Source organism: Chromobacterium sp. Rain0013 (assembly GCF_015291765.1).
Taxonomy (GTDB): Bacteria; Pseudomonadota; Gammaproteobacteria; order Burkholderiales; family Chromobacteriaceae; genus Chromobacterium; species Chromobacterium haemolyticum.
The window spans coordinates 1748278-1970241 of the sequence record NZ_CP031514.1; the positions used below are offsets into that span (position 1 = coordinate 1748278).

Consider the following 221964-nt stretch of genomic DNA (forward strand, 5'->3'; position numbering starts at 1 on the left):
TTAGGGCAAGAAAAACGGGGAAGCGAAAGCTTCCCCGTTTTGGGTGTTGAACGCGGCCAACTTGGTTGTGCCGACGTTAAGCGCGATGGCTGTCCTCGAAGTAGGCGATGGGCCCGGCGCTGGTTAAACCGATGTGGAAAGTTGAGCTTTCCGGGAAGGTTTCGCCTATGCTTTCCGCGGCGCGCACGATCTCGTACAGCACTTCCACTTCCTTGAATTTTCGGGTGATGTTGTCATTGCCCTGCAACCAGGCCCGGATTTCCTCGGCATGCGGGTGGTTGTTTTCCAAGTCCAACTGGCAGGCCGGCGTGCTGATCAGACTGATCGCAGGTGGCATGCTGATGTCCAGTTGTTTCAATTGTTGGCTCGCCAGTTCGGCGAAGCTGGACAATTCGAGGTTGGCCCGCTCGCGGATGGAGGAAAGGGCAATGCTTCCATCGTCCGTGACCTGACTGAACAGTGTGACCAGGCCCGGGGCGGTGGCAGTGTTTTCAAGCGACATTGTTGTTGCTCCTGTCTCGGATGTTACCTTCTAGTAATATAGGAAACGTCCCCGGGTCTGGCCTGGTCATTTGGCCAGTTTCTTTAATTCGTAGAGCAGGGCCTGGGCTTCCCGTGGCGAGAGATCGTCTAGATCGACCTCCAGAAGGCGTTCGACTGCCGGATTCGCTTCAGGTTCCACAGTTGTCGTCGCGGGTAAACTGATAAATAGGTCTGGCTGCACGCGGCTGGCGGAGTGGTTCTCCAATTCAGTCAGATAGCGACGCGCCTCGCGGATCACTTTGCCGGGCACGCCGGCCAGCTGAGCCACCGCCAAGCCATAGCTCTGGCTGGCCGGGCCTTCCTCCACATGGTGCAGAAACACGATGCGGTCCTTGTGCTCCACGGCGGACAGGTGGACGTTGGCGACGCTGGGGTACTCGCTTTCCAGGCTGGTCAGCTCGAAATAATGGGTGGCGAACAGCGTATAGGCGCGGCTTTTCTCTATCAGCGCCTTGGCGATGGCCCAGGCCAGCGCCAGGCCGTCGAAAGTGGAGGTGCCGCGGCCCACTTCATCCATCAGCACCAACGAGTGTTCGGAGGCGTTGTTGAGGATGTTGGCGGTTTCGGTCATCTCCACCATGAAGGTGGAGCGGCCGCCGGCCAGGTCGTCGGAGGCGCCGATGCGGGTGAAGATACGGTCTATCGGTCCAATCACCGCGCGTTGGGCCGGTACGAAGCTGCCGACGTGCGCCATCAGCGTAATCAGCGCGTTCTGGCGCATATAGGTGGATTTACCGCCCATGTTCGGGCCCGTGATCAGCAGCAGTTTGCGGGTGTCGGACAGCCGGGTGTCGTTGGCGATGAAGCGTTCCACCTCCGCCTCCACCACAGGGTGGCGGCCTTCGATGATTTCCAGCCGCGGCTCGGCCACGAACTCCGGCTCCACGTAGTTGTTGACGCTGGCGCGCTCGGCGAAGGCGGACAGCACGTCTAGTCCGGCCACCGCTTGCGCTATCAGCTTCAGGTCGGGTATGTGCGGCGCCAGTTGATCCAGCAGGTCTTCGTACAGTTGCTTTTCCAGCGCCAGCGCGCGGTCTTGCGCGGACAGCGCCTTGTCTTCGAATTCCTTCAGTTCAGGCGTGATGTAGCGCTCGGCGTTCTTCAGCGTCTGGCGGCGGCGGTAGTCGTCCGGCACCTTGTCGCCTTGGGCCTTGGTGACTTCGATGTAGAAGCCGTGCACGCGGTTGAACTCCACTTTCAGGGTGGGGATGCCGGTGCGTTCTTTTTCGCGGGCTTCCAGCGCCAGCAGAAAGGCGCCGCAGTCGGTCTGGATCGCGCGCAATTCGTCCAGCGTGGCGTTGAGGCCGTGATTGATCACGCCGCCGTCGCGAAGGAAGGTGGAGGGCTCGGGCAGGATGGCCTGGCTGAGCATGGTTTCCACTGGGGAATCGTCCGGCAGCAGGCGTGCCAGTTCGCCCAGCAGTTCTGCGTCGAGATTGGCGGCCAGCCGTTTGACGCCGGTCAACGCCTTCAGCGAATCGCGCAGCGCGGCCAGGTCGCGCGGGCGGGCGCTGCGCAGGGCGATGCGGGCGGTGATGCGTTCGATGTCAGCCACTTCGCGCAGCTGGGCGTGGGCGTCGTCGTAGGCCGGCAGCAAGGCGCGCACCGCTTCCAGCCGGCGCGACAGCTTGCCGTGACTGCGGATGGGGTGATGCAGCCAATGGCGCAGCAGACGGCTGCCCATGCTGGTGGCGCAGCCGTCCAGCAGCGAGGCCAGCGTCGGAGACGGTTCGCCGCGTATGGTTTCGGTCAGTTCCAGGTTGCGGCGGGTGGCGCCGTCCATGCGGATCAACTCGCCGGCGTCCTCCACCGCCAGATTGGCGATATGAGCCGGGTTGACGCTCTGAGTGGTCTTGACGTATTCCAGCAGCGCGCCGGCGGCGCCCACCGCCACTGGCAGGGTGTCGGCGCCGAAGCCGGCCAAGTCGCGGGTGCCGAAGTGCCGGGTCAGCGTCATCTGCGCCGACTCGATGTCGAACTGCCACGGCGGCAGCTTTTTCTTGGGCGTGGCCACGGTTTCGAACACATTGAGGCCAGTGTCGTCCGGGATCACCAGTTCGGCGGGTTTCAAGCGCTCCAGCTCGCTGTGGAGCTCGTCCACCCGGGTCTGCAATACTTTGAACTCGCCGCTGGCGAGCGATAGCCAGGCCAGGCCCAGCACGCCCTTGACCATGTTCACCGCCATCACCAGGTTGTCGCGCTTGTCGTCCAGCAAAGCGGCGTCGGTCAGGGTGCCGGGGGTGACGATGCGCACCACCTTGCGTTCCACCGGCCCTTTGGACAGGGCCGGGTCGCCAATCTGCTCGGCGATGGCGACGGATTCGCCCATTTTGACCAGGCGCGCCAGATAGCCTTCGGCGGCGTGATAGGGCACGCCGGCCATCTTGATCGGGTTGCCGCCGCTGGCGCCGCGGGTGGTCAGGGTGATGTCAAGCAAGCGCGCCGCCTTCTCCGCGTCCTCATAGAACAGTTCGTAGAAGTCCCCCATGCGGTAGAAAACCAGCTTGTCGGCGTGTTCGCGTTTGATGGCTAGGTATTGCTGCATCATCGGGGTGTGCTGTGGCGTGCTCATTGGCTGTGGGCTCTTATGAATGGACAACAGGATGCCGTGGCCTTTGCCCGCGGATCAAGGGCGCGCGGGCGCCAGAGCATCCCTGATTAATGTTTCGACCCCGCGCGCGGCGGGGCTTTTGGAGAGTCGGCGCTATTTTAGCGCAGCCCGACTGCGGCGTCAGCCGTGCAGGCACAGACTGCAAAGATGCGAGATGCATGGTTTGGGGTTCTGTCAAGCGTGCGGCTCAATGATGGTTGTGATTGACTTGGTTTCGTTGCGAATTTATGATTTATATCAAAGTTTCAGAAATTCCTGAAAATTGAGAACGTCATGAATTTATCGCCACTCGTCCAGTCTTTCGTGCTGCATTTCGGTGAAATGGGCAGCCGCTGGGGCATCAATCGCACCGTCGGGCAGATCTACGCGCTGCTCTATGTATCGGAGAAGCCGCTGAACGCGGATGAAATCGCAGAGAGCCTGAGCTTTTCACGCTCCAACGTCAGCATGGGTCTCAAGGAGCTGGAGTCCTGGCGGCTGGTCAGGCTGCAGCATTTCCCCGGAGATCGCCGCGAATATTTCTCCACGCCCGACGATGTCTGGGCCATTTTCAAAACCCTGGCCGAGGAGCGCAAAAAGCGCGAGGTGGAGCCTACGCTGACCATGTTGCGCGGCGCGATCATGGAGACGCCGGCCAGCGACGCTGAACGCCATGCCCAAGCGCGGATGAAGGAGATGCACCAGTTGATCGAACTGGTGACCACCTGGTTCTCCGATATCCAGCACATGGACGTGGAGACCTTGCAGCGCCTGATGAAACTGGGTTCGCAGGTGCAGAAAATCCTGCAGTTCACCCACTCGCTTTCGAAACTGACCAGTCGCGACGGCGACAGGGAGTAGCTATGGACTTTGACCCGCTGGTATTGGCGCGCATTCAGTTCGGCGCCAATATTTCCTTTCACATCTTGTTCCCCACCATCAATATCGCGATGGGCTGGGTGCTGCTGTTCTTCAAGCTGCGTTACCTGAAAACCGGTCAGCAAGGCTGGATGGACGCCTATGGCTTCTGGGTGAAGATCTTCGCCTTGTCCTTCGCCCTGGGCGTGGTCAGCGGCGTGACCATGAGCTTCCAGTTCGGCACCAACTGGCCTGGCTATATGCAGACGGTGGGCAATATCGCCGGCCCGCTGCTGGCGTATGAAATCCTGACCGCTTTCTTCCTGGAGGCCACCTTCCTGGGCGTGATGCTGTTCGGCCGTTCGCGGGTGTCCGAGCGAGTGCATACCTGGGCCACCTTCCTGGTCGCCTTCGGCAATACGGTGTCGGCGTTCTGGATTCTGGCCTTGAATTCCTGGATGCAGACCCCGACCGGTTTCAAGATGGTGGACGGCAAGGCGGTGGTGACCAGTTGGCTGGAGGTGATTTTTAATCCCTCTTTGCCCTACCGGCTGACCCATATGCTGATCGCCTCCGGCTTGACCACAGCCTTTCTGGTGGCGGGTCTGTCCGCTTATCGCCGGCTGAAGGGCGACCGCAGCGACGGCGCGAAGATGGCGCTGAAAACCGGCGTGGTGACCGCGGCCTTGCTGATTCCGTTGCAGATTTTCGTGGGCGACATGCACGGCCTCAACACCTTCAAGCATCAACCCGCCAAGCTGGCGGCGATTGAAGGTATCTGGCATACCGAGAAGGGCGCGCCGCTGTTGCTGTTCGCTCTGCCCAATGCGGAAACCCGTCAGAACGATATGGCGGTGGGCATTCCCAAGCTGGCCAGCCTGATCATCACTCATGATCCCAACGGCGAGATCCGCGGTCTTAATGAGTTCGCTCAGCATCCGCCTGTGGGCAAGGTGTTCTGGAGCTTCCGCGTGATGGCCGGCGTGGGCGCGCTGATGCTGCTGGTGTCTTGGCTGGCCTGTTGGCAACTGCGTCGCCGCGGCCAGTTGGCGCCGCTGATGCTGCGGGCGCTGGTGGGCATGACCTTCGCCGGTTGGGTCGCGACCCTGGCAGGCTGGTACGTGACCGAGATCGGCCGTCAGCCGTGGCTGGTGGAGGGCGTGCTGACCACCGCGCAGGCGGCGGGTCCGGCGACCGGCGGTATGGTGGCGTCTACGCTGGCGATGTATCTGGGTTTGTACCTGGTGTTGCTGACCGCCTATGTGTCGGTCTTGTTCTACATGGCGGGCAAGGCGGCCGGCCAGTCCGGCGGCGAGGCCGCGCATCTTGAGGAGAAACTGGCATGAGTGGCGCTGTGTATTGGTTGCCGGTGGTGTTCGCCGGCCTGATGGCCCTGGCCATGCTGATTTACGTGGTGCTGGATGGCTACGATCTGGGCGTGGGCTTGTTGTTGCCCTTCGCCAAGGACGACGAGAAGGACATGATGATCGCGTCGATCGGCCCGTTCTGGGACGCCAACGAAACCTGGCTGGTGCTGGGCGTGGGCCTGTTGCTAGTGGGCTTTCCGCTGGCGCACGGCATCATTCTGGGCGAGCTCTATCTGCCGGTGGCACTGATGCTGGCTGGCTTGATCGTGCGCGGCGTGGCCTTCGACTTCCGCGTCAAGGCGCGTGAGCCGCATAAGCCGTGGTGGAATGTCGCTTTCGCCTGTGGCTCGCTGTTGGCGGCGCTGACTCAGGGCGTGATGCTGGGACGCTATCTGACCGGCTTCGCCGAGGGTTGGCTGGCCTGGGGCTTTGCCTTGTTGGCCGGCATCGGCTTGGCGGCGGCTTACACTTTGCTGGGCGCCGGTTGGCTGATCATGAAGACCAGCGGCGCTTTGCAAGCCAAGGCGGTGGCTTGGGCGCGGCGCAGCCTGGCCGGCGCCGGTCTGTCTGTGTTGCTGGTGTCGGCGGCCACGCCGCTGGCCAGCAGCCATATCGCCGCAAAGTGGTTCGCCCTGCCGGAGTTCTTGCTGCTGCTGCCCTTGCCCTTGGGCTGCATTGTGTTGTTCGCCACGCTGTGGGTGATCCTGCCGCGCTTGGCGGCGCGTCAGGCCGCCGGCAATGATAATTGGTGCTGGGCGCCGTTCGCCTGCACCGTCGGCATCGTGCTGCTGTCGTTCTGGGGCCTGACTTATAGCGTGTTCCCCGAGGTGGTGATTGGCCGGCTGAATATCTGGCAGGCGGCCAGCGACACCGCGGCCTTGTGGGTGATCTTCTGGGGCGCGGCGGTGGTGCTGCCGGTGATTCTGCTGTACACCGCCTTTGTCTACCGGGTGTTCCACGGCAAGGCCAATGCGTTGACTTACCAATAAGCCGGTATCTGGCACCGCGTTTGACCAAGCCGTCTTTGCTCTGCGAAGGCGGCTTTTGCCATACTGGGAGCGCGTCATCCGTCTGCAATCCTCGCCGGCGATAATGATGCGTTTTGTTCGAGGTCTGCAAGGAAGCGCCCATGTCTTACTCCACGCCCGGCCGGCAATGGCCTTATCCCCGCTTCATCGCTCATCGCGGCGGCGGCGTTCTGGCGCCGGAAAATACTTTGGCCGGCTTTCGCGAAGGCTTGCGCTACGGCTACCGAGGCGCCGAATGCGATGTGAAGCTGTCGGCCGACAATGTCTGTTTTCTGCTGCATGACGACACGGTGGAGCGCACCAGCAACGGCCGCGGCGCGGCGGCGGCGCTGAGCATGGCGCAATTGGCGCGGCTGGATGCCGGCGGCTGGAAGGGCGCGGCTTTTGCCGGCGAGCCCATGCCGACGCTGGACACGGTCGCCGCCTGCTGCCTTGCGCACGGCATTGCCTTGAACATCGAGATCAAGCCCTGCCCGGGACGGGAGGCGGAAACCGGCGCTGCGGTGGCGACGGAAGCCGCCCGGCTGTGGGCCGGCGCCGCGTTGCAGCCCTTGCTGTCGTCTTTTTCCGCCGAGGCGCTGCGCGCTGCGCGGGAAGCCGCGCCGGCTCTGCCGCGCGCCTGGCTGGTGGAGCGAGTGCCGGCGGACTGGCTGTCGCGCTTGCGCGATCTGGACTGCGTGGCCTTGCATTGCGACTATCAGAGCTTGGACGCGGCCTTGGCGACCAGCGTCAAGCAAGCGGGCTTTCAATTGCTGTGCTACACGGTGAATCAGCCGGCCGATGCCGAACGTTTGCTGGCCTGGGGCGTGGATAGCGTCTGCACCGACCGTTTGGATTTGCTGCGGCCTATTTCAGATTGAAAGCCTTGATGCTGCCGTCCGCCTTCATCGCCAGGATGGCTTGGTTCAGCCGCTGCATGGCGTCGTCGCTCAACTGCGGATGACAGGCGAAATAGATATCCGTTTCATTCACCACCAGGGCGACACGCGGCGTCGCCATTTTCATTTTGTCGGCCAGGCCCTGTATGCCCACGTCCAGCGTGGCCAGCAAGTCGATGCGGCCCAATTGCAGCTTGCGCAGGCTGCTTGCCGCGTCGGCGCTCTCGTCCAGTGTCCAGCCCTGCTGTTTTAGCCGGCTGGCCACGGCGGTGCCGCGTACGGCGCCGATATGGAGTTGCCTGGCCTGCTCCACGCCGCCGAAGTCGCGGGTTTCGTCATGGCGCGCCAGCAGCACCAGCCGCAGGCGGATGACAGGCTCGCTCCAGCGGAACAGCGTTTCCCGTTCCGGAAAGCGAGCGGCGGTCAAGCAGGCGTCCGGGGTTTGCTGGACCAGCAGCACGGCGCGGGCGGTGGGGTAGGGCGTAAACTTGAACGGCAGGCCGGCGCGCAGGGACAGCGCGCGCATCAAGTCGATGGCGGCGCCGGAGACGTGTTGCTGATCGGCGGAGACTTCGATGATGGGAGGCTGAGGGCTGACCAGAATGGTCAGCCCGGCCGCCGCGGCGGGCGCCGAAGCCAACGCCGCGATCAGCTTTATCAGCGGGCGCGGCATTGTAGTCTAGACACTGAAACGGCCGGCGAGCTGCCCCAGCCGTTGCGACACCGATTGCAGTTCGCCGGCGGTCTGCGCGCTGGCTTCGACGGCGCTGGCGTTGGTTTCCGACATCCGCGCCACGCTTTCCACGTTTTGCGCCAGCGACTGGCTGGCGCTGCTCTGTTCCTTCAGGCCTTGAGTGATTTGATGGATGCTGTCCAGCACCTGATCCACGCATTGGCGGATGGAGGCGATGCTGGCGCCGGCGTTGCGGGTGTTCTCCTGGCCTTTCATGATGGCGCTCATGCCGGTTTGCATATTGGTGATGGCCTGCTGCGAGGTGCGCTGAATGTCGGAAACGATGGTGCTGATCTCGGTGGTGGATTGCGCGGTGCGTTCCGCCAGCTTGCGCACCTCGTCGGCCACTACGGCGAAGCCGCGGCCTTGTTCGCCGGCGCGCGCGGCTTCGATGGCGGCGTTAAGCGCCAGCAGATTGGTTTGGTCTGCGACATCGCGGATCACATCGACGATGCTGGCGATGGACTCCGATTGCTGGCCCAGCGCGCCTATGGTTTCCGAGGCAGAAGACACGTCGCGCACGATGCTGTCCATGCTGGCGCTGGCGTTGTGGATGATGGCGTTGCCCTCGCTGGATTGGCTGACCGCGGCGCGCGAGAGCTGATTGGCTTGCTCCGATTGCTCGGCGCTGACCATCAGGCTGGTGCTCAGTTGCTCGATCGCCGCCGCCATGCTGGCCGCCGCCTGGGTTTGCCGGGGTGCTGCTATGGGAGACGTTCTGGGCGCTTTGAGCCATCTGGTCCGCAGCCGCGTTGACTTCGCGCGAGGTGTCCAGCAACTGCGTCACGGTGTCGCGCAATTGGTCGCGCATCTTGCCAATGGAGGCCAGCAAGCTATTGCTGTCCTGCTCGCGCAGTTGGATCCGGGTGCCCAGCTGGCCTGCGGCTAATTGTTCGACCACGCTTTGCACGTAGAAAGGCTCGCCGCCCAGTTGCAAGGTGATGGACAGGTAGAGCTGATGAAACAGGAAGCTGGCCAGCAGCATCGCGGCCAGGCCGATGCCGATGTAAAGATTGCGCTGAGCCTGCATGCGGTCGATGCGGGCTTGCAGCAACGCCTCCAGGTTTTTCAGCGTGACATCGCTGAAGCGGGAGCCGATCTCCGCGTTTTTCGCCGCCATCCCGCTCAGGGCCAAGGCTGCGCCGGTCTGGCCGGTGATGGCTTTGTCGATGGCCGCGGCCTGGCCTTGGTGGAAGGCGGCGAGCGCCTGAGATTCTGCGCTCAGCGCGTTTTTCAGCGACGGATTGTAGGCCAGCGCCTTGGCCAGATCGCTGTTCAAGCCGTCCAGCGTGCCATTGATCAGCGGGCGCAGCTCCACCAAGCGGTCGCGCTCGGCCGGTGTCAGCGTTTGGCCGGCCTCCGACTTGGCGGCCCAGGCCAGCGCTTCGCCGATGTAGTTGCTGAGCGCGGGTAGTTTGGTGGTTGCGGCGTCCATCAGGTAGTAACTGTCTATGTCCGGGTCCAGCGTCAGATTGGAGTTGTCGCTGGCGGCGCCTAGCAAGGCGTTGAGTTTGTCCGCCGTGCTGTCAAAGCTGGTGATGACTTGGGGCGGCGGGGCGCCTCCGATCCGCGACAGCGTGCCTCGCGCGGCGCTGGCGGTTTTCCAGGCTTCGTCGGTTTGCAAGATGCCGCCGTACCGTTCGTGAGCGCTTTGCAGTTGGTTCCAGCCTTGTTCCAGCTGCGCCTGCGCCGCGGGAAGCGCGGCCTTGGCGGCGGCTTCGCCCTGAGCCGCGCGCACGGCCAGGTCCTGAGCTTGCTCCAGCGCGCCCAGCAAATGCTGCAGCGGCTGAATATAGGACACCCCGACTCTTTCTTTTTGCGAAAAGTCGATATTGTCCTGATTGGTTCGATACAGACCGTACACCATATACAGTAAGGCGACGGCAAAGACCGTGCCGATCAGCGCAAAGCGGCTGGGGTAGCTCAAGCGCTGCATCAGCCTTACCACGGGTGTTGTCATGATTTCGCTCCTGACTGTGGCGGAGACGCACGCAATGTGGACGTCTGCTTCGCCAGTTCCAGAATAGGCAATTTTCACGGGCTGCGATTGCCGCATGAAATGCGATGGCTTGTCGGATGAGGCGATTATCAGTTCGTTTAGCTAAGGGGCCTGAGCTTTGGCTTGTCTGGCTAGGGCGAATAACCGGCAATAATGCCTGGGGCATCGAAAATGACTTTGGATTGTTTTGGCATTGGGTCAGCGTCCGGCTATTCGGAACGATTCAATGACAAAGGCGTGCGTTGAAACGGGGGAATGGACGTTTGCGAGGCTTTGGCCAAGATTGCCCGGCATTGCCAGCAATCACTCTATTTTGCTAAATTCGCCGGGTTTTGCATCGAACAGTCTGACGAAGCAGTGTCCTGAACCAGGCGACCCGACGGTCGCGGGGAACGGTTTCGTCAAGGCTGCAATTTTCAAGCCCGGCGCCAAGACCGCGGCGAGGACAACCTTCCTGTCTGCAATCCTTCCGGCGCGCGTCGCCTATTTTCCAGATTGCCACGCTCAGAGCTTTATAGAGGATCCATGGACTTGCTTCATTCGTTTATCAATGCCGCCAATGATGTGATTTGGGGCAAAGTGCTGATTGGCCTGTTATTGGCCGTCGGCTTGTATTTCTCGTTGCGCTCCGGCCTGTTGCAGTTGCGGCTTTTTGCGCGCGGCTGGCGCGAGATGATGGGCGGCCGCGGCGGCCACCGCAGCAAGGACGACATCTCGCCGTTTCAGGCCTTCGCCACCGGCCTCGCCAGCCGTGTGGGCACAGGCAACATCGCCGGCGTGGCCATCGCCATTGCCGCCGGCGGACCCGGCGCGGTGTTCTGGATGTGGCTGACCGCCATGCTGGGCATGGCCAGCGCTTTCGCCGAATCGACCTTGGCGCAGCTGTTCAAGACCAATCACCATGACGACACCTTCCGCGGCGGTCCGGCCTACTACATCCAGAAAGGCCTGGGGCAACGCTGGCTGGGCGTGATCTTCGCCTTGTGCCTGATTCTGGCTTTCGGCTTGGTGTTCAACGCGGTGCAGGCCAACTCCATCGTGGCGGCCACCGAGGGCGCCTGGGGCTGGAACCGCTATATGGTGGGCATCGCCCTGGTGGTAATGAGCGCGCCCATCATCTTTGGCGGCGTGCGCTCGGTGGCGCGGGTGGCCGAATGGCTGGTGCCGGTGATGGCGGCCGTCTATTTGCTGATGACCTTCTATGTGTTGGCGGTGCATGCCGCCGAGTTGCCCGGTCTGATTGTGTTGATCGTCAAGAGCGCTTTTGGTCTGGAGCAGGCCGCGGGCGGTTTTGCCGGATACGCCGTGAGCCAGGCGATGATGCTGGGTATCAAGCGCGGTCTGTTTTCCAATGAGGCGGGCATGGGTTCCGCTCCCAACGCCGCCGCGACGGCGACCTCGCGCCATCCGGCAAGCCAAGGCGCGATACAGATGTTCGGCGTCTTCATCGACACCATGGTGATCTGTACCGCCACGGCGGCCATCATTCTGTTGTCCGGCGTGCATGATCAGGGTTTGAGCGGGGTGGCGCTGACGCAGAAGGCCATCGAAGCCCAGTTCGGCCCGATCGGGGCGTCCTTCTTGGCGGTGGCGATGTTCCTGTTCGCCTTTTCCACCATCATCGGCAATTACGCTTACGCCGAGGGCAATGTCGAATTCATTCGCAGCAACAAGTGGATCTTGTTGGTGTTCCGGCTGATCGTGCTGGCGATGGTGATGTTCGGCGCGGTGGCCAGCTTGCCGCTGGTATGGGACATGGCCGACTTCGCCATGGGCTTGATGGCCTTGATTAATCTGGTGGCCATTGTGTTGTTGTCACGTTACTTCTTCATCGTGTTGAAGGACTATGAGCGTCAGCTGAAGCAAGGCGAGTCCACCCCTGTGTTCAAGGTGGCGGATTACCCGGAACTGGCGGCCAAGGTGGAAAAAGACATCTGGTAAGCCTTTGCCAGGCTCCAACGATAAACAGCCCGCGTTTAGACGCGGGCTGTTTTGTCATGGGACTGGCTTAAATGGTTTTGGAGTAGCGAGCCTGGGTGCGGCGCTCGCGCAGGTGCTTATCGAAGATCATCGCGATATTGCGGATCAGGAGACGGCCCTTGGGTTCCACCATGATGAAGTCGCCGTCGAAGGACAGCAGCCCCAGTTGCTGATATTCGCGGATCTGCGGCAACTCTTCCGCAAAGTACTCGGCGAAGTTGATGCCGTGAATTTCCTCCAGCGCTTCCACGGACAGCGAGAAACGGCACATCAGACCCTGGATGATGCTGCGACGCAGGATGTCGTCATTGTCCAGCGTCAGCCCGCGCAGCACCGGCAGATGGCCGCTGTCCAGCGCCGCGTAGTAGCTGTCCAGATCTTTGGCACTCTGACTGTAGCAGGGGCCGACCTTGCCGATGGAGGACACGCCAAGGCCAATCATGTCGCAGTCCGCATGCGTGGAATAACCCTGGAAATTGCGCTGCAGCCGGCCCTGGCGCAAGGCGGAGGCCAGTTCGTCGTCCGGCTTGGCGAAGTGATCCATGCCGATGAACACATAGCCGGCGTCGGCCAGGCGTTGCACCGAGTCCTGCAGGATGTCCAGCTTGGTTTCCGGCGACGGCAGATCGGCCTCGTTGATGCGGCGTTGCGGCATGAACACGGTGGGCAAATGGGCGTAGTTATACAGCGCCAGCCGGTCCGGTCCTATGGCGATCACTTTGTCCAGCGTGCGACGCACCGATTCACGGGTCTGCAAGGGCAGGCCGTAGATCAGGTCGACGCTGACGGACTTGAAGCCGGCGTCGCGCGCCGCCTGGATCACCTCTAGAGTTTCCGCTTCGGACTGCACGCGGTTCACCGCCTGCTGCACCGCGGGCTCGAAGTCCTGAATGCCGACGCTGATGCGGTTGAAGCCTAATTCGGCCAGCTTGAAAATTGTAGCTGCACTGACTTTGCGCGGGTCTATTTCTATGGAATACTCCCCCTCCTTCAAGAACTCGAAATGAGTCTTGAGCAAGGTCATCAATCGTTCCAGTTGCGCGTCGGACAGGAAAGTCGGGGTGCCGCCGCCGAAATGCAGCTGTATCACCTGCTCTCGGCGCCCCAGACAGGAGGCGACCATCTGGACTTCCTTTTCCAGGTAGTCCAGATACAAGTCGGCTTTGCCGCTATCCTTGGTGATGATCTTGTTGCAACCGCAGTAGTAGCAGATAGTGTTGCAAAAAGGTATATGAGCGTACAATGATAAAGGTTTCCGGTTGGCGCCGATGCTGCGCTGCCGTAGCCAGTGGATGTAGTCTCTTTCGGCAAAACCCGGCGTAAAGCGATCTGCTGTCGGGTATGACGTATATCTAGGACCTGTCCCGTCGAGGCGTTCAATCAGAGCGCGGTCGAATTCAAAATGGGCAGGAGAAAATGGGTGGGTGGTCTTCATGTCGTATTTGGATGGCAAAACCTCTGGTGGACTGGTAAATTTGCGGAAATCCTGCGAATTTCGCTTTGATAAGGGTCAAGCTTCGTCGCAAGCTTGTACTAAACATGCCATGTCCGATCAGAACCATATCTCTTTGCATAACCTGAAGGTCTCCTGCTCCAACTGCAGCCTGAAGGAACTCTGTCTGCCAGTGGGGCTCAACCGCGAGGAACTGACCCAGCTTGACGCAGTGATCCGTCAAAGCCGCCGTTTGAAGCGCGGCGAGTACCTGTTCCGCAGCGGCGAGGGCTTCCGCTCGCTGTTTGCGGTGCGCACCGGCTTCTTCAAGACCAGCGTGGCCAGTCAGGACGGCCGCGAGCAGGTGACCGGCTTTCACATGTCCGGCGAACTAATGGGCTTGGACGGTATTTCCGCCAATGTTCACGGTTGTGACGCCATCGCGCTGGAGGACAGCGAGGTGTGCGAGTTGCCGTTCAGCCGCATGGAGAGCCTGGGCCGCGAAATTCCCACCTTGCAGCACCACTTCTACCGACTGATGAGCCGCGAGATCGTTCGCGATCAAAATGTAATGTTGCTATTGGGCAACATGAAGGCGGAAGAACGCCTGGCCGCCTTCCTGCTCAATTTGTCCCAGCGTCTGTCCACCCGCGGCTTCGCCGCCAATGATTTCATCCTGCGCATGAGCCGTGAGGAAATCGGCAGCTTCCTGGGTTTAAAACTGGAAACCGTCAGCCGCACGCTGTCCAAGTTCCAGCAGCAAGGCTGGATCACGGTCGATCACAAGCACATCCAGTTGGTGATGGTGGATGAGTTGAAGGCGCTGATTTCCGGCTGCGCTCACGCCAACGGTCATTGATCCCGCCGCTTCTGCGGAGCCGCGAAAGACGCAAGAGCGTGTTTATGATCTCGCGAGACAAGAGGAGGTCAGGCGAAAACGGCTGAGAAAGCGGATCGTAAACAGGTTCTTAGAGCCAGTTCAAAATCTAGCGAGCAAGAGCGAGACAAGGCGAAAACCGCTGAGAAAGCGGAATGGTCAAGTGGTACATGAGCATTTCGAAGCGGTACTCACCGTGGGGCGTATCACGAAGCGCAGCAGATTATGAACAGCCTCTTAGGCAAGCCATGAGGCTTGCCTTTTTCATTGCGGCGGCGCGCAGTCCGCGATTTGCCGCAACAAGCGCGACAACGGCGCTTCTTGAGGCCATCCCGGCGGAACGGCGAAGCCTCGCGCCACTTCATGCCAGTCGCCGTCCGGGCCGGGTTGCAGTTCGGCAAGCAATTGCGGTGCCTCTGCCTGTTCCAGCCGCGCGCGCAGTTCCGCCGCATCGGCGGTGTGTTCCCGCGAGAGGCGCGCAGGCGCCAGCCAACTGAGCCTGGGTAGCCAGGCCCAGCGGGAGTTCGCGTTCAACGCAGGCCAGTCGCCGCGCAGCGGCCAGTATTGCCCATATAGCGGCAGGGCGCCGGGCGGTGGTTCCGGCGAGGTGTCTTGAGCGTGGAACAGCCAGCCGCTGAGCCGGGCGCCGACCGCGCAGCCGGCAAAGCCTTCCGGCAGCGTCGCTTGCGCCGCGGGGTGGCGGGATAGACGCAGCTGGGTCTGCAGCTTATGGGCTTTCAGCGCCCAGGCGTCGCGCAGGCTGGGACCGGTCAGCGTATCGGCGCTGCGGCCCAGCTGCAGGTAGAACTTGCTGGCGGCTTCCAGATGCAGCGGTTGGCCGTCCAGGCGCAAAAGGAAGTCAAATTCTCCGACGGTGCGGCCGTCTGGACCGCGCACAGGCAGATTGCTGGCGACTAGTTCGATGTGCGGCGCCAAGCGGAACCAGAACGACAGCAAGCGCTCGGCGTAATGACCCAGGCGGCGGGTGGGCTGGCGCGCCAGCCAGTGCCGCAGCTCGTCGGGATGAGCGTCCAGCGCTTGCAGCAGCGCCGGGCCGTCGGGGCCCAGCAGCCGGTGCGGCGGAATGTCCGCGCCGCTTTTCCAGGGGGAGGGCGCGGTGAGAAGAAAAGCCAGATCGCGCACCGCCGGATGCGCGTAGGGCAGGGTGAACGGCGGCTTATTCGCCATTCGGTCCGGGCGCGTCGCGACGGACTTCGCCGTCGGCAGCGCGCTGCACCTGTTTGAGGAAGCCGCGCAGGATGTCGATCTCCTCGCGCAGCATGCCGGCGCGGTTGAACAGGGTGCGCATCCGGCGCATCATCCGCTCGCTATTGCGGCGGCGGAAGTAGCCGATCTTGTCCATGGTCTGTTCCAGATGGCCGCAGAAGCCCTCCACCTCGCCCAGCGCCGCCGCGTCGCTGTCGGTGCGCAGATAATCGACGTCCACGCCGGTGTGACTGAACAGCTCGTAGGTCATGACCTGCACCGCCATCGCCAGATTCAGCGAGAAGTAGTCCGGATTGCCGGGGATGGTGACCAGACGGTTGCACTGCTCGACTTCTTCGATCGACAGGCCGAAGGTTTCGTTGCCGAACACCAGGGCCACTTGTTCGCCGTCGCGGGCGCGGGCCACTAGTTCAGGCGTGGTTTGGCGCGGGGTGGACAGCGGGGTGGTCAGCTCGCGGCGGCGGCTGGTCAGCGCGCAGGCGATGGTGACGTCTTGCAGCGCCTCGGCCAGGCTGGGCACCACGGTGGCGTGTTCGAGAAGATCCACCGCCCCGGAGGCCAGGGTATTGGCTTCGTCGCTGGGAAACACTTTGGGTTCAACCAGATAGAGTCGGCTCAGGCCCATGGTCTTCATTGCTCGGGCGGCGGAGCCGATATTGCCGGGGTGGTTGGGGCGAGCCAACACCACGCGAATGTTTTTCAGAAAATCAGGTACTTGGGGTTTATTCATCAGCAGTTTCACATTAAAATAGCCGGCTTATCGAAAAAGCCCGCGCGCCGTTTTGCGCGCAAGGCCAGCGCTTGCCGGATGGGCAGGCATGCCGCCTTGCCCGATTGCGCCGGGTTTTTCTTGTTCCTTAACCCAGATTGTTACTAGCAGACGTCGCGTCATGTGGCGGACGTTTGTCATGGTTGAAAGTGTAGAGGCCGTCAATGCATCCGATGCTCAATGTCGCGGTGAAAGCCGCTCGCCGCGCCGGCAGTGTCATCCAGCGCGCGTCGCTGAATCTCGACGCGGTGCGCGTAGAGCGCAAGAAACACAATGACTTCGTGACCGAAGTGGACCGCGCCGCGGAAGAGTCCATCATCGCTTCCATTCTGGAAGCTTATCCCAAGCACGCGATTCTAGCAGAAGAGTCCGGCGCGAAAGGCATCGGTTCGTCGGAATACGAGTGGATCATCGATCCCATCGACGGCACTACCAACTTCCTGCATGGCCACCCGCAGTACGCGATTTCCATCGCCCTGGCGCACAAGGGCCAGGTGCAGCAAGCCGTGGTCTTCGACCCCAACCGCAACGATCTGTTCACCGCCTCGCGCGGCGTCGGCGCCTTCCTCAATGATCGCCGCATCCGCGTATCCAAGCGCTTCATGATGAATGAGTGCGTGATCGCCACCGGCTTCCCGGTGTCCGACCAAAGCTATATCGACCAATACCTGGGCATGCTCAAGGACGTGCTGGCCAAGAGCGCCGGCGTGCGTCGCGAAGGCGCGGCCTCGCTGGACCTGTGCAATGTGGCCTGCGGCCGCGTGGAAGGCTTCTGGGAGCTGAATCTCAAGCCCTGGGACATCGCCGCGGGCAGCCTGATCGTGCAGGAAGCGGGCGGCATCGTTACCGATTTGTCCGGCGAGCAGGGCTGGCTGGAGTCCGGCGATATCGTCGCCGCCAATCCGAAAGTGCTGGCGCAACTGCTGCACATGCTGGCGCCGCATATCGGCAAGTAAGCGCTGTCGGCTTGGCCTCTTGGGGCATGAGCGGGCTCAGCGCGTCACGGCGTCCTTGGGGACGCCGTTTTTGTTTGGAGCGTGAGATGAAACAGTTTTTGGGTTCGGTCGCCTTGGTGGTGGCCGATTACGACGAGGCCATCGCCTGGTATGTGGACAAGCTGGGTTTTGTGCTGCTGGAGGATGAGCGTCAGGGCGAGGACAAGCGCTGGGTGCGCGTGGCGCCGCCCGGGGCGAGCGAGTGCGCGCTGTTGCTGGCCAAGGCGAGCAATGCACGGCAGCAAGCCGTCGTGGGCGCGCAAACCGGCGGTCGCGTCGGTTTCTTCCTGCATACCGACGACTTCTGGCGCGATTACCGCCGCATGGCGGCGGCGGGGGTGAGCTTCAGCGAGCAGCCGCGGGAGGAGGAATACGGCACCGTGGTGGTGTTCGAGGATTTGTATGGCAACCGCTGGGATTTGCTGCAGTTGAAGTCGGGGGCGTAGCCGCTGGCAGGGCACCGTTAAAAACAAAGAGCCGCGCAATGCGCGGCTCTTTGTTTTTAACGTCGCCAAAAACCGCCGGCTCATCGTCGGCAGCGGCTTGCGCCTGCGGCGGGTAGGCGTCCGCTTCGTTCCAGTCCAGATCAAGATCCAGTTCGGCCAATATGGCCTGGCGTCCGGCCTGGCGCTGTCCGGAGCGGCTCCGCCCGTGGGCGCCGCCTTTTTTCATGATGGGCGCGCAAGCGTGCGGATTGCGCGGTTTGATTGTGTGCATGGAGTACTCCTGTGCTTGGGCCCCGCTGGGAAGAGCGGGCGGAAGACGGCGGCGCGGACGCCGCCGCATTAAGTCTGAGCGGTTCGCAAAAGCTCGTAGAGCACCTGAGGCAAGGCGCGCCGACGCAGGCAGTACTTGAGTACGACAAGTCGGCGCAACGCAGCATCAGGGGTTTTGTTGCCGGCTCTTAGCGTACCATCAGGCTGGCCACCTTGGTGGTGATAATATCCACCGCCGGATCATTGGCACCGTGAGGCAGAATCACGTCGGCGAAGCGCTTGGTCGGTTCGATGAACTGGTTGTGCATCGGACGCACCGTGGTCAGGTATTGCTCGATTACGCTATCGGTGGTGCGGCCGCGCTCGGTGATGTCGCGCTTGAGACGGCGGATGAAGCGCACGTCGGAATCAGTGTCGACGAAGATTTTTAAGGACATCATGTCGCGCAGCGCGGCGTCGTACAGCGGAAACAGGCCCTCGATGACGATGACCGGCGCCGGCTGGATGGTAATGGTTTCCTCGGCGCGGGTGTGGTTGGCGAAGTCGTAGACCGGCATTTCGATGGCGCGGCCATTGCGTAGGTCGTCGATGTGCTCGATCAGTAGCGGCCAATCGAAGGCTTGCGGGTGGTCGTAGTTGGTGGCCAGCCGCTGTTCGAAGGTCAGATGGCTCTGATCGCGGTAGTAATAGTCTTGAATGATCACAGCCGCCATCTCGGAGCCAATGGTTTCCAGCACTTGATTGGTCACCGTGGTTTTACCGCTGCCGCTGCCGCCTGCAACGCCGATGATGAACGGGGTGGTCATGAAACTATCCTTCTACGCGTAAAAATGATAAAAAAACGCGCCATTCTAATGAGTTATGGCGCGTCCTTCCACTCTAATTGCGACATCCGACGCTATTGGCCGCGCTGACCTTCAGCCTGGGCGGCATCATACCACTCCCGCATGGCCGGCAAAGCCAGCAGGCGGTTGACGTAAGCCTGAGACTGCTCAGGCAATTTGACGTTGTAAGTGTGAAAGCGGGTGGCGATCGGCGCGAAGAAGGCGTCGGCGATGCTGAAGCCGCCGAAGAGGAATTCGCCGTTGGCCTGATGGCGCGGCAGATGCTCTTCCCATAGCGAGATGATGCGGGCGATATCGAACTCCACCGCCGGCGTGCTTTGGTAATTGATATGGCGCAGCGTCAGATTCATCGCCAGGTGTTCGCGCAGGGCGGAGAAGCCGGAGTGGATCTCGGCGACGATGGAGCGGGCGACCGCGCGCAGTCCGGCGTCGTCCGGCCACAGCTTGGCGGCGGGGAAGCACTCGGCCAGGTATTCGCAGATCGCCAGCGAATCCCAGACCCGCAGCTTGCGATCTATCAGCACCGGCACTTTGCCGGCCGGGTTGGCGGCGAGGATGCGGGCCTTGGTGTCGGACAGGTAAAGATCGATTTGCTGCTCTTCAAACGGCTCGTCCAGCATTTTCAGCACCAGCCAGGGGCGCAGGGACCAAGAGGAATAGTTTTTATTGCCGATGATGAGGGTAAACATCAGGGAGCTCCGTTTCGAAAGAGGAGGCTGCCGGCGGGCTGTCGCAGCCTTTGTCCGATGATACCGCCATCAGCACGGCTTTTCCTATGCGGCGGCTGCGAGTTTTTTGACGCTAGACGGCAAAAAGGCCGCGTCAGGAGACGCGGCCTTGCCGAAACAGGGGGGCGAGCGCTTATTCCACCTCGTCGATCCAAGCTTGTTGAATTGCTTCCAGCACGCGTTCGCCGCCGCGGCTATGGTCGTCGTCAAAACCCGGCAGCGCGACGACCCAGTTGTGCAAGTCGACGAAGCGCACGGTTTTGGGGTCGATTTCCGGGTGGGCTTCCGCCAGTTCGATGGCGATGTCCAGCACGTCGGTCCATTTCATCTTATTGTCTCCAGAGCGGGGAACCGTTCATAAAATCCAGCGCAGCGGCTGTAGCAAGGCGCGCCGCATGAGGTACGGCAAGGCGGCGCAACGCGGCTACAGGGATTTTAGGGCGTGTTCCTAGTGGTGTTCGCGGGCGTGGTTGATCGTGTACCGTGGGATGTCTATCACCAAGTCCTCATCGGCGACAATCGCCTGGCAGGACAGGCGGGACTGGGCTTCCAGTCCCCAGGCCTTGTCCAGCAGGTCTTCTTCCAGCTCGTCGGCTTCGTTCAGGGAGTCGCCGCCTTCGCGGACGATGCAATGGCAGGTTGTGCAGGCACAGGACATCTCGCAGGCGTGCTCGATCTCGATGTCGTGGTCCAGCAATATCTGGCAGATGTTCTGGCCGGGTTCGGCGTTGTCGATGACCACGCCTTCCGGGCAGAGGTCGGCGTGGGGCAGTACGATGATTCGCGGCATGGCGGATCCTTACAAATCGGAAATGTTGTGGCCTTTGAGCGCGCGCCGGATATTGCGGTCCATGCGGCGCGAGGCGAATTCTTCGGTAGCGCGGTTGAGACGGCCGGAGGCCTCGTTGACCTCGCGGGCGGCCTGTGCCGCGGCGATGGCCGCGTCCACGGCGGCCAGCGCCTGTTCCACCGCGTTGCGCTCGTCGGCGTCCAGCAGGTCGCCGTCGCTGGCTAGCGCGACGCGACAGGCTTCGCTGAGGCTGGTGGCGTCGACAACGGCTTCGCGCAGCTTGCGCGCCTCGATGTCTTCATGCACATGGGTCATGGACTCGGTCAGCATGCGGCTGATTTCCTCGTCGCTGAGGCCGTAGGAGGGTTTGACCTCGATGCGGGCTTCCACGCCGCTGGTCTGTTCGCGGGCGGATACTTCCAGCAGGCCGTCGGCGTCCACCTGAAAGGTGATGCGGATGCGCGCCGCGCCGGCCACCATCGGCGGGATGCCGCTCAAGGTGAACTTGGCCAGCGAGCGGCAATCGGCCACCAGTTCGCGCTCGCCCTGCAGCACGTGAATGGACATTGCGGTCTGGCCGTCCTTGAAGGTGGTGAAGTCCTGCGCGCGCGCCACCGGGATAGTGCTGTTGCGCGGGATGATCTTCTCGGTCAGGCCGCCCATGGTTTCGATGCCCAGCGACAGCGGGATCACGTCCAGCAGCAGCCACTCGTCCTCGCCCTTGTTGCCGGCCAGCACGTTGGCCTGGATCGCCGCGCCCAAGGCGACGACCTTGTCCGGGTCCAGATTAGTCAGCGGTTCTTGGCGGAAGAAGTCGCCAACGGCTTTTTGCACCTGCGGCATGCGGGTGGCGCCGCCCACCATCACCACACCCTTGACCTCGTCCGTCGCGACGCCCGCGTCGCGCAGCGCCTTGCGCACCGGCAGCAGGGTCTTGTCCACCAGGTTCTTGGTGATGCCGCGGAAGGTGTCCTGATCCAAGGTCAGGTTCAGGGTCTGTCCGTCGGACAGCAGAGCGGTGATTTGGGTCTCCGCGTGCTCGGTCAGCGCTTCCTTGGCTTCGCGGGCGCGGGTCAACAGCAGCCGGGTGTCCTGAGCGCCCAGCCCGGACAGGCCGGCCTGCTCAAGCATCCAGCAGTAGACGCGGTGGTCGAAGTCGTCGCCGCCCAATGCGGAGTCGCCGCTGGTGGCCAGCACTTCGAACACGCCGCGGCTCAGTTTCAGGATGGAAACATCGAAAGTGCCTCCCCCTAGGTCATATACGATGTATATGCCTTCGCTGCCGTTGTCCAGCCCGTAGGCGATGGCGGCGGCGGTGGGTTCGTTCAGCAGGCGCAGCACGTTCAAGCCGGCCAGGCGCGCGGCGTCCTTGGTGGCCTGGCGCTGGGCGTCGTCGAAATAGGCCGGCACCGTGATCACCGCGCCGGTGAGTTCGCCGCCCAAGCTGGCTTCGGCCCGTTGCTTCAGGGTGCGCAGGATGTCGGCGGAAATTTCAACCGGACTCTTGATGCCGCCGCGGGTCACCAGCTGCAGCATGCCGGGCGCGTCGACGAAGCGGTAGGGCAGGTTGCGGACGTCCGGCAGGTCGGCCAGGCCGCGGCCCATGAAGCGTTTCACCGAGACGATGGTGTTGTGCGGATCCTTGTTCTGTTCTTTCTGGGCTTCGTAGCCGACGCTGACGACGCCTTCGTCGGCGTAGCGCACCACCGAGGGCAGCAGGCTGCGGCCGTGCTCGTCCTTGAGTACGGCGGCGGATCCGCTGCGCACCGAGGCCACCAGCGAGTTGGTGGTGCCCAGATCGATGCCGATCGCCAATCGGTGTTGGTGAGGGGCGGCGGAGAGGCCGGGTTCGGCGATTTGCAGTAAGGCCATATTCAGTTCAAATCAGTTCGAGGTAAGCCGCCTGCTGTGGCGGAGGCGGATATGGAGGACAGGCCGGTGCGCGATCCCCACGACGGGGAAGGGCCGGCGGCCGGGAGCTCAGTCGAGCAAAGCCTCGATGGCATCGCCGATTTCCTGGTCCAGTTTTTCCAAAAACCGCAATTTTCGCACTAGAAGCGCGGCGGCGTCCAAGTCGGCGCGCTGATCCAGCGCTTGTTCCAATTCGGTCTGATGCGCGCGGCTCTCGTCCCGCAGCTGGCGCGACAGTGTTTCCAGGCGTTCGAGTTCGCGCCCGGCGCGGGCGTCTTCTATGTTCTCGCGCCACTCCATCTGCGCCATCAGGAAGGCGGCCGGCATCTGGGTGTTGGTGTCTTCCTGAGTGTCGACTCCGGAGAGTGTCAGCAGGTAGCGGGCGCGGTTCAACGGCGACTTCAGCGTTTGATAGGCTTCGTTGACTCGGGTGGCCTGCATCAGCGCGCTGCGCTTTTCAGCGTCGGAACTGCTGGCGTAGCGGTCGGGATGGACCTGGGCCGCGGCGGTGCGCCAGGCGTGCTCCAGTGCCGAGCCGTCTATGGCGAAGCGGCGCGGCAGATTGAACAGGGAGAAGAAGTCTTGGCTGAAATCGGTGCTCATAGGGACGGGGCCGGAAAACCTAGCTTACAGTTGGACGACGGGCGGGCCGCGCCGAAGCGCGTCCGCCTGCCGGGGTCAGACGTTGAAGCTTTCGCCGCAGCCGCACTCGTTTTTGACGTTGGGGTTGTTGAACTGAAACCCCTCGTTCAAGCCTTCCTTGGCGTAATCCAGTTCGGTGCCGTCGATGTAAGCCAGGCTCTTGGCATCGGTGAACACGGTGACGCCATGGCTTTCAAAGGTCACGTCGTCGTCGCTGGCCACGTCGACGAACTCCAGCTTGTAGGCCATGCCGGAGCAGCCGGAGGTCTTAACGCCCAGACGAATGCCCAAGCCCTTGCCGCGCTTGGCGATGAAGGCGCTGACGTGGGCGGCGGCGCGTTCGGAAAGGGTGATAGCCATGATGATGTCCCCGCTGATTATTTGCCGTGCTTTTGCTTGTAGTCGTTGACCGCGGCCTTGATCGCGTCTTCGGCCAGGATGGAGCAGTGAATCTTCACCGGCGGCAAAGCCAGTTCTTCGGCGATGGCGGTGTTCTTGATCTCCAGCGCTTCGTCCAGCGATTTGCCCTTGACCCACTCAGTCACCAGTGAGGAGGAGGCGATGGCGGAGCCGCAGCCGTAAGTCTTGAACTTGGCGTCCTGAATCACGCCGTCCTCGCTCACCTTGATTTGCAGCTTCATCACATCGCCACAGGCCGGCGCGCCCACCATGCCGGTGCCCACGCTGTCGTCGCCTTTTTCGAAAGAGCCCACGTTGCGCGGGTTTTCGTAGTGATCCATTACCTTGTCGCTGTATGCCATGATTGTCTCCTTCAGCGCCGTTCCGGTCTTGCCGGCTCGGCGCTGGATATTGCTGTCGCCCTTAGTGGGCGGCCCATTGAACCGAATTCAGATCCACGCCGTCCTTGAACATTTCCCACAAGGGGGACAGTTCGCGCAGCTTGCCGATCTTTTGGTTTAGCAGATTCACCGCGAAGTCGATTTCTTCCTCGGTGGTGAAGCGGCCCAGCGTGAAGCGGATCGAGCTGTGTGCCATTTCGTCGTTGCGGCCCAGCGCGCGCAGTACGTAGGACGGCTCCAGCGAAGCCGAGGTACAAGCCGACCCGCTGGACACGGCGAGCTCCTTGATCGCCATGATCAGGCTTTCGCCTTCGACGAAGTTGAAGCTGACGTTGAGGTTGTGCGGCACGCGTTGGTCGATGTCGCCGTTGATGTAGACCTCTTCCATGTTCTCGATGCCGTTCCACAGGCGGTCGCGCAGCATGCGGATGCGTTCGCGCTCGCTGTCCATCTCTTCGCGGGCGATGCGGAAGGCTTCGCCCATGCCGACGATCTGGTGGGTGGCCAGGGTGCCGGAGCGGAAGCCGCGCTCATGACCGCCGCCGTGCATCTGCGCTTCCAGGCGCACGCGCGGTTTGCGGCGCACGTACAGAGCGCCGATGCCCTTGGGGCCGTACACTTTGTGCGCGGACAGGCTGAGCAGGTCCACTTTCTGTTTTTCCATGTCGATGACCACTTTGCCCGGGGCCTGGGTGGCGTCGACGTGGAAGATCACGCCGTTTGCGCGGCAGATCTCGCCCAATTGTTCGATATCCTGAATCACGCCGATTTCGTTGTTGACGAACATCACGGAGGCGACGATGGTGTCCGGGCGGATGGCGGCCTTGAATTCTTCAATGTCCAGCAGGCCGTTGTCTTGCACGCCCAGATACGTGACTTCGAAGCCCTGGCGTTCCAGCTCGCGCATGGTGTCCAGCACCGCCTTGTGCTCGGTCTTGACGGTAATCAGGTGCTTGCCCTTGCTCTTGTAGAAGTGGGCGGCGCCCTTGATCGCCAGGTTGTCGGACTCGGTGGCGCCAGAGGTCCAGACGATTTCCTTCGGGTCGGCGTTGATCAGCTTGGCCACTTCAGCGCGCGCGTTCTCCACCGCTTCCTCCGCGTCCCAGCCGAAGCTGTGGCTGCGCGAAGCCGGGTTGCCGAACTTTTCGTAGAGATAGGGAATCATCTTGTCGGCAACGCGCGGGTCTACCGGCGTGGTGGCCGAGTAGTCGAGGTAGATCGGAAGCTTGAGCTGGCTCATTTATATTCTCCACAAGAAGATGGGTCCGCGCCTTACAGGGCGCTGGAGGCGGCAGAAGCGTGAACCACGCTGCATTCGCGCTTATCCTGCAATACAGTGTTTTCCTTGGCCTTTTGCTGCTCAACCAGACTGGCGAGGCTGACCTTGGACAGGTAGTCGAAAATGGTGACGTTCAGATTGGTCCACAAATCGTGGGTCATGCAGCGCTGATTGCCGCGACAGTTCTCGCGGCCGCCGCACTGGGTGGCGTCCACTGGTTCGTCCACGGCGGTGATGATGTCCGCCACGGAAATATCGATCGGGGCCTTGGCCAAGGTATAGCCGCCGCCGGGGCCGCGTACGCTGTCCACCAGTTCGGCGCGCCGTAGCTTGCCGAAGAGTTGTTCCAGGTAGGAGAGCGAGATGCCTTGGCGCTCGCTAATGCCGGCTAGCGTGACCGGGCCGCCGCTCTCGCGCAATGCCAAGTCCAGCATTGCGGTGACGGCAAAGCGGCCTTTGGTGGTTAAACGCATGTCTCTGGTCTCCAAGAGTGGGTATTTGGAGGAGGATGAATTCCTGATGCAGACGATTATACCTAATATCCGACTGTTTTAGTCAACTATTATCGGCGGGGCCAAGAGAAGGCGGCTTGCGCAAAGCCGATCATTTTACTCGGTTTTTAGTTGGAGGGGTAGTTTTGCCGACGGGGCCGGCGGGGCGCCGCCACTTGGGCGGGAGGGGCGATTAAAGCCGTTGGCGCATGCCGTGGAGAGGAGGGAAGGGCCGTAGGCCGCGCTGCGACGGCGTTTGCGGTTTTATTACTTTCAGATGAAGGGCTTGGTGTAGAATCCGGCGACGGAAAGGATCGTCCGAGGACGGGCCGAGACAGGGCGGGCTATTTCCGCTTGGGCGGGGCAGCAAGGACTGTCGTCGCCGCAACAAAAATCTACACTTACCCGGGTTACGGGGGGCTAAAAGGACAATTCATGCACAAGGTCGTCATTAGCGGAACCGGCTTGTTCACGCCGCCGCACGCGGTCAGCAATCAGGAGCTGGTCGCGGCTTTCAATGCCTTTGTACACGCTCACAATCAGCAACACGCGGACCGGATCGCCGCTGGGGAGATGGAGCCGCTGGCCGAGTCCAGCTCCGAGTTCATCGAAAAGGCCTCCGGCATCAAGCAGCGCTTCCTCATGGACAAGAGCGGGGTGTTGGACCCGGAGAGAATGGCGCCGCGCTTGCCGGAGCGCGGCAACGACGAGCTGTCGGTCCAGGCGGAAATGGCGGTGGCCGCCGCGCGGCAGGCGCTGGAGCGCGCAGGCCGAAGCGCGGCGGACATCGATATGGTCATCGTCGCTTGCTCCAATATGCAACGCCCGTATCCGGCGGTATCGATAGAGGTGCAGCAGGCGCTGGGTATTCAGGGCTACGCTTTCGACATGAACGTGGCTTGCTCATCCGCCACCTTCGGTATTCAAACCGCAGTCAACGCCATTGCCAGCGGCCAGGCGCGCGCGGTGTTGATGGTGAACCCGGAAATCTGTTCCGCACACCTGAATTTCCGCGACCGAGACAGCCACTTCATTTTTGGCGACGCCTGCACCGCGGTGGTGTTGGAGCGAGCCGATGCGGCAAGCTCGGCGCAGCGCTACGAGGTGTTGGGCAGCAAGCTAGCCACGGTGTTCTCCAATAATATCCGCAACAACTTCGGTTTCCTCAATCGTTGCGACGAGGCGGGAATTGGCCAGCCGGACAAGCTTTTCGTACAGCAGGGCCGCAAGGTGTTCAAGGAAGTCTGCCCTATGGTGGGCGATCATATCGCCGCGCATTTGGAGAGCCTGGGCATCGCGCCTGCCGAGGCGGCGCGCTTCTGGTTGCATCAGGCCAACCTAGCGATGAACCAGCTGATTTCCCGGCGCGTGTTGGGCCGCGACGCAGGCGACCATGAGGCGCCGGTGATTCTGGACCGTTACGCCAACACCAGTTCCGCCGGTTCCGTTATTGCATTCCATCTGCATTCCGACGATCTGGCGGGCGGAGATGTTGGCGTCATTTCATCTTTTGGCGCGGGCTATTCGGTGGGCAGCGTTGTGCTGAGGAAAATCTGATAAGCCGGAAAAAATAGTCCTAGCGCGGAGAGCCCTTGGCAGAAAAAAGCAGAGGACGCTTGTCAAAAGCGTCCTCTCTGCATAATGTATCCCCCCATGGCGGGCTTAGGTCCCGTTGACAAGAAAGACCGATGAGTCTGTACAAGGGAAAGGAAATAAAGATGCAAACTGTCAAGAAAGCGCTGCTGGCAGCCGGCCTGATCGCCGGGACCGCGATGGCCGCTCAGGCCGCAGGCACCCTGGTGTACTGCTCCGAAGGCAGCCCGGCCGGCTTCGATCCCGGTCAATACACTACCGGCACCGATTTCGACGCGTCCGCCGAAACCGTGTTCAACCGCTTGGTGCAATTCCAGCGCGGCGGGACCAAGGTTGTGCCGGCGTTGGCCGAAAAGTGGGACGTGGCGGCAGATGGCCTGAGCTACACCTTCCACCTGCGCAAGGGCGTGAAGTTCCAGACCACCGACTACTTCAAGCCGACCCGCGAATTCAACGCCGACGATGTGGTATTCACTTTCAGCCGCATGGTCGACAAGAACCATCCGTTCCGCAAAGCCTATCCGACCGAATTCCCGTATTTCACGGATATGGGTCTGGACACCAATATCGTCAAGGTAGAGAAAGTCGACGCCAACACCGTCAAGTTCACGCTGAAGAGCCTGGATGCCGCTTTCCTGCAGAACCTGGCGATGAGCTTCGCCTCGGTGCAATCCGCCGAGTACGCCGACAAACTGCTCAAGGCCGGCAAGCCGCAGTTGATCAATCAGCAGCCGGTAGGCACGGGCCCGTTCATCTTCAAGCGCTATCAAAAAGACGCGCAGATCCGCTTCGCCGCCAACAAAGAATACTGGAACAAGGCTGACGGTCCGAAAGTGGACAACCTGGTGTTCGCCATCACCACCGACGCTTCGGTTCGTTATCAGAAGCTGAAGGCCGGCGAGTGCCAGATCACCGTCAACCCGCGTCCGACCGACCTGGCCGCGATGAAGGCCGACCCCAAGCTGTCGGTGACCGCGCAGCCGGGCTTCAACCTGGGCTACCTGGCCTACAACGTCAAGCACAAGCCGCTGGAGATGTTGGAAGTGCGTCAGGCGCTGGACATGGCGATCAACAAGAAGGCCATCATCGACGCGGTGTACCAGGGCGCCGGCCAGCCGGCCACCAACCCGATGCCGCCGACCCAGTGGTCGTACAACAAGAGCCTGAAAGACGCGCCTTACGATGTGGCCAAGGCCAAGGCGCTGTTGGCCAAGGCCGGCTATCCCAACGGCTTCGAACTGAGCCTGTGGGCGATGCCGGTGCAACGTCCGTACAACCCCAACGCCAAGCTGATGGCGGAAATGGTGCAGTCCGACTGGGCCAAGATCGGCGTCAAGGCCAAGATCACTTCCTACGAGTGGGGCGAGTACATCAAGCGCGCGAAGGCCGGCGAGCATGATTCCATGCTGATTGGCTGGACCGGCGACAACGGCGATCCGGACAACTGGCTGGGTGTGCTGTTCGGTTGCGACGCGATGAACGGCAACAACTTCTCCAAGTGGTGCTACAAGCCGTTTGAAGACCTGATCCAGAAAGGCAAGCGCACCGCCAACGTGGCAGAGCGCACCAAGCTGTACATGAAGGCTCAGGAGATCGTCAAACAGCAAGTGCCGATGACCACGATTGCCCACTCCACCGTGAATCAGCCGATGCTGAAATCGGTACAGGGCTTCAAGGTCAGCCCCTTCGGCCTGAACTCCTTCTACGGCGTTAGCGTCAAGTAAGCCGGAATACAATAAAAAACAGCGACATCGGGGGCTGGTTCCCCCGATGTTTTGCCTGATAAAGAACGGCTGGCGAAATCCCTGATGCGAACTGGCATGTGTTGTCGGGCGGCAGCTGCCGCCGGCGCGCCAGGACGCGGCGCGGGGTTTTGTCGGCTACTCTAAGCCTTGGGTTTCCAGTCGCACAAAGAGGCGGCGGGCCCGATGGCGGCGGAACGTCTACTGGGTGGTGTTAGAGGGTAGTCAGTCACAGCGTGGAGAGGCTGTGCGTCAGGCTTGACCTGGGTCAAGCTCGTTTGCGGAGAGGAGTGCTATCTTGCACTTGCCGTAGCGGTGGCGCAGCTGATGTGGGTGGGTGGTTCAGTTGCATGCCATCGCTCCGGCGCTCTTCATTGTTGTTTTCCTTGCTTCTTCTCCGTTCTATTCCGGTAACGTCTCCCCAAACGCAATAGAGCCGTCGCGCGCTGTTTGCCATGCAAAGCGTCGTCGCTCTGGGTCTCAAGTTGAGTATTGCGCCCAGTCGCCCAGCGGGGCCGGCGCAAGGGAGAAGTCCTCATGTTTTCCTTTATTCTGCGAAGGTTGGGCTTATTGGTGCCAACCTTCTTCGGCATCACGCTGCTGACCTTCGGCTTGATCCGCATGATTCCGGGCGATCCGGTGGAGGTGATGGTGGGCGAGCGCGCGCTCGATCCGCAAATGCACGCCGAAGCCTTGCATCGCCTGGGTCTGGACAAGCCGCTGTACGCTCAGTACTTCGACTATGTGGTCAATTTGCTGCACGGCGATCTGGGCGAGTCCCTGGTCACCAAGACCGGAGTCTGGACCGAGTTCAAAACCCTGTTCCCCGCCACGCTGGAATTGGCGATTTCCGCCTTGATCTTCGCTACCGTGCTGGGTCTGCTGGCCGGCGTCATCGCCGCCATCAAGCGCGGCTCGCTGTTCGACCATGGCGTGATGGGCATCTCGTTGACCGGCTTCTCCATGCCCATCTTCTGGTGGGGCCTGATCCTGATCATGTTCTTCTCGGTCAAGCTGGGCTGGACCCCGGTGTCCGGCCGCGTCGACCTGACCTTCGACATCGCGCCGCATACCGGTTTCATGCTGATCGATTCCTGGATGGCGGAAGCCGCGGATCCGGACGTGAACGCCGGCGCCTTCAAGAACGCTTTGATGCACCTGATTCTGCCGGCCATCGTGCTGGGCACGATTCCGTTGGCGGTCATCGCGCGGATGACGCGCTCGTCGATGCTGGAAGTGCTGCGCGAGGACTATGTGCGCACCGCGCGCGCCAAGGGCTTGTCGCCGGCGCGTGTGATCTTCATCCACACCCTGCGCAATGCGCTGATTCCAGTGCTGACCGTGATCGGCCTGCAAGTGGGCACGCTGATGGGCGGGGCGGTGTTGACTGAAACCATCTTCTCCTGGCCGGGCATAGGCAAATGGCTGATCGACGCGATCAGTCGCCGAGACTATCCGGTGGTGCAGAACGGCATCCTGATGGTGGCGACGCTGGTGATCATCACCAACTTCATCGTCGACATCCTGTACGGCATCGCCAATCCGCGCATCCGTCACGCCAAGTAACAGCCAGTTAGGTGGATTTATGACTCAGACTACGCAAGTCAACGCCGGCCCGGACCTGGCGCTGGCCTATCCCTCGCCGTTCAAGGAGTTCTGGCAGGGTTTTTCCCACAACAAGGGCGCGGTGGCCGGCCTGATCTTCATGCTGATCGTCACCTCCTGTGCGCTGCTGGCGCCGCTGGTGGCGCCCTATAGCCCAATCGAGCAATATCGCGACCATTTGCTGACGCCGCCTGCATGGGTGGACGGCGGCTCGACGCAATTCCTGTTCGGCACCGATGAACTGGGCCGCGACATCCTGTCGAGGTTGATCCACGGCGCGCGCTTGTCCTTGTTCATCGGCCTGTGCTCGGTGCTGATGGCCTTGCTACCGGGCGTGGTGCTCGGCCTCTTGGCCGCCTTCTTTCCCAAGGTCCTCGGCGGCGCGATCATGCGGCTGATGGACATCATGATGGCCTTGCCCTCGCTGCTGCTGGCGGTGGCCATCATGGCCATTCTCGGACCCGGCCTGATGAACGCGATGATAGCCATCGCCACCGTGGCCTTGCCGGCCTATGTGCGGCTGACTCGCGCGTCGGCGATGACCGAACTGAACCGCGACTACGTTACGGCCTCGCGCGTGGCCGGCGCGGGCCTGCCGCGGCTGATGTTCGTCACCGTGTTGCCCAACTGCATGGCGCCTTTGATCGTGCACGCAACGATGAGCTTTTCCTCGGCCATCCTGGAAATCGCCGCGCTGGGTTTTCTCGGCCTGGGCGTGCAGCCGCCGACTCCAGAGTGGGGCACCATGCTGGCATCGGCCCGCGATTACATTGAAAGCGCCTGGTGGGTGGTCACCTTGCCCGGCCTGACCATTTTGCTGTCGGTGCTCGCCATCAATTTGATGGGAGACGGCCTGCGCGACGCGCTGGACCCGAAACTGAAGCGCGCGGCTTGAGGGGATGGAAATGAGTTTGCTGCAAATCAAGAACCTCTCGGTGGAGTTCGGTTCGGAAAAGAATCCCTTCCGCGCGGTGGAAGGGCTGGACCTGACGGTGAATCAGGGCGAAATCGTCGGCATCGTCGGCGAATCCGGTTCCGGCAAGTCGGTCACCATGATGGCGATGATGGGGCTGCTGGAAGGTCAGGGGCGCATCGTGGCCGATGAACTGAGCTTCGACGGCAAGAACCTGCTGACCATCTCCGCGCGCGAACGCCGCAAGATCGTCGGCAAGGATATCGCCATGATCTTCCAGGACCCGATGACCTCGCTGAACCCCAGCTACACCGTCGGCTACCAGATCATGGAAGTGCTGAAGCTGCATCAAGGCCTGCGCGGCGGGGCCCTGAAGCGGCGCGCGCTGGAACTGATGGAACTGGTGGAGATTCCGGCGCCGGCCTCGCGGCTCAACGCCTATCCGCATCAGTTGTCCGGCGGCATGAGCCAGCGGGTGGTGATTGCGATGGCCATCGCCTGTAGCCCCAAGCTCTTGATCGCCGACGAGCCGACCACGGCTTTGGACGTGACCATCCAGGCGCAGATCATGGAGCTGCTGGTCAGCTTGCAAAAGAGCCAGAACATGGCCTTGATCATGATCACCCACGATCTGGCGGTGGTGGCCGAAGTGGCGCACCGGCTGGCGGTGATGTATGCCGGCCAGGTGGCTGAAATGGGCGCGGTGCCGGGCGTGTTCAATCATCCCGCTCATCCGTACACCGAAGCGCTGCTGTCGTCGATTCCGGAACACAGCAAAGGCGCGCATCGCCTGAACACCTTGCCCGGCATTGTGCCGGGGCAGTATGACCGCCCCGGCGGCTGCCTGTTGTCGCCGCGTTGCCCCTATGTCAAGGACAACTGCCGGACCCAGCGTCCAGGCCTGACCCCGGTGGAGGGCGGCGCCGTGCGCTGCCACTACCCGTTGCTGGACAAGGAGGCGAAATGAGCACCGTATTGCAAGCGCGGGATCTGACCCGCTACTACGACGTGTCCCAAGGCTTTCTCAAGCCCTCGGCGCAAGTCAAGGCGCTCAACGGCGTCTCCTTCGAACTGCGGGCCGGCAAGACCTTGGCGGTGGTGGGCGAGTCCGGCTGCGGCAAGAGCACCCTGGCGCGGCAGCTGACGCTGATCGAAGCGCCGACCTCGGGCTCTCTGCTGCTGGACGGCCAGGATGCGGCCCAGGCCGGCAAGGCCGAATTGAAAGCCATGCGCACCAAGGTGCAGATGGTGTTCCAAAACCCGTACGCGTCCTTGAATCCGCGCCAGAAAATCGGTAGTCAGCTGGCCGAGCCCTTGCTGATCAACACCTCGCTGAGCGCCAAGGAGCGCGAAGAAAAGGTGCGCGGCATGATGCAGCGGGTTGGTTTGCGGCCGGAGCACTTTTTCCGCTATCCGCATATGTTCTCCGGCGGTCAGCGTCAGCGCATCGCCATTGCCCGCGCAATGATGCTGAACCCCAAGATCGTTGTGGCGGACGAGCCTACCTCGGCGCTGGATGTGTCTATCCAGGCCCAGGTGCTCAATCTGTTCATGGATCTGCAGGACGAGTTCAAAACCGCCTATGTGTTCATCTCTCACAACCTGTCGGTGGTTGAGCATGTGGCCGACGACTTGATGGTGATGTATTTGGGGCGCGCGGTGGAGGTGGGGGAAAAGAACCGTGTCTATGAGCGGCCGCTGCATCCTTATACCCAGGCTTTGTTGTCGGCGACGCCGTCCATCCACCCGGAGCAGCGTCGTATCAAGATCAAGATCGAGGGCGAGCTGCCCAGCCCCTTGAAGCCGCCGTCGGGCTGCGCCTTCCACAAGCGCTGCCCCCACGCGAATCAGCGTTGCGCGGAGGAGGTGCCGGAATTACGCGAACTGGATCAGCGCATGATCGCTTGTCATCGCGCCGAGGAGATCAACGCCTGATTGGGTAGGATTTGACCGTAAGCGGGCCGCCATGCGCGGCCTGCTTTTTTTTGGCGGTGCTTTGCCGATAATGAGTGAAATGGACAGATTCTGCCGCGGATAGTCCAGGTGGAAGCGAAACATTTTGCGCAATGCACAAAAATTGCTTTACCCGCCCCCAACGACCACGATACATTCGCCATGGCACATCATACAGTCAAAGGAAAACGAGAATTGAAGCGAGCCGTGTACGCGGGCAGCTTCGACCCGGTGACCAATGGTCACCTCTGGATGATTCGTGAAGCGGTGGAGCTGTTTGACGAATTGATCGTAGCGGTCGGAGTGAACCCGGAAAAACACTGTACCTTCAGTGTCGAGGAACGAGTGGCTTTGTTGCGCGCCGTCACTGGCGGCTTCAGCAAGCTGCGGGTGGATGTGTTCGAGAATCAGTTTCTGGTTAATTACGCGCAAAGCATAGGCGCAAACTACATCATCCGCGGCATCCGCACCGCCAGCGATTATGAATACGAGCGCACCATGCGCTATATCAATTCCGATCTGCACCCGGACATCACCACTATTTTCCTGCTGCCGCCGCGTGAGTACGCCGAAGTGTCGTCCACGATGGTCAAGGGCCTGGTGGGGCCGAGGGGCTGGGAAAGCGTGATTCGCCAATACTTGCCGGAACCGGTTTACAGCAAGCTGATCGAGATGTATTCGTCCGAATAGCCGCGGCTGTAATAGAATTGGATATCCGTTCGCGCGCCGCCTGCAGTCAGCGGCGCGTTTGTTTTGTGTTTTGCCCATCGCCAATATCGAGGACTCATGCTGGACGTCAGCCCATTCGCCAATCGCCTGGCTAAGAATTTCAAGCACTACGCCAAATGGGCGCGTCGCCAGGGGCTGGACGCCTGGCGAGTCTACGACAAGGACGTGCCGCAGTTCCCGTTCGCGGTGGACGTGTACGGCGAGCGCATCCACCTGCAGGAGTACGACACGGGGTGGGAGATGGAGGACGACGCTTACCGCGAATGGATCAACGCGGTGGTGGACAGCCTGTGCGCGGTGACGGGCCTTGCGCATGAGGCGGTGACGCTAAAGAACCGTCGTCGCCAGAAAGGCGTGAGCCAGTATGAGAAAGCGGGGCAACAGGGCTGCGACTTTATCGTCAACGAGTTCGGTCAGCGCTTTATTGTTAATCTCGAAGCCTACTTGGATACCGGCCTGTTCCTGGACCATCGCAACACCCGCAAGCGGGTGAGGGAAGAAGCCGCCGGCAAGCGTTTCCTCAATCTGTTCGCCTACACCGGAAGCTTCACTGTCTACGCAGCCTGCGGCGGCGCGATCCGCTCCGAAACCGTGGACATGTCCAATACCTATCAGGATTGGTCGCGCCGTAACTTCGAACTCAATGGCCTGGACCTTGCCCGGCACGAACTGGTGCGGGCGGATGTGTTTCAGTACCTGGAAGACGCCGTGGATGCCGGCAAGCAGTTTGATCTGATCGTTATGGACCCGCCTACCTTCTCCAACTCCAAGAAGATGCGCGACATTCTGGACGTGCAGCGCGACCATGTCTGGCTGATTGACTACGCAATGGCGCTGCTGGCTCCGGGCGGCACCTTGTACTTCTCCAATAATCTCCGCAGCTTCAAGTTGGACGAGAGACTGTCCGACGATTACCTCATCAGCGACATCAGCGCGCAATCGGTGCCGGAAGACTTCCGCAACCGCGCCATTCATCAATGCTGGCGGATTCGTCGCGACTAGCGGTTGATATTCACTCTATAAGGCCTCTATTAATTAGGGGCCGAACTTTATCCCCGGGTTGCCTATCGTATTGCAGGGCGCGACAACATTCCGACAGCTGCTAGTCTGAATCAAGCGCGCCTTCGCTCATCAAACAATAGGGAGACTCGATGATTCAACTGGATTTCTACGGCACCTTGGTGGCCGCGTCGCTGGTTTTGCTGCTCGGGCGCAAACTAGTGGCGCATGTCGGCGCGCTGCGCACCTACAATATCCCCGAGCCGGTAGTTGGCGGCTTGCTGATTGCCGCCCTGCTGTTGCTGTTCCGTCAACTGACCGGTAACGAGGTTCGCTTCGACGCTTCGCTGCAAACCCCGCTCATGCTGGCCTTCTTCGCTTCCATCGGCCTCAATGCCAATTTGAAAAGCCTGAGGCAGGGCGGCAAGACAGTTGGCGTTTTCCTGGCGGTGGTGGTTGGCCTGCTGCTGGTGCAGAACACACTTGGCATCGCTCTGGCCAGCCTGCTGGGCCTGGATCCATTGATGGGCCTGCTGGCCGGCTCCATTACCTTGTCCGGCGGCCATGGCACCGGCGCGGCCTGGGGAGGCACCTTTGCATCCAAGTACGGTTTGGCCTCCGCGTCGGAACTGGCGCTGGCTTGCGCCACTTTCGGGTTGGTGCTGGGCGGCCTAATCGGCGGCCCGGTGGCGCGTTTTCTGGTCAAAAAAGTCAAAGCCCCGGGCGCCGAGCACAATGCCGACGATCCGCCGCTGGCTTTCGAACAGCCGGACGCACAACGTCTGATCACTCCGCATTCCTTTATCGAGACGCTGGCGCTGATCGCCGTCTGTCTGTTGGGCGGCACCTTTCTCGGCGGCCTGCTTAAAGGCACGCCGCTGGAATTGCCCACCTTCGTCTGCGTGCTGTTTGTCGGCGTGTTGATCAGCAACGGGCTAGCGGCTTTGGGCTGGTATCAAATCTTCGAGCGCGAAGTATCGGTGCTGGGCAACGTCAGCCTGTCGCTGTTCCTGGCGCTAGCCTTGATGTCCCTGCGTTTGTGGGATTTAGCGGCCTTGGCGCTGCCCATCTTCGTGCTACTGCTGGCGCAAACCGCGGCGATGGCGATGTATGCGATTTTCGTCACCTTCCGGGTGATGGGGCGCAATTATGACGCGGCGGTGCTGGCCGCCGGCCACTGCGGCTTCGGCCTGGGCGCCACGCCCACCGCCATCGCCAATATGCAGGCGGTGACCGAACGCTTCGGCCCCTCGCACCTGGCCTTCCTGGTCGTGCCCATGGTTGGCGCCTTCTTCATTGACATCGTCAACGCCATCGTGATCAAGCTCTACCTCGCGCTGCCCTTCATAGGCTAAGCATCGCGGCGACAGCGGCTATCGTCTGGATTGATAAATTCAACTGGGCGATAGCCTTGCAATGCCGCGGGCGCGTACCTATCTTTGCTGCAACAGCCCGCCGTTGGCGGGCGCTTCAGACAGCGAAAGACACCCCCATGGCTTACATCAACCTCAGCGCCGACAACTTCAACGCCCATATGAAAGAGGAAGGCTTGGTCATTCTCGACTTTTGGGCGCCGTGGTGCGGTCCGTGCAAAATGTTCGGTCCCACTTTTGAAGCCGCATCGGAAAAGCACGCCGACATCGTGTTCGGCAAGATCAATACTGAAGACGAGCGAGATCTGGCCGCCCACTTCAATATCCGCTCCATACCCACGCTGATCGCCATCAAGGATGGCATCATGGTATTCAACCAGGCTGGGGCGATGATGGCCGCTCAGTTTGAGCAGTTGATTCAAGGTCTGCGGGAACTGGATATGGACAAGGTGCGGGCCGACATCGCCAGCCAGCAGGAATGACAGCAGACGCCCGCATGCGGTGCTCGGGACAATAGATAAGGCAATGCTTCAAGCATTGCCTTATCATTTTGTCTGCCATCAATACATGGCGCAGCGAGGAGACGCGAATGAAACGATGGGGCGCAATGCTGATTTTTTGCAGTCAGGCGGTGCTGGCGGCTTGCCCGGCTTTGTTGAACTACACCGTGCCGGGCCTGATGGGCGGCCAGATTAATCTATGCCAATACGCGGATCGGCCGCTGCTGGTGGTCAATACCGCCAGCCACTGCGGCTTCACGCCGCAGTTCAAGCAACTGCAATCGTTGTATCAAACCTATGGGCAGCGCGGTCTGATGGTGGTCGGCTTTCCCAGCAACGACTTCTTTCAGGAACTGGACAGCGATAAGGAGATCGGCGCGTTCTGCGAAGCCAATTATGGCGTGACCTTTCCGATGGCTGTAAAAGGGCATGTGCGCGGCGCCGATGCGCAGCCGTTCTTCAAAGCCTTGATCAAGGCCACCGACGACGCTCCGGTATGGAACTTCCACAAGTATTTGATCCTGCCCGGCGCAAGCAAGGTTGTCAGCATAGGCACGCGGACCAAGCCGGATGATCCTGAAGTGGTCAATGCTTTCTTGCCTTACCTAAAGCCGGCGGAGAGCGTGAAAAACTAGAGGAAGCACGTATATCCAACAAGGGGCCGGCGTTTCGCCGGCCCGTTTTTCATGGATAGTCGGGACATGGGGCGGGGGTTGGCAAATACCCTTTATGGATATCCGTTGCCGCATCAAGGGTTTGCCCTGCGCGGCCCGCCGTTGTTGAGATTTTTGTCGCAAAAGGTGTTGACGGGTTTAGGGGCGTGACGTATAGTTCGCCTCCTCAGCAGACAACGCAGCGACGGAAACGAAACGCAGCGATCTGCACCGATCTTTAACAGAACGAATAACCGATAGGTGTAAGTGCTCGGTCGATGACCAAACACTTGCACTGCAAGACGAGAAATGTCTCGATGTTTCTTTGATCTTGCGTGCCAGAAAATTTGCTTGGAATTGAACTGAAGAGTTTGATCCTGGCTCAGATTGAACGCTGGCGGCATGCTTTACACATGCAAGTCGAACGGTAACAGGGTGCTTGCACCGCTGACGAGTGGCGAACGGGTGAGTAATGCATCGGAATGTACCGTGTAATGGGGGATAGCTCGGCGAAAGCCGGATTAATACCGCATACGCCCTGAGGGGGAAAGTGGGGGACCGTAAGGCCTCACGTTATACGAGCAGCCGATGTCTGATTAGCTAGTTGGTGGGGTAAAGGCTCACCAAGGCAACGATCAGTAGCGGGTCTGAGAGGATGATCCGCCACACTGGGACTGAGACACGGCCCAGACTCCTACGGGAGGCAGCAGTGGGGAATTTTGGACAATGGGCGCAAGCCTGATCCAGCCATGCCGCGTGTCTGAAGAAGGCCTTCGGGTTGTAAAGGACTTTTGTCCGGGAGCAAATCCCAGTGGTTAATACCTACTGGGGCTGAGAGTACCGGAAGAATAAGCACCGGCTAACTACGTGCCAGCAGCCGCGGTAATACGTAGGGTGCAAGCGTTAATCGGAATTACTGGGCGTAAAGCGTGCGCAGGCGGTTGTGCAAGTCTGATGTGAAAGCCCCGGGCTTAACCTGGGAACGGCATTGGAGACTGCACGACTAGAGTGCGTCAGAGGGGGGTAGAATTCCGCGTGTAGCAGTGAAATGCGTAGAGATGCGGAGGAATACCGATGGCGAAGGCAGCCCCCTGGGATGACACTGACGCTCATGCACGAAAGCGTGGGGAGCAAACAGGATTAGATACCCTGGTAGTCCACGCCCTAAACGATGTCAACTAGCTGTTGGGGGTTTGAATCCTTGGTAGCGAAGCTAACGCGAGAAGTTGACCGCCTGGGGAGTACGGCCGCAAGGTTAAAACTCAAAGGAATTGACGGGGACCCGCACAAGCGGTGGATGATGTGGATTAATTCGATGCAACGCGAAAAACCTTACCTGGTCTTGACATGTAACGAACGCTGCAGAGATGTGGCGGTGCCCGAAAGGGAGCGTTAACACAGGTGCTGCATGGCTGTCGTCAGCTCGTGTCGTGAGATGTTGGGTTAAGTCCCGCAACGAGCGCAACCCTTGCCATTAGTTGCCATCATTAAGTTGGGCACTCTAATGGGACTGCCGGTGACAAACCGGAGGAAGGTGGGGATGACGTCAAGTCCTCATGGCCCTTATGACCAGGGCTTCACACGTCATACAATGGTCGGTACAGAGGGTCGCGAAGCCGCGAGGTGGAGCCAATCTCATAAAACCGATCGTAGTCCGGATCGCACTCTGCAACTCGAGTGCGTGAAGTCGGAATCGCTAGTAATCGCAGATCAGCATGCTGCGGTGAATACGTTCCCGGGTCTTGTACACACCGCCCGTCACACCATGGGAGTGAGTTTCACCAGAAGTGGGTAGGCTAACCGTAAGGAGGCCGCTTACCACGGTGGGATTCATGACTGGGGTGAAGTCGTAACAAGGTAGCCGTAGGGGAACCTGCGGCTGGATCACCTCCTTTCTAGAGAAGGTTGTTGATCGAGTACTTACAGCCTATCGGTTATTTGTAGTTAAGGGCGTGTCAGCCAGCGATGGCTGACCGAGAAATGGGTTTGTAGCTCAGCTGGTTAGAGCACCGTCTTGATAAGGCGGGGGTCGTTGGTTCGAGTCCAACCAGACCCACCAAGAATTTGCGTAGCGATACGTAATTTTTGGCTTAGGCAAGGCGCGAAATAGCGAAATGTACAATTGTACATGAGTTGTTGAGCAACGCTGCATAAGGCAAAAAGAGGGGGATTAGCTCAGTTGGGAGAGCACCTGCTTTGCAAGCAGGGGGTCGTCGGTTCGATCCCGTCATCCTCCACCACAACTCAAACACAAGCGAGTTTGCAAAACAGCTTGGTTGTGTTTGCGTTGTATTTTTAACGCCCGATCTTTAACAAACTGAAGAAGCCGAATATATAAAGACGGCGAGAAAGACGATGGAGTTAAGTCTTCATTGGCTGGATCGTCATCTTGGGTATTTGATTGTATCTAGGCTACGTCGCCATATCAAAAGGGGCGGTGTAGTCGTCGCACAAACACAACTTGTTGTTTTAGTGATCCAGGTTACTGAAATGATAGGGTCAAGCGACTAAGTGCATCTGGTGGATGCCTTGGCGATCATAGGCGAAGAAGGACGTGTAAGCCTGCGAAAAGCGCGGGGGAGCTGGCAATAGAGCTTTGATCCCGCGATGTCCGAATGGGGAAACCCCTCCGCAAGGAGATCCCGTGCTGAATACATAGGCACGAGGAGGCGAACGCAGCGAACTGAAACATCTAAGTAGCTGCAGGAAAAGAAATCAACCGAGATTCCGTTAGTAGTGGCGAGCGAACGCGGAAGAGCCTGTACGTGTTATGGATTGTGTTAGTGGAAGGTTCATGGAAAGGACTGCCATAGTGGGTGATAGCCCCGTACACGAAAACGCATTCCAAGGACTAGGCGTACGATAAGTAGGGCGGGACACGAGAAATCCTGTCTGAAGATGGGGGGACCATCCTCCAAGGCTAAATACTCATGATCGACCGATAGTGAACCAGTACCGTGAGGGAAAGGCGAAAAGAACCCCGGGAGGGGAGTGAAATAGAACCTGAAACCGGATGCATACAAACAGTGGGAGCGGACTTGTTCCGTGACTGCGTACCTTTTGTATAATGGGTCAGCGACTTACGTTCAGTAGCGAGCTTAACCGAATAGGGGAGGCGTAGGGAAACCGAGTCCGAATAGGGCGATTTAGTTGCTGGGCGTAGACCCGAAACCGAGTGATCTATCCATGGCCAGGATGAAGGTGCGGTAACACGCACTGGAGGTCCGAACCCACTAGTGTTGCAAAACTAGGGGATGAGCTGTGGATAGGGGTGAAAGGCTAAACAAACTCGGAGATAGCTGGTTCTCCCCGAAAACTATTTAGGTAGTGCCTCATGTATCACTTCCGGGGGTAAAGCACTGTTATGGCTAGGGGGTCATTGCGATTTACCAAACCATGGCAAACTCTGAATACCGGAAAGTGCGAGCATGGGAGACAGACGGTGGGTGCTAACGTCCATCGTCAAGAGGGAAACAACCCAGACCGCCAGCTAAGGTCCCAAATGATCAGTTAAGTGGTAAACGAAGTGGGAAGGCCTAGACAGCCAGGATGTTGGCTTAGAAGCAGCCATCATTTAAAGAAAGCGTAATAGCTCACTGGTCGAGTCGTCCTGCGCGGAAGATGTAACGGGGCTCAAACTGATAACCGAAGCTGCGGATTTGCACGTAAGTGCAGATGGTAGGGGAGCGTTCTGTAGGTCTGAGAAGGTGTCTCGTAAGGGATGCTGGAGATATCAGAAGTGCGAATGCTGACATGAGTAGCGATAAAGCGGGTGAAAAGCCCGCTCGCCGAAAGCCCAAGGTTTCCTACGCAACGTTCATCGGCGTAGGGTGAGTCGGCCCCTAAGGCGAGGCTGAAAAGCGTAGTCGATGGGAAACGGGTTAAAATTCCCGTACTTTTATGCAGTGCGATGTGGGGACGGAGAAGGTTAGGTCATCAGACTGTTGGAATAGTCTGTTTAAGCCGGTAGGCTGGGGAGGTAGGCAAATCCGCCTTCCCTTAAGGCCGAGACGTGATGACGAGGGTCTACGGACCTGAAGTGACTGATACCACGCTTCCAGGAAAAGCCACTAAGCTTCAGCTGCATAAGAACCGTACCGCAAACCGACACAGGTGGGCAGGATGAGAATTCTAAGGCGCTTGAGAGAACTCAGGAGAAGGAACTCGGCAAATTGATACCGTAACTTCGGGAGAAGGTATGCCTCTTAGAGTGAATCCCCTGCGGGAGGAGCTTTGAGAGGTCGCAGAGAATCGGTGGCTGCGACTGTTTAACAAAAACACAGCACTGTGCCAACACGAAAGTGGACGTATACGGTGTGACGCCTGCCCGGTGCTGGAAGGTTAAGTGATGGGGTGCAAGCTCTTGATCGAAGCCCCAGTAAACGGCGGCCGTAACTATAACGGTCCTAAGGTAGCGAAATTCCTTGTCGGGTAAGTTCCGACCCGCACGAATGGCGTAACGATGGCCACACTGTCTCCTCCTGAGACTCAGCGAAGTTGAAGTGTTTGTGAAGATGCAATCTCCCCGCTGCTAGACGGAAAGACCCCGTGAACCTTTACTGTAGCTTTGCATTGGACTTTGAACAGACTTGTGTAGGATAGGTGGGAGGCTATGAAGTGGGAACGCTAGTTCTCATGGAGCCGTCCTTGAAATACCACCCTGGTGTGTTTGAGGTTCTAACCTTGGTCCGTGATCCGGATTGGGGACAGTGCATGGTAGGCAGTTTGACTGGGGCGGTCTCCTCCCAAAGTGTAACGGAGGAGTTCGAAGGTTACCTAGGTACGGTCGGAAATCGTGCTGATAGTGCAATGGCAAAAGGTAGCTTAACTGCGAGACCGACAAGTCGAGCAGGTGCGAAAGCAGGACATAGTGATCCGGTGGTTCTGAATGGAAGGGCCATCGCTCAACGGATAAAAGGTACTCCGGGGATAACAGGCTGATACCGCCCAAGAGTTCACATCGACGGCGGTGTTTGGCACCTCGATGTCGGCTCATCACATCCTGGGGCTGTAGCCGGTCCCAAGGGTATGGCTGTTCGCCATTTAAAGTGGTACGTGAGCTGGGTTCAAAACGTCGTGAGACAGTTTGGTCCCTATCTGCAGTGGGCGTTGGAAGTTTGACGGGGGCTGCTCCTAGTACGAGAGGACCGGAGTGGACGCACCTCTGGTGTACCGGTTGTGACGCCAGTCGCATTGCCGGGTAGCTAAGTGCGGAAGAGATAACCGCTGAAAGCATCTAAGCGGGAAACTCGCCTGAAGATGAGACTTCCCTGAGGGCTTGACCCTCCTGAAGAGTCGTTCGAGACCAGGACGTTGATAGGTCGGGTGTGGAAGCGCTGTGAGGCGTTAAGCTAACCGATACTAATTGCTCGTGAGGCTTGATCCTATCATTTGAGTGGCTTGGGAGACTGAGCGACGAGATGTGGGTGTGCGACACAATTGAATACCGAATATATGTGGGCTGATCAAAGATCAGCCTAGGCTTCTTCTAGTTTGTACCAGTTTATGTCTGGTGGCCATAGCGAGGTGGTCCCACGCCTTCCCATCCCGAACAGGACCGTGAAACGCCTTAGCGCCGATGATAGTGTGGCATTCGCCATGTGAAAGTAGGACACCGCCAGACGCCCGATTGCGAAGCCCAGCTCAGACGAGCTGGGCTTTTGCATTGGTGTTCAGACCTTGCCAAGCCTCCCCATGGGAGGCTTTCGCGCGTCTGGGACGGTCCGCCTTGCGGCTCAGTGTTGGTTGGGAGGGAAGCGGATGGTGAAGCTGGCGCCTTGTCCCGGTGCGCTGTCTAGCCGAATCTCGCCTTTCAGTATGGTGTGCACGATGTTGTGCACCATGGCGAGTCCCAGTCCCACGCCGCTCTGTCCCATTTGCGTGGTGAAGAAGGGGTCGAAAACCTTGTGTTGCAGCTCTGGCGCAATACCTTTGCCGTCGTCTGAATAGCGCAACAGCAGCGTTTCTTGCTGCGCTTGCAACTGGATGTCTATGCGGCCGTGGTCGTGCCCGTCGAAGCCGTGGGCAAGACTGTTGGCGATGAGGTGGGACAGCAGCTGTTCCAAAGCGCCCGGATAATTCTCGATCTGTAGATCATGAGGCGCGTCCAGTGTTAGCTGGATATCGGGATAGTGCTCCGGCGGAAGCAGGGCGCGGGTCAATTGGGCAATGGTTTGAGCGGGCTTGAACGCGCGCTTGGGTTGGTTGAGTTGATCGGAGGCAATCAGCTTGAAGCGGCCGATCAGATCCCCGGCCAGCTCGCTGTTTCTTTGCAACAATTCGCTGGTTTCGACCGCCTTGCGCAGAAAGGCTTGCAGATTGCCGCGCGAGAGTTGCTTGGCTTCGTCTGCGTGGATGATGGACGTGAGGTCCGCGTGCAATACGGAAGCGCTAAGCAGAATATTTCCTATCGGCGTGTTCAATTCATGCGCCATGCCGGCGACCATGCGGGCGAGCGCCGTCTGTTTTTCCGCAATGCTGATCTGCTGCATGGCCTGTTTGAGCTCGGCGCTTCGCTTGGCGACGCGGTCTTCCAAGTGACTATTGAGCTGTTGCAGCTCGGATTCCGCGTGCTTGCGCTGGCTGATGTCGGAGTAGGTGCCTATCATGCGCGACGGCCGCCCCTGCTCGTCGCGGCTCACCACCATGCCGCGGCTCAACAGCCAGATCCAGCCGTTCTGTGTGCGGAAACGGTGCTCCGAGGTGAATGAGCCTTCTGCTTGGCGCCGATAGGCTGTGATGTCGGCCTTTACCGTCGGCAGGTCGTCGGGGTGGATGCCGGTGTGCCAGAGCTTGAACGCGCCGGTGTCTTTATCGTCCAGTCCCAGCAGTTGCCGACAGCGGGGGGAGAGAAAGACGGCGTCGCCGGCGATGTCCCAATCCCATACGCCGTCGCCGGCGCCTTCCAGTGCGAAGTGCCAGCGTTCCTCGCTTTCGCGCAAAGCCTGTAACGCTTTCCGCTCTCCGGCTCGCAGCGATTCGAATTCCCGCCTAACGCGTTCGGCCTCGTCCGCGCGCAGAATGGCATCCTCTTGTTCCCTGGCCATGTCGTGGTAAACCTGATGCAGGTCGCGCTCCACCATGGAGCGGAACTGGCTGAGCAATTGCTTGTGGGTTGGGCTGTAGGGATTTTCCACGCGGTCCAGCACGCAGATGGTGCCGAAGATATCCTGATTGGGCCAGATAAGCGGCATGCCCAGATAAGAGATCATGCCCAGCTTGATGTCGGGGTTGTGATCCCAGCCGGGGTCTTTCAAGGCGTTGGGCACCAACAGTTCCTTGCGGCTGCTCATCACGGTTTCGCAATACAGGCCGGTGTCGAGGTCGGCCAGTTCGTTTTCTTCGTACGGGTTGCCTTGGCTATGGCTGGAGAGGAAGACTTTGATGCTAGGCGCCTGCTTCTGCATGATCAGCGCGGCGGGGATGTCTACGATCTTGGCCAGCAGATCCAGCACCTGCTGCCACTTTTCCGACAGCTCGTGGCTGATGCTCAGGTTTTGGGTGTTGATCTTGATGGCCGACATCTCGGGCTCCATGTTTTGCTAAGCGCTTTCATCTTTTTAGCATATGGGCCGATGCGGGCGGAAATGGCGGGGACGTTTAGAGCCTATTCGGGACGCGGCGGTTTCGAAACGCTGATGCGCTTTTGCGCCTCCCGTTTTCTCCGCCGTCGCGCGGGGGGCTTAAGAACGTGTTTACGATCTCGCGAGCCAAGGTGAGGCAAGGCGAAAACAGCTGAGAAAGCGGAGTGTACACACGGTACATGAGCATTTCGAAGCGGTTTTCAACGCGGTATCGCCGACGCGCAGCAGATCGTAAACAGGTTCTAAGAGCGTTTACAGCATCAGGTTGAGCATGCGGTCGATGCGCACGCGGCTCAGGCGGGTCAATAGTTTTTTGATTTGTTCGGGATAGGTTCGAACGTCTTCCAGTTCGCGGTAATGCAGCAACTGCCGGCTGTGACGCAAGATGTTTTCCTGCTCTTGCTGGTTCTGGTGCTTGAGTTCGGCGTTGGGGTCGCTGATCAGCAACGCATTCTCCATGTCCAGGCGGAAGGCGCGCGGATTGAGATTGTTGCCGGTCAGCAGCATGTAGCGCTGGTCGCTGAACATGCCTTTGAGGTGATAGGTGTTGTCGCCGTCTTTCCACTGATGCACCCGCAGCTGGCCGATGCCGATGTAGTGGCGTTGGCGCTTGGCGAAGCGGCGCAAGTTCATTTCGTAGAGATAGGGCAGCGCGCCGATGACGCGGAAGGGCTCGCTGGGCGGAATGTAGAAGTCATTGGCGGTTTTGTCGCCGACGACGATGTCGATTTGCACGCCGCGGCGCAGCGCCTTGCTGATGGCGAGCACCACCGGCCGCGGAAAATTGAAATAGGGTGTGCAGATGAACAGCGAATTGCGGGTGTTTGCAACCAGTTCCAGAATCACCCGGTTGAGCATATTCCCTTTGCCGATGCCGACAATCGGGCTGATGGCCAGTCCGTCTTCCGCGCCTGTCGGGTTTTCAATCCGGTATTGGCTATGGCTGATCTTATCGCGGAAGGCGCGGATTTCCTTGCGTATGCTGCGGGTGGCCGGCGCCGGTTTGTCCAGCCGGAATACCGCGGGGTCGTTGAAGAACTGCTCGTGCATATAGCTGGACATCACATCCGCCAGCGCCTGATTGCGAATCAGGTGGTAGCGGTCGAAGCGGTACTTATCCAATTTGTGCAAGTAGACATTGTTGATGCTGGCGCCGCTGTACAGCACCTGGTCGTCAATGATCAGCCCTTTAAGATGCAGCACGCCAAACAGCTCGCGGGTTTGCACCGGGATGCCGTAAATGGGCACGTCAACGTTGTGCCGTAGCGCCTGAGCCCGATACCAGGCGGCGTTGCAGCTGTCCTGGCTTTCTCCGATGCGCCCGCGCTGGGCGCGGTGCCAGTCCACCATGACGCGGATATCCAGCTGCGGTTGCCGCTGTTTGGCGGCGAACAGCGCGTCCAGCACTTCCTGGCCGGCTTCGTCATGCTCCAGATAGAGCGCGGCGATATAGATGCGGTGCCGGGCCTGCGCGATCGCTTCCAGCAGGCAAAGGCGGAAGTCGGCGGTCTGGTGCAGGGTGGTGATGGCGTCGGCTTGCATGCGCAGCTTGGGAAGCTGAGCCAGCAACGATCTTTTTAGCAGAAATGCCATGTAAGCGTTGGGTTTGACGTTTAATCGTGGAATCGTAGCATCGTTTTCGCCTCTTGGGGGAGTCCGCGCCTGAGCAATCCTTGCGCCAGCGCAGTTCCGGACGAAGTCGAACCTTTGCGAGGCTGGCGATAGAGTCCATGGCAAGGCGGGGCGAAATGTGCAAAAATTCGTTCAACTAGATGAATTGCAGGTTTTCCAATGCTGGACCGGGACGGATACCGCCCCAATGTCGGAATCATCCTCATCAACGGTAAAAATGAGGTGTTCTGGGGCAAGCGAGTGCGGGAGCATTCCTGGCAGTTTCCGCAAGGCGGGATCAAGCCAGGCGAGAGTCCGGAAGCCGCGATGTATCGCGAGCTGCTGGAAGAGGTGGGTTTGCTGCCGCAACATGTGAAAATACTGGGACGCACCCGCGACTGGATGCGTTACGAGGTGCCGACCAACTGGGTGCGCCGGGAGTGGCGCGGCAGTTACAAGGGGCAGAAGCAGATTTGGTTTCTGCTGAAGCTGGTGGGGCGCGAGTGCGACGTTTGCCTGCGCGCCAGCAGCCACCCCGAGTTTGACGGCTGGCGCTGGAACGAATACTGGGCGCCGGTGGACGCGGTGATCGAGTTCAAGCGCGAGGTGTACGAGCGCGCGTTGGCCGAGCTGTCGCGCTTCCTGCGCGGAGTGGAAAGCCGGGAGGCCTATCTGGCTCGCCTTGGCCGCGCTCAGGAGCCGCATTGACGCGGCGCCGTCCGCGCGCCTCGAAGCGACACGGCGGGCATGGCCCGCTGTCTTTTTTTGCGCCGTGGCCGTTGGCCGCGGCGTTTGGCGTAATTTGCTGAGCAACAAGATTCAAACATGACGCAACAATACGATGAGTCGTCGGTACGGGTGCTGAAAGGCTTGGAGCCGGTCAAGGAACGGCCGGGGATGTACACCCGCACCACCGATCCCACCCATATTTGCCAGGAAGTGATAGACAACGCCGCTGATGAGGCCTTGGGGGGCTTCGCGCGCAAGATCGCGGTGACGGTGCATCAGGACGGCTCCTTGTCGGTGGAGGACGACGGCCGCGGCATTCCGGTGGGCCTGCATCCGCAAGAAGGCGTGTCGGTGGTGGAACTGGTGTTCACCCGGTTGCACGCGGGCGGCAAGTTCAACAAGAAAGACGGCGGCGCCTACGCTTTTTCCGGGGGCCTGCACGGGGTTGGCGTGTCGGTAACCAATGCGCTGTCTACCCGGCTGGAGGTGGAGGTCAAGCGCGAAGGCGGCGTGCACCGTCTGGTGTTTTCCGGCGGCGACGTCATTGAGCCGTTGACTCGGGTGGGGGATTGCGGCCCGCGCACCAGCGGCACTCGGGTCAGGGTCTGGCCCGACGGCAAGTATTTTGAAAGCCCGCGTTACTCCTTGCCGGAGCTGGAGCGCCTGCTGCGCGCCAAGGCGGTGCTGCTGCCCGGCGTGGCGGTCACCCTGGTAGTGGAGCGTCCCAGCGGCGACGAGGTCAAGGTCTGGCAATATCCGGAGGGCTTGAAGAGCTATCTGGCCGAGCTGTGCAACGGCGACGAGCCGGTGGCGCCCTTGTTTGCCGGAGAGGCGTATATCGGCGACGATCACGAGCAGTTCGCCAAGGGCGAGGGCGTACAGTGGGCGATGGCCTGGTTCGAGGACGGCGCCAGCGGCGAGAGCTACGTCAACTTGATTCCGACGCCGGTGGGCGGCACTCATGAGGCTGGTTTGCGTGCCGGCGTGTTTGACGCGGTAAAGAGTTTCATAGATCACCACAACCTATTGCCGCGCGGCGTCAAGCTGATGGCGGAGGATGTGTGGAGCCGAGTGCGCTTCGTATTGTCCGCCCGGGTGCTGGACCCGCAGTTTCAGGGGCAGACCAAGGACAAGCTGACCAGCCGCGACGCGCTGAAGCTGATTTCCGGCCTGGCGCGCGATCCGGTGGAGCTGTGGCTGAACCAGAACGTGGAGTCCGGCAAGAAGATTGCCGAACTGGCCATCCGCCAGGCGCAGTCGCGTCTGAAGTCGGTGAAGAAGGTTGAAAAGAAAAAAGGCTCCGGCGTGGCGGTGCTGCCCGGCAAGCTGACCGATTGCGAGAGCGAGGATATCGATCGCAACGAGCTGTTCCTGGTGGAGGGCGATTCCGCCGGCGGTTCCGCCAAGCTGGCGCGCGACAAAGAATACCAGGCCATCTTGCCCCTGCGCGGAAAGGTGCTCAATAGCTGGGAAACCGATAAGGACCAGCTGTTCTCCAATGCCGAGATTCACGATATTTCGGTGGCCATCGGGGTGGATCCGCACGGGCCCAGCGACCACCCGGACTTGTCCGGCCAGCGCTACGGCAAGATCGCCATCCTGTCCGACGCGGACGTGGACGGGTCTCATATCCAGGTGCTCTTGCTGACGTTGTTCTTCCGCCATTTCCCGCGTTTGATCGAGAACGGCAATATCTATGTGGCTCAGCCGCCGCTGTTCCGCGTGGACGTGCCCGGCCAGGGCAAGCATCGTCCGCCGCGCAAGCTGTACGCCTTGGACGAAGGAGAGATGACCGCCATCCTTGACCGGCTGCGCAGCGAAGGCGTGCGAGAGAACGCCTGGAGCATTTCCCGCTTCAAGGGCCTGGGCGAGATGAACCCGGAGCAGTTGAAGGACACCACGATGAATCCAGATACCCGCCGTTTATCCCAAGTGCGGGTGCGCACCGGCGAGCTGGAGCAGACGCTGTCCACTTTCGTCATGCTGATGGGCAAAGGGGAAGCGTCCAGCCGCCGCAGCTGGATGGAAGCCAACGGCAATGCGGTAGAGGCCGATATCTGAGCGACCGCGCCGGTTGTTCTCAAAGGACGGAAAGCCCCCGCAAGCCTTGCTTGCGGGGGCTTTTCCATTGCGGGCTATAGTGAGGCTAGGCGTGGTGTCTCAATCAAGGGGAATGGCATGGCCAAACGATGGCGGGGACTGTTGGCGGGGTGGCTGGCGCTGCCTGTGCTGGCGGCCGGCTACCACTCCTCCAGTCAGGATATTGGGCCCTGGGGCGACGGCGCTAGTCAGGACGGCCTGGCGCCGCGTTTCATCCGGTTTGTGGCGAAGCAGGCGGGACTGACGCTGACTCAGGATGTCCGGCCGTTGCCGCGCGCGATAGAGGAGCTGAGAAATGGGCGAAACGCGCTGGCGCTGGTGACCGCTTCGCCGGAGCGAGCAGGCTTCGCCGTGGAGTTGTGCAGGCCGGTGTCGATCCGCATTTCCGTGCTCTACCATCGTCGCGGCCAAGTATCGCCCATAGGTCCACAGTGGTTCCGCCTGCGCAGCCTGGGCATTCTGCGCGGCACCCACACCCTGGACGGCTTTGTCGCCGAAAGCGGGGCGACGCCGGTGGAGGTATCGGACATGCCGCAGGGGTTTCGCATGCTGCAAGCCGGCAGGCTGGACGCAATGATGTGCGTGCGTCCAGGCTGCGGCCACGCGCTGAGGCAGATGGGCGAGAGCCTGCCCAATCTGGCCGAATACGTGCACGGCGACGAGCCAATGGCGCTCTACGTATCCAAACGCAGCGAGCTGGCGCGCGACGCCGTCATGCTGGGCAAATTGAAGACGGCTTGTCTGTCCGCCGCGGGCAAACGCGAGATGGCCGGCTTGATGACGATTTACGATTGAGGCGGGGGCTTACCAGACGCGCAGCGTTTGACCGGTCTGCACGCCTTCCACGCTGCGGACATAGGCTAGGGCCGCGCGTGCCGCTGGCACCGCTTCGAAGCCGGGGAAAAAGTCCCGGTACTGCTCCCAGGATTCCTGCAACACGTTGGGGCTGACCACATTGATGCGGCGTCCGCCGTCCAGCTCCGCCGCCGCGCCGCGCACAAAGCCCTCCAATGCGGAGTTCACGGCGCTGGCGTTGCTGCCGAAGCGGATGGGCTGTTCGCTGACGATGCCGCTGGTCAGGGTGATGGAGCCGCCGGCGTTCAGATAGTGTTGGCCGATCAGCGCCAACTCCACCTGGCCCATCAGCTTGTCGTTGAGGCCGATGCGAAATTGTTCGGCGTTCATCTCCGCCAAGGGGCCGAAGTGCAGCTTGCCGGCGGCGCTGATGATGGCGTCCACCCCGCCGATGCGTTCGAATAACGCGCGGATGCTGTCGCCATTGGTCAGGTCCACCAGCACATCACCGCGGCGGCTGCCCGCTTTGATGACTTGATGGTGGGACAGCGCCTGGCTGACGGCCTGGCCCAGAGTGCCGTGGGCGCCGACGATGAGAATCTTTTTCATGGGAAATCTCCCGGACAAGTGTTAAGACCCGCTCATTCTGCTCCCGCGCGGAGCATTGATTAATCCGCTAAGATGAACAAGATTGAAAACCATAGGTTATGAATGGCATGGATCGCCTTTTGAGCATGGAGCTGTTCGTGGCGGTGGTGGAGCGAGGCAGTTTCACCGCGGCGGCCGAGGCGCATGGCTTGTCCCAACCCATGGTGGGCAAGCATATCGCCAGCCTGGAACAGCGGCTGGGCGGCCGCTTGCTGGCGCGCACCACCCGCCGCCAGCAATTGACTGAGCTGGGCCTGCATTACTTTCAACGCTGCCAGTCCATTCTGGCGGAAATTCGCGCGGCGGAAAGCGGCGCCGAGTTGATGAGCGGCGCGCCGCGCGGCGTGCTGCGCGTCAATGCCTCTGTGACCTTTGGTTCGCTGCGGCTGGCGGGCTTGTTGGCAGAGTTCATGCAAGCGTATCCGGATATCACGGTGGACCTGACTTTGTCGAACGAACTGGTCGACTTGGTGGCCGACGGTTACGACGCCGCCTTCCGCATCGGCCGGCTGCCCGATTCGGGCTTGGTGGCCCGGCCTCTGCAGCCCTACCGGATGATGGTGGCGGCGGCGCCGGCCTATTTGGCGCGCAAAGGCGTGCCGCGCGCGCCGGAAGATCTGGCCGAGCATGATTGCCTGGGTTTTTCCCTGTGGCGCAAGGACGATGGCTGGGAGTTGCTGGGGGCCGGCGAGTGGGGGCGGGCCAGCCGCTTCCAGTCCAATCATGGTCAGGCCTTGCGCATGGTGGCGCTGGCCGGCGGCGGCGTCGTGCTGCAAGCCGAGGCGCTGTTGGGCGACGATGTGGCTTCCGGCCGGCTGGTGGAGGTGTTGCCGGGTTGTTTGCCGCCGCCCAAGCCCATGCATTTGATTTATCTGCCGGATCGCCAGCCTTTGCCCAAGCTTCGTGTGTTCATAGACTTCATTCTGGAGCGCTTGGGCGCGCTGTGAGTTTTATTGACAGGGCCTGTCAGCGATTTTCGTTTGAGCTGCGGCGCGCATCGGCGTAGCGTGAACGCATGGATGATTTGGAGAGAGGAAAGGGCATGGAACCGGATTTGCGGGCGCCCAGCCGGCGCGATTTGTTCGCCGGCTTTTTCTCTATCGGGCTGACCGGTTTCGGCGGCGTATTGCCGCAGGCGCACCGGATGATGGTGTTGCGCCGCCGCTGGCTGAGCGAGGCCGACTTCGCTGTGGTGCTGGGCCTGGGCCAAGTGTTGCCGGGGCCCAATATCGTCAATGTCGCGGTGGCGGTGGGCAGCCGCTTCCACGGCGTGAGCGGAGCCTTGGCCTCCATCGCCGGTTTGTTGCTGGCGCCCATGGTCATCGTACTGTTGTTGGCGTCCTTCTACGGCCATTACCGGCAGCTGCCGCTGGTGCAGAATGTGTTGCATGGTTTGGCTTCCGCCGCCGCCGGCCTGATCGCGGCGATGGGGCTGCGCTTGCTGGCGCGCATTGAGCGCAAGCTGTGGTGCGTGCTGGTGGCGGCGTTGACCTTCTGTGCGCTGGGCGTCCTGCAATTGCCCCTGCTGTGGTCGCTGGCGCTGTTGGCCCCCATTGCCATCGGGCTGGCCTGGCGAGACAGGCCGAAGGAGGACTCATGATTCTGCTGGTGCTGTTATGGCGGTTCTCCCTGCTGTCGCTGGTGGCGGTGGGCGGCGCCAATGTGCTGATTCCCGAGTTGCAGCGGCTGGTCATGGAACAGGGCTGGATGAGCGGGCGGGAGTTCGCCGCGTTGTTCGCCATCGCGCAGGCCGCGCCCGGCCCCAATGTGCTGGTAGTCTGTCTGATCGGCTGGCAAGTGGCCGGGGTGCCGGGCGCACTGGTCAGCATGGTGGGCATCTGCGGCCCGTCGTCGGTACTGAGTTTTTACGTGGCGCGTTGGTGGCAGCGCTATCAACAGGCGCCGTTGACCCGGGCGATCCAGCGCGGGCTGGCGCCGCTGACCATAGGCCTGGTGGCTGCCAGCGCCTGTTTGTTAAGTCAGGCGGCCAATGCCAGCGTAGGCGCCTGGTTGTTGTGCGGCGCGGTGGCGCTAGCGGCGTGGCGCACTACGCTCAATCCCCTGTGGCTATTGTCGGCCGGCGCTTTGCTTGGCGGTTTGGGTCTGCTGTAGGATGGCGCTCAAAGTCTCGCTTTAGTTCGCGAGATTGTGAACAGGCTCTACGCGGCGGCCATAATGAACAGGGTGTTCTCGGGAGGGCGCGCATGATGCGAATCTTGATGCTGCTGCTGTGCGTTCTGGCGCTGCCGGCGCTGGGGCAAACTTTGTCGATCCGCTACGCGCTGGTGTCCGGAGAGCAAGACCCGCATCTGCCTTATATGCAGGCCTTGCTGCAACTGGCGTGCAGCGAGGTCAAAATCAGTTGCGAGCTGAGCAGTGCACTGGACATGAATCAGGGGAGGGCGCTGGAGCAGATGGCGCACGGCAATGCCAGCGTGGATCTTTTCTGGGGCATGAGCAGCCGCGAGCGCGAACAGAAGGCCCTGCCGGTGCGCATCCCTTTGTACAAGGGCTTGATTGGCTGGCGCGTGCCGCTGGTATCGCAAAAGCGCGGCCGGTTGTTTGAGAAGGTCTTCACATTAGCGGATTTGAAGGCGTTGACCGCAGGTCAAGGGCAGGATTGGCCGGATACGCAGATTCTGCGCGACGCGGGCTTGCCGGTGGTGGCGAGCCCCCTGTATCTGCCGCTGTTCGCCATGTTGCGCCAGGGGCGCTTCGACTATTTTCCGCGCAGCGTGATCGAGGTGGGGCAGGAGCTGGAGTCAGACGTCGCCAAGGGCCTGACACTGGATCCTTTCATTGTGTTGCACTATCCGGCGGTCTTTTATTTCTTTGTGTCGCCGCGCCGGCCGGAGCTGGCCCGGGCTCTGACTCAGGGCCTGGAAGCCGCCGTTAAGGATGGTAGCTTCGACAAGTTGTTCATGCGCTTCAACGGGCCTCGCCTGCGGGCCTTGAACCTGGCGCAGCGGCGCATTATAGAACTGCCCAATCCCTTGTTGCCCAAGGAGACGCCGCTGAAGCGGAAGGAGCTGTGGTTCTATCCGCGTTGAGTGTCCAGCGGCAGCAGATCGGTAAAGACAAAGCCGTCCCGCTCCACCGTTTCGCCCACTGCATGCGGCACCGGTCGCAGGAACATCGGGCCGTCCCAGGCGAAGGAGTGGAACTCGCCGTATTCGCCGCAAGGGTCGGCATCCGGCGGCAGCGCGTCCAGCAAAGCCTGGCCAAACTCGCTGCCGGCCAGGCCGCGCGGCAGCTTGCGCGGGTCCAGGCAGGTCAGCCTGGCTTTGAGCCCGCCGCGCAGCATGGTTTGCGCCAGTTCCGCGGTGGGCAGGCCCCACAACGGGAATAGCGGCGCAATGCCGCTGCCGGCCAGGTTCTGCTCTCGGTAGGCGCGCACATCTTCCAGAAATAGATCGCCAAAGGCCATATGGCTGACGCCGTCGGCGCGGCAGGCGCTGACAAAGTCCGCCATCCGGCTGGCGTAATCCTCGTTGCTGCAAGGGTAGGGGATGCTTACCTGGCGCAGCGGCAAGCCCAGCGCCGCCGCCTGCGCCTGCAGCAGCTCCACCCGCACCGCGTGCATGGCCACGCGCTGGAAAGCCTGGTTGACGGTGGTGAACAGTCCGACGACTTCAACGTCGGGATCCCGGCGCAGCACATGCAGCGCCCAAGCGCTGTCCTTGCCGCTGCTCCAGGACAAGAGAACGGTTTTCTTCATGGCGCACAGCTTAGCCGCGCGGAGGCCAGCCGCCAAGCGGGGGGACTGGGCCGGGGGACTCGGGTATAATGACGGTCTATTTTTTCGCCTCTCAGGACTGATTGCCGCATGACCCAGCTCAAGAACGATACCTTCCTGCGCGCGCTGCTTGGCCAGCCCGTCGAATACACCCCGATCTGGATGATGCGCCAGGCCGGCCGCTATTTGCCGGAGTACCGCGCCACTCGCAGCCGAGCCGGCAGTTTCATGGGTTTATGCACCAGTCCCGACTATGCCACCGAGGTGACGTTGCAGCCGCTGGAGCGTTTCCCGCTGGATGCCGCCATCCTGTTTTCCGACATCCTGACCGTGCCGGACGCCATGGGCCTGGGCCTGTACTTCGCGGAAGGCGAGGGGCCTAAGTTCGAGCGTCCGCTGCGCGACGAGGCCGCCATCCGCGCGCTGACGGTGCCGGCGCTGGACAAGCTGGGCTACGTCTTCGACGCGGTGTCCAGCATCCGCAAGGCGCTGGATGGCCGCGTGCCGCTGATCGGCTTCTCCGGCAGCCCGTTCACCTTGGCCTGCTACATGATAGAGGGCGGAGGCTCCGACGATTTCCGTCACGTTAAAGCCATGCTTTACAGCCGCCCTGAGTTGCTGCATCACATCCTGGATGTGAACGCCCGCACCGTGATCGATTACCTGAACGCACAGATCGACGCCGGCGCGCAGGCGGTGCAGATCTTCGACACCTGGGGCGGCGCGCTGACCCAGGCGGCCTATCGCGAGTTCTCGCTGGCCTATATGCGTCAAATTGTCGCCGGCCTGAAGCGCGAGGCCGACGGCCGCCGCGTGCCGGTGATCGTGTTCACCAAGGGCGGCGGCCAGTGGCTGGAGGAAATCGCGGCCATCGGCGCCGACTGCGTGGGGTTGGACTGGACCACGGACCTGGGCGCCGCGCGCGCGCGGGTGGGCGGCAAGGTGGCCTTGCAGGGCAACTTCGACCCCAACGCCTTGTTCGCGGAGCCGGCCGCCATTGAGCGCGAAGTGGCCCGCATCCTGGCCAGCTACGGAGCCGGCAGCGGCCATGTCTTCAACCTGGGTCACGGCATTTCGCAACACGTCAAGCCGGAGCACGCCGGAGCCTTGGTGGAGGCGGTGCATCGTTTGTCCCGTCCCTACCACTCCGCGGGCTGATCAACCGGTTTTAAGTTCAATGGCATGTTTCTGTCGGTCCGACGGAATCCCCTTTGACGAATGCACCAAGTTGGCGCTGGCCGGCGGGCATTAAAGCCGGCTTTATCAGTGTCTAAATCCGGTATCAAGTTGTTGTTAGCGGGGCCTGCGTAAAAGGATTTGTTTTTTCAACAGAAAACTTAACTTTTCCCTTGGGGCCTTTCGCGCGTCGTCAGGGTATCCTAACTTGTCCGGCCAAGGACTCTCCTCTGGCCGGATTGTATTTTTACACTGAGATGAATAAGGATATTGACAAGGCGAACCATAGTTGTTCTCTGAGTTATGCACATTTGCTAGTCAGAGTTCGTGGCCTTGTCAAGCCGATTGCTCATGTTTTTTTGATCAATTTAAGTCTTTGAAAATAAAGAGAAAAATAATTGATTAATTTTTGCGCAATCTAACGGAAACGCTGATCTGAGGCCGTTTCAACCTCGGACCGGCAGCTTGTTCACAAAGTTATCCACAGCATCTGTGCACAGAGGCCGCAAAGCCTTGTCACAACAGCATTTGTCTTCGAGGGCGCGCCGGATGGGGCAGCAAAGCATCGTACAAGTGGCCGTGGATGTGCCGCTGCCAGGTACGTTCAGTTACCTGACCCAGTTGTCTGTCATGGCCGGGCAAAGAGTGGCGGTTTCCTTTGGGCCCCGCCGGCTGTGTGGCGTGGTTGTCACGGACATACCTCAACAGGGTATCGATCCCGCCAAGCTCAAGCCGGTGGAGTCGGTTCTGTCCGGGCTGCCCCCGCTGCCGGAAGACTTTATGTCCCTGGTGCGCTTCGCCGCGGATTATTACCATCATCCCTTGGGACAGGCGTTGTTCACCGCTCTGCCCACCGGGCTGCGGGAGCCCCGCGACATCGTTTTGCCGGATGAGCGTCCATACGCGCTGACGCCGCAAGGCGAGGCGGAGGCGCCGCCGGCTCGCCAGCGCGCGCGGCTGACGCTGTGGCAGGCCTTGCAGGACGGGGCATTGACGCTGGCCGCGGCCAAGGCGGTGACGCCGCAGGCTGGCAAGGTGTTGGCGGATTGGCTGGCGGACAACAAGGTCCGGCGCGTGGAGCCGGAGCCCGTTCCTTTGCGAGTGGCGGACAGCCCTGAGCTGAACGAAGAGCAGCAAGCCGCGCTGGACGCTTTGCGCGGCCAAGCCGGATACCAACCCTGGCTGCTGCACGGCATTACCGGCAGCGGCAAGACCGAAGTTTATCTGCGGCTGATCGCCGATCATCTGGCCGCCGGCCGCCAAGTGTTGGTGCTGGTGCCGGAAATCAACCTGACCCCGCAGTTGATCACGCGCTTCACCCAACGCTTTCCGGACAGCCGCATCGCGGTGCAGCACAGCCATCTGGCCGACGGCGAGCGCCTGAGGGGCTGGCTGGACGGCTGGCAGGGGCGAGCCGACGTGATGATAGGCACCCGCTTGTCGGTATTCACCCCGCTGCCGCGCCTGGGGCTGATCGTGGTGGACGAAGAGCACGACGGCTCATTCAAGCAACAGGACGGTTTGCGCTACCATGCGCGCGATCTGGCGATCTGGCGCGCGCGCCAGGCCGGCGTGCCCATTCTGCTGGGGTCGGCCACCCCCAGCCTGGAGACCGTGGCCAATGTCGAGGCTGGCCGCTATCGTCGTCTGTCGCTGAGCAGGCGGGCGCACGGCGCGGCGCGGTTGCCGGATGTGAGACTGGTCGACGTGAGGCGGCAAAAACTGGCGGAAGGCTTGTCCGAGCCAGTGATTCAGGCGTTACGCCAGCGCCTGGCGCGCGGCGAGATGAGCTTGGTGTTCATCAACCGCCGTGGCTTCGCGCCGGTGGTGGCCTGCACCGATTGCGGCTGGACCAGCGGCTGCCCGCGCTGTTCCGCCAAGTTGGTGGTGCACTTGTTGGAGCGCAAGCTGCGTTGCCACCATTGCGGTTGGGAAGAGGCGGTGCCGCGCGCCTGCCCGGATTGCGGCAATCCCGACATCAAACCGCTGGGGGAGGGCACACAGCGGCTGGAGTCCGCGCTGACGCGTTTGTTTCCCGAGGCGCGCATCCTGCGCATAGACCGCGACACCACCAGCCGCAAGGAGGCGTGGGACGAGATCTATCGCAAGGTCCATGCCGGCGAGGTGGACATGCTGGTGGGCACCCAGATGCTGGCCAAGGGCCACGACTTTGGCACTTTGTCGCTGGTGGTGGCGCTGGGCGCGGACGGCGGCCTGTATTCCGCGGACTTCCGTGCTTCCGAACGGCTGTTCGCGCAACTGATGCAAGTGGCGGGCCGGGCTGGCCGCGCCGAGGCCGCCGGCGAGGTGCTGATCCAGACCCAGTGGCCGGATCATGAGCTATACCAGGCGCTGACGCGTCACGATTTCGACGGCTACGCCAAGGCCCTGTTGGACGAGCGACGCATCGCCGGCTTTCCGCCCTGCGCCTACCAGGCGCTGCTGCGCGCCGACAGCCCCAGCCTGGAATTGGCCACCGCCTTTCTGGCCGAGGTGCGGCGGCTGGCCGAGCCGCTGGCCGAGCAGGTGTTGATCGCCGGCCCGGCGCCGGCGCTGATGGCGCGATTGGCCAATCGCGAACGCGCACAGCTGGTGCTGGAGTCGCCGCAACGGCAGGCGCTGCACGGATTTTTGAATCAATTGCTGCCGCAGGTGGAAGCGGCGGCCAAACGCCATGGACGCGGCCTGCGCTGGTCGCTGGACGTGGATCCACAAGACATGTGATCGCCCAATGAAAGCAATGAAGAAGCAAATCCTGATGGCGGCTTGTCTGCTGTTGCCGGCGTTGCCGGCCCGCGCGTTGGATCTGCACGGCCTCAAGCCGGAGGAAGTGGCCGTCTGGGCCGCGCCGGTAGAAAATGGCAAAGAGCTGGCCGGCCATCGCGCGGACAGCGCGGTCAATCCGGCCTCCACCATGAAGCTGATCACTAGTTGGAGCGCGCTGAACCTGCTCAAGCCCGGCTACCGCTGGCACACCGGGCTGTGGTCCGCCGCGCCGGTGCGCGACGGCGCGCTGCAAGGCGATCTTTACTGGCTGGGCGCCGGCGATCCGCGTTTCAACAACGATAGCCTGCTTAATCTGCTATACGGTCTGCGGCTGCGTGGCGTGCAACGGATAGACGGCAAGCTGGTGTTGGACAAGAGCGCGTTCAAGGGCGTGTCCAGCGCTCACGACTTCGACGAAGACGCCGGCCGCGCCTTCACCGTGGAGCCGGACAGCCACCTGACCAACCTGAAAGTGGCTTGGCTCAACTTTTACGTCGACGCCGGCGGCGCGCGCGTGGCGCTGGACCCGCCGTTGGCAGGCGTCAGCGTCAACGCCAAGCTTCAGGCCGGCGGGCAGGGCGGCCCGAATGACTGTTCCGATGTGCGCCGCTACGTCAGCATCGCCAACGACATGCGTTCCGTCACGGTCAGCGGCACTTTGCCGCCCAGTTGCGACGGGGCCAAAACCTTCGTCAACGTGCTGGACCACGACGCTTTCGCCAGCCAGGACTTTGCTGCCCTATGGCAGGCGCTGGGCGGAGCCGGACCCAAGGGCGCGGGGTTGGGGCGGGTGCCGGCCGGCGCACGCGAACTGGCCGGCCACGACTCGCAGCCGCTGACCGTGGCGATCAGCGACATCAATAAATACAGCAACAACACCATGGCGCGCACCCTGTTCCTGACCTTGGGCAAGGAGGGCGGCGGCGGTGAGGATACCCGCGCCAACGCCGAGCACGCAGTGCGGCGCCTGCTGGCGGCCAACGGCATTTCCGATGAAACGCTGGTGTTGGAAAACGGTTCCGGCCTGTCGCGCCGCGAGCGGGTGAGCGCGCGGCTGATGGGGCGGGTGCTGCTCAACGCCGCGCGCGGGCCCTACGCCAGCGAATTCCTGGCCAGCCTGCCCATCGCCGGCGAGGACGGCACCTTGCGCAAGCGCTTCGCCGAGCAAGGCCCGCGGCTGCGGATGAAGACCGGCACCCTGAAGGACGTGAAGGCTCTGGCCGGCTACTGGCTGGGATCGGACGGACGCCGGCTGGTGCTGGCGGTGATCGTCAACAGCCCGCGCGCGCCGGAGATGGGCAAGGCGATGGACCAGATCGTCGCCGATCTGATCGACCGCTTCGAGGCCTCCAAGTAAGAACATGGCGGATTGACGGTTTCGGCGCGCGCGGCGGCGGTATAATATCGGGCTTTGCGCGCTCCTTGCCGGAGCGCCCGATTTCGCGAAAGCCATCGATGAAACCCGTAACCATGTATACCACCGCGGTGTGCCCCTACTGCATCCGCGCCAAGCAAATCCTCGCCGCCAAAGGCGTGGCCGACATCAAGGAAATCCGCATTGATCTGGACCCGGTCGAGCGCGACAAGATGATGGATCTGACCGGCCGCCGCACCGTGCCGCAGATCTTCATCGGCGACACCCATGTCGGCGGCTGCGACGACCTGGTGGCGCTGAACCAGGCCGGCAAGCTGGAGCTGCTGCTGGGCGATTGAGCCGTTTTGCCCGCGATCAAACCCCTCGTTTGCGGGCGGTTGGCCCTGAACCGCTTTCGTGCGATGATGCAGGCCTGTTTTAACCATTCCCAAACCGGCCGCTTGCGAGCGGCCTCCGTGTGAGACAAAGAGATGAGCGAACAACAAGAGCTGCAGCCGGCGTTTTCCATCGAGAAAATCTATGTGAAGGACATGTCCCTGGAAGTGCCTAACGCGCCGCAGGTATTCCTGGAGCAAGAACAGCCGGAAATTGACATGCAGCTGGCCAGCGAAGGCAAGCAGCTGGACGACGGTTTCTACGAAGTGACCCTGACCGTGACCGTAACCGCCAAGCTGCCGGAAAAAACCATGTTCTTGTGCGAAGTGGGTCAGTCCGGCATCTTCCAGATCCGCAACGTGCCGGCCGAAGACATCGATCCCATCCTGGGCGTGGCTTGCCCCAACATCCTGTTCCCGTACGCGCGCGAAGCCGTGTCCAGCGTGGTGAACCGCGCGGGCTTCCCGCCGGTGCTGTTGTCCCCGATCAACTTCGAAGCCCTGTACATGCAGCAACGCGCGCAACAGGCCGAAGCCGGCAACGCCTGAGGCGACGCAATCAATGAAACGCCTCGTATATCCGCTGGCGCTGAGCCTGGGCCTGTTGGCTCACAGCGCCGCCGCACTTGAGTTTCGCTCAGTGAAGGAAACCGGCGTGGCGCTGTACGAGGCGCCGGCGCTCACCTCGAAGAAACTGTTCGTGGTGAGCCGCTACTACCCGGTGGAAGTGCTGAGCAGTCAGAAAGAATGGTCGCGCGTGCGCGACGCCACCGGCGGCATCGCCTGGATTCCGGCCGCCGCGTTGTCCAAACAGCGCTGGCTGTTGATCACCGCCGACAAGGCGGAAGTACGCGCCGCGCCGGCCAACGATGCCCCGCTGGCCTACACCGTGCCCAAGGACGGCGTGGTGGAGCTGCAAGAGCCGCCCAAGGGCGGTTGGGTCAAAGTCCGCCACCGCGACGGCAGCATCGGCTATGCTCGTATTACCGACCTCTGGGGCTTGTAAAGGCTACGCATGAAACTGGCCATCCTGGGCGCTGGCGCGTGGGGCACCGCCCTGGCCATCGCCTTCGCCCGTCACCATCAAGTCACGCTCTGGGCGCGCGACGCCAATCAGGTGGCCGAATTGGCCGCCAAGCGCGTCAACCAGCGCTATCTTCCCGATTGCCCGTTTCCGGATGCGCTCAAGCTGTCCGCGGAACTGCCGCGCGCTATCCAGGACGCCGAACTCATTCTCATCGTCACGCCGATGGCCGGTTTGCGGCCCACGCTGCGGGCGTTGACCGCGCTGTCTTCGCACCTGCCGCCGCTGCTGTGGGCCTGCAAGGGCTTTGAGGCCGGCTCCAGCTTGCTGCCGCACCAAGTGGTGGCGGAAGAACTGCCGGCCAACCACCGCTGCGGCGTGTTGTCAGGCCCCAGCTTCGCCCGTGAAGTGGCGCAGGGCTTGCCGGCGGCGGCTGCAGTCGCCTCCGACGACGAAGCCTTCGCCCGGCAAGTGGCGCGAGATCTGCACAGCCCGCTGCTGCGGCTCTACGCCAACGCTGACCTGGTGGGCGTGGAAGTGGGCGGCGCGGTCAAGAACGTGATGGCCATCGCCACCGGCGTGGCGGACGGCCTGGAATACGGCATGAACGCCCGCGCCGCGCTGATCACTCGCGGCCTGGCCGAGATCACCCGCCTGGCCACCGCGTTGGGCGCCAGCCAGCAGACCATGATGGGCCTGGCCGGCATGGGCGATCTGATTCTCACCTGCACCGGAGCGCTGTCGCGCAACCGTCAGGTAGGGCTGAAGCTGGCCGAGGGCAAGCCTTTGCAGCAAGCGCTGCAAGAGTTGGGCCACGTGGCCGAAGGCGTAGCCACTGCTCGCGAAGTGCTGACCATGGCTGAACGGCTGGAAGTGGACATGCCGATCACCGCCGCGGTTTGCGGTTTGCTCTACCAGGGGCACGACCCGCAGCGGGTAGTGCAGGAGTTGCTGAGCCGCTCCCCCAAGTCGGAGGCTGGCGATCTGCTGCATTGAAGCCTCTGCCATCTGCCGGCGTTGCCGGCTGAATGAAAAAAAGGACCGTTGCTCGGAAGAGAGCGGTCCGTTTTTTATGGCTAGCTGCGACAAGGCTATTGACAGCTAAACCCGGGCCCAATAGAATGCCCCACTCTGAGTCGGAGAGGTGGCAGAGTGGTCGAATGTACCTGACTCGAAATCAGGCGTACGTGCGAGCGTACCGAGGGTTCGAATCCCTCCCTCTCCGCCAGAACCAGACATTGAAGCCCTGAGCAATCAGGGCTTTTTTGTTTTGTTCTTCCGCCCCTCCACCTGTTTGCGCTGACCATTGTAGTCTTCTTCTCCCGGCCCTGACACAGCGGTAATAGCTATCGAACGGCCTTTGGCTCAACAAGATAAAACCGTGACGAAACGATTGGCCCTTACTATTTCGCAAGGCGGTGACCCGTGCCGCCAAACCTAGCGAGGCCACGCGCTCCAACACCCACCGCAGCACCAAGGCGCCGACTCTTTTACCCTGATGCTCGGGCAGCACATAGAGATGATCTAAACGTATCTCCCCCTCTTGCTCCTGAAAAACGATAAAACCCAGCCGCTGCTCGGTATCGACAATAAAGGAGGGCGGGGTCTGGACTGGCTACCCAGCCATGCGCCACTCTCACAGATCCCTCTCGGCAACCACAAACCAGACCCTAATCCAGATCCATCCAAGCCACCAACGGCATCTTGCTTGACCCGCTACCCCAATCAGTAACGATCGCCGCGTCTTGCCTCATTCTGCGGCATTTGCGTGTGGCAGCTCATAACGCCATAGCCTCTGAATACGCAACTCTCCGAATTGTGTCCGTTCAGCAGCGTGGCGGTGGCCTCCTCTTTGAAACGACTGGAAGGTCGGCTGTACGCCTGCGAGCAAATCCTGCGCAGTGCCATCCCCGATCTACGCAAGGGCCACGGCAGACGCCGCATGACAAGTCGGCTTTACCCGAACAACAGGGCTGAGTCATTTCTCGCCGCCATAAAAAACGCCGCCCGGAGGGCGGCGCGTTCAACGGAGCAGGCGGTGCTCAATGTTTTTTCAACTCGCCTTCCCACTTGGCCACCACCGCGGTAGCGATGGAGTTGCCCACCACGTTGGTGGCGGAGCGGCCCATGTCCAGGAAGTGGTCGATGCCCAGCAACAGCAGCAGGCCGGCTTCCGGAATATTGAATTGAGCCAGGGTGGCGGCGATCACCACCAGCGAGGCGCGCGGCACGCCGGCCATGCCCTTGGAGGTGAGCATCAGAATCAGCAGCATGGAGATTTCCTGCGCCAGCGTCAGATCGATGCCGTAAGCCTGGGCAATGAAGATGACGGCGAAGGTGCAGTACATCATCGAGCCGTCCAGGTTGAAGGAGTAGCCCATCGGCAGCACGAAGCTGGCGATCTTGTTGGAGCAGCCGAAGCGCTCCAGTTGTTCCAGGGTCTTGGGGTAGGCGGCTTCGGAACTGGCGGTGGTGAAGGAGAGCAGCAGCGGCTCGCGCATCATGCCCATCAGCTTCAGCACGCGCGGGCCGATGAACATCGCGCCGGCCAGGATCAGCAGGCCCCACAGGATGCCGATGGACAGGTAGAACTCCGCCATGAACTTGCCGTAGGTGGCGAGGATGCTCAGGCCTTCCTTGGCCACGGTGGCGGCGATGGCGCCGAACACGGCCAACGGCGCGAACAGCATCACGTAGCTGGTCACTTTCAGCATCACGTGAGCCACCACGTCAATGGTGTCGATCAGCAGTTTGGCGCGGTCGCCCAAAGCCGCCATCGCGCAGCCGAAGAACACCGAGAACACCACGATCTGCAGAATCTCGTTGGTGGCCATCGCTTCAAACACGCTCTTGGGGATGGCGTGGGTGACGAAGTCCTTCACCGACAGCGCGCCGGCCTGGATGCCGCTGGTGGCGTGGGTATCCGGCAGAGGCAGGTTGAGCGCCACGCCCGGCTTGAGCAAGTTGACCATGATCAGGCCCAGGGTCAGGGACATCAGCGAAGCGCTGATGAACCAGAGCATGGTCTTGCCGCCGATGCGGCCCACGGTCTTGGCGTCGCCCATTTTGGCGATGCCCACGATCAGGGTGGACACCACCAAGGGCGCGATGATCATCTTGATCAGGCGCAGGAAGATGTCGGTCAGGATGGAGATATTGCTTGCGAAGGCTTTGATGTCGGCTTCGCTAGCGGCATTCTCGCGATAGAGATAGCCGGTAATGATGCCCAGCACCAGGCCGATCAGGATCAGCCCTGTGAGTTTTTTCGACTGCATTGAGAAGTTCCTACCTGTATTTGAGAGCGTTTTGATAACAACACGGCAAGTTCGCAATGAAACAATGCCGGCGCCGGTCCGGTGGAGGGAGCAGCCGCTTCGTGTGTGTCAAGGTTGCCGATGTAGTGGCCTGCCTACGTTATTGTTGTTTGATTTTATTGGCATTGCTGCCAGTTGTAGGACAGTTGTTGACCTATTTAGGGGTGGGATTATAGTGAATTAGCGAACGCTTGTCTTTGTTGTATTTCGAGTCTTGAATTTCGCGGCTGAGTATGTGTTGCGGAAACGAATGATGATGAACTTGCCATTGGGATGGGGCCGCCCCCGGCGCCTTGCGGCGGCGGCCTGATGCGTCAGTGGTGGATGTCCAGCGTGACGTCGCCGCGCTCTTCGGCCACGGTTTCCAGAATTTCCAGGATGGTGGTGTAAAGGTCCACGCCCAGCGCCTTGCGCGCTTCCTCCGTTTCGCGCCATACGATCTCGAACGGACCCGCCACGTCTTTGGCCAGGCTGTCGTAAAGCGCGTCCAGATTGCGGCCGAAATGCGCCGGCAAAAGCAGTTGCCGGCTTAGTTCGTCAAACAACTGGTCCAGATTTTTGATGTGGTGCAGTTCGCAAACTTTTACTGGCATGGTGGCACCTCGATGAAGCGGTTGTAGTGGTCCACGGTGACGAAACGCTGGCCGGAACCGGAGAACACGATGCGGTAAGCACCGCGCTTGCCCCCTTTATAGTTCAAGTCGGCTTCCTGCCATTGCCCTTTGGGCAGGCGTTTTTCGTAATTGCCGAAGCGGTCGCCGCCTATCGATTTGCCATTGAGGCCGGGCACGCTCCACAGGCTGCGGCCGGGTTGCCAGCCGGCGTTTTTCGCTTGGCGTTTATTGATGAATTGCGGAGGCAGCTGGCCGTTCTTGCCCAGTTGACTTAGCACCGCGCTCAGTTCGTTCTGGTTGAGCCGGTTGCCGGCTTGCTGATTGACTTGGGCCGCTACTAGCGAGCATTGGGGCAAGGCCCAGGCAGCGGGGGCGGCGATCAGACAGGCCAGCGCCAGCAGGCGCGATAGACGTGGAATCATTGGGCTTGCTCCATGGGCAGGGATTCAACTGGATAGTCGGCGCCGATCAGCAGCGGCAGGATGCGACGCATGCCGGCGTTGTCGGCGTCGGTGGTGATGAAGCGGTAGGCCGGAGCGGCGGCGGGCGCGGTGTCCGGCAGCAGCGAGGCCACGCGCCGGGCAATGGCTTCGGCCGGATCGTACAAAGCGATGCCGTCGCCGGTGAGTTCGCGGATCAGCGGCTCCAAAAACGGGTAATGGGTGCAGCCCAGCGCGATGTGGTCGATGTTTTCGCCAAGTAGCGGCCGCACTACGTCCGCCACCAGTTCGCGCGTGCGCGGGCTGTCCAGTTCGCCGGCCTCCACCTGTTCCACCCAGCCCGCGCCCACGCGGCGCAGCACTTCAACGTGGCCTGCGTGGGTGTCCAGCAGTTTGCGCACCCGCTCGCTTTGCAGCGTGGCCTGAGTGGCCAGTACTGCGATGCGGCCGGTGCGGCTCATGGCCGCCGCCGGCTTGATCGCCGGTTCTATGCCCACCAGCGGGATGGAGAGTTCGCGGCGCATGGCGGCGATGCCGGCGGTGGTGGCGGTGTTGCAGGCCACCACCAGCAGGGTGGCGCCTTGTTCTTGCAGGTAGCGGCCCATCCTGACACTGCGCTCGGCGATGTCGCTGTGGCTGCGTTGGCCGTAGGGGCAGTAGGCCTGGTCGGCCAGATAGGTGATGCCCCAGCCGGGCAGCGCGGCGCGCACGGCCTTCCATACCGAAAGGCCGCCGAGGCCGGAGTCGAACATCGCGATCATGATGCGTGTGTCAGTTGTTCTGGATGACGATCTTGGGGAATTTGCTGGAGAAGTCCTGGGCTTTCTCGCCCACCTTCACCGCCACTTTGCGGGCGATGGCCTTGTACAGCTCCGCTACTTTGCCGTCCGGATCGGCGGCCACCGTGGGGGTGCCGCCGTCCGCCGCCAGGCGGATGCCCATGTCCAGCGGCAAGGAGCCCAGCACGTCCACGCCAAAGTCCGCCGCCATCCGCGCCGCGCCGCCTTCGCCGAAGATGTGTTCGGCGTGACCGCAGTGGGAGCAGACGTGGATGGCCATGTTCTCCACCATGCCCAGGATGGGAATGCCCACTTTCTGGAACATGGTGACGCCCTTGCGCGCGTCCAGCAGCGCGATGTCTTGCGGGGTGGTGACAATGACGGCGCCGGTGACCGGCACCTTCTGCGACAGCGTCAGCTGGATGTCGCCGGTGCCCGGGGGCATATCGATGACCAGATAGTCCAGATTGTCCCAGCGGGTGTCGTTGAGCAACTGTTGCAGCGCCTGGCTGACCATGGGGCCGCGCCACACCATGGCCTGATCCGCGTCCACCAAGTAGCCGATGGACATGGTTTGCACGCCGTGGCTTTCCAGCGGCTTCAGGCTCTTGCCGTCCGGGGTTTCCGGACGCTGGCCCTGCAAGCCCATCATCAGCGGCTGGGACGGGCCGTAGATGTCGGCGTCCAGGATGCCGACGCGCGCGCCTTCCGCGGACAGCGCCAGCGCCAGGTTGGCCGCGGTGGTGGATTTACCCACGCCGCCCTTGCCGGAGGCGACGGCGATCACGTTCTTGACGCCGGAGAGCAGCGGCACGCCGCGCTGGGCGGAGTGGCTGGTGATCTGGCTGCCCACGCGCACGCTTAGTTTGCGTTGCTCGGCCAGCGGCGCCAGCGCGGCTTCAAAGCGCTGGCGCACGGATTCGTGCTGGCTGTTGGCCGGGTAGGCCAGCACCACGTCCAGCGACAGCTCGGCGTCGCTGATCTTGATGTTTTTCACCGCCTTGGCGGCGACGAAGGGTTTGCCGGTATTGTCGTCGATCAGGCTGGACACGGCTTCCAGCACTTGAGCATCGCTGAGTGACATGCTGTTTTCGGTTCCCGGTGAGGACTGGAAAAGGCGGGTGAGCTTGGAAAGCATGGGGAGGACATCCGTTGAATCTGTGGCTGTCCGGCAGTGTACCCCAACTTGCCCGCGCTGGCATCGGCGCGGGCAAGTTGGGCTTGTTGCCAGCCTGGTTTATTTGACCACGTTGCCGGCGACGTTGAGCACGTCCCAGGTGCGGGCGAACGGCGGCGCGTAGCAGAAGTCCATCATGCCCAGTTCGCGCGCGCTGACGCCTTTGGCGATGGCCACGGCCAGCGCGTCCAGCCGGTGCACCACATCGCCGTTGCGGCCTATCATCTGCGCGCCCAGCAGCCGCTGGCTGCCGGTTTCATAGCAGAGTTTGACGTGGACTTCCGCCTGTCCGGGCACGTAGTTGGTGTGGTTTTTGTCCTTGACCAGCACGCTTTGGCAATCAAAGCCGGCGGCGCGCGCCTGTGTTTCGGACAGGCCGGTGCGCGCGGCGTCCAGGGACAGGACGCGCACCGCGGCGGAACCCAGGGTGCCGGGATAGGCTTGGCGGCCGCCGGCCAGGTTCTCGCCCACTAGTCGGCCCAGCTTGTTGGCCCCGGTGGCCAGCGCCACGTAGACCGGTTGGCCGGTCAACTGATGCGGAGCGGCCGCGCAGTCTCCGGCGGAGTAGATGTCCGGCAGGCTGGTTTCGCCGTAGGCGTTGACCACGATGGCGCCGTTGCCCAGTCGCGTGAGGCCGGCGTCGGCGGCGAAGGCGGTATTGGGGCGGATGCCTATGCTCAGCACCACCAGATCGGCCGGGTATTCGCCCCGTTCGGTGACCACGCTTTGCACCGCGCCGTCGCCACGCAGCGCGGTGACGGCCTCGGACAGGTGCAGCGCCACGCCGTGTTCGCGCAATTCCTGCTCCATCAGGCTGGTGATTTCGGCGTCGAAGGCGTCCGGCATTACCCGCTCGGCCAGTTGGATCAGCCGCACTCGCTTGCCCAGGCGAACCATGGCTTCTGCCAGCTCCAGGCCGATGAAGCCGGCGCCGATGATGACAACCTCGCGCACCTCGTCGCGGGCCGCGGCGGCGCGCAGCGCCAGGCCGTCCTCCATTACCCGCAGCGTGTGTACGCCGTGCAAGTCCAGGCCCGGCAGCGGCGGTCGGATCTCGCTGGCGCCGGTGGCGATCATCAGTTTGTCGTAAGCGGCGTTGAAGGCTTCTCCGTCCGCCAGCCTGCGCACGCGCACCCGCTTGGCGGCGGGGTCTATGCTCAGGGCCTGGTGGCCGGTGTGCACGCGGATATTGCGCTTGGCGAAGTCTTCCACGCTGAATTCGGCCATATAGCCGGGATCGTCGAACTCGCCGCCGACGAAATAGGGGAGGCCGCAAGCGCCGAAAGAGATGATGTCGGACATCTCGTAGACGTCGATTTCAGCTTGCGGCGCGCTGCGGCGCGCCTTGGCCGCCGCGCTCATGCCGGCGGCTTCGCCGCCGATGATGACGATTTTCATATAGTGTTTCCGTACGGGTTTTGCTGCGCCGCACTGCATCGTTTCGCCGTGCGGCGGCCTCTGTCCGCGCTATCAGGCGGCCTGCGGGGTTTTCTTGCCCGCTTTAATGGGAAAACCGCCGTGGATGCTTAGTTTACAGGCTGTAAATCGGCATTCCCAGGCGGTTTTCAAGGCTGCTTCGCGCGCAGAGCGTTAAGCCATCTCTTCGTCCAGATTGATCTCGCGATCGCTATTGAACACCTGCATATCGGTCTGGCCCAGCAAGCGGCTGGTTACCGTGCCGGCGGTGATGGAGCCGCTGACGTTGAGCGCGGTGCGGCCCATGTCGATCAACGGCTCGATCGAGATCAGCAGGCCGGCCAGCGCTACCGGGAAGTCGAGCGCGGACAGTACGATCAGGGCGGCGAAGGTGGCGCCGCCGCCAACGCCCGCCACGCCGAAGGAACTGATGGTGATGATGGCGATCAGCGGCACGATGAAGTGTAGGTCCATCGGGTTGACGCCCACGGTGGGGGCGATCATCACCGCCAGCATGGCCGGGTAGATGCCGGCGCAGCCGTTCTGGCCGATGGTGGCGCCAAAGGAGGCCGCGAAGTTGGCGATGCCGTCCGGAATGCCCAGCAGCTTGTTCTGCGTGGCCACGTTCATTGGAATAGAACCGGCGCTGGTGCGCGAGGTGAAGGCGAAGGTCAGCACCGGAATCACCTTTTTAGTCCAGCGCAGCGGGTTGACGCCGGCCAGGCCCACCAGCAGCAGGTGCACGGCGAACATCAGCAGCATCGCGCCGTAAGAGGCCAGCACGAAATTGATCAGGTTGACGATGTCGGTCCAGCTGGAGCCGGACACCACCTTGGTCATCAACGCGAACACGCCATAGGGCGTCAAGCGCAGCACCAGGGTCACCATGCGCATCACGATGGCCTGGGCCACGGCGATGAAGTGGCTGAAGCTGGCGAACAGCTCGGGCTTTTTGCGGGCGATGCCGGTGGCGGACAGGCCGATCAGCACGGAGAAGATCACCACTGCGATGGTGGAGGTCTTGCGCGCGCCGGTCATGTCCAGGAAGGGGTTGGCCGGGAGGAAGTCCAGCACCAGCTTGCTGAAGGACAGGTCTTCGACCGTACTCAGGTTCTTCACCAGCGATTCGCCGCGCGCCACTTCGGCGGCGCCTGCGGTCAGACCTTCGGCGCTGAGGCCGAACAGATTGGCCATCAGAATGCCGGCGCCGGCGGCGAGCATCGTGGTGAACAAGAGCACGCCCAGGGTGGCGGCGCTGATCTTGCCCAGAGAAGAGCCGCCTTCCAGCTTGAGCAGCGCGGCGATGATGGACACCATGATCAGCGGGATCACGATCATCTGCAGCAGCTTCACATAGCCGGAGCCGATGATTTCACATAGTTCCAGGCAGGCGGCCAGCGCCGGCGAGCCGGGTTGGGCGAGCCATTGCAGAGCGGCGCCGAAGGCGACGCCCAAGGCCAGGCCGGTGAAGACCCGCTTGGTGAAAGAAACGTGGGTGCGTTGCTGCTGCCACAGCAGCGCCAGCAAGGCCAGCGTGACTGCTAGCGTGGCGATGACGGTCAAGGTCATGGGAAACCCCTTAATCTATTGGTTTTGTCGTCAGGTTTCACTGGCCGCCCGGGCCGGCTGGGTGTAGGAGGTTTGGGGTGGGGCGGCGAGCTGGGCTCAGGGTAGCGACGGCTTGGCGTCGGCATTTTGAGCGAGGTCAGACGAGCGTGGAATCCTGATAAAAAAAGCTTCATCCAGGCGGGGCGAGGCGCGAGCGAACGCGCGCGGCCATGCCGGGAGATACGGTGATAAAGGCGCGATTTTACCGAGTTTCCATTCGTTTTACTTATATTAATAAGTATAAGCTTATTGATTGTTTTTCTATCAGCCGCGAGGGGGCTTGGGCAGGAGCGATTAAAGCGGAGGGCCGCAATGGCGCGGCAAGCGTCGGCGTCAGCCGGGGCGCCCGGCAGCACCTCTTGTTGAGGGAAATGGATTTTCTTGGTTGCAAATAGCTGTTTTTATTGTGTTTGTGGCAAAAATTGCTTTGCGCGGAAGGGGTTCTGCAGGTACAATTGCGCCCTTTTTTCGCTTTATTGGCCCTTGTCCGTCCGGCCGCATGGGCAAGCGCGCCGCCGCTTGCCGGTCTCAGAAAGGCTGCATCTCCGTAATGTCCGCTCTACACGCAAAGCTTAGCCGTTCCAATCTATTGTTCCCGCTGGCTCTGGTTCTGTTCGAATTCGCCGTCTACATCTGTAACGACATGGTGCAGCCGGCGATGTTGGCCGTGACCCGGGAATTCCTGGTCGATGCCTCTTGGGTGCCGGCGTCGATGACTGCCTTTTTGCTGGGCGGCGCGCTGCTGTCCTGGCTGACCGGCCCCTTGTCCGATCGCATCGGCCGCCGGCCGGTGCTGCTGTTCGGCGTCGCCTACTTCACCGTGACCTGCCTGGCCACCTATCTGGTCAGCTCCATCGAAGCCTTCATCGCGCTGCGCCTGCTGCAGGGCATCGGCCTGTGCTTCATCAACGCCGTCGGCTACGCCGCGGTGCAGGAAGCCTTTGAAGAAAAGGCCGCGGTCAAGGTCACCGCGCTGATGGCCAATGTGGCGCTGATCGCTCCCTTGGCCGGCCCGCTGGCCGGCGCCGCCTTGATGGAGCTGGCGCCGTGGCGCACCAGCTTCCTGCTGATCGCCGCGCTGTCTTTCCTGGCTTTGTTGGGCCTGCTGTGGAAAATGCCGGAAACTACCCAGCCCAGCCATGAAAAGCTGCCGCTGGCGCAGATGGGGCGGGATTACCTGAAAGTGTTCAGCAACGGCCGTTTCGTATTGTCCGCGCTGTGCATTCCCTTACTGGCGCTGCCGCTGATGGGCTGGATTGCCATGTCGCCGGTGCTGTTGATCCATGATCTGCACATGAGCGCGTTGGAATACGGCCTGATGCAGTTGCCGGTGTTCGGCGGCCTGATCGCCGGCAATCTGGCGCTGGTGGTGGTGGCCGGCCGCTGGCCGCTGGGCCGTTCCGCGTTGATCGGCATGTGGCCCATTGTGATCGGCCTCAGTCTGATGCTGTCCGGCGTGCTCTGGTCCGCGCACCCGCAGTACTTCATGGTGGCCGGCATGATGTTGATGGCCTTCGGCGAAGGCTTGGCCTTTGGCGTGCTGTATCGTTTCGCCTTGATGTCTTGCGACGCCGCCGGCAAGGGCACGGTGTCCGCCAGCATGAGCATGCTGTCCATGGCCGGCTACGCGCTGGGCGTGGAGCTATTCCGCATCGCTTATCAGCAGGCCGGCATGTTGGGTTTCGCCTGCCTGTCGCTGGCCTTCTCGCTGGCCTATGTGCGGGTGGCGCGCCGTACTGTGCGCTGGGCGATGCTGGAGCGAGCGCAGCAAGCCGAAGCCAAACAGCCGGAACTGGCCAGCCAGGCTTCTTGAGCCGGCGTCTGATTCCGCAAACTAAAGCCCGGCCCGCATGCGCGGCCGGGCTTTGTTTTATCAGCGGCAGCATCCCGGATATCCATCGTGACCGCCGGGGGCGACTGCCTCTATAATCGATCGTTTGAGATCGCACCTTTGGAACAATCCTAATGACCAAACGCAAGATTCTGGTGACCAGCGCATTGCCTTACGCCAACGCGGGGCTGCATCTGGGTCACATGCTGGAACAGATTCAGACCGACATCTGGGTGCGCTTCCAGAAGATGCGCGGCCACGAATGCTATTACGTCTGCGCCGACGATACCCACGGCGCGCCCATCATGCTGGCCGCGGAAAAGCAGGGCATTACCCCTGAGCAGCTGGTGGATAGCGTGCGCGAACTGCACTTGGCGGATTCCCAGGGCTTCCTGATCGGCCACGACAACTACTACAGCACCAACAGCCCGGAAAACAAGGCGCTGGCGGAGCAGGTTTATCTGGCTTTGAAGGCCGACGACAAAATCGCCTGCCGCACCATCGAACAACTGTTCGATCCGGAAAAGCAAATGTTCCTGCCGGACCGCTTCGTCAAGGGCGAATGCCCTAAGTGCAGCGCCAAGGATCAGTACGGCGACAACTGTGAAGTCTGTGGCGCCACCTACAACCCCACCGAGCTGAAGAACCCGTATTCGGCCGTGTCCGGCGCCAAGCCGGTGCTGAAAACTTCCGAGCACTACTTCTTCCGCCTGGGCGAATGCGCCGACTTCCTCAAGCAGTGGACCGGCGGCAGCAGCGTGCGCGCAGACGGCGCGACTCAGCCGCATCTGCAGCCGGAGTCGTTGAACAAGATGAACGAGTGGATTTCCGGTGGCTTGCAGGACTGGGACATCAGCCGCGACGCGCCGTATTTCGGCTTCGAAATCCCCGGCGCGCCGGGCAAGTACTTCTATGTATGGCTGGACGCGCCTATCGGTTACATGGCCAGCTTCAAGAACCTGTGCGATCGCAGCGGCCTGAACTTCGACGAATGGTTCGGCAAGGATAGCCGGACCGAGATGTACCATTTCATCGGCAAGGACATCCTGTACTTCCACGCCTTGTTCTGGCCGGCGATGCTGAACTACTCCGGCCTGCGCGCGCCCACCGGTGTGTTCGCCCACGGCTTCCTGACCGTGGACGGGCAGAAGATGTCCAAGTCTCGCGGCACCTTCATCCAGGCCAAGAGCTATCTGGATTGCGGCCTGAACCCGGAGTGGATGCGCTATTACATCGCCGCCAAGCTCAATGGCCGCATCGAAGACATCGACCTCAACCTGAACGACTTCGTCGCGCGGGTGAATTCCGACCTGGTGGGCAAGTTCGTCAACATCGCCAGCCGCTCCGCTGGTTTCATCGCCAAACGCTTTGACGGCATGCTGGCCAGCCAGGTTAGCGACGGCGATATCCTCGCCAAGCTGCAGGCCGCCGCCGACGAACTGGCCGCCGCCTTCGAGGCGCGCGAATATGCCAAGGCGCTGCGCGACGTGATGGCGCTGGCCGACGTGGTCAACGCTTACGTGGACGCCAACAAACCGTGGGAACTGGCCAAACAGGAAGGTCAGGACGCGCGCTTGCAGGAAGTCTGCACCGTGTTGATTAACGCCTTCCGTCTGCTCACCATTTACCTGAAGCCGGTGCTGCCCAAGCTGGCCGAAGGCGTGGAAGCCTTCCTCGACGTGGTGCCGCTTGCCTGGAGCGACGCCGCAAACCTGCTGCTGGGCAAGAAGATCAACGCCTACCAGCACCTGATGCAGCGCATAGACCCTGCACTGATCGACAAACTGATAGAAGCGAACAAACAGAATATGCAAGCCACCGCAGACACCCCGGCCGCCGCTCAATACGAGCCGCTGGCCGAAACCATCAAGATCGACGACTTCGCCAAGCTGGATCTGCGCATCGGCAAGGTGCTGGAATGCAACTTCGTCGAAGGCTCGGACAAACTGCTGCAGTTCACCGTGGATCTGGGCTTCGAGAAGCGCAATATCTTCTCCGGCATCCGCAAGGCTTACCAGGAGCCTGAAAAACTGGTGGGCCGTAATGTGGTGGTGGTGGCCAACTTGGCTGAACGCAAGATGCGCTTCGGTGTATCGCAAGGCATGATCGTCTGCGCTTCCGGCCAGGACGATAGCGAAGGCCTGTTCCTGCTGGACGCCGATCAAGGCGCCAAACCGGGCATGCGCATCGGCTAAGCCGGTAGTTCCTAATCCTGACTGTTCTTTTTGCTAGTTGGGTCCCGCGGCCCCTGCTGTCATATTGGCATGCAGGGGCCGCGTCATTTCGCGGCCCTGAAATCTTCACTAGGCTGTCATCTGAGGCTGTTACATTCACTGCAAGCCAAATGCGAAACATTCTCGTCCGGCTGGCGGAACTTTTGAAAATATGGTATGTCTCTAGATGAAATGAATTTTGAACAACCCAAAAAAAAGAAAAAGGAATGAACCATCATGAAAATTTCTCAACTGAAACCCGGCTACAAAATCCTTGAGCACAAGGACAGCGGCTCTACCATGCATTACGAAGTGGTCAGCATTCGACAGGTTGGCAAGATGTTTGAAGTGACTTTCAAGTCCGCCTTGGGTTTGGCCAGCGCCTTGTATCCCGCAAATGCCTTCATTCAGGCGGCCGCCTGATGCCACTCCCCTGCGTTTGTCCATTCCATTGCGCAGATTACAGATGAAGCCCCGCGAAACGCGGGGCTTTGTTTTTGGCCGGTCTGTTTCTTCCCGTGTGAAAAACTCAAGTCAGGCAGTTGACGTTTCGATGCAAATTGTTCATGCTTTTTGCATTTGATGGCGGAGGTTCCGTGCCGCAACGCGCAAAACTGATATTGGAAATCATCGTTAATTTCCTACTGCCCTGGTTGTGTTACCGCTATGGCGAGCCACGCTGGGGCGAAGCCGGCGCGCTGATGTTTTCCGCTTTGCCGCCGGTATTGTGGAGCGTGGTCGAATTGCTGCGCTTCCGGCGAGTGGACGCCTTGAGCCTGTTGGTGTTGCTGGGGATCGGCCTGTCCTTGCTGGCCATGCTGCTGGGCGGCGACGCGCGGCTGCTGTTGCTGCGCGAGTCCTTGATCACCGGCTTGATTGGCTGCGGTTTCTTGCTGTCTTTGGCGCTGCGTCGGCCGCTGGTGTTTTATCTGGCGCGTGCGACCTTGGCGCGAGAGTCCGAGCAGGGACGGGAGCGATTTGAGCAGCTGTGGCGCTTTGACGGTTTTAGACGCGCTATTCAGCGGATGACCCTGTGGTGGGGGTTGGGCCTGAGCCTGGAGGCCGGCGGTCGCGCTTATCTGGCCTGGACCTGGCCGGTAGAGCGTTTTCTGCTGGTTGCGCCGTTCATCAGCTATGGCGTGATGGGCGGGTTGTGTCTGATGACCTTGCTGTATCGTCGGCGGATGCGACGCGAAGCCGCCATGGCGATGGCTGCGTCCTGACGTGTTGGGTAGGGAGAATAAAAAAAGGGCCGCATAAGCGGCCCTGAAGTTCCGTGATGAACACTTAGGAGGAAAGACACGGCTGCTTGGTTTGCGGCTTCGCTGGCAGTCGAAACCGCAGCGGCAATGTCTTCCAAAATGCACAAAGATCGCGCCCGCATCGGCAGTGCCTGTTGGCAGACAGGCGGCTGACTTCTCGGGCCGCAATCGCTCGGGGAGAACGACTGCGCTGACCTTGAGTTCACTTTAGACGGTCTTTGTTGATCAGGTGTGTGGCAGCAAAGATCAACTGTTAACAAGTATGAATCATCTGGGTGCGAACTTTCTGCGCGCCTGTAATCTTTTTGTCAAAAGGCTTGACCAAGGAAACGCGGCGGGGTATAGTTCACACCTCTGCACGAAACACAGCAGACAGATCAGACGCGGGGTGGAGCAGTCTGGTAGCTCGTCGGGCTCATAACCCGAAGGTCGTAGGTTCAAATCCTGCCCCCGCAACCAAGTTAAAAAGCCCGAAGCTAAAAAGCTTCGGGCTTTTTGCTTTTTCATTCTCGCCCGGGAGGGCCGGAGTTGGCTGCGCGCCAGGTTTTTAGTTGAGAGAAGAGCTGCTTTATAGTGGTTATATCTATTCGCATTCCGGAGCCGCAGCATGCGCATTGCCGTTTTTGACGCCAAGAATTACGACCGCCACGCGCTGGAGGCCGCCAATCAAAATCACCACCATCAACTACATTTTTTCGAGCCGCGCTTGAATCAGGACACCGTGGGGCTGGTTCAGGGGGTGGATGCGGTATGTCCTTTCGTCAACGACAGGCTGGACGCCGCGGTGGTGGCGAAGCTGGCGGCGGCGGGTGTGAAGCTGGTGACTTTGCGCTGCGCCGGCTACAACGGCGTGGATCTGGCGGCTTGCCGCCAGCAAGGCATCGCGGTGACCCGGGTGCCGGCCTATTCGCCGCACGCGGTGGCCGAGCACGCCTTTGCTCTGTTGCTGGCGGTGGTGCGTCGCATTCACAAGTCCTATACCCGGGTGCGGGAGATGGATTTTTCGCTGGATGGGTTGGTGGGTTTCGATCTTCACGGCAAGACCATGGGCGTCTTTGGCGCCGGCCGAATCGGTCAGGCCACGATGTCCATCGCCCGCGGCTTTGGCATGCGGGTGCTGGCCTATGATCTGTATCCCAATGCCGAACTGGCGGCCAGTCTGGGTTGCGAGTTCGTATCTTTGGAGGAAATCTGGCGGCAGGCGGATGTGATCAGCCTGCATTTGCCGTTGACGGCGGAAAGCCGGCACTTGATCAATCGCGAGACGCTGGGACGGATGAAGCCGGGCGCGGTGTTGATCAATACCAGTCGCGGCGGCCTGGTCGACACCGCCGCCTTGCTGGAGGCGCTGAAGGCAGGGCGCTTGTCCGGCGTGGGCCTGGATGTGTACGAGATGGAAGAAGGCGTGTTTTTCGAGAACCTGTCGGAAAGCGGGCTGCAGGACGATCAACTGGCGCGTTTGCTGACTTTCCCCAATGTGCTGGTAACTTCCCACCAGGGCTTTCTGACGCGGGAGGCGCTGATGAATATCGCCGACACCACCTTAGGCAACGCCGGCGCTTTCGAGCGGGGGGAGGCGCTGGTCAACGCCATCTCCGTTTAGTCAGGGAAGATCGCGGCGGAATACCCAGGTGAGTTCGCTGGAGGCTGTCGCATCGTAGGCGTAACCGGCGCTGTCAAAGTGCTTGAGTTGTTCCGGCTGGCTGACCTGATGCAGTGCGGCCCAGCGCACCATCATGCCGCGCGCGCGCTTGGCGTAGAAGCTGATGATTTTGTACTGGCCGTTCTTGCGGTCCTGGAACACCGGGGTGATCAGGCTGCCGTTGAGCTTGGCGGGTTTCACTGCCTTGAAGTATTCCTCCGAGGCCAGATTCACCAATACCGGGTCTTTTCTTTGCTCCAGCACCGCGTTCAAGGCGTGGGTGACGGTGTTGCCCCAGAACTCGTACAGGTTTTTGCCGCGCGGGTTGCTCAGGCGGGTGCCCATCTCCAGCCGGTAGGGCTGCATCAGGTCGAGCGGCCGCAGCGCGCCGTAGAGCCCGGACAGAATGCGCAAATGGTTTTGCAGATAGCTCATCTGGCTTGGCTCCAGGTTGGCGGCGTTCAGGCCTTCGTAGACGTCGCCTTTGAACGCCAGCACTGCTTGTTTGGCGTTGGCCGGGCTGAACGGCGCTTGCCAGTCGTGGTAGCGGCCCACGTTCAATTGCGCCAGCGCGTCGCTGATGCCCATCAACTTGCCGATTTCCAGCGGGCTCTTGGCGCGCAGCTCCTGGATCAGCTCGGCGCTGTGGTGCAGGAAGTCCGGCTGGGTGTATTGATCGGTGGCGGCGGGGGTGTCGAAGTCCAGCGTTTTGGCTGGGGAGATGACCATCAGCATGAGACGAATCCTTATTGAGCAACCGCCATTGTACTGGACTGCGCCGGGCTTGGCCCGCCGTCGTGACCGGCGGCTTGCTTGGCTCTAAAATGCAGGCCGGGATTTGAATCTATGATGGTCAGGCAAGGAGAAGACATGCGGGTATTGGTGCAGCGGGTGAGGCAGGCGTCGGTGACGGTGGAGGGGCGCGTAACCGGGGAAATTGGTTCAGGACTGCTGCTGCTGGTGGGCATAGAAGAAGAGGACGGGGCGGAGGATATTACCTGGCTGACGCGCAAGCTCAGCCAACTGCGGATTTTTAACGACGAGGCCGGGGTGATGAATCGTTCGGTGCTGGATTGCGGCGGCGAGGTATTGGCGGTCAGCCAGTTCACCTTGTTTGCCAGCACCAAGAAGGGGAACCGGCCATCGTATTCGCGCGCGGCGCGGCCGGAGCGGTCTAGGCCCTTGTTTGATCAGTTTGTCGCCGCGATGGCGGAGACCCTGGGCAAGCCGGTGCCCACCGGCGTATTTGGCGCGGACATGCAGGTGGCGTTGGTCAATGATGGTCCGGTGACGATCTGGCTGGACAGCAAGACGATGGAGTGAGCGATGGAGGGTAGCCGCTGGCGGTCATGGCGCATTCTGTTGACGCCGTATTATCTGAACCTGTATGCCCGGCAGGCGCATGTGCTGCGAGTGGCCGCGGCGTTTCTGGTTGGGCTCGGCTTGAACCTGTTGTTCGAGATACCCCACGGCAGCTGGATGCTGGTGACCATCCTGATCGTGCTGGGCAGCGTGCCGCATTGGGGCGGGGTGAGGCGCAAGGCCTTGCAGCGCATGGGCGGTTCTTTGCTGGGCGCGGCGGCGGGCCTGGTGGCGATGGCTCTGTACCGTCACTCTCCGCTGTCTTGCTATGCGTGGATGACGGCGCTGGTAATGCTCAGCGCCTGGTTCGCGCTGGGCAAGGGCGAGTATTTGGCGCTGCTGGTGGGGCTGACCATGGTGATTGTGGCCGGTTTAGGCAACGAGCCAGTTGAGGCCGCGCTGTGGCGCAGCTTCAATGTGCTGGCCGGATCTGTGCTGGGCTTGGTGGCCGCTGGGCTGTTTCCATTGCGGGCGATAGACAGCTGGCGCTTCTTGCTGGCGGATAATTTGCGCGAAGCGGCCACCCTGTACAGCAAAATCGCACGGCGGCGCGAGGTGGACGCCGGGCTGGCGCTGGAGCGTTTTAATAGCCGTTTGATCCGCATGCGCGCGCTGGTCGCGGCGGCGGTGCAGGAGTCCGGCCTGCCCGGCGGCCGTTTTGACGCCATCCAGCGGCGGCAACGCGCTCTGTGCAGCCTGCTGGACCGGATGAGCGAGGTCGCCCAGGACACGCCGGCCTTGACCGACGGCGCAGAGTCGCGCCGCGCCATTGTTCGCACGCTGATGCGCGCGGCTCACGGGATGCGCTTCAACCAGCCGGGAATGCTGGCGGAGACGCTGGAGGAGGCCGTGAGCCCGCTGGCGCTGGACAAGCCTTCGTATTGCCACTGGCTGACCGCGGAGTTCAATCTGGTTGCCGAGCATTTGCGCGAAGACTTGGCGCTGCTGCTGCCCAGCTTGATGCAGGTGCCGCCGCCCAGCCGCGGGGTGCTGCTGATGGTGTGGCGCTGGCTGAGCAGCGCCAGTCAAGGACGCGGCCGATAGCGGCGGACATGAAAAAAGCCAGGGCTTGCTCTGGCTTTTTTTGGGGGAAGTTAGTTCTTAGAACCTGTTCAAAGTCTGCTGCGCGTCGGCGATACGGCGTTAAAAACAAGCTCAAATTGCTCATATACCACTCGTAAATTCCGTTTTTCGCTCGTTTTCGCATTGTCTCGCTCTTGCTCGCGAGACTTTGAACAAGCTCTTACAGGCCCTGGATACGCACTTTCTGGCCTGGTTGCAGCCGGGTTAACTGGCGGGAATCGTTCCAGCGCTGGATATCGTTGTGGTTGACGCCAAAGCGGCGGGCGATGCTGAACAGGGTGTCGCCGCGTTGCACCACGTATTCGGCCGGCACGCTGCCGGTGGCGCGCTGGTTGATCTGCAGGCTGCTGACTTTGAGCAAGGCGTCTTGCTGCGCCTGGCTGGCCCGGTTGTCCGCCAGCAGCGTTACGCTCTTGTCCATGGTCTTGTTGACGTTCAACACTTGGCCCACCAGAACGGTGTTGGAGTCCAGCTGGTTGGCCGCTTTCAAATCGTCTAGGCCGAGGTTGAAGCGACGGGCGATGCTGTACAGGGTGTCGCCTGCGGCCACGGTGTAATTGCCGTCGGCGTCCGCCACGGCAGCAGCCGTTGCCGCGGGAGCCGTCGCTACGAGGACGGCTTTGGCCTGCGTCGGCGTCGTTTCCGGCGCGGCGGCCAGGGCGGTGGCGGGCAGGGCGCTCGCTTGCGGCGCCTGGGCCTGCGCAACCGGTGTGCTTGGCTGGACGGCTTGGGTCGAGGCGACCATCACCGCCGGCGCCGCGCGCGGCGGCGTTTCCGCCTGCGCCAACAGGGTGGCGCTGTCGCCGCTTTCCGGCAAGGCGGTATCGGTGGCGTCCAGCGGACGGATATCGCGCTGATCCTTGCTCATCGCCACCAGCACCGGTTGACCGGCCTTGAGCGAGGTGCTGCTCAGATTGTTGGCGCTCATCAGCTGGCCGGCGCTCATGCCGTGCTCGCTGGCGATCAGGCTGACGTTGGCGTCCGCGGGCGGAGTGTAGACTTCCCAGGTGAGCAGCGGTTTGTCCCACTTGGCCAGGTTGGCCTGGAACTTGTCGGCCTTGGCCGCCGGGATCAGCATCTGACGGCCGTTTTTGTGCGCGTATACCGGCAGGTTGAAGGCCGGATTCAGTTCTTTGAATTCGCTGATGGACATGCCGGCCAGCTTGGCGGCGATGTCGATGTTCATGTGCTTGCCGGTGGAAACCGCAACGAAGTAAGGCTTGTTGGGGAATTTGTCCAGGCGCACGCCGAACTTGGCCGGATCGTTGAGAATGTTACGCACCGCCAGCAACTTGGGCGCGTAGTTGCGCGTTTCGTTGGGCATGCGGATATTTTCGTAAGTCACTTCCTGGCCGCTGGCCTGCAGCCGGGCGATGGCGCGGGAGACGTTGCCCTCGCCCCAGTTGTAGGCGGCCAGCGCGATGTTCCAGTCGCCAAACTGCCCATACAAGTTTTCCAGATAGTCCAGCGCTGCGCGGGTGGCTTCCATCACGTCGCGGCGGCCGTCGTACCACCAAGTCTGTTCCAGTCCGTAGTGGCGACCGGTGGCCGGCATGAACTGCCACAGGCCGGAGGCGCCGACATGGGATTTCGCGGTGGGAACGAAGGCGCTTTCCACCAGCGGCAACAGCGCCAGCTCGGTGGGCATGCCGCGGCGCTCCACTTCGTTCATGATGTGAAACAGATATTTTCTACTGCGGTCCAGCGTGCGGCGGAAGTATTCCGGCTTACTGGCATAAAAGCGTTCCTGGCGGCGCACGATCTCCGCGTTCACTTCCGGCAGTTGGAAGCCTTCGCGCGCGCGTTCCCAAACGTTGTCGCCGTTGCGAAGCAGGCTGGAGTTCAGCAGCATCATGTCCAGGCCGGCGGCCAGGCCCTCGTCCACGCCGACGGATTGGCGAAACGCCCCGTCCGCGTGCGCGGCGGAGGCAAATAAAAAAACAAATGACAGCGAAAGTGCCAACGGGGTGAAGCGATTCATTTGGCGGGCCCGGAATTCTGATTTCGGCTGATGCTAAACAGCCAACATAGGGGTGTCAACCAAAAAACCAAATAACTTCATGTGCTTTGCTGACATATAGGCCATACAGACTGTCCTGTGCCAGTTATTTTTAACAGTGGCGATCAGGATATAGTTTCTTGTCATGGTTTCAGCGTTTGCTCGCAGACCTCAGCGCGTCGGCGATACGGCCTTGAAAACGCCTTTGAAGGGCTGAGGAACGGAGATGGGTCTTCCGTTTTTCCCGTCTTTTTCGCCTTGTTTCGCTGTAACTTGCGAGCTCATGAACAAATTCCTCAGAAGCGATTTTTCCACTCGCGCAACGCGGCAAAGACTTCGACAACCTCATCAAGAGTTTGGCCGCTCCAGTGCGCGGCGGACTGGCGCACCGCAGGCTCATGCGCGCGCAGGAAAGGGTTGCTGGCGCGCTCCAGACTGATAGTGGAGGGCAGGGTGGGCAGATTCTGTTCGCGCAGCTTCAGGTCCCGGCTCATGCGGATGGCTAGCACAGGATTGCCAGGCTCCACCGTCAGCGCGAAGCGTAGATTGGCCAAGGTGTACTCATGAGCCGGGTAGACCTTGGTGGCGTTCGGCAGCGCGGCCAGCTTGGCCAGCGAATCATGCATTTGCCGCGGCGTGCCTTCGAACAGTCGGCCACAGCCGGCACCGAACAGGGTATCGCCGCAAAACAGCGCGTCGTCGATCACATAGGCCAGGTGGTTCAGCGTGTGGCCCGGAACTTCCAGCACCAAGGCCGCGCCGAAGGAGAGCTCGACGCGAGCTCCGTCCATCACCGGGCGAGAGACCAAGGCGATGTCGGCGGGGCCGTAGACGGGGGCGTCCGGCCAGCGCGCGGACAGCTCGGCCACGCCGCCGATATGGTCGGCGTGTTGGTGGGTGAGCAGAACGGCTTCCAGCTGAAGCCCTTCCCGCTCAAGGAAGGAGAAGACCGGCGCGGCCTCGCCCGGGTCCACCACGACAGCGCGGCCGCTGTGATGCAAAACCCAGATATAATTGTCAGTGAAGGCCCCTACCGGGCTGACGGTGAATTTGGCTGGCATAAGGCTTCTCTCAATGAAGAATTCGTTTAGCGACTGGCTGAGCTCCAGCGAATTGGGATGTTATCTGCTGGAGCGGGAGCAGGCTTATTTCGATCGCGCCGTCGCCGACGTGTTCGGCTTCCATGCGGTGCAGTTGGGATTGCCGGAAGTCGACTTCCTGCGCGCCAACCGCATTCCCTGGCAGTGCCGCGTCGCCGATTCCGGACCGGCTCAGATCCTGTGCGATCCGGAGCAACTGCCGTTCGAGAGCCGCAGCCTGGACCTGTTGGTGATGCCGCATGTGCTGGATTTTACCACCGTGCCGCATCAGGTACTGCGGGAAGCCGAGCGCGTGCTGATGCCGGAGGGCCGGCTGATCCTCACCGGCTTCAATCCGGTGTCGCTATGGGGCGTGCGCCGGCTGGTCCAGGGGCGCGAAAACGCGCCGTGGAGCGGCAACTTTCTGTCTTTGGTGCGCATCAAGGACTGGCTGACCCTGCTGGAACTGGAGCCCGCGAGCGGGGGCTTCATGGGCTACGCGCCGCCGTTTTCCCGCTGCGACTGGGTGCAACGCTTCCGCTTCATGGAGCGGGCCGGGGACCGCTGGTGGCCATTGGCCGCCGGCGTGTACGGCATTGAGGCGATCAAACGTCAGCGCGGCATGCGCTTGATCCTGCCCAATTGGAAGCAGGCCAAGGCCAAAACCGGTCTGGCGGTGGCCGCCGGCAACGAGCGTCATCACAGTCACAGGGAACCATGAGACAACACAGCAAGCGGGACGCAAGCCCCGGCAATGACGAGACAGCATGACGACTGAAGACAAGGTAGAGATGTATACCGACGGCGCCTGCAAGGGCAATCCGGGGCCGGGCGGATGGGGCGCTTTGCTGCGCTTCAAAGGCAAGGAAAAGGAATTGTGCGGCGGCGAGGCCAACACCACCAACAACCGCATGGAGTTGCTGGCCGTGATCAAGGGCCTGGCCACGTTGAACCGGCCCTGCCGGGTGGTGGTGTACACCGACTCCCAATATGTGCAAAAAGGCATTTCCGAGTGGATTCACGGCTGGAAGGCGCGGGGCTGGAAGACCGCGGCCAAGGAGCCGGTGAAGAATGCCGATCTGTGGCAGCAATTGGACGCCGAGCGCAACCGCCACCTGCATGTGGAGTGGCGCTGGGTCAAAGGCCACGCCGGTCATGAGTTCAACGAACGGGCCGATCAGTTGGCCAACCGAGGCGTGGAGCTGGCCTGATCCGGCCGCGCCTGCCTTTCTTCAGAGTTCAGAGCGGCGCCGCTGGCTGCGGCCGCCGCCAGGATAGCGCATGAGACAAATCATTCTCGATACCGAAACCACCGGTCTCGAACACGCCCAAGGCCATCGCATCATCGAGTTCGCCGGCCTGGAAATGATCAACCGCAAGCTCACCGGCAAGCATCTGCATCTTTACATCCATCCGGAGCGCGATATCGATCCGGATGCCCAGCGCGTGCACGGCATCTCGCTGGAATTTCTGGAAGGCAAACCCAAGTTCCGCGAGGTGGCCGAGGAAGTGGCCGACTTCCTGCGCGACGCGGAGCTGATCATCCACAATGCGCCGTTTGACGTCGGCTTCCTCAACGCCGAATTCGAAAGAGTGGGCCTGCCGTCCATCAAGAACCTGTGCGCCAACGTGGTGGATACGCTGCGCGAAGCGCGCGATCTGTTCCCCGGCAAGCGCAACAGCCTGGACGCCTTGTGCGACCGATTCGAGATCGACCGCTCCAACCGCACCTTGCACGGCGCGCTGGTGGACTGCGAATTGTTGTCCGAAGTCTATCTATGGATGACCCGCGGCCAGGAAAGCCTGGTGATGGACATCGACGTCGACTTGCCCAATGGCCAGCACGGCGCGCTGGATTTCGAGCGCAAGCCGTTGATCGTCAAGCGCGCCAATGAGCAGGAGCTGGCCGATCATCAAGCTTATTTGAACGATCTGGACAAATCGGTGAAGGGCACCTGCCTGTGGCGCAGCCTGGAGACGCCGGCCGGAGAGGGCGCGTGAGCCGCTACCTGGCGCTGGTGCCGGCCGCTGGCCATGGCAGCCGCTTCGGCGCGCCCAGTCCCAAACAATACCTGCAACTGAACGGCAAGCCGCTGATGTGGCATACCCTGCAGGCGTTGGCCTCTGTGGCCGCCGTTGAGGCGGTGGCGGTGGTGATTTCTCCCTGCGACGAGTGGTTTGACGATTTCGACTGGGACATTCCCAAGCTGCAAGTGTTGCGCGTGGGCGGCGTCAGCCGCGCCGAGAGCGTGCGCAACGGCCTGGCGGCGCTGGACTGCGGTGCCGACGACTGGATATTGGTGCACGACGCCGCGCGTTGCTGTCTGACCGCGGACGCGGTGGAGCGGCTGCTGGCGGAAGTCGGGGACGACCCGGTGGGCGGCCTGCTGGCCTTGCCGGTGCCTGACACCGTGAAGCGCGCGGACGCGGAGCAGCGCGTGGCGGTCACTGTTTCGCGCGCCGGCCTGTGGCTGGCGCAAACCCCGCAGATGTTCCGCCACGGAAAATTGCGAGAGGCCCTGCAAGGCGGCGATCTGGCTGACGTGACCGACGAAGCCTCCGCGATAGAGCGCTGCGGCGGCAAGCCGCGCCTGGTGGAAGGCGATGCTCAGAATTTCAAAGTGACTTATCCGCGCGATCTGGCCTTGGCGCGCGCGGTGCTGGCGGCAAGAAAGGATTGATATGTTTCGAGTGGGACAGGGCTACGATGTACACCAACTGGTGGCCGGCCGGTCGTTGATCCTGGGCGGCGTGAACATTCCGCACGAGAAGGGGCTGTTGGGCCACTCCGACGCCGACGCCTTGTTGCACGCGATTACCGACGCGCTGCTGGGCGCGGCGGCGTTGGGCGATATCGGCCGTCACTTTCCGGACACCGATCCCGAATTCAAGGGCGCGGACAGCCGCGCGCTGCTGCGTGAAGCGGCCAAGCGCGTGCGCGCCGCCGGCTGGAAACCGGTGAATGTGGACAGCACGCTGATTGCGCAGCAGCCCAAGCTGGCGCCGCACATCGACGCAATGCGCGCCGCCATCGCCGAAGATCTCGGCCTGGACCTCGACGCGGTCAACGTCAAGGGTAAAACCAACGAGAAGCTGGGCTATCTGGGGCGTTGCGAGGCGATAGAGGCGCAAGCCGTCTGCCTGCTGACGTCCGTGTAACACCGCGCCGCGATTCGCGGTTTGCGGCTCGCAATTGATGACAGGTGTCTGGCGGATCGCCCCGTGCCATAATCCGCCCGGCGCAACACCATCCAAACACAGGAGGCATTACCATGTTGACTCAGGACCAACTGAAGCTTGCCGTGGCCAAGAAGGCCATTGAATTCGTGCCGGACGACAGCATCGTCGGCGTCGGCACCGGCAGCACCGTCAATCTGTTCATCGAAGAGCTGGCCGCGATCAAGGGCCGCATCCGCGGCGCGGTGTCCAGCTCCGACGCCTCCACCGCCCGCCTCAAAGCTCACCACATCCCGGTGTTCGACCTGAACGAAGTGGATGCGTTGCCGGTGTATATCGACGGCGCGGACGAAATCAACCACCATCTGCACATGATCAAAGGCGGCGGCGCCGCGCTGACCCGCGAGAAGATCGTCGCCAGCGTGGCCGAGCAGTTCATCTGCATCGCCGACGAAACCAAATACGTCACCATGTTGGGCGGTTTCCCGCTGCCCATCGAAGTGATCCCGATGGCGCGCAGCTATGTGGCGCGCGAGTTGGTCAAGCTGGGCGGCCACCCGGAGCTGCGTCAGGGCGTGACCACCGACAACGGCAATGTGATCCTGGACGTGCAGGGCTTGAAGATTCAGAAGCCGGTGGAACTGGAAGAAATCATCAACCACCTGGCCGGCGTGGTTACCTGCGGCCTGTTCGCCCGCCGCCGCGCCGATGTGCTGGTGTTGGGAAAACAAAGCGGCGTGGAAGAAATCCGTTAAGAACCCGTTTACGATTAGCTGCGCGTTGGCGGGATGGATAGAAAGGGGCGTGAAACCGTCGTCGGAATGCCCGTGCACCGTATGTGCATTCCGTTTCTTCGGTCGCTTCCGCTCCTGTCTCGCTCACGGGATCGTAAACACGTTCTGAGCAAGTTTCGCCGGGGCGCGCTAGCCTTCTAGCGGGCTTGCCGCCGCCCGCAAGCGGGCAGATGAATTGTCACATCGTCGTCATCTGCCCGCATTAACATAGCGTTTTTTGACAGGTTTTGGTTTGGGGCAGACATGGCAGAGCATATTTCCAAACAGTTCGATATGGAGCTGGAAACCATCCGCACCCGCGTCCTGCAGATGGGCGGACTGGTGGAGCAGCAGATTTTGTCCGCGGTGGAAGCCCTGCTGGCAGGCGACATTGACAAGCTGGACAAGGTGATTGCCGAAGACGCGCTGGTCAATGCGATGGAAGTCACCATCGACGACGACTGCCTGCACATCATCGCCCGCCGTCAGCCGGCCGCCAGCGACCTTCGCATCGTGTTCACCGTGATCAAGGTAATCACGGATCTGGAGCGCATCGGCGACGAAGCCAAGAAGATCGCGCGCATGGGCAAGACCATTTATCAATCGGAGCGCTACCAGATGCCGCGCTTCCGCGAAATCGAGAAAATGGCGGATTCGGCGCTGGGCATGTTGCGCCGCGCGCTGGACGCCTTCGCCCGCCTGGACACCAGCGCCGCCTTGGAATTGGCCGAGGCCGACCAGGAACTGGACGAGGATTTCGCCTCCGAACTGCGTCAGCTGATCACCTTCATGATGGAAGACCCGCGCACCATCAGCATGTCCATCGACACCTTGTTCATCTCCAAGGCGATAGAGCGCATTGGCGATCACGCCACCAATATTTCCGAGTACGTGGTGTACTTGGTCAAAGGCAAGGACATTCGTCACACCACGCTGGAAACCAAGAAGCGAGAAACCCTGGGCTGAGCCTGGCCGCGCCTGTCACGGCGACTTGACATGACGGTTTGCCTAAAATGGCGGTAACATTCGGTGTTGCCGCCATTGTTGCGTCCGGCGTCCGTGCCAGTCCCCCGGCGTTCCAACCTGATGATGAATCCCCCCGTTTCCGCTGGCGCAGCCGCGCGGGCGCGGGCCTTGATAAAGAGAGAAGGGGTGTCTTTGACACTGACCACGCCCCCAAACAACGTGCTCGCCACCATCGATATGGGCTCCAACAGCTTCCGCCTGCAAGTGTCGCGGGTGGTGGACGACCAGCTGTACGCGCTGGACGTGATGAAGGAGACCGTGCGCCTGGGCGCGGGCCTGACCGCCGACAAACAGTTGGACCAGGAAACCCAGGACAAGGCGCTGGCCTGTCTCGCCCGCTTTGGCGAGCGTCTGCGCGGCTTCACCCCAGCCCAAGTGCGCGCGGTGGGCACCAACACCCTGCGCGTGGCCAAGAACGCGGCGGATTTCATCGCCAAGGCCGAGCCGCTGTTGGGTTTTCCCATTGAGGTGATTGCCGGCCGAGAAGAAGCGCGGCTGATCTATCTGGGCGCCGCCCACTCGTTGCCGGACACCAAGGAGCGGCGCATGGTGGTGGACATCGGCGGCGGATCCACCGAGTTCATCATCGGCAGCCATTACAAGGCTTTGGTCACGGAAAGCCTGCCGCTGGGCTGCGTCAGCTTCACGCTGCGTTATTTTGGTGATGGCAAATTGAGCCAAGCCAATTTCCAAGACGCTATCCTGGCCGCGCGCAATGAAATCCAGCGCATTGCCCATCAATACCAGCGCGAAGAATGGCAGCTGGCGGTGGGCACTTCCGGCACCGCGCGCTCGCTGCGCGACGTGCTCGAAATCAACGACTGGAGCAGCGCCGACATCACCTTGGCCGGCATGGAAAAGCTCAAGGCGCTGTTGATCCGCCAGGGCAGCATAGACGCCATCAACGTCAACGGCCTCAAGGCCGACCGCGCGCCGGTGCTGGCCGGCGGCCTCGCCATCATGATCGCGGTGTTTCAGGAACTGGCCATCGACAAAATGACGGTGGCCGAAGGCGCTTTGCGCGACGGCGTGCTATACGACCTGCTGGGCCGCCAACGCGAGAAGGACATGCGCGATACCACGGTCGCCCAGTTCAAGCGCCGTTACCATGTGGACACCGCCCAGTCCGAGCGCGTCACCGCGTTGGCCGAACGCCTGTACCGCATGGTGGCCGGGGAAGACGTCGACCAATCCATGCTCAAACGCCTGCTATGGGCGGCCAAGCTGCATGAGATCGGCCTCACCATCTCCCACACCGCCTATCACAAACACTCTTCCTACATCCTGCAACACGCCGACATGCCGGGCTTCTCCAAGCGCGAACAAGCCACGCTGGCCGCCATCGTGCTGGGGCATCGCGGCGACATGGGCAAGATGCGTCAATACATGGAAGACGCCAGCCTGTGGCAGGCGGTGGTGGCGCTGCGCCTGGCGGTGCTGTTCCATCGCAGCCGCAACAGCATCGCGCTGCCGGACCGGCTGGACCTGCGCCAGCACGCCACCGGCTTCGCGCTGACGCTGAACAAAGCCTGGTTGAAGGGCAGTCCGCTGACCGCCAGCGGTTTCAAACAGGAAGTCGGTCAATGGAAAAACGTCGGCTTCGTGCTCGACATTGAGCAAGTGTGAGCCGCCCATGCGTCACACCACGCTGAAAAAACGCATACCCACGTTGGGTGAAGCGCCTGGCACCCTGCTGTCGGTGGGGGAGGCCAAGCTGCCGGAAGCCTCGATCTCGCTGTTTGAATACGGGCCGGAGCAACTGCAGGAAACCTCGTTCCAAACCGTGGCCGAAGGCATGGCCCACCAGTCCGGCGACGGCGTGCTCTGGCTCAACGTCTACGGTCTGCACCAGCCCGAGGTGATGCGTGCCATCGGCCAGCGCTTTGGCCTGCACGCGCTGGTGCTGGAAGACATCATGAACGCGCGGCAGCGGCCCAAGGTGGAAGACTACGGCGACTACCTGTTTATCGCCGGCCGGGTGTTCGACTACCACCAACACAGCGAGAACGGCACTGGGAGGCTGTTGTCCGATCAGATCTACCTAGTCATCGGCCGTCGCTTCGTGCTCACCTTCCAGGAGCGCCCCACCGGCGTGTTCGAGGAAGTTCGGGAGCGGCTGCGCCGCGGACGCGGCCTGCTGCGTCACAAGGAGGCGGACTATCTGGGTTATTCCTTGCTGGACGCGATGATAGACGACTACTTCGGCGTGCTCACCGAGTTCAACGAAAGGGTGGAGCGCATGGATAGCACCCTGCTGAGAGGCCGCGACCAGGGCGTGTTGATGCAGATTCAGCGTCTGAAGCGCGATTGCCTGAAACTGCGCCGCGCGCTGATGCCGATGCGGGAAATGTTGATTTCGTTGAATCGCGGCGAACACGGCTTCTTCAAGCCGGAAACGCTGGTCTACCTGCGAGACGCCTATGATCACACCATGCATGTGATCGAGTCCCTGGAAATGTCGCGCGAGATGGTGGGCGATATGTTGGACCTTTACCTGTCCACCCAATCTCACCGCCTCAACCTGCAAATGCGGGTGCTCACCGTATTGACCATGATCTTCATGCCGCTGACGCTGATCGCCGGCATCTACGGCATGAATTTCGAATACATGCCGGAGCTGAAATGGCATTATGGCTACCATCTGGTGTTGGTGGCGATGCTGGGCATTGCAGGCGGATTGAGCTGGTTGTTCTGGAAAAGGCGCTGGCTCTAGGGCCTTGCTTGCGTTTCCCTGCGCCTTGCACACCCGTGTTTACGATCTCGCGAGCCAGGGCGGGACAAGGCGAAAACGGCTGAGAGAGCGGGCACAAGAGCACTTCAGAGCCGTGCTCACCGTGGGGCGTCTCACGACACGCAGCAGCAAGATTCCCATGCCAACACGCTTCATGGCGATTGATGCGCGAGTGATCCCCGGCGCGGTTCGCGCCGGGGCGTGCTTTACCCTGTTCTATCAATGAGCCGGAGCTGAGCGGGCGATGGAAGCCCGCACGGGTTTACGGCCGGCTCAGTTCCACCGACCACTCCGGACCGGAGCCGATGCCGCGCTTGGCGGCGTAGTTGTCCATGTTCAGCGCTAGCGACACGTCCAGCAGGCTGTTCAGATAGACCAGCGGCTGGCCGTTGGCCACCTCGCCGAAGGTGCGGCGGTAGGGCGCCACCACTTCGTCCACCGGCTTGCCCTGTTTGAAAATGCGCACTTTTACCGTGTCGCCGGGGCGGAAGCCTTGGGCTTCGAACAGCGCTTTGGGGATATTGGTCCACACATTGCCGTATTGCGGGTCCAATACCGGGATCATGCCCTTGATCCGTTCGCCGGCGGCTTCAGCGTGTTGATACGGTAGTTTGACCACGGCGGAGGCCGGCAGCGGCGGGCCCACTTCCTCAAAGCGGATTTTGCCGGCGGCCAGCCGCGCGCCGGTGTAGGCGTAAACGTCGCGGCCGTGGAAGGTGTAGGAGTCCGACGAGCCTTTCAGGCGGTTGGTCTTCTCGTCGATGCGGCGCAGTTCGGCCACGCCGTCGCGTTCGGCGATCAAGGTCAGCAGGCCGTTGTTGGGATTGACGAAATAGCGACCGTCCCGGGTTTTCAGCACCACCGACTGGCGTTCGGTGCCGACGCCCGGATCCACCACCGATACGAACACCGTGCCCTTCGGCCAGTAGTTGGCGGTCTGGTACAGCCGGTAGGCGCCGCTCCAAATATCGTAATCCGGAATTTCATGGGTGAGGTCGGACAGCGTCAGCTTGGGGTCCACCGAATAGGCGACGCCGCGCATCGCCGACACTGCGCCGTCCTTGAGGCCAAAGTCCGTCATCAGCACCAGAGGCGCGTCCGCGCGCGCCAAGCCGGCTAACAGCAAGCCGGCGGCCAGCCAGAGGCGGGCGTGTTGGAATAGCTTCATTCTTCTTCTCCTAAGTGTTTTCTTGTGTCCAAGGATGGGCTTTCAACGCCGTATCGCCGAAGCGCAGCAGGCATTGAACAGGTTTTTACACCTCGTCCGAGCGCAGCCTCCGCACGCCGGCGGCCAGCATGTGCGCCCAGGCGCTGCTGAGCGACCCGTTCAGATTGATGCCGCGGCAGGCATCGTCCACCACCGTGGTTTCCAAGCCGGCGGCGCGCGCGTCCAGCGCGCTCCAGGCTACGCAGTAGTCCGTGGCGAGCCCGGCCAGCCACACGCGCTTGACGCCGCGTTCGGCCAGATAGCCGGCCAGGCCGGTGGGGGTTTGGCGGTCCGCTTCCACGAAGGCGGAATAACTGTCCAGCGCCGGATTGCAACCCTTGCGAATGATCAACTGCGCGAGATGGGTGTTCAGCTCCGGGTGGAATTCGGCGCCGCGGCTGCCGGCCACGCAATGGTCCGGCCACAGCGTCTGCTCGCCATAAGGCAGCTGGATGCTGTCGAAAGGCTGTTTGCCGGCGTGTTGGCTGGCGAAGGAAACATGTTTGGCCGGGTGCCAATCCTGGGTCAGGATCACCCGGTTGAAGAACTGCATCATGTGGTTGATCAGCGGCACGATCTGATCGCCGTCGGCCACGGCCAGCTCGCCGCCGGGACAAAAACTGTTTTGCACGTCCACCACGATCAAGGCGCAATCGTCGCCGTAGCGTTTCAGGGGCATAGCGTTTTCCTGCAAGGGTTCTCAGCCTTTCTTGTTACCACGCGGCCGCCGGCGCGGTAAAGCCCGACGCTGTGATAATCGCGAAAAAACGGTTTGCCATTAATACCCTGTGGGGGTATATAATTCAGCCCAGGAGGTCATCATGACAGCAAGCACCGTGGATTTGCCGATTGAGGGCATGAGTTGCGCGGCCTGCGCCGCCAGGATTGAAAAACAGTTGAATCGGCTGGACGGGGTGGAAGCGGCGGTGAATTTCGCCAGCGAGTCCGCCAAGGTTTCGTTCGACCCGGTCAAAACCCCGCCGCAGACACTGGTGGACACCATCGCCAGGACCGGTTTCGCCGTGCCGCGCCGGCAGGCGGAGCTGGACATCCAGGGCATGACTTGCGCCGCCTGCGCCGGCCGTATCGAGAAGGTGCTGAACCGCTTGCCAGGCGTGTCCGCCCAGGTCAACTTCGCCAGCGAGAGCGCCCGTGTCGATTACGTGGCCGGTCTGGCCGACGAGGCGGCGTTGATCGCCGCGGTGAGCCGCGCCGGTTATCAGGCCGCGGCCAAGGCCGGGCCGGGCGACGACACGCTGGCCGCCGAGCATGCGCGCCGCTACCGGCGCGAGCGGTTGTGGTTCGCGTTCTCCGCCTTGCTGACCTTGCCCTTCCTTATTGAAATGGCGGCGATGTTCAGCGGCGGCCACCATGGTTGGCTGTCGCGTTACTGGCAGTTGGCCTTGGCCACGCCGGTGCAATTTATCGTCGGTTGGCGTTTCTACAAGGGCGCCTGGGCGGCGCTGCGCGGCGGCGGCGCCAATATGGACGTGCTGGTGGCCCTGGGCACCAGCATGGCCTGGCTGTTGTCGGCGGCGGTGACGCTGCTGGGGCTGGAAGACCAGCATGTCTATTTTGAAGCCAGCGCCTCGGTAATTACGCTGGTGCTGCTGGGCAAGCTGCTGGAAGCCCGCGCCAAGGGGAAAACTTCGGCCGCGATTGAGGAGCTGATCCGGCTGGCGCCCAAGACCGCCCGCGTGGAGCGCGAGGACGGCCGGGTGGAGGAGGTGGCGGTCACCGCGCTGCGCCAGGGCGATCTGATTGTGGTGCGCCACGGCGAAACCTTGCCGGTGGACGGCGAGGTGGTGGACGGCGCGGCGGCGCTGGATGAAAGCATGTTGACCGGCGAAAGCCTGCCGGTGGCCAAGCGCGTCGGCGACAGCGTCTACGCCGCCACCCGCAATCAGGACGGCATGCTGAAGATCCGCGCCACCGGCGTGGGCGGGGACACCCAGTTGGCCGAGATTGTGCGCCTGGTGAGCGCGGCCCAGGGCTCCAAGGCGCCGATTCAGCAATTGGCGGACGTGATTTCCGGCGTGTTTGTGCCGGTCGTGGTGGGCATCAGCCTGTTGACCTTTATCATTACCGGCCTGTGGCTGCAGGATTGGCCGGCGGCGCTGATCCACGCGGTGGCGGTGCTGGTGATTGCCTGCCCTTGCGCTTTGGGCCTGGCCACGCCGACGGCGGTGATGGTGGGCGTGGGCAACGGCGCGCGGCGCGGCATCCTGTTCCGCAACGCCACCGCGCTGGAACTGGCTAGCCAGGTGGGGGTGCTGTTGGTGGACAAGACCGGCACGCTGACCGAAGGCAAGCCGCAAGTCAAACAAGTGCTGCCGCTGGCGGCGGACGCGGATTTGGTGCTGCAACTGGCCGCCAGCGTGGAGGCTGGATCGGAACACCCGCTGGCGCGCGCCATCCTGCAACAGGCGCAAGAACAGGGCCTGGGCTTGCTGCCGGTCAGCGGCTTCGCCGCCCAGGTGGGGCTGGGGGTGCAGGCGGAAGTGGCCGGTCACGGCCTGGTGCGCGCCGGCGTGCCCGGCTGGTTGGGCGAGCAGGCCTTGAACGCCGCCTTGCCCTTGCAACAGGCGGGAAACACCGTGGTGGCGGTGGCGCGCGGCGAGGAGCTGTTGGGCCTGCTGGCCATCGCCGACCGCATCCGCCCCAGCTCGGCCCAGGCGGTGGCGCAGTTGCAGCGGATGGGCATACGGGTGGCGATGCTGACCGGCGACAACCCGGCCACCGCCGCCGGCATCGCCGCGGAGGCGGGCATCCGTGATTACCGCGCCGAGGTGAAGCCGCAGGACAAGGCGGCGGAAGTGCGGCGTTGGCAGGCGCAGGGCTTCAAGGTGGCGATGATGGGCGACGGCGTCAACGATGCGCCGGCGCTGGCCGCCGCCGACGTCAGCCTGGCGATGGGCGCCGGCTCGGACGTGGCGATAGAAGCCGCCGACATCACCCTGATGCACGGCGACTTGATGCACGCGGTGGACGCGATTCGGTTGTCGCGCGCCAGCCTGCGCAAAATCCGGCAGAATCTGCTGTTCGCCTTTATCTACAACGTGATGGGGATTCCGCTGGCGGCGCTGGGCATGTTGAACCCGGTGATCGCCGGCGCGGCGATGGCGATGAGTTCGGTATCGGTGGTGAGCAATTCGCTTCTGCTGCGGCGCTGGAAATAAGGCGGCATCGGTGTGAGAACGTGTTTACGATCTCGCGAGCTAAGGCGAGACAAGGCGAAAACAGCTGAGAAGGCGCAGTGTACAGACGGTACATGAGCATTTCGAAGCTGTACTCACCGTGTGACGTCTCACGACGCGCAGCAGATCGTGAACAGGTTCTGAGGGACGGTTTGAATTTTTTCAGGAGAAAGCAATGTCCGAATTGATCATGAAAGTGGATGGCATGACCTGCCAGGGGTGCGTGAAAAGCGTCAGCGGCGTGCTTAGCGGCATGGCCGGCGTCAGCGAGGCCGAAGTCAGCCTGGAGGCTAAGCAGGCCAAGGTGGTGTACGACGCGGAGATCGTGTCGCCGGAGGAACTGGCGGCGGCGGTGGAGGACGCGGGCTTCGACGTGACGCGCTGAGTGTTAAACGGCGGCGAGGCGGAACAGGGCCTGGCTTGCGGGCCATGCCCTGTTTCATTGTTCGTCGCCTTTGGGCGTTGACTGAGTCCCGTCGTTTTCAGAGGAGAGGGCGTCGGGGAATCGCCGGCAATGTATTGTTTTTCAATGACCTTGCCGGCTTGAAGATTCGGGGAACGGGTGCCGGCATCAAGCTATGCCTGGCTGGCAAAGGTCAATGATGAGCGACGAGAAAACCATGGAGAAGATGAGGCAGCGGGCGGACGGCCTCAGCTTAGATGAACTCGTGGCCGTGCGCGACGCCAGCTGAATCAAGGGCAGCCACCAGCTCTACAAGATCCCCGGAGTTCCAAGTAGCGTGAATATGTGAAGTTCAGACCTTATCCGCCGGTCCTTGCCGACTGGGTTGTCACGATTCCTCCTCCCCCAACACGCCGAACTCCACCGGCGTCTTCACGTAAAACACCTTGACCCCGGCGGCGGCGAGCGCGGCCAGCAGCCGCTCGGCCTCGTCGGCGCTGATCACCAGCGTGACTTCCTCGGGCTGGTCCGCCAGATCGAAGAAATGGACGGAGTGCAGCCGGCGGTGGCGGCCGTAGCCTTCACTGGCGGTGAACAGCGTGGCGCCGCGGATGTCCATCCGCCGCGCCTGTTGCACGATCCATTCCGCCAGCGGCAGGCCGTCGTGGCAGTGGTCTTGCTGGGTGAAGAAGGTGAGTTGATAGCCTTGCATGGTCTTGGCCTCCGGCGGCTACAGTTCGATCAGCATGCCTTCGCGCAGCGGGCAGACGCGCAGGCCGTTGGCGTATTCGGAGCGCAGCTGTTCCAGCAGGTGTTCGCGGCAGCCGGGGTCGATGTGGCTGATCCAAAGATGGGTGTTGGCCGGCAGCAGCGGCAGGAAGGGCAGCAATAGCAAGGGCGTCATGTGGCCCTGGCGCGCGGCCTCGCCCTGGCGCTCGTCGGTGTAGGTCAATTCGCAGATCACATCGGTCAGCGAGGGCACATTGGACACCCATTGCCAGAAAGCCGGGCAAGGGCCGCTGTCGCCGCTGAAAGCGAGAGCGCGCCAGCTGCCTTCTATCAACCAGCCCAGCGCCGGCACGCTGTGATTGGCCGGCAGCGCGGTGGCCAGGCCTTCGCCTATCGGCAGCGCGTAGCCGGGCTCCACCGCTTGCAGCCGCAGCCAGGGCTGTTCGACGCTGGGTTGGCGGGTGTAGTCCGGCCAGAGTTCGCCGTTGAACAGATGGGCGCGCAGCGCGTCCAGGGTTTCTTGCTGGCTGTAGACAGTGAGGCCGGGGCCGCGGCGGCTGGCGTGAACGTCGGCCAGCAGCGGCAGGCAGCCGCAGTGGTCGGCGTGGCTGTGGGTGAGCAGCACCTGGCGGATGGACAGCATCTCGTCCGCGCGCAAGCTGGTCACGCCGGTGCCGCAATCTATCAGGGTGTCTTCGTCAATCAGAAAACTGGTGGTGTGGCCGGGGTGGCCAATGCAGGCGGCGGCGCCGAGAACCTTGATGTGCATGGGTTTCTCCTGGTTGCGGCCGTTGACCGGCCGGGCTTGGCCGGTCCGCCGCTGCAAACATGGAAACGATCTGCTGCCCGCCCCGCCCGATGCGAGTTATTGTCGCGCCGCCGCCCAAGAGACCGCCGGCTTGAATCTTTCTAGTGTAGACAAGCCGGCGGCCGCTTGCGCGGTCTGGGCTTAGCGCACGATGCCCACCGGGTAGAGGAAGCGGTTGCTGTCGGCGAACGGCGTCTGCTCATAGAACCAGTTGAGCCGGGCGTTGCGGTCCTTGGCGAACTTGGGGTCCTTGAGCCTGGCCTGGAAGGCCTGATGCAAGGCCGGGCTTTCCGCCAGCATGCGCCGCGCCATCGGTTCCATCACATAGGCTTCCGGCGCTTCCGCCGAGGTGAGGTTGGCGTTGAAGAAGCCCCAGTGCAGGAAGGAGTCCGGGCTGGCCGGTTCCAGCAGCAGCATCGCCAGCGTGCCCAAGGGTTGTTGCGGGTTCACCACCACAGAGCCGGCCGGATAGGTGACTTTGCGCTGCAAGGGGCTGGGCTTGCCGTCTATCAGCAGGCGGCCTTCGTAGCCGGGAATCTTGTCGGCGGATTCGCGGTCCGGCTCAAACGGCGTGCCCAGCTTGATATCGTCCAGCCGGTAGACGGTGACGTCCAGTGTTTCCGGCCGGCTCAGTTCGCGCAGCTGGATGCCGTGAGCGCGTAGCCGAGCGATCACCTCGTGCCACTGCGCCGGCACCACATAGGCCTTGGGCCGTGCGGCGGTGAGGTCCGGCACGGTCAGCGGGGTGATGGGCAGGCGGTAGTCGCGCGGCTGATTGCTCCAGCGCACGATCTTGTCGCCGGTGATCGGAGATTGCACCTTGTCGAACTTGACGCCCTTGAAGTCCACCAGCTTGGGTTTGCCCTCGGCTTCCTTCCAGGTCAGCGTCACCGGATCCGGCCGCGCGGCGCGGTCCTTGGCGATGGCGGCGCGCAGGCTGTCGTAATGGCGGGACACGCTGTCGAAGATGGCGCGATAGAGCACGTAGTTGCCCAGCACTTGCTGCTTGTAGGGCTTGAGCGCGTGCAGTTCCACCAGGATGGCGGGGATGCCGCGGGCGTCGGCGTACTGATTGGAGAAGCGCGCCAGATCGCTGTAATACGGGTAATAGCCCTTGTCGGGGTTCTCGTTGTCGTTCATCGAGATGCAGACATTGGGTTCATGGCCGTAGCGGCGCAGTTCGCGATAGACCTCGGGCGTCATCACCTGGTCCATCCAGCGGCTGGACTCGGGCGACCAGCCTTGGCCGTTGTTGCAGTAGGTGACGTCGTATTGGTAGTTGACGCCGTCCGTGCTGTGGGTGTCGATGAAGAAGTCCGGCTGGTAATCGTTGAGAGCGCGCGCCACGTTGCGGATTTCCGGGCTGTCCAGCTTGGTGAAATCCCGGTTGAGGTTGAGGTTGCGGCCGTTGACCCGCCAGCCGGTCTGTTCCGGCCCGTTCTGGTTGATGCGGCCGTATTTGCCGTAGCGCATGTCGCCGTCCACGTTGACGGTGGGGACGAACAGCAGGTTGACCTTTGACAGCAGTGCGTCGTCGCGGATGAGTAGATCGCGGATCAGCATCAGCCCGGCGTCCTTGCCGTTGGCTTCGCCCGGGTGGATGCCGGCTTGCACGTAGATCAGCGGCTTGCCGCTGGCGCGCAGGCCCTGCGGCGATTTGTCGGCGGCGGCGGACACCACCGCCATCATCATCTCGTGGCCTTGATCTGTTTTTTCCGCCATCGGGCCCAGCTTGAGCAGCGCCGGTTTGGCCGAGGCCAGCTTGTTCAGGTAGGCGATGGTTTCCGGATAGGCCGGCGTGTGCTTGAAGCCGCTGGCCTCCAGCGGCGTGGCCCACGGGTCGTCCGCCTTGGCGGCGAAGCGCTGGCTGTCCCCCTGCCAGGGGATGTCCGGGGGCAGCACGCGCTGGCGCGCGGCGGATAGGTATTGGCTGTCGTCGACGTAGTCCGGAGCGGCCGGCATGGCGTGTGCGTGCGGACCGAGGTGCAGGGCGGCGAAGGCGGAAACGATGGCGAGGCGCAGCGGCAAGTGCATGATGATTATCCTGATTGTCCAAGACCGAAACAGGCTACGCCCGCCGGCCCGGCGGACGCACGGGCTGTTGCACGGCGGCTTGACCGGGATCAAGCGGTGCCAACGGGGGGTGTGGTTCGAGAATCGATATTTTTGTGGCATATTGTCGCAGGGGTCCAGCGCGGCCGCGCCGGATCGGGATCATTTCAGACAAGGGGTTCTCGTGAAAACTTGGGTATCGAGCCTGGCCTTGGCCGTCGCGTTGTCCAGCGCGGCCTACGCCGCGGACATTCCGCTGCGTGACTTTTTCCGTAATCCGGAGCAGAGCAATTTCACCTTGTCGCCGGATGGCAAGAGCGTGGCTTTCCTGGCGCCTTGGGAGGCGCGGCGCAATATTGTGGTGCGCATGCCGGGGCTGCCGGACCGGCGCGTCACCGAAGTGAAGGACCGCGACCTGTCGGGTTATTTCTGGAAGGGCAATCAGCGGCTGGTTTACAGCAAGGATAATGGCGGGGATGAGAATTTCCACCTGTACGCGGTGGACCTGGTCAGCGGCAAGAGCCGCGATCTGACGCCGTTTCCCGGCGTGCGCGCGGAGATCGTCGACGAACTGACCGAGCGGGACGACGAATTGCTGGTGGGCCTGAACAAGCGCAAGCCGGAAGTGTTCGACGTTTACCGGGTGAACCTGAAAACCGGCAAGCTGACGCTGGAGGCGAAGAACCCCGGCAATGTCACCAGTTGGAGCACTGATCACAATGGCCGCATCCGCATCGCCACCACCACGGACGGCGTCAACAGCACCCTGCTGTATCGCGACCAGCCGGGCGGCGCCTTCCGCAAGCTGATGACCACCTCCTTCCGTGACAGCTTCAATCCCTTGTTCTTCACTTTCGACAACCAGCGTTTCTACGCCGCCAGCAATCTGGGCCGCGATAAGAGCGCCATCGTCGAATTCGATCCCAAGACCGGCAAGGAAGTGAAGCAGATCTATCACCGCGACGACGTGGACGTCGACGGCCTGGGCTTTTCCCGCAAGCGCAAAGTGATCACCTGCGCCCGCTTCGAAACCGACAAGCCGGGCCGGCAATGCCTAGATGAGAAGAGCGAGGCCCTGCTTGCTAGGCTGGAGGCGCGGCTGCCCGGCTACCAGGTGGATATCCAGTCCGCCAACCGCGCGGAGAACCGTTTCATCGTGGCGGCCTGGAACGACCGTACCCAGGGCAAGCGCTATCTGTACGACGAGGCCGGCGACAAACTGGAACTGCTGGCCGAGATTACGCCCTGGTTGAAGGAAAGCGAGATGGCTACGATGCGGCCGGTGCAGTACCGCAGCCGCGACGGTTTGACTATCAACGGCTACCTGACTCTGCCCAAGGGCAAGGAGGACGCCAAGGGGCTGCCGGTAATCATTAATCCGCACGGCGGGCCATGGGCGCGCGACAGCTGGCGCTTCAACCCCGAGGTGCAGTTCTTCGCCAATCGCGGCTGGGCGGTGCTACAGATGAACTTCCGCGGTTCCACCGGCTATGGCCGTGATTTCTGGCAGGCCTCGTTCAAACAATGGGGCGGCACCATGCAGGACGACGTCAGCGACGGCGTGGACTGGCTGGTCAAGCAGGGCGTGGCGGATCCGAAGCGCGTCTGCATCTACGGCGGCAGCTACGGCGGCTATGCCACGCTGGCGGGCATCACTAAGACGCCGGATTTGTATCGCTGCGCGGTGGATTACGTGGGGGTGTCCAATCTATTCACCTTCATGAACACCATACCGCCGTACTGGAAGCCGATGCTGGACATGATGCACGAGATGGTGGGCGATCCGGTCAAGGACAAGGCGATGATGCGCGAACGCTCGCCGGTGTTCCAGGTGGACCGCATCAAGACTCCGCTGCTGGTGTTGCAGGGGGCCAAGGACCCGCGCGTCAACATCGACGAATCCAATCAGATCGTCAAGGCGCTGCAGAAGCGCGGCGTGGAAGTGGAATACATGGTCAAGGACAATGAGGGCCATGGTTTCCGCAACGAGGAAAACCGCTTTGACGCCTATGGCGCGATGGAGCGTTTCTTCCGTCAGCATTTGAATTAAGACCCGCTAAGAACGTGTTTACGATCTCGCGAGCCAAGGCGAGACAAGGCGAAAACGAGCGAAAAAGCGGAATGTACCGTGGTACATGAGCATTTTGAGCTCGGTTTCAACGCCGTATCGCCGACGCGCTGCAGATCGTAAACAGGTTCTCAGGCCCTGGCCGGCAGACTCCAGCGCCTGTCGCTCCAGCGGCCCAGCAGTTGCAGGCCGCCGCAGACCACAAAGTAAGCCAGCGCGATGAAGGCGAAGATCTCCAAAGGGTAGACCTGCTCGCGGTTGTTGACCTGAGTGGCGACGAAGGTGAATTCGGCCACGCCCACCACATAGGCGAGCGAGCTGTCCTTGATCAGGGTAATCCACTGATTGACGAAGGAGGGCAGCATCATGCGCAGCGCTTGCGGCAGCACGATCAGCCGCAGCGTCTGCCTGCGGTCCAGTCCCAACGACAGCCCGGCCGCCCATTGTCCGGGGCCGATGGCGGCGATGCCGGCCTGCACCGACTGGCTCAGATAGGCCGCGTTGATCAGCGCCAGCGCCAACACCACGGTGAGTACGCCGGGGATGTCCACCCCAAACAGGATGGGCAGCAGGAAATAGCACCAGAAGATCAGCATCAGCACCGGGATGGCGCGCAGCAGCGCCACCAGCGTGGCCAGCGCGCGGCGCGGGCCGGGCCCGCACATGACCAGGGCGATGCCGCCGGCCAGGCCCAGCAGGCTGGCCAGCACGCCCGCGGCGGCGCTGATGGCCAGGGTCAGCAGCAGGCCGCCGGGCTCCCCGTTGGCCAGATTGCCCCACAGCAGATAATCGAGATTGTCCTGAATCACCGGCGGCATCATTGCGGCGCCCTCCATGCCGGCTCGCCGCGCTGGCTCAGCGCTTGAGTCAACAGCACCAGCAGCAGATAGGCGGCGGTGGCCACGGCGAAGGCCTGGAAGGCGAGCAGGGTTTCGGTTTCCACCTGGCGCGAGGTATAGGACAACTCCGCCACGCCTATGGCCATCGCCAAGGAAGTGTTCTTCACCACCGCGGTGTATTGGCCGACCAAGGGACGGCGCGCCAGCGCCCAGGCCTGCGGCAGCACCACCCAGCGGAATTCCTGCCAGCCGTTCATGCCCAGCGCGCGCGCCGCCTGGCGCTGGCCGGCGGCGACGCCGCGCAGCCCGGCTTGTAGTTCGCCGCAGATGAAGCTGGCGCTATAAAGGGTTAGCCCCACCAGCGCGGCCAGGAATTCGAAGGACGGCCATAGCAGCGTCAAGCCGCCCGGCAAGGGCAGGCTGCGCGGCGTGTTCAGCCACAGCATGGCGGTTTCCGGCAGCAGGCCGGCCACGCCGAAATACCACAGCAGCAGCTGCACCATCAGCGGCGTGTTGCGATGCAGACTGACCCAGAGGCCGGCGCCGTGGCTCAAGGCGCGCCAGCGCGATTCCAGCGCCGCGGTCAGCAGCATGCCTAGCGCGGTGGCGGCGACGCAGACCAGCAGAGCCAGCCAGCCGGTGAGCAGCGCGCCCTTGAGCAGCCAGCCCAGGTAGTGGGGCTCCAGCCAGTGGTGGCCAAGCCAGGAGGGGGGATTCATTGCTTGCTGTCCTGTATTTCGATAAGGCCGCCGTTCGGCGCCGGCGGCGCTTCAAATGGCGAAACCGCCGGGCGCGCCCGGCGGCTTGGGATACGGATGGGAAAACGCGCCGTCTTAGAGTCTGTTTACGATCTCGCGAGCTAAGGCGAGACAAGGCGAAAACGAGCGAAAAAGCGGAATGTACGAGTGGTACATGAGCATGATGAAGCCGTTTTCAACGCCGTATCGCCGACGCGCAGCAGATCGTAAACAGGTTCTTAGAGCCGCTAAGAAAGCCTGAGCCAAGGCGCGCCGACGCAGGCAGTACAAGTCGTACGACAAGGAGGCGCAACGCAGGATCAGGGGTTTTGTTAGCGGGTCTTAGCTGGCTTCGCCGATCTTGAAGTCCCTAGGCAGCGGCGCCTTGGTGGCCGGCCCGAACCACTGGTTGTAGATCTTGGCGGCCTGGCCGGATTTTTCCAGTTCCAGCAGGCTGTCATTCACCGCTTTCAGCAGACGCGCTTCGCCCTTGGGCAGGCCGATGGCCTGGTATTCGCGGGTCAGGGTGAACGGCGCCAGTTCAAACTTGGCCTTGTCCGGCGCGTTGGCCAGCAGCGCGGCCAGCTTGGAGCCGTCCTGGCTGATGGCCTGGACGTTGCCGTTGCGCAGCGCGGTGAAGGCCAGCGGGGTGTCGTCGTAGGCCACTACGGTGGTCTTGGGGTATTTGTCGCGCAGGTTCACCTCCTGAGTGGTGCCCTTGTCCACGCCCACACGCAGTCCGGCCAGTTGCTCCGGCTTTTGCAGCGAACCCTTGCGGGCGATGAACTGCTGACCGGAGGCGAAGTAGGGCAGGCTGAACGCCACTTGCTTCTTGCGCTCGTCGGTGACGGTGAAGTTGGCTGCGACCAGATCCGCCTTGCCGGACACCAAGAGCGGCACGCGGTTGGCCGGATTGGTGGGGATCAGGCTGAGTTTGACGCCCAGCTTCTTGGCGATGTGCTGGGCCACGTCCACGTCCAGGCCGGAGATCTGGCGTGTCTTGGCGTCGAGAAAGCCGAATGGCGGATTGCTGTCGAAGGCGGCGACGCGCAGCACGCCGGCTTTCTTGATGTCATCCAGACGGTCGGCCCAAGCGGCGGTGGCGGCGGTGCTCAATGCGATGGCCAATGCGATGGCGTGTTTCATGATGATGCCCCTTGTCTGAAGACGCGCCGGGGGTTCCGTTCGCGCTGTTTGGCGGCGCGTTTTCAGAAGATGCCGGCACATCGTGATTCCGAGAAATTTTCTGCCATGGATAAACCCATGACATACGATTAGATGATGCTAAGGCATTCTGCAAATTCTTGGAAATTATTAAAAATTAGTCTTATATATTGATTTGTTTTGATTGTGTGATTTTCCTCATCGGAACAATGCCTTGTCCAAATCGAGGCCGTGGCGACGGCGGGCCGATATTTTTGTTCGAGGTAGGATTGCCAAACAATTTCCTTTGCCGCGCTTTTCTGCAATCGGCATAATCGCGTTTTCCGTCTGCCCGCCCTTGGCGGACGCCTCGACGGATTTGCAACTTTTCTTGACGACTGTGATGACTGTCGCGTAAGCGCGCCGGGACGGATCAGACAAGCCAAAGCCGAAATGCCCAGCATCTATCAACTCAAATCCCGTTTTCAGGACCTGCTGCGCCCCTTGCTGCGCGGCCTGGTTTCCCTTGGCGTTACCGCCAACCACGTTACGCTCGGCGCCATGCTGGCTTCCATCGCCTACGGTGGCTGGCTGGCCACCCAGCCGGAGCGGGCCTTGCCCTGGCTGCTGTTGCCCGTATTCCTGTTCCTGCGCATGGCCTTGAACGCCATCGATGGCATGCTGGCGCGCGAGCACGGTCAGAAGTCCCGGCTGGGCGGCATTCTCAACGAAGTGGGCGACGTGGTGTCCGACGCCGCGCTCTACCTGCCGTTCGCCTTCTTGTTGGCGGAGCCGGCCTGGGTGGTGTTGGCGGTGACGCTGGCCTTGCTGACCGAGTTCGTCGGCGTGCTGGGCCCCAGCCTGGGCGGCACGCGGCGCTACGACGGCCCTATGGGCAAGAGCGACCGCGCTTTCGTATACGGCGCCTACGCGCTGCTGCTGGGCCTGTGGCCGCAGGCGGCGGCCTGGGGGGCTTGGGTGTTTGGATTGAGCGCCGCCTTGATGGCGCTGACCTGCGTCAACCGGGCGCGGGCCATTTTGAAAGAGGGCGAAGATGTTTAAACCGCTGTTGCCGCAGGCATTGATCTGGGCGCTGGGCGCCGTATTCGCGTTGTTGGTGATCGCCAGCGTCGCCATCCGCGTGCTGGAGAGCCGATCGCCGCAAAAGAACTGGCTGGAGTTGAAGCTGCGCATCCGCACCTGGTGGTGGATCGTCGCCTGCTTCTCGCTGACTTTGCTGGGCAATGTGCCGCTGGCGCTGTTGGTGTTCGCGCTGATCAGCTTCCTGGCGCTGAAGGAATACCTGACGCTGTGCGCCACCCGCACCGCCGATCACGTGGTGCTGTTCTGGGCTTATCTGAGCATCCCGCTGCAGTATTACTGGCTGGGCATTCACTGGTACGGCATGTTCATCATCTTCATCCCGGTTTACATCTTTCTGTTCCTGCCGATGCGCATGGTGCTGATCGGCGAGACCCAGGGCTTCCTCAAGGCGGCCGCCTCGCTGCAATGGGGGCTGATGATTTGCGTGTTTTGCCTGAGCCATATGGCCGCCGTGTTGACCCTGCCGCAGCTGACCCATATAGGCGAACCGGCCCAAGGCGCGATGTTGCTGTTCTACCTGGTGGCGCTGACTCAGCTCAACGACGTGGCGCAATACTTGTGGGGCAAGGCCTTCGGCCGGCGCAAGGTGGCGCCCAAGGTATCGCCCAACAAGACGCTGGAGGGCTTCCTGGGCGGGGCGCTGACCACCTGCCTGCTGGGCTGGCTGCTGGGGCCGCTGCTGACGCCGTTCTCGCCGCTGCACGCGGCCTTGGCCGGTTTGTTGATCGGGGTGATGGGGTTCATCGGCGACATTGTGATTTCCGCGGTGAAGCGCGACATCGGGGTCAAGGACTCCGGCCGCCTGCTGCCCGGCCACGGCGGGGTGCTGGACCGGCTGGATTCGCTGACCTATACCGCGCCGCTGTTCTTCCACTATGTCCACTACTTGTACTTCTGAGCCGATGATGAGCCGATTGCTGCGCATTCTGTTTGTGTTGCTGCTGGCCCGGCCGGTGGTGCGATTGTGGTTGGGGGTGACGGTGCGTCATCAGGAGAGGCTGCCGTTGAACGGCCCGGCCATCGTGGTGGCCAACCACAATAGCCACCTGGACATCCTGGCGCTGTACAGCCTGTTTCCGCTGGGGCGCATCCCCGAGGTGCAGCCGGCGGCGGCGGCGGACTACTTCCTGAAAAACCGTCTGTTCGCCTGGTTCGCCACCCAAGTGGTGGGCATTATCCCGGTGGTGCGCGGCGGCGTGGCCAAGGGCCTAGACCCGTTGGAGGGCTGCCGCGAGGCGCTGCGCCAGGGACGGATTCTGATCCTGTTTCCGGAAGGCTCTCGCGGCGAACCCGAGGTGCTGTCCGAGATCAAGTCCGGCATCTGGTATCTGAGCCGCGATTTCCCCGACGTGCCGGTGGTGCCGGTCTATCTGCACGGCCTGGGCCGGGCGATGGGGCGCGGCCAATGGCTGCCGGTGCCCTTCTTCGTCGACATCGCCATTGGCCGGCCGCTGCAGTGGTTGGAAGAGAAAACCGCTTTCCGCGACCGCATCCGCGAATCGCTGTTGTACTTGAAGCAAAAAACCCTGCCCGCCGCGCCGGCGGAGCAGGAGGCTTGAAAGGAGCCAGAGCATGCGCCAAGCCGAAGAATCGCAGTTTGTCAGTTTTGACGGTCAAACCCTGTTTTATCGGCATTGGCCGGCGCTGACTCCCGGCGCGCGGCCGCGCGCCATCGTGCTGCTGCACCGCGGCCACGAACATTCCGGCCGCCTGCAGCACCTGGTGGACGAGTTGCAGCTGACGGATACGCCGATGTTCGCCTGGGACGCGCGCGGTCACGGCCGCAACGACGGGCCGCGCGGCTACAGCCCCAGCCTGGGCGCCACGGTGCGCGACCTGGACTGCTTCGTCCGCCACCTGTGCCAGCGTCACGGCCTGGCGATGGAGGAGATCGTGGTGATCGCCCAGAGCGTGGGCGCGGTGCTGGCGGCCGCCTGGGCCCACGACTACGCGCCGCGCGTGCGCGCGCTGGTGCTGGCCTCGCCGGCCTTCAAGGTCAAGCTCTACGTGCCCTTCGCCCGGCCTGGGCTCCGGCTGATGCAGCGGCTGCGGGGCAATTTCTTCGTCAACTCCTATGTCAAGGCGCGCTTCCTGACTCATGATCCGGAGCGCATCGCGTCCTACAACAGCGACCCGCTGATCACCCGGCCGATTTCCTCCAACATCCTGCTGGACTTGTACGACACCGCCGAGCGCATCGTCGCCGACGCCGGCGCCATCACGCTGCCGACCCAGTTGTTGATGTCGGGCGCTGACTTCGTCGTGCACCAGGGGCCGCAGCGCGAGTTCTTCCAGAAACTGGGCAGCCCCCTGAAGGAAATGCACCTGCTGCCGGGCTTCTACCACGACACCTTGGGCGAGCGCGACCGCGCGTCGGCGCTGGACAAGATTCGCGCCTTCATCCAACGAGTGGAGGCCGGCGCGCCGGCGGTGGACCTGAGCCGCGCCGACGCCGCCGGCCATACCGCGCTGGAATACCAGCAACTGCAGCAGCCGCGCTCCTGGCTGTCGCCGTTGCGCTGGCAGTTTGCGCTGACCCGGCTGACCCTGGCCACGCTGGGCCGCCTGTCCGCCGGCATACGCCTGGGCTGGCGCACCGGTTTCGATTCCGGCAGCACCCTGGATTACGTTTACCGCAACCAGGCGTCCGGCTTCAGCCCGCTGGGCCGGCTGGGCGACCGCGCCTACCTGGACAGCGTGGGCTGGAAGGGGATACGCCAGCGCAAGCTGAACCTGGAGGAGCTGATCGCCGCGGCGATGAGCCGCCTGCGCGTCGATGGCCGGCCGCTGCGCCTGTTGGACATCGCCGCCGGTCATGGCCGCTACATTCTGGACGCCGTGGCCGGCCAGCCGGTGGAACATGTACAGCTGCGCGATTACAGCGACATCAACGTAGGCGCCGGCCGACGCTTGATCGCTGAACGCGGCCTGGAAGCGGTGGCGCGTTTCGACCAGGGCAACGCCTTTGACCGCGCCAGCCTGGCCGCGCTGCAGCCGGCGCCGACGCTGGCGGTGGTGTCCGGCCTCTATGAGCTGTTTCCCGAAAACGAACCCATCCGCCAATCGCTGGCCGGCCTGGCCGAGGCGGTGCCGCCCGGCGGCTATCTGGTCTACACCAACCAGCCCTGGCACCCGCAGCTGGAACTGATCGCGCGCACGCTGAGCAGCCATCGCGGCGGCGCGGACTGGATCATGCGCCGACGCACTCAGCAGGAAATGGACCAACTGGTGTCCGACGCCGGCTTCGAGAAGCTGGAGCAGCGCATCGACGAATGGGGCATCTTCAGCGTCAGCCTGGCGCGACGCCGCGCCGACGCCGCAACGGAGCGGCCACAGCCGCTGGCCGAGGCCGAGGCGTGAGCGCGCCGGCCGCCGCCGGCCGTCCTTGGCGGCTGGCCTGTCTATGGCTGTTGCTGTTGGGGCCCAGCTTCTTCCTGCTCTACGGCGCGGCCAATCAATACGCGGCCGGCCTGCCGCCGGAGCGGGTGGGCAATGTGGCGATGGCCTGGGAGCGGGCCATCCCGCTGTGGCCGTGGACCATCGTGCCGTATTGGAGCATAGACCTGCTCTACGGCCTGTCGCTCTTCCTGTGCGTCAGCCGCGCCGAACTCAACGCCCACGCTAAGCGCCTGCTGGCGGTCACCCTGCTGTCCTGCCTGTGCTTTCTGCTGTTCCCGCTGCGCTTCGGCTTTGAGCGCCCGCCGCTGGACGGTGTCTTCGGGCAACTGTTCGACCTGCTGATGGGCTTCGACAAACCGTTCAACCAGGCGCCTTCGCTGCATATCGGCCTGTTGGTGGTGCTGTGGCTGCGCTACTGGCAGCACACGCCCCGGCGCTGGCTCTGGCTGCTGCATGGCTGGTTCGCCTTGATCGGCGTGTCGGTGCTGACCACCTGGCAGCATCATTTTTGGGATGTGCCCAGCGGTTTCGCGCTGGCGGTGCTGGTCTGCTATCTGTGGCCGATGCCGGCGCCGACGGCCCCGTCCTGGCGTTCGCCCGAGCCGGGCCGCAGCCGCGTTTTGGGCGCGCGTTACGCGGCAGGGGCCGCGTTGCTGCTGGTTTTGGCGGCGGCGCTGGGCGGCTGGGGCTGGCTGCTGGCCTGGCCGGCGCTGGCCTTGAGCGTGCTGGCGTGGGCTTATTGGCGGCTGGGTCCGGCCGCGCTGCAAAAACACGCCGGCCGCCGCCGCTTCGCCGCGCGTGTGCTGCTGTGGCCTTACAGCCTGGCCGCGCGGCTGGCGCATGCTTATTTTCTGCGCCGCTTGCCGGGCGCGGAGGAGGTGATAGAGGAGGTCTGGCTGGGGCCGGTCAGCGCGGCGCGCGACGCCCGCTTCGTCGCGGTGCTGGACCTGGCCGCGGAATACGACCGCCAGGCGGCCGGAGCCGTGGTATACCATAGCCAGCCCTTGCTGGATCTGCTGCTGCCGGCGCCGGCTCAATTGCGGCTGGCGGTGCAGGCGCTGGATCGATTGCGTGCCGGCCAGCGCGGGCCGTTGCTGGTGCATTGCGCTTTGGGCCTGACACGCAGCGCGGCAGTGTTGTTGGCTTGGATGGTGCTCAGCGGACGCGCGGGCTCGGTGGAGCAGGCGCGCGCGCTGCTGAGGCAACGCCGCCAGCGCGTGGAGCTGAGCGATGCGCAATGTGAAGAACTGGCGCGCCTGTGCGCGCGATTGGAGCCCTTGTGACGTCTGATCTTGCGCAGGCGCGGCTGAGCGCCGCGGTTCTGGCTTCCTGCCGCTGGCTGTGCTGGCCTAGTTGGGGCTTGCTGGCCTTGTCGGCGCTGACGCCGGCGCCGGCCTTATGGCTGCCGTTGTGCGCTGCTGTGGCTTTATGGCAAGCCTGGCTGGGCTGGCGTTTGCAATTGGACGCGGCCTTGTTGCAGGCCGTGGATTCGGCTGGCACTCTTGAGGAGCTGGACCTGGCCTTGTCACGGCTGTTTGGGCGCGACTTGGCCGGGCGCTCGCTGGAGGCAAGGCAGCGCGGCATGGCCCGCTTGCTGCGCGGATTTTTACTGGCGACCGGCCTGTGCTGGCTGCTGTGCCTGGCAGGGCTGTTGGCGGGGCGGATGTGAACAATAAGAAGATTCAAAAGCGTGGGAAGAGGAGAACCGTGATGAGCAAGAGAGCATGGTATGGCGGGGCGGTCTGCGCTTTGCTGGCCTCCGGGGGCTTGGCCTGGTTGGGCTTGATGCTGGCGGGCTTTGGCGCGTCCGGCAGCAATGGCGGCACGCCGGAGTGGCCGTTCTTGGTGGCCAAGGCGCTGGGGTTCGCGGGTTTCGCGATGTTTGTGTGTGGATTGGTCGCCTGCAAGGAAGCCAATTAAGCATGGGATGAAAATGGACGGGGCGGCAGCTAAGGCTTGCCGCCCCGTTCGTCGTCTCAGAACCTGTTCAAGGGCTGCCGCGCTTCGTGGAGCGTTGCACGGTGAGTACAAGTTCAAAATGCTCGTGTAGCACGAGTACATTCCGCTTTTCCCTTGTTTTCGCCTTGTCTCGCCTTTGCTCGCGAGACTTTGAACAGGCTCTCAGCCCAGGCGCCGGCGCAGCGCGCGGCTCAGCTGTTCCACGCCCCAGGACAGCGCCACCATCGCCAGGATGACGGCGGCGGCGGCCTGCTGCTGGAACAGAGACAGCGCCAGATACAGCTGCTGGCCCAGGCCGCCGGCGCCGACGATGCCGAGCACGGTGGCGATGCGGATATTGTTTTCCCAGCGGTACAAGGTGTACGCCAGCCATTGGCTGGCGACCATGGGCAAGGGCCCGTAGCAGAAGGCGGCCGCGCGGCCGGCTCCGGCGTGGAGCAGCGCCTGTTCCGCCTGCGGCGGCGCGTTTTCCAGGGTTTCCGCAAACAAGCGGCCCAACACGCCGGCGGTATGCATCGCCAGCGCCAGCACGCCGGCGGCCGGCCCCAGGCCCAGCGCCAACACCGCCAGCGCCGCCCACAGCAGGTCCGGTATGCCGCGCAGCATGTTCAACAACAGACGCGTCGCGCTCTTGGCTGCGACGCCCAGCCGGCCGGCCGCCGGCAAGGCCAGCGGCATGGCTAGAAGGGCCGCCAGCACCGTGCCCAGCGCCGACATCGCCAAGGTCTCCACCACGCCCTGACCCAGTTGTCTTAAAGCGGCGGGGGAAAAGTCCGGCGGCAGGAATTCCATGGCGAAGCGCGGCAGGCCGCGCCAGTCGAAACCGTTGGCTCGCCAGTCCGGCCATAGCCAGCAAAGACTGAAGGCGGCCAGCGCGCCGCCGGCCAGCAACAGGCGGCGGCCGCCGCCGTCGCGTTCCAAAGCGCGCCGCGACCAGCGGCTGACGCCTTCGCTCAAACCCACCAGCAGCAGGAACACCAGGAGCAGAGCGCCTACCTCGCCGCCGTTGAGCATTTTCAGGCTGCTGTCCAGCAACTGACCGATGCCGCCGGCGCCGACGAAACCCATCACGGCCGACGCGCGAATCGCGCATTCCCAGCGGTAGACGCTATAGCTGATCAATTCCGGCAGCGCTTGCGGCCACAGCGCCCAGCACAGCCGTTGCCAGCGGCTGGCACCGGCGGCCGCCAGCGCCTGCGCCGGCGCGCGCGGCTGGGATTCCAGAATTTCCGCGTAGACCTTGCCCTGCATGCCGCCGTAAGCCAGGCCCAGCGCCAATACCGCCGGCAGGCTGCCCAGGCCGGCGGCGCGGACAAAGAGCAGCGCCCAGACGATGTCCGGCACGCCGCGCAGCCACACCATCAGCCCGCGCAGCAGGCTTTGCGCGGCCAAGACCGCGCGGCGCGGCGGGGAGGCGGTGAGTTGATGATCGTCCAGCGCGCGGCTGGTGGCGAAGGCCAACGGCGCGCCCAGCAGCATGGCCAGGACCAGGCCGGCGCTGGCTACCGCCAGCGTGACGACGGTTTCCCTCACGACTTCTTTCAGGAAGTCGCCGTCGTGGGCCGGCGGCAGAAAGCCGGCGGCGAAGCGCGCCAGGCTGAGCCAGGTGTCGCCGTTGAGCAAGGTGGCCAGCGTGAACTGAGTCAGCGGCAGCGTGGGTAGAAGCAGCGCCAGAGTCAGCAGCAGCCAGCCTAGCCGCGCGCGCGCGGCCGGGTCGCGCGGTTTCAGCATTGCAGGCCTCTGAGCGCCGTGGCGGGCGGGGCCGCTTCCATCGCCGCGTCAGGCGCGTCGCCGGAGTAGAGTTCGGTCAGCAGCGCGGAGTCGACCTGTTCGCGCGGCAAGTCGAAGGCGATCGCGCCGTCGCGCAGGCCGATGATGCGCGGGAAGTGCTCCAAGGCCAGTTGCACCGAGTGCAGGCTGACCAGAAGCGCGGCGCGGCGCGCGCGGGCGTTCTCGCACAGCAGGCGAATGGTGTCGTCGGCCAGCCTGGGGTCCAACGCCGACACGGGTTCGTCGGCCAGCAAAAGTTCCGGGCGCTGGTACAGCGCGCGGGCGATGCCGACGCGCTGGCGCTGGCCGCCGGACAGCTGGTCGCAGCGCTGCCACAGTTTGTCGGACAGGCCCAGCCGTTCCAGTTCGGCGGCGACGCCGGCGTCGTCGTCCGGCCACAGCAGCCGGCGCAGGGCCGCCAGCTCGCCGCTATGGCCCAGCCTGCCGGCCGCCACCGCATGGATCACTCGCTGGCGCGGAGGCAGCGGCGGCGTCTGATAGACGCTGCCGATGCGCGCGCGCAAGGCGCGCAGGGCGCGGCGCGGCAGGCGCCAGGGGTCGGCGCCCAGCAGCCGGACCTCGCCGGCGTCCGGGCGAAGGCCGGTGTTGGCCAGCAGCAGCAGCGAACTCTTGCCGGCGCCGGACGGCCCGATCAAGGCCGCTTGCTCGCCGGCGGCCAGGCGCAGCGTTATGCCGCGCAGGATGACGGCGCCGTCCAGCTTCAGGCCGGCGTCGTGGAACTCCAGGCTCACTTCAGCAGCCCGGCGGCCGTGGCGGCGGCTTCTATGCCCTGATAATTGTCCGGCTTGGTGGGAATGAAGCGGCTGGCGCGCTGTAAATCCAGCACGGCTTTCTGTTCAGGATTCTTGGCGTCCAGCTTGAGGAAGGCCTGGCGGATTTTGTCCTGCAAACCCTTGTCCATGCTGCCGCGCACCGTCCAGTTGTAGTCGTAGTAGGGCGGGGTGGTGGCGATTACGCGCACTTTGGCGCTATCCACCTTCTTGCTTTCCACCAGCTTTTGCCACACGGAGCTGTTCAACACGCCGGCCTCCACCTTGCCTGCGGCCACCCAGGCCACGGTGGCGTCGTGGGCGCCGGAATAGGCGACGTTCTTAAAGAAGCTTTCCGGTTTGATGCCGTCCTTCTGCATGAAATAGCGCGGCATCAGATGGCCGGACGTGGAGGAGGCCGAGCCGAAGGCGAAGCTGTCGCCCTTCAGCTCCTTCAGGCTCTTGGCCGGGCCGCTGGTGATGAAGGTTGAGGTGAACTTGCTGTCCTCCTCGCGCTGAACCAGCGGAACCACCTTGCCGCGCTGGCTGGCCTGCACATAGGTGAAGCCGCCCAGCCAGGCCAGGTCCAGCTTGTCCGAGGTCAGCGCGGTGACCACGCCGGCGTAGTCCGATACCGGCACGAACTGCACTTTCATGCCCAGCTCTTTTTCCAGGTACTGGCCCAGCGGCGCGAATTTGCGCTGCAGTTCGGTGGGGGATTCGTCTGGAATGGCGGAGACTTTGAGCACGGTCTGGGCGGCGTTGGCCAGGGTGGCGGCGGCCAGCAGTGCGCTGGCCAGCGTCAGTTTGATGGCGGTCATGGCGGTGTTTTCCTCTATCTGCGGACAAAAAGCCGCAAGGGCTGGCGCCGGCGGGCCGGCGATTCAAAAAGGCCAGTCATAAGACTGGCCTTGAAGCGGCGGGCTAAGAACTTGTTTACGATCTGTTGCGCGTCAGCGAGACAGCGTTGAAACCAACCTCGAAATGCTCATGTACCGTATGTACATTCCGCTTTCTCAGCTGGTTTCGCCTTGTCTCGCTCTCGCTCGCGAGATCGTAAGCCGGCTCTAAAGACCGCCGCGTATAGCAAGTATTCTAGCCTAGCCTGGCTCAGGCTGCCTTGCGCTTGCCGAACAGGTAGAACAGCGCCAGGCCGATCACGATCATAGGCAGGCTCAGCCATTGGCCCATGCTGATCACGTCCGACCGGCCGAAGATGCCGGCGTCCGGCGTGCGGAAGAATTCGCTGCCAAAGCGGGCCAGGCCGTAGCCGATCAGGAACAGCGCGGACACCTGGCCGCGGGCGCGCGTTTTGGCGCTAAAGCACCACAGCAAGGCAAACAGCGCCAGGCCTTCCAGCGCGAACTCGTACAGCTGCGAGGGGTGGCGCGGCAGGCCGCCGTACTGGAGCAGGGTCACCATCAGGTCGGAGGACTGCTGCGCCTGGATCAGGTCGTCCATTCTGGCTTGCGGAAACAGCATCGCCCACGGCAGCTTGGGATCGGCCACCCGGCCCCATAGTTCGCCGTTGATGAAGTTGCCGATCCGGCCGGCGGCCAGGCCCAGCGGCACCAGCGGCGCGATGAAGTCGGTGACTTCCCAGAAGCTGCGGCCGTGCTTGCGCGCGAACAGCGCCACGCCGATCAGCACGCCGATGAAGCCGCCGTGGAAGGACATGCCGCCCTTCCACACCATCAGGATTTCCAGCGGGTGGCTGAGGTAGTAGCCGGGCTGGTAGAACAGCACTTCGCCCAGGCGGCCGCCCAGCACCACGCCGACGGCGCCGTACATCAGCAGATCGTCCAGCAGTTTGGAGGTGAGGAAGGCGTGGCCGCGCTTGATGCGGTAATTGCCCAGGATCAGGAAGCTGGCGAAGCCCAGCAGGTACATCAGACCGTACCAATGAATGGCTAGCGGGCCCAGCTGGATGGCCACGGGGTCGAACTGCGGATGAATGATCATTTGTCAGCCGTGTGCGTTTGCGGTAAAAGAATGTGGACGGATTATATGGGAAAGCGTTCCCACGCGTCGCGCGGCCCACCCGCCGCCCGGCGCATTTTTGCCTTGAGCTCCCCGGCACCCGGAGCCAGGCGGCCCGGCCTTAAAGCAGGCCAGGCCCGGAGCGCCTTTCCGCCCATGCAGAAATTAAGGAATCAGCAATGCCCCAATACCGCTCCCGCACTTCCACCGCCGGCCGCAATATGGCGGGTGCCCGCGCTCTATGGCGCGCCACCGGCATGAAGGACGACGACTTCGGCAAACCCATCATCGCCATCGCCAACAGCTTTACCCAGTTCGTGCCCGGTCACGTGCACTTGCACAATATGGGCCAACTGGTGGCGCGGGAAATCGAACGCGCCGGCGGCGTGGCCAAGGAGTTCAACACCATCGCCATCGACGACGGCATCGCCATGGGCCACGGCGGCATGCTCTACAGCCTGCCCAGCCGCGACCTGATCGCCGACAGCGTGGAATACATGGTCAACGCCCACTGCGCCGACGCGCTGGTGTGCATCTCCAACTGCGACAAGATCACCCCCGGCATGCTGATGGCGGCCATGCGCCTGAACATCCCTGTGGTGTTCGTCTCCGGCGGCCCGATGGAAGCCGGCAAGGTGCAGTGGGGCAACGACATCCGCAAGCTGGATCTGGTAGACGCGATGGTGGAGGCCGCCAACAGCGCGGTGTCCAACGAGGATGTAGAGCGCGTGGAGCGCTCCGCCTGTCCCACCTGCGGCTCCTGCTCCGGCATGTTCACCGCCAACTCCATGAACTGCCTGACCGAGGCGCTGGGCCTGTCCCTGCCCGGCAACGGCAGCCTGGTGGCCACGCACGCGGACCGCAAGGAATTGTTCCTGCGCGCCGGCCGGCTGATCGTGGACATCACCAAGCGCCATTACGAGCAGGACGACGCCAGCCTGCTGCCGCGCGCCATCGCCACCAAGGCCGCGTTTGAGAACGCGATGAGCCTGGATGTGGCCATGGGCGGCTCCACCAACACGGTGCTGCACCTGCTGGCGGCGGCGCAGGAAGCCGGAGTGGACTTCAAAATGGCGGACATCGACCGCATCTCGCGCTCGGTGCCGTGTCTGGCCAAGGTGGCTCCGGCCACCCAGAAATACCATATGGAAGACGTGCACCGCGCCGGCGGCGTGGTGGCCATCCTGGCTGAGCTGGACCGCGCCGGCCTGATCCGCCGCGAGGTGCCCACCGTGCACAGCGCCACGCTGGGCGAAGCGCTGGAAGCCTGGGATATCCGCCGCCACGGCGAAGACAGCGAGGCGCGACGCTTCTACCGCGCGGCGCCGGGCGGCGTGCCCACCACCATCGCCTTCTCGCAATCCATGCGCTACCCGACCGTGGACGACGACCGCGCCGAAGGCTGCATTCGCGACCGTGAGCACGCTTACTCCCAGGATGGCGGCCTGGCGGTGCTGGCCGGCAATATCGCCGAACGCGGTTGCATTGTTAAAACCGCCGGCGTGGACGACTCCATTCTCAAATTCAACGGGCGCGCCCGCATCTTTGAAAGCCAGGACGCGGCGGTGGAGGCCATCCTGGCCGACCGCATCGTGGCCGGCGACGTGGTGGTGATCCGCTACGAAGGCCCCAAGGGCGGCCCCGGCATGCAGGAAATGCTGTATCCCACCAGCTATCTGAAATCCAAGGGTTTGGGCAAGGACTGCGCTTTGCTGACCGATGGCCGCTTCTCCGGAGGCACCTCCGGCCTGTCCATCGGCCATGTGTCGCCGGAAGCCGCGGAGGGCGGCGCCATCGGTCTGGTGGAAGAGGGCGACCGCATCGAGATCGATATCCCGGGCCGTTCCATCCGCTTGGCGGTCAGCGATGAAACGCTGGCTGCGCGACGCGCGGCGATGGAAGCCAAGGGCCGCGACGCCTGGAAGCCGCTGGGCCGGGACCGCGTGGTCAGCCCTGCGCTGCGCGCTTACGCGGCGATGACCACCAGCGCCGACACCGGCGCGGTACGCGATGTGACGCAAGTAGAACGCCGTTGATATTTGTCATATTTCCTTAACCGGTTTCCGGATAGGATTCGGGCCGTGCGGTTTTTTGCCGTGCGGCCCATTGTTTTTTAGGGCGCAGCAACCATCTGGTCCTCATTCGCTCGCCGCTGTTTTCGCAGGCGCAGCCTCGCTTCTCTCTCGCCTCCCGGCTTCCGGCGGCGTCTTAGTCTTGTTCATTTGTTTTCGAATCCAACAGTTCTTCTCTGTGTGTTTTCCTAAATTTTCACAAACGAAATCCGTTCTAATGCCATTAGTCATATGCTTTGTCTGTTTAAATCTAAATGGCATTGTTTTTGACTAAAGCGAAAACGGATCAAGATAGCGCAGATACCTGAGAGGAGGGAGGACGTGATCAAGTTGCGAGGGACAGGCAGGCAAGTTCCCTTGTTACACGAATTTTAATAATTTTGTTGTTTAACAAAAGCTTAGCGAATGCTTAGCATGGGTGTGGCTGGGGGAAAGGCAAAAAAAATGCGCGGTACCGTTAGGTCCGCGCCAAGTCTACAAAGGAGAAATAGAGGAGAAACTATCAAGAAGCAATTGCTGCATCTCAACGAGAACGAATTATCCAGATTGCGGTATCGAGTGTCAACATGTTGTTTTTCGCAAATGTGTGAAATTATAATTTTCTGTCGCGCATCTGGTACATCTCGGCCGGGGCCGCCTCTGTCGCGGCGCACCATGGCCGCCGCAGCTGTGCCAAAATAGCGGTTTTCCGATTGCAGCAGGATTCCCCTTCATGGACGCCGTACGCCATACCCTTCCCGATCCGCGCCAGTACCACCCGCAAGTGGCGCTGACCAATATGCTGATTCACAATGCCCAGTCGGCGCTGAACGCCAAGACCGAGTCCGATCGGGAAATGTGGTTCTCAGCGGTGCGAGACGCGATGGCCGAGATGCTGGCGCGCGGCGAGCTGCTGTCCATTTCCGTGGCGCTCGCCATGGTGCCGTCGCAGCAATGCTATCAATTGGTGTGGGACGCGCTGCGCGACGCGGTGGAAAACACCGGCGGCGGCCGCGCCATTGTCTTCGCCATGCCCTTGGTGTTGGTGGCCGGCAGCAAGAGCCAGACCACGCTGCCCGGCGAGATTGCCGACGAGGCCGGCCTGAACCAGCTGCTGCGCGAGCACGGCGTGTTCGCCGGCGACGCCGACGTTGCCTTGGGCGGCGCGCTCTTGCACCCGGACAGCGTGGTGGGCTTGGACTCCGCCCAGCTTTATAAGCTGAACCGCGACCCGGTCCATGCCCGCGCGTTGCTGCCGCAGCAACCGGCGCCGGTCACGGTGAAAGAAGAGGGTGTGTTCCTGCGCTACCTATTGGGCGTGGCGATTCAGCCGGAAGGCGCGGAACCGCCGTTGCGCCTGGGCGGCGCGGTGGGCAGCTGGGGCATGCCGCTGATGAAATTCCTGGGCGAGCAGTTGAAGGCCGACGGCGTGACGCTGTTCCCCATCGCTCGTCCGCCGATGCCTGCGATGCAGGCGATGGTGGCGGGCAACTACGCCCGTTTCGAGGTGGCGATGCAGGTATTCGCCAGCAGTCAGATCCGCCGCTTGCGTGAACTGAACAAGGAGCCGGTGGCCATCCTGTCCGCTCACGATAACGGCGAACTGCATATCACTCTGTCCGCGGAAGGCGACGAGCGCAATTGGGAAGCCTTCGTCTGGCCGCTGGCGGCGCTGGACAATGTGCAACTGATTGAAGAAAGTTTCCGCGAACTGATGGCGGAATGCCATGTGCGCGAAGTGCATGTGCTGCCGGAGCTGCACCCGGACAGCAAGGACGGCGTGCCCCTGTTCTTTACCGCCGACGATTTGTAAGAGCGTGTTTACGATCTCGCGAGCTAAGGAGAGACAAGGCGAAAACAGCTGAGAAAGCGGAGTGTACACACGGTACATGAGTATTTTGAAGGTGCACTCACCGTGTAACGCTCCACGACGCGCAGCAGATCGTAAACAGGTTCTAAGCCCCGTCCCATTTTGTTCGATGACCAAGCCCCGCATGAAGCGGGGCTTGGTCATGGGGCTCAGCTTTTCGCTTCCGGCTGATGGCGCGCCCATGGCGCGACGGCCAGCCGCGCCGCCAGATAGTCGATCAAGGCCTGCACCCGCGCCGGCCGGCTGCGGCCCGGCGGCGTGAGAATGTAAAGCGCGATCGGGTCCACCTGCCAATCCATCATCACGGTTTCCAGTTCGCCGGCCTGCACATCCTGCCAGGCCAGGAATTCCGGCTGAAGCGCCAGGCCCAGGCCGGCGCGCAGCGCCGGCGTCAATGCCTCGGCGTTGTTGACCCGCAGCGGCGAGGGCATTTCCAGCGCGAACTCGCCTTCATCCGGGTGGCGGAAGCGCCAGAACTGCCCGCCGGGCGCGTTGCTGTACAACAGCGCGCGGTGTTCGGCCAACTCGCGGGGATGGCGGGGCCGGCCATAGCGCGCGAAATACGCCGGGGAGCCCACCAGAAGGATGCGCACCGCGCACAGGCGGCGGGCCAGCAGGCTGGAGTCGGCCAGCGAGGCGATGCGCAGCGCCACGTCCAGCCGTTTGGCCACCAGATCCACCTGCTCGTCGCTGAAGTGGAAGTCCAGCTCCACGTCCGGGTGGCGGGCCATGAACTCCGGCAGCAGCGGCGCCAGGTGGGACAGTCCGAAGGACATTGGCGCGGTGACCCGCACCGCACCGCGCAGGCTGGTGGATTGCTCGGCGATGTCCGCCTCCACCGCCTCGCCTTCCGCCAGGATGCGGCTGGCCCGCTCCAGCGCGGCGTGGCCGGCCTCGGTCAGCGTGATGCGGCGCGAGGTGCGGTGGAACAGCATGGTCTTCATTCGGGCTTCCAGGCGCGTGATGGCCTTGGACACCGTGGCCTGGGACAGCGTCAGTTCCGCGGCGGCGCGGGCGAAGGAGCCGCATTCCGCCACCTTGGCGAAAATAGCCCAGGCTTCCAGATCGGGGAGTCGTTTCATCATTGGATTCGCTTCTGGCGATGAATTCCAATTTTAACCATCAAACTGCAAGATAGCGCATTAATCATGTCAAAAATGGAAACGATGCAATTCCATATATCCCGTTAACATAGCGTTGTCCGCTGCGTATAGTGGTTGCATCAGACGCGTCGCCGGGCAGGCGGCGCCTCGCCACAATACGGGAGGACAGCATGATAGAACATCGCTCTTTCGCCAGCCTGGGCGGAGCCCACCATGGCTGGTTGGACGCCAAACACCATTTTTCCTTCGCCGAATACCATGACCCGGCGCGCATGCACTGGGGCGCTCTGCGGGTGTGGAACGACGACACCATCGCGCCGGGCACCGGCTTTCCTCCACATCCGCATGCGGATATGGAAATCATCACTTATGTTCGTGAAGGCGCGATCAGCCACCGCGACAACCTGGGCAATCAGGGCCGCACCGAGGCCGGCGATGTGCAAGTGATGAGCGCAGGCAGCGGCATTGTTCACTCTGAATACAATCTGGAAGCCGTCGACACCCGTATTTTCCAGATCTGGATCATGCCGGAGCGGCGCGGAGGCGAGCCGTCCTGGGGCAGCAAACCGTTTCCCAAGGAGGACCGCTCCGGCGCCTTCGTCGCTCTGGCCAGCGGCATGGACGGCGACGATCAGGCCTTGCCGATCCGCGCCGACGCCCGCGTGTTGGGCGCCGCCCTCAAGGCCGGCGAAAGCGTCGATTACCGGTTGGGCGCACAGCGTTGCGCTTATCTGGTGCTGGCTCGCGGCCGGGCGGAGGTTAACGGCGTGACGCTGCAAGCCCGCGACGGCGCGGCGATCCGCGATGAGGACTTGCTGCGCATCGTCGCCGGAGAGGACGCCGAACTGATTCTGGTGGATAGCCGCGAGTGACTGCCGCGGCGGGCAGGGGCAGGCGGCCCTTCTGCCCGCCCGGCGTCTTGCCCGTCCGGCCGCCGTCTGTTCATTCCTTGATCCACTGGAGAATGCCATGAGCCTGAAAGCCACCCCGACCCCCAGCCCGCTGTTGCTGACCCCGCACGATCACACGCTGATCCTGATCGACTACCAATCGCAGATGGCTTTCGCCACTCACTCCATCGACATGCCCACGCTGCGCAACAACGCCGGCTTGGTTGCCAGCGCCGCCGCTGGCTTCAAGGTGCCCACGATATTGACCACTGTGGCCGAAAAGAGCTTTTCCGGGCCGATGTTCGAAGAGGTGAGCGCCCCCTTTCCCGGACAGCGTATGCTGGACCGCAGTTCGATGAACACCTGGGAAGACGCCGCGGTGATTGATCGCGTCAACCATATCGGCAAGGGCCGCATTGTGCTGGCGGGCCTGTGGACCAGCGTCTGCATTGTCGGCCCGGCGTTGTCCGCGCTGTCCCAGGGCTTCGAGGTCTACGTGATCGCCGACGCTTGCGGCGACATCTCGGCGGAAGCGCACGAGCGCGCGATCCAGCGCATGGTGCAGGCCGGCGCGCGGCCGATCACGGCCTTGCAATACTTGCTGGAATTGCAGCGCGACTGGGCGCGAGCCGACACATACGACCTAACCACCGGCATCGCCAAAAAGCTGGGCGGAGGCTACGGCTTGGGCATCCAGTACGCCAAAACCATGTTCGGCGCCCAGGAAGGTTGATCCGCCGAGCGTATTGATTCCATGCCGGCGGCCACGCCGCCGGTAGAGGGCGCAAGCATGAAACCTTATCTGATTTCCTTGGCGGCCGGCCTGTTGGTGGGCGTCATCTACAGCCTGCTGCACGTGCGTTCGCCGGCGCCGCCGGCCGTCGCCATCCTCGGCCTGCTGGGCATGTTGATCGGCGAGCAGCTTTGGCCCCAATTCCAAGCGTTGCGCCATGGCGCGCCAGCCGCCGTCAGCCAGCCGGCGAGCCCGGTCGCCGCCTCACAGGAGAAGCAATCATGACCACCACCGCCTTGGCCGATCTCATTTTGCGCAATGGCCGTTTCACCACGCTGGACCGCGCTCGGCCCCGCGCCAGCGCAGTTGCCGTTAAGGATGGCCGCTTTCTCGCCGTGGGCGAGGACAGTGAAATCATGGCGTTGGCCGGCGCGGCCACCCGCGTGATCGATCTGCGCGGTCGCAGCGTTTTGCCCGGCCTGATCGACAACCATACTCACGTGGTGCGCGGCGGCCTCAACTTCAATATGGAGTTGCGTTGGGACGGCGTGCGTTCGCTGGCGGACGCCATGGAGATGCTGCGGCGGCAGGTCGCCGTTACGCCCGCGCCGCAATGGGTGAGGGTGGTGGGGGGCTTCACCGAGCACCAGTTTCTTGAGAAGCGCCTGCCCACGCTGGAGGAGATCAACGCGGTAGCGCTGGACACGCCGGTCTTCTTGCTGCATCTGTACGACCGCGCCTTGCTCAACGGCGCGGCTCTGCGCGCGGTAGGCTACACCAAGGACACGCCGGCGCCGCCGGGCGGCGAAATCGTCCGCGGCGCCGACGGCGCGCCCACCGGCTTGCTCCTGGCCAAGCCCAATGCGGCCATCCTGTACGCCACCCTGGCCCAAGGACCCAAGCTGCCATTTGATTACCAACTCAACTCTACCCGCCATTTCATGCGTGAGCTCAACCGCCTGGGCGTGACCGGCGTGATCGACGCCGGCGGCGGCTTTCAGAACTACCCGGACGATTACGAGGTGATCCAGCAACTGGCCGACGCCGGCCAGATGACGGTGAGATTGGCGTACAACCTGTTCACCCAAAAACCCAAGCAAGAGAAAGAGGACTTCCTCAACTGGACCGCCGGCGTCAAATACAAGCAGGGCGATGATTATTTCCGTCACAACGGCGCGGGGGAGATGCTGGTGTTTTCCGCCGCGGACTTTGAGGATTTTCGTCAGCCGCGGCCGGACATGCCGCCGGAAATGGAGGGGGAACTGGAGGAGGTGGTGCGCATCCTGGCCCAAAACCGCTGGCCGTGGCGTTTGCACGCCACTTACGACGAAACCATCTCCCGCGCGCTGGACGTGTTTGAAAAAGTGGACCGCGACATTCCCTTGAGCGGCCTGAACTGGTTCTTCGACCACGCCGAAACCATTTCCGATCGCTCAATCGACCGCATCGCCGCGCTGGGCGGCGGCATCGCGGTGCAACACCGCATGGCTTACCAGGGCGAGTATTTCGTCGAGCGCTACGGCGCCGCCGCCGCCGAGGCCACCCCGCCGATCGCCCGCATGCTGGCCAAGGGCGTCAAGGTGTCCGCCGGCACCGACGCCACCCGCGTCGCCTCGTACAATCCATGGGTGTCGCTGGCCTGGATGGTGACCGGCAAGACCGTGGGCGGCTTGCGGCTCTACCCGCAGCGCAACTGCCTGGACCGAGAAACCGCGCTGCGGATGTGGACGGAGAACGTGGCCTGGTTCACTCATGAAGAAGGCCGGCGCGGCCGCATCGAAGCCGGGCAGTTCGCCGATCTCATCGTGCCGGACCGGGACTTCTTCGCTTGCGCCGAGGACGACATCTCCTTCATGAGCTCGGACTTGACCATGGTGGGAGGCCGCATCGTTTACGCCGCCGCCGACTTCGCCGCGCTGGACGACAATCCCTTGCCGCCGGCAATGCCGGATTGGTCCCCGGTGCGACGCTACAAAGGCTACGCCGCTTGGGGCGAGCCGGAGGGCGCTGGCCGCCGCTCGCTGCACCGCCAGGCCGGCGCGGCCTGTGCTTGCGCCAGCGCCTGCGGCCTGCACGGGCATCAGCACGCCCGCGCCTGGGACGCTGGCCTGCCGGTGTCCGACTCCCAGAGTTTCTTCGGCGCCCTGGGCTGCTCCTGCTGGGCGGTTTGACTCCGGGATAGAAGAAGCCAGCGCGCGGCCGCGGCCGGCTGCGTTATCATGACGATGGCCTGCCGCGCCCGCGGCGGCGCCCATCTTGAGGATACATGATGAAATCCATCGCCAGCGGCCGTTTCGACGTCAAACTCTCCCCGGAACCCTTGAGCGAGACAGCCGGCGCTAGCGGTCTTGGCCGCATGTCGCTGGACAAGCGTTTTCATGGAGATCTGGACGCCGTCAGCCAGGGCGAGATGCTGAGCTTCCGAAGCGCGGAGCCGGGTTCGGCCGGCTATGTCGCCATGGAGCGGGTGCAAGGCAGCCTGCACGGCCGCAAAGGCAGTTTTGTGCTGCAACACAGCGCCACGATGACGCGCGGAGCCGCCGAGCAAGCCATCATGGTGACGCCGGATTCCGGCACCGAGGAACTCTGCGGCATCAGCGGCTGCCTGCGCATCACGATCACCGCCGGCGAGCCCTTCTACAATTTTGATTACACCCTGCCCGGATAAGCGGTTCAAAGCCGGCTGCGCCCTGGCTCGCAAGATTTTGAACTGGTTGCGCGCATCTGGAGAGGCCCGTTTTTCCCTTCGCGGCAATTGCTTCACGTTAAGGATTTCGCCTCGGCATTTCGTGTAGAATGCCCGCATCGTTAACCCTTTGATGGATGAGTCAAAGATGTTCGCTGCTGACCAGACGATTGCCAAATTCGATCCCGAACTCGCCGCCGCCATTGCGGCCGAGTGTCAACGCCAGGAAGATCACATTGAGTTGATCGCCTCGGAAAACTACACCAGCCCCGCGGTGATGGAAGCCCAGGGCTCCCAACTGACCAATAAGTACGCCGAAGGCTACCCGGGCAAGCGCTTCTACGGCGGTTGCGAGCATGTGGACGTGGTCGAGCAACTCGCCATCGACCGCGTTAAGCAGCTGTTCGGCGCGGAATACGCCAACGTGCAGCCGCACTCCGGCAGCCAGGCCAACCAGGCGGTGTACTTCTCCATCCTGAAGCCGGGCGACACCGTGATGGGCATGAACCTGGGCCACGGCGGTCACCTGACCCACGGCTCTCCGGCCAACCTGTCCGGCAAGATGTTCAACATCGTTGCCTACGGCCTGAACGACAAGGAAGAAATCGACTACGACGACATGGAGCGCGTAGCGATGGAAACCAAGCCCAAGCTGATCATCGGCGGCGCGTCCGCTTACGCCTTGCGCTTCGACTTCGAGCGCATGGGCCAGATCGCCAAGAAATGCGGCGCTTACTTCATGGTGGACATGGCGCACTACGCAGGGCTGATCGCCGCCGGCGTGTACCCGAACCCGGTGCCGTTCGCCGACTTCGTGACCTCGACCACCCACAAGACCCTGCGCGGCCCGCGCGGCGGCATCATCCTGGCCAAGGCCGAGTTTGAGAAAAGCATCAACAGCAATGTGTTCCCGACCCTGCAAGGCGGCCCGCTGGAGCATGTGATCGCCGCCAAGGCGGTGGCCTTCAAGGAAGCGCTGCAGCCCGAGTTCAAGGTGTATCAGGAACAAGTGCTGAAGAACGCCTCCATCATGGCCAAGACCCTGGCCGAGCGCGGCGTGCGCATCGTGTCCGGCCGCACCGAGAGCCACGTGTTCCTGGTGGACCTGCGTCCCAAGGGCCTGACCGGCAAGGCCGCGGACGCGCTGCTGGGCCGCGCCCACATCACCGTGAACAAGAACGCGATCCCGAACGACCCGGAAACCCCGTTCGTGACTTCCGGCATCCGCATCGGTTCCCCGGCCATTACCACCCGCGGCTTCAAGGAAGCCGAAGCCATCCAGGTGGCCAACCTGGTGGCGGACGTGCTGGACAACCCGAATGACGACGCGTTGATCGCTCGCGTAGCGGAGCAAGCCACCGCGCTGTGTCATCGGTTCCCGGTGTACTCCAAATAAGCCGCGCTGGTCTCGGCCTTAAAAAGACGCCCTCAGGGGCGTCTTTTTCATGGAGGGCGATAGCGGCATTAACTTGACTGCGCATTGCTGATAACATCCATACATTGGAACCCTTAGGATTAAGTCATGAAATGCGCGTTCTGCGGCAATGCCGATACTCAGGTAATCGACTCCCGCGTCAGTGAGGACGGCAGCAGCATCCGGCGGCGGCGGCGCTGCCCGGTGTGCGAGAAGCGTTTCACGACCTTTGAAACCGCCGACGTGCGCATGCCGCAGGTGGTGAAAACCGCCGGCCATCGTTCGGAATTCGATATCGAGAAAGTTCGCACCAGCTTCCTGCGCGCGTTGCACAAGCGCCCGGTGCCCACCGCGCTGGTGGACGAAGCGATAGACCGCATCTGTCACAAGTTGCTGCAACTGGGCGAGCGGGAAGTGTCCAGCCGCGAGATCGGCGAAATGGTGATGAACGAACTGGCCCGCCTGGACAAGGTGGCCTATGTGCGTTTCGCCTCGGTCTACCGCAGTTTTCAGGACGTGTCCGAGTTTTCCGACGCGATCAAGGAAATCCAGAAGTCTTCGCATTGACCTCCCGGCGGGAGGCTGGAGTAGACTGCTCCATTCTTCCGTCCTTGCGGGTGCCTGCATGTCTGAACCCCTGCCTGCCCATGTTTCGCTGAGCGCGCCTGAGCTGTCCGACGCGCCGGCGCTGTTCGCCTTGATCAACGCCAACCGCGACGCGCTGCGGCCATGGATGCCGTGGGAGCCGCTGACCCGCTCCGAGTCCGACTCCCGCGCCTTTCTGCAGTCCGCCGCCGTCAGCCGTCAGGCCGGCACTGCCTATACTTGGCTGGTGTCGCGCGGCGGCGAGCTGGCCGGCGTTTGTGATCTGCACTCCGTTGACGCCTCGAACCGCCACGCCTTCGTCGGTTATTGGCTGGACCGCCGTCAGGTGGGCCAGGGAGTGATGCAGGCGGCGCTGACGCAACTGCTGAACGAGGCTTTCGGCCCATTGGGCCTGCACCGGGTGGCGATAGACGCGGCGGCGGCCAATCACCGCAGCTGCGCGGTGGCGCAGCGGCTGGGCTTCCGTTTTGAAGGCGTGCTGCGCGAATACCTGCTGCTGCAAGGCCGCTACTGCGACGCCAGGCAGTACAGCTTGCTGGCTCATGAATGGAAGCAATGAAACATGAACGACTCCGCCGATGATCATCGTTACATGCAGCGCGCGCTGCGGCTGGCCGCCGAGGCTACTCGCCGCGCCGCGCCCAATCCGGGCGTGGGTTGCGTGTTGGTGCGCGACGGCGCGGTGATTGGAGAGGGCGCCACCCTGCAAGTGGGCGGCGATCACGCGGAAATCCAGGCGATCAAGGACTGCCTGTCGCGTGGCCTGTCCCCACGCGGCGCCACCGCCTATGTCACGCTGGAACCCTGCAGCCACCACGGTCGAACTCCGCCGTGCGCGCGGCGTTTGATCGACGAAGGCGTGGCCCGAGTGGCTGCGGCGATGGTGGACCCCTACCACGAAGTGTCCGGCCGCGGTTTGGCCATGTTGCGGGCCGCTGGCGTAGACGCCGACGCCGGGCTGATGGAGGCGGAGGCGAGACAAGTACATCGCGGCTTCTTGTCGCGGGTTGAGCGCGGCCGCCCGTGGGTCATGCTCAAGGCCGCCGCCACGCTGGATGGCAAGACCGCCTTGCTCAACGGACGCAGCCAGTGGATCACCGGACCGGAGGCGCGGCGCGACGTGCATCGTCTGCGTGCCGAGCATTGCGCGGTGCTCACTGGCAGCGGCACGGTGTTGGCCGACGATCCGCAACTGACGGTGCGCGAAGTCCCCTGCGAGCGCCAGCCGCTGCGCGTGGTGCTGGACAGCGATCTGCGCACTGCGCCGACGCAGCGCATCTACCAGGACGGAAGCACTTTGCTGGCCACCTGCAACCATGAGGAAACGCGTCTGCGGCCTTATCGCGCCGGCGCGGAGATCCTGACCTTGCCGCGACAGGTCGACGGCCATGCCGACCTGCCTGCCTTGCTGGCGTCCTTGGCGCAGCGCGGCGTCAATATGCTGATGGTGGAAGCGGGGGCCGGCCTCAACGGCGCGCTGCTGCGCGCCGGGCTGGTGGACGAGATCGTGCTTTATCTGGCGCCGTCGCTGGCCGGCGACGCCGCGCGCGGCCTGTTTGCCTGGCCGGCGCTGGAGGACTTGGCCGATAAGCAGAAGCTGAACATCCGCGACGTGCGAATGGTGGGCGCGGATTTGCGCTTGAGCCTGACGCCGGCCTGAGAAGCTGTTTCCAGTCCGGCGCGTTAGAAAAACGCCGACGTCGCCGTGAATCCCGTCTGGAGTCTGCAACATTTCTGTCCGAAAATAAGAACAGTCCGCCGGCTGTGCCGAAGAGCGCGAGCGGCGCGGGGAAGGGCGGGCAAGACCGGGAGGGCTGGGGAAAGGGCATGAGCGATTTGAAGGCGGCGCTGGAGGCTTATATGCGATTGCTGGCGCGTCAGGGCGCGCCTGCCCAAGTGATCGACGAGAGGCGTCGCATTTTGGAGCAGATGTTGCCCTGGCTGGATGGCGTCGAGCGCAGCGCCGAAGGCTTTCGCGTTCCTTGCGAGCGTTTGTTGCAGGCCTGCGCGCCGGACGAGCAGGTGCTGGCGCTGACCTGTACCCGCGAGTTCTATTACTTCTGGCTCGGCGATACCAAGAAAGTGGTGGAGATCACCGCGCGCAGCGGTTTTTCGGTGCGCAATGTGCGGGTTTGGCTGGAGACGGACTGGGAAGGTCTGTTGACGCGAATGGAACGCGATGGTTTCTCCCGCTTCCCGCCGTCGCTGGGCCTCTACCTGGGCAAGCTGTTTGAGGACGGCATGTCCGAGCCGGACATCCATTTGCGCGAGCGCCTGCTCAAATCCTTGCTTTATCTATTGGACGGCCAGCCCATCCAGGGCGACAGCTTCCGCATGATGGTGGACGCGGTGTTGCTGCATCTGCGCGATGCGGAGCTAAAAAACATTTTTCTGCTGCTGGTGCGCGAGTACTTCTACTATTGGCATCAATTCCCGCAAGCCCAAGCGCGCAACGCCGGCCAGCCGGCGGCGTGAGGCGGGCTGACCGGTCCGCTATTCCATTCCAGATGCTTCCACCACCGTAGCCTCAAGCCGGGCCCTGCCCGGCAAGCCCCGGCGCCAGGCCGGCGGCGCTTCGGCGCTGGCCCAGTATTCCTCTATCTGGCTGATCAGCCCGTGCTCCAGCGTGAACAGCGAATTGGCGAAGAAGCGCGCCGCGCCGTGGTCCACCTGCGCCACCACGTGCCAGCGGCCGTCGGTCAGTAGATTGTCCTGCAGCAGGCGGATGCTCCAGCCCTCTGGATAAACGCGGTTGACGTGGACGATGGCTTCCGCGCCGCGGAAACACTCGCCGCTGCAATGCCATAGCATCACGGCGTCGTCGCACAGCAAGCGGCGCGCGCGCTCCCAGTCGCGGTCCTGGTAGGCGAGGAAGAGTTGGGCGGCGATGGATGGCATGATTTTACCTCATGCTAGTCATGGAATGTTGATAGTGTACAAAATCAAAATCCTTGTCAATACGCGGCTTTGGCGGGTTTTGGGGCAGAAGTTGTCAGATCAAATAGTCTGATGGCATCATGCTTTTACAAGTAGAGCGTGTTTATGATCTCGCGAGCTAGAGCGAGACAAGGCGAAAACTGCTGAAGAAGCGAGATGTACAAGACTACATGAGCATTCTGAAGCGGTTCTCAACGCCGTATCGCCGACGCGCAGCAGCTCGTAAACCGGTTCTTTTATAGAGGAGACAAGATGACACACACATCCGCCTACCAGGCATTGACCCACACTTTCGCCCGCTTGCACCGCTTTAGCCACCTCGGCGCCATCGCCGGTTGGGACCAGGCGGCAATGATGCCAAGCAAGGGCAACAACGCCCGCGCCGCCGCGCTGGCGGAGCTGGGGGTGCTGACCCACGGCATCATCACCGCGCCGCAGCTGAAGGAACAGTTGGACGCGGCGGAGCAGGAAAACCTGGACGAGCTGCAGCGCGCCAATCTGCGCGAAATGCGCCGCGAGTGGGCGCAGGCCAATCTGCTGCCGGCGGAGCTGGTGGAGGCCAAGACCCTGGCCGGCGCGCGCTGCGAGCACGCCTGGCGCAGCCAGCGCCCGGCCAACGACTGGAAGGGCTTTCTGGAAAACCTGCGCGAAGTGGTCAAGCTGTCGCGCGAGGAGGGCCGTCTGCTGGCCGAGGCCAGCGGCGGCAGCCGCTACGACGCGCTGATGGACAAGTACGAGCCGGGGATGAAGAGCGCGGAGATCGAGCGCATTTTCGCCGAGGTGAAATCCTGGCTGCCGGGCCTGATCGACCGCGCGCGCGCCAAGCAGGCGTCGGAAACGGTGATTGAGCCGGTGGGGCCGTTCGCGGTGGAGCGGCAGCGCGCGCTGGGCGTGGAGGCAATGAAACTGCTGCGCTTCGATTTTGATGGCGGCCGGCTGGATGTCAGCAGCCATCCCTTCTGCGGCGGGGTGCCGGAGGATGTGCGCATCACCACCCGCTACCGCGACGATGATTTCGTCCAGAGTCTGATGGGCATCGTCCACGAAACCGGCCACGCCCGTTACGAGCAGAATCTGCCCAAGGACTGGCTGGAGCAGCCGCTGGGCCGCGCGCGCTCCATGGGCATCCATGAAAGCCAGAGCCTGTCCTTCGAGATGCAACTGGGCCGCAGCCCGGCCTTCCTGCGGTTGATCGCTCCGCTGATCCGCAGCCATTTTGGCGAGCAGCCTGCGTTTGCGCTGGATAATCTGCAGCGTTTGTACAGCCGGGTGCAGCCGGGTTACATCCGTGTGGACGCGGACGAGTTGTGTTATCCGGCGCATGTGATTCTGCGTTTCGAGATCGAGCGCGCACTGATGGACGGCGAGATCGAGGCCGAGGATATTCCGGTGCTGTGGGACGAAAAGATGATGGCTTATCTGGGCGTGGACACCCGCGGCAATTACACCAATGGCTGCATGCAGGACATCCACTGGACCGATGGCGGCTTCGGCTATTTCCCCAGCTACACGCTGGGCGCGATGTACGCGGCGCAGTATTTCGCCAGCCTGCGCCGCGCTGAACCGGAGCTGGACGCGAAGGTGGCGGCCGGCAATCTGGAGCCTATTTTTGATTGGTTGAACGCCAATATCTGGAGCCAGGGTAGCCGTTGGAGCACGGACGAGCTGGTACGCCGCGCCACCGGCGAGACGCTGAACCCGGCGCACTTCAAGGCGCATCTGGAGCGGCGTTATTTAGGTGTTTGATTTGGTAGGTCAACCATGAAAAGCGCGGCTAGGCCGCGCTTTTTTTAGGCCCGCTAACAAAACCCCTGATCCTGCGTTGCACCTCCTTGTCCTACTACTAGTACTGCCTGCGTCGGTGCGGCTTGGCTCAGGTACGCTACGCGGTTTTGTTAGCGGTTCTTGGAGCCTGTTTACGATCTGCTACGCGTCGTGAAACGTGGCTCGGTGAGTGCATCTTCAAAATGCGCATATACCGTGTGTACACTCCGCTTTTTCAGCGGTTTTCGCCTTGTCTCACCCTAGCTCGCGAGATCGTAAACACGTTCTTATTGGGGTTGGCTGAAAAACGCGTGGATCGCCGCCGCCAGCGCTTCCGGCTGTTCCCATTGCAGCATATGGCCGGCGTCGGCAATCACGATTTCTTGCAGTTGGGCGAAGCAGGCGCGACGCTGCGGTATGCTGGCGGCCACGCTCTTGGCCAGCGGGTGGTCGTCGGTGTCGCCGCCCAGCGCCCACAGCACCGGCGCGCTGATGCGCTGCCAGCAGGCCATCGCTTCCTCCAGCCGGTACAGCACCGGGTTGACCATTTTGTGGCGCGGGTCGGCGCGGTAGTAGAGGCCGTCGTCCCGCTGCCGGGTCAGTTCGCCCGCCAGCCATTGGGCCCGCTCCGACGTCAGCCTGGGGTTGCGTTCCAGCAGCTTGGCGGCCACGGCGTCCAGTGATTGCAAGTCGCCGAACTCGGGCGCCGCGCGGGTTTCGCGCAGCCAGCGCGCGTAGCGGCCAGGCGCTTCCGCCGGCTTGGTGGCGGCCAGGCCGAAGCCTTCGGCCAGCACCAGCTTTTCTATGCGCTCGGGGCGGGTGCCGGCGTAGATGCCGGCGACCATCGAGCCCATGCTGTGGCCCAGCAGCTTGACCGGCTGTTGCGGCGACAGCGCGTCCAGCAGCGCGTCGAGGTCGGCCAGGTAATCGGGGAAGTAATAGCTGCCGTGGTTCCAGTCGCTGTCGCCAAAGCCGCGCCAGTCCGGCGCAGCCACTTGCCAGCCGTCCGGCAGCGCGTCCACCAGGAATTGGAAGGTGGCCGAGCTGTCCATCCAGCCGTGCAGCAGCACCAGCAGCGGCGCATTGCTAGGGCCCCAGCGGCGCAGATGATAGCGGTGGCGGTTGAGGATCAGGGTTTCGGACTGGCTGAGACGTTGAATCGGCATGGCGGCGCGGGCGGTGGGACGAAAGCCCCAGTCTACCCAGAAACACGGCGAACCGGGAGGTCCGCCGTGCGCGTGGGAAGGAGCTTATTGATGGATGTCGGCGCGGTGCGTTTCCTTCAAGCCCAACAGGCAGACCACGAAGCTGACGCTGTAGACGATGACCGGATACCACAGGCCGTAGAGGATGTCGCCGGTGTAGACCACCAGCGAGAACGCCACGGTGGGGAACAGGCCGCCTATCCAGCCGTTGCCGATGTGATACGGCAGCGACATCGAGGTATAGCGGATGCGGGTGGGGAACAGCTCCACCATGGTGGCGGCCAGCGGGCCGTAGACCATGGCGGCGATCAGGCTGAGCAGCACCAGCACCGCTATCACCATCGGGTAGTGGATCTTGTCCGGGTCGGCCTTGTCCGGGTAGCCGGCCTGTTTCAGCGCGGCCAGCAGCGCGGCCTTGTCGAAGCCGGTCAGCGTCTGTCCGCCCACCTTGATCTGGGTTTCGCCGCCGGCGGGCGCGGCTTCACGCTGGTAGGGCACGCCGTTCTTGGCCAGCAAGGCCTTGGCCTGGTCACAGCTGGTGTTGAGTTTGGCCTTGCCCACCGGATCAAACTGGAAACGGCAGCTGGCCGGGTCCGCCACCACCACCACCGGCGCCTGGCGCGCGGCGTTGGCGATGTCCGGGCTGGCGTAGGCGGTCAGCCATTTGAAGGCGGGAAAGGTCAGCAGAGCCGCTAGCAGCAGGCCGGTCAACATCACCGGCTTGCGGCCGATCCGGTCGGACAGGTAGCCGAAGTACAGAAATAGCGGGGCGGCGATCAACAGGGAAACCACCAGCAACTGGGTGGCGATCTGTGAGTCGACCTTGAGGATTTGGGTGAGGAAGAACAGCGAATAGAACTGCGCGCAGTAGAAAGTGACCGCCTGGCCGCCGTTGATGCCGAACAGGGCGGTGAGCACGATGCGCAGGTTTTTCCAGTTGGTGAAGGATTCGGTCAGCGGCGCCTTGGAGTGCTTGCCCTCGGCCTTCATTTTCAGGAAGGCCGGCGACTCGTGCATCGACAGCCGTATCCAGGTGGAGATGGCCAGCAGCGCCAGCGACAGCAGGAAGGGCAAGCGCCAGCCCCAGTCGTCGAAAGCCGGGCCGGTGAGTTTGCGGCAGGCCAGGATCACCAGCAGGGACAGCAGCAGGCCGGCAGTGGCGGTGACCTGGATCCAGCTGGTGTAGGCGCCGCGTTTGTGGTCCGGCGCGTGCTCGGCCACGTAGATGGCCGCGCCGCCGTATTCGCCGCCTATCGCCAGGCCCTGCAACATGCGCAGCACCACCAGCAGGATGGGCGCGGCGATGCCTATGCTGGCGTAGCCGGGCAGCAGGCCCACCAGGAAGGTGGAGACGCCCATGATCAGGATGGTGGCGAGAAAGGTGTATTTGCGGCCTATCATGTCGCCCAGCCGGCCGAACAGCAGCGCGCCGAACGGCCGCACCAGGAAGCCGGCGGCAAAGGTCATCAGCGCGAAGATGAAGGCGGTGGTTTCATTGACGCCTGCGAAGAACTGTTTACTGATCACCGCGGCCAGCGCGCCGTACAGGAAAAAGTCGTACCACTCGAAAACGGTGCCCAGCGACGAGGCGAAGATCACTTTGCGCTCGGAGCTGCTGATCGTGTGTCCCGCCGTGGCGGCGGGCGTCAGGGTGCTGCTCATGGTGCTGTCTCCTCTTGGTGTGGCTTTGCGACAAGTTGTGGGTCGGGAAGTGGGCTTCCTCTGTTTGGGTGGGCCGATGTTGCGCAGCGCCGCTCAGTCCGGCGCGGGGCGGTCTTGCAAAATCATGCGGGAGGCTTTCTCCGCGATCATCAGCGTGGGCGAATTGGTGTTGCCCGAGGTGATGGAGGGCATGATGGAGGCGTCCGCCACTCTTAATCCGGATAGTCCGTGAACGCGCAGTCTGGCATCGACCACCGCATCGGTATCCTGTCCCATTTTGCAGGTGCCTACCGGATGGAAAATGGTGGTGCCGATGCGGCCGGCGGCGGTAGCCAGTTCCTCGTCGCTCTGGGCGGCGAGGCCGGGCAGGTATTCCTCCGGCCGGTAGGGCGTGAGCGCCGGCGCGGCGACGATGCGTCGGGTCAGCCGCAGCGCGGCCACCGCGACGGCGCGATCCTGCGGGTGGCTGAGATAGTTGGGCTGGATCAGCGGCGCGGCATCAAGCCCCGCGCCTCCGATGGCGACCCTGCCGCGGCTGAGCGGGCGTAGATCGCATACCGAGGCGGTGAAGGCGGGGAAGGGGTGCAGCGGTTCGCCGAAGCGTTCCAGCGACAGCGGTTGCACATGATATTCCAGGTTGGCGCGCGGCTGTTCCGGACCGGATTTGGCGAAGGCGCCCAGCTGACTGGGGGCCATCGCCAGCGGTCCGCTGCGCCGCCACAGGTATTCCCAGCCCATGGCCAGCTTGCCGGTCCAGCTATTGGCCAGCTGGTTCAGCGTGCGCGCGCCGCTGACCTTGAACACCATGCGCAGTTGCAGATGGTCTTGCAGGTTGGCGCCGACACCGGGCAGCGCATGACGCACGGCGACGCCGTGTTCTTGCAGCAGCGCGGCGGGGCCGATGCCGCTGCGCTGCAACAAAAGCGGGGAGCCGACGGCGCCGGCGGCCAGGATGATTTCGCCGCGGCAGCGCGCTTGCCAGCGTTGCCGCTGTTGCAGGAATGCAATACCGGTGGCGCGGCCGTCCTCCAGCAGCAGGGTTTCCGCCTCGGCATGGGTCAGTACGGTGAGGTTGGGGCGCTGGCGCGCGGGGCGTAGAAAGGCTTTGGCGGTGTTCCAGCGCAGCCCGCCCCGCTGGTTGACTTCGAAATAGCCGCAGCCGGCGTTGTCCCCGCGATTGAAGTCGTCCACTGGGGCGATGCCGCTCTGCTCCGCCGCGTCGCGGAAAGCGTCCAGAATCTCCCAGGACAGCCGCTGCCGCTCCACCCGCCATTCGCCGCCGTGGCCGTGCTGGGCGCGGGCGCTGTCGAAGTGGTCCTCCATGCGCAAAAAGTCCGGCAGCACTTCGTCCCAACTCCAGCCGGGGCAGCCCTGGGCCGCCCAGCCGTCGTAGTCCGCGGCCTGGCCGCGCATATAGATCATGCCGTTGATCGAGGAGCAGCCGCCCAGCACTTTGCCGCGCGGGTAGTTGAGGCTGCGCCCGCCAAGGCCGGGCTCGGGCGCGGTGCGCAGGCACCAGTCGGTGCGCGGATTGCCGATGCAGTAGAGGTAGCCCACCGGGATGTGTATCCAGGGGTAGTTGTCCTCGCCGCCGGCTTCCAGTAGCAGCACGCGGAGCCGCGGATTGCGCGACAGGCGGTTGGCCAGCAGGCAACCGGCGCTGCCCGCGCCGACGATGATGTAGTCGAATGTCTCCGCCAATACCTGCATGCCGCGCTTTCCTATGACGTCAGTATCGCCACCATATAAGATCAAGCCGGGCCGGACTGGGAATAGCCAGAGCGGAACAATGGCTGTTAGTTTTCTAACAGCGGTGCAGTTGAAGCTTGCCATCGTTGTGTGCAAGCGCACCATAAACGCGAGGAGGGTGCAATGTTCGACTGGAACGACATCCGTTATTTTCTGGCCTTGCAGCGCAGCGGCAAACTGCTGGCGGCGGCCCGGCAACTGCGTACCACCCATGCGACAGTGGCCAGGCATATCGAGCAGTTGGAGCGGCAGTTGGGCCAGCCGTTGTTTGTGCAGCAGCCGGACGGCTATCAGTTGACCGCAGCCGGCCGGCAGCTGCTGCCGCTGGCGGAGCAACTGGAAAACACCGCGTCCCGGATGCAGGACGAGGCGAGGGTGGGGCATGTGGAGGTGGCCGGCCTGGTGCGCTTGGGCGCGCCGGAAGGCTTGGGTTCCTTATTCCTGTCGCGGCACTTGCCGCGGCTGATGGCGCGCTATCCGGCGCTGGAGATCGACCTGGTGTCGGTGCCGCGCTTCGTCAGCATCACCAACCGCGAGGTGGACATCGCCATCGCGCTGGAGCGGCCGCAGGCCAATATGGTGGTGACGCGCAAGCTGACCGATTACTGCCTGGGCTTGTACGCGACACCGACCTATCTGGACGCGCATGAGCCCATTCGCGAGCGCGAGGACCTGGCCGGGCATCCCATCGTCGGCTATGTCGACGACTTGCTGTTCTCGCGCGAACTGATGTTTCACCGCGGTCTGTGCCGCAACCCGCTGATTAATCTGCGCTGCACCAGCGTGCTGGGCCAGCAGCAGGCGGCGCTGGCCGACGGCGGCATTGCGGTGCTACCGTATTATCTGACCTACGACGACGCGCGGCTGCGTCAACTGCTGCCGGAGCTGCGCATCATCCGCTCGTACTGGATCAGCGGCCGCAGCGACATTCGCCGCACGCTGCGCTACCGCGTGGTGTGGGATTTCGTGGTGGATGTGTGCCAGAGCATGCAATGGCTGCTGTTGCAACAGCCAACTCAGCAAAACGAATCAATCGATGCGGGATAAGCTCACTTCATGAGAACGCTCTATCGCAACGGCGGCCCGGATTCGCCGTATTTATGGCGGATGCTGCGGGTGCTGGACTACCTGTGGCGCCATCTGGATGGGCCGGTGCCGCTGGAAAGGTTGGCGGAGGAGGCTTGCTTGTCGCCCTTTCACTTTCACCGCGTGTATCGCGGCCTGATGGCCGAAACGGTGGGGGAGACCCGGCAGCGGCTGTTGCTGCATCGCGCGGCCGGGCAGTTGGACGGCGGCTCGCTCCCTTTGTCGAGGGTGGCGGCGCGTGCCGGCTACGGCGGCACCGCGGCTTTCGTCCGGGCCTTCGCCAGGGCTTACGGCGAGAGTCCGGGCCGCTATCGCCAGCGCAGAGCGTTCATTTCTAGGCAAGACTGGGAGACCGTTATGCATGAAGTGACATTGCTCAAGCAGGATAAGGGGCTGAAGGTGCTGATGCGCCGCCATGTCGGCAGTTATATGGAGATCGGCCAAGCCTTTGGCGCTTTGCAGGCCATCAGTCCGGGTTGCGCAGTCGGCGACGCGCCAGGTCGCGTATTCGGCATGTATCTGGATGATGCGGAACAAACGGAGGAAGCCAAGCTGCGCTCCATCGCCTGCGTGACTGTGCCGGATTCCTGGCAGGAGCGGCCGCTGCCGGATGGGTTTGAATGGGGGGAGATTCCCGCCGGGGAGTACGCTTGCGTGACGCACTTGGGACCGTACGCGGAGCTGTCCACGGTCTGGTCCTGGTTGTACCGGCACTGGCTGCCCGGCAGCGGGCGCGCGCTTGGCGGCGTGCCGTGCGTGGAAGAGTATTTGAATTCGCCTTACGACAATCCGCCCACAGCCTTGCGCACGCGGCTGATGTTGTCGCTGGTCTGACCGCGCTTGTGGTTCAACCATGAAAAAACCCGCGCCGTTTGGCGCGGGTTTTGCCGTAAAGGACGACCCTAGAGCGTACTTAGGATCTTGCGAGCTAGAGCGAGACAAGGCGAAAACAACTGAGAAAGCGGGATGTACATGGAGTACATGAGCATTTCGAAGTTGTTTTCAACGCCGTATCGCCGACGCGCAGCAGATCGTAAACAGATTCTTAGCGGGATACGTGGTAGTTCGGCGCTTCCTTGGTGATCTGCACGTCGTGGACGTGAGATTCCTGGATGCCGGCGGAGGTGATTTCCACGAATTCCGCTTTGGCGTGCATGTCGGCGATGGTGGCGCAGCCAAGGTAGCCCATCGAGGAGCGCAGGCCGCCCACCAACTGGTGGATCACCTGGCCGATGGAGCCCTTGTACGGTACGCGGCCTTCGATGCCTTCCGGCACCAGCTTTTCCACATTGCCTTCGTTGTCCTGGAAGTAGCGGTCGGACGAGCCCTGGCTCATCGCGCCCAGGCTGCCCATGCCGCGGTAGGACTTGTAGGAGCGGCCCTGGAACAGCTCGACTTCGCCGGGGGCTTCCTCGGTGCCGGCGAACATGCCGCCCAGCATCACGCAGTTGCCGCCTGCGGCCAGCGCCTTGGAGATGTCGCCGGAGAAGCGGATGCCGCCATCGGCGATCATCGGCACGCCGGTGCCTTTCAGCGCCTCGGATACATTGTGGATGGCGGTCAGCTGCGGCACGCCCACGCCGGCTACGATGCGGGTGGTGCAGATGGAGCCGGGGCCGATGCCGACCTTGACGCCGTCGGCGCCAGCGTCAACCAGCGCCATCGCGGCGGCGGCGGTGGCGATGTTGCCGCCGATCACGTCCACTTGCGGGAAATTCTTCTTCACCCAACGCACGCGCTCAATCACGCCCTGGCTGTGGCCGTGGGCGGTATCGACCACGATCACGTCCACGCCGGCCTTCACCAGCGCGATCACGCGCTCTTCGGTGTCTCCGCCGGTGCCGACGGCCGCGCCCACGCGCAGACGGCCCTGGCTGTCTTTATTGGCGTTGGGGTGCTCGCTGGTCTTGATGATGTCCTTGACCGTGATCAGGCCCTTCAACTCCCAGACGTCGTTGATCACCAGCACGCGCTCCAGGCGGTGGGTGTGCATCAACTCGCGGGCCTCGTCGATGCTGGCGCCTTCCTTGACGGTGATCAGACGCTCGCGCGGGGTCATGATGGAGCCGACGGTCTGGTCCAGGCGGGTCTCGAAGCGCAGGTCGCGGTTGGTGACGATGCCGACCACCTTGCCGTTTTCGATCACCGGCAGGCCGGAAATCTTGTGGTGGCGGGTCAGCAGCACCAAGTCGCGCACCAGCATGTCCGGGGCGATGGTGATGGGATCCTTGACCACGCCGCTTTCATGGCGTTTCACCTTGGACACTTCGCTGGCTTGTTTCGCGGGGTCCATGTTTTTGTGCACGATGCCGATACCGCCTTCTTGAGCCATGGCGATGGCAAGACGGGCTTCGGTTACCGTGTCCATGGCGGCGGACACCAAGGGCAGGTTCAGGGTGATGTTGCGGGTAAGCTTGGTGGAGAGGACTACGTCGCGCGGCAGAACTTCAGAGTGGGCCGGGACGAGGAGAACGTCGTCGAAAGTATAGGCTTTCTCGATGATACGCATCTTGGCGTTTCCTTTGCGGCAAAGCGGCATTATACCGAGGCATTGCCGCTATTGCAAAAAAACGGGCTTTCCGCCCGCAACCCTGTTACCTTTTTGCCGACCGGCCGCGCAGGCCTTACAATTTGAGTATCTGCAGCGCAATTCGGGTCAGGGAGTCGATGATGAAGTCAACCTTAGTATGGACCTTTTTGCTGGCTTTGCTGGGCTCCTCCGCCGCCAGCGCGGAAGTCTATGTATGGAAGGACGAGACCGGAAAAACCGTGTACTCGGATCAGCCGCCGCCCAGCGTCAACGCCCGCCGCATGAATACGCGCGCGCCGGCGCCCGCCTCGGCGCCGGTCAAGGAAAGCAAAAAGGCCGCGGACAAGGACGCGAGCGGGGAAAACGCCAGGATCGCAGCGGAGAATGCCAAGGTCGCGGAGGCCAACGCCAAGATCCGCGAGCAGAATTGCCAGAACGCCCGCACTCAACTGGCCACGGTGCAGACCAATAGCCGCATCCGCATGCCGGGTTCCAATGCGCTGGCCTCGGACGCCCAGCGCAATGAACTGATCGCCCAGGCGCAGGCCAATGTGCAGATCTGGTGTGGAAAATAAGTGGCGAAAACGGTTTTTGACTACAAGGCGGTATTGGTTTCCCTACCCAATCTGCCCGGCGTGTATCGAATGCTCGATGCGTCGGGCAGCGTGCTTTATGTCGGCAAAGCCATCGATTTGAAACGGCGGGTCAGTTCCTACTTTCAGAAGAACGACCAGTCGCCGCGCATCCAGCTGATGGTGCGCCAGATCGCCGACATTGAAACCACGGTTACGCGCTCCGAAGCGGAAGCGCTGATCCTGGAAAACAATCTGATCAAGGCATTGACGCCGCGTTACAACATTCTGTTTCGCGACGACAAGTCCTATCCCTATCTGATGTTGACCGGCCACGCCTTTCCGCAGATGGCCTATTACCGCGGCGACCCCAAGCGTCCGAACCAGTATTTCGGCCCGTATCCCAACGGCTACGCGGTGCGCGAGAGCATCCAGATCCTGCAAAAAGTGTTCCGGCTTCGCACCTGCGAAGACGCGGTGTTCGCCAACCGTTCCCGCCCCTGTTTGCTGTATCAGATCAAGCGCTGCTCCGGGCCTTGCGTTGATCATGTCTCCAAGGAAGACTACGCGCGCGACGTGGCCAGCGCGGTGGCTTTCCTGCAAGGCCGCCAGAGCGAGCTGATCGACGGTTTGACCCAGCGCATGATGGCAGCGGCCGAGGCGATGGAGTTCGAGCAGGCGGCGGAGCTGCGAGACCAGATTCAGGCGCTGGCGCGGGTGCAGGAGAAGCAGTTCGTTTCCAGCAACTCCAGCCAGCAAGATTGCGACGTGGTGGCCGCGGTACAGCGGGAAGGCATGCTTTGCGTCAATCTGGTGATGATTCGCGGCGGCCGTCATTTGGGCGACAAGAGCTTTTTCCCGGTCAGCGGGGAGGAAGGCGAACTGGCGGACAGCCTGGAGGCCTTCCTGGCCCAGCATTATCTGGGCGCGCCCTTGCCGCCGGCCATCATCATCAACGGCGAAATTTCCGATACCTTGCGTCAGCATCTGGAGCGGCAAGCCGAGCGCAAGCTGGCCATCGCCAGCAACCCCATAGGGGAGCGGCGGGTATGGCTAGAAATGGCGGAAAAGAACGCCGAGCTGGCCATCATGCAGCGGGCCAACAGCAAAGCCACCCAGAACCAGCGGCTGGCCCAGCTCAACGAGGTATTGGAGTTGGAGGGCGCCGGCCGCTTTGAATGCTTCGATATCAGTCACACGATGGGAGAAGCCACGGTGGCTTCCTGCGTGATCTACGATAAGGGCGCGATGCAGCCAAGCGAATACCGGCGCTACAATATTGAAACCGCCAAGCCCGGCGACGATTACGCCGCGATGCGCGAAGTTCTGTCACGTCGCTACGGCAAGCTGGCGGCGGGAGAGGGCAAATTGCCGGATGCCGTGTTCATCGACGGCGGCAAAGGGCAGGTGGGCGTGGCCTTGGAGGTGTTCGCCGAAATCGGCCTGAACCTGCCCATCGTCGGCATCGCCAAGGGCGAAGAGCGCAAGCCGGGCCTGGAAACGTTGATCCTGCCGTATCTGGACAAGAGCCTGCAGTTGAGGCAGGACCATCCTGCGCTGCATTTGATCCAGACGGTGCGCGACGAGGCCCACCGCTTCGCTATCACCGGCCACCGCGCGCGGCGCGCCAAGGCGCGCACCGCGTCCACATTGGAGGAGATTCCGGGGGTGGGGGCCAAGCGGCGGCAACAGCTGCTGATGCGTTTTGGCGGCCTGCGCGGCGTGGCCGCCGCCAGCATGGACGACCTGGCTCAGGTGGACGGCATCAGTCGCACGCTGGCGGAGAAGATTTACAACGCGCTGCATTGATTGCCGGCGCGCCATCGTTTATACACTGTAACCATCGCTGTGCGTCCCGTTGTGGCTTGGGGCGAGCGCGCAGTTTTTGACCGAGCCGCAAACAATAAGATTACTGACACCGATGCCCTTCAATTTGCCGATATTCCTGACCTGGCTCAGGGTTGCCCTGATCCCTATCTGCGTAGCGGTTTTCTTTTTGCCGGATTCCGTTCTGCTGCTGCAAAGCCGCAATCAGGTAGGCGCCGCCATCTTCGCATTGGCGGCGATCACCGATTGGCTGGATGGCTACCTGGCGCGCAAGCTGGGGCAGACCTCGGCCTTCGGCGCCTTCCTGGACCCGGTGGCGGACAAGCTGATCGTCGCCGCGGCCTTGATCCTGCTGGTTCAGATGGGGCGCACCGAGGGCTGGATGGCGATGATCATCATCGGCCGCGAGATCGCGATTTCCGCGCTGCGCGAATGGATGGCGGAAATGGGCACCCGCAAGAGCGTGGCGGTGGCCTATATCGGCAAGCTCAAAACCACGGCGCAGATGGTGGCGATTCTATTGCTGCTCTATGCCGGGCCGCTGCTTCCCGGCGTCTCCACATTAATTTTGGGCAACGCCTTCATGGTTTTGGCGGTGATTTTGACTTTGTGGTCAATGGTTTATTATCTTCGGATGGCCGCCAAGGAGTTTTCCGGGAAAAAAATTGATGTTTGAAGTGTTGACAGTGCCTGATAAATCCTTATAATTCGCATCTCTCAGCGCTGCTCCAGCAGCAGCGAAGAGAAAGCAGAAGTGTTGCAGCAGTTTTGAATGCGGGAATAGCTCAGTTGGTAGAGCGCAACCTTGCCAAGGTTGAGGTCGCGAGTTCGAGCCTCGTTTCCCGCTCCAAATCCTCTGCAATAGCGTTATGCGACGCGGGAATAGCTCAGTTGGTAGAGCGCAACCTTGCCAAGGTTGAGGTCGCGAGTTCGAGCCTCGTTTCCCGCTCCAAAACTTCTGCAATAGCATTGTGCGACGCGGGAATAGCTCAGTTGGTAGAGCGCAACCTTGCCAAGGTTGAGGTCGCGAGTTCGAGCCTCGTTTCCCGCTCCAACGTCCACATGCTTGTTGTTGCCGTACCCTGCGGGAATAGCTCAGTTGGTAGAGCGCAACCTTGCCAAGGTTGAGGTCGCGAGTTCGAGCCTCGTTTCCCGCTCCAAATTCACAACGGTCAGCGTAAGCTGACAGTTCGCCGGTAACGGCGGGGTAGCAAAGTGGTTATGCAGCGGATTGCAAATCCGTCTACGCCGGTTCGATTCCGACCCCCGCCTCCAGTTAAAGCCCCGTAAGTCAAAGACTTACGGGGCTTTTGCTTTGTCTGGCCCTTGCTGTCAACCACCGAAATCCTAGCTTTTCCCCGTCCTTTTCGGCCCTTAACCACTCGCTTAGAGCGGTAAACCACGCGTAGACTATAGTTTTTGCCGACTACGCGAGTTTGCATGGCCACAAAACGTCAGCGCCCCAGTGGTTCCTGGGAGTTCATCGTCCGCCGCAAAGGCGTCTTGCCGCGCCCCGTATCCCTCACCTTCGAACGAGAGGAGGAGGGCGACAATTACTGCGCCAGGTTGGAAGCACTGCTGGACCGCGGCATTGTGCCGCCCGAGCTGCTCAACGAGAAACCGGACATAGCGACCATCCGCGATGCGATCCGCGACTATCTAGTGCAGGTCGCCGTTGCGGAGTCCGACAAGCCCGTGCTGGCCACGTTAGCCGGCAAGGTGGGCGAGATTGAGCTGCGCACGGTCAACTACTCATGGGCGGAAAGCTGGGTTCGCAGCATGAAGCAAGATGCAAAGCTCTCGCCTTCCACCATCCGTCACTATGTAGGCTCGCTGGCCCGCTGTTTTGACCACCTTACCCGACGACCGAACAGCACATTTGTCACCAACCCGCTGCGACTACTGCCCAAGCGCTACGCAACCTACAACGACGCCGATGCCGCAGTGCTCCGCGCGACAGCAAAGGAGGGGAAGGCGGTACAAGTGCCGGTTGATGAATGGCGGGACAGGCGGTTGGCGCCAGATGAAGAAAAGGCCGTGCGTGGCATCATGGATGGCCAGAAGCCGAAGGGCCGCCAGCGCGCCCTTGCGTTGCGCTGGCAAGGGGCGATTGAGCTGCTGTTCGAACTAGCGATTGAAACCGGTATGCGCTTGCGCGAGATGTACACCTTGACGCTGGATCAGATCGACACTGAACGCCGAACCATCTTTTTGGATAAGACCAAGAACGGGGACAAGCGACAGGTGCCCTTGACGTCCATTGCGCTGGGGGCGTTGGCGCGATACCGCTTGCAGGTAGACACTGGCGAACGTGGGATGGCTGGCTGGAAGTTTGACGGCGGTCGACTGCTACCATGGTGGAATGGCAACGACAGCCCCATGGCTTTAAAGCAGACCACCGCCTTGCTTTCGCGGCAGTACGCGCGGATTTTCGAGGCGGCTAGATGTGTGGACTTCGGCTTCCATGACTTGAGGCACGAGGCGACAAGTCGTATTTTTGAGAGGACCAAATTGTCTGATCTACAAATTGCAAAAATTACGGGCCATAAAGATCCGAGAATGTTGGCGCGATATGCAAATCTGCGCGGAAGTGATTTGGCTAATCAACTTTGGTAAATTTATGAAAAATCGCTATTTATTTCTTGTCGGCTTTGTAACCTCTTTACCCTTTTTGATTTTTGTTTTCTTTTATAGACATTATTTCGATGGCTCTCTTTTAGTTGAAAATGATAAATGGGCCAGTTTTTTTGCCATGATTTCAGGTGTGGGCGCTGTAGCATCGCCCCTTGCGACTGTTTTGACAATATACTATTTGAACAAACAGTCAAGAATGGATGCTCTTGAACGTGTTAAAGAGCTTAACAGAGCAGATTCCTTTCAAGAGCTAAAGTCATCAACTGATATGGTTGTTTCACTTGTGACGGAGAAGTACTCCTCTGGGTTTGTTGCTAATGAATTGAAAAAAATCCTTTCTCAAATAGGAGTATTTAATCCACAAATTATAGGCTCACAAATAGTGTCTCATTTTCAAGATATAACGTTAAACCTTTCAAATGGAAAGGAGCTTCTTGTATATAACAACATGGAGTTTGGAACCTGGGCTAATTGTCTTTTGAATGTTCAGAATGAATATGGTGTTAAGTATGTTGCTAGATCTGACTCCTATTTTGGTACAAGGGTGAGAAATATTAGGCAGCAGTGTGATCTTGCTTATTTGTATGCTGATAAATGTAGAGAAAGTGGCGTCGATGGGCATGTTGTTCAACTTAGATTAAATAGAATTAGTGATATAAATTTGTGTATGAAAAAGGTTGAGGGGTTTTTGGAGTAAGCTCAACCTCTCTTAACTTTAAGTGGCATTCTCCAGCGCATCTAGATCAGGCCGGTGACGTCGATGGTTATTGCTTGTTCCTGCAGCTTTTGCTGCAGTTTTGACGCGCGGCTGCGTGCCATTGCTTATCAATTTAATGGCTTCTGCTCGGGCAATGCGCTCATTTGTTTGTCTCCGAACCTCATCGCGCAGATAACCCAGCACATCATCGCGGAGAAACACCCAGGCCACGCCTACCTTGCAACCGGGTAGCGCACCCTTGTCCGCCAGCTCCCTGGCCGTTTCCGTGCCGATATTCATCAGGCCGGCGGCTTCGTCGAGATTCAGCGTTTCTTTCATCGTCTTTTCCTTCATCAATTCCCTGGCGGCCATAGGCGAGCGGCCTTGCCGGCTTATCAGAGAACGGCGCACCCCAGTTGATTGGGCTGGCCGCTCGCCTATGGCCGCGGTTGCGGCCGGGGTTTAGATGGGCTCCACCACCATGGCCAGGCTGGCGCGCTCTTCGTCCAGGATCTGGAAGCAGTCGCGGCCTTGGCTGTCGCGGCCGTTTTGCACCAGCTGGCGCTCCAGGGTGTTGCGCACCAGGGCGATGACGTTGCCTTGCAGCTGCAGCAGGTCAATCGGCAAGCGCAACACGATGAACGGGACAGCGCCCGGGCCAGCCTCGGCCGTGGCGTCCAGCTCGATGTCGCGAAGGCGTCGGGCGATGCGTTCGGCGCGGTCGATGTTGTGAAGCTGGCCGTTGACCGCGTCCAGCTCGGCGCGGAATTTGCCGGTTGCGGCTTGCACCAGGCGGGTGTAGAGATTGGTTTGCACGTTCATATCTGATCCATCCCCAAGAGTTGTTTGCACCGGCCCCACTTTTCGCGGGACTCCGCATACGCTTGCTGAAACTGCTGTAACGCTTCGTCGTATCCACCTTCATCGATAAGCTGCAGGCACACGACACGCGCCAGACAGTCGCGACGACTATTCACCTCTTTGCCTTGCTCGATCAGCAGGCCGGCCATTTCATACCTGCTCGGCCCATACACTTCTAGCTGCATGTTCCCTTCCTCCTCACTGGACCCGAGCGGTGAACTTCCGCGCGCGGTCGATTGCGTTGTTCAGTTGGCGGGCGATGGGCTTGCTGCTGCCGCCCTCGGCGCGCCAGCGGGCGCCCGGCCGTGGCGCGTCCTGGCTTTGCAGCAGGGCGGCCATGCGGATTTCGTTGATGTGTTCCAGGCCGGCCGCCGGCGCCATGCGCTTGAAGCGCTTGGTCAGGCGCTGGCTGGTCAGGCGCAGCACGGTGTCGGCGCGCTTCCGCTCCGCCTGCTGCTGTGCTTGCTGCACCCAGTCGTCGGCAAAGCGCATGAACTCGCTGATCTGTTGCTGGAACTGCCGCTGAGCGGCGCGGCCTCGCTGCTGGCGGGCGCGGTTTTCGGCTTCCGGCAGAAAAGCGTCGTCCTCCGGCCGCGTGCTCATGTAGATGTCCATCTCCGCCGCTTCGGCCGCGATGCGCTGGGCGTCGCCCGGCTGGGCCGGAATCGGGGTGAATTTCGTTTCCGTAGAGTTATTGACACGAGTCCAAGGGACGCTTTCGCGCCCTAAAATCCCAACCCCGCGCTTGATTTCCCATGTGTGCATCCGAGTCACCGCCAGCTGCCCGCCGTCCACTTCAACAACACCAAACAGCCGCTTCTGTCCCGGCTCGCCGTAGCGGTTGGTGGCCGGCGCGCTGTCCTTGGCCAGCCGCAGCGGCATGTTCTTGCGGCTGGCCTCATGGCCGCCCATCACCTCGACGAAACGCCCCCAGTTGCCGGCGTCCGCCGCGGCGGCGGCGCGCATCAGCACGTCCTCGGCGTCCGCGTAGTCAATACGGCGCAGCTCGCGCCACACGCCCACCGGCGGGCCGCCCACTTGCTGAAACTGACGAATGCCCCAAGTGCTGGCCCAGGCGTCCACGCGCTGGGCGGTAACGGTGGCATCGGTGGCGTAATCCTCGGCCAGCGTCAGGCCGTCGTCGCCATCCGGCCGGCCGCCAACGGCTTCATAGTCCTGGCCGATGGAAAACCCGTCTTGCCGGGTGCCGTCCACGTTCTTGGCGATGTATTTGGCGATGTAGCCGGCAGCGGTGCCCCGGCTCCAATCAATGCGCTTGAAGTCCACACGGGCCTTGATGGCCTTCCACACCCAGCGCGAACGCTTGCCGTTCCAGAAGGCCTTCTCCCAGCCGATGGCCTCCGCCAGTTTGGCCAGCGGTTCCTTGGCGCCGGCGGCCTTTTGCTTACGCGCCATGGCCATGGCGTCGGCCCTCGTCAGCGCGTAGCGCAGGCCCAGCTCCTGGCGGTCCTCGCGCACCGCATGACGCGCCACGATGCGGCGAAACTCGCGCACATGCTCAGGCTTCATGAAGAACAAGCCGTGATAGTGCGGCGTGCCGTCGTGATGCGGCTCCGCCACCCGGAAGCCGAATATCTTGATGTCGGCGCGCGCCAGGCTGGCGCCAATGCGTGACCACACCCCGCCCAGGTAATCCCGGGTATCGGTGGGCGTGCTAACGCCGTCGTAATGGGGATTGCGTTGACCGCTGGCCGCCACCCGTGGGTGGAAACGGCTGGGGGCAGTAAGAGTGATGAACTCGCCGGCCAGCTCCAGGCCGATGGCGATATGCTCGAAACCCGCGATGCGACACATCAGCTCGGCGCGGCGGATGCGCGGATTGCTCATGCCGGCGTCGGCCACGTCGGCCAGGTTGAATTCCTCGCCCAGCTCATTGATGGCGGTCAGCGCCTCCAGCAACGCACGGTTGCGGCGCTTTTGCTCGCGACGGCGCGTCACCGCGTCGTGGCTGGCGTACAGCGCATGGCGTTTGTGGACCAGGCCCAAGGCGATAGACAAGGCTTCCGCCTTGCGGGCGTTCACACGGCGCAGGTTCCGGCGCCACCACAGCGAGCAAGCCAGGCGCAGCTTGATGCCGCCGTCAGTGTCCGCGTTGGGCAGCGCAATGCCGTGCTCGCTGCAGAAGCGCTCCAGGTCTTCCATGCTGGCGCCGTCTCGGTGCAGCGCTTCGGCCTGGCTGGCCTTGGCCTTGGCGTATTCCACCAGCTGGCTTTCGCTGGCGCCAAGCTCCAGCGCCTTGGCCGGGAAACGGCCCACCAGCTCGCGCAGGTAGTTGTTCGCCTCCGCCTCGCGGCCATCGTCCAGTACGCCCTTGCGGCCGGTGAGGTTGCGGTTGCGCCGGCGCAGCCAGTTGCGGCGCACCGCCCGCTGCAAGTGGCGCGGAAAGTGGCCAATCTTGGCCTGCGCCCAGCTGTCCGGCAGGTGGCTCAGCTCCGGCATCTTGGATGTCATGCGGCTGCGTCCTGGCTATGCGGCAGCGCTGCCGGCGCTTCCACGTCTACAGCACCGGCGGCCAGCCGCGCCGCGGCGTGCTCGCTCTCCGCCAGCAGGGTTTCCAACTGATACCAAAGCTGCCCCATCCCCGTCATGCCCAGGCCCAGGCCGGCCAGCGGCAGGCGATGCAGCGCAGCCATGCGGACGATCTGCTCGCGCACCCCGGCCATCACTTTGAGCCCGTCTTGCATATCGGCGATGGCCTCCAACTGCGCCAGTGTCAGCACCTTGGACTGCAAGGCACGCACCGACTGCAAGTGCTGGACCGCGCGGCGGTCTTCTGTTTGGGCGGCCAGCCGCTGGCGGGCCTGCTGGAATGCGGCGTAGGACATGACGGTTTCCTCAGACGGGCAGGGTGAACTGGAGCACCACCAACAGCGCCAGCACCAGGGCGGCGGCGATGGCCGGGCCGTTGCCAGCCGGCTGGCGCAGCGGCGCGGTGTAGCAGCCGGTGCCGTTTTGGAAGCGGACGTAACGCAGCTTTTTCATGGGGTTCTCCAGTTTTTGGGCGTAAAAAGCCCCCTCGCGCCGCGTGGGTGCGATTTTTTTGCAAGGGGGAACGGGGTTAAATCAGCTCGTCAGGCGAGGCCGGGCAGCTCCAGCTGCCTATCGTCAATCGGCGTTCTCAAGCCCAGGCGCGTGCGCTTATGCTCGATGGCGCAGGACTCGCTATAGGTTTTGAACGGCTTGCCGCAGTTCTCGTAATCGCCGCACTGGTAGTAGGTTTCCCTCACCGTTTCCGTCAGCATCCGGCTGGTGCGCGCGTAGGAGACAAAGCCGCAGTATTTGCACGGGTACGCCATGCCTCAGCTCCGGCAAAACAACTGAAAGGTCAGCTCGTTCATCTGCACCGTCTTTGCGCAGATATCGTGCTGGATGCGCTCCAGGCGGCGGCGCTCGCGGCTGTCCACCTCGCCGTCGCGGGTGGCCTCGCGCCACTCGCGCGCCAGCCGCGCCACGTCTTCCACCAGCTCCATGTACAGGGTCTGGATTTCCTCGTTGTCCACCCGGGCCGCATCCGGCATGCGCACAAACACGCCGCCGCTGTCCATCGCCACCGCCTCGGCAAACAGCGTGGAGCCGTGGAAGGCCTGCATCTGCATCGCCTCATGCAGGCTGACTTCTTGGCCCCGGCGCTCGTAAACGCGGTTCTCCAGCGCGTCCTTGGTGATCCCCAGCGCGGCGGCCATCGCCGGCCATCCGCCGGGCATGCCCTTGCACATCTGTTGGTAGCAATTTCTGAAGTTGTCCATCGGGTATCACCAAAAATCTAGAGGTCTTGTGGTTTCCAGGCCGCGGCGGCTTGGCTACAGTTCAAACATGGCCGGCGCGGCTGGCTTTCCAGGCGGCCAGGCCCAGCAGGTAGATGTCGCGGGCCAGCTTGCTTTCGGAATAACCGGTGTCCGCGATGGCCTGATCGAACTCGCTGCGTTCTGCTTGCAGCAGGCGCATCTGCACCGGCTTGACCTTGGAAGTCCCGCGCGGACCGTAAGCGCGGCGCGGGCGTGCTGTCTGTTCGGCGTTTTGCATGTGAGTTACACTCTCAAGAATGTGAGTTATGTGTAAATGTTACTCGCTTTGGCGAGTGTGTCAACTATTGGACTCGTATTTGTGAGTATCGCTACCCGATTGCGCGAAGAAAGATCACGCCTAAAGCTGACTCAGACCGAAGCTGCAAAAGCCGGCGGAATTGGTTTTACTGCATATCAAGGCTATGAGCGTGGGGACCGCTGGCCCAACGGAGAGTGTCTTGCGCTCTGGGCTTCTGCTGGGTTTGATGTGCTTTACATCTTGACCGCACAACGCAACAGTTCTGATCTTTCCCCAGAAGAGAGCGCTGTCCTTGCTTCCTTTTCTCAGCTTGATGAGCGCGGCAAGCACTTCATTTCTGATGTGATGCAGGCCTACAACAAGGCCCACAGCTAAGTCCGCAGGATGTGGGCTGGATGTGGAATTAAATTCGTTAGCTTTTGGGGTGTCTCAGCAGGGCAGTGATGGAGCGTAGCTTGTCAATTTCAGATCGGTTGAAACAAGAGCGCAGCAGACTGGATATGATCCAGATGGATGCAGCTAAAGCAGCAGGGATAAGTTATGGCTCGTATTTCTCATACGAAAAAGGAACCTGCACCCCCAATGCCGAAGTGCTCTCGAAACTCTATTCCGCTGGCTTCGATGTCGCCTACATCATCACCGGCAAGCGCGACGACTCGAAACTGTCACCTGAAGCCCACACCCTTCTGAACCAGTTCCAGCAACTGGACCCGCACGGCCAGCGCCTGGCCCTCGGGGTGATGCAGCAGATCCATCAAAACCTGGCAGAATAGTCAGTTTCAGAGTCAATGCCATCGCCCGCACTTGTGCGGGCGTTTTGTTTTGTGATTTGATAAATGCCATTGTGCTAATTTGTTTGGGCGTTTGTCGCAATATCACCAAACACAGCGGAGCAGTGCGAGTACGAGATATTATTTTTACTGACAATGACATTGTGACAAAATTTAAATGGGAGATCTTGTGAGAAATTTCAGAGTTAGACCTGCCTTGCTTGCAAGTCCATTTGTCTCTGTTAATGGTCAGTGGTGTGGAATTGCATTTGGGCAGAATGGATTTAATGTATTACCAAGTAATTATGCTGAAGTAACTCCTCTTCATTACGACTACCTCAGGCGACATTACCATTTAAATGACTTTGGGGGGGCTGGTTTAAATGCAAGTGCTTCATCACTGACGCAAACAACATGGTATGCTGGCCATTATCCCAGAGAGGCGTTGCACATAACTTTATATTTGAGTGATGCTGGGGGGTTTTTATATCAGGTTTTAAGTGGTAGTCGTGATTTTGATTGGGATTTTTTGTGGAGGGCAATAAGGGAAATGTCCTTGGTTGCAAATCAAATATTTTCTGATGTATGTTATATTTTTGGCGTGGCATTTAATGGTGTGTATTATGGTACTTATTCAGCTGATTGTCTGGATAGTGAAAGACATTTTTTCATTTTTTAGGGCGCTTGTTTGGGTTGGTGGTGAATCGTAATTTTTAAGCGAGTTGTATTTCAATGTTTATTGTTATGGTGCGCGACTGCTAGCTATGTTGTGGTTGTTATTGCTCCATATTTGTAAATCCCAAAAGATGAAAATAACGGCAAGAAAAAACGAATCAGTTTGTTGAGGCTCGATGACGGTACGGAGATTGACATGCTGGAAGAGGTGTGGTTTTTGACCAACCCACAAAACTCGCTGTATGTGTTGGAAGGCGGCAAAGAGGTTGAGTTGTACGTGGTCAACGCCTCCCCCAAGTACCTGAAAACCTATGCGGACGGACTACTGACCAATAACTTGCTTTCCTTGCCACGCATTTAGTCAACAGGAAACCACCAACGCCCGGCATTGCACCGGGCGTTTTGTATTTCCTAAGTCTTACTCTTTCGGTTCTACCGACAGAAAGATCATGCCCAGGGCAGGGACGGCGCTGAGCTCCACCGTCTTGCCGTTTCGCTCTAGCTTGACCGGTGTCGGCTCATCCCGGTTTTTCTGGACATTCTTGGTCAGCTTGCGCATCGCGCTGGTGAACCAATTGACCGCATTGTCCTTTTTGCCATTCCACTCGGGATAGGTGTTGGCGAACATCGCCGCGGCAGTGACGGCGTTGAGCATCAGCGATGCATTGTCGTCATTGGGCACGCCAAAGACCAGGGTGTAGCGGCTGAGGTTGTGGGGCTCGCCAATAGCCTCCAAGGTCATGATCTTGTTGATGGTCAAGATTTCCCGGCGCGTGCCATCCCGCAGCGGGGAGTCTTCGCGCTTGGCTATCTCGATTTCGCCCACCAGTTTGGCGGTGGAGAGGCCAAGCGTCTTTTGCTGGGCTACCTTTTCGGGTGGCGGCGTGGGCTGTGCGGCCGGCTTGACCTCGGGCTTGGCTGCGGGTGCGGCTACCATCGGCTCGGCCTTGTTTTTGGCCTGAGCCTCTACCTTGGCTTCTGTCTTCGTGTCCGGCTCCGGCGCGAGGATACCCACGGTCAGCAAGAAGGAGAGCGCCGTGGCGATCCCGCTGAGCGATACGACCACCGCGCCATGATATTGCTTACCGCGCAGCCACTTGCTTAACAGCTTCCAGACCACCACGGCCACGACTATGGCCGCAATCAATATGAGCAGGTTTTTCATTGCGAAGGCATCTTGAAGTTCTTATCGGGCTCCCATTTTACATCTTGAAACAAATTAGCTCTATGTGAATAACATTTTGTACAATGATGGCTTAACTCATGGTCATGCATGCGCGTCAATGGCGCGAGACTTCAGAATGAGCTCAGGGAGGCGCTGTGGTCGTCCACGATAAGGCAGACGGCTGCCACTTTCTGTCGTCCAGCCTGTCTGCTGGCGGGGCATGTTCGATGGCATCTTGTCTGCAGATCCATCACCAATACGTTCAAGGAATGAAACACGATGGCCTTTGATTTCAAAACCGCCCCCAAAGAAGCGCTCAAGGCGGAATACGACCGTATCGCCAAAGAGATTGGCGACGATCAGTTTTTTACCAAGAAGGAGCTGAACCACTTGCCGGAGGTGTTGGCCGATGGGGAGCAGGTGCTGGCGTTCACCTCCGGCATCATGGACGGCAACACTTGGCTGATTGTGCTGACCGATCACCGCATTCTGTTTCTTGATAAAGGGATGATTTTTGGTCTGAAGCAAACCGCGATTGAGCTGGACAAGGTTAATTCTGTATCTGGAAGTACTGGCTTGCTGTTTGGCAAGATCCTGATCCAGGATGGCGCATCCGAGCGCAAGATAGACAATGTCTGGAAAAAGACCGTGGTGCCGTTTACCAACAAGGTGCGGGACGCGATTAATGCACGGAAGCATCACCAACCACAAGTTGCCTCTTCGGGAGCCGATCCAGTGGCTCGGCTTGAGAAGCTCAGTGTGATGAAAGACAAGGGACTGATCACTGATGCAGAGTTTGCCGAACAGAAAGCCCGCATCCTGAGCTCTATTTAAGAGAGCAATCATGCTTTACTTTTGAACTCCTAAAAGTAGGAGCTGGATAGCTGTCTGTGTATCTGAAGTGATGGGGGAACCAAATGAAAGTGCCGGCAGAACAGTTTCGTGGCAATCTCGATGATTTCGTTATCTACGATAATATGGAGGATATTAGGCAAATTCCAGGTTACACGGAACGTATTGACCCTGGTGAAGATGAGATATCTTCAATATCGGCCTTTTATAAGTTAAGAGACAACAAGCGAACCCCCTGTCAGAAATTGGGTTGCAGTCAGCCGCATGGGACAGGCTATGTTATTCGTCTTAAATCAGGGCGGGTGTCTAATATTGGAAATATCTGTGGGCGTGACTTTGATCCAGAAAACTTCATTGCTCATGTTAAGTTGGCTAAGAATAAAATTCGCCATTTAGAGGCGTTTAATTATATTCAAAATTTGAAAAATGATGTTGAGACCTATGTTGGTTTGGTGGAGTGCATCAAGCAGGAGGCAAGGAATTTTATGATTGCTCGTGGTGAGTTTAAAAACTCAATTGAGCAAGGTGATAAGGTTGTTGGTTATTTGAAGGCGATGGCGAACCGTTCTGATTATGCGGTGCACCATACCAGAAGACTTACAGACGAAGAGTTTGAGGCTGAGAAAAAAACTAAAGAATTTCCGCAAAGGCAGGTATCTGAAATTATTGGCTATTTGGCGAACGCAAAATGTTTTGCTTTTGAAGAACATAAAGTGTATCTGCTAGCGAAGAATGCTCTTAGTTCCTTGCAGAAGATAGATTTACAAACGAGTACAGCGTCTGATTTTATCAATGTCTCCAAGGATGTCATGGAAATTAGGCAATGGCTTGCTCAAATAAAAGAAGCGCAATCTGATCTTGATAAATTCAAGAGCAATCCAAACAACATCAACCTGCTGCCCTATATAGTTTAGTTTTAGGATTGTCTTGGCGGTTCTAAGACAGGTCTCAACGGGTATTCAAGGGAGAATAGAAAGATGTCGCTCGATTTTTTGACGCCACTTTACTGGCTGGCCTATTCTCTAGCCGGCTTTCGCGCGCCGTTACGGCCGGACGGTGATGCAGCTCACCTGGCTGGCCGGGGTGCTGCTGACGGGATGCCTGCTGTTGTGGCACAGCTAGAGCGGCCAGGTCTTCCACAGCAACCACAAACAAGCTACTACACGATACAAACGAATAGCGGGCAGAGAAGTACAAGCGAGAAGGAGGGCATCATGCAGTGGGGCGAATTACTTTCGGACAAGCTGTTAAGCGCGATCATTACGGGCTTTATTAGCTTACTGATTTGGGGGGTCCAGCGCTGGTTGGAGCCGGGGGCAAAGCTGGGCTGGTGGATACCGCACGACTTTATGTTTTCGATACCGATGCAACAGCCCCCAAATCCATTACTTATCAAAACCTCAACATTGACAGTGCAAAATCTTGGAAGCAAGACTGCTGATGACGTACAGATAATGCACGAGACCAAGGTGGATCATTTCCAGCTACACCCTCGCCGTGACTACAGCGAAGCAGTGGCGGAAGACGGAACCCACACAATCAATGTTGGCTCCCTCGGGCCGAAAGAATGGCTACAAATTCAGCTGTTGAGTCATAGCACTATGCCTGTCTTGGCTGGCATCCGCTCGAAGGATGGCCCCGCCATGAATGTCCGCTTTCAAGTGGTGCGGCATTACTCCCTGCCAGTGAGAGCCCTGTTGGTCTTTTTCCTGTTTGTTGGCGGGATTGGCACCCTGTATTGGATCGTAAGGGCCACGCTGTATATTTCTCATGCGAGCGGGATGTTCTGACGCACCATATGGTGGACTAACAAAGCCGCGGCTTCGCTGGTGGTGTGGCTTGTCGTCGTAGCAAAACAAAAGCCCCACAGCAGCGGGGCTTTCAATCAGGCTTCAGCCACTTCCCGAAGCAAGTCCGGGTGCTTGTCCAGTACCTTCAACAGCTTGATGGTTGCCATTGGCGGTTGCGTCACGCCGCGCTCATACTCGCTGAACGCATTGACGCCGCCGCCAAATATTTTGGCCGCCGCCGCCTGGGTCAGCTTGAGCTTTTGCCGGGTGGCCTTCACAAAGAAGCGTGTTTCGGCGCGCTGACGCTGGGCCAGCTCCTGCAGCGCGTCCATGTGGCGGCGCGAACTGGCCTCGTCGGTGAACTCGATTTCACCGCAATGCGGACAATGCCAGCCCGTCACCGCCGGCACTACCGCGGATAAATGTTTGTAGGAGACCGTGACATCCTTGGTTTCAAGAACCATCTCGGCCGCTTCGCAATTCAGGCAATGATGCGCCATGATGTTCTCCTTTACTCCTCGCACGCCTTGAACGAAATAACGATGGCGCCATCCGCGCGCAGGGTGAATTTGACGTAAGCCCGCCCACATGGGGTTATGGGTTTGTACACGTCCTGCCATACAGTGTGGTCTAGATGGGTTGTCATCGACTTGTTGAAGTCCCGCCGGCCAATCAACTGCACTACGGCCAGGGCTTCCGCTTCGCTCAAGCCCAACTCAACAAAACCGGTTCGCGCGGTTCTGGTGAAACAGAGCACGCCGCGAGCCTGCACCGCAGCTTTAATTTCGTCCAAAGAATAGTGAGCGGTGCGTTTTTCCATGTCTCAATACTAACGGAATCCGTTAGTTTTATCAATCCACTATGCCAACTTTGCTGACTTCGTCAACTCTTTCAACTCACCGAGTTGGCACATCGCCAGCCAGATGTGATGCCTGACCGGCAGTGCCAGCGGCTGCTGGGCGCTGCCGGGGGTGAACCATTTTTGCAGCCGGCTGATGGACCACAGGCATAGCTCGGACAGAACTGCGTGGGTCAGCGGCCGGCCGGTCATCGACCGGTGGAGATCGGACATGACGCGGTAGAACTCCGGCTGGCTCAAATCCATGACGGTGCGCCATTCTGGCCTGACGCTTGCCGGGAGCGGCCGCGGTTTCTTCGATGTGCGGTAGCGCGGAATGCCCAACTGTTTGCGCTTGCGGGTGATGGTGCGAGCGGGAATGCCTGCCTCTCTTGCCAGCACGCTATCTTTGACAGACCCGAGCCTCTCCAAAATGGATGCCGGCCAGTGGAGCGCTGTCTGCGATTCGGGGTGTGCGGGAATCCCGAGGCGGGATCGCCGCTGTCTGACGAGGTCAAGACTCACGCTCAACTTATGCGCCACGGTTTTGTCGCTGCTTTTGCCGAGCAAGGCATCCATTTCCGGTGTCCACTTTGTGTGCGGAGCAAACGCAGGGATGCCAAGTCGCAAACGCTGGGCTCTAACCGCCCCCAAGGATCGGCCTAGTTTCTTGCCCAGACTCGCATCGGGCATGGTCCCCAACTGCGCGGCTTCCTCGTCAGTCCACTGATGCCACACCACAGGCACTGTAGCCGGGATGTTGAGGCTAACTCGCTTTCGCCTCACCACGTCCAGGCTTACCCCCTTCAATTTGCCAAGCTCAGCATCGGGCACCTTCCCCAGCAAGGCCAGCTCATCTTCCGTCCACTCGATCTGACTGACTGGACGGTGCCTGCCCCCTGACAGACCCAGGCTATTGGCCTTCGCTCGGATGGCCGGCGCCGAGCGCTGCAAGAGCGCTTGTAACTTTTCAGCTGGCATACGCCGGTAGTGCTGGCGGAGGAGGGCTATTTCATCCGGCGTCCATGTGGCCTTCATTTTCGTCCGCTTTCCGGCAGGGTGGCCGCGTCGATCTGGTTGCTGAGCCATTCCATGCCCAGCGCCCGCAGTTTATCCCAGCGCTCCGGAGTCAAGCGGATGCTGCCAGACTTTGCTGGGTTATCCGATGACTTGCGGCCGGCTCCAGGGCGAGCGCCGCCGTGATTCTTGGCATACCACGCCGGCGCAAAATTCTGCCCGTACTCTGCGCGCTCGGCGGCCTCCATATCGGCTTGTATGCTGGCCCCCTCGCTTTCGATCGCCCGTTGCAATATTGCTATGTCTTCTTTGTCCAGTTCAATTCCATACACTTCGCCGATATCTGTCGCAAAGGGCCAGTCGCTCCACTTAGCGTCATTGAGTTTATTGTTTTCCTCCACGGCCAGGATGGCTTCCTTCAAGTTCTGATAGTTCATGATCTTTCCCTGTCGTTTTGACTGAATGCCTAGATCGCCTTCAAATCTTGCTCACGGCCCAGCATATCCACCATATAGCTTGCGCCTTGTTCGTCGGACACGCGCACCGCACGGAAGCCCAGCAGAGCGGCGGCGCGGGCGGTGGCGTGCTGGATGTCCCAAGCGGCGCCGCCCAGGTCTTCCGGCTCAACATTGGACTCGATATCGTAGATGGATTTCGATTCATCGATCAGCGCCTCAGCGGCGTCTTCGTCAATCCCGTAGCGGGTGGCCAGCTCTGCTACCAGGTCTTCCAGCTTGGCGGCGTCGTCGTGATAGAACAGTTCGCCGGCGCCGATGCATTCCGATTCGTCCAGTTCGATGGAGTAAGCCTTGAAGCTGCCGGCGGTCATTGCATAAACATGGCTGGAGAAGAACAGGAACGAGCCATAGCGACCGTGGGCATTGATCTGGCTGATGGCTTCCGGCGAGGTGTGAAACAGTTCCATGTCCTGCTCCGTGTGTTTTGTTGCTTGAATTATGTATTACGTAATTCAAGATAGCAAGGCCATAATCAATAAACCTGCTTGCTTCGTGGCATGTGTTGCAAAAATACAATGACATGGCTTGCTATAGTGACATCATGTGCGTCAATTTCACCCCACCCACTCACCGCCAGTTGCTCGATGGCTTCGGCCTGGACGCCGCCGGTATGGAGTGGCGCGCCGAAACCTGGCAGGACTATGCGGCGCCCATCATCACCGTCGGCGGCCTGTTGCTGGCATCCTATGGCTTCGTGCCTAAGCGCCATCTGCCGGCTGGCGTTCGCTTCACAACCATGAACGCGCGCGCCGAGACGATAGGGGAGAAGCCGACATATAAAGGCGCGTGGCGCCGGTGCCAGCTTTGCCTGGTGCCGATGCAGGCTTTTTTCGAACCGTGCTATGAGACCGGCAAAGCGGTGCGCACCCGCATCAGCTTGGCCAGCGGCGAGCCGTTTGCGGTGGCCGGCATGTGGCGAGAGTGGCAGGAGCCGGACGGCGGTGTCTCGCATGCCTTCACGCAGATCACGATCAACGCCGATGATCACCCGCTAATGCGGCGTATGCACAAGCCAGGCGACGAGAAGCGCTCGCTGGTGATCCTGCCGCCGGCGCAGTATCCGGCATGGCTGGGGTGCACAGAGCCGGAGCTGGCACGCACTTTCCTGACGCCGTTCCCGGCGGAGCGGATGCTAGCGGTACCAGAATTTAAGCCACTTTTACAATAAATTTGGATGACGGTTTTCCAAAGGTTTATTCGGTATTGGAATATTTTTCGTCTTCTAATTTATTTCTTAATTCTAAAATTTCGTTATTCAAATTCATTATCAGTGGCATGAAGTTAAGACCGACAATCTCCATTTCACTTTCATTTTCTACTATATTTAAGCAGTCAGTAAAATAAATGCGATCTTGGCGCTTTGACAGATCTGAGGCAGCATGTATTGCGCTGTCCGCCAACGTAAATGCCACTATAGAAAATATCAGGAACCCTACTGACCACCATGCATGAGAGGCAATGAAGCTAATAAATGCCATCGGGACCGATATGCCTGATGCGACTCCCCAAGCAAGAGCCCTCCATCGTGCTTTACTCCAGCATTCAATCATATAACGCTGTTTTGATGATTCACGTATTTGACTTAGTTTTTGCTTAAAATCTTCATGTGACTGCATGGCAATCCCTTTCTTTTGCATGTCAAATGAATTGTGCTTGAGAGCCGCAAATTGCTCAAGGGTGCCCATCCGCTTGATTGAATCACTGCACAACTAGCAGCTGATCAATCCGCGTGGAGTAGCATGGCGAGCGAAGATCCTGGCGCATATGCCAGTCCGCCGTCAGTCGCTCGGCGGCGGTGCGCAGCGTGCCGCGCCCCCAATCCCGGTTGATCTTGTCCATTGCCTCCATCAGCCGCGCGCGGCGCGGGTCCGGCGGCGCGGCGAACAGGTCCGACTGCTGCACGCCTTCGTCGCCGATCTCCAGCAGCATGATGCCGGCCTTGTGATATCGGAAGCCGGGCCGGTAAACGTGGCACAAGCCGGCCAGCGCCGCCCGCGTGATCAGCAGTGTGTCGCTACTCGGCTGGACAAGTGGCACGACGATATAGGGGCGGTATTGTGGCGTGTCGGCAAACGGGCTGGTCATGATCTGCACCGCAACCAGCTTGGCCACGCTGTGCTGCTGGCGCAGCTTCTCGGCACCGCGCGCGGCGTGGTGAGCGACGGAGGCGGCGAGGGTGGCCAGGTCGGTGACTTTCTCGCTGAATGATCTGCTTGCGATGATCTGCTGCTTGGCCGGCGCCACGTCTTCCAGGGCCAAACAGCTGACGCCGTTCAGTTCCTGCACTGTCCGTTCCACCACGACACTAAACTGCCGCTTGATGCGGCGCGGGTCGGCACGCTTGAGTTGCAGCGCGGTGGTGATGCCCATCGCGCCCAGCTTTTCGGTCAGCCGGCAGCCAATCCCCCAGATGTCGCCGACAGGCATTTCCCCCATCAGCGTGTCCGCCTCGGCCGTGCTCAACCAGTCCCAGGCGAACACACCGCCCCATTCGCTGCGCTTCTTTGCGACTCGGTTCGCCAGCTTGGCCAGCGTCTTCGACGTGCCGAAGCCGACGCATGTAGGGATGCCCACGCGCTGCAGAACGGCTTGCCGGATGCGGTGGCCGTGGCTGTCCAGATCCGGCATGCCGGTCATGCCCAGGAAGCATTCGTCGATGGAATAAACTTCCTGTTCCGCCGCGAACTCGGACAGCACGCGCATCATGCGGTGGCTCATGTCGCCGTAGAGCGCGTAGTTGCTTGAGAACACCGCCACCTTGTGCCGTCGACAGAGCCCGGCGATCTCGAAGAACGGCCCGAACATTTTCAGGCCCAAGGCCTTGGCTTCCGCGCTGGCCGCGACGACGCAGCCGTCGTTGTTGCTCAGCACCACGATGGGTTTGCCGGCGAGGTCGGGGCGGAATACCCGCTCGCAGGACGCATAGAAGGAGTTGCCATCCACCAGGGCGAACATCAGCGGAACCTCTTCACGCAGCCGCGCACCACGCCCCATACCTGCAGCTCCTGACCATCTGCCAGCTTGATGGGCGGGTAGGCGGGGTTCTCGGCAATCAGCGCGCAGCGGCCGCGCAGGCTGTGAAGTCTTTTGACGGTGAATTCGCCATCGACGACGGCGATGACGATGTCGCCATGATTGGGCGTCAGCCCCTTGTCCACCACCAGCAAATCGCCCTCGTCGATGCCGGCGCCGCGCATGGAGTCGCCGCGCACGCGCACAAGGAAGGTGGCGGCCGGGTCGGCGATCAGGTAGGCGTCCAGACTGATGGCGTCGTCGAGATAGTCGTCAGCCGGCGACGGGAAGCCGGCGCGCACCGGCACGCCGGCAACGAGCAGCGGCAAACCGCCCGGACGGATGCAATGAATTGTCATGGTGTGGCTGGGTGTGTTTGAATATGTACGAATTCAAATTACACCATGGCGGCGGGATATCCAAGGGCGGGATTGCGCTTTACTCAGCGCGGTTTGCCTGGGCGCGGCTTTGTCCCGGATGGGATGGGCTCTTCCACGGCCTCCAGCTTCATCTCCAGTTCCAGCTGGCAGGTATAGCCGCCGTCGTTCAGGTTGTGGGTGATTTTGTTGATCACCCAGTCGGTGGCGTCGATGGCCGGCTTGAAGCCCTGCACCCTGGCCGGCAGTTCGGCGAACAGCTCCGGCCGGCCGTAGGCCAGGTTGATGCTGAACTCGGCGGCGCCGCGCTGCAGCTTTTCCCACGCCGCCTTCGCGCCTTGCAGCGCGGTGGCTTCGCTGGCGTAAATGTGGCGCAGCACTTTGACGTTGCCGGCGCTCGGCTCCACGCCTTTTTGCTGGATGGCGGTGAGCTTCTTGCGCTTGGTCTGGCGCCCCAGTTTGGTGACGGTGGCGCGGCGTTCGAAGCGGGTGTTTTTGTCGACGATGATTTCGCCGCGCTTGGCGCGGTTCAGATCCTGCCATTGCGCTTTGACGGCGGTGTAGGCGTTGCGGTCGGCGATGTTGAAGCGGTGGCTGTCGCCGCTGGCCCGGTTGATAGTGCAGACCGGGAAGGGCTTGCCGCTGACGGTTTCGGCGTCGCCGGCCTTGCAGAATACCAGGCGGCCATTTTTCACCGTGGCCACGGCGTCGTGTTCGCGCGCCAGCCGGTGCAGCAGCTGGGCGTCGCTTTCATTGCGCTGGTCCAGCTGCTCGACGCGGCGCTTGGCCAGCCAGTCCGGTATCGCCGGCTGCAGCTGGTTGGCGGCGGCGATGGCGCGGACGATGGCGCCGAGCGTGGTCTTGCTCCAGCTCTTTTCGCGTTTGGCGGCGATGCCTTCGCGCAGGTCGGTGGAGCGGGCGCGCAGGGTCAGAATGTCCGGGGTGCCGCTGTGCTCCACTTCGTCAACAGTGTAGCTGCCCTTGTCGATCAGGCCGCTATGTTGCCAGCCCAGCGCCACCGCGATGACGGCGCCGCGGCCGGGCAGCTCCAGCATGCCGTCGCTGTCGTCTAGCACGATGTCGAGCTGGTCGGCTTCAAAGCCGCGGTTGTCGGTCAGCGTCAGCGCCACCAGCCGGCGGCGCAGCGCGCTGTCCAGCGGCTTGCCGTTGAGCGTGAGCCGCCAGGCCGGCGTCGGCGCGCCGTTGAGGCCGGCGAAGTCGGCGAGGCCGTCCAGCGCCTGGCCGGCCAGGTCCAGGCTTTTCTGGGCGATGTCCTGGCCGGCGGCCGTCAGGCTGTCCAGGCTCAAAACGCCAGCTCCATCACCGCCCGGCTGAGGTTGCCGAGCAGGTCCAGCATGCTGCCGTCGACGCGCTGCAGGGTCAGGGTGAAGTCGATTTCGCGCGCCTTGCCGTCGCTGAAGAACTCGCGGCGGGTCAGATCCAGTTTCTCGATGACGTAGAAGCCGTAAATCATGCCGGTGCCCTCGATCAGCGGCCAGGCCTTGGCCTGGTCCGCCATCAGCTTGAGCAGGGCCAGCGAGCTATCGCCGCCGGTCAGCTCCGGCAGCAGCTTGCCGGACAGGGTGATGGGCTCTTCCTCCGGCCCGGTGTACTGGCGGCCGGGCGCGGCGCCGACGCGGGGATTGCCCGGCCAGCGCCAGCCGTACTGTTGCTTCATTTCCTGATAGGGCAGGGTGCTGCGGGTGAACACGAATAGCCCGAGCGCCATCATCGGCAGGCCTAGCATTAGTCGATGTCTCCAAATTTGCTGCGCTGCCTGGCCTGGGCGTCGCGCTGGGCTTTTTCCAGTTCCTGGCGCACCACCCGCGCCAGCGCGCGTTCGTCCATGCCGGGCGCCGCGTGGATGGTGATGGGGGCGTTGATCATGATGGGGGCGGCGGCGGCCATGGCCGGCCGCGCCAGCGGCGGGCGGGTGTCCAACTGGCCGGCCAGCGCCGGCCCGGAGCCCAGCATGAGGCCGGCGCCGAGCGCGGTCAGCTTGCCGGTGGCGCTGCGCAGCGCCGCCAGCGGGCCGTCCTGGTTCTTGACGATGCCTTGTTCCAGCCCGGCCATGGTGTAGCCGCCGATGCCGGCGAACACGCGGGATGGCGAATGGATGTCCAGCTTGTTGCGCAGCCACTCCGGCAGCATGTCGCCCACGCCGAGGATGGCGGCCTTGAGCGAGCCCAGCATTTTATTGATGCCGGAAATCAGGCCGGTGACCATGTCCGCGCCAATCTGGTAGGCCTTGACCGGCAGGGACAGCAGGCCGCCAATGGCCTGGCCTACGGCGGCGCCGATTTTCTGGCCCATGCTTTGGGCGGCGCCGCCGGTGTCCTCGATCGGTTTCATCAGATTGGTGAAGCCGTCCCACAGCCAGGCAATCAGATTTTTGATCGGCTCGAAAGCGGCCATGATCACCATGCCCAGCGGCGCAAGGAAGGGAAACAGCGTCGCCAGATAGCCGCCAAATTCCTTGATTGCGCCCCACAGCGTTTGCAGGGTTTGCCACAAGGCCGACAGCGCCGGCCCCAACACGCTGGCCACGCCCTGGGCCAGACCGCCGAAGAAGCCGACAAAGAAGCCTTTCAACGGCCCCCAAAACTTGTAAACCAGCAAGGCAATGGCGGTCAGACCCAGCAGCACCCAGCCAATTGGCGTGCTGGCCATGGCGGCGGAAATGATGGGGAAGATGCGCGGCAGCCACAACAAGACTCGCGCCAGCTTGCCGACAGCGCCGGCGCCGCTTGTCACCAGCCGGGCGAGCACGCCGAAGGCCGGCCCGATCCGCCCCAGAATGCCCGCCCCGCTGCCCAGCCCGGCAAACAGGGTGGACACGCTCATGCGGGCGAGGGCCAGCGGGCCGAGCGTGGCGGCCACCATCAACATCAGCCCGCCCAGCGCGGTGAGCACCACGGCGACGACGGCGGCGATTTTCATCAGCGTGGCCACCAACTGCGGGTTGGCCTTGGTCCAGGCGCTGAAGCGCTCCAGCACCTTGGCGGCGGCGGACATAATCTCCACCAGCGCCGGCTTGAGGGTGGCGCCCAGCGCACTGGATTGATTGAACAGCCGGTTCCGAGTCATTTGCCATTGAGCAGACAGGGTGTCTTTCTTGGCGTCGGCCTCGCGCTGCATGCTGCCCTTGGCCTTTGCCGAGTTCACCAGCTCCAGCTGCTTACGGTATTCGCCCAGGTTGTCGGCCAGCTTGGCGGCGTCGTCGCCGTACTCCTTGCCAAACAGCCTCACCATCACGCCCATGCGCTTGGTGTCGGGCAGCTTCTGCACCGCTTCCAGCACTTTCATGATGGTGCCGGTGCTGTCCCGCGCCATCTGCTGTTCCAGTTGTTTGGCGTCCAGGCCGAGTTCCTTTAAGCCCTTGCGGAAACGTGCTGGTTGTTCCGACGCGATCTGCAGTTCGCGCACCATGGCTTTGGTGGCGGTGGCCGCCACTTCCGGGCCGGCGCCCAAGGTCAGGAAGGTGGAGGCCAGCGCCGCGGCCTGCTTGTAGTCCATGCTGCCGACGTTGCCGGCGATGCGCTGCATCACGTTGATGATGTCGCCGCCCTTGGATTGGGCGTTGTCGTCCAGGTAGTTGATGACGTCGCCCAACTGCTCGATGTTCTTGATCGGGATTTTGTAGATATTGGCGATCTTGCCCATGTCTTCGCTGAGCTGGTCCGCCGGCATGTCAAAGGCGGTGGCGGCCTTGGCGGCGGTTTCGGCGAAGATCAGCAGGTTGTCCTTGCCCTGTATGCCCATGCGCGCGCCGCCCTCCACCAGCGCGGCGATTTCGGTGGTGGCCATCGGGATGCGCTCGCCCATGGCCTTGATGGCGTCGCCCATTTCGTAATAGGTCTTGGTCAACCTGCCGTTGTCGTCGCGTGTGCCGTCCACCTGCTTGGCCACGCCGAGCATGGCGTCTTCGAAGCGGGAGTAATCGGCCACGGTTTTGACCATGGGGGCGGCCACCACTGCGCCGGCGCCCATGGTGGCCATGCCGCCGCCGGCCACCTTGTCGCGCACCTCCTTTGCCCGGCCGTAGCGGCCGCGAATGTCGTTCAGCCGCTGCTGGTGGCGGCTTACCTTTTCCAGCGCGGCCTGCTGCTTCTCCAGCGAGGCGGTGACGCCGGCGACACTGGACTTGAGCTGATCCTCGTGCCGGGCCAGCTGGCCCACCTTGATGCCGGCATTGCCCAGCAGCTGGCGGCTTTTCACCAACTCTTGCGCCAGCCGCTGGCGGTTGGCGGTGTTTTCCTTGAGCGTCACGCTTTCCTTTTGAATCGCGTCCTTGGCGCGGCGGATGGCGTTGGTTTGCAGGTTGTGCTTGTGCTGCAGCGCTTCCAGCTCAAACTTTTGTTTGGCGATGGCGGCGGTGAAGTTGCCGGCCAGATTAGGAAACTTGATCAGCGCGTGATTGAGGTTGTCATAGCTCTTTTGGGCGGCTTTGAGCTTGGCGGCGGTGGCGGTGCGTTCGGTCTGCGCCAGCCCCAGCGCGCGGCGGTGCTTGTCCAGCGCCTCGTTGGACTTGCGCATGGCTTCGGTAGAGGCCTTGGATTGTTCGCGCAGCCGGTTGAAGGATGCCATTTGCCCCTGGGTCCGCTCCAGCGCTTTTAGTTGCTCGCGGGAGTGCTTGACCGCCTGGGCCAGCTCCTTGCTGCCGGCCATGGCGTCGCGCAGCGGGCGGGTCAGTTTGTCCACGCCCGCCAGCAGCACTTCCAGCTTCATCCGGGTATCGCTCATGTGTCCTCGTTGCCGCTGCGCAGGCGGGCGTGTTCGCGCCAGTCGGCCAGTTCGGCCAGGCTCATGTGTTCAAACGCCGACGGCGGCCAGTGAAAGATGACCGCCACGTCCGCGATGGCGTCTTCTACGTGGCCGGGGAGGCCGTGTCCGCTTCGCTCGGCTGCCGTTCCTTCTTCCCCAAAAAACTGGCCACCGCGATGCCGCATTCGGTCAGGTCAGCCGGGTCCATGCCTTGCACTTCCTGCTCGGTCAGCGGCGGCAGGGTGATGCGCGGCAGCAGGGTGATCAGCGCGCCGACGTCCATTTGCAGCAGGTCCACCAGTTTGGTGCCGCGCAGCTGGCCGGCGCTGGGCTTGCTGATGCGGATGGCGGCGATTTGAGTCTGGCCGCGCTGGATAGGCTGGTCCAGGGTGATGGGGTCTTTGTCTTGCATGATGAATCCTTGGTGTGAGCGGCCCGGGCGGGCCGGGTGATAGGGTTAAAGACCGACGTTGGCGCGGTGCGCGGCTTGGATATCCTTGCCGAACACTTTGAACACGTCATTGACGACATCGACTTCCAGCCACTCCTCGCCGTCGACAATCAGCTTGTAGTAGCTGAGGTCGGTTTTAACCTTGAATGAGCCGTTTTCCTTGGCCTTGGCGTCGCCCATGTCCATTTCGTTGTGGCGGCCGCGGACGACGACTTCCACCGCCTGGGCGCTGCCGTCATCCTCCTTTGCGTAGCTACCCATGAAGCGGATTTGGGCGGCGTCGTGGCGTTCGGCGCCGAAAGTCATGACGATTTCGCGGATGGGTCCGTTATAGGTCTGCTCCATCTCCAAATCGCCCAAGCCTTTGAGCAGCGCGACGGAGCCGATCATGCCGGCGCCGCGGTACTTTTCGGTTTCCATGGTGACCTTGGGCAGCTTGACTTCCAACGCCTGGCCGATGAAGCCGACGCCGTCGATGAAAACATTGAATTTGCGCAGCGCGCGCGGCAGTGCGATACCTGACATGGGGTGTCCTTATGCTTTGACCTGGCTGGCGAAGTCCATCAGGTATTTGTCGGTGATGCGCTGGCGCAAGGTGATGTTCTCCGCCGGCGGCACCGGGGTGTAGTCGTAGTCGATGGCCAGCTTGCCGGCCTTTAGACTGTCCTTGTCGTTGATTTTGTCGTCGAACCAGCAATCAAAGCCCAGCAGATAGCCCTGGTTGACCAGGCTGCGGCCCTTGGCTTTCAGACTTTCGATGATGTCGCGCGCCAGGCCTGGGGTCAGCGGCTTGTCGACGGCCCAGAATTGCGCCTCGGCGAAGGTGTCGGCCAGCACCTGGGCGGTGCGGGTGTAGCTTTCGAAGGCATACAGCGGGTCCGCGCTGCAGGTGCGCGAGCCCCAGAAGCGGTAGCCGTTCTGGTTGATCAGCGTAGTGACGTCGTTGCTGTTCAGGTAGTCGGCGTCGGTGGCGGTGCCCTGCAAATCGAAGTAGACGTCGGCGCTGATGCCGGTGACGCCCTGCACCGGCACGTTGGACAAGGTCTTGTGCCAGCCTACGGTTTCGTCGATGAAGGCGCGCAGGCCCAGCGCGCGAGCGGTGGCGTAGGCGGCGGCCTCTTTGTTGGCGGCGCCGTCCCAGGCGATGAAGTCCGGCCAGATCACCATGGCCTCGCGCTGGCCAAAGTTCTTGCGGTAGGCCACCGCGTCTTCCATGGTTTTGCAGCCGTAGGCGGATAGGTAGGCAAAGGCGCGTATCTGCTGCGCCAGCGCGGCCAGCGCCGCCGCCACAGGCTGGCTGTCCAGGCCGGGCGCGCCAAGAATGCGCGGCGACAGGGAATAGCGGGCCTTGCTGTTCAGCAAGGCCTTGATGCCGGTCTTGCGGCCGTCCGGGGTTGTGGTGCCGATCACCTTGGTGGTGGTCTCCTCGGAGGTCTTGCCGGGCTTGACGCGCACGACGATGACCACCGGTTTGCACTGGTCGGCGATGGCGGCCAGGCTGGGCGCCAGCGTGCCCTTGACGCCGGCCTTGCCGATGGCGCGGTCAACATCGGTGATCAGCACCGGCACGTCTTCCGGGAACGCCGCCGGGTCGGCGTCGTCGGAGGTGCAAACCATGCCGATAACGGCGGTGGCGATGGTGCGAATGGGGCGGCTGCCTTCGTCGATTTCAAGGACGCGGACGCCGTGATGGTAATCAGCCATGCAGTTCTCCATGCGGGGTTTCCGGCATGGTGGCGCAGCTGGCGAGACGATGCGACCGCGCAGCGTTGTGCCAGCCAGCGCGACAACCTAGAGTAATAAGTAAATGTACTGATTAGAATGTTTGAGATGCCGCCAGATGCCGCCGAACTGCTCCAGCACTACTTGGCGGCGGCGAGCGAAAGTGATATGCGCATGTTGTTTCGGCATCTATCCGGCGTTGCCAATGTCGAGATTTCGCCCCATCTCGTTAGCGGTATTGCGGTGGATTTACGGCGCTTTTTGAGTGATGCCGCGACCCGCGAGCAAAATATTTCCCATGCTTTCGGGCAATTGACGGACCGGGAAATCGAGGTTTTAGAGGCGTTGGCGGCGGGGTGCAGCAACCTGCAAGCGGCCGAACTGTTGGAAATCAGCGAGCGCACGGTGCGCAATCACATTGAAAATATTGGGAAAAAGCTGGGTGTACACAGTTTGGAAGATAAAAAAAGCACAGTTAGAAAAATCATTCACCATGTGTATTTTGGTGGTTTTATGCGGGATACCGGCGTTTCCGCCGATTAACGCCGCCGTCATGGATTGTCACAATTGCCTGGCATTAGCAGCAAAACAAGCGAGGTTAAAAAAATGAACTTGGGCACCGTGACGACTCCACAACAACTTAACCCCTTGATTGGGGACACATGCCAGGACACGCTGGAGAATTTGTCCACATGTCTTAATCGATTGGGCGAAACGCTTGCGGCCAGTCATGCCGATCCGTCCATCTATTTCTTCACTGCCAGCTGCGCGGCCGCGCTGCGGTTTGAGGCCGGCAGGCTGGGCCAGCGCTGACTCCTCATCCCACCAAAAAAAGCAGCCCGGCGCATGGCCGGGCTTTTTGTTTGCAGTTGAGTCTTAGGGTTGAATACGTTCCAGCTCGGCCGGGTCCGGCTGCTCGCCATTGCTCCAGTCTCGGCAGGCGTCGATAAACTTACCCATGCGTGCCTGCTCTTCTATGCTGCCGCTGCGCAGGATGTTCAACTGCTGCCATACCGGGTATTGGCGGTTGATATGATCTTCGCACTGGCGCCTGGTGCGAACCTGCACAAGAGGCTCGAGGCCAATCTCTGTCGCCAAAATGATGTGCTCGTCGTTCTGTAGAGTCTGCATGTAAATTCCCTTACATATAATCGCGCGGAATCGCGGTGGGTACGGCGTCAAGAATCATGTCGTAGACGTTGAAGAATTGCGGCGCACGGCGCAATGGGTTCCACTTACCTATCACGATCTGCGGCAATGCCAAGTAGAGCTTGTCGCCGATTGCCGGGCGTTCAAGCACCACATCGACATGGACGTATGCACCGGCGCTGTCGGCAGAAGCATGATGGGAAGTCATCTGATTCCACTTCCCCTTGACGCTGTTATCCATCCACGTCCAATCCCCTTGCCCAATAATCTTGTGATACATCACAACACTGTGAAATGAGCCCATCTTCACATGCCGGTATGGGATGAAAAACACGAAGCTGCTGATATCAATGCGCTTGACTGTGAGCTCGATGATGTTGAAGTTTGCCGAAAAGTGCTGCCGATCCATTCCCATGTATTTGAGCAGCTCACGCACAACGGCCGGCCTGGACTCGGGGAGGTCTCCAGAGCGGACCGGAATAATGTCCACATCGAATTTGCTCCAGAAATCCCCCCCCGCGCTAACCCCCATCCCCAACGGAAGCTGTTGCGGCACAGTGCCGGACAAGCGCGTCATGCCGGCGTTGTAGTTAATCGCCAGAAAGCCGTGCTCATCAATGTGGCCGGCCTTCCATGCGTCCATCTCATTGATCTTTGCCGTCACTTTGCCATCGATCTCGGTCGTCTTGCCGCGCACAGTTTGTGTCAGATCCGTCGATGCGCGCACCAAGTCGGCGATGCTGGATTCGAGACTCATGCCATTACTCCTTTCACTGCGTTGTTCTGTAAGTCGATGATGGCCGCCGCATTGGCGGCCTGAATTTCAAGTAGCTGGCCGTAGTCGCTGGCCTGCTGCCTGGCCAGTTGGTCAAGGCTTTGCGTGGTTTGACGGTCTGCTTCCGAGAGGGCAGCCCACTGGCCGGCGTGCTCAATGGCTCCTCGCGTCGCACGCTCGTCCAGTTGAACCAGATCGGTGCGTAGCGTGGACAAGCCTCGCCCAAGCTCGGCAAGGACTGAGTCGTGCTGCAAGTCGGTTTGCATACCCACCACCACCGCGCCGGCCAAGCTGGCCAGCTCTTCGGCAAGGCTCAAATTCAGGCCCGCACCCGTCGATTGGACAATGACGCTATCCGGCGGTACGCCCGCCAGCGTCAGGTCGTAAGCCAGCAGCAACTCTAGCCCGGCTTGCTTGTAGACCAGTGCTTGGCTGGGGTGCGACCACACCGCCAGCGCCTGGCCGGTTTCCAGGATGAACGCCACTTCACGCACCCAGAATTCAGCGCTGTCGTCGGCCAGCGCGGTCAGGTGCAACTGGCGCGGGCCGGTGGATTTGCCGTCCGCGATGGGGTAGCGCACGATTTCATGACGCAGGCCGAGTTGGCCGGGGTGGGGCGTGTAGCCGGCATCGCCCAGCGCGATGTGGGTGATGCGCAAGCGAACGCCGTCGCCGCCGGCCAGCTGGATGGCGGCCAGCCCAGCGTCCAGCATCTGCGGAATTAGAGCGGTGCCGCTCATGATTTGCCCTCCATGGTGAGGCGCAGCACCGCGCGAGCGCGGGCGGCGCTGGCGAGCTGAACCGGGTGATTGATGGGGTGGGCCGGCGCCGGCCGGCTTGCCAAGGCATCACGACGCAACGCACTGACGCGGGCAGCGCTGGCGATGCCCAGTGTTTGATCGAAACGAGCGCCCAGCCGGAAGCTGTAATGACTGCGTTCGTTCTTGGCGTCGTCCACCACGCGGCGTAGCCGGCGGTATAGATCCGCGCTCAACACTTGTTCGTGGCCGGGGTTGTGGTTGTCATTGGCCCAAGCTGTCAGCCGGAAGGTGTAAGGGGCCGCGCCCGGGATTTCCCGCCACTCTTTGAATTCGACATTCACCCCCAGCGCCGACATGGCGCGGCGCACCGCGCCGGCGGTGCCTTTGTGCTTGTGTATCGGGATGGACTGGCGAATCAGTTCACGGCGCTGCGCGTCATTGGCCGCTTCGTTCCAGCTTTCCACTGACATGGCCCAGGCCAGCCATGGCAGCAGCGCAGCCGGGCAGCGCGCCGAGTCGGCCAGGCCGCGCAATGGGTCGGTGTCCAGCGTCAGCGCGCAGCTGTCGGCCAGCGCCGCTTCCAGCGGGGTGCGGTTGTTGGGCAGCAAGTGGCGGCTCATGACTGCGCCCTTTGCAGCTCGATGCGCCGGCAGGCCGGGTAGTGCCGGACGTCGCACTGCAGATCCGCCGCCGGCTCGATCAGGTCAACGCGCCGGACGCCGGGGACATGCAGCGCGGCGAATAGGGCCGAGCGCGGCAATACGCCGCCCAGACGGCGGGCGGTGGCCAGGGTCTGGTCCAGCCGCTGGCGCGCCTGGCTCATGACGACGTCCGCGTCCGGCCCGTTTTCGGTTTCCACCGTGGCCACCACATTAAAGATTTGCGGCTGGCCGGCCAGCGCGCGCGGTCGGTCGGTCAAGGGCCGCACGTCGTCGGCGCTCAACACCTCCAGCGCGCGCGCCAGCAGCGGGGCGGCGTCCACCCCTGGCCGTGGCAGCACGGCAACGGCCACGTCGCCGGGCAAGGGTGCGCTCAGGCCGGCATCGTAGCTGCAGCGCAGGACCAGGGCGTCGGCGGGCAGCTGCCGGCGCAGCTCAGCGGCCAGCTCCAGCGCTTCGAAGCGCGGCGAGTCGACCGAGGCGTCGGCGATGTCGGCGCTGGCGCTCAGGGTGTGAAACAGGTAAGCGCCGCGGCTGCCCGCCACGCTGAGGCCTTCCAGTGCCATCTGGCAGCGCCGGCGCAGCGCGGTGTCGACTTCCCACACCGCCGGCGTGGGCGGCACGGCGTCCGGGTTATCCGGCTGCAGCAGCAGCCGTTGCACGCCGTAGTCCGCGGCGCGGTTGTCCAGGTCGGCTCCGGCGGCGTAGGCCAGCAGGCTGGCGCGGGCCGCTTCGTTGATGCGCTGGCGCTGCAGCAGCTCGTTGTAAGCGAACTCTTGCAGCAGCATGGTCAGCGGTTCGCTGTCCAATTGCAGCGCGGCGGCGAGCCCGGCGCGCAGATCCGGCGGCGCGGCCGCCAGCAGCCGGGCCTTGCGGCTTTGGAACAGGGTTTCGAAGTCCAGCGCCTCGATGACGTCCGGCGGCGGCAGTTGGGTCAGGTCTATCATCGCAGGCCCACCGAGAGATTAAGCGCTTGCCCGGCGGCCGGGCCGTCGCGGCGCCGCGCTTCGATGTCGATGGCCAGCGTGCCGGCCTGGCTGCCGGCGCCGATGCGCATGCCCACCTGATGCAGCTCGATGCGTGGCTCATGACGCGCCAGCGCCATGACGGTGGCGGCCAGGCATTGCATGCGGGTTTTGCCATTCAGCGGCGCGTCCACCAGCTCAGGCAGTTGGCTGCCAAAAAGGCGGCGCTGCACGCGCTGATACAGCGGCGTGGTCAGTACTTTTTGCACGCACTGTTGCAGCTGCGCATCGTCGACGATGGCGCGGCCGGTGCGGGCGTTGAGTCCGAGATAGTTCATTGCGGGGCTCCGGTGTTGCCGCCGTGGGCGTCGGGGTGGGTGTGGCTGTCCAGCACCACGCCGTTGCTGCTGAGCTGGCCGCCGCTGTGGGTGAGGGTGCCGCTGATGGCGGTGCCGGCGCCGCCGCCGGTGCCGGCCAGGCCGGCTTGATAGCTGAGCAGGCCTTCGCTGGTGGTGGCGCCCTTGACCAGCAGATCGCCGCCCACGGTCAGGTTGCCGCTGGTTTCGGTTTCCGGGCAGCGGATGACGCAACGCACGGCGGCTTGAATGGTGGCGGTCTGGATGCCGGAAACGCTGAGTTCGCCACGGCCGTGGTGATAGGCGAGGCGGGCGCCGTCTGGAAACACCCGCACCCATTCCCCCGTGTCCGCGCTGGGCGGCGGTTTGTCGTCGGCATTGAGGCCCAGCAGCACCAGGCCGGCGGTTGTTTCGCCGGACGGGCTCAGGATCAGGCATTGTTCGCCCGGCGTCGGCGGGTCCCAATCGCGGGTGTCGCCGGCGCGCGCGTGAAACCAGGCCAGCCAGCCGGTCAGCAGGCCGCCGGAGCGGACGCGGACGCGCGGCGGCTTGGCTTGCACGGCGGCAACGGTGCCGGTGCGCAGCAGGTTTTCAAGGCGGGTGATCAGGTCGATGGAATCCATGGCGCAAGTGTGCATGTGCCGCCGGCTACTGTGGCGCGGCGGCTGTTGTGCCGGGCCTTGCGACAACCTAGACGGCCAGGTGGTCGACAATCTGGCCTTGTACCGCATCAATATCGGCATTGCTAAAGCCCAGCAGCTCCCGCGCCGGGTATTGCGCCATCACGCCGCGGTGGCGGCTGACGCGGTCGCGCAGGCCAAGCTGATGCACGCGGGCGATGCGCTGGACTTGGGCGATGAACTCCACCGCGCCGCCGGCCGGGCCGGCCTGGGTCTTGAGGTAGCGGGCCAGGCGCAGCTTGGTGAACATTTGGCGGCGGATAGCGCCCTTTTTCTTGCGCAGCTGCGGCCGGCGCGCTTCAAAACCGCTGCCGTCCGGGTTTTGCTGCAGACGGATGCGCTGCTGCTGGCTGGCGCGCAGGCGGGTGACGATCTGGCGCGCCAGCGCGCGGCGCTGGGCGGGGCCGAGCTGGGCGAGCAGGCCGGACAGCTTGCTGTCCAGTTGGGCGAGGGCGTCGGCCATCAGAACATGCCCGGCGGGTCTTCCGGCTCGCCCAGGTATTCGAATGCGAAGCCGCCGGCGGCGTCCTTGACCGCCTTGACGCGCTCGCTCAGCTTGAGGGTGATTTCGATGTCCTCGGCGCTGTGGCTGATGATTTCGCTGCGGTAGCTGAGGCCGTCGGCGCGCGCGTCCGGGTTTTGCAGCAGCGGCGGCTCGTTGACGGCGACCCAGTCCAGCAGCGGCAGCAAGATGGATTCGATGCCGTGGCCGTATTCGATGACGACAAGTTTCAAGGTGTAGTGCAGGGTGAAGTGCAGCGCGCCGGGCCGGGTGGCCAGCTGGCCGTCCTCGGTCCACATGGTCAGCCGGTCCGGGTTGTTGCGCAGCTCAGGCAACGCGGCCTCCAGCGCGGCGCGCAGGGTATGCGGCTTGTTCATCGTTCCGCCCATTGCTGGCAGGGCACGCAACGGGTGCAGCCTGGGACGATGCGCTGGCGCATGGCGGGAATGGGTTCACCGCAGTCCTCGCAGTGGCTGAGGCTGTCGCCGGCGGCGCGGGCGCCGGCGAAGTGGGCGTCGATGGCGGCGTCGCGCTGCAGTTGTTCCAGCGCCTGGGCGCGGTCGTAAAAATCAGTCATGGTCTTGGCATTCGATGGTGGCGTTGACTTTGGCGGCGCAGATTTCAAGCGCCTGCCGCTGTTGTTGGAGCGCCTGGGCCAGTTGGCGGTTGGTGGCTGGCGCCGTCGTCGGCAGGTGGCAACGTGTCAGCGGCGCGCAGCGCTGGCTGCTCAGCACCGTGGGCGCCGGCGGCGGCGTAGTCGAGCAGGCGGGCAATGTGGACAGGGATAGCCACATCGCCCCAAGCCATATTTTCCGGGCTGGCATTGAGGGTTTGCTCCAGTTTGGCCGCATTGGCGGCGTGTTTGCGGGCGAGGGTTTCCATGCGCTCGGTCAGCTGGCGCACGGCGGCGGCCTGGGCGCGGGCGTCCTGTTCTTGCTGGCGCAGTTGCGCGGCCTGCTGGCGGAGGGCGGCTTCCAGCTGCGCGTAGGCGGCGATTCGCTCCCGCGCGGCCGCTTGCTGTTGCTGGATGACGCGGGCTTGCAGCCACAGGCCGAGCCCGCCGAGCAGCGCGGCGAGCAGGGCCAGGGTGGCGGCGTAGCGCTTGACGATGTCGGCGAGCATCAGCGCACGTCCTTCGGCAGCTCGAAATGGGGGAACTCGCGGAACGGCGCGCCGGGGCGGCCGTACCAGTTGAGGCCCAGCTCCATGCCGATGCGGCCGGCGATCTGCCAATGCGGGTGGGCGGCATTCCATTCCGGCTTGCCGTTCACTTTGGGCACGATGTCGAATGCCCGCGCCGCCGGCTTGCCGTCCAGCATGGCGTTGTGGGCGGACTGACCGGCGCGGGCGTTGGTGACTTTGGCGCCGGGCGCGGTGCGGCCCTGGGCATAGAGCTGATCCTGCTCTTGTCCGCTGCGCCAGGTGCAGGTGATCAGGATGTCTAGGCCGGCGGCCTGGCTGCGTTCCAGGAACTGACGGCATAACGGCTGCAGCGCCGGGTGCAGGTCTTCAATGCGACGGCTGGGCATGGCGATCTCCTCTCTCAGATCCACTTTTCTTTGCGCAACATGATGGCCAGCCAGGACTGGCGGTTGTCGGTGGTGCGGAACAGCTCCACCACATTGCCGCGCACGGCCAGCAGCGCCAGCAGCAGGGTCAGGTGCAGCACCAGCTGCGGCCAACGGCTGTCCAGGCCGAACAGCTCGAAAACGCCGACGCTGCCGGCGGCGACGGCGAGCAGGTAGGCGAACAGGCCGGCGCGCGGCCGGTGCACGGCGCCGCCGCGGGCGAACAGCAGCAGGCGGGCGGCAATCATCAGGCAAACCAGGGCGGTGCCGGTGGGCAGGGTCATTTTTCTTTCCCCTTGAGCAGGCGCAGTTTTTGGAAAAATTCCGGACTGTCGGCGGCGCTGATCAGGCTTAGCAGCGCCTTGACGGCGAGGGCGGAGGCGATCAGCGCGCCCACGCCGTTGCTGACTTCCACCGGTTCCGGCAGCAGCCAGTCAACGAAGGTGGCGACGCCGCGGGCGGCAACGATGCCGGCCACGAAGCTGAGCACGAAGAAGACCGCTTTTTTGCTGACGCTGATGTCGCTGGAACTAATGACGAAGACAGCGCCGCCGGCGAATGCGCCGAGCACGACGGCGGCGTCGACGCCGGGAATCAGGGTCAGCAGCGCGGCGGTGGCGAGCGCGCCGGCGGTGGTGGTGGTGCTGATGGGTTCGGCCATGTTTAGTCCCACAGGTTGATTAAGGTTTTGACGGGTTCGGCGTCGGCGGCGTCCAGCTCCGGCAGTTGCACCGCCAGGCCCATGGGCAGCGTTGGCCCGTGGTCCGCCAGCCCTGGGTTGGCGGCAAGAATGGCCTCCACCACGCCGGCGGATTTGCCGTAGTGCCGCCAGGCGATGGCGTCGACGCTGTCATGCTGCTGGGCGCGAACGGTGCGCATCAGATCAGATCCACGGTGGCGCGCCCTTTGCTCTGGATGTCGCTGATGGCCCAGCGCGCGTCGCGGCGCAGGTCGTCGGCGGCTTGGTCCAGCTCCTCGGCGCGGCGCCGGCCTTCGGCGGTGCTGTCGAAGCTGCGATAGCGTTCGTTCAGCGCGGCGGCGGCGGTGGCGTAGATGGCGCGGCGCCAGTGGGTCAGGTTGACGGGCTCGCCGTCGATGTCTTCGCCTGCCACGTCGGCCAGCCGTTGGACGCCGGCGGCCTGCAGGCGCTGACGCCACTCGGCCAGCTCGCCGTTGACGCTGGCGATGGAGACCACCAGTTCATGGCGCAGCCGTTCATCGGTGACGGTGCCGTCCAGGCGCATGACGGCGCGGGCGTGGGCCGGGTCAACATCCGGCCAAAACGCGCCGGCTCGGATGGGCTTGGCCAGCGGGCTGTCTGCGGCCGGGGCGGCGGTGGAAGGAATGATCATGGGCTGCTGTCCTTGGTGTGACGGTGGAGGGGGCTTCGGCTGTGGGCTTTCGCCCGGCGTCCACCCCCTGCCGTCAGTCGCGCGGGGTCGCTCGGTTTGCCTCAGCCCTGGGGCGGAGACGTGTTCTTCAGCTTGCGTTCCAGTCCCTCGATGGCTTTCTTGACGCCGATGCCGTTGTGCAACTGCAGCGCGCGGCGCAACTGCTCCAGCGCCTGCTCGGGGTTGCTGTCCAGCAACGCGAAGCCCAGCTCGCAATGCAGCTTGGCGCGCACTTGGTCCGGCATGTCGGCGTGAGCCGTCATGGCCATGGCGCGGGCCAGCAGACCGACATCAAGGCCCGCCGCCTTGGCGTCGCGCAGGCGCTTGGCGGCGTCGGAAAGTTCTTCGGCGATGATGGTGCCCAGCGTGCGTTCGAAGCGGTCCGGCACATAGAGGTCGTGGCGCATCGCGTATTCGGCGATATCGAGCGCGCCCGGATAGTCGCCGGCGTCAATGCGCCAGATCATCACCGTGACGACGACGTCGTCGCGGCCGCCGGCATCGGCTTGCAGCACGCCGTCCACCCAGGGCGCGTAATCCGGCAGCAGCTCGCGCTTGACCTCGCCCTTGCGCTCGATGGACTGGATTTGCTTGAGCCGGCGCCGGTCGTCGGCCAGCTTGGCCAGCATCAGCTGGTAGCCGCTGGCGTTGGCCATGCCGCCGAAGTCGTCCTCGCCCGACTCCCGTCGCGCGGCTTCGCGCTGGAAGTGTTCGCGGAACAGGTTCATGCGGCGGACTCCGGTATCAGCTCGATGTTTTCGATGAAAGCGCAGCATCCGAAATCCTCGATGACGAAATCGTCATTGCTGGACTGGAAGGTTTCGATGCGGTCGCGCTTGGGGTTGTCGATGACGCTGCGGCGGTTGGTGCCTTCCTGCCAGTACACCGACAGGTTGTCCAAACGGGTGATCAGCATGGAGTTGGGCGGGAAGTAGGGCACTTGCACCGCTTGCAAATTGCCGATGCGGCGCTGGCTGACAATCAGATCCTGGGCCGCTTTCTGATTCATCGGGTCGTAGTTGCCGTTGACCAGCGGGAACAGCTTGTCCGACATCAGCCGGCGGCCGCTGATGGCCACCAGCTGGGTGTCGTTTTGGTGCCATGGGTCGATCAGCTCATTGACCGCGGCGAACACCATGGCGTCCAGGTTGTTGAAGTCGCCGCCCTTGCCGATCTTCATCTTGCCGGCTTCTTTCTTGCCTTCCTTCAGGTAGCGGCCGGGGGCGCGTTCGCGGATTTTTTGCAGCCAGCCGACGGCGACGTCCTGCAGCAGCGGGTATTGATTGCGGTTGCTGGTGCGGGCGCGTTTGACGCCGTTGAAGCCCATCATGATGCGGTCCAGCGCGATGCGCTGAATGATGGCGCCGCTGAGGCGAGGGGCGAAATCCGGAAATTTGGCCCAAGCGTCCAGCATCTTGTATTTGATGTGGGTGTCGTAGTTGATCTGCTCGCAGCGGTAGCCGTCTTGGTCCAGCTGCGCCACGTCGCGGGTTTCGCGTTCGCCCTCGTCGGTGTTCTGGGTGCCGGCGATGGGGCCCGATACGCCCAGGCCGACGGTGTCGCCGGACTGCTCTTGCACCGGGTAGAGGTTGATCTTGCCCAGGAACTCGCTGGATTCCTGCACACGGGTTTCCAGCTTTTGCTGGACGCTGGGTTCGACGTTGAATTTGCTGACGACGTCGCCGACTTCAATGCCGTTCAGGCGGGCGATATCGTTCAGATAGTGTTTGAACTGTTCGCGGGTTTCTTTGCGCATATTGTGGTGCTCCGGTGTAGTGGGCTTGGGTTCAGCTGACGATTGCTCAGCAATCGGCCGCGATGCGGTCTTTGCCGCCGGCAGTGGGCTGCCGGACGAAGCCGGCAGGTTGCGCGCTCAATTGCTGTTTCAGTTCGGCGAAGTCCGCCGCCAAGGTTTTGTGCTCGGTCTGCAGCGTCTTGTGCTGGTCTTCCAACTGACTGAAGCCTTCCGCTTGTTTGAGCACTTGCTGCTGGTTGTCGGCGATGGTTTCGATGGCCTGTTGCAGTTCGCTGAAACTGCTGTCCACCGCCTTGCGGTTGCTGCTGAACATGGCCTTGATCTTGCTGGCGAAGCCCTCGACGGCGCCGATGTGGTCGTCTTCCAGCTCCAAGGTGAATTCGATGGCTTCGGTGAACAGGTTGCCGGGGCTGAGCTTGCGGCTGGCCAGCGGGTTTTTGCTTGTCGTGGCGCTGAACTTCAGCATTTCGCAGCCCAGGCTAGCGGGGTCGTCGGTGATGGCCAGGCCCACCAGATAGGCCTCGCCGGTATCGGAGAACTCGGGGTTTACTTCGATGGAGGTGTAAACCTTCTGTCGCGCCTTGTTCAGCGTGATCAATTCGTCGGTGGGGTCGATGACGGCGAACAGGCCGAGCTTGTTGTCTTCCACTTGTTCGGCACTCAGCGCCAGCACGTCGCCGTAGCGCTTGAACTGGCTGTCCGGCGAGATGCCTTTGACGTGTTCCAGGTTGACGCGGGCGCCGTACTTTTTCGGGTTGTAGTTCTTGGCCATCTGCTCAATCCAGACGCGCTCAATTTTGCGGCCGTCGGTGGTGGCGCCTTCGGTGGCGACGCGGAATTTCCGGCTCTTGCTTGCCATGGGTTGCGGTCCTCGGTCGGGTGTCGGTCGTAAAGATGCGCCCATGTTCCGGCCGCGCCGCCGCGCCCTCAACGACATGTCGTTGTGCCACGCCGCAGGACAACCGGCATGGCGGGATTTAGCCGGGAGCGCTCTGCACACTCGCGGCATGACGAGCACTTTTCCCATTCCCGACGATCTGGACCCGCGCCGCCTGGCCAAGCATCTGTATTTTCAAGGCTGGCGGGTGGTGCGCATTGCGGAGACGCTGAAACAGAAGCCGGCGACCATCCACAGCTGGAAGCGCCGCGACCAGTGGGACGACACCACACCGCTAGAGCGGGTGGATTGCGCGCTGGAAACGCGCATGATTCAACTGATCAGCATGCCGACGAAGGGAAACAGCGAATACAAGGAGCTGGACGCTCTTGGCCGGCAGATGGAGCGGCTGGAGCGCGTTCGCCGCTATCGCAGCGGAGGCAATGAGGCGGACCTCAACCCGAAGGTGGCGAGCCGCAACGCCAAGCCGCGCAAGGCGCCGGAGAAGAACGCGATCAGCGAGGAGCAACAGGCCAAGCTGGTGGCAGCCTTCCTCGACAAGATGTTCGGCTATCAAAAGCACTGGCACCGCGCCGGCCAGACCGAACGCATCCGCAACATCCTCAAGAGCCGCCAGATCGGCGCGACCTATTATTTCGCTCACGAAGCGTTCATTGACGCGCTGCAGACCGGGCGCAATCAGATTTTTCTGTCGGCGTCCAAAGCCCAGGCCCACCTGTTCCGGGCCTATATCGTTGACTTCGCCCGCGACGCGGCAGATGTGGAGTTAAAAGGGGAGGTGATCAAGCTGCCCAATGGCGCGGAGCTGGCCTTTCTGGGCACCAACGGCCGCACCGCGCAAGGGCGCTCCGGCAACGTCTACGTTGACGAGGTGTTCTGGATTCCGCGCTACCAGGAGCTGCGCAAGCTGGTCAGCGCGATGGCGTCGCAAAAGCGCTTCCGCATGACCTATTTCTCGACGCCGTCTGCCATGAGCCATGAGGCTTACCCGTTCTGGACCGGCGAGCACTACAACAAAGGGCGCCCAAAGAAGGACCACATCAAGCTTGACGTCAGCCATGCGGCGCTGGCCGGCGGCCTGCTCTGCGCAGATGGTCAGTGGCGCCAGATCGTCACCATCGAAGACGCCTTGCGCGGGGGCTGCGACCTGTTTGATTTGGACAGACTGCGGCTGGAGTACAGCCCGGAGGAACTGCTGCAGCTGTTCTACTGCCAGTTCATTGACGACGGCGCCAGCGTGTTTTCCTTTGCTTCGCTGCAGCGCTGCATGGTGGACAGCTGGGAGTTGTGGTCCGACGACTTCAAGCCGTTCGCACTGCGGCCCTACGGCCACCGCGATGTGTGGCTTGGCTATGACCCAAGCGAGAGCGGCGATAGCGCCGCGCTGGTGATCGTGGCGCCGCCTTTGACGCCGGGTGGCAAGTTCCGCGTGCTGGAGCGCATGCAGTTCAAGGGCTGGGACTTCGCCGCCCAGGCCAAGGCGATCAAGGACCAATGCGAGCGCTACAACGTCGCCTATCTTGGCATCGACTCCACCGGACTGGGCTCAGGCGTGTTTCAGTTGGTGAAGCAGTTCCGGCCGGATGCGGTCGGCCTGCAATATTCGCTGGAGCTGAAAACCAAGATGGTGCTCAAGGCCATGGACGTGATCCATCACGGCCGCCTTGAGTTCGAAGCCAGCCACACCGATATCGCCGCGTCCTTCCTGTCGATCAAGAAAACCAGCACCGCCAGCGGCCGCGCCGTGACTTTCCAGGCCGGCCGCTCCGAAGAAACCAGTCACGCGGATCTAGCGTTCGCCGTGATGCATACCCTGATCAACGAACCGCTGGAGGGCGCCAGCGGCGTGTCTTCCAGCTTCATGGAGTTTTCCTGATGAGCAAGCCACGCAATCGACGCATCCGCGCCACCCAACAAGAAACAGCCGCCGGCGCCACCAAGATGGAAGCCTTCAGCTTTGGCGACCCGGTCCCGGTGCTGGACCGGCGCGAAATCCTCGACTACTTGCAGTGTTCGGACGCGGGCAAGTGGTACGAACCGCCGATTTCTTGGGAAGGCCTAGCCCGGAGCTGGCGCGCCAGCGTCCACCACGCCAGCGCGCTGGCGGTAAAGCGCAACCGTCTGACTGCATTGTTCAAGCCGCACAAGCTGCTGTCCCGTGAACATTTCACCATCCTGACGCAGGACTTTCTGATTTTCGGCAACGGCTATCTGGAGCGCGAACGCAATGTCCTGGGCGGCACCATCCGCTACAAGCCAGCTCTGGCCAAGCACACCCGCCGCGGCAAAGAGGCCGGTCAATACTGGTGGGTGCCGAACCACGGCCAGGAGCAGGAACTGGGCGAGGTCTGCCACCTGATCGAACCCGATATCAATCAAGAAATCTATGGCTTGCCTGAATATCTGGCCGCGCTGAACAGTGCATGGCTGAACGAATCCGCGACGCTGTTCCGGCGCAAATACTACTTGAACGGTTCGCACGCCGGCTTTCTGCTCTACATGACCGACGCAGCACACAGCCAGAAGGACGTGGACGAACTGCGGCAAAAGGTGAAAGAGTCCAAAGGCGTGGGGAATTTCCGCAACCTGTTCATGTACGCGCCAGGCGGCAAGAAAGACGGAGTGCAGATCATTCCGATCAGCGAAGTGGCCGCACGCGACGAGTTCTTCAACATCAAGAACGTGACCCGCGACGATGTCCTGGCAGCACACCGGGTGCCGCCGCAGTTGCTGGGCATCGTTCCCAGCAATACCGGCGGTTTCGGTGACGTCAGCAAGGCGGACGAAGCCTTCCACGAAGGCGAGATTGTCCCGCTTCAGGCGCGGCTATCAGCGATCAACGACATGGTCGGGGAGGATATTATCGAGTTCCTGCCCTACAGCCCGAAAAGCCAAGCGTAATAGGGCATCACAGCCCCATAGAAGGCCGCCAGCAAGGCGGCCTTTTGCATGCCTCCGCCCCCGTCCAGAACGCCAGCGCCTCGCCATGCGGGATGGCGGCCCGGCATGCCCCATTTTCAGACCCCCAAGGCCGGCCGGCTTTGGGCCAGACCCCACCCAAACCCCGGCGCGCGCTATCGAAGCCCCGCCTCGCCCCCGCACTAAATAGGCCGCGATTTATGCACCTGCATAGATACCCCGCAAACGCTTCAGGCGCAGCGCTCCAGCCAGCTGGCGGGCTCGCTTCGTTCATGCACTTTCATGCGCGTTATGCATGCAAATCTTATGTTATTCCTTATATAAGGTGATTCACATTTAAACAACTGAGTGGATTTTGGAGTGTCGGTTGTTGTAATTAATTGATTTTTAACATTATGTAACGGATTGCAAATCCGTCTACGCCGGTTCGATTCCGACCCCCGCCTCCAGTTAAAGCCCCGTAAGTCAAAGACTTACGGGGCTTTTGCTTTGTTTGGCCCGCACTCGTAATCGCCAAGCTCAGAGTGGTTTTTTCTCTTTTATCCCGGATTGGAATCAAGTCCGTAGTTCTCCGAAGCGGCGTGCCATGGCCTTGATCGCCATCCTTGTTTGCCAGCGGGCCGGCTCTGGGATAGAATCGCCGTCTCTTTGCCCGCCCCGGTGGTGAAATTGGTAGACACAAGGGACTTAAAATCCCTCGACTTCGGTCGTGCCGGTTCGATTCCGGCCCGGGGCACCACTACGGCAAAACCGTCCACGAGACGAAAACGACCCGCACAGCCAGGCGCTGGGCGGGTTTTTTTCGGTCTCTCTTAAAGCCGCACCTCGAATTCATAGAGATCGCTGCGGCACAAAACTTCGCTGAATTCCAATACCTGTTCCGCCGAGTTCAAACTAGTCTGCTGGATGCGCAGCAGCGGCGTACCGGTCTGGACATGCAATAGGGCGGCGTTGTCTGGGTCTGCCGGGCAGGAGGCCAGGCGGAAGTGCTTATGGCCGATCTCCACGCCATGCTGTTCCCACCACTGGTAGAGCGAGTGTTCTAGACGCTCCGGCTCCGGCAAATAGGTCAGCGGGATGTAGGTGGTCTCCAGCGCAGCCGGCGTGCCGTCCATCATCCGCAGGCGGCGTAGCTTGGCGATGTCCGCGCCGGCGGGCAGCCGCAGCAGACCGGCGATGGCGGCCGGCGCGCGTGCACGCTGCCGCAGCAGCCATTGATTGGCCACGCTGCCGCCGCTGCGCAGCACTTGCTCGGTGAAGCCGCCTTTGTCATTGAGCGAGTAGCGGAAAGCCTGCGCGACGCGTGTTCCTTGGCCTTGCTGGCGGGTGATCAGCCGCTTGCGCTCCAGCTCCGCCATCGCTTTGCTGATCGTGACGCGCGACAGCCCCAGTTTTTCCGCCATCAGCCGCTCTGTCGGCAGGAAAGTCCCTTCGGCCAACTGATGTCGCCGGATGGCTTGTTCCAGCGCGTCGGCGATCATCAGATAACGCGGCGTAGTGCCAGGCTGCCGTAGGCTGGCGACCAAGCATTCCAGAATATCGCTCATATCGTATGAAAGCTCCTGTGCGTGCGCGTTCCAGTCTAAATCAATGCCGGAAGGCATGGGGAGAGCGGCTCAAGCTTTCTGGCATGATTTCCTGATCAATAGTATGGTTATGTGCTATTGGATTTGCATTGGACTTATCATACGATGCCAATCAAAGTCCTTAGAACGTGTTTACGATCTCGCGAGCAAGGGCGAGACAAGGCGAAAACGGCTGAAAAAGCGGAGTGTACAGACGGTACATGAGTATTTTGAAGCCGTTTTCAGCGCCGTATCGCTCGTTTGCAGCAGAGCATAAACAGGGCCTTAAACGGACTTCGGCGTTGGCATCCTGGCGGAGAGAAGTGGTTTGACAATGATTAGCAAGGGCTACCAGTCCATTCTTGGGGCTCTTTACGGGCAGGCGGCGGGGGATGCGATGGGCATGCCTTCCGAACTTTGGCCGCAACGGCAGGTGCAGACGTTCTTTGGCTGGATAGACGACTTCCTGCCCGGCCCCGCCGAGAACTTCGCCGCTTCCGAGTTTGTCGCCGGCGAATTCACCGACGACACCCAGCAGGCCATTGCATTGATGGACGCCTTGATCGCCGCCGACGGCGCGGTGGAGCCCGAGCGCATCGCCGCCAACATCATCGCTTGGGCCGAGGGCGTCGACGCCTTCAACAAGAACATTTTAGGACCCAGTTCGAAGGCTGCGCTGAGGGCGATTTTGTCCGGCCGGTCCATCGACTCGCTGGGCGCCAACGGCATTACCAACGGGGCGGCGATGCGAGTGGCTCCCCTGGGCTGCTTATTGCCCAGCGCGAACCGCGAGGCTTTTATTCATGCGGTGCGGCTAAGCTGCAGTCCCACCCATCAGTCCGATATCGCGGTGGCCGGGGCCGCGGCTATCGCTTGGGCGGTGTCCCGAGCGGTGGAGGGGGCGGATTGGCCCTGCATCCAGGCAGAACTGCCTGGTGTCGCCGAGCAGGCGCAGCTGGAGCGCGTCACCACGTTCAGCCCTCTGCTGAGCCGGCGTTTGGATTGGGGATTCGAGGTGGCGGCGCGTTTGCGGGGACGGGACGATGCGGCCGTGGTTGCCGAGCTGTACCGCACGCTGGGGGCCGGCATGGACACGATAGAGTCGGTGCCGACCGCCTTGGCCTTGGTGGATTGCGCGCAAGGCGACCCGCGCCGTTGCGCGGTGCTGGCGGCCAATCTGGGCGGCGACACCGACACCATCGGCGCGATGGCCACCGCGGTATGCGGCGCTTTGCGAGGCGCGGACGCGTTGCCCGCCGAATGGCGGGAGCGCATCCGGAAAGTGAATGGCGTTGATTTCGAATCTTACGCGCGGGCTTTGAGCGCATTGCGGTTTAGGGGGTGAGCAGATGAGCGATGTACAAGCAGCAGAGGGCTGGCGACTGGAGAGCGCGGGCATCGAACAAGTGCCGGAGCATGAGTGCAAGGGGCGGCCCGTCGAGTTGTTCTGGGTGTGGCTGGCGGCCAATATCGGCATCCTGGGCGTGGTTTACGGCGGCATCGTCACCAGCTTCGGGCTGTCCTTCTTCCAGTCTTTGCTGGCTGCGGCGCTGGGGGTGGCCAGTTTTGCCCTGGTGGGGGTGACCAGCATCGCCGGCCGGCGCGGCCGCACCTCCACGCTGACCTTGTCGCGGGCTATCTTCGGGCTGCACGGCAACGCCGCGCCCACCGCCTTCAGCTGGTTCAATCTGATGGGGTGGGAGGCGGTCAACGTGGTGACCGGCGCTTTGACGCTGGCGGCGCTGTGCCAGGCGCTGGGCATGGCGGAGAGTCGTTTGCTGACCGCTGTGTGTTTGTTCTTGTTCATCGGCTTGACCATCGTGGTCAGCCTGCTGGGACAGGCTACCGTGGTGTGGATGCAAAGCTGGTTAAGCCGGATTTTCGGCAGCATGACTCTGGTGGTGATCCTGTATGTGGCGTCGACGGCTGACTGGGGCGCCATCATGGCGCGGCCGGACGGCAACTGGCTGACTGGCTTCTGGCCGGCGGTGTCGGTGATCGCCGCGGGCACCGGCATTAGCTGGGCGATCGCCGGCGCGGACTATAGCCGTTATCAGCGGGCCGGCTCATCCAATAGCGGCATTTTCGGGGCGGTGATGGCGGGGGCGTCGCTGCCCTTGATGCTGCTGATCTTCACTGGCGTGCTGCTGTCGGCGCAGATTCCGGACCTGGCCAGCGCGGCCAATCCCATTGCCAAAATCGGCGCGGTGCTGCCGGCCTGGATGGCAGTGCCCTATCTGCTGACCGCGACCGCGGGCATCGTGACCATGGCCGTGCTCAGCCTGTATTCGGCCAGCCTCAATCTGCTGACCATAGGCGTCAAGGTCAGGCAGGCGCAGGCGGTTTCCATCAATGCGCTGATCGTGTTGGCGATCGCCGCTTACGTTTTATTCGTCTCCAGCGATTTCCTGGGGCCCTTCATTTCCTTCCTGCTGTTCTGCGGCGTGTTCCTGGCGGCCTGGGAGGCGGTGTTTGTGCTGGATTACCTGCTGCTGCGTCATCGCCAAGGTTATGACGATGCGGCCTTGTCCGGCGAGGGGCGGCAGGCCTTTCGCGGCGGGCCCTTGCTGTGCTGGCTGCTGGGCGCGGCCTGCGGCCTGCTGGTGAGCAAGACCGGCTTTATCGACGGTCCGTTGGCGGTGGGTGTTTTCGCGGATTCCAGCCTTGGCTTGTTTGTGTCTTTTGGAACCAGCTTGCTGGCTTACGGCTTGTATCTGTTGCTGAAGGAGCGACGCGCATGACCATTCCGTGTCCAAATTATCATCCGACCAAGGCGATTCTGGCTTTGGGCGGCGCTGTGGGGGATGTGGTGCTGACTCTCCCGGAACTGCCGCGAAGCGGCGGCGATGTAGAGGCCTTGCAGCAGGAGCGCCAAATCGGCGGCTGCGCCTTCAATGTGGCGAGGGCGCTGTGTCAGTTGAACGCTCCTGTGATCAACGGCATGCCGGTGGGCAACGGGCCCTGGGGCGCGGCGGTAGACTGGGCGATGCGGGAGTTGGGACTGCCGGTGCTGTTGCGCAACGCGAATCGCGACAATGGTTGGTGCGTGGCCATGGTGGAGCCCAGCGGAGAGCGCAGCTTCATCTCCATCACCGGCTGCGAAGGGGAGTGGAGTCGCGAGCAACTGGACGCGTTGCCCTTGCCCGCCGACGCCTTGGTGTACGCCAACGGCTATGAACTGGCGGGAGAAGGCGGGCGGGCGCTGCGCGCCTGGCTGTTGGCCTTGCCGTCGGAACAGTTGCGGGTGATCGACCCCGGTCCGCGCGTCGCCTTGCTGGAGCCGGCGTTTCTGTCCAGCCTGAGCGAGACGGAAACCTTATTGACGTTGAACCGGGACGAGATCGCCATATTGTGCGGCCAGGGTGATCCGGTGGCGGCTGCACAGCGTTTCGCCAAAGACTACCAGTTGACGCTGATCTGCCGCTTGGGCCAGGACGGCGCCTGGGTCTGTCCGGGCACCGACGAGCCATGGCATCTGCCCGGCTATCAAGTTTCGGTGGTGGACACCATAGGCGCGGGCGACGCGCATTGCGCCGGTTTGTTGGCCGGTTTATCCAGCGGCTGGCCGCTGCATTACGCGGTGGATCTGGGCAATCGGCTGGCCGCCTGTGTGGTGGCGAGCGCCGGACCGGACGCGGCGACGGATTGGGACAGCTTGAACCGCCGCTTCCCCGCTGCTTGCCTGTGAGCCGCCTTAGGGGGTGTGTGAAGCAAGGGAGGCCGGCTGGGCGCGGATAACGTGGCAAAAGACAGACGGATAGGAGTGGAAACGCCGCAATTGGCGTCAAGTGCTGGACATAAAGGGGCATTACTTAGTACTCTCCCACCCTCGTGAGCGCCTGCCCGGCAATGGGGCGCCCGGAGGATTCCGTTTGGCGCTTTCCTCCATTGCGTCAAGTTGGCTCCGCCGTCGACAAGCAGGGCGGGCCGATGGGTGCGGGGTCATGGCCCTGTCCCGGCAGGCCGCCCGCTTGGGTCCGGCTCCCGGATACCCTGCATGATTGGAAATTTTTCACGGCGCGCAGACGTCTTGTCTGCGCGTGTTGGTCAAGCCTGGTTACGATGTCGTCATTTTTTCGCCAGCTGTCAAGCTGGCCGGGCGGCTGGTTGCAGCGCTTCTCTTGATTAGGCAGCATGCGCTGCTTTTGCATCAATGGATCTAGATAGAAGTTCATGAAGCCAAATACTGAAACGGCACTCGGTGCTGCACTTAAGTCCGCTGTACAAAGTCTGTCCAAGAAAAAGCAGACCGAGATGATCGCGGATCATGTTTACAGCAAGTTCGACGTTTTCCGCCAGTTTCGTCCGCTGGCCTTGGGCATCCATGAGAGCCTGATCGCGGCCTTGCCGCAGTTCGACTCGACGCTGATCTCCCGCGTGGTGGCCAATCACTGTCGCAAGCCGCGCTACGTCAAGTCACTGGCGCGCGGCGGCAAGCGTTTCGATCTGGCCAACAAGCCGGTGGGCGAAGTGAGCGCGGAAGAGAAAAAGGCGGCGGAACAAATGTCCGCGCCCAAGCCGGCCCCGGCTGCTGCGGCTCCGGCCGAACCCGCTGGCGACGCCGCGGAATAAGCGTGCCGCGGCCTCGTGGCAAGAACGTAAAACAGCCTGACAGATCCGTTTGTCAGGCTGTTTTGCATTGGCGAGGCGGAACATTGGCACCGGCGAGGCGGTCGCAGCAGAACGCGCCGCGCGGCGGCGCCGAATCAGGACAGGAGTAGAATACCCGGCATGAAACGTCTTTTCTTGTGGGCCGCCATGGCCCTGAGCTTGTCCGCTTGCAGCGCGTTGCAACAACTGGGCGCGCCCATCAGTTCGCATCCTTCCTCTCCGGCCAAGGGCCGGCAGCAGACGGCTCCGGCGCCCACCGCCAAGTCGGACGCTTTGTTGCGTGAGGCCAACCGTTTGGCAGACAAGGTCAAGAGCGGCGAACTGACCAGGCTGGCGGCTGCTGATCAGTTGGGCGCATTCCGGCTCAAGGCAGTGGGGTCCAACCCCGTCGACGACAACACCTTCGCCATGTACCGCTATCTGACGGTGGAGCGCGAGGCGGGGCGCATTGATCAGGATACGTTCCGAGCCAAGATGGATGAGCGTTTGCGGGAGTGGATGAGGCGCTGGCCCAAGATGAATCGCAAGCCGGCGGATCCCGCGTTCACTAACTTCCTGCTCAAACTCTACGGCTTGCCGGCCTTGGGAGCTTGAACATGGGCAAGAAAGCCAAGCCGGACGCTGCCGGCTGTCCCTGTGGACTGGGCGGCGATTACGCGGCCTGTTGCGGCCGTTATCTGAGCGAGGGCGGCGAGCCTGCGCCCACGGCGGTGGCCTTGATGCGTTCGCGCTATACCGCTTACGCGCGCGGCGACGAGGCGTATCTGCTGGCGAGCTGGCATCCCAGTACCCGGCCGCAGGCGCTGGACCTGGCCGCGGATGCAGGCGTGGTCAAATGGCTGGGCCTGGAGGTGCTGGCGACAGAGGCCGGCGGCGAGGCCGACGCCGAAGGGTGGGTGGAGTTTGCCGCGCGCTACAAAGTAAGCGGCAAGGCCGAGCGCATGCGCGAGCGCAGCCGCTTTGCGCGCGAGGACGGCCGCTGGTTCTACGTGTCCGGCGAGTTGAGCTGAACTCGGTTCAGGCGGCGGATGTCGGCAGCAGGCTTTCGATCACGCGTTCCAGTGCCGCCGGCTTGACGTAGGGGGCGAAACGCCCACGGATGCGCCCCTCGCCATCGATCAGAAACTTGGTGAAATTCCATTTGATGCGCCGGCTGCCCAGTAGACCAGGCTTGGCGGCGGCGAGATGACGCCATAGCGGATGCGCATCCGCTCCATTGACATCAATCTTGGCGGACAGGGCGAAACTGACGCCAAAGTTCTTTTGACAGAACTGACCGATGGCGGAGGCGTTCCCCGGTTCTTGGCCGCCGAACTGATTGCAGGGAAAGCCGATGATTTCGAGGCCTTGATCGCGGTGGCGCTGGTACAGTTGTTCCAGGCCTGCCAATTGCGCGGTGAAGCCGCATTCGCTGGCGGTGTTGACCAACAGCAACACTTTGCCGCGATAGTTCGCCAGCGGCAACGTTGGTCCGTTTAAAGTCTCAATGGAAAAATCATATATGTCCGGCATGTTTCCGCCCTTCGCCAAAGCGAAGATCATGGCAAGAAACCGGAAGAAGAGCAATTGAGCAGGGAGATAAAAAAAGGGGCGCAACGGCAAGGGGGAACCGCTACGCCCCAAGAAGAAATCAATTGCTGTACAAGGGCCGACCAACCGGGAAAGTCAGCTAACCCTCTGTTTATCCTAGAACATTAAGGTGAAATTGCGAGGACGGATTTGGCGTTGTTTAAATGACAAAAGGATGGCTAAGCCATCCCTTTTTTGCAGGCGGGAAGCGGTTCAGGGGCGCGGAAGCGTCACGCCCACCTGGCCCATGTATTTGCCGGCGCGGTCACTGTAGGACACGTCGCAGATTTCATCGGATTCAAAGAACAGCACCTGGGCTACGCCCTCGTTGGCGTAGATTTTGGCCGGCAGCGGCGTGGTGTTGGAGAACTCCAGGGTTACGTAGCCTTCCCATTCCGGCTCGAACGGGGTGACGTTGACGATGATGCCGCAACGGGCGTAAGTGGACTTGCCCAGGCATACGGTCAACACCGAGCGCGGAATGCGGAAATATTCGACGGTGCGAGCCAGCGCGAAGCTGTTGGGCGGGATGATGCAATAGCCCTTGCCGGAGACTTCCACGAAGGAGTTGGGGTCGAAGTTTTTAGGATCGACGATGGTGCTGTTGATATTGGTGAATACCTTGAATTCGTCGGCGCAGCGGATATCGTAGCCGTAGCTGGAGGTGCCGTAGGAGATCACCTTCTGGCCATCCACCATCTTGATCTGGTTGGCCTCGAAGGGTTCGATCATGTTGTACTCGTCCGCCATCCGGCGAATCCATTTGTCCGATTTGATGCTCATTGTCTTTGGCCCGTAGCTTGTCGATTGATTGTCCGCGATTTTAACCGCAAGCGCTGTGGGCGGCTATCGATAATCCAAGGCTGATCCGGATAGGACAATGCTATTGATGCAGGTCAAGCAGCGCGGGAATTGCCGCGGTTGGCCGATATTCGCGTGGTTTGGCTGGATATACTAATGCAAACCATTCTCGTTATTGATCGGATCATCATGTTGACTTTGGATGTATTTCCCGCTGGTCGCCACGGCGTGGTCGACCGTCTGGAGCTGGCCGAAGAGGCCATGCGTCGCGTCGCCGCCTTCGGTCTGACGCCGGGGTGCCGTTTTTATTTGCGCCGGGCGGCGCCCTTGGGCGGACCTTTGTTGCTGGATGTCGGCGCCACCCGCTTCCTGCTGCGGCGCAGTCTGGCGCGTTTCATCGTGGCGAGGGTGGAAGCATGAAGCGTTTCGCCCTGATCGGCTTGCCGAACACCGGCAAGTCCACTTTATTCAACCGCCTGACCGGCATGTCCCAGCGTGTTGGCAACTGGCCGGGCCTGACCATAGAACTGAGCAGCGCGCGCGTGTTGCTGGGCGGCCACATGGTGGAGTTGGTGGATTTGCCCGGCGTTCATGATTTAACCGGCTATTCCGACGATGAGGCGGTGGTGCGCGACGTGTTGCTGGCCAGCGCTTTCGACGGCGCCATCCTAGTGCTCAACGCCAGCCAGCTGGACCGGCAATTGCCGCTGGCTTTGCAGGTGTTGGCCAGCGGTCTCAATTGCCAGCTTGTGCTGAATATGGCGGACGAGGCCAAGGCATTGGGCGTGAGCCTGGACGTGGAGCATTTGTCGGAACGTCTGGGCGCGCCGGTATCGCTGGTGTCGGCCAGACATATGCAAGGCTGGCCGCCGCTGATGGCGAGTTTGAACCGGCTGGCCAACGACGACGCTCCAGCCGCGAGAGCCATGCTGGACGCGGTACCGGATACCCAGGCGGCGATGGAGGAGGCCAAACGCTTGCTGGACGGCTGCTGGGCCTTGCCGCCGATGCTGCCGGCGAGGCTGACCGAAAAGATCGACCACTGGCTGATGCATCCGTGGCTGGGTTTGCCGCTGTTCTTCGCATTGATGGCGCTGTTGTTCAATCTGACTTATCAGATCGGCACGCCTTTGCAGGAGCTGGCCGGGGCCGGGCTGGACTGGGTCAAGGAGCAGGCGCTGGCGCCCTTGCTCGCGCCGTTGCCTGAGATTGTGCAGAGCCTGGCGCTGGACGGGATCTGGCAGGGCGTGTCGACGGTGCTGACCTTCGCGCCCATTTTGCTGGTGTTCTTCGTACTGATGGCGATGGTGGAGGATTCCGGCTATCTGGCGCGCGCCGCCTATCTGACCGATGTCTTTATGGCTCGATTGGGGCTGGACGGCCGCGGTTTCGTGATGCAGTTGATGGGTTTTGGCTGCAATGTGCCGGCCATCCTGGGCACCCGGGTGATGCGAGAGCGCAAGCAGCGGCTGCTGACCATGCTGGTGATTCCATTCTCGTTGTGCTCGGCGCGGCTGCAGGTGGTGGTGTTTTTCGCCGGATTGCTGTTCACGGCGGCGCAGGCGCCGTGGGTGTTGATGGGGCTTTATCTGATGAGCTTCGCCGTCGCGGTGTTCACCGCTTGGGTGTTCAAGCGTCGCTACGCCGGGGGCGAGGCCTTCTTGCTGGAAGTGCCGCCGTATCGGCTGCCCGGCTTGAGCCATTTGCTTGGCCGGGCGGTGGGCGAGGTGAGGGCCTTCCTGCAGCTGGCTTCCAGCTTCATCCTGTTGGGGGTGGTGTTGGTCTGGTTGCTGACTCATGTGCCGGCCGGCGATGGCAAGACGCTGGCCGACGTCTTGGGCAGCCTGTTGGCTCCAGTGTTGGACCCGATCGGCATTCGCCACGAACTGGCGGCGGCCTTGTTGTTCGGTTTCATCGCCAAGGAAATTCTGCTGGGCAGCCTGGCTGTGATCTACGGGGTGTCGGAGGCGGGTCTGGGCGCTGTCCTGCTGCAACATCTGGACTGGCGTTCGGCGATGAGCTTCCTGATCTTCACCTTGATCTACGTGCCTTGCCTGTCCACGGTGGCGGCGATGTACCGCGAGTCGCGCAGCAAGTCCTATACCGCGATGGCGGTGGCGTGGTCGGTGGGCCTGGCCTGGCTGTTGTCGTTCGTGTTTTACCAAGCCAGCGTGCATCTGTGGCCTTGAGGGCTTAGAATGAATGGCTTGCGAATTCCGTTCGCGCCGGCGGATAGCCGGCGTCATTGAACTACAACAAGAGGTCGTTATGCAAGGTGATCCCAAAACCATCGAGTTGCTGAACGAACTGCTGGCGGAAGAACTATCCGCCGCGGACCAGTATTTTATCCACGCCGAGATGTACAAGGACTTCGGCCTGCACAAGCTGTTCGAGCGCATCGACCATGAACGCGAGGACGAGCTGTCGCACGCGCGGGTGCTGATCGCGCGCACCCTGTTCTTGCAAGGCAAGCCCAATGTGGCCAAGCGCGTGCCCATCGTGGTGGGGGAGAACGTGCGGGCGATGCTGGCCAGCGATCTGGAAGTGGAGTACCGCGTCGGCAATCTGCTGAAAAAAGTAGTCGCCCACTGCGAGAGCGTGAAGGACTACGTGACGCGTCAGGAACTGATGGTGTTGCTGGAAGAGACCGAGAACGATCACGCCCACTGGCTGGAGCAGCAGCTGCGTCTGATCGATATGGTGGGCGAACAGAACTATATTCAGTCACAAATGTAAGCGCAGGGTATGTTGACCTTGAGACGGCCGCCTTTCTAGCGGCCGTTTGTTTTGCCGCCGCCGCGCGGGTTTTGACATGGCGCAGCATGGTCGGGCCCGTCTCCGTCTATCATCGCCGGCAGATAAATTTGCCGGAGGGCGCGATGTCGCTGGATCTATCCGTTTCCTGGCTGGGCATGAAGATGTCCAGCCCCTTGTTCAACGCTTCCGGCGTCTATTGCCGCACGCGGGAGGAACTGGAGCGGGTGCGCCGTTCCGCCGCCGGCGCGGTGGTGACCAAGAGTTGCACGCTGGAACCGCGCGCCGGCAATCCCGAGCCGCGTTACCGACGCACCGCGCTGGGCAGCATCAATTCCATGGGCCTGCCCAACGAGGGCTACCGCTATTATCTGGACTACGCCCAGGCTTACGACGACCCCAAGCCGCTGTTCCTGTCCGTGTCCGGCATGACGCTGGACGATACTCTGACCATTCTTGCCGAGCTGGCGGCGCTCAAGCTGCCTTGCCTGCCCGAGGTCAACCTGTCCTGCCCCAATCTGCCGGGCAAGCCGCAGTTGGGCTATGACTTCGCCGCCAGCGCCGAGGCCCTGGAGGCGATCAGCCGTGGCTATGCTCGGCCGTTCGGCGTCAAGCTGCCGCCGTATTTCGATCCGGCGCATTTCGCCGCCATGGCCGCGGTGTTGAACGCTTTCCCGCTGTTGCGCTTCGTCACCTGCATCAACTCGGTGGGCAACGGTCTGGTGATAGACCTGGACAGCGAGTCCGCGGTGATCAAGCCCAAGGGCGGCTTGGGCGGGCTGGGCGGCGATTATGTATTGCCGACGGCGCTGGCCAATGTGCGCGAGTTCGCCGTGCTGCTGACGGACAAGCATGTGATCGGCTGCGGAGGCGTGAAGAGCGGGGCCGAGGCATTCATGCACATCCTGGCCGGCGCCACCGCCGTGCAGGTGGGAACCTGCCTGCACGAGGAGGGCGTCAGCGCCTTCGACCGTATTGAGGCGGAACTGGCCGCCATCATGCAGGCCAAGGGCTATCGGCGGCTGGAGGACTTCCGAGGGCGTCTGAAGACGCTGTGAGCACATGAAAAAAAGCCCGGAGAGTCCGGGCTTTTTTGAACCTGTTTACGATCGCGCGACACAGCGGATCGTCAACACCTCCTTAGCGGGTGATCGGCTTGTAGCGGATACGCTTGGGCTTGGCGGCTTCCTCGCCCAGGCGTTTCTTCTTGTCGGCTTCGTATTCCTGATAGTTGCCGTCGAAGAAGGTCCATTGCGACTCGCCTTCCGCCGCCAGAATATGGGTGGCGATGCGGTCCAGGAACCAGCGGTCGTGCGAGATCACGAACACGGTGCCGGCGTATTCCAGCAAGGCGTCTTCCAGCGCGCGCAAGGTTTCCACGTCAAGGTCGTTCGACGGTTCGTCCAGCAGCAGCACGTTGCCGCCCTTGAGCAGGGTTTTGGCCAGGTGCAGGCGGCCGCGTTCGCCGCCGGAGAGCATGCCCACTTTCTTCTGCTGGTCGGCTCCCTTGAAGTTGAAGCGGCCGAGATAGGCGCGGCTGGACATCTCGAATTTGCCGACGGTGAGGATGTCGGCGCCGGCGGCCACGTCCTCGAACACGGTCTTGTCGCCGTCCAGGCCCTCGCGGGACTGCTCGACAAAGGCCATCTGCACGGTCTGGCCGATGCTGACTTCGCCGCTGTCCGGCTGTTCTTTGCCGGCGATCATCTTGAACAAGGTCGATTTACCGGCGCCGTTGGGGCCGATGATGCCGACGATGGCGCCCGGCGGAGCCTTGAAGCTCAGGTTGTCGATCAGCAGGCGGTCGCCGAAGCCCTTGGACACGCCTTTGAACTCGATGACTTCATTGCCCAGGCGCTCGGCTACGGGGATGAAGATTTCCTGGGTCTCGTTGCGTTTTTGGGTTTCGTAGCTGGACAGTTCTTCGAAACGGGCCAAACGCGCTTTGGACTTGGCCTGGCGGCCTTTCGGGTTCTGACGCACCCATTCCAGCTCCTGCTTCATCGCCTTCATGCGGGCGCCTTCGCTCTTGGCTTCCTGCGCCAGGCGGGCTTCCTTTTGTTCCAGCCAGCTGGAGTAATTGCCTTTCCACGGAATGCCTTCGCCGCGGTCCAGTTCCAGAATCCACTCGGCGGCGTTGTCCAGGAAGTAGCGGTCGTGGGTGACGGCCACCACGGTGCCGGGGAAGCGCACCAGGAATTGTTCCAGCCATTCCACGGACTCAGCGTCCAGGTGGTTGGTGGGTTCGTCCAGCAGCAGCATGTCGGGTTTGGACAGCAGCAGCTTGCACAGCGCCACGCGGCGCTTCTCGCCGCCGGACAGCGGGCCGATCTTGGCGTCCCACGGCGGCAGGCGCAACGCGTCGGCGGCGATTTCCAGCTGGTGTTCGACGTTGTCGTTGGCGCCGGCGGCGATGATGGCCTCCAGCTTGGCTTGTTCTTCGGCCAGCGCGTCGAAGTCGGCGTCCGCTTCAGCGTAGGCGGCGTACACTTCTTCCAGGCGCTTTTGCGCGCCCATTACGTCGCCCATGCCGCTTTCCACTTCCTCGCGCACGGTTTTTTCGGGGTCCAGCTGCGGTTCCTGCGGCAGGTAGCCGATTTTGACGCCGGCCAGGTGTTGCACCTCGCCCTCGTATTCTTTGTCCGCGCCGGCCATGATGCGCAGCACGGTGGATTTACCGGCGCCGTTCAGGCCCAGCAGGCCGATCTTGGCGCCGGGGAAGAAGGACAGGGAGATGTCCTTGATGATCTGGCGCTTGGGCGGAACGATCTTGCTCACGCGGAGCATGGACATTACATATTGTGCCATCGGTATTCACGCTGGATTGAAGGGGATAAACCCGGATTCTACCAAATCCCCTGGTTTAGGCCAGCCGCGCGGCCGCGGAGCCGGCCGCTAGAACAGTAGCGCCAACGCCGCCGTGGCCAGCATGGCGAAAGCGCAGGCTACCTTGGCCACCGCGCCGACGATGAAGCCGATGAAGGTGCCGATGCCGACTTTGCCTGCTTGAAAGGCATCCTTGCGAGCGATGAACTCGCCGATGACGGCGCCGACCAGCGGGCCGAGCAGCACGCCCGCCAGGCCGAAGAACATGCCCACGATGCCGCCGATGAAGGCGCCCCACAGCGCCTGACTGCTGGCGCCGCTGGCTTTTGCGCCAAGCAGGCCGGCGAAGAAATCTATCACCAGGCCCAATGCGGTGAGCAGGGCCATGATGATCAGACTGATCGCGCCCAGGTGGTTGAAGTTGTCCAGCCAGGCGGCCAGGAGCAGGCCGCCGAACATCAGCGGCAAGCCGGGGATGATGGGCAGCATGGTGCCGGCCAGACCGGCGACGATGAGCAGGGCGGCGAGACTGTAGCCGGCGATTTCCATGGTGGTCCTTGCGGGGATGCGCCCGCGGCGAAGCCGCGGGCCGGATGTCAGCGGGTGTACTCTTCCAGCAGCTGCAATTGCGCGCAATGCGGCTTGCCGCGGGAGGTGCGGCGCTTGTAGCCGCCGTCCGGCTGCATGTCCCAGGCGTTGACGTTGTCGTCCAGATAGAGGCGCAGCGCCTCTTTGATCACCCGGCGCTTGAGCTTGGCGTCGATGATGGGCACGCAGGTTTCGATGCGGCGGAAGAAGTTGCGGCCCATCCAGTCGGCGCTGGCGATCAGCAGGTCTTCTTTGTGGTCGTTGTGGAAGTAGAACACGCGCGGGTGTTCCAGGAAGCGGCCGACGATGGAGCGCACGCTGATATTCTCGGACAGCCCCGGCACGCCCGGCCGCAGCGCGCACACGCCGCGCACGATCAGCTGGATCTTGACCCCGGCCTGGCTGGCGCGGTACAGCGCGTGGATCACCTGGCTTTCCAGCAAGGCGTTCATCTTGGCGATGATCTGCGCCGGCTTGCCGGCCTGGGCGTGGGCGATTTCGCGGTCTATCGCCTCCATTACCATGCTGTGCAGCGTGAACGGGCTCTGGAACAGCAGCTTGAGCTGGCTGGCGCGGCCCAGGCCGGTCAGCTGCACGAAGATGTCGTTGACGTCGCTGGCGATCTGCTCATTGCAGGTCAGCAGGCCGAAGTCGGTGTAGAGGCGAGCGGTGCGCGGGTGGTAGTTGCCGGTGCCCAAGTGGACGTAGCGGCGAAGGCCGTGTTCTTCGCGGCGCACCACCATCAGCATCTTGGCGTGCACCTTGTAGCCGATCACGCCATAGACCACGTGGGCACCGGCGTCCTCCAGCCGGCTGGCCCAGCTGATATTGGCTTCTTCGTCGAAGCGCGCCATCAGCTCCACCACCACGGTCACCTGCTTGCCTGCGCGGGCGGCGGCGATCAGCGACTCCATCAGCACCGAGTCGGTGCCGGTGCGGTACACCGTCATCTTGATGGCCACCACATGGGGATCGGACGCCGCCAGCGTCAGCATGTCAATCACCGGCTGGAAGCTCTGGAACGGGTGGTGCAGCAGAATATCGCCCTTGCGGATGGCATCGAACAGCGGCGTCTTCTTGCGCAGTATCTCCGGCAGAGTGGGGATGAAGGGAGTGAATTTCAGGTCCGGCCTATCCACCAGGTCCGGCACCTGCATCAGCCGCACCAGATTGACCGGGCCGTTGACGCGGTAGACGTCGCGCGGCTTCAGGTTGAACTGGGTCAGCAGGAATTCTTCCATATGCAAGGGGCAGGTATCGGCGATCTCCAGCCGCACCGCGTCGCCGAACTGGCGCTGGCGCAATTCGCCTTGCAGGGCGGTACGCAGGTTTTTCACGTCTTCGTCTTCCACCGTCAGTTCGCTGTCGCGGGTGACGCGGAACTGGTAGCAGCCCTTGACCGCCATGCCGCTGAACAGCTCATGCACATGGGAATGGAGGATGGAGGACAGGAAGACGAAGGTGTGGCGATGGCCGTCGCTGACGTCCGCCGGCAATTTGATCACCCGCGGCAGGATGCGCGGCGCCTGGACGATGGCGATGCCGGAGGCGCGGCCGAAGGCGTCGCGCCCTTCCAGCTCCACCGCGAAGTTCAAGGATTTGTTCAGCACCTTGGGGAAGGGGTGGGACGGGTCGAGGCCGATGGGGGTGAGGATGGGCATCAACTCGCGGAAGAAGAAGTCCTTCACCCATTGCTGTTGCGCGGGGCTCCATTCGTTGCGGCGCAGGAAGATGATGTTTTCCTCGCGAAGCGCCGGAAACAGCACTTCGCTCATCACGGCGTACTGGTCGCGCACCAGTTGGTGCGCGGCGGTGGCCACCTTGGCCAGCGCCTGCTCAGGCGTGGTGCCGTCCGCCAGGATGCGCTCCGGCGTGACCTCGGCGGTTTCCTGCAGCCAGGCCACTCGCACTTCGAAGAACTCATCCATGTTGGAGGACACAATGCACAGGAATTTCAGCCGTTCCAGCAGCGGCAGGTTGGCGTCTTCCGCCTGGGCCAGCACGCGGCGGTTGAATTCTAGAAGGCCAAGTTCGCGGTTGATCAGCAGGTCTTGCGTGTGTGACATACGAGGTTCAAGCCAACAGTGGAGAGTTCAGGGAAAAATAAAGCCCTCGCTTGGAGGGCTGGGCATGGCGATTAGTTCTGCGGCGGAGTGTAGCCGGCGGGAGCGTCGGCGCCGTCGCCGAAGAAGTAGGCTTCCAACTGCGCGGCCAGATACTGGCGGGCGCGGGCGTCGGCCAGGCTCAGGCGGTTTTCGTTGATCAGCATGGTCTGATAGCGCAGCCAGCCTTGCCAGGCTTCTTTCGAGACGTTGTCAAACACTCGCTTGCCCAGTTCGCCCGGCAGCGGCGGGAAGTCGAGGGCTTCGGCTTCGCGGCCCAGCTTGACGCAATTGACGGTTCTGCTCATGGCGCAATCCTTAAAATATCGGAAAAAGGTTAATTCAATATTGTGTCACAGAGATGAAACGCTTCCAACCACGATGCGGCCCGAGAGCCCGTTCACGATCTTGCGAGCCAAGACGAAAACGGCTGAGAAAGCGGAGCGTAGGAGCGGTACATGAGCATTTCAAAGGGATACTCAGTGTGTAACGCTCCACAACGCGCAGCAGATCGTGAACAGGTTCTTGGATTCACAAGGCCTTGACGAACACCTTTGATCGACGCTGATAGTTGTAGAACTGCTGCCGCGCCAGCGGCAGCGCGCTCTTGTCCGCTTCGGCGAAGCCCCGCTCCACGAACCAGTGCGCGGTTTGGGTGGTAAGCACGAACAGCGACTGCAAGCCTTGGGTGCGGGCCTGGTATTCCACGTGTTTGAGCAGCATCTCGCCAAAGCCGCCGTCGCGTTTGTCTTGAGCCACCGCCAGGCAGGCCAGTTCGGCGGTGCCGGCGTCGGGGAAGGGGTGCATGGCCACGCAACCATAGATCTTGCCGTCGTGCTCCAACACCGAATATTCGCCGATCTCCACCTCCAGATGCTCGCGGCTGCGCTTGACCAGCACGCCTTGCTCTTCCAGCGGCTGGATCAGGCCGATGATGTCGCCGATGTCTTCGATGCTGGCGTTGCGCACTCGCACCAGCGGGTCGCGGGCGATCATGGTGCCGTTGCCGCCTCGGGTGAAGTGTTCCACCAGCAGCGCGCCGTCGGCGTGACGGCTAATCAAGTGGGCACGGGGAATGCCTTCTCGGGTGGCGCGGATGGCGTAGGGCAGGTAGGCGCTGACGTCATCCTGCAGCCGGCCGGAGGCCAGCAGGTCTTCGGCCTGCTGTGCGGTCAGCGTGCTGATCAGTTCCTCGTCCAGCATCACGCCGCGCTGCTCGATCACGAAAATCAGTTTTTCCGCTTTCAGGGTAATGGCGACGTGGGTGGCCAGTTCTTCCATGGTCAGATTGAAGGCCTCGCCGGTCAGCGAATAGCCGATGGGCGACAGCAGTACCAGCTCGCCGTGGTCGAGGCGGGCGCGGATGGCGGCGCCGTCGGCGCGGCGCACCTGGCCGGTGTATTGCATGTCCACGCCATCGAGCACGCCCAGAGGCTGGGCGGTGACGAAGTTGCCGCCGGCCACGCGCAGGTGGGCGCCGTGCATTGGCGAATTGGGCATGCCCATGGACAGCAGCGCCTCGATGTCGCAGCGGGTGGCGCCGGCCGCTTGCTTGACCACGTCCATGGTGGCGGCGTCGGTGACGCGGCGGTCGCGGTGGAAGAGGCGGGCGATGCCGTGGCGTTTCAACAGGCCCTCGATCTGGGGACGGATGCCGTGAACCAGCACGATGCGCACGCCCAGGCTGACCAAGAGGTTGATGTCCTGCGCCAGGCTGGCGAACTCTCCGTCTTGCAAGGTTTCGCCGCTGACGGCCAGCACGAAGGTCTTGCCGCGGTAGGCGTTGATGTAGGGGGCGGCTTCGCGAAAGGAAAGCACGAATTCGCGGGTAAGCATGGGTCAGCGGCTCCGGCCGGAAAACTAGGGTTAAGCCGGATAGCGTAGCAGGAATGACGGTGTTTTGCAGGAGGACAATATAGCACGCGCATGAAAAACGCCCCTGGCGAAACCAGGGGCGCGTTGTGGCCTCGGAGGCGGGGTCAACTGCCTTTTTTCTGCAGGATCTGTTGTACCTTGAGGATGTTCAGCGCCTGCGACAGCTGGTTGTCGTTTTTAGGGTTGGGGTCGCGCGGGCCGAACTGGCTCTTTTCTTCCGGCTTGGTCTTGTCCTTGCCGTCGTCCGGCTTGGCGGGGGCGGGTTGCGGCGCTGGCGCGGGTTTGGCGTTGCTCTTGGGCGCCGGCTTGTCCTCGCCGTTGGGGTTGGCCAAGTGGTTTTCCAGGTCCGCTTCGCGCACGCGGATGGCTTGCTCGGCCGCGGTCAGCGTGCCGTCTTCCACTACCACGTCGGGCACGATGCCCTTGGCCTGGATTGAGCGGCCGTTCGGCGTGAAGTAGCGGGCGGTGGTCAGCTTGATGCCGCCGGCGTTGCCCAGCGGCATGATGGATTGCACCGAGCCCTTGCCGAAGGTCTGCGTGCCCACCAACACCGCGCGTTTGTGGTCTTGCAGCGCGCCGGCGACGATTTCCGACGCCGAGGCGGAGCCGCCGTTGACCAGCACGACCAGAGGCACGTTGCGGGCTTCCACCGGCAGCCGGGCCAGCGGATCGCTGCCGTTGGGGCGGGCGTAGTTCTGCAGATTGGCGGTCAGCCGCATCTTGGCGTCCGGGGTGCGGCCTTCGGTGTAGACCACCAACTGGTTCTTGGCCAGGAAGGCGGCCGACACGCCAACCGCTCCGTTGAGCAGGCCGCCCGGATCGTCGCGCAGGTCCAGTACCAGGCCTTTCAGCGCCTGTTTGTTTTCCTTGTAAAGCGCCTGCACGCCGGCGGCCAGGTCCTCGGAGGTGTGCTCTTGGAATTGGGTGATGCGCACATAGCCGAAGTCCGGTTCCAGCAGCTTGTATTTGACGCTCTTGGTCTTGATCACCGCGCGCGCCAGCGTGAACACCAGGGGCTTGGTTTCAGACTTGCGGGCGATGGTCAGCGTGACCTTGGTGCCCGGCTTGCCGCGCATTTTCTTCACCGCGTCGGTCAGGGACAGGCCGCGCACCGGGGTGTCGTCGATCTTGATGATCAGGTCGCCGCTCTTGATGCCGGCCTTCTGCGCCGGGGTGTCCTCGATGGGCGACACCACCTTGACCAAGCCGTCCTCGGCGCCGATTTCGATGCCGAGGCCGCCGAATTCGCCCTGAGTGCCTTCCTTGAGTTCCTTGAAGGCTTCCGGGTCCATGTAGTCGGAGTGCGGGTCCAGACCGGTCAGCATGCCCTTGATGGCCGCGGTGATGAGCTTCTTGTCTTCCACCGGGTCGACGTAGTCTTGCTTGATGCGGCCAAACACTTCGGCGAAGGTGCGCAGCTCGCTCAGCGGCAGCGGGGATTCGCCCTTGTCGGCAAAGGCTTGCATGCTGAGCGTCAGCACGCCGCCGGCCATGGCGCCGGCCACTAGCCAGGCAATCTTCTTCATTCTTTGGCTGCTCATGTTTGTTATCTGTCTCCGTTGCCTGGCTCAGCGCGCCCAGGCTTGCGGGTTTAGGGGGCGTCCCATGTGTCGGATTTCAAAGTACAGGCCGGATTCGCCGCTGTCCAGTGTTCCAGTGTTGCCGATCGTGTCGCCGGCCTTGACGCTGCTGCCTACGGATTTGCCTATTACGGATAGTCCGGTATAGACCGTCATGTAGTTGCCGCCATGGTCGACCAGGATGGCATTGCCGAAGCCGCGCAATTGATCGGCGAATACTACGGTGCCGTCGGCCACGCTGCGAACCGGGGTGCCGTTGGCGGTTTGAATGAACACGCCTTTCCAGCTGACGCCTTGCTGGCGCGGTTTGCCAAAGCGGCCGACCAATTGTCCGGCCACCGGCATTTTCATTCTGCCCTGCAGGCTGACGAAGGCGCGGCCGGCGGCGCTGTCGTCGGCCACGTCGGTGATGGCTTCCTCTTTCACCGTCACCGTCTGCTTGGCTTCCTCCGGCACAGGCTTGCCTTGTTTCTTGGCGTTTGCAGCCAGCTTGCGGCGGCGTTCGTTCTCTTTGCGAGCCGCTTCGCGGGCGGCGGCCAGCTTGGCCTTGCGTTCTTCCGCCGCCTTGCGTGCGATCTCCGCGCGGCGGCGCTGGATTTCCCGGTTGATCTGGGCGATCAGGCCAGTCAGGCGTTTTTCGTTTTCCTGCAGCTGGCTCAGTTTGCTCTGCCCGGTCTTGATTTCACCGGTGACCTTGTTGAGTTCTTGCTGCTGGCTGGCCTTGTCCTGCTGCAACGAGCTCTTTTCCTGGCTCTTGCGGTTCGACAGCGAGTTAAGGCGGGCCAGTTCCTGTTCCAGTTGGAAGGATAGCGCTTCCAATTCGTGCTGGTGGGTGATCAACTGGGCGACCAACTGCTGCTGGGCGCGGGCGATGTGCTGGTAGTAGGCGAGGTCGCGAGCGCTCTGATTGGGGTCGTTCGCGTTCATCATCAGCTTCATCGCGTCGTGCTGGCCGCTCTTGTACTGGCGCGCCAGCATCTGGCCTACGCGTTGGCGCACCGCGGCCAGGCTGTTGCGGCTGGCGTTGATCTGGGCGCGCAGCGCCTCTAGCTGCTGCTCCGAGCTGCTTTGTTTTTTCTCCAGCTTCACCAGCGCCTGGGTGGTCTGGCTAATGGCTTGTTCCGACTCCTTGATCGCCGATTGCGCCTCTTTTTGCACCGCCTGTTTTTGGGCAATGTCTTTTTTCAGCGTATCGATTTCCTTGCGCACCGATTTGAGGTCTTGCTGGTGCGGGGCGGTGGACAGCGCGGCGGAGGCCGGAGGCGCGGCGTGGCTGGCTCCGGCGATCAAGGCCGCCATCAGGACATAAGGTTTCATTGCCGGGAATATGCTTTCTACTTGGGCCGCGGACCAACAAGCGCGCCGTCCGCGGGCGGCGCGCTTGGGTCGATGACGCCGGCGGAGCCGGCGGCGGGGCTTATTGGAATTCGATCAACGATTGACCGCTCATCTCCGCCGGTTGTTCCAGGCCCATCATTGCCAGCAGCGACGGCGCGATGTCGCGCAGCGAACCACCGGAGCGGATCCGGGCCGGACGGCCGACATAGAGGAAGGGCACCGGGCTCAAGGTGTGCTGGGTATGCGGCTGGTGGTGCTCGGCATCGTACATTTGTTCGCAGTTTCCGTGGTCGGCGGTGATCAATACCTCACCGCCGGCGGCGCGCATCGCTTCCACACAGCGGCCGATGCAGCCGTCCAGCGCTTCCACCGCCTTGACCGCGGCGTCGAAGATGCCGCTATGGCCCACCATGTCGCCGTTGGCGTAATTGCAGATGATGGCTTGGTATTGGCCGGAGGCGATGGCGGCGACGATTTTGTCGGTGACTTCGCCGGCGCTCATTTCTGGTTGCAGGTCGTAAGTGGCCACCTTGGGCGATTGCACCAGAATGCGGTCTTCTCCAGGATATACCTGCTCTTCGCCGCCGTTGAAGAAATAGGTGACGTGCGGATATTTCTCGGTTTCGGCGATGCGCAGCTGCTTCAGACCCTGGCTGGCCAGGTATTCGCCGAAGCCGTTGCTGATCTTCTGAGGCGGGTAGGCGATGGACAAGCGGCTGTAGGCTTCGCCGTAGGAGGTCAAGGTGACGAAGTCTGCGAACTTGGGTTGGCGCGCCTGGAAGCCGTCGAAAGCCGGGTCGGTCAGCGCGCTGACCAGTTGGCGCGCGCGGTCGGCGCGGAAGTTCATGAATATAACGACGTCGCCGTCACGCATCGGGGCGGCTTCGCCGATGGCGGTGGCTTTGACGAACTCGTCGTTCTCATCACGGGCGTAGGCCGCTTCCAGCGCTTCCAGGCCATTGCGTGAGTGGAACAGGCCTTCGCCCTCCACCAGCAGGCGATAAGCCGGCTCCACGCGTTCCCAGCGCTTGTCGCGGTCCATTGCCCAGTAGCGGCCGGTCACGGACGCCAGGCGCGCGGCGGGGCATTCGGCCAGCACCGCGTCCAGCCGCTCCAGATAGGTCTTGGCGCTGCGCGGCGGCGTATCGCGGCCGTCTAGGAATGCGTGCACGCGGATGCGGGCGACGCCGGCAGCCTGGGCCGCGCGGATCAGCGAGTGGATGTGGTTTTCATGGCTGTGAACGCCGCCGTCGGACAGCAGGCCCATGATGTGCAGCGTCGAATCCTTGGCTTTGGCGATGGCGGAAACCAACGCGGGGTTGGAGGCGAAGCGGCCGTCTTCGATGTCGCAGTCGATGCGGCTGATGTCCTGTTGCACCACGCGGCCGGCGCCGATGTTGAGGTGGCCCACTTCGGAATTGCCGAACTGGCCGGAGGGCAGGCCGACGAAGTTTTCCGAGGCGTTGATGGTGCCGTAGGGGAAGGTCTGGCGCAGACGATTCCAGTTAGGCATCGAGGCATGAAGAATAGCGTTGTCATCGCCTTCGGTGCGATGGCCAAAACCGTCGAGAATCAACAACAACACCGGTTTGATGGATTTCATGGCATTCACATTCTGAATATTAGAAAATCTTGATGGTATTGGATTTTGTGTAGTATTGTACCGCAGTCAGACTAAATAAAATGACTCTACAGGGAGAGAAGCCTTGCTGTTCAACGATGACCAGATCGAGCAGACCTCGAGGGCGATGAAGGCCATGTCGCACCCGCTGCGTTTGAAGATCATATCGGTGCTGGAAGACCAGGAAGTGAGCGTGCAGGATATAGTCGAGCAGGTGGGCACGTCGCAGAGCAATATTTCTCAGCATTTGGCCATTATGCGCGACAAGGGCGTGTTGCGCACGCGCAAGGACGCGAACCGCGTTTATTACCGTGTTGGCGATATTCGCACGCTGGAGGTTTTGAAAATGATGCGCGAGGTGTTCTGTGGCTTCGGCGAATAATTCGCCGCCCGGCTGATCCCCGTCGTCGGCCTCTGGCCGGCCTTTGGTCGTATCAGGATATGAAAACGCCGCGGCGCATGACGAGCCGCGGCGTTTTTGCGCCGGGCGCGCGGCCCGGCGATCAGTTACTTGGCGGCGGAAGCCGCTTTGTGTTCAGCTTTCTTTCCCGAATGTTTGTGTCCGGATTTCTTGTGGTGCGCGGCGCCCGAAGCATGCTTCTTGTGGTGCTTTTTGCCGGCCTGCTTGTGTTCGGCTTTATGCTCCATTTTCTTTTCTGCGGAGGGCGCGGACGCCGGGGTGGCGGCCATGGCGCTAGTGGCGAAAGCAGCGGCGATCAGAGCGGAAATCAGTTTCATGATATGTCCTTTCTTGTGTGAAGCCGGCGGTGCATGTCGGCTGCAATTCCAAATGGGTGGAATATGCCTTCTCTGGGATTAAAGCCGTTTAGAAAAGTTCACAGAAAATAACAAAATGTTGCCGCGCCGCAAAATGATGACTTTGGGTTTTACGGCAGCCAGTAGCTGAGCGCCACGCCAATGAGGATGGCCGCGCCAACGCGGTTATTGTCGAGAAAGGCCTTAAAGCAGGCCGCTCGATCGCGTTCACGGATGTCCAGGTATTGCCTGGCCATCAAGGCGGCGGAGACCATCAGGGACAGGTAAAAAGGCCAGCCCAGCGCCAGGTGCCGGCCAATGCCGGCCATTAGCGCGAGAAAAGCGGCGTGGAACAGCATGATGGCCAGGACATCGTAGTCGCCGAAGGTGATCGCCGAGGTCTTGATGCCGATCTTGAGATCGTCAGGCTTGTCGCTGATGGCATAGGCGGTGTCGTAGGCCAGCGTCCAGCAAGCGTTGGCCAGCAGCAGCAGCCAGGCCAGCATTGGAACGGCGCCGGTCTGGGCGGCGAAGGCCATCGGAATGCCGAAGGAGAAGGCCAGGCCCAGATAGGCTTGCGGCACCGGGAAGAAGCGCTTGGTGAAAGGGTAGCTTGCGGCGATGAACAGCGCCGGCACGCTCAAGAGCAGGGTCAGGCCGTTCAGCGGCAGGATCAGCAGCAGCGACAGCAGCGCCAGGCCGGCGGCCAGCAGCAAGGCTTCCTTCTTGCCAACCGCGCCGCGGGCGAACGGCCGTTGCCGGGTGCGTTCCACGTGGCCGTCGAAGTCGCGGTCCGCGTAATCGTTGATCACGCAGCCGGCCGAACGCATCAGAAAGGTGCCGATAATGAAGATCAGCACGATCAGCGGGTCGGGCCGGCCTTGGCCGGCGATCAGCAGCGCCCACAGCGTCGGCCACAGCAGCAGGAAGGTGCCGATGGGCTTGTCCATGCGCATCAGTTGCATGTAAACGGTCAAGCGTTCATTAAGGCGGGCGGCGTTCATAGCAAGAAATTCTCCAGCTCCGGCAAAAAGAGTTCGCACACCAGCAGCGGCGCTTGCCGCAGCAGGAAGCGGCAGCGCCGCGCCGGGTAGCTGGGGTGCGGGCTGAGTTGGGCCGCCGGCGCGAACAGCGGATGATCGGCGGCAATGAGGCGATAGCGCAGCGGGTCGCGCAGCAAATCCGGCAGGCCACCGAACAATGTCAGGCCCAGTGAGCGGCTGCCTCGGTCTAGAATGGGCTGCCAGGCCGCGCAGTCCAGGCGGGTGACGCTGCGGGCGAACACGACCGGGGTGTCGTCCAGGGTCAGAGCCACCTCGCGCGCTTGCAGCGGCGCTCCGGCGGCCAGGCCGAGCTGTGGCGCCTCGTCTTCCAGACAGATGTCGGGGCCTTGCCGCAACACGCGCACGGCGAAGCGGCGACCAGTGCTTTGCAGCCGTTCGGTCAGCGAGCCGGCTTCGGTGAGGCAGGATTGCGCCGCGGCGGACAGCGCGGGCGGCTGAGGCAGCCAGAGTGGGGGATGAGACATGGCGCGCATTATGCCAAAGCCGGCGGGGGCTTGTCCCGCCCTTCTGCGGCGCGATGCGAGTCCATCTGTCTATCCCCAAGCGCGAACCGGGGCATTATCATGACGTCATCAAAGGCGGAAGGAGGAAAGATCGCATGATGGAGACGGCGCTGTGGCTGTTGGGCTATCAATTGGCGGGAGAAGTCTTGGCGCGCGGTTTGGGCGTTCCGGTGCCGGGACCGGTCATGGGCATGTTGCTGTTGTTCGCCACCTTGTGCGCGCGTCGCGGAGTGCCTACGACGCTGCAGACCCATGTGCCGCGCTTTCTTGCGCATATGTCCTTGCTGTTCATCCCGGCCGGCGGAGCGGTGCTGGCCTACCAGACGCTATTGGCCGATTACGGCGCGCGTCTGGCGGCGGTGCTGGCCTTGTCGACGCTGACCACCTTGCTGGTGCCGGGGCTGGCTTTGCATTGGATGCTGGGGCGGCGGGGCGGAGGAGGAGATGATTAGCGCCGATGTGTTCTCCGCGCTGCGGGAGTCGCCGTTGACGGGGGTTTTCGTCACTTTGCTGGCTTACCGCCTGGCCTTGGCGTTTAATCGCCGCTGTCGCGGCCATCCGCTGTCCAACCCGGTGTTGATCGGGGTATTGCTGGTGTTGGGCTGGCTGGTGCTGACGCGTACCGATTACCGCCAGTACATGCAGGGCGCGCAGTGGATACAAATGTTGTTGGGTCCGGCGACGGTGGCTTTGGCGGTGCCCTTGTACGGCAACCTGAGCCGGCTCAAGCGCGCGGCGGGGCCGCTGGCCTTGAGCATTGCCTTGGGTGGGGTCACCGGCGTCGTCAGCGCGGTGGGCTTGGGTTGGCTATTTGGTCTGCCGCATGAGGTGCTGCTATCCCTGAGCACGCGGGCGGTGACCACGCCGATTGCGATGAGCGTGTCGCAAAGCATAGGCGGGGTGCCGGAATTGGCGGCGATGTGCGTGATCCTGTCCGGCATTTTTGGCGCGGTGGCGGCGCGGCCGCTGTTCAACGGCCTGCGTCTGCGCAACGACATGGCGCTGGGCGTGGCCACGGGGATTTCCGCGCATGGGATTGGAACGGCGCGGGTGTTTCAGTTGTCGGAGACAGCGGGCGCCTTCGCGGGCCTGGCAATGGGCTTGAACGGGGTGTTCACCGCTTTGTTGGTGCCTGTGTTGCTGGCGCTGTTTCCCTTGTAGCGGGCCGGCGGCTTTTATTTCGTAGTCGCGCCAAGCCGCGCATCCCGCCTGGGGCGGGCGCTCGACTTGGCTCGCTTGCGTCTGGATTGAAAATATTTTAACGAGGGGTGTGTATGGATTTGATTTTGTGGCGCCACGCGGAGGCGGAGGACGGCTCTGATGATCTGGCAAGGGCGCTGACGCGGCGCGGGCAGCAGCAGGCAAGCCAGATGGCGGCTTGGCTGCGGGTGCGCCTGCCGCGCGATTATCTGCTGCTGGCCTCGGAGGCCAAGCGTTCGCAGCAGACAGCGGCCTTGCTGGCGAAAAGCTTTCAGACGGTGCCGGCGTTGAATCCGACGGCGTCGCCGGAAGAGGTGCTGGAGGCGATAGGCTGGCCGGAGGCGAACCGCACCGTGGTATTGGTTGGCCATCAGCCTTATATCGGCTGGTTGGCATCCACCCTGCTATCGGAGCAGCAGCAATTGTGGAGCGTGAAGAAGGGGTCGGTCTGGTGGTTGAGTCACCGCGACCGCCACGGCATCGAGCAGACGCGTTTGAAGGCGATGATGACGCCCGGCATGTTGCAGCCTTGAGTAGGCACGCGAAAAGGCCCCTCGATCGAGGGGCCTTTTTCTTGTCAGTCTCAAACGTTTCAGACGGTGGCGTCGGCCTCCTGAGCCAGACGTCTGCGCAGCGTCTTGCTGACCTTGACCATGCTGGAGAGGGCCGCCTCCACCTCGGGCCAGCCACGGGTTTTCAGGCCGCAGTCGGGGTTGACCCACAGTTTTTCCGGTTCGATCACTTGCAGCGCCTTTTCCAGTAGCTGCTGGATTTCGGCCTCAGGCGGCACCCGCGGGCTGTGAATATCGTAGACGCCGGGGCCGATGGCATTGGGGTAGCGGAAGTGGCCGAAGTCCTGCAGCAGCTCCATGTCCGAGCGCGAGGTTTCGATGGTGATCACGTCCGCGTCCAGCGCGGCGATGGCCGGCAGAATGTCACCAAACTCGGAATAGCACATATGGGTGTGAATCTGGGTGGAGTCCGCCACGCCGTGGCAAGACAGCCGGAAGGCATGGCCGGCCCAGTCCAGGTAGGCGGCGCGATCGGCGCGCTTCAGCGGCAGTCCTTCGCGGATGGCAGGCTCGTCGATCTGGATCACGCGGATGCCGGCGGTCTCCAAGTCGCGTACCTCGTCGTTTAGCGCCAGGGCGATCTGACGGCAGACTTCGTCGCGCGGCAGGTCGTCACGGACAAAGCTCCATTGCAGGATCGTGACCGGTCCGGTGAGCATGCCCTTGACCGGACGGGAGGTCAGGCTTTGTGCGTATTCCGCCCATTCCACGGTCATCGGCTGCGGCCGCGCCACGTCGCCGAACAAAATGGGCGGCTTCACGCAGCGGCTGCCGTAGCTTTGCACCCAGCCGCCGGCGGTGAACACGAAACCGGACAACTGTTCGCCGAAGTATTCCACCATGTCGTTGCGCTCGGCCTCGCCGTGCACCAGCACGTCGATGTCCAGCGCCTCCTGGCGGCGTATCGCCAGTTCAATTTCCTGCTGCATTGCCTGACGGTAGGCATCGGCGGGCAGTTCGCCGCGTTTGAAGGCGGCGCGAGCGCCGCGGATGGATGCGGTTTGCGGGAAGGAGCCTATGGTGGTGGTGGGCAGCAGCGGCAGTTTGAGCCAGGCTTGCTGCGCGGCGGCGCGAACGGGATAGGCGCTGTGGCGGCGGTCGGCGTTGGTCGGCAGCGTGGCCAGGCGCTGCTGGACTTCGGGGCGGTGGATCAGCGGGCTGGCGGCGCGTTGCTGGCGGGCGTAGTCGCTGCCGGCCAGTTCGTTGGCGATGGCTTCGCGGCCTTGCTCCACGCCGCGTTTCAGCACTTTCAGTTCATTAAGCTTTTGCACCGCGAAGGCCAGCCAGGTTTTGACGTCGACGTCGAGCTGGGTTTCCGCGGCCAGGTCGAAGGGCGTATGCAGCAGCGAGCAACTGGGAGCGATCCACAGGCGCTCGCCCAAATCGGCCGCAAGGGGTTGCAGACTGGCCAGCACGCGGGACAGATCGGCGCGCCAGATGTTGCGACCGTCGATGACGCCGGCGGACAGTACCTTGTCTTGCGGCCAGCCCTCGGCGAAAGCCGCCAGTTGCAGCGGCGCGCGCACCAAGTCCAGGTGCAGGCCGGCCACCGGCAAGCGTTGCAGCAGTTCGGCATGCTCGGCGACGCTGCCGAAGTAGGTGGCCAGCAGCAGCCGCAGCGGAGAGTCTTGCAATTGGCGATAAGCGGGTTCGAAGGCGGCCAGCCATTCCGACGGCAGATCCAGGGTCAGGATGGGTTCGTCGATCTGCACCCATTCCACTTTCGCCGCCGCCAGCGCGGCCAGCACGTCGCGGTAGGCTTGCAGCAGGGCGGGCAGCAGGGACAGCTTGTCCAGGCCGGCGTGCTTGGCCTTGCCCAGCCACAGCAGCGACAGCGGCCCCAGCAGCACCGGCTTGGCGCGCAGGCCCAGCGCCTGGGCTTCTCGCACTTGCGCCAGCAAGCGCTCAGGCTGGGCTTGGAAAGCGGTGTCGGCATGCCATTCCGGCACCAGGTAGTGGTAGTTGGTGTCGAACCATTTAGTCATTTCCAGCGCCGGCTGGCCGGCATTGCCGCGCGCCAGCTGGAAATACTGCTCGGTGCTCAGCTTGGAGGCGTCGAAGCCGAAGCGCGGCGGCACCGCTCCCACCAGCAGTTGCGCGTCCAGCACGTGGTCGTACATGGAGAAGTCGCCTACCGGGGACAATTCAACGCCGGCGCCTTTTTGCAACAGCCAATGGCGCTGGCGCAGTTCACGCGCGCCGCCCAGCAGCGCGGCTTCGTCGATTTCGTTTTTCCAGTAGTTTTCCAGCAGGGTCTTCAGTTCGCGCTTGGCGCCGATGCGGGGAAAGCCGAGCAGGTGCAGGGTGGTCATGGTGGACTCCTTCGTTCGTGATGTCCCTAGCATTACGCAAGCTGTTGTATGATACAAACTCATTATTTTGCCAGTTAACATGAAATGAATTCATAATGAGCTTTCTGGAGATTAGACATCTGCGCACCCTGTTGGCGCTGGCCGAAACCGGCAGCGTGTCCTTGGCCGCCAGTCGCTTGTTCCTGACCCAGTCCGCGCTTTCGCACCAGCTCAAACAGTTGGAGCAGGGCTACGGCATGAGCTTGTTCGAGCGCAAGACCCAGCCGCTGCGCTTCACCGCCGCCGGGGAAAGGCTGTTGGCGCTGGCGCATGATCTGAACGCCAGGGTGGCCGCGGCGGAACGCGATCTGGCGCGTCTGCGGCAGGGGGAGGTCGGCGAACTGAGGGTGGCGGTGGAGTGCCATACCTGCTTTGACTGGCTGATGCCGGCGATGGACGCGTTTCGTCAGCATTGGCCGGGCGTTGAGCTGGATATCGTGTCCGGCTTTCACACCGATCCGGTTAGCCTGCTGCTGAGCCATCGCGCCGATCTGGCCATCGTGTCCGAGGCGGAGCCGCAGGCCGGCATCGATTACCAGCCGCTGTTCGCTTATGAAATGGTGGGCATCGTGGCGCGGGATCATCCGCTGGCGAACAAGCGCTGCTGGCTGGCGGAGGACTTTGCCGGAGAAACGCTGATCCATTACCCCGTGCCGGACGAAATGCTGGACCTGGTGCGCAAGGTATTGCGCCCGGCGGGCGTCAACCCGGCGAGGCGCAGCAGCGAGCTGACCATCGCCATCATCCAACTGGTGGCCAGCCGCCGCGGGGTGGCGGCTTTGCCGTATTGGGCGGTCAAACCCTATCTGGAGCGCGGCTACGTGGTGGCGCGGCCAATAGGCGAACGCGGTTTAAGCAGCGAGTTGTACGCCGCGGTGCGCGGCGACGACGGCGGCCTGGCCTATATGCAGGATTTTCTGGCCACGGTGAGGGAGCAGAGTTTCGCCACCTTGCCAGGGCTGACGCCGCTGGGCGCGGCTTGACTTGGGGCCTGTTTACGATCTGCTGCGCGTTGGCGGAGAGATTGCGCGATGAGCGGCGTCTTCGAAATGCGCATGTGCCACTTGACCATTCCGTTCTACTCAGCCGCTTTCGCCTTAGCTCGCGAGATCGTAAACAGGTTCTTAGGGCAGGTCCAGTTGCCGGCGCAGCGACGGCAATTGACTCCAGACGCAGCGCATGCGTTCCGGATGCGCCTGGCCGTAAGCCTTGGCGAACACCAGATAATTGTTTTCGGTTTTCAGCGGCGGCAGCAGTTTTTTCATGCGCAGCTGCGGGTGTTGCGCCAGATAAGCGTCGCCGCCGGGCTCGTGCATGGCGAAGGCGGCGATGCGGCCAGCCTGCAGCTTGGCGAAATTCTCCTCCAGATCGGCGCCGGCCTCGGTGGGGATCCGGCGAGCCGTCAATACGCGTGTAACGGACCAACCTCGATTGACCCCCACGCTGTCGTCCTCGGGCAGGTCCAGCCGGTAGCCGTCCCAACGCAGCGTTGAATCCTGCGGGACGTAGAGCACGTAGGAGAGGGCCGTCAGCCTGAGCCGGCTGTCCGCTGACCCGTCGCGCATTGGGTAGAGCATCTGTTTGGCGCGGTCGGTCTGGAAGGACAGCATGGCGGCGGCGTCGGCCTGGTTCAGGGCCAGGCCGCGCAACAGCCGTCGCGCCGGCAGTTGTCGGAACTGCACGTTCAGGCCGCAATGTTCCGCCGCTTGCCGCGTGAGGTCGATCACGGGGCCGGATAGTTGTGTGGAGGTATGCTGGATGAAGGGCGCGGGTTCGGCGCTACCGACGACGATGCGCAAGAGGGGGGCCCCATGGACCCACCCGCCGGCCAGCAGGGTGAGCAGCGCTAGCGTGGACTTGGACATGGGCAGGTCCTTGCGGAATGATCATGGATTCATTTTATGAGCCCGAGATCGGCCTTGTCATGGATTTCATCCGCGTGAGCTTCCAAACCCAACTCCTGGATCTTGCGAGTCAGCGTGTTGCGACCCCAGCCCAGCAGGTGAGCGGCTTCCACTTTGCGGCCGCCGGTGTGGGCCAGGCCGCTGCGGATGCAACTGATCTCGAAGCGGCGGGTCAGTTCGTCGATGATGCCGACCTCGCCGGCGCGCAGACGGCGGCTGACTTCCTCCGCCAGCAACTGCGGCCAGTCCAGTTGCCCGGTTTCGGCGCCGCCGGGATGGCGGGCGCCGGCGGCGGGATCGCGCAGCTCCTGGGGCAGGTCGGCCGCTTCCACGGTTTGGCCGGGCGCCATCACGCTAATCCACTGACACAGATTCTCCAGCTCACGCACATTGCCGGAGAACAGGCTGTGTTTGACCACCTCCATGGCGGCGTCGCTGAGTCGCTTGGGCTCCACGCCCAACTGGGTGGCGCTCTTGGCCAGGAAGTGGCGGGCCAGCAGCGGGATGTCTTCGCGCCGCTCGCGCAGCGGCGGCAGCCGCAGGCGGATCACGTTCAGGCGGTGGTAGAGGTCTTCGCGGAACTGGCCGTCGCGCACCCGCTGTTCCAGGTTTTGGTGGGTAGCGGCGATGACGCGGACGTTGGCCTTGATCGGGGTGTGGCCGCCGACGCGGTAGAAGTGGCCGTCGGACAGCACGCGCAGCAAACGGGTTTGCAGCTCGGTGGGCATGTCGCCGATCTCGTCCAGGAACAGCGTGCCGCCCTCGGCCTCCTCGAAGCGGCCGCGGCGGGTGGCTTGCGCGCCGGTGAACGCGCCTTTCTCATGGCCGAACAGTTCCGACTCCAGCAAGTCCTTGGGGATGGCGGCGGTATTGAGCGCGATGAAGGGTTTGCCGGCGCGCACAGAGTGGCGGTGCAGGGCCTCGGCCACGCGCTCCTTGCCGGTGCCGGATTCGCCGGTGATCAGCACGGTGACGTTGGACTGCGATAGCCGGCCGATGGCGCGGAACACGTCCTGCATCGCCGGAGCCTGGCCCAGCAGCACCGGCATCGCTTCCTGATGATCGCTGACCGCGATGTCCGGGCGGCTTTCCGCCAGCGCGCGTTCGATCAGCAGCACCGCCTGATCGACGTCGAAGGGCTTGGGCAGGTATTCAAAGGCGCCGCCCTGGAAGGCCGCCACCGCGGAATCCAGGTCGGAATGCGCGGTCATGATGATGACGGGCAGCGCGGGGTGTTCTGATTTGACTTTGGAGAGGAATTTCAGCCCGTCGGTGCCCGGCATGCGGATATCCGAAATAATGACTTGCGGAGCGCGGTCGTACAGCGCGTTGAGCGCGTCGTCGGCGCTGGCGAAACTGTCGAAGCCGATGCCGGCGCGTCCCAGCGCTTTTTCCAGCACCCAGCGTATTGCCTTGTCGTCGTCAATAATCCATACCGCTTGGTTCATCACGAAATCCTCATGCTGTGGCCGCCAGCGCCCGCCGGCCGCCGCAAGGTGTTGTTGTCGATGCGTCTCAGAACCTGTTCAAGTCTCGCGAGCACGAGCGGGACAAGGTGAGAACAGCTGGTAAAGCTGAATATACAGGCGGTTCATCAGCCTTTCGAAGGTGTGCTCGCCGTGCGATGTCTCACGCAACGCTGCGGACTTTGAGCCGCTTCTCAGTCGGTGGCGAAGGGCAACATGACCGTAAAACAGGTTTGCCCCGGCCGTGAGTCAAATTCGATATTGCCGCCGTGCTGGTGGACGAAGGCCTGCGCCAGAGTCAGGCCCAGGCCGGTGCCTTCGGCGCGGCCGGTGACCAGCGGGTAAAAAATATGGTCCTTGATCTCGTCGGGAATGCCGGGGCCGTCATCGATGATCTGCAATTTCAATGCCAGGGTGTGGCGCTTGCGCGCCAGCGTCACCTGACGCGCCACTCGGGTGCGCAGAATCAATTCGCCGCGGCCCTTCATCGCCTGAATCGCGTTTTTGACGATGTTGAGCGCCACCTGGATCAGTTGTTCCTTGTCCGCCACCAACTGCGGCAGGCTGGTGTCGTAGTCGCGGCGAATTTGCAGGCCTTGCGGGTATTCCGCCAGCGCGATGCTGCGCACGCGCTCCAGCACTTCGTGGATATTGATCTCGCCGCGAACATGGCTGCGGTGCGGCGCCAGAAGGCGGTCGACCAACGATTGCAGCCGCAGCGCCTCCTCCTTGATCACCGCGGTGTATTCTTTCAGCTCCGGGCGGTCCAGCAGTTCGTGCTCCAGCAACTGCGCCGCGCCGCGAATGCCTCCCAGCGGGTTTTTGATCTCATGGGCCAGGTTGCGGATCAGTTCGCGGTTGGCCTGGTGTTGCAGCAGCAGGCGCTCTTCGTTGGCGATCTTCAACTGCTGATCCAGCGGCCGCAGCTCGATCAACGCCAGCCCGCCGTCCGCGTCCACCGGTGCGACCGACAGCGCGATGTGCAGCGGCTGCTCGCTGTGCTGCGGGACCAGTTCCAAGTCGTGTTCGATGAAGCTGGCGTTGTGGCGCAGCGCGGTGGACAGCGCCTGACGCAGCGCCGGGCAGGGCTGGAACAGATCGAACAGGCTGTGGCGCAGCAATTCGCGGCTGCCGAGCGCCAGCAGGTTTTCGCAAGCGGGATTGACGAAATGCAGCGCGCCGTCGGGATCGACGATCAGCACGGGGGTGTCCAGCAGTTCTAGTCCGGCAAAGCTGGTCGGCGGCATGGTGCGGTGTGTCCTGTAGGCTGGGGCGAAGGGCTTGCGCAGGCTGAGCAAAATTCGGGCCATGCCCGCGTGCCCGGGAATGGCCCATTCATCGTCAGTATGCACCAATGTGGTGCGTCAAACTAGTTCTGCCCCAACTCGCGGCGCAAGGCTTCCACGTTTTTCTGGCGGTCGGTGACTTCGTCTTGCAGCTTCTGCACCCGGTTCAGATATTTTTGGTAATTGCGGGTTTCGTCGCCGTTGCGCGTGGCTTTGCCGTCGGCCAGCGCTTTTTCCGCTTCGGTCAACGCCTTCTGCTCATTGGCCAGCTCCTGTTCCAGGATCTTGCGGCGGCCGTTGTCCCGCTGTTTCTGGGTGCCGGGATCGACGCTGGGGTAGTTGCCGGCGGGCTTGGCGTCGCCGTTTCCGCCGCTGCTGTTGCCGGGGGCATTGTTTTTCTTGTGTTGGCTAGGATAGGAAGAGAGCGGATTGAGCCGGATTGCCTGCGCGCCGCGAATCGGCACATTGGTGAAAGTGACGTTGCCGTCTTTGTCCACGTACTTGTAAACAGTGGCTTGAGCAGAGGCGCTCAGCAACAGCATCAGACAAAGCGATAGAGTTTTCATGGGCGGCGTGTCGAGTTCCGGGTTTAAGCACTGCAATGATATGCAAATCCGCCGGACAAGTCATATATGAAAACGGCAGCCCAGGGGCTGCCGTTTTTCGTCGCGCCGTTTTACAGCGAGTAATACATCGCGAATTCCACCGGATGGGTGGTCATGCGGGTCAGGTTGACTTCCTGCATTTTGAGCTCGATGTAGGCGTCGATCCAGTCATTGGAGAACACGCCGCCGCGGGTCAGGAATTCGCGGTCTTTGTCCAGAGCGGCCAGGGCCTCGTCCAGGCTGGCGCACACGGTCGGGATCAGCTTATCTTCTTCCGGCGGCAGATCGTACAGGTTCTTGTCCGCGGCGTCGCCCGGGTGGATCTTGTTCTGGATGCCGTCCAGGCCGGCCATCAGCAGCGCGGAGAAGCACAGGTAGGGGTTGGCCAACGGGTCCGGGAAGCGCGCCTCGATACGACGGCCCTTGGGGCTGGCCACGTGCGGGATGCGGATAGAGGCGGAGCGGTTCTTGGCGGAATAGGCCAGCTTCACCGGCGCTTCGTAGTGCGGCACCAGGCGTTTGTAGGAGTTGGTGCCCGGGTTGGTGATCGCGTTCAACGCCTTGGCGTGCTTGATGATGCCGCCGATGTAGTAAAGCGCGGTTTCGGACAGGCCGGCGTAGCCGTCGCCTGCGAACAGGTTCTTGCCGTCCTTCCAGATGGACTGGTGAACATGCATGCCGGAGCCGTTGTCGCCGACGATGGGCTTGGGCATGAAGGTGGCGGTTTTGCCGTAGCTGTGAGCCACGTTGTGCACCACGTACTTCAGGATCTGGGTCCAGTCCGCGCGCTGGGTGAGCGTGCTGAACTTGGTGCCGATCTCGTTCTGGCCGGCAGTGGCCACTTCGTGGTGGTGCACTTCCACCGGGATGCCCAGCTCTTCCAGCAGCAGCACCATGGCGGAACGGATGTCTTGGGAGGAGTCCACCGGCGGCACCGGGAAGTAACCGCCTTTAATGCCGGGGCGGTGGCCCATATTGCCGCCCTCGAACTCCTCGGCGGAGGCCCAGGCGGCTTCTTCCGCCTTGATCTTGACGAAGCAGCCGGACATGTCGGTGCCCCAGGTCACGCTGTCGAAGATGAAGAATTCCGGTTCCGGGCCGAAGTAGGCGGTGTCGCCCAGTCCGGAGGCTTTCAGATAGGCTTCGGCGCGCTTGGCGATGGAGCGCGGGTCGCGGTCGTAGCCCTTGCCGTCGGCCGGGTCGATCACATCGCAGTGCATGAAGACGGTGGGTTCGTCGTAGAACGGGTCGATGCGGGCGGTGGCCGGGTCGGCCATCAGCAGCATGTCGGATGCCTGGATGCCTTTCCAGCCTGCGATCGAGGAGCCGTCGAAAGCGTGGCCGTGTTCGAACCATGCGTCCGGATCGTCCAGCAGGACATGGGCCGGAATCGACACGTGTTGTTCTTTGCCGCGGGTGTCGGTAAAGCGCAGGTCGATGAACTTGACATCATTTTCGGTAATCAGCTTGACTACGTCTGCAACCGCCATGGTTTTCTCCTGAAAGGCTACATGCATCATGTGCGAATGAGTGGATGGCTAGCGCTTAAGCATTAAGCGTGCCAGCTTTGAAATCGCTGAGATTCCATTGTGTCATAGCCCAAAACCGGGCGCTAGCGAAGTTGAATGAACCAGGGTGGTGCCTGGGCCTGGCTGATGCACCAAAACAGGGCGTTGACGGCGTTGCGGCCGTCTTCGTCGATATGGATAATCCGTATATAAGGTAACAAGGGCGGCTCACAAAACCCCGCTGAGAGTCGGTTCAATGGCTGCTGCGCTGAACAGGTTCTAAGATGTTAAGGCCAGTCGGCGCAGCATCAGGGGGAGCGGCTAAACAAGGCGGCCCGGCCGCGAGGAGAGCATGCATGGATCAGATGACGCAGCTATTGCAGCAGGCTCAGCGCCGAGGGGAAGAACAGGGCTTGCCCTATCGCGGTGCCTTGACGCCGCAGGAGGCGCATCAGTTGAAACAAGCCATGCCGGAAGCGGTGCTGCTGGATGTGCGCAGTGCGGCGGAATGGCAGTTCGTCGGCGTGGTGCCCTATGCCCAGCGGCTGGAATGGCGCAGTTTTCCCGGCATGCAGCCCAATCCGCGTTTCCTCGAGCAATTGCAGAGCATGTTGCCCAAGGAGGGCGTGCTGATGCTGATGTGCCGATCCGGCGTGCGCTCCGACGAGGTGGCGCGCATGGCAGCCGCCGCCGGCTTCACCGAGGCCTACAACGTGTTGGAGGGTTTTGAAGGCGACAAGGACGCCGCAGGCCACCGCAACACCGTGGGGGGCTGGAAAGCGCGCGGGCTGCCCTGGCAACAAGGCTGAACCGGGGGCTGCGCGGCGATGTCGTGGTTGATGTTTGGCGTATTCCACGGCAAAGTGTCATAGCGCCGCCGCTACGTCGGCGCGGACGCGGCGAGAGCCGCCAACAAAGCCAAGCGCGACGCGGCGCGAGGGTTTTGTTAGCCACTCTCTAATCCGATACCAAAAACATACCCAATCTTGGAAAACTGACTCATGACCGACCGTTACGCCGTTATCGGCAACCCTGTTTCGCACAGCCAGTCACCGTTCATCCATAACGAATTCGCGGCGGCCACCGGCCAGGATATCGCTTACGACAAATTGTTCGCGGAACTGGGGCGTTTCAACGACGTGGTGGCCGAGTTCGTCGCCGCCGGCGGCAAGGGCCTCAACATTACGCTGCCGTTCAAGGGGGACGCTTACCGTTTCGCCAACGAGCTGACCGAGCGCGCCCGCGCGGCGGAAGCGGTCAACACCTTGTGCTTCCGCGACGGCAAGATCTACGGCGACAATACCGACGGCGTGGGCCTTGTGCGCGACATCGTCGATAATCTGGACTACCCGATCGCCGGCGCCAAGGTGCTGATTCTAGGCGCTGGCGGCGCGGTGCGCGGCGTGCTGGAACCCATTCTGGAGCAAAAGCCCGCCTCTTTGACCATCGCCAACCGCACCCTGATCAAGGCGGAGGCGCTGGCGCACCACTTTGCGCCCTGGGGCAAGGTGGAGGCGATCGGCTACGAGCAATTGAAGGGCCGCAGCTTCGACATCGTGATCAACGCTACCTCGACCAGTCTCAGCAATGAATTGCCCCCCATTCCCTACGGTTTGTTTACTGCGCGCACCCTGGCTTACGACATGGTGTACAGCAAGGGCCTGACGCCCTTCCTGCAGCGCGCTCAGGCAGAGAACGCCGGCATGCTGGCCGACGGCCTGGGCATGCTGGTGGAGCAGGCGGCGGAATCCTTCTCCATCTGGCGCGGCGTGGAGCCGGCCACTCGCAAAGTGACCAATATGCTGCGGGAAGTGCTGGCCTGACGCCTGCCCGGGTCTAGCCGGGCCGGACCTATTTTGAGCTGTGCCGGCATTCCCCTCCCGCGGTTTGAATCCCAATCCCCCTTGCTCTGCGAGGGGGCTCGCTTTGCGAGTCAGATGATGCGTCTCTTCCTGAAAGTGTTGGCGGCCCTGATGGCCGCCTTTCTGCTGTATAACCTGTGGATCTTTGGCCACATTGTTTATTGGCGCGGCCACAATCCATCGGCCAGTTCCTTCATGAACGAACAGCTGGCCAAGCTGCAGCAGGACGATCCCGAGGCGGAACTGCGCCACAAGTGGGTGAGTTACGAGCAGATATCCCCCAATCTCAAGCGCGCGCTGATCGCATCCGAGGACGCCAAGTTCGTCGATCACGAGGGATTCGACTGGGATGGCATTGAGGCCGCGTTCGAAAAAAACATGAAGAAGGGCAAGATCGTCGCTGGCGGCTCCACCATCAGTCAGCAACTGGCCAAGAATCTATTCCTGTCCAGCAGCAAGACCCCGTGGCGGAAGGTGGAGGAGGCCTTGATTACGGTGATGCTGGAAACCGTGCTGGACAAGCGGCGCATCTTCGAGATCTATCTGAACGTGATCGAATGGGGCAACGGCGTGTTTGGCGCGGAGGCGGCGTCGCGCTACTACTACCATTCCAGCGCGGCCCGGCTGTCCTCGGCTCAGGCGGCCAAGCTGGCGGCGATGGTGCCCAACCCGCGCTACTATGACACCCACCGCGGCGCGCCGGGCCTGGCGCGCAAAACCCGTATCATCCAGCGGCGGATGGGCTATGTGGAACTGCCTTGAGCGTCTGTGGGGCGGATTGGAGCGGCGCAGGGCGCATGTTACAATTGCGACTTTCTTTGAGTGCGCCGTGCGCGAGGCATGGCGGCTACGCAATGGACTTACCCAGTTATCCCGTAATCCAATCCCGATTTACCGTTAGAGAATAATGCCCGCCTCAGACCGCCCGCGCCGCGCGCGCCATCTGGGCGGAAGGAGACGTGCATGACGGTTGCCTTCAAGCAACAATCCGCCGATCGTCTGCAAGAAAGCCTGGCCCTGGTGCAGCGCCTGATCGAGCGCCAGCGGCAGTTGGAAGATCTTGTATCCCGCCAGGAGGCGTCCGAGCCGCCGACGGACCCGCTGGCCCCGCATTACAATCTGGAGGCGCTGCGCCTCAAGTTGGAGCAGCTGCACCCGGCCGATGTCGCCCATATTCTGGAAGCCTTGCCGCTGGAAGACCGCTTGCTGGTTTGGGACCAGGTGGAAGGCGCGCGCGAC

The 221964-nt window shown here is 62.2% G+C and carries 224 protein-coding genes, 10 tRNA genes, 3 rRNA genes and 1 pseudogene (2 of these 238 cut by a window edge); 125 read left to right on the forward strand and 113 right to left on the reverse strand.

What is annotated here, in order from left to right; translation table 11 throughout:
- A protein-coding gene (aceK, locus tag DXT74_RS08190) for a bifunctional isocitrate dehydrogenase kinase/phosphatase (RefSeq protein ID WP_194427714.1) crosses the window boundary here: on the forward strand, positions 1 to 4 show its 3' end. 1787 nt of this gene lie to the left of the window's left edge; 4 of the gene's 1791 nt are visible here — the last part of the coding sequence; its start codon lies beyond the left edge, outside the window; its stop codon occupies positions 2 to 4.
- Between the two features lie 72 nt (positions 5 to 76).
- Here the strand turns inward: aceK and DXT74_RS08195 are convergent, their stop codons facing one another.
- A complete protein-coding gene (locus tag DXT74_RS08195) occupies positions 77 to 502 on the reverse strand; it encodes a hypothetical protein (RefSeq protein WP_043642250.1) in 426 nt (141 codons plus the stop codon).
- A gap of 66 nt (positions 503 to 568) precedes the next feature.
- Entirely contained in the window at positions 569 to 3115 is a 2547-nt protein-coding gene (mutS, locus tag DXT74_RS08200) for a DNA mismatch repair protein MutS (RefSeq protein WP_107731544.1), read from the reverse strand.
- 312 nt (positions 3116 to 3427) lie between these two features.
- On the opposite strand from mutS, the gene DXT74_RS08205 reads away from it, so the two are divergent.
- The 4 genes from DXT74_RS08205 to ugpQ all read left to right on the forward strand — a co-directional run bounded on the left by DXT74_RS08205 (position 3428) and on the right by ugpQ (position 7246).
- Positions 3428 to 3994, forward strand: a complete 567-nt coding sequence (locus DXT74_RS08205) for a GbsR/MarR family transcriptional regulator (RefSeq protein ID WP_043590797.1) — start codon at positions 3428 to 3430, stop codon at positions 3992 to 3994.
- A 2-nt stretch (positions 3995 to 3996) separates the two neighbouring features.
- Positions 3997 to 5337 carry a cytochrome ubiquinol oxidase subunit I gene (locus tag DXT74_RS08210; RefSeq protein ID WP_107731545.1) on the forward strand — a complete coding sequence of 447 codons (1341 nt, stop codon included), beginning with the start codon at positions 3997 to 3999 and terminating at the stop codon, positions 5335 to 5337.
- Positions 5334 to 6347 (forward strand): cytochrome d ubiquinol oxidase subunit II, encoded by a 1014-nt coding sequence (locus DXT74_RS08215; protein WP_043642257.1) that lies wholly within the window; start codon positions 5334 to 5336, stop codon positions 6345 to 6347. Before DXT74_RS08210 ends, DXT74_RS08215 begins: the two co-directional genes overlap by 4 nt.
- A gap of 140 nt (positions 6348 to 6487) precedes the next feature.
- Positions 6488 to 7246: a glycerophosphodiester phosphodiesterase gene (gene ugpQ / locus DXT74_RS08220; RefSeq protein ID WP_194427715.1), complete on the forward strand. Its 759-nt coding sequence runs from the start codon at positions 6488 to 6490 to the stop codon at positions 7244 to 7246.
- Here ugpQ and DXT74_RS08225 read toward each other — a convergent pair.
- A complete protein-coding gene (locus DXT74_RS08225; protein WP_081554839.1) occupies positions 7233 to 7937 on the reverse strand; it encodes an ABC transporter substrate-binding protein in 705 nt (234 codons plus the stop codon). The genes ugpQ and DXT74_RS08225 overlap by 14 nt on opposite strands.
- 6 nt (positions 7938 to 7943) lie before the next feature.
- Positions 7944 to 8669: a methyl-accepting chemotaxis protein gene (locus DXT74_RS08230; protein ID WP_194427716.1), complete on the reverse strand. Its 726-nt coding sequence runs from the start codon at positions 8667 to 8669 to the stop codon at positions 7944 to 7946.
- 1852 nt (positions 8670 to 10521) lie between these two features.
- On the opposite strand from DXT74_RS08230, the gene DXT74_RS08235 reads away from it, so the two are divergent.
- Positions 10522 to 11937, forward strand: coding sequence for a sodium:alanine symporter family protein (locus DXT74_RS08235; RefSeq protein ID WP_019101096.1), 1416 nt, complete (start codon positions 10522 to 10524; stop codon positions 11935 to 11937).
- A 67-nt stretch (positions 11938 to 12004) separates the two neighbouring features.
- Here the strand turns inward: DXT74_RS08235 and hemN are convergent, their stop codons facing one another.
- Positions 12005 to 13411, reverse strand: a complete 1407-nt coding sequence (gene hemN / locus DXT74_RS08240; RefSeq protein ID WP_043590809.1) for an oxygen-independent coproporphyrinogen III oxidase — start codon at positions 13409 to 13411, stop codon at positions 12005 to 12007.
- Positions 13412 to 13520: 109 nt separating this feature from the next.
- Between hemN and fnr the strand changes: the two genes are divergently transcribed.
- The gene (fnr, locus tag DXT74_RS08245; RefSeq protein WP_043590811.1) at positions 13521 to 14267 is read left to right on the forward strand and encodes a fumarate/nitrate reduction transcriptional regulator Fnr; all 747 of its coding nucleotides are present in this window, start codon (positions 13521 to 13523) and stop codon (positions 14265 to 14267) included.
- Positions 14268 to 14549: 282 nt separating this feature from the next.
- Here fnr and DXT74_RS08250 read toward each other — a convergent pair whose 3' ends face one another.
- Both DXT74_RS08250 and DXT74_RS08255 read right to left on the reverse strand, forming a co-directional pair.
- On the reverse strand, positions 14550 to 15473 hold the full coding sequence (locus tag DXT74_RS08250) for a DUF1853 family protein (RefSeq protein ID WP_194427717.1): 924 nt from the start codon (positions 15471 to 15473) through the stop codon (positions 14550 to 14552).
- Positions 15463 to 16242 (reverse strand): RNA methyltransferase, encoded by a 780-nt coding sequence (locus tag DXT74_RS08255; protein ID WP_194427718.1) that lies wholly within the window; start codon positions 16240 to 16242, stop codon positions 15463 to 15465. The genes DXT74_RS08250 and DXT74_RS08255 overlap by 11 nt, the downstream gene beginning before the upstream one ends.
- 203 nt (positions 16243 to 16445) lie before the next feature.
- Between DXT74_RS08255 and DXT74_RS08260 the strand changes: the two genes are divergently transcribed.
- The gene (locus tag DXT74_RS08260) at positions 16446 to 17237 is read left to right on the forward strand and encodes an inositol monophosphatase family protein (RefSeq protein WP_019102792.1); all 792 of its coding nucleotides are present in this window, start codon (positions 16446 to 16448) and stop codon (positions 17235 to 17237) included.
- An 86-nt stretch (positions 17238 to 17323) separates the two neighbouring features.
- Positions 17324 to 17722 carry a VOC family protein gene (locus tag DXT74_RS08265; RefSeq protein WP_081574276.1) on the forward strand — a complete coding sequence of 133 codons (399 nt, stop codon included), beginning with the start codon at positions 17324 to 17326 and terminating at the stop codon, positions 17720 to 17722.
- A gap of 458 nt (positions 17723 to 18180) precedes the next feature.
- Here the strand turns inward: DXT74_RS08265 and udk are convergent, their stop codons facing one another.
- From udk to iscR, 10 genes are all read right to left on the reverse strand, one after another.
- Positions 18181 to 18798 carry a uridine kinase gene (udk, locus tag DXT74_RS08270; protein ID WP_043590824.1) on the reverse strand — a complete coding sequence of 206 codons (618 nt, stop codon included), beginning with the start codon at positions 18796 to 18798 and terminating at the stop codon, positions 18181 to 18183.
- 92 nt (positions 18799 to 18890) lie between these two features.
- Entirely contained in the window at positions 18891 to 19526 is a 636-nt protein-coding gene (locus DXT74_RS08275; RefSeq protein ID WP_194427719.1) for a glutathione S-transferase family protein, read from the reverse strand.
- A gap of 172 nt (positions 19527 to 19698) precedes the next feature.
- On the reverse strand, positions 19699 to 19893 hold the full coding sequence (iscX, locus tag DXT74_RS08280) for a Fe-S cluster assembly protein IscX (protein WP_019102788.1): 195 nt from the start codon (positions 19891 to 19893) through the stop codon (positions 19699 to 19701).
- A gap of 120 nt (positions 19894 to 20013) precedes the next feature.
- The gene (gene fdx, locus DXT74_RS08285; protein ID WP_043590826.1) at positions 20014 to 20355 is read right to left on the reverse strand and encodes an ISC system 2Fe-2S type ferredoxin; all 342 of its coding nucleotides are present in this window, start codon (positions 20353 to 20355) and stop codon (positions 20014 to 20016) included.
- Between the two features lie 9 nt (positions 20356 to 20364).
- Positions 20365 to 22227 (reverse strand): Fe-S protein assembly chaperone HscA, encoded by a 1863-nt coding sequence (gene hscA / locus DXT74_RS08290; RefSeq protein WP_194427720.1) that lies wholly within the window; start codon positions 22225 to 22227, stop codon positions 20365 to 20367.
- Between the two features lie 108 nt (positions 22228 to 22335).
- Positions 22336 to 22869 (reverse strand): Fe-S protein assembly co-chaperone HscB, encoded by a 534-nt coding sequence (gene hscB / locus DXT74_RS08295; protein WP_081554847.1) that lies wholly within the window; start codon positions 22867 to 22869, stop codon positions 22336 to 22338.
- Positions 22870 to 22944: 75 nt separating this feature from the next.
- Positions 22945 to 23268, reverse strand: coding sequence for an iron-sulfur cluster assembly protein IscA (gene iscA, locus DXT74_RS08300; RefSeq protein WP_019102784.1), 324 nt, complete (start codon positions 23266 to 23268; stop codon positions 22945 to 22947).
- A 17-nt stretch (positions 23269 to 23285) separates the two neighbouring features.
- Positions 23286 to 23669, reverse strand: coding sequence for a Fe-S cluster assembly scaffold IscU (gene iscU, locus DXT74_RS08305; RefSeq protein WP_019102783.1), 384 nt, complete (start codon positions 23667 to 23669; stop codon positions 23286 to 23288).
- 61 nt (positions 23670 to 23730) lie between these two features.
- Positions 23731 to 24948 (reverse strand): IscS subfamily cysteine desulfurase, encoded by a 1218-nt coding sequence (locus DXT74_RS08310; protein ID WP_194427721.1) that lies wholly within the window; start codon positions 24946 to 24948, stop codon positions 23731 to 23733.
- A gap of 32 nt (positions 24949 to 24980) precedes the next feature.
- Entirely contained in the window at positions 24981 to 25460 is a 480-nt protein-coding gene (gene iscR / locus DXT74_RS08315; protein ID WP_043641136.1) for a Fe-S cluster assembly transcriptional regulator IscR, read from the reverse strand.
- A 453-nt stretch (positions 25461 to 25913) separates the two neighbouring features.
- Here iscR and DXT74_RS08320 point away from each other — a divergent pair, with 453 nt between their 5' ends.
- The 16 genes from DXT74_RS08320 to rrf all read left to right on the forward strand — a co-directional run bounded on the left by DXT74_RS08320 (position 25914) and on the right by rrf (position 43161).
- Positions 25914 to 27035, forward strand: coding sequence for a beta-ketoacyl-ACP synthase III (locus tag DXT74_RS08320; RefSeq protein WP_194427722.1), 1122 nt, complete (start codon positions 25914 to 25916; stop codon positions 27033 to 27035).
- A 161-nt stretch (positions 27036 to 27196) separates the two neighbouring features.
- Positions 27197 to 28795, forward strand: coding sequence for an ABC transporter substrate-binding protein (locus DXT74_RS08325; protein WP_194427723.1), 1599 nt, complete (start codon positions 27197 to 27199; stop codon positions 28793 to 28795).
- Between the two features lie 555 nt (positions 28796 to 29350).
- On the forward strand, positions 29351 to 30379 hold the full coding sequence (locus DXT74_RS08330; protein ID WP_043641144.1) for an ABC transporter permease subunit: 1029 nt from the start codon (positions 29351 to 29353) through the stop codon (positions 30377 to 30379).
- Positions 30380 to 30398: 19 nt separating this feature from the next.
- On the forward strand, positions 30399 to 31313 hold the full coding sequence (locus DXT74_RS08335; RefSeq protein WP_019101432.1) for an ABC transporter permease subunit: 915 nt from the start codon (positions 30399 to 30401) through the stop codon (positions 31311 to 31313).
- 10 nt (positions 31314 to 31323) lie between these two features.
- Positions 31324 to 32298 carry an ABC transporter ATP-binding protein gene (locus DXT74_RS08340; protein WP_043590845.1) on the forward strand — a complete coding sequence of 325 codons (975 nt, stop codon included), beginning with the start codon at positions 31324 to 31326 and terminating at the stop codon, positions 32296 to 32298.
- A complete protein-coding gene (locus tag DXT74_RS08345) occupies positions 32295 to 33266 on the forward strand; it encodes a peptide ABC transporter ATP-binding protein (protein ID WP_043641146.1) in 972 nt (323 codons plus the stop codon). Before DXT74_RS08340 ends, DXT74_RS08345 begins: the two co-directional genes overlap by 4 nt.
- A gap of 180 nt (positions 33267 to 33446) precedes the next feature.
- Complete coding sequence (gene coaD / locus DXT74_RS08350; protein WP_043590836.1) at positions 33447 to 33974, forward strand: pantetheine-phosphate adenylyltransferase; 528 nt, start codon at positions 33447 to 33449, stop codon at positions 33972 to 33974.
- Between the two features lie 96 nt (positions 33975 to 34070).
- Positions 34071 to 35015 (forward strand): class I SAM-dependent methyltransferase, encoded by a 945-nt coding sequence (locus DXT74_RS08355; RefSeq protein ID WP_043641148.1) that lies wholly within the window; start codon positions 34071 to 34073, stop codon positions 35013 to 35015.
- A 149-nt stretch (positions 35016 to 35164) separates the two neighbouring features.
- Positions 35165 to 36367, forward strand: a complete 1203-nt coding sequence (gltS, locus tag DXT74_RS08360) for a sodium/glutamate symporter (protein WP_019103841.1) — start codon at positions 35165 to 35167, stop codon at positions 36365 to 36367.
- Positions 36368 to 36504: 137 nt separating this feature from the next.
- Complete coding sequence (gene trxA / locus DXT74_RS08365; RefSeq protein ID WP_043590839.1) at positions 36505 to 36867, forward strand: thioredoxin; 363 nt, start codon at positions 36505 to 36507, stop codon at positions 36865 to 36867.
- A gap of 107 nt (positions 36868 to 36974) precedes the next feature.
- Positions 36975 to 37520, forward strand: coding sequence for a glutathione peroxidase (locus DXT74_RS08370; RefSeq protein WP_039756336.1), 546 nt, complete (start codon positions 36975 to 36977; stop codon positions 37518 to 37520).
- A gap of 377 nt (positions 37521 to 37897) precedes the next feature.
- A 16S ribosomal RNA gene (locus DXT74_RS08375) occupies positions 37898 to 39433 on the forward strand.
- 87 nt (positions 39434 to 39520) lie between these two features.
- A tRNA-Ile gene (locus DXT74_RS08380) sits at positions 39521 to 39597 on the forward strand.
- A gap of 105 nt (positions 39598 to 39702) precedes the next feature.
- Positions 39703 to 39778 (forward strand) — tRNA-Ala (locus DXT74_RS08385).
- A 257-nt stretch (positions 39779 to 40035) separates the two neighbouring features.
- Positions 40036 to 42924: ribosomal RNA gene (locus tag DXT74_RS08390) — 23S ribosomal RNA — on the forward strand.
- Between the two features lie 122 nt (positions 42925 to 43046).
- A 5S ribosomal RNA gene (gene rrf, locus DXT74_RS08395) occupies positions 43047 to 43161 on the forward strand.
- Together the 16S, 23S and 5S rRNA genes with 2 tRNA genes alongside form the textbook arrangement of a ribosomal RNA operon.
- Before the next feature lie 112 nt (positions 43162 to 43273).
- Here the strand turns inward: rrf and DXT74_RS08400 are convergent.
- Positions 43274 to 45061 (reverse strand): ATP-binding protein, encoded by a 1788-nt coding sequence (locus DXT74_RS08400; protein WP_194427724.1) that lies wholly within the window; start codon positions 45059 to 45061, stop codon positions 43274 to 43276.
- 312 nt (positions 45062 to 45373) lie between these two features.
- Positions 45374 to 46714: a CDP-diacylglycerol--serine O-phosphatidyltransferase gene (pssA, locus tag DXT74_RS08405; protein WP_194427725.1), complete on the reverse strand. Its 1341-nt coding sequence runs from the start codon at positions 46712 to 46714 to the stop codon at positions 45374 to 45376.
- A 198-nt stretch (positions 46715 to 46912) separates the two neighbouring features.
- Here pssA and DXT74_RS08410 point away from each other — a divergent pair, with 198 nt between their 5' ends.
- From DXT74_RS08410 to DXT74_RS08420, 3 genes are all read left to right on the forward strand, one after another.
- Entirely contained in the window at positions 46913 to 47440 is a 528-nt protein-coding gene (locus DXT74_RS08410) for an RNA pyrophosphohydrolase (protein ID WP_019103838.1), read from the forward strand.
- 117 nt (positions 47441 to 47557) lie between these two features.
- The gene (gene parE, locus DXT74_RS08415; RefSeq protein WP_194427726.1) at positions 47558 to 49522 is read left to right on the forward strand and encodes a DNA topoisomerase IV subunit B; all 1965 of its coding nucleotides are present in this window, start codon (positions 47558 to 47560) and stop codon (positions 49520 to 49522) included.
- Between the two features lie 117 nt (positions 49523 to 49639).
- A complete protein-coding gene (locus DXT74_RS08420) occupies positions 49640 to 50356 on the forward strand; it encodes an ABC transporter substrate-binding protein (RefSeq protein ID WP_081557019.1) in 717 nt (238 codons plus the stop codon).
- A gap of 9 nt (positions 50357 to 50365) precedes the next feature.
- Here DXT74_RS08420 and DXT74_RS08425 read toward each other — a convergent pair whose 3' ends face one another.
- Positions 50366 to 50965, reverse strand: coding sequence for a short chain dehydrogenase (locus DXT74_RS08425; RefSeq protein ID WP_019103835.1), 600 nt, complete (start codon positions 50963 to 50965; stop codon positions 50366 to 50368).
- Positions 50966 to 51072: 107 nt separating this feature from the next.
- Here DXT74_RS08425 and DXT74_RS08430 point away from each other — a divergent pair, with 107 nt between their 5' ends.
- From DXT74_RS08430 to DXT74_RS08445, 4 genes are all read left to right on the forward strand, one after another.
- A complete protein-coding gene (locus tag DXT74_RS08430; protein ID WP_194427727.1) occupies positions 51073 to 51951 on the forward strand; it encodes a LysR family transcriptional regulator in 879 nt (292 codons plus the stop codon).
- 95 nt (positions 51952 to 52046) lie between these two features.
- Positions 52047 to 52604, forward strand: a complete 558-nt coding sequence (locus DXT74_RS08435; RefSeq protein WP_043637525.1) for a chromate transporter — start codon at positions 52047 to 52049, stop codon at positions 52602 to 52604.
- Complete coding sequence (locus DXT74_RS08440) at positions 52601 to 53116, forward strand: chromate transporter (protein ID WP_194427728.1); 516 nt, start codon at positions 52601 to 52603, stop codon at positions 53114 to 53116. Before DXT74_RS08435 ends, DXT74_RS08440 begins: the two co-directional genes overlap by 4 nt.
- A gap of 92 nt (positions 53117 to 53208) precedes the next feature.
- Positions 53209 to 54054 carry an ABC transporter substrate-binding protein gene (locus DXT74_RS08445; protein ID WP_043637534.1) on the forward strand — a complete coding sequence of 282 codons (846 nt, stop codon included), beginning with the start codon at positions 53209 to 53211 and terminating at the stop codon, positions 54052 to 54054.
- Here the strand turns inward: DXT74_RS08445 and DXT74_RS08450 are convergent.
- A complete protein-coding gene (locus DXT74_RS08450; protein ID WP_114152092.1) occupies positions 54042 to 54722 on the reverse strand; it encodes an ATP-binding protein in 681 nt (226 codons plus the stop codon). The genes DXT74_RS08445 and DXT74_RS08450 overlap by 13 nt on opposite strands.
- A gap of 108 nt (positions 54723 to 54830) precedes the next feature.
- On the opposite strand from DXT74_RS08450, the gene hemE reads away from it, so the two are divergent.
- From hemE to DXT74_RS08490, 8 genes are all read left to right on the forward strand, one after another.
- Entirely contained in the window at positions 54831 to 55898 is a 1068-nt protein-coding gene (gene hemE / locus DXT74_RS08455; protein ID WP_043637540.1) for a uroporphyrinogen decarboxylase, read from the forward strand.
- 567 nt (positions 55899 to 56465) lie between these two features.
- Positions 56466 to 58640 (forward strand): primosomal protein N', encoded by a 2175-nt coding sequence (locus DXT74_RS08460; RefSeq protein ID WP_194427729.1) that lies wholly within the window; start codon positions 56466 to 56468, stop codon positions 58638 to 58640.
- Between the two features lie 16 nt (positions 58641 to 58656).
- Positions 58657 to 60039, forward strand: a complete 1383-nt coding sequence (gene dacB, locus DXT74_RS08465) for a D-alanyl-D-alanine carboxypeptidase/D-alanyl-D-alanine-endopeptidase (protein WP_231138300.1) — start codon at positions 58657 to 58659, stop codon at positions 60037 to 60039.
- A gap of 98 nt (positions 60040 to 60137) precedes the next feature.
- A complete protein-coding gene (gene grxC / locus DXT74_RS08470; protein WP_043637552.1) occupies positions 60138 to 60395 on the forward strand; it encodes a glutaredoxin 3 in 258 nt (85 codons plus the stop codon).
- A gap of 132 nt (positions 60396 to 60527) precedes the next feature.
- On the forward strand, positions 60528 to 60980 hold the full coding sequence (gene secB / locus DXT74_RS08475) for a protein-export chaperone SecB (RefSeq protein WP_019101498.1): 453 nt from the start codon (positions 60528 to 60530) through the stop codon (positions 60978 to 60980).
- A gap of 13 nt (positions 60981 to 60993) precedes the next feature.
- Positions 60994 to 61437: an SH3 domain-containing protein gene (locus DXT74_RS08480; RefSeq protein WP_019101499.1), complete on the forward strand. Its 444-nt coding sequence runs from the start codon at positions 60994 to 60996 to the stop codon at positions 61435 to 61437.
- A 9-nt stretch (positions 61438 to 61446) separates the two neighbouring features.
- A complete protein-coding gene (locus DXT74_RS08485; protein WP_043637555.1) occupies positions 61447 to 62451 on the forward strand; it encodes an NAD(P)H-dependent glycerol-3-phosphate dehydrogenase in 1005 nt (334 codons plus the stop codon).
- Between the two features lie 142 nt (positions 62452 to 62593).
- Positions 62594 to 62683 (forward strand) — tRNA-Ser (locus DXT74_RS08490).
- 198 nt (positions 62684 to 62881) lie between these two features.
- On the opposite strand, the pseudogene DXT74_RS23195 reads toward DXT74_RS08490, so the two are convergent.
- The 8 genes and pseudogenes from DXT74_RS23195 to DXT74_RS08530 form a co-directional block, all read right to left on the reverse strand.
- Positions 62882 to 63046 (reverse strand): annotated as a pseudogene (locus DXT74_RS23195) (GNAT family N-acetyltransferase); the annotation flags it as partial.
- Between the two features lie 451 nt (positions 63047 to 63497).
- Positions 63498 to 64730 (reverse strand): dicarboxylate/amino acid:cation symporter, encoded by a 1233-nt coding sequence (locus DXT74_RS08500; RefSeq protein ID WP_019103577.1) that lies wholly within the window; start codon positions 64728 to 64730, stop codon positions 63498 to 63500.
- A gap of 353 nt (positions 64731 to 65083) precedes the next feature.
- Positions 65084 to 65362: a barstar family protein gene (locus DXT74_RS08505; protein WP_043637558.1), complete on the reverse strand. Its 279-nt coding sequence runs from the start codon at positions 65360 to 65362 to the stop codon at positions 65084 to 65086.
- Positions 65353 to 65805 (reverse strand): ribonuclease domain-containing protein, encoded by a 453-nt coding sequence (locus DXT74_RS08510; protein WP_114152087.1) that lies wholly within the window; start codon positions 65803 to 65805, stop codon positions 65353 to 65355. Before DXT74_RS08510 ends, DXT74_RS08505 begins: the two co-directional genes overlap by 10 nt.
- Entirely contained in the window at positions 65802 to 66584 is a 783-nt protein-coding gene (murI, locus tag DXT74_RS08515; protein WP_194427731.1) for a glutamate racemase, read from the reverse strand. Before murI ends, DXT74_RS08510 begins: the two co-directional genes overlap by 4 nt.
- A gap of 10 nt (positions 66585 to 66594) precedes the next feature.
- The gene (apbC, locus tag DXT74_RS08520) at positions 66595 to 67686 is read right to left on the reverse strand and encodes an iron-sulfur cluster carrier protein ApbC (RefSeq protein ID WP_081555387.1); all 1092 of its coding nucleotides are present in this window, start codon (positions 67684 to 67686) and stop codon (positions 66595 to 66597) included.
- 153 nt (positions 67687 to 67839) lie between these two features.
- A complete protein-coding gene (locus DXT74_RS08525) occupies positions 67840 to 69177 on the reverse strand; it encodes a CoA-disulfide reductase (protein WP_194427732.1) in 1338 nt (445 codons plus the stop codon).
- Positions 69178 to 69369: 192 nt separating this feature from the next.
- On the reverse strand, positions 69370 to 70764 hold the full coding sequence (locus DXT74_RS08530; protein ID WP_043590896.1) for an L-cystine transporter: 1395 nt from the start codon (positions 70762 to 70764) through the stop codon (positions 69370 to 69372).
- Between the two features lie 589 nt (positions 70765 to 71353).
- On the opposite strand from DXT74_RS08530, the gene DXT74_RS08535 reads away from it, so the two are divergent.
- The 6 genes from DXT74_RS08535 to DXT74_RS08560 all read left to right on the forward strand — a co-directional run bounded on the left by DXT74_RS08535 (position 71354) and on the right by DXT74_RS08560 (position 77712).
- Complete coding sequence (locus DXT74_RS08535) at positions 71354 to 72616, forward strand: MFS transporter (protein ID WP_081555390.1); 1263 nt, start codon at positions 71354 to 71356, stop codon at positions 72614 to 72616.
- A gap of 152 nt (positions 72617 to 72768) precedes the next feature.
- The gene (gene metG, locus DXT74_RS08540; RefSeq protein WP_194427733.1) at positions 72769 to 74829 is read left to right on the forward strand and encodes a methionine--tRNA ligase; all 2061 of its coding nucleotides are present in this window, start codon (positions 72769 to 72771) and stop codon (positions 74827 to 74829) included.
- Between the two features lie 255 nt (positions 74830 to 75084).
- Positions 75085 to 75270, forward strand: coding sequence for a hypothetical protein (locus tag DXT74_RS08545; protein WP_019103612.1), 186 nt, complete (start codon positions 75085 to 75087; stop codon positions 75268 to 75270).
- Between the two features lie 173 nt (positions 75271 to 75443).
- Entirely contained in the window at positions 75444 to 76070 is a 627-nt protein-coding gene (locus tag DXT74_RS08550) for a VC0807 family protein (RefSeq protein WP_043591039.1), read from the forward strand.
- A gap of 421 nt (positions 76071 to 76491) precedes the next feature.
- Positions 76492 to 76568, forward strand: a tRNA-Met gene (locus DXT74_RS08555).
- Between the two features lie 148 nt (positions 76569 to 76716).
- Positions 76717 to 77712, forward strand: coding sequence for a 2-hydroxyacid dehydrogenase (locus DXT74_RS08560; protein ID WP_081555392.1), 996 nt, complete (start codon positions 76717 to 76719; stop codon positions 77710 to 77712).
- Here DXT74_RS08560 and yaaA read toward each other — a convergent pair whose 3' ends face one another.
- A complete protein-coding gene (gene yaaA, locus DXT74_RS08565) occupies positions 77713 to 78486 on the reverse strand; it encodes a peroxide stress protein YaaA (protein WP_194427734.1) in 774 nt (257 codons plus the stop codon). It abuts the gene before it with no gap.
- Positions 78487 to 78621: 135 nt separating this feature from the next.
- Between yaaA and dtd the strand changes: the two genes are divergently transcribed.
- On the forward strand, positions 78622 to 79074 hold the full coding sequence (gene dtd, locus DXT74_RS08570) for a D-aminoacyl-tRNA deacylase (protein ID WP_019103608.1): 453 nt from the start codon (positions 78622 to 78624) through the stop codon (positions 79072 to 79074).
- Positions 79075 to 79077: 3 nt separating this feature from the next.
- Complete coding sequence (locus DXT74_RS08575; protein WP_194427735.1) at positions 79078 to 80157, forward strand: FUSC family protein; 1080 nt, start codon at positions 79078 to 79080, stop codon at positions 80155 to 80157.
- Positions 80158 to 80356: 199 nt separating this feature from the next.
- Here the strand turns inward: DXT74_RS08575 and DXT74_RS08580 are convergent, their stop codons facing one another.
- Both DXT74_RS08580 and gloB read right to left on the reverse strand, forming a co-directional pair.
- On the reverse strand, positions 80357 to 82177 hold the full coding sequence (locus DXT74_RS08580; RefSeq protein WP_081555396.1) for a LysM peptidoglycan-binding domain-containing protein: 1821 nt from the start codon (positions 82175 to 82177) through the stop codon (positions 80357 to 80359).
- A 314-nt stretch (positions 82178 to 82491) separates the two neighbouring features.
- Positions 82492 to 83256 (reverse strand): hydroxyacylglutathione hydrolase, encoded by a 765-nt coding sequence (gloB, locus tag DXT74_RS08585; protein WP_194427736.1) that lies wholly within the window; start codon positions 83254 to 83256, stop codon positions 82492 to 82494.
- Positions 83257 to 83269: 13 nt separating this feature from the next.
- Here gloB and DXT74_RS08590 point away from each other — a divergent pair, with 13 nt between their 5' ends.
- The 9 genes from DXT74_RS08590 (at position 83270) to corA (ending at position 90963) form a co-directional block, all read left to right on the forward strand.
- Positions 83270 to 83995, forward strand: a complete 726-nt coding sequence (locus DXT74_RS08590) for a class I SAM-dependent methyltransferase (RefSeq protein ID WP_019103604.1) — start codon at positions 83270 to 83272, stop codon at positions 83993 to 83995.
- Between the two features lie 46 nt (positions 83996 to 84041).
- Positions 84042 to 84485 (forward strand): ribonuclease HI, encoded by a 444-nt coding sequence (rnhA, locus tag DXT74_RS08595; RefSeq protein WP_039756195.1) that lies wholly within the window; start codon positions 84042 to 84044, stop codon positions 84483 to 84485.
- 70 nt (positions 84486 to 84555) lie between these two features.
- Positions 84556 to 85275, forward strand: coding sequence for a DNA polymerase III subunit epsilon (gene dnaQ, locus DXT74_RS08600; RefSeq protein ID WP_081555398.1), 720 nt, complete (start codon positions 84556 to 84558; stop codon positions 85273 to 85275).
- Positions 85272 to 85955 (forward strand): 2-C-methyl-D-erythritol 4-phosphate cytidylyltransferase, encoded by a 684-nt coding sequence (ispD, locus tag DXT74_RS08605; RefSeq protein ID WP_194427737.1) that lies wholly within the window; start codon positions 85272 to 85274, stop codon positions 85953 to 85955. The genes dnaQ and ispD overlap by 4 nt, the downstream gene beginning before the upstream one ends.
- Position 85956: 1 nt before the next feature.
- Positions 85957 to 86433, forward strand: coding sequence for a 2-C-methyl-D-erythritol 2,4-cyclodiphosphate synthase (ispF, locus tag DXT74_RS08610; protein WP_194427738.1), 477 nt, complete (start codon positions 85957 to 85959; stop codon positions 86431 to 86433).
- A 113-nt stretch (positions 86434 to 86546) separates the two neighbouring features.
- The gene (gene rpiA, locus DXT74_RS08615) at positions 86547 to 87206 is read left to right on the forward strand and encodes a ribose-5-phosphate isomerase RpiA (RefSeq protein ID WP_194427739.1); all 660 of its coding nucleotides are present in this window, start codon (positions 86547 to 86549) and stop codon (positions 87204 to 87206) included.
- Positions 87207 to 87488: 282 nt separating this feature from the next.
- On the forward strand, positions 87489 to 88190 hold the full coding sequence (gene phoU / locus DXT74_RS08620) for a phosphate signaling complex protein PhoU (protein ID WP_043637634.1): 702 nt from the start codon (positions 87489 to 87491) through the stop codon (positions 88188 to 88190).
- Positions 88191 to 88388: 198 nt separating this feature from the next.
- Complete coding sequence (gene ppx, locus DXT74_RS08625) at positions 88389 to 89876, forward strand: exopolyphosphatase (RefSeq protein WP_370551759.1); 1488 nt, start codon at positions 88389 to 88391, stop codon at positions 89874 to 89876.
- 7 nt (positions 89877 to 89883) lie between these two features.
- On the forward strand, positions 89884 to 90963 hold the full coding sequence (corA, locus tag DXT74_RS08630) for a magnesium/cobalt transporter CorA (protein ID WP_043637637.1): 1080 nt from the start codon (positions 89884 to 89886) through the stop codon (positions 90961 to 90963).
- A 280-nt stretch (positions 90964 to 91243) separates the two neighbouring features.
- Here the strand turns inward: corA and DXT74_RS08635 are convergent, their stop codons facing one another.
- Both DXT74_RS08635 and pncA read right to left on the reverse strand, forming a co-directional pair.
- Positions 91244 to 92149 carry an S-adenosyl-l-methionine hydroxide adenosyltransferase family protein gene (locus DXT74_RS08635; protein ID WP_043637640.1) on the reverse strand — a complete coding sequence of 302 codons (906 nt, stop codon included), beginning with the start codon at positions 92147 to 92149 and terminating at the stop codon, positions 91244 to 91246.
- Between the two features lie 85 nt (positions 92150 to 92234).
- On the reverse strand, positions 92235 to 92867 hold the full coding sequence (pncA, locus tag DXT74_RS08640; protein ID WP_194427740.1) for a bifunctional nicotinamidase/pyrazinamidase: 633 nt from the start codon (positions 92865 to 92867) through the stop codon (positions 92235 to 92237).
- 142 nt (positions 92868 to 93009) lie between these two features.
- Between pncA and DXT74_RS08645 the strand changes: the two genes are divergently transcribed.
- Together DXT74_RS08645 and DXT74_RS08650 are read left to right on the forward strand one after the other, a co-directional pair.
- Entirely contained in the window at positions 93010 to 95367 is a 2358-nt protein-coding gene (locus DXT74_RS08645) for a heavy metal translocating P-type ATPase (protein WP_194427741.1), read from the forward strand.
- Between the two features lie 193 nt (positions 95368 to 95560).
- On the forward strand, positions 95561 to 95770 hold the full coding sequence (locus tag DXT74_RS08650) for a heavy-metal-associated domain-containing protein (RefSeq protein ID WP_019102750.1): 210 nt from the start codon (positions 95561 to 95563) through the stop codon (positions 95768 to 95770).
- 406 nt (positions 95771 to 96176) lie between these two features.
- Here DXT74_RS08650 and DXT74_RS08655 read toward each other — a convergent pair whose 3' ends face one another.
- The 3 genes from DXT74_RS08655 to DXT74_RS08665 form a co-directional block, all read right to left on the reverse strand.
- Entirely contained in the window at positions 96177 to 96500 is a 324-nt protein-coding gene (locus tag DXT74_RS08655; protein ID WP_194427742.1) for a DUF190 domain-containing protein, read from the reverse strand.
- Positions 96501 to 96518: 18 nt separating this feature from the next.
- On the reverse strand, positions 96519 to 97286 hold the full coding sequence (locus DXT74_RS08660) for a 3',5'-cyclic-nucleotide phosphodiesterase (protein WP_043637648.1): 768 nt from the start codon (positions 97284 to 97286) through the stop codon (positions 96519 to 96521).
- A 180-nt stretch (positions 97287 to 97466) separates the two neighbouring features.
- On the reverse strand, positions 97467 to 99359 hold the full coding sequence (locus DXT74_RS08665) for a M14 family metallopeptidase (protein WP_194427743.1): 1893 nt from the start codon (positions 99357 to 99359) through the stop codon (positions 97467 to 97469).
- 202 nt (positions 99360 to 99561) lie between these two features.
- On the opposite strand from DXT74_RS08665, the gene DXT74_RS08670 reads away from it, so the two are divergent.
- The gene (locus tag DXT74_RS08670) at positions 99562 to 101427 is read left to right on the forward strand and encodes a S9 family peptidase (RefSeq protein ID WP_231138302.1); all 1866 of its coding nucleotides are present in this window, start codon (positions 99562 to 99564) and stop codon (positions 101425 to 101427) included.
- Between the two features lie 149 nt (positions 101428 to 101576).
- Here the strand turns inward: DXT74_RS08670 and DXT74_RS08675 are convergent, their stop codons facing one another.
- The 3 genes from DXT74_RS08675 to DXT74_RS08685 all read right to left on the reverse strand — a co-directional run bounded on the left by DXT74_RS08675 (position 101577) and on the right by DXT74_RS08685 (position 104167).
- The gene (locus tag DXT74_RS08675) at positions 101577 to 102266 is read right to left on the reverse strand and encodes an amino acid ABC transporter permease (protein ID WP_081555450.1); all 690 of its coding nucleotides are present in this window, start codon (positions 102264 to 102266) and stop codon (positions 101577 to 101579) included.
- The gene (locus DXT74_RS08680; RefSeq protein ID WP_194427744.1) at positions 102263 to 103003 is read right to left on the reverse strand and encodes an amino acid ABC transporter permease; all 741 of its coding nucleotides are present in this window, start codon (positions 103001 to 103003) and stop codon (positions 102263 to 102265) included. Before DXT74_RS08680 ends, DXT74_RS08675 begins: the two co-directional genes overlap by 4 nt.
- A gap of 360 nt (positions 103004 to 103363) precedes the next feature.
- Positions 103364 to 104167 (reverse strand): ABC transporter substrate-binding protein, encoded by an 804-nt coding sequence (locus DXT74_RS08685; RefSeq protein ID WP_019102759.1) that lies wholly within the window; start codon positions 104165 to 104167, stop codon positions 103364 to 103366.
- Between the two features lie 450 nt (positions 104168 to 104617).
- Here DXT74_RS08685 and DXT74_RS08690 point away from each other — a divergent pair, with 450 nt between their 5' ends.
- Genes DXT74_RS08690 through DXT74_RS08720 form a run of 7 tightly spaced genes read left to right on the forward strand, consistent with a single transcriptional unit; the run spans position 104618 to position 110587 of the window.
- On the forward strand, positions 104618 to 105226 hold the full coding sequence (locus tag DXT74_RS08690) for a CDP-alcohol phosphatidyltransferase family protein (protein WP_194427745.1): 609 nt from the start codon (positions 104618 to 104620) through the stop codon (positions 105224 to 105226).
- Positions 105219 to 106166 (forward strand): phosphatidate cytidylyltransferase, encoded by a 948-nt coding sequence (locus DXT74_RS08695; RefSeq protein ID WP_194427746.1) that lies wholly within the window; start codon positions 105219 to 105221, stop codon positions 106164 to 106166. The genes DXT74_RS08690 and DXT74_RS08695 overlap by 8 nt, the downstream gene beginning before the upstream one ends.
- Positions 106167 to 106173: 7 nt before the next feature.
- Complete coding sequence (locus DXT74_RS08700; protein WP_019102762.1) at positions 106174 to 106827, forward strand: lysophospholipid acyltransferase family protein; 654 nt, start codon at positions 106174 to 106176, stop codon at positions 106825 to 106827.
- Between the two features lie 13 nt (positions 106828 to 106840).
- The gene (locus DXT74_RS08705) at positions 106841 to 108628 is read left to right on the forward strand and encodes a bifunctional alpha/beta hydrolase/class I SAM-dependent methyltransferase (RefSeq protein WP_194427747.1); all 1788 of its coding nucleotides are present in this window, start codon (positions 106841 to 106843) and stop codon (positions 108626 to 108628) included.
- Complete coding sequence (locus DXT74_RS23120) at positions 108625 to 109950, forward strand: phosphatase PAP2/dual specificity phosphatase family protein (protein WP_196783846.1); 1326 nt, start codon at positions 108625 to 108627, stop codon at positions 109948 to 109950. Before DXT74_RS08705 ends, DXT74_RS23120 begins: the two co-directional genes overlap by 4 nt.
- A complete protein-coding gene (locus DXT74_RS08715; protein ID WP_019103062.1) occupies positions 109947 to 110336 on the forward strand; it encodes a hypothetical protein in 390 nt (129 codons plus the stop codon). Before DXT74_RS23120 ends, DXT74_RS08715 begins: the two co-directional genes overlap by 4 nt.
- A 41-nt stretch (positions 110337 to 110377) precedes the next feature.
- Positions 110378 to 110587, forward strand: a complete 210-nt coding sequence (locus DXT74_RS08720; protein WP_043590936.1) for a hypothetical protein — start codon at positions 110378 to 110380, stop codon at positions 110585 to 110587.
- Positions 110588 to 110788: 201 nt separating this feature from the next.
- Here the strand turns inward: DXT74_RS08720 and phnE are convergent, their stop codons facing one another.
- From phnE to lgt, 4 genes are all read right to left on the reverse strand, one after another.
- Complete coding sequence (phnE, locus tag DXT74_RS08725; RefSeq protein WP_194427749.1) at positions 110789 to 112357, reverse strand: phosphonate ABC transporter, permease protein PhnE; 1569 nt, start codon at positions 112355 to 112357, stop codon at positions 110789 to 110791.
- A complete protein-coding gene (locus DXT74_RS08730) occupies positions 112351 to 113148 on the reverse strand; it encodes a phosphonate ABC transporter ATP-binding protein (protein ID WP_194427750.1) in 798 nt (265 codons plus the stop codon). The genes phnE and DXT74_RS08730 overlap by 7 nt, the downstream gene beginning before the upstream one ends.
- Positions 113145 to 113987, reverse strand: a complete 843-nt coding sequence (locus tag DXT74_RS08735) for a putative selenate ABC transporter substrate-binding protein (RefSeq protein ID WP_043590938.1) — start codon at positions 113985 to 113987, stop codon at positions 113145 to 113147. The genes DXT74_RS08730 and DXT74_RS08735 overlap by 4 nt, the downstream gene beginning before the upstream one ends.
- 289 nt (positions 113988 to 114276) lie before the next feature.
- A complete protein-coding gene (lgt, locus tag DXT74_RS08740; protein ID WP_194427751.1) occupies positions 114277 to 115128 on the reverse strand; it encodes a prolipoprotein diacylglyceryl transferase in 852 nt (283 codons plus the stop codon).
- A gap of 197 nt (positions 115129 to 115325) precedes the next feature.
- Here lgt and ilvD point away from each other — a divergent pair, with 197 nt between their 5' ends.
- Both ilvD and DXT74_RS08750 read left to right on the forward strand, forming a co-directional pair.
- Positions 115326 to 117182 (forward strand): dihydroxy-acid dehydratase, encoded by a 1857-nt coding sequence (gene ilvD / locus DXT74_RS08745; protein WP_081555410.1) that lies wholly within the window; start codon positions 115326 to 115328, stop codon positions 117180 to 117182.
- A gap of 748 nt (positions 117183 to 117930) precedes the next feature.
- On the forward strand, positions 117931 to 119010 hold the full coding sequence (locus DXT74_RS08750; protein ID WP_194427752.1) for a hypothetical protein: 1080 nt from the start codon (positions 117931 to 117933) through the stop codon (positions 119008 to 119010).
- A gap of 206 nt (positions 119011 to 119216) precedes the next feature.
- Here DXT74_RS08750 and DXT74_RS08755 read toward each other — a convergent pair whose 3' ends face one another.
- Positions 119217 to 120152 (reverse strand): LysR substrate-binding domain-containing protein, encoded by a 936-nt coding sequence (locus DXT74_RS08755; protein WP_231138303.1) that lies wholly within the window; start codon positions 120150 to 120152, stop codon positions 119217 to 119219.
- A gap of 188 nt (positions 120153 to 120340) precedes the next feature.
- On the opposite strand from DXT74_RS08755, the gene DXT74_RS08760 reads away from it, so the two are divergent.
- The 10 genes from DXT74_RS08760 (at position 120341) to DXT74_RS08805 (ending at position 128974) form a co-directional block, all read left to right on the forward strand.
- Positions 120341 to 121042: a pirin family protein gene (locus DXT74_RS08760; RefSeq protein WP_043637687.1), complete on the forward strand. Its 702-nt coding sequence runs from the start codon at positions 120341 to 120343 to the stop codon at positions 121040 to 121042.
- Between the two features lie 97 nt (positions 121043 to 121139).
- On the forward strand, positions 121140 to 121793 hold the full coding sequence (locus DXT74_RS08765) for a hydrolase (RefSeq protein ID WP_043637689.1): 654 nt from the start codon (positions 121140 to 121142) through the stop codon (positions 121791 to 121793).
- 57 nt (positions 121794 to 121850) lie between these two features.
- Complete coding sequence (locus DXT74_RS08770) at positions 121851 to 122078, forward strand: DUF1427 family protein (protein ID WP_114152046.1); 228 nt, start codon at positions 121851 to 121853, stop codon at positions 122076 to 122078.
- Positions 122075 to 123964, forward strand: coding sequence for an amidohydrolase (locus tag DXT74_RS08775; RefSeq protein WP_194427753.1), 1890 nt, complete (start codon positions 122075 to 122077; stop codon positions 123962 to 123964). The genes DXT74_RS08770 and DXT74_RS08775 overlap by 4 nt, the downstream gene beginning before the upstream one ends.
- 95 nt (positions 123965 to 124059) lie before the next feature.
- Positions 124060 to 124461, forward strand: coding sequence for a DUF3224 domain-containing protein (locus DXT74_RS08780; protein WP_196783847.1), 402 nt, complete (start codon positions 124060 to 124062; stop codon positions 124459 to 124461).
- Positions 124462 to 124627: 166 nt separating this feature from the next.
- On the forward strand, positions 124628 to 125875 hold the full coding sequence (gene glyA / locus DXT74_RS08785; RefSeq protein WP_043637694.1) for a serine hydroxymethyltransferase: 1248 nt from the start codon (positions 124628 to 124630) through the stop codon (positions 125873 to 125875).
- A 126-nt stretch (positions 125876 to 126001) separates the two neighbouring features.
- Positions 126002 to 126460 carry a transcriptional regulator NrdR gene (gene nrdR / locus DXT74_RS08790; RefSeq protein WP_019100637.1) on the forward strand — a complete coding sequence of 153 codons (459 nt, stop codon included), beginning with the start codon at positions 126002 to 126004 and terminating at the stop codon, positions 126458 to 126460.
- A 58-nt stretch (positions 126461 to 126518) separates the two neighbouring features.
- Positions 126519 to 127058: a GNAT family N-acetyltransferase gene (locus DXT74_RS08795; protein ID WP_179140740.1), complete on the forward strand. Its 540-nt coding sequence runs from the start codon at positions 126519 to 126521 to the stop codon at positions 127056 to 127058.
- A 3-nt stretch (positions 127059 to 127061) separates the two neighbouring features.
- Positions 127062 to 128159, forward strand: a complete 1098-nt coding sequence (ribD, locus tag DXT74_RS08800; RefSeq protein ID WP_194427754.1) for a bifunctional diaminohydroxyphosphoribosylaminopyrimidine deaminase/5-amino-6-(5-phosphoribosylamino)uracil reductase RibD — start codon at positions 127062 to 127064, stop codon at positions 128157 to 128159.
- A 167-nt stretch (positions 128160 to 128326) separates the two neighbouring features.
- Positions 128327 to 128974, forward strand: coding sequence for a hypothetical protein (locus DXT74_RS08805; protein ID WP_081555418.1), 648 nt, complete (start codon positions 128327 to 128329; stop codon positions 128972 to 128974).
- Positions 128975 to 128992: 18 nt separating this feature from the next.
- On the opposite strand, the gene DXT74_RS08810 is transcribed toward DXT74_RS08805, so the two are convergent.
- Positions 128993 to 129397, reverse strand: coding sequence for a nuclear transport factor 2 family protein (locus DXT74_RS08810; RefSeq protein ID WP_052370533.1), 405 nt, complete (start codon positions 129395 to 129397; stop codon positions 128993 to 128995).
- A 291-nt stretch (positions 129398 to 129688) separates the two neighbouring features.
- On the opposite strand from DXT74_RS08810, the gene DXT74_RS08815 reads away from it, so the two are divergent.
- Positions 129689 to 131182: a carboxypeptidase M32 gene (locus tag DXT74_RS08815; RefSeq protein ID WP_194427755.1), complete on the forward strand. Its 1494-nt coding sequence runs from the start codon at positions 129689 to 129691 to the stop codon at positions 131180 to 131182.
- Positions 131183 to 131487: 305 nt separating this feature from the next.
- On the opposite strand, the gene DXT74_RS08820 is transcribed toward DXT74_RS08815, so the two are convergent.
- From DXT74_RS08820 to DXT74_RS08830, 3 genes are all read right to left on the reverse strand, one after another.
- On the reverse strand, positions 131488 to 132366 hold the full coding sequence (locus DXT74_RS08820; RefSeq protein WP_081555420.1) for an alpha/beta fold hydrolase: 879 nt from the start codon (positions 132364 to 132366) through the stop codon (positions 131488 to 131490).
- Positions 132367 to 132450: 84 nt separating this feature from the next.
- Positions 132451 to 134067, reverse strand: a complete 1617-nt coding sequence (locus tag DXT74_RS08825; RefSeq protein ID WP_043637710.1) for an MFS transporter — start codon at positions 134065 to 134067, stop codon at positions 132451 to 132453.
- Between the two features lie 93 nt (positions 134068 to 134160).
- Positions 134161 to 135777: a GMC family oxidoreductase gene (locus DXT74_RS08830; protein ID WP_194427756.1), complete on the reverse strand. Its 1617-nt coding sequence runs from the start codon at positions 135775 to 135777 to the stop codon at positions 134161 to 134163.
- Positions 135778 to 135939: 162 nt separating this feature from the next.
- Here DXT74_RS08830 and DXT74_RS08835 point away from each other — a divergent pair, with 162 nt between their 5' ends.
- Complete coding sequence (locus tag DXT74_RS08835; RefSeq protein WP_194427757.1) at positions 135940 to 136863, forward strand: LysR family transcriptional regulator; 924 nt, start codon at positions 135940 to 135942, stop codon at positions 136861 to 136863.
- A gap of 9 nt (positions 136864 to 136872) precedes the next feature.
- The gene (locus DXT74_RS08840) at positions 136873 to 137736 is read left to right on the forward strand and encodes a GyrI-like domain-containing protein (RefSeq protein WP_194427758.1); all 864 of its coding nucleotides are present in this window, start codon (positions 136873 to 136875) and stop codon (positions 137734 to 137736) included.
- Positions 137737 to 137947: 211 nt separating this feature from the next.
- On the opposite strand, the gene guaB is transcribed toward DXT74_RS08840, so the two are convergent.
- On the reverse strand, positions 137948 to 139411 hold the full coding sequence (guaB, locus tag DXT74_RS08845; protein ID WP_194427759.1) for an IMP dehydrogenase: 1464 nt from the start codon (positions 139409 to 139411) through the stop codon (positions 137948 to 137950).
- Between the two features lie 161 nt (positions 139412 to 139572).
- On the opposite strand from guaB, the gene DXT74_RS08850 reads away from it, so the two are divergent.
- The 10 genes from DXT74_RS08850 to DXT74_RS08895 all read left to right on the forward strand — a co-directional run bounded on the left by DXT74_RS08850 (position 139573) and on the right by DXT74_RS08895 (position 145162).
- Positions 139573 to 140007 carry a DUF4124 domain-containing protein gene (locus tag DXT74_RS08850; RefSeq protein ID WP_194427760.1) on the forward strand — a complete coding sequence of 145 codons (435 nt, stop codon included), beginning with the start codon at positions 139573 to 139575 and terminating at the stop codon, positions 140005 to 140007.
- Positions 140008 to 141813, forward strand: coding sequence for an excinuclease ABC subunit UvrC (uvrC, locus tag DXT74_RS08855; protein ID WP_043637721.1), 1806 nt, complete (start codon positions 140008 to 140010; stop codon positions 141811 to 141813).
- Positions 141814 to 141925: 112 nt separating this feature from the next.
- Positions 141926 to 142507: a CDP-diacylglycerol--glycerol-3-phosphate 3-phosphatidyltransferase gene (gene pgsA / locus DXT74_RS08860; RefSeq protein WP_019100077.1), complete on the forward strand. Its 582-nt coding sequence runs from the start codon at positions 141926 to 141928 to the stop codon at positions 142505 to 142507.
- Positions 142508 to 142605: 98 nt separating this feature from the next.
- Positions 142606 to 142681, forward strand: a tRNA-Gly gene (locus DXT74_RS08865).
- Positions 142682 to 142707: 26 nt separating this feature from the next.
- A tRNA-Gly gene (locus DXT74_RS08870) sits at positions 142708 to 142783 on the forward strand.
- A 26-nt stretch (positions 142784 to 142809) separates the two neighbouring features.
- Positions 142810 to 142885, forward strand: a tRNA-Gly gene (locus tag DXT74_RS08875).
- A 30-nt stretch (positions 142886 to 142915) separates the two neighbouring features.
- A tRNA-Gly gene (locus tag DXT74_RS08880) sits at positions 142916 to 142991 on the forward strand.
- Between the two features lie 41 nt (positions 142992 to 143032).
- Positions 143033 to 143106, forward strand: a tRNA-Cys gene (locus DXT74_RS08885).
- A 165-nt stretch (positions 143107 to 143271) separates the two neighbouring features.
- A complete protein-coding gene (locus DXT74_RS08890; RefSeq protein WP_194427761.1) occupies positions 143272 to 144447 on the forward strand; it encodes a site-specific integrase in 1176 nt (391 codons plus the stop codon).
- Positions 144448 to 144451: 4 nt separating this feature from the next.
- Entirely contained in the window at positions 144452 to 145162 is a 711-nt protein-coding gene (locus tag DXT74_RS08895) for a hypothetical protein (protein ID WP_194427762.1), read from the forward strand.
- 18 nt (positions 145163 to 145180) lie between these two features.
- On the opposite strand, the gene DXT74_RS08900 is transcribed toward DXT74_RS08895, so the two are convergent.
- From DXT74_RS08900 to DXT74_RS08940, 9 genes are all read right to left on the reverse strand, one after another.
- On the reverse strand, positions 145181 to 145501 hold the full coding sequence (locus DXT74_RS08900; RefSeq protein ID WP_196783848.1) for a helix-turn-helix domain-containing protein: 321 nt from the start codon (positions 145499 to 145501) through the stop codon (positions 145181 to 145183).
- Between the two features lie 123 nt (positions 145502 to 145624).
- Positions 145625 to 145984 (reverse strand): hypothetical protein, encoded by a 360-nt coding sequence (locus DXT74_RS08905; protein ID WP_194427763.1) that lies wholly within the window; start codon positions 145982 to 145984, stop codon positions 145625 to 145627.
- Positions 145981 to 146208 (reverse strand): hypothetical protein, encoded by a 228-nt coding sequence (locus tag DXT74_RS08910; RefSeq protein WP_194427764.1) that lies wholly within the window; start codon positions 146206 to 146208, stop codon positions 145981 to 145983. The genes DXT74_RS08905 and DXT74_RS08910 overlap by 4 nt, the downstream gene beginning before the upstream one ends.
- A 13-nt stretch (positions 146209 to 146221) precedes the next feature.
- Positions 146222 to 148495: a replication endonuclease gene (locus tag DXT74_RS08915; RefSeq protein ID WP_194427765.1), complete on the reverse strand. Its 2274-nt coding sequence runs from the start codon at positions 148493 to 148495 to the stop codon at positions 146222 to 146224.
- Complete coding sequence (locus tag DXT74_RS08920; protein ID WP_194427766.1) at positions 148492 to 148869, reverse strand: hypothetical protein; 378 nt, start codon at positions 148867 to 148869, stop codon at positions 148492 to 148494. The genes DXT74_RS08915 and DXT74_RS08920 overlap by 4 nt, the downstream gene beginning before the upstream one ends.
- Positions 148870 to 148879: 10 nt before the next feature.
- A complete protein-coding gene (locus DXT74_RS08925) occupies positions 148880 to 149026 on the reverse strand; it encodes a hypothetical protein (RefSeq protein ID WP_194427767.1) in 147 nt (48 codons plus the stop codon).
- 89 nt (positions 149027 to 149115) lie between these two features.
- Positions 149116 to 149340 (reverse strand): ogr/Delta-like zinc finger family protein, encoded by a 225-nt coding sequence (locus DXT74_RS08930; protein WP_114155420.1) that lies wholly within the window; start codon positions 149338 to 149340, stop codon positions 149116 to 149118.
- 3 nt (positions 149341 to 149343) lie between these two features.
- Positions 149344 to 149790: a YmfL family putative regulatory protein gene (locus DXT74_RS08935; protein WP_194427768.1), complete on the reverse strand. Its 447-nt coding sequence runs from the start codon at positions 149788 to 149790 to the stop codon at positions 149344 to 149346.
- A gap of 61 nt (positions 149791 to 149851) precedes the next feature.
- The gene (locus DXT74_RS08940) at positions 149852 to 150067 is read right to left on the reverse strand and encodes a hypothetical protein (RefSeq protein WP_114153384.1); all 216 of its coding nucleotides are present in this window, start codon (positions 150065 to 150067) and stop codon (positions 149852 to 149854) included.
- 81 nt (positions 150068 to 150148) lie between these two features.
- Between DXT74_RS08940 and DXT74_RS08945 the strand changes: the two genes are divergently transcribed.
- From DXT74_RS08945 to DXT74_RS08960, 4 genes are all read left to right on the forward strand, one after another.
- Positions 150149 to 150463, forward strand: a complete 315-nt coding sequence (locus DXT74_RS08945) for a helix-turn-helix domain-containing protein (RefSeq protein ID WP_162787999.1) — start codon at positions 150149 to 150151, stop codon at positions 150461 to 150463.
- A gap of 68 nt (positions 150464 to 150531) precedes the next feature.
- Positions 150532 to 150861: a helix-turn-helix domain-containing protein gene (locus tag DXT74_RS08950; RefSeq protein WP_194427769.1), complete on the forward strand. Its 330-nt coding sequence runs from the start codon at positions 150532 to 150534 to the stop codon at positions 150859 to 150861.
- A 175-nt stretch (positions 150862 to 151036) separates the two neighbouring features.
- The gene (locus DXT74_RS08955) at positions 151037 to 151537 is read left to right on the forward strand and encodes a hypothetical protein (protein ID WP_194427770.1); all 501 of its coding nucleotides are present in this window, start codon (positions 151037 to 151039) and stop codon (positions 151535 to 151537) included.
- 159 nt (positions 151538 to 151696) lie between these two features.
- Complete coding sequence (locus tag DXT74_RS08960) at positions 151697 to 151894, forward strand: DUF3892 domain-containing protein (RefSeq protein WP_370551745.1); 198 nt, start codon at positions 151697 to 151699, stop codon at positions 151892 to 151894.
- A gap of 57 nt (positions 151895 to 151951) precedes the next feature.
- On the opposite strand, the gene DXT74_RS08965 is transcribed toward DXT74_RS08960, so the two are convergent.
- Positions 151952 to 152698, reverse strand: coding sequence for a hypothetical protein (locus DXT74_RS08965; protein WP_194427772.1), 747 nt, complete (start codon positions 152696 to 152698; stop codon positions 151952 to 151954).
- Positions 152699 to 152977: 279 nt separating this feature from the next.
- Here DXT74_RS08965 and DXT74_RS08970 point away from each other — a divergent pair, with 279 nt between their 5' ends.
- The 3 genes from DXT74_RS08970 (at position 152978) to DXT74_RS08980 (ending at position 155340) form a co-directional block, all read left to right on the forward strand.
- Positions 152978 to 153532 (forward strand): PH domain-containing protein, encoded by a 555-nt coding sequence (locus DXT74_RS08970; protein WP_194427773.1) that lies wholly within the window; start codon positions 152978 to 152980, stop codon positions 153530 to 153532.
- Positions 153533 to 153615: 83 nt separating this feature from the next.
- The gene (locus tag DXT74_RS08975; protein WP_194427774.1) at positions 153616 to 154464 is read left to right on the forward strand and encodes a hypothetical protein; all 849 of its coding nucleotides are present in this window, start codon (positions 153616 to 153618) and stop codon (positions 154462 to 154464) included.
- Positions 154465 to 154527: 63 nt separating this feature from the next.
- Positions 154528 to 155340, forward strand: coding sequence for a hypothetical protein (locus DXT74_RS08980; RefSeq protein ID WP_196783849.1), 813 nt, complete (start codon positions 154528 to 154530; stop codon positions 155338 to 155340).
- 95 nt (positions 155341 to 155435) lie between these two features.
- Here the strand turns inward: DXT74_RS08980 and DXT74_RS08985 are convergent, their stop codons facing one another.
- The 5 genes from DXT74_RS08985 to DXT74_RS09005 are packed head-to-tail and all read right to left on the reverse strand — an operon-like array spanning position 155436 to position 158120.
- Positions 155436 to 155840 carry a type II TA system antitoxin MqsA family protein gene (locus tag DXT74_RS08985; RefSeq protein ID WP_194427775.1) on the reverse strand — a complete coding sequence of 135 codons (405 nt, stop codon included), beginning with the start codon at positions 155838 to 155840 and terminating at the stop codon, positions 155436 to 155438.
- Between the two features lie 11 nt (positions 155841 to 155851).
- A complete protein-coding gene (locus tag DXT74_RS08990) occupies positions 155852 to 156160 on the reverse strand; it encodes a type II toxin-antitoxin system MqsR family toxin (RefSeq protein ID WP_194427776.1) in 309 nt (102 codons plus the stop codon).
- A gap of 39 nt (positions 156161 to 156199) precedes the next feature.
- Positions 156200 to 157216, reverse strand: coding sequence for a hypothetical protein (locus DXT74_RS08995; protein WP_194427777.1), 1017 nt, complete (start codon positions 157214 to 157216; stop codon positions 156200 to 156202).
- Positions 157213 to 157632 carry a hypothetical protein gene (locus DXT74_RS09000; RefSeq protein ID WP_194427778.1) on the reverse strand — a complete coding sequence of 140 codons (420 nt, stop codon included), beginning with the start codon at positions 157630 to 157632 and terminating at the stop codon, positions 157213 to 157215. The genes DXT74_RS08995 and DXT74_RS09000 overlap by 4 nt, the downstream gene beginning before the upstream one ends.
- A gap of 29 nt (positions 157633 to 157661) precedes the next feature.
- Positions 157662 to 158120 (reverse strand): hypothetical protein, encoded by a 459-nt coding sequence (locus tag DXT74_RS09005; RefSeq protein WP_194427779.1) that lies wholly within the window; start codon positions 158118 to 158120, stop codon positions 157662 to 157664.
- A gap of 134 nt (positions 158121 to 158254) precedes the next feature.
- Between DXT74_RS09005 and DXT74_RS09010 the strand changes: the two genes are divergently transcribed.
- Positions 158255 to 158881 (forward strand): SOS response-associated peptidase, encoded by a 627-nt coding sequence (locus DXT74_RS09010; RefSeq protein WP_194427780.1) that lies wholly within the window; start codon positions 158255 to 158257, stop codon positions 158879 to 158881.
- A gap of 25 nt (positions 158882 to 158906) precedes the next feature.
- On the opposite strand, the gene DXT74_RS09015 is transcribed toward DXT74_RS09010, so the two are convergent.
- The 10 genes from DXT74_RS09015 to DXT74_RS09060 form a co-directional block, all read right to left on the reverse strand.
- Positions 158907 to 159398 (reverse strand): hypothetical protein, encoded by a 492-nt coding sequence (locus DXT74_RS09015; protein ID WP_194427781.1) that lies wholly within the window; start codon positions 159396 to 159398, stop codon positions 158907 to 158909.
- Positions 159399 to 159411: 13 nt separating this feature from the next.
- Entirely contained in the window at positions 159412 to 160707 is a 1296-nt protein-coding gene (locus DXT74_RS09020; RefSeq protein ID WP_194427782.1) for a Y-family DNA polymerase, read from the reverse strand.
- The gene (locus DXT74_RS09025) at positions 160668 to 161084 is read right to left on the reverse strand and encodes a LexA family transcriptional regulator (RefSeq protein ID WP_194427783.1); all 417 of its coding nucleotides are present in this window, start codon (positions 161082 to 161084) and stop codon (positions 160668 to 160670) included. Before DXT74_RS09025 ends, DXT74_RS09020 begins: the two co-directional genes overlap by 40 nt.
- A gap of 83 nt (positions 161085 to 161167) precedes the next feature.
- On the reverse strand, positions 161168 to 162409 hold the full coding sequence (locus tag DXT74_RS09030) for a phage late control D family protein (protein WP_231138304.1): 1242 nt from the start codon (positions 162407 to 162409) through the stop codon (positions 161168 to 161170).
- Positions 162406 to 162849 (reverse strand): phage tail protein, encoded by a 444-nt coding sequence (locus tag DXT74_RS09035; RefSeq protein WP_052052028.1) that lies wholly within the window; start codon positions 162847 to 162849, stop codon positions 162406 to 162408. Before DXT74_RS09035 ends, DXT74_RS09030 begins: the two co-directional genes overlap by 4 nt.
- On the reverse strand, positions 162849 to 165845 hold the full coding sequence (locus DXT74_RS09040) for a phage tail tape measure protein (protein WP_194427784.1): 2997 nt from the start codon (positions 165843 to 165845) through the stop codon (positions 162849 to 162851). The genes DXT74_RS09035 and DXT74_RS09040 overlap by 1 nt, the downstream gene beginning before the upstream one ends.
- The gene (locus tag DXT74_RS22710) at positions 165842 to 165952 is read right to left on the reverse strand and encodes a GpE family phage tail protein (RefSeq protein WP_039753474.1); all 111 of its coding nucleotides are present in this window, start codon (positions 165950 to 165952) and stop codon (positions 165842 to 165844) included. The genes DXT74_RS09040 and DXT74_RS22710 overlap by 4 nt, the downstream gene beginning before the upstream one ends.
- A 17-nt stretch (positions 165953 to 165969) precedes the next feature.
- Entirely contained in the window at positions 165970 to 166278 is a 309-nt protein-coding gene (locus tag DXT74_RS09050) for a phage tail assembly protein (RefSeq protein WP_194427786.1), read from the reverse strand.
- A 45-nt stretch (positions 166279 to 166323) separates the two neighbouring features.
- Entirely contained in the window at positions 166324 to 166842 is a 519-nt protein-coding gene (locus DXT74_RS09055) for a phage major tail tube protein (protein WP_196783850.1), read from the reverse strand.
- 9 nt (positions 166843 to 166851) lie between these two features.
- On the reverse strand, positions 166852 to 168021 hold the full coding sequence (locus tag DXT74_RS09060) for a phage tail sheath protein (RefSeq protein ID WP_194427787.1): 1170 nt from the start codon (positions 168019 to 168021) through the stop codon (positions 166852 to 166854).
- 117 nt (positions 168022 to 168138) lie between these two features.
- Between DXT74_RS09060 and DXT74_RS09065 the strand changes: the two genes are divergently transcribed.
- Both DXT74_RS09065 and DXT74_RS09070 read left to right on the forward strand, forming a co-directional pair.
- Positions 168139 to 168582: a LuxR C-terminal-related transcriptional regulator gene (locus tag DXT74_RS09065; RefSeq protein WP_194427788.1), complete on the forward strand. Its 444-nt coding sequence runs from the start codon at positions 168139 to 168141 to the stop codon at positions 168580 to 168582.
- 63 nt (positions 168583 to 168645) lie between these two features.
- On the forward strand, positions 168646 to 168852 hold the full coding sequence (locus tag DXT74_RS09070; RefSeq protein ID WP_194427789.1) for a hypothetical protein: 207 nt from the start codon (positions 168646 to 168648) through the stop codon (positions 168850 to 168852).
- Positions 168853 to 168915: 63 nt separating this feature from the next.
- On the opposite strand, the gene DXT74_RS09075 is transcribed toward DXT74_RS09070, so the two are convergent.
- From DXT74_RS09075 to DXT74_RS09165, 19 genes are all read right to left on the reverse strand, one after another.
- The gene (locus DXT74_RS09075) at positions 168916 to 169170 is read right to left on the reverse strand and encodes a hypothetical protein (protein WP_194427790.1); all 255 of its coding nucleotides are present in this window, start codon (positions 169168 to 169170) and stop codon (positions 168916 to 168918) included.
- Between the two features lie 10 nt (positions 169171 to 169180).
- Positions 169181 to 169945, reverse strand: coding sequence for a hypothetical protein (locus DXT74_RS09080; RefSeq protein ID WP_194427791.1), 765 nt, complete (start codon positions 169943 to 169945; stop codon positions 169181 to 169183).
- Positions 169942 to 170703 (reverse strand): phage tail protein, encoded by a 762-nt coding sequence (locus DXT74_RS09085; protein WP_194427792.1) that lies wholly within the window; start codon positions 170701 to 170703, stop codon positions 169942 to 169944. The genes DXT74_RS09080 and DXT74_RS09085 overlap by 4 nt, the downstream gene beginning before the upstream one ends.
- Positions 170700 to 171344, reverse strand: a complete 645-nt coding sequence (locus DXT74_RS09090) for a phage tail protein I (protein ID WP_194427793.1) — start codon at positions 171342 to 171344, stop codon at positions 170700 to 170702. Before DXT74_RS09090 ends, DXT74_RS09085 begins: the two co-directional genes overlap by 4 nt.
- Positions 171341 to 172330, reverse strand: a complete 990-nt coding sequence (locus tag DXT74_RS09095; protein ID WP_194427794.1) for a baseplate J/gp47 family protein — start codon at positions 172328 to 172330, stop codon at positions 171341 to 171343. Before DXT74_RS09095 ends, DXT74_RS09090 begins: the two co-directional genes overlap by 4 nt.
- On the reverse strand, positions 172327 to 172686 hold the full coding sequence (locus DXT74_RS09100; protein ID WP_194427795.1) for a GPW/gp25 family protein: 360 nt from the start codon (positions 172684 to 172686) through the stop codon (positions 172327 to 172329). The genes DXT74_RS09095 and DXT74_RS09100 overlap by 4 nt, the downstream gene beginning before the upstream one ends.
- Positions 172683 to 173327, reverse strand: a complete 645-nt coding sequence (locus DXT74_RS09105; RefSeq protein WP_194427796.1) for a phage baseplate assembly protein V — start codon at positions 173325 to 173327, stop codon at positions 172683 to 172685. The genes DXT74_RS09100 and DXT74_RS09105 overlap by 4 nt, the downstream gene beginning before the upstream one ends.
- Positions 173328 to 173394: 67 nt before the next feature.
- Positions 173395 to 173847 (reverse strand): phage virion morphogenesis protein, encoded by a 453-nt coding sequence (locus DXT74_RS09110; RefSeq protein ID WP_194427797.1) that lies wholly within the window; start codon positions 173845 to 173847, stop codon positions 173395 to 173397.
- A complete protein-coding gene (locus DXT74_RS09115; protein WP_194427798.1) occupies positions 173847 to 174263 on the reverse strand; it encodes a phage tail protein in 417 nt (138 codons plus the stop codon). The genes DXT74_RS09110 and DXT74_RS09115 overlap by 1 nt, the downstream gene beginning before the upstream one ends.
- On the reverse strand, positions 174260 to 174463 hold the full coding sequence (locus DXT74_RS09120) for a TraR/DksA family transcriptional regulator (RefSeq protein WP_019100194.1): 204 nt from the start codon (positions 174461 to 174463) through the stop codon (positions 174260 to 174262). Before DXT74_RS09120 ends, DXT74_RS09115 begins: the two co-directional genes overlap by 4 nt.
- Positions 174456 to 174737 (reverse strand): Rz1-like lysis system protein LysC, encoded by a 282-nt coding sequence (gene lysC / locus DXT74_RS23200; protein ID WP_370551746.1) that lies wholly within the window; start codon positions 174735 to 174737, stop codon positions 174456 to 174458. The genes DXT74_RS09120 and lysC overlap by 8 nt, the downstream gene beginning before the upstream one ends.
- A 270-nt stretch (positions 174738 to 175007) precedes the next feature.
- Entirely contained in the window at positions 175008 to 175415 is a 408-nt protein-coding gene (locus DXT74_RS09130; protein ID WP_194427800.1) for a M15 family metallopeptidase, read from the reverse strand.
- A 14-nt stretch (positions 175416 to 175429) separates the two neighbouring features.
- Complete coding sequence (locus DXT74_RS09135) at positions 175430 to 175738, reverse strand: phage holin family protein (RefSeq protein WP_194427801.1); 309 nt, start codon at positions 175736 to 175738, stop codon at positions 175430 to 175432.
- Complete coding sequence (locus tag DXT74_RS09140) at positions 175735 to 176115, reverse strand: putative holin (protein WP_118268201.1); 381 nt, start codon at positions 176113 to 176115, stop codon at positions 175735 to 175737. Before DXT74_RS09140 ends, DXT74_RS09135 begins: the two co-directional genes overlap by 4 nt.
- Positions 176116 to 176117: 2 nt before the next feature.
- Positions 176118 to 176333: a tail protein X gene (locus DXT74_RS09145; protein WP_196783851.1), complete on the reverse strand. Its 216-nt coding sequence runs from the start codon at positions 176331 to 176333 to the stop codon at positions 176118 to 176120.
- Positions 176333 to 176806, reverse strand: a complete 474-nt coding sequence (locus tag DXT74_RS09150) for a head completion/stabilization protein (protein ID WP_194427802.1) — start codon at positions 176804 to 176806, stop codon at positions 176333 to 176335. The genes DXT74_RS09145 and DXT74_RS09150 overlap by 1 nt, the downstream gene beginning before the upstream one ends.
- A gap of 101 nt (positions 176807 to 176907) precedes the next feature.
- A complete protein-coding gene (gene gpM, locus DXT74_RS09155) occupies positions 176908 to 177573 on the reverse strand; it encodes a phage terminase small subunit (protein WP_191185826.1) in 666 nt (221 codons plus the stop codon).
- Positions 177570 to 178601 (reverse strand): phage major capsid protein, P2 family, encoded by a 1032-nt coding sequence (locus DXT74_RS09160; protein ID WP_194427803.1) that lies wholly within the window; start codon positions 178599 to 178601, stop codon positions 177570 to 177572. The genes gpM and DXT74_RS09160 overlap by 4 nt, the downstream gene beginning before the upstream one ends.
- Positions 178602 to 178647: 46 nt before the next feature.
- The gene (locus tag DXT74_RS09165) at positions 178648 to 179460 is read right to left on the reverse strand and encodes a GPO family capsid scaffolding protein (protein ID WP_194427804.1); all 813 of its coding nucleotides are present in this window, start codon (positions 179458 to 179460) and stop codon (positions 178648 to 178650) included.
- Between the two features lie 148 nt (positions 179461 to 179608).
- Here DXT74_RS09165 and DXT74_RS09170 point away from each other — a divergent pair, with 148 nt between their 5' ends.
- The 3 genes from DXT74_RS09170 to DXT74_RS09180 all read left to right on the forward strand — a co-directional run bounded on the left by DXT74_RS09170 (position 179609) and on the right by DXT74_RS09180 (position 183157).
- Positions 179609 to 181375, forward strand: coding sequence for a terminase ATPase subunit family protein (locus DXT74_RS09170; protein ID WP_194427805.1), 1767 nt, complete (start codon positions 179609 to 179611; stop codon positions 181373 to 181375).
- Positions 181375 to 182400 (forward strand): phage portal protein, encoded by a 1026-nt coding sequence (locus tag DXT74_RS09175; protein WP_194427806.1) that lies wholly within the window; start codon positions 181375 to 181377, stop codon positions 182398 to 182400. Before DXT74_RS09170 ends, DXT74_RS09175 begins: the two co-directional genes overlap by 1 nt.
- A 672-nt stretch (positions 182401 to 183072) precedes the next feature.
- Positions 183073 to 183157: transfer RNA gene (locus DXT74_RS09180), tRNA-Leu, on the forward strand.
- 73 nt (positions 183158 to 183230) lie between these two features.
- Here DXT74_RS09180 and DXT74_RS09185 read toward each other — a convergent pair.
- Positions 183231 to 183965, reverse strand: coding sequence for a GntR family transcriptional regulator (locus tag DXT74_RS09185; protein WP_194427807.1), 735 nt, complete (start codon positions 183963 to 183965; stop codon positions 183231 to 183233).
- 352 nt (positions 183966 to 184317) lie between these two features.
- Between DXT74_RS09185 and DXT74_RS09190 the strand changes: the two genes are divergently transcribed.
- The 6 genes from DXT74_RS09190 (at position 184318) to DXT74_RS09215 (ending at position 189604) form a co-directional block, all read left to right on the forward strand.
- Positions 184318 to 185328, forward strand: coding sequence for an ADP-ribosylglycohydrolase family protein (locus DXT74_RS09190; protein ID WP_081555426.1), 1011 nt, complete (start codon positions 184318 to 184320; stop codon positions 185326 to 185328).
- A 4-nt stretch (positions 185329 to 185332) separates the two neighbouring features.
- The gene (locus tag DXT74_RS09195; protein WP_043638586.1) at positions 185333 to 186724 is read left to right on the forward strand and encodes a cytosine permease; all 1392 of its coding nucleotides are present in this window, start codon (positions 185333 to 185335) and stop codon (positions 186722 to 186724) included.
- Positions 186721 to 187671: a PfkB family carbohydrate kinase gene (locus DXT74_RS09200; protein ID WP_194427808.1), complete on the forward strand. Its 951-nt coding sequence runs from the start codon at positions 186721 to 186723 to the stop codon at positions 187669 to 187671. The genes DXT74_RS09195 and DXT74_RS09200 overlap by 4 nt, the downstream gene beginning before the upstream one ends.
- A 485-nt stretch (positions 187672 to 188156) precedes the next feature.
- Positions 188157 to 188555 (forward strand): ProQ/FINO family protein, encoded by a 399-nt coding sequence (locus DXT74_RS09205; RefSeq protein ID WP_039753830.1) that lies wholly within the window; start codon positions 188157 to 188159, stop codon positions 188553 to 188555.
- 159 nt (positions 188556 to 188714) lie between these two features.
- Complete coding sequence (locus DXT74_RS09210) at positions 188715 to 189188, forward strand: hypothetical protein (RefSeq protein ID WP_194427809.1); 474 nt, start codon at positions 188715 to 188717, stop codon at positions 189186 to 189188.
- Between the two features lie 2 nt (positions 189189 to 189190).
- Positions 189191 to 189604 (forward strand): YchJ family protein, encoded by a 414-nt coding sequence (locus DXT74_RS09215; RefSeq protein ID WP_043638581.1) that lies wholly within the window; start codon positions 189191 to 189193, stop codon positions 189602 to 189604.
- 7 nt (positions 189605 to 189611) lie between these two features.
- Here the strand turns inward: DXT74_RS09215 and DXT74_RS09220 are convergent, their stop codons facing one another.
- Complete coding sequence (locus DXT74_RS09220; protein ID WP_194428076.1) at positions 189612 to 190106, reverse strand: glutathione peroxidase; 495 nt, start codon at positions 190104 to 190106, stop codon at positions 189612 to 189614.
- A gap of 270 nt (positions 190107 to 190376) precedes the next feature.
- Positions 190377 to 190946, reverse strand: coding sequence for a dCTP deaminase (gene dcd, locus DXT74_RS09225; RefSeq protein WP_019100498.1), 570 nt, complete (start codon positions 190944 to 190946; stop codon positions 190377 to 190379).
- 174 nt (positions 190947 to 191120) lie between these two features.
- Between dcd and DXT74_RS09230 the strand changes: the two genes are divergently transcribed.
- The 4 genes from DXT74_RS09230 (at position 191121) to DXT74_RS09245 (ending at position 194776) form a co-directional block, all read left to right on the forward strand.
- Complete coding sequence (locus DXT74_RS09230; RefSeq protein ID WP_043638578.1) at positions 191121 to 191384, forward strand: FeoA family protein; 264 nt, start codon at positions 191121 to 191123, stop codon at positions 191382 to 191384.
- Positions 191381 to 193153: a ferrous iron transport protein B gene (feoB, locus tag DXT74_RS09235; protein ID WP_194427810.1), complete on the forward strand. Its 1773-nt coding sequence runs from the start codon at positions 191381 to 191383 to the stop codon at positions 193151 to 193153. The genes DXT74_RS09230 and feoB overlap by 4 nt, the downstream gene beginning before the upstream one ends.
- Before the next feature lie 79 nt (positions 193154 to 193232).
- Positions 193233 to 193700, forward strand: a complete 468-nt coding sequence (gene bfr, locus DXT74_RS09240; RefSeq protein ID WP_043591049.1) for a bacterioferritin — start codon at positions 193233 to 193235, stop codon at positions 193698 to 193700.
- 143 nt (positions 193701 to 193843) lie between these two features.
- Complete coding sequence (locus DXT74_RS09245) at positions 193844 to 194776, forward strand: dihydroorotate oxidase (protein ID WP_194427811.1); 933 nt, start codon at positions 193844 to 193846, stop codon at positions 194774 to 194776.
- Between the two features lie 82 nt (positions 194777 to 194858).
- Here DXT74_RS09245 and ettA read toward each other — a convergent pair whose 3' ends face one another.
- From ettA to gpmI, 8 genes are all read right to left on the reverse strand, one after another.
- Positions 194859 to 196526, reverse strand: coding sequence for an energy-dependent translational throttle protein EttA (gene ettA, locus DXT74_RS09250; protein ID WP_194427812.1), 1668 nt, complete (start codon positions 196524 to 196526; stop codon positions 194859 to 194861).
- An 87-nt stretch (positions 196527 to 196613) separates the two neighbouring features.
- Positions 196614 to 197093 (reverse strand): DUF456 domain-containing protein, encoded by a 480-nt coding sequence (locus DXT74_RS09255; protein ID WP_019100492.1) that lies wholly within the window; start codon positions 197091 to 197093, stop codon positions 196614 to 196616.
- Between the two features lie 47 nt (positions 197094 to 197140).
- Positions 197141 to 199198, reverse strand: coding sequence for a polyphosphate kinase 1 (gene ppk1, locus DXT74_RS09260; RefSeq protein WP_194427813.1), 2058 nt, complete (start codon positions 199196 to 199198; stop codon positions 197141 to 197143).
- 71 nt (positions 199199 to 199269) lie between these two features.
- Positions 199270 to 199542, reverse strand: coding sequence for an oxidative damage protection protein (locus DXT74_RS09265; RefSeq protein ID WP_019100565.1), 273 nt, complete (start codon positions 199540 to 199542; stop codon positions 199270 to 199272).
- A 223-nt stretch (positions 199543 to 199765) separates the two neighbouring features.
- A complete protein-coding gene (gene argA, locus DXT74_RS09270; RefSeq protein ID WP_043638569.1) occupies positions 199766 to 201070 on the reverse strand; it encodes an amino-acid N-acetyltransferase in 1305 nt (434 codons plus the stop codon).
- Positions 201071 to 201213: 143 nt separating this feature from the next.
- Positions 201214 to 202650 (reverse strand): S41 family peptidase, encoded by a 1437-nt coding sequence (locus tag DXT74_RS09275; RefSeq protein WP_231138305.1) that lies wholly within the window; start codon positions 202648 to 202650, stop codon positions 201214 to 201216.
- Between the two features lie 27 nt (positions 202651 to 202677).
- Positions 202678 to 204006 carry a murein hydrolase activator EnvC gene (locus tag DXT74_RS09280; protein ID WP_043638563.1) on the reverse strand — a complete coding sequence of 443 codons (1329 nt, stop codon included), beginning with the start codon at positions 204004 to 204006 and terminating at the stop codon, positions 202678 to 202680.
- A gap of 100 nt (positions 204007 to 204106) precedes the next feature.
- Positions 204107 to 205630 carry a 2,3-bisphosphoglycerate-independent phosphoglycerate mutase gene (gpmI, locus tag DXT74_RS09285; protein WP_194427814.1) on the reverse strand — a complete coding sequence of 508 codons (1524 nt, stop codon included), beginning with the start codon at positions 205628 to 205630 and terminating at the stop codon, positions 204107 to 204109.
- Between the two features lie 103 nt (positions 205631 to 205733).
- Here gpmI and DXT74_RS09290 point away from each other — a divergent pair, with 103 nt between their 5' ends.
- Positions 205734 to 206030: a helix-turn-helix transcriptional regulator gene (locus DXT74_RS09290; RefSeq protein ID WP_019100570.1), complete on the forward strand. Its 297-nt coding sequence runs from the start codon at positions 205734 to 205736 to the stop codon at positions 206028 to 206030.
- A 59-nt stretch (positions 206031 to 206089) separates the two neighbouring features.
- A complete protein-coding gene (locus DXT74_RS09295) occupies positions 206090 to 206407 on the forward strand; it encodes a hypothetical protein (protein WP_194427815.1) in 318 nt (105 codons plus the stop codon).
- 128 nt (positions 206408 to 206535) lie between these two features.
- Here the strand turns inward: DXT74_RS09295 and ubiA are convergent, their stop codons facing one another.
- On the reverse strand, positions 206536 to 207408 hold the full coding sequence (gene ubiA / locus DXT74_RS09300; RefSeq protein ID WP_081555437.1) for a 4-hydroxybenzoate octaprenyltransferase: 873 nt from the start codon (positions 207406 to 207408) through the stop codon (positions 206536 to 206538).
- Entirely contained in the window at positions 207405 to 207932 is a 528-nt protein-coding gene (locus DXT74_RS09305) for a chorismate lyase (RefSeq protein WP_231138306.1), read from the reverse strand. Before DXT74_RS09305 ends, ubiA begins: the two co-directional genes overlap by 4 nt.
- A gap of 134 nt (positions 207933 to 208066) precedes the next feature.
- On the opposite strand from DXT74_RS09305, the gene DXT74_RS09310 reads away from it, so the two are divergent.
- The 3 genes from DXT74_RS09310 (at position 208067) to DXT74_RS09320 (ending at position 209704) form a co-directional block, all read left to right on the forward strand.
- Complete coding sequence (locus DXT74_RS09310) at positions 208067 to 208423, forward strand: CidA/LrgA family protein (RefSeq protein WP_043590991.1); 357 nt, start codon at positions 208067 to 208069, stop codon at positions 208421 to 208423.
- Positions 208416 to 209132, forward strand: coding sequence for an LrgB family protein (locus DXT74_RS09315; RefSeq protein WP_194427816.1), 717 nt, complete (start codon positions 208416 to 208418; stop codon positions 209130 to 209132). The genes DXT74_RS09310 and DXT74_RS09315 overlap by 8 nt, the downstream gene beginning before the upstream one ends.
- Positions 209133 to 209245: 113 nt before the next feature.
- Positions 209246 to 209704 carry a histidine phosphatase family protein gene (locus DXT74_RS09320; RefSeq protein ID WP_043590995.1) on the forward strand — a complete coding sequence of 153 codons (459 nt, stop codon included), beginning with the start codon at positions 209246 to 209248 and terminating at the stop codon, positions 209702 to 209704.
- 59 nt (positions 209705 to 209763) lie between these two features.
- Here DXT74_RS09320 and metE read toward each other — a convergent pair whose 3' ends face one another.
- Positions 209764 to 212055, reverse strand: a complete 2292-nt coding sequence (gene metE, locus DXT74_RS09325) for a 5-methyltetrahydropteroyltriglutamate--homocysteine S-methyltransferase (protein ID WP_194427817.1) — start codon at positions 212053 to 212055, stop codon at positions 209764 to 209766.
- Between the two features lie 95 nt (positions 212056 to 212150).
- On the opposite strand from metE, the gene DXT74_RS09330 reads away from it, so the two are divergent.
- Complete coding sequence (locus tag DXT74_RS09330; protein WP_043638542.1) at positions 212151 to 213077, forward strand: LysR family transcriptional regulator; 927 nt, start codon at positions 212151 to 212153, stop codon at positions 213075 to 213077.
- Positions 213078 to 213218: 141 nt separating this feature from the next.
- Here the strand turns inward: DXT74_RS09330 and DXT74_RS09335 are convergent, their stop codons facing one another.
- The 5 genes from DXT74_RS09335 to glnA form a co-directional block, all read right to left on the reverse strand.
- Positions 213219 to 213959, reverse strand: coding sequence for an ABC transporter substrate-binding protein (locus tag DXT74_RS09335; RefSeq protein ID WP_194427818.1), 741 nt, complete (start codon positions 213957 to 213959; stop codon positions 213219 to 213221).
- Between the two features lie 29 nt (positions 213960 to 213988).
- Positions 213989 to 215446: a nitrogen regulation protein NR(I) gene (ntrC, locus tag DXT74_RS09340; RefSeq protein WP_043638535.1), complete on the reverse strand. Its 1458-nt coding sequence runs from the start codon at positions 215444 to 215446 to the stop codon at positions 213989 to 213991.
- Positions 215447 to 215658: 212 nt separating this feature from the next.
- The gene (gene glnL / locus DXT74_RS09345) at positions 215659 to 216711 is read right to left on the reverse strand and encodes a nitrogen regulation protein NR(II) (protein WP_194427819.1); all 1053 of its coding nucleotides are present in this window, start codon (positions 216709 to 216711) and stop codon (positions 215659 to 215661) included.
- Positions 216712 to 216833: 122 nt separating this feature from the next.
- Positions 216834 to 217316 carry a DUF4124 domain-containing protein gene (locus tag DXT74_RS09350; protein WP_043638528.1) on the reverse strand — a complete coding sequence of 161 codons (483 nt, stop codon included), beginning with the start codon at positions 217314 to 217316 and terminating at the stop codon, positions 216834 to 216836.
- Between the two features lie 110 nt (positions 217317 to 217426).
- Positions 217427 to 218845 (reverse strand): glutamate--ammonia ligase, encoded by a 1419-nt coding sequence (glnA, locus tag DXT74_RS09355; protein WP_043591002.1) that lies wholly within the window; start codon positions 218843 to 218845, stop codon positions 217427 to 217429.
- A gap of 374 nt (positions 218846 to 219219) precedes the next feature.
- Here glnA and DXT74_RS09360 point away from each other — a divergent pair, with 374 nt between their 5' ends.
- The 4 genes from DXT74_RS09360 to mgtE form a co-directional block, all read left to right on the forward strand.
- Positions 219220 to 219672, forward strand: a complete 453-nt coding sequence (locus DXT74_RS09360; protein WP_194427820.1) for a rhodanese-like domain-containing protein — start codon at positions 219220 to 219222, stop codon at positions 219670 to 219672.
- 192 nt (positions 219673 to 219864) lie between these two features.
- On the forward strand, positions 219865 to 220686 hold the full coding sequence (gene aroE, locus DXT74_RS09365; protein ID WP_043638522.1) for a shikimate dehydrogenase: 822 nt from the start codon (positions 219865 to 219867) through the stop codon (positions 220684 to 220686).
- 117 nt (positions 220687 to 220803) lie between these two features.
- Positions 220804 to 221487 (forward strand): monofunctional biosynthetic peptidoglycan transglycosylase, encoded by a 684-nt coding sequence (gene mtgA / locus DXT74_RS09370; protein ID WP_043638617.1) that lies wholly within the window; start codon positions 220804 to 220806, stop codon positions 221485 to 221487.
- Positions 221488 to 221688: 201 nt separating this feature from the next.
- Positions 221689 to 221964: the 5' end (the start) of a magnesium transporter gene (mgtE, locus tag DXT74_RS09375; RefSeq protein ID WP_043638519.1), read on the forward strand. It continues 1164 nt past the right edge of the window; only the first 276 of its 1440 coding nucleotides appear in the window; the start codon lies at positions 221689 to 221691; the stop codon falls past the right edge of the window.

Coding starts and splice junctions, on each gene's coding strand:
- DXT74_RS08195 (WP_043642250.1), bottom strand. CDS start 502: ATGTCGCTTGAAAACACTGCCACCGCCCCGGGCCTGGTCACACTGTTC.
- mutS (WP_107731544.1), bottom strand. CDS start 3,115: ATGAGCACGCCACAGCACACCCCGATGATGCAGCAATACCTAGCCATC.
- DXT74_RS08205 (WP_043590797.1), top strand. CDS start 3,428: ATGAATTTATCGCCACTCGTCCAGTCTTTCGTGCTGCATTTCGGTGAA.
- DXT74_RS08210 (WP_107731545.1), top strand. CDS start 3,997: ATGGACTTTGACCCGCTGGTATTGGCGCGCATTCAGTTCGGCGCCAAT.
- DXT74_RS08215 (WP_043642257.1), top strand. CDS start 5,334: ATGAGTGGCGCTGTGTATTGGTTGCCGGTGGTGTTCGCCGGCCTGATG.
- ugpQ (WP_194427715.1), top strand. CDS start 6,488: ATGTCTTACTCCACGCCCGGCCGGCAATGGCCTTATCCCCGCTTCATC.
- DXT74_RS08225 (WP_081554839.1), bottom strand. CDS start 7,937: ATGCCGCGCCCGCTGATAAAGCTGATCGCGGCGTTGGCTTCGGCGCCC.
- DXT74_RS08230 (WP_194427716.1), bottom strand. CDS start 8,669: ATGGCGGCGGCGATCGAGCAACTGAGCACCAGCCTGATGGTCAGCGCC.
- DXT74_RS08235 (WP_019101096.1), top strand. CDS start 10,522: ATGGACTTGCTTCATTCGTTTATCAATGCCGCCAATGATGTGATTTGG.
- hemN (WP_043590809.1), bottom strand. CDS start 13,411: ATGAAGACCACCCACCCATTTTCTCCTGCCCATTTTGAATTCGACCGC.
- fnr (WP_043590811.1), top strand. CDS start 13,521: ATGTCCGATCAGAACCATATCTCTTTGCATAACCTGAAGGTCTCCTGC.
- DXT74_RS08250 (WP_194427717.1), bottom strand. CDS start 15,473: ATGGCGAATAAGCCGCCGTTCACCCTGCCCTACGCGCATCCGGCGGTG.
- DXT74_RS08255 (WP_194427718.1), bottom strand. CDS start 16,242: ATGAATAAACCCCAAGTACCTGATTTTCTGAAAAACATTCGCGTGGTG.
- DXT74_RS08260 (WP_019102792.1), top strand. CDS start 16,446: ATGCATCCGATGCTCAATGTCGCGGTGAAAGCCGCTCGCCGCGCCGGC.
- DXT74_RS08265 (WP_081574276.1), top strand. CDS start 17,324: ATGAAACAGTTTTTGGGTTCGGTCGCCTTGGTGGTGGCCGATTACGAC.
- udk (WP_043590824.1), bottom strand. CDS start 18,798: ATGACCACCCCGTTCATCATCGGCGTTGCAGGCGGCAGCGGCAGCGGT.
- DXT74_RS08275 (WP_194427719.1), bottom strand. CDS start 19,526: ATGTTTACCCTCATCATCGGCAATAAAAACTATTCCTCTTGGTCCCTG.
- iscX (WP_019102788.1), bottom strand. CDS start 19,893: ATGAAATGGACCGACGTGCTGGACATCGCCATCGAACTGGCGGAAGCC.
- fdx (WP_043590826.1), bottom strand. CDS start 20,355: ATGCCGCGAATCATCGTACTGCCCCACGCCGACCTCTGCCCGGAAGGC.
- hscA (WP_194427720.1), bottom strand. CDS start 22,227: ATGGCCTTACTGCAAATCGCCGAACCCGGCCTCTCCGCCGCCCCTCAC.
- hscB (WP_081554847.1), bottom strand. CDS start 22,869: ATGAGCACCGATTTCAGCCAAGACTTCTTCTCCCTGTTCAATCTGCCG.
- iscA (WP_019102784.1), bottom strand. CDS start 23,268: ATGGCTATCACCCTTTCCGAACGCGCCGCCGCCCACGTCAGCGCCTTC.
- iscU (WP_019102783.1), bottom strand. CDS start 23,669: ATGGCATACAGCGACAAGGTAATGGATCACTACGAAAACCCGCGCAAC.
- DXT74_RS08310 (WP_194427721.1), bottom strand. CDS start 24,948: ATGAGCCAGCTCAAGCTTCCGATCTACCTCGACTACTCGGCCACCACG.
- iscR (WP_043641136.1), bottom strand. CDS start 25,460: ATGCGTTTAACCACCAAAGGCCGCTTTGCCGTCACCGCAATGCTGGAC.
- DXT74_RS08320 (WP_194427722.1), top strand. CDS start 25,914: ATGCACAAGGTCGTCATTAGCGGAACCGGCTTGTTCACGCCGCCGCAC.
- DXT74_RS08325 (WP_194427723.1), top strand. CDS start 27,197: ATGCAAACTGTCAAGAAAGCGCTGCTGGCAGCCGGCCTGATCGCCGGG.
- DXT74_RS08330 (WP_043641144.1), top strand. CDS start 29,351: ATGTTTTCCTTTATTCTGCGAAGGTTGGGCTTATTGGTGCCAACCTTC.
- DXT74_RS08335 (WP_019101432.1), top strand. CDS start 30,399: ATGACTCAGACTACGCAAGTCAACGCCGGCCCGGACCTGGCGCTGGCC.
- DXT74_RS08340 (WP_043590845.1), top strand. CDS start 31,324: ATGAGTTTGCTGCAAATCAAGAACCTCTCGGTGGAGTTCGGTTCGGAA.
- DXT74_RS08345 (WP_043641146.1), top strand. CDS start 32,295: ATGAGCACCGTATTGCAAGCGCGGGATCTGACCCGCTACTACGACGTG.
- coaD (WP_043590836.1), top strand. CDS start 33,447: ATGGCACATCATACAGTCAAAGGAAAACGAGAATTGAAGCGAGCCGTG.
- DXT74_RS08355 (WP_043641148.1), top strand. CDS start 34,071: ATGCTGGACGTCAGCCCATTCGCCAATCGCCTGGCTAAGAATTTCAAG.
- gltS (WP_019103841.1), top strand. CDS start 35,165: ATGATTCAACTGGATTTCTACGGCACCTTGGTGGCCGCGTCGCTGGTT.
- trxA (WP_043590839.1), top strand. CDS start 36,505: ATGGCTTACATCAACCTCAGCGCCGACAACTTCAACGCCCATATGAAA.
- DXT74_RS08370 (WP_039756336.1), top strand. CDS start 36,975: ATGAAACGATGGGGCGCAATGCTGATTTTTTGCAGTCAGGCGGTGCTG.
- DXT74_RS08400 (WP_194427724.1), bottom strand. CDS start 45,061: ATGTCGGCCATCAAGATCAACACCCAAAACCTGAGCATCAGCCACGAG.
- pssA (WP_194427725.1), bottom strand. CDS start 46,714: ATGGCATTTCTGCTAAAAAGATCGTTGCTGGCTCAGCTTCCCAAGCTG.
- DXT74_RS08410 (WP_019103838.1), top strand. CDS start 46,913: ATGCTGGACCGGGACGGATACCGCCCCAATGTCGGAATCATCCTCATC.
- parE (WP_194427726.1), top strand. CDS start 47,558: ATGACGCAACAATACGATGAGTCGTCGGTACGGGTGCTGAAAGGCTTG.
- DXT74_RS08420 (WP_081557019.1), top strand. CDS start 49,640: ATGGCCAAACGATGGCGGGGACTGTTGGCGGGGTGGCTGGCGCTGCCT.
- DXT74_RS08425 (WP_019103835.1), bottom strand. CDS start 50,965: ATGAAAAAGATTCTCATCGTCGGCGCCCACGGCACTCTGGGCCAGGCC.
- DXT74_RS08430 (WP_194427727.1), top strand. CDS start 51,073: ATGGATCGCCTTTTGAGCATGGAGCTGTTCGTGGCGGTGGTGGAGCGA.
- DXT74_RS08435 (WP_043637525.1), top strand. CDS start 52,047: ATGGAACCGGATTTGCGGGCGCCCAGCCGGCGCGATTTGTTCGCCGGC.
- DXT74_RS08440 (WP_194427728.1), top strand. CDS start 52,601: ATGATTCTGCTGGTGCTGTTATGGCGGTTCTCCCTGCTGTCGCTGGTG.
- DXT74_RS08445 (WP_043637534.1), top strand. CDS start 53,209: ATGATGCGAATCTTGATGCTGCTGCTGTGCGTTCTGGCGCTGCCGGCG.
- DXT74_RS08450 (WP_114152092.1), bottom strand. CDS start 54,722: ATGAAGAAAACCGTTCTCTTGTCCTGGAGCAGCGGCAAGGACAGCGCT.
- hemE (WP_043637540.1), top strand. CDS start 54,831: ATGACCCAGCTCAAGAACGATACCTTCCTGCGCGCGCTGCTTGGCCAG.
- DXT74_RS08460 (WP_194427729.1), top strand. CDS start 56,466: ATGGGGCAGCAAAGCATCGTACAAGTGGCCGTGGATGTGCCGCTGCCA.
- dacB (WP_231138300.1), top strand. CDS start 58,657: ATGAAGAAGCAAATCCTGATGGCGGCTTGTCTGCTGTTGCCGGCGTTG.
- grxC (WP_043637552.1), top strand. CDS start 60,138: ATGAAACCCGTAACCATGTATACCACCGCGGTGTGCCCCTACTGCATC.
- secB (WP_019101498.1), top strand. CDS start 60,528: ATGAGCGAACAACAAGAGCTGCAGCCGGCGTTTTCCATCGAGAAAATC.
- DXT74_RS08480 (WP_019101499.1), top strand. CDS start 60,994: ATGAAACGCCTCGTATATCCGCTGGCGCTGAGCCTGGGCCTGTTGGCT.
- DXT74_RS08485 (WP_043637555.1), top strand. CDS start 61,447: ATGAAACTGGCCATCCTGGGCGCTGGCGCGTGGGGCACCGCCCTGGCC.
- DXT74_RS08500 (WP_019103577.1), bottom strand. CDS start 64,730: ATGCAGTCGAAAAAACTCACAGGGCTGATCCTGATCGGCCTGGTGCTG.
- DXT74_RS08505 (WP_043637558.1), bottom strand. CDS start 65,362: ATGCCAGTAAAAGTTTGCGAACTGCACCACATCAAAAATCTGGACCAG.
- DXT74_RS08510 (WP_114152087.1), bottom strand. CDS start 65,805: ATGATTCCACGTCTATCGCGCCTGCTGGCGCTGGCCTGTCTGATCGCC.
- murI (WP_194427731.1), bottom strand. CDS start 66,584: ATGATCGCGATGTTCGACTCCGGCCTCGGCGGCCTTTCGGTATGGAAG.
- apbC (WP_081555387.1), bottom strand. CDS start 67,686: ATGTCACTCAGCGATGCTCAAGTGCTGGAAGCCGTGTCCAGCCTGATC.
- DXT74_RS08525 (WP_194427732.1), bottom strand. CDS start 69,177: ATGAAAATCGTCATCATCGGCGGCGAAGCCGCCGGCATGAGCGCGGCG.
- DXT74_RS08530 (WP_043590896.1), bottom strand. CDS start 70,764: ATGACCTTGACCGTCATCGCCACGCTAGCAGTCACGCTGGCCTTGCTG.
- DXT74_RS08535 (WP_081555390.1), top strand. CDS start 71,354: ATGTCCGCTCTACACGCAAAGCTTAGCCGTTCCAATCTATTGTTCCCG.
- metG (WP_194427733.1), top strand. CDS start 72,769: ATGACCAAACGCAAGATTCTGGTGACCAGCGCATTGCCTTACGCCAAC.
- DXT74_RS08545 (WP_019103612.1), top strand. CDS start 75,085: ATGAAAATTTCTCAACTGAAACCCGGCTACAAAATCCTTGAGCACAAG.
- DXT74_RS08560 (WP_081555392.1), top strand. CDS start 76,717: ATGCGCATTGCCGTTTTTGACGCCAAGAATTACGACCGCCACGCGCTG.
- yaaA (WP_194427734.1), bottom strand. CDS start 78,486: ATGCTGATGGTCATCTCCCCAGCCAAAACGCTGGACTTCGACACCCCC.
- dtd (WP_019103608.1), top strand. CDS start 78,622: ATGCGGGTATTGGTGCAGCGGGTGAGGCAGGCGTCGGTGACGGTGGAG.
- DXT74_RS08575 (WP_194427735.1), top strand. CDS start 79,078: ATGGAGGGTAGCCGCTGGCGGTCATGGCGCATTCTGTTGACGCCGTAT.
- DXT74_RS08580 (WP_081555396.1), bottom strand. CDS start 82,177: ATGAATCGCTTCACCCCGTTGGCACTTTCGCTGTCATTTGTTTTTTTA.
- gloB (WP_194427736.1), bottom strand. CDS start 83,256: ATGCCAGCCAAATTCACCGTCAGCCCGGTAGGGGCCTTCACTGACAAT.
- DXT74_RS08590 (WP_019103604.1), top strand. CDS start 83,270: ATGAAGAATTCGTTTAGCGACTGGCTGAGCTCCAGCGAATTGGGATGT.
- rnhA (WP_039756195.1), top strand. CDS start 84,042: ATGACGACTGAAGACAAGGTAGAGATGTATACCGACGGCGCCTGCAAG.
- dnaQ (WP_081555398.1), top strand. CDS start 84,556: ATGAGACAAATCATTCTCGATACCGAAACCACCGGTCTCGAACACGCC.
- ispF (WP_194427738.1), top strand. CDS start 85,957: ATGTTTCGAGTGGGACAGGGCTACGATGTACACCAACTGGTGGCCGGC.
- rpiA (WP_194427739.1), top strand. CDS start 86,547: ATGTTGACTCAGGACCAACTGAAGCTTGCCGTGGCCAAGAAGGCCATT.
- phoU (WP_043637634.1), top strand. CDS start 87,489: ATGGCAGAGCATATTTCCAAACAGTTCGATATGGAGCTGGAAACCATC.
- corA (WP_043637637.1), top strand. CDS start 89,884: ATGCGTCACACCACGCTGAAAAAACGCATACCCACGTTGGGTGAAGCG.
- DXT74_RS08635 (WP_043637640.1), bottom strand. CDS start 92,149: ATGAAGCTATTCCAACACGCCCGCCTCTGGCTGGCCGCCGGCTTGCTG.
- pncA (WP_194427740.1), bottom strand. CDS start 92,867: ATGCCCCTGAAACGCTACGGCGACGATTGCGCCTTGATCGTGGTGGAC.
- DXT74_RS08645 (WP_194427741.1), top strand. CDS start 93,010: ATGACAGCAAGCACCGTGGATTTGCCGATTGAGGGCATGAGTTGCGCG.
- DXT74_RS08650 (WP_019102750.1), top strand. CDS start 95,561: ATGTCCGAATTGATCATGAAAGTGGATGGCATGACCTGCCAGGGGTGC.
- DXT74_RS08655 (WP_194427742.1), bottom strand. CDS start 96,500: ATGCAAGGCTATCAACTCACCTTCTTCACCCAGCAAGACCACTGCCAC.
- DXT74_RS08660 (WP_043637648.1), bottom strand. CDS start 97,286: ATGCACATCAAGGTTCTCGGCGCCGCCGCCTGCATTGGCCACCCCGGC.
- DXT74_RS08665 (WP_194427743.1), bottom strand. CDS start 99,359: ATGCACTTGCCGCTGCGCCTCGCCATCGTTTCCGCCTTCGCCGCCCTG.
- DXT74_RS08675 (WP_081555450.1), bottom strand. CDS start 102,266: ATGATGCCGCCGGTGATTCAGGACAATCTCGATTATCTGCTGTGGGGC.
- DXT74_RS08680 (WP_194427744.1), bottom strand. CDS start 103,003: ATGAATCCCCCCTCCTGGCTTGGCCACCACTGGCTGGAGCCCCACTAC.
- DXT74_RS08685 (WP_019102759.1), bottom strand. CDS start 104,167: ATGAAACACGCCATCGCATTGGCCATCGCATTGAGCACCGCCGCCACC.
- DXT74_RS08690 (WP_194427745.1), top strand. CDS start 104,618: ATGCCCAGCATCTATCAACTCAAATCCCGTTTTCAGGACCTGCTGCGC.
- DXT74_RS08695 (WP_194427746.1), top strand. CDS start 105,219: ATGTTTAAACCGCTGTTGCCGCAGGCATTGATCTGGGCGCTGGGCGCC.
- DXT74_RS08700 (WP_019102762.1), top strand. CDS start 106,174: ATGAGCCGATTGCTGCGCATTCTGTTTGTGTTGCTGCTGGCCCGGCCG.
- DXT74_RS08705 (WP_194427747.1), top strand. CDS start 106,841: ATGCGCCAAGCCGAAGAATCGCAGTTTGTCAGTTTTGACGGTCAAACC.
- DXT74_RS08720 (WP_043590936.1), top strand. CDS start 110,378: ATGAGCAAGAGAGCATGGTATGGCGGGGCGGTCTGCGCTTTGCTGGCC.
- phnE (WP_194427749.1), bottom strand. CDS start 112,357: ATGCTGAAACCGCGCGACCCGGCCGCGCGCGCGCGGCTAGGCTGGCTG.
- DXT74_RS08735 (WP_043590938.1), bottom strand. CDS start 113,987: ATGACCGCCATCAAACTGACGCTGGCCAGCGCACTGCTGGCCGCCGCC.
- lgt (WP_194427751.1), bottom strand. CDS start 115,128: ATGATCATTCATCCGCAGTTCGACCCCGTGGCCATCCAGCTGGGCCCG.
- ilvD (WP_081555410.1), top strand. CDS start 115,326: ATGCCCCAATACCGCTCCCGCACTTCCACCGCCGGCCGCAATATGGCG.
- DXT74_RS08750 (WP_194427752.1), top strand. CDS start 117,931: ATGGACGCCGTACGCCATACCCTTCCCGATCCGCGCCAGTACCACCCG.
- DXT74_RS08755 (WP_231138303.1), bottom strand. CDS start 120,152: ATGATGAAACGACTCCCCGATCTGGAAGCCTGGGCTATTTTCGCCAAG.
- DXT74_RS08760 (WP_043637687.1), top strand. CDS start 120,341: ATGATAGAACATCGCTCTTTCGCCAGCCTGGGCGGAGCCCACCATGGC.
- DXT74_RS08765 (WP_043637689.1), top strand. CDS start 121,140: ATGAGCCTGAAAGCCACCCCGACCCCCAGCCCGCTGTTGCTGACCCCG.
- DXT74_RS08770 (WP_114152046.1), top strand. CDS start 121,851: ATGAAACCTTATCTGATTTCCTTGGCGGCCGGCCTGTTGGTGGGCGTC.
- DXT74_RS08775 (WP_194427753.1), top strand. CDS start 122,075: ATGACCACCACCGCCTTGGCCGATCTCATTTTGCGCAATGGCCGTTTC.
- DXT74_RS08780 (WP_196783847.1), top strand. CDS start 124,060: ATGATGAAATCCATCGCCAGCGGCCGTTTCGACGTCAAACTCTCCCCG.
- glyA (WP_043637694.1), top strand. CDS start 124,628: ATGTTCGCTGCTGACCAGACGATTGCCAAATTCGATCCCGAACTCGCC.
- nrdR (WP_019100637.1), top strand. CDS start 126,002: ATGAAATGCGCGTTCTGCGGCAATGCCGATACTCAGGTAATCGACTCC.
- DXT74_RS08795 (WP_179140740.1), top strand. CDS start 126,519: ATGTCTGAACCCCTGCCTGCCCATGTTTCGCTGAGCGCGCCTGAGCTG.
- ribD (WP_194427754.1), top strand. CDS start 127,062: ATGAACGACTCCGCCGATGATCATCGTTACATGCAGCGCGCGCTGCGG.
- DXT74_RS08805 (WP_081555418.1), top strand. CDS start 128,327: ATGAGCGATTTGAAGGCGGCGCTGGAGGCTTATATGCGATTGCTGGCG.
- DXT74_RS08810 (WP_052370533.1), bottom strand. CDS start 129,397: ATGCCATCCATCGCCGCCCAACTCTTCCTCGCCTACCAGGACCGCGAC.
- DXT74_RS08815 (WP_194427755.1), top strand. CDS start 129,689: ATGACACACACATCCGCCTACCAGGCATTGACCCACACTTTCGCCCGC.
- DXT74_RS08820 (WP_081555420.1), bottom strand. CDS start 132,366: ATGCCGATTCAACGTCTCAGCCAGTCCGAAACCCTGATCCTCAACCGC.
- DXT74_RS08825 (WP_043637710.1), bottom strand. CDS start 134,067: ATGAGCAGCACCCTGACGCCCGCCGCCACGGCGGGACACACGATCAGC.
- DXT74_RS08830 (WP_194427756.1), bottom strand. CDS start 135,777: ATGCAGGTATTGGCGGAGACATTCGACTACATCATCGTCGGCGCGGGC.
- DXT74_RS08835 (WP_194427757.1), top strand. CDS start 135,940: ATGTTCGACTGGAACGACATCCGTTATTTTCTGGCCTTGCAGCGCAGC.
- DXT74_RS08840 (WP_194427758.1), top strand. CDS start 136,873: ATGAGAACGCTCTATCGCAACGGCGGCCCGGATTCGCCGTATTTATGG.
- guaB (WP_194427759.1), bottom strand. CDS start 139,411: ATGCGTATCATCGAGAAAGCCTATACTTTCGACGACGTTCTCCTCGTC.
- DXT74_RS08850 (WP_194427760.1), top strand. CDS start 139,573: ATGAAGTCAACCTTAGTATGGACCTTTTTGCTGGCTTTGCTGGGCTCC.
- pgsA (WP_019100077.1), top strand. CDS start 141,926: ATGCCCTTCAATTTGCCGATATTCCTGACCTGGCTCAGGGTTGCCCTG.
- DXT74_RS08890 (WP_194427761.1), top strand. CDS start 143,272: ATGGCCACAAAACGTCAGCGCCCCAGTGGTTCCTGGGAGTTCATCGTC.
- DXT74_RS08895 (WP_194427762.1), top strand. CDS start 144,452: ATGAAAAATCGCTATTTATTTCTTGTCGGCTTTGTAACCTCTTTACCC.
- DXT74_RS08900 (WP_196783848.1), bottom strand. CDS start 145,501: ATGAAAGAAACGCTGAATCTCGACGAAGCCGCCGGCCTGATGAATATC.
- DXT74_RS08905 (WP_194427763.1), bottom strand. CDS start 145,984: ATGAACGTGCAAACCAATCTCTACACCCGCCTGGTGCAAGCCGCAACC.
- DXT74_RS08910 (WP_194427764.1), bottom strand. CDS start 146,208: ATGCAGCTAGAAGTGTATGGGCCGAGCAGGTATGAAATGGCCGGCCTG.
- DXT74_RS08915 (WP_194427765.1), bottom strand. CDS start 148,495: ATGACATCCAAGATGCCGGAGCTGAGCCACCTGCCGGACAGCTGGGCG.
- DXT74_RS08920 (WP_194427766.1), bottom strand. CDS start 148,869: ATGTCCTACGCCGCATTCCAGCAGGCCCGCCAGCGGCTGGCCGCCCAA.
- DXT74_RS08925 (WP_194427767.1), bottom strand. CDS start 149,026: ATGAAAAAGCTGCGTTACGTCCGCTTCCAAAACGGCACCGGCTGCTAC.
- DXT74_RS08930 (WP_114155420.1), bottom strand. CDS start 149,340: ATGGCGTACCCGTGCAAATACTGCGGCTTTGTCTCCTACGCGCGCACC.
- DXT74_RS08935 (WP_194427768.1), bottom strand. CDS start 149,790: ATGGACAACTTCAGAAATTGCTACCAACAGATGTGCAAGGGCATGCCC.
- DXT74_RS08940 (WP_114153384.1), bottom strand. CDS start 150,067: ATGCAAAACGCCGAACAGACAGCACGCCCGCGCCGCGCTTACGGTCCG.
- DXT74_RS08950 (WP_194427769.1), top strand. CDS start 150,532: ATGGAGCGTAGCTTGTCAATTTCAGATCGGTTGAAACAAGAGCGCAGC.
- DXT74_RS08955 (WP_194427770.1), top strand. CDS start 151,037: ATGGGAGATCTTGTGAGAAATTTCAGAGTTAGACCTGCCTTGCTTGCA.
- DXT74_RS08965 (WP_194427772.1), bottom strand. CDS start 152,698: ATGAAAAACCTGCTCATATTGATTGCGGCCATAGTCGTGGCCGTGGTG.
- DXT74_RS08970 (WP_194427773.1), top strand. CDS start 152,978: ATGGCCTTTGATTTCAAAACCGCCCCCAAAGAAGCGCTCAAGGCGGAA.
- DXT74_RS08975 (WP_194427774.1), top strand. CDS start 153,616: ATGAAAGTGCCGGCAGAACAGTTTCGTGGCAATCTCGATGATTTCGTT.
- DXT74_RS08980 (WP_196783849.1), top strand. CDS start 154,528: ATGTCGCTCGATTTTTTGACGCCACTTTACTGGCTGGCCTATTCTCTA.
- DXT74_RS08985 (WP_194427775.1), bottom strand. CDS start 155,840: ATGGCGCATCATTGCCTGAATTGCGAAGCGGCCGAGATGGTTCTTGAA.
- DXT74_RS08990 (WP_194427776.1), bottom strand. CDS start 156,160: ATGGAAAAACGCACCGCTCACTATTCTTTGGACGAAATTAAAGCTGCG.
- DXT74_RS08995 (WP_194427777.1), bottom strand. CDS start 157,216: ATGAAGGCCACATGGACGCCGGATGAAATAGCCCTCCTCCGCCAGCAC.
- DXT74_RS09000 (WP_194427778.1), bottom strand. CDS start 157,632: ATGAACTATCAGAACTTGAAGGAAGCCATCCTGGCCGTGGAGGAAAAC.
- DXT74_RS09005 (WP_194427779.1), bottom strand. CDS start 158,120: ATGGAACTGTTTCACACCTCGCCGGAAGCCATCAGCCAGATCAATGCC.
- DXT74_RS09010 (WP_194427780.1), top strand. CDS start 158,255: ATGTGCGTCAATTTCACCCCACCCACTCACCGCCAGTTGCTCGATGGC.
- DXT74_RS09015 (WP_194427781.1), bottom strand. CDS start 159,398: ATGGGCACCCTTGAGCAATTTGCGGCTCTCAAGCACAATTCATTTGAC.
- DXT74_RS09020 (WP_194427782.1), bottom strand. CDS start 160,707: ATGGGGCGTGGTGCGCGGCTGCGTGAAGAGGTTCCGCTGATGTTCGCC.
- DXT74_RS09025 (WP_194427783.1), bottom strand. CDS start 161,084: ATGACAATTCATTGCATCCGTCCGGGCGGTTTGCCGCTGCTCGTTGCC.
- DXT74_RS09035 (WP_052052028.1), bottom strand. CDS start 162,849: ATGCTAGGCCTGCCGATGATGGCGCTCGGGCTATTCGTGTTCACCCGC.
- DXT74_RS09040 (WP_194427784.1), bottom strand. CDS start 165,845: ATGAGCGATACCCGGATGAAGCTGGAAGTGCTGCTGGCGGGCGTGGAC.
- DXT74_RS09050 (WP_194427786.1), bottom strand. CDS start 166,278: ATGCAAGACAAAGACCCCATCACCCTGGACCAGCCTATCCAGCGCGGC.
- DXT74_RS09055 (WP_196783850.1), bottom strand. CDS start 166,842: ATGTCAGGTATCGCACTGCCGCGCGCGCTGCGCAAATTCAATGTTTTC.
- DXT74_RS09060 (WP_194427787.1), bottom strand. CDS start 168,021: ATGGCTGATTACCATCACGGCGTCCGCGTCCTTGAAATCGACGAAGGC.
- DXT74_RS09065 (WP_194427788.1), top strand. CDS start 168,139: ATGTTTGAGATGCCGCCAGATGCCGCCGAACTGCTCCAGCACTACTTG.
- DXT74_RS09070 (WP_194427789.1), top strand. CDS start 168,646: ATGAACTTGGGCACCGTGACGACTCCACAACAACTTAACCCCTTGATT.
- DXT74_RS09075 (WP_194427790.1), bottom strand. CDS start 169,170: ATGCAGACTCTACAGAACGACGAGCACATCATTTTGGCGACAGAGATT.
- DXT74_RS09080 (WP_194427791.1), bottom strand. CDS start 169,945: ATGAGTCTCGAATCCAGCATCGCCGACTTGGTGCGCGCATCGACGGAT.
- DXT74_RS09085 (WP_194427792.1), bottom strand. CDS start 170,703: ATGAGCGGCACCGCTCTAATTCCGCAGATGCTGGACGCTGGGCTGGCC.
- DXT74_RS09090 (WP_194427793.1), bottom strand. CDS start 171,344: ATGAGCCGCCACTTGCTGCCCAACAACCGCACCCCGCTGGAAGCGGCG.
- DXT74_RS09095 (WP_194427794.1), bottom strand. CDS start 172,330: ATGATAGACCTGACCCAACTGCCGCCGCCGGACGTCATCGAGGCGCTG.
- DXT74_RS09100 (WP_194427795.1), bottom strand. CDS start 172,686: ATGAACTATCTCGGACTCAACGCCCGCACCGGCCGCGCCATCGTCGAC.
- DXT74_RS09105 (WP_194427796.1), bottom strand. CDS start 173,327: ATGGATTCCATCGACCTGATCACCCGCCTTGAAAACCTGCTGCGCACC.
- DXT74_RS09110 (WP_194427797.1), bottom strand. CDS start 173,847: ATGGCCGACGCCCTCGCCCAACTGGACAGCAAGCTGTCCGGCCTGCTC.
- DXT74_RS09115 (WP_194427798.1), bottom strand. CDS start 174,263: ATGAACAAGCCGCATACCCTGCGCGCCGCGCTGGAGGCCGCGTTGCCT.
- DXT74_RS09120 (WP_019100194.1), bottom strand. CDS start 174,463: ATGACTGATTTTTACGACCGCGCCCAGGCGCTGGAACAACTGCAGCGC.
- lysC (WP_370551746.1), bottom strand. CDS start 174,737: ATGCGGCCAAACTGGAGCAAACCCTCAATGCCAGCCCGGAAAATATGG.
- DXT74_RS09130 (WP_194427800.1), bottom strand. CDS start 175,415: ATGCCCAGCCGTCGCATTGAAGACCTGCACCCGGCGCTGCAGCCGTTA.
- DXT74_RS09135 (WP_194427801.1), bottom strand. CDS start 175,738: ATGACCCTGCCCACCGGCACCGCCCTGGTTTGCCTGATGATTGCCGCC.
- DXT74_RS09140 (WP_118268201.1), bottom strand. CDS start 176,115: ATGGCCGAACCCATCAGCACCACCACCACCGCCGGCGCGCTCGCCACC.
- DXT74_RS09145 (WP_196783851.1), bottom strand. CDS start 176,333: ATGCGCACCGTTCGCGCCCAGCAGCATGACAGCGTCGACGCCATCGCC.
- DXT74_RS09150 (WP_194427802.1), bottom strand. CDS start 176,806: ATGATCATTCCTTCCACCGCCGCCCCGGCCGCAGACAGCCCGCTGGCC.
- gpM (WP_191185826.1), bottom strand. CDS start 177,573: ATGAACCTGTTCCGCGAACACTTCCAGCGCGAAGCCGCGCGACGGGAG.
- DXT74_RS09160 (WP_194427803.1), bottom strand. CDS start 178,601: ATGCGCAAAGAAACCCGCGAACAGTTCAAACACTATCTGAACGATATC.
- DXT74_RS09165 (WP_194427804.1), bottom strand. CDS start 179,460: ATGGCAAGCAAGAGCCGGAAATTCCGCGTCGCCACCGAAGGCGCCACC.
- DXT74_RS09170 (WP_194427805.1), top strand. CDS start 179,609: ATGACGAGCACTTTTCCCATTCCCGACGATCTGGACCCGCGCCGCCTG.
- DXT74_RS09175 (WP_194427806.1), top strand. CDS start 181,375: ATGAGCAAGCCACGCAATCGACGCATCCGCGCCACCCAACAAGAAACA.
- DXT74_RS09185 (WP_194427807.1), bottom strand. CDS start 183,965: ATGAGCGATATTCTGGAATGCTTGGTCGCCAGCCTACGGCAGCCTGGC.
- DXT74_RS09190 (WP_081555426.1), top strand. CDS start 184,318: ATGATTAGCAAGGGCTACCAGTCCATTCTTGGGGCTCTTTACGGGCAG.
- DXT74_RS09195 (WP_043638586.1), top strand. CDS start 185,333: ATGAGCGATGTACAAGCAGCAGAGGGCTGGCGACTGGAGAGCGCGGGC.
- DXT74_RS09200 (WP_194427808.1), top strand. CDS start 186,721: ATGACCATTCCGTGTCCAAATTATCATCCGACCAAGGCGATTCTGGCT.
- DXT74_RS09205 (WP_039753830.1), top strand. CDS start 188,157: ATGAAGCCAAATACTGAAACGGCACTCGGTGCTGCACTTAAGTCCGCT.
- DXT74_RS09210 (WP_194427809.1), top strand. CDS start 188,715: ATGAAACGTCTTTTCTTGTGGGCCGCCATGGCCCTGAGCTTGTCCGCT.
- DXT74_RS09215 (WP_043638581.1), top strand. CDS start 189,191: ATGGGCAAGAAAGCCAAGCCGGACGCTGCCGGCTGTCCCTGTGGACTG.
- DXT74_RS09220 (WP_194428076.1), bottom strand. CDS start 190,106: ATGCCGGACATATATGATTTTTCCATTGAGACTTTAAACGGACCAACG.
- dcd (WP_019100498.1), bottom strand. CDS start 190,946: ATGAGCATCAAATCGGACAAATGGATTCGCCGGATGGCGGACGAGTAC.
- DXT74_RS09230 (WP_043638578.1), top strand. CDS start 191,121: ATGCAAACCATTCTCGTTATTGATCGGATCATCATGTTGACTTTGGAT.
- feoB (WP_194427810.1), top strand. CDS start 191,381: ATGAAGCGTTTCGCCCTGATCGGCTTGCCGAACACCGGCAAGTCCACT.
- bfr (WP_043591049.1), top strand. CDS start 193,233: ATGCAAGGTGATCCCAAAACCATCGAGTTGCTGAACGAACTGCTGGCG.
- DXT74_RS09245 (WP_194427811.1), top strand. CDS start 193,844: ATGTCGCTGGATCTATCCGTTTCCTGGCTGGGCATGAAGATGTCCAGC.
- ettA (WP_194427812.1), bottom strand. CDS start 196,526: ATGGCACAATATGTAATGTCCATGCTCCGCGTGAGCAAGATCGTTCCG.
- DXT74_RS09255 (WP_019100492.1), bottom strand. CDS start 197,093: ATGGAAATCGCCGGCTACAGTCTCGCCGCCCTGCTCATCGTCGCCGGT.
- ppk1 (WP_194427813.1), bottom strand. CDS start 199,198: ATGTCACACACGCAAGACCTGCTGATCAACCGCGAACTTGGCCTTCTA.
- DXT74_RS09265 (WP_019100565.1), bottom strand. CDS start 199,542: ATGAGCAGAACCGTCAATTGCGTCAAGCTGGGCCGCGAAGCCGAAGCC.
- argA (WP_043638569.1), bottom strand. CDS start 201,070: ATGCTTACCCGCGAATTCGTGCTTTCCTTTCGCGAAGCCGCCCCCTAC.
- DXT74_RS09275 (WP_231138305.1), bottom strand. CDS start 202,650: ATGAGCAGCCAAAGAATGAAGAAGATTGCCTGGCTAGTGGCCGGCGCC.
- DXT74_RS09280 (WP_043638563.1), bottom strand. CDS start 204,006: ATGAAACCTTATGTCCTGATGGCGGCCTTGATCGCCGGAGCCAGCCAC.
- gpmI (WP_194427814.1), bottom strand. CDS start 205,630: ATGAAATCCATCAAACCGGTGTTGTTGTTGATTCTCGACGGTTTTGGC.
- DXT74_RS09295 (WP_194427815.1), top strand. CDS start 206,090: ATGAAAACGCCGCGGCGCATGACGAGCCGCGGCGTTTTTGCGCCGGGC.
- ubiA (WP_081555437.1), bottom strand. CDS start 207,408: ATGAACGCCGCCCGCCTTAATGAACGCTTGACCGTTTACATGCAACTG.
- DXT74_RS09305 (WP_231138306.1), bottom strand. CDS start 207,932: ATGTCTCATCCCCCACTCTGGCTGCCTCAGCCGCCCGCGCTGTCCGCC.
- DXT74_RS09310 (WP_043590991.1), top strand. CDS start 208,067: ATGATGGAGACGGCGCTGTGGCTGTTGGGCTATCAATTGGCGGGAGAA.
- DXT74_RS09315 (WP_194427816.1), top strand. CDS start 208,416: ATGATTAGCGCCGATGTGTTCTCCGCGCTGCGGGAGTCGCCGTTGACG.
- DXT74_RS09320 (WP_043590995.1), top strand. CDS start 209,246: ATGGATTTGATTTTGTGGCGCCACGCGGAGGCGGAGGACGGCTCTGAT.
- metE (WP_194427817.1), bottom strand. CDS start 212,055: ATGACCACCCTGCACCTGCTCGGCTTTCCCCGCATCGGCGCCAAGCGC.
- DXT74_RS09330 (WP_043638542.1), top strand. CDS start 212,151: ATGAGCTTTCTGGAGATTAGACATCTGCGCACCCTGTTGGCGCTGGCC.
- DXT74_RS09335 (WP_194427818.1), bottom strand. CDS start 213,959: ATGTCCAAGTCCACGCTAGCGCTGCTCACCCTGCTGGCCGGCGGGTGG.
- ntrC (WP_043638535.1), bottom strand. CDS start 215,446: ATGAACCAAGCGGTATGGATTATTGACGACGACAAGGCAATACGCTGG.
- glnL (WP_194427819.1), bottom strand. CDS start 216,711: ATGCCGCCGACCAGCTTTGCCGGACTAGAACTGCTGGACACCCCCGTG.
- DXT74_RS09350 (WP_043638528.1), bottom strand. CDS start 217,316: ATGAAAACTCTATCGCTTTGTCTGATGCTGTTGCTGAGCGCCTCTGCT.
- glnA (WP_043591002.1), bottom strand. CDS start 218,845: ATGGCGGTTGCAGACGTAGTCAAGCTGATTACCGAAAATGATGTCAAG.
- DXT74_RS09360 (WP_194427820.1), top strand. CDS start 219,220: ATGGATCAGATGACGCAGCTATTGCAGCAGGCTCAGCGCCGAGGGGAA.
- aroE (WP_043638522.1), top strand. CDS start 219,865: ATGACCGACCGTTACGCCGTTATCGGCAACCCTGTTTCGCACAGCCAG.
- mtgA (WP_043638617.1), top strand. CDS start 220,804: ATGCGTCTCTTCCTGAAAGTGTTGGCGGCCCTGATGGCCGCCTTTCTG.